Genomic DNA, 229,028 nt, shown 5'->3' on the forward strand with positions numbered 1-229,028 from the left:
GATCCCGCCGGAACTGCGCCCGATGGTCCAGCTGGACGGTGGCCGCTTCGCGACCTCCGACCTCAACGACCTCTACCGCCGCGTGATCAACCGCAACAACCGCCTCAAGCGCCTGCTTGATCTCGGTGCTCCGGAGATCATCGTCAACAACGAGAAGCGCATGCTTCAGGAAGCTGTTGACAGCCTCTTCGACAACGGCCGCCGCGGCCGTCCGGTCACCGGACCGGGCAACCGTCCGCTGAAGTCCCTGAGCGACATGCTCAAGGGCAAGCAGGGTCGTTTCCGCCAGAACCTCCTGGGTAAGCGCGTTGACTACTCCGGCCGTTCCGTGATCGTTGTCGGTCCGCAGCTGAAGCTGCACCAGTGTGGCCTGCCGAAGCAGATGGCGCTGGAGCTCTTCAAGCCGTTCGTGATGAAGCGCCTGGTTGACCTTAACCACGCCCAGAACATCAAGTCGGCCAAGCGGATGGTCGAGCGCTACCGCCCGCAGGTCTGGGATGTTCTCGAAGAGATCATCACCGAGCACCCCGTGCTGCTGAACCGTGCACCTACCCTGCACCGTCTCGGCATCCAGGCGTTCGAACCGCAGCTTGTTGAAGGTAAGGCAATCCAGCTTCACCCGCTGGTTTGTGGCGCCTTCAACGCTGACTTCGACGGCGACCAGATGGCAGTTCACCTGCCGCTGAGCCCCGAAGCCCAGGCTGAGGCCCGCATCCTGATGCTGTCCTCGAACAACATCCTGAAGCCGTCTGACGGCCGCCCGGTGACGCTGCCTTCGCAGGATATGATCATCGGCCTCTACCACCTGACCACCAAGCGTGTCGGTTCAGCTGGCGAGGGCCGGATCTTCTCCTCCGTCGCGGAAGCCATCATGGCGTACGACCTGCACGAGCTGCACCTGAACTCCCAGGTCAAGATCCGTCTCGAGGGCTTTGTCCCTTACGCCGGCTGGGAAGCTCCGGAAGGCTACGAGCCGGGTCAGACCGTGCTCGTCCAGACCTCCCTGGGCCAGGTCCTCTTCAACGAGACGCTTCCCGCGGACTACCCGTGGGTTGAAAACGTTGCGGACAAGGGCGAACTGTCGACCATCGTCAACGACCTCGCCGAGCGCTACCCGAAGGTGGTCACGGCGGCAACGCTGGACAACCTGAAGGACGCCGGGTTCTACTGGGCCACCCGGTCCGGTGTCACCGTCGCCATCTCCGACATCGAGGTGCCCAAGGACAAGCCGCGGATCCTCGCCGGTTACGAGACCATGGCTGCCAAGATCCAGGGCCAGTACGACAAGGGCCTGATCGACGACGACGAGCGTCGCCAGGAACTGATCGAGATCTGGAACAAGGCAACGAACGAAATCGCCCAGGCGATGCGTGACAACCTGTCCCCGATGAACACCATCAACCGCATGGTGTCCTCCGGCGCCCGTGGTAACTGGATGCAGGTCCGCCAGATCGCGGGTATCCGTGGCCTGGTGGCCAACCCTAAGGGCGAGATCATCCCGCGTCCGATCAAGTCCTCCTACCGCGAGGGCCTGTCGGTGCTGGAATACTTCATCGCCACGCACGGTGCCCGTAAGGGTCTGGCTGACACCGCGCTGCGTACCGCCAACTCGGGTTACCTGACCCGTCGTCTGGTGGACGTGTCGCAGGACGTCATCGTCCGCGAAGAGGACTGCGGCACCGAGCGCGGTCTCATGACCGCCATCGCGGTCGCTGACTCCAACGGCGAGCTGGTCCTGGACGAGAACGTCGAGAACAGCGCGTACGCCCGTACCCTGGCCGTGGATGTCGTTGACTCCAAGGGCAAGGTCCTGGCAGCGGGCGGCACTGACTGCGGCGACGTCGTCATTGCCGAACTGTTCGCCGCCGGCATCACCGAGGTCAAGGTCCGCTCCGTACTCACCTGTGAGTCCAGCGTCGGCACCTGCGCCCTGTGCTACGGCCGTTCGCTGGCCACGGGCAAGACCGTCGACATCGGTGAGGCAGTGGGCATCATCGCCGCACAGTCCATCGGTGAGCCGGGTACCCAGCTGACCATGCGTACGTTCCACACCGGTGGTGCTGTTTCCTCCAGCGGTGGCGACGACATCACCCAGGGTCTGCCCCGTATCCAGGAGCTCTTCGAAGCCCGTACTCCGAAGGGTGTCGCACCGATTGCTGAAGCAGCCGGCCGCATCACCATCGAAGAGTCCGAGCGCCAGATGCGCCTGGTCATCACCCCGGATGACGGATCCGAAGAGATCGCTTACCCGGTGCTGCGCCGTTCACGTCTTCTCATCGAAGACGGCGAGCACGTCAGCGTCGGCCAGAAGCTCATCAACGGTCCGGTCGACCCCAAGCAGGTTCTGCGCATCATGGGCCCCCGTGCCGCGCAGAAGTTCCTGGTGGACGAGGTCCAGGGTGTGTACCGCAGCCAGGGCATCGGTATCCACGACAAGCACGTCGAGGTTATCGTCCGCCAGATGCTGCGCCGCGTCACGGTCATCGAGTCCGGCGAATCGGATCTGCTCCCCGGCGAGCTCGCCGAGCGCAGCCGTTTCGAAGATGCCAACCGCCGTGTTGTGTCCGAGGGCAAGACGCCGGCTTCCGGCCGTCCCGAGCTCATGGGCATCACCAAGGCGTCCCTGGCGACCGAGTCCTGGCTGTCCGCAGCTTCCTTCCAGGAGACCACCCGCGTCCTGACGCAGGCGGCCATGGAAGGCAAGAGCGATCCGCTGCTCGGCCTCAAGGAAAACGTCATCATCGGTAAGCTCATCCCGGCCGGCACGGGTCTCCCGCGCTACACCGAGGTCACCGTGGAGCCCACTGAAGAAGCAAAGGCCAACCTGTTCACCGGCCCCAGCGCGTTCAGTGACTTCTCCTACGATTCCCTGGGCGGCGACGGAGCTCCTGAGTTCCACGCCATCCCGCTGGATGACTACGACCTGGGCAGCGACTTCCGCTAACCGCTAAAGCAACGCGGGGTCACCTACGGCCCAATCCGCAGCTCGGATTGGGCTCAAAGTGACCCCGCGTTGCTGTTTAAGGCCGACGCCGGCGGGGCCCGGTTCCGCGCCGATTAAGGGCTGGGACCCGTCCGTGTTAGACTTGAGACTAATTGTTATTGTGGCAGTGGATGAGTGCGCCGGTTGCAGCTGAAAGGCTGAACCAGGACGACGTTTCCGGTTTGCAGGGTTCTTGTGCAACGTATGCCACATTTTCGCATGCCTAGGGGCAATTCAGGATGAAAGTCCGGAGGCCCCGGCGTGCGGTCCGACTATTAAGGCTTCGCCTCAGCTGCTCTGGAGAGAACTTCAAAGCTCGAGCGGCGGGGCGCAGCGACAAGAGAGCGGCTGCCAACGGCCGCTCCGGATAAAACGGAGAACACGAGAGTGCCTACGATTAACCAGCTGGTCCGCAAGGGCCGCACGCCTAAGGTCAAGAAGACCAAGGCTCCCGCGCTTAACGGCAGCCCGATGCGCCGCGGTGTTTGCACCCGCGTGTACACGACGACCCCGAAGAAGCCGAACTCGGCTCTGCGTAAGGTTGCACGTGTGCGCCTCAACGGTGGCGTTGAAGTTACCGCGTACATCCCCGGTGTAGGCCACAACCTGCAGGAGCACTCCATTGTGCTCGTCCGCGGCGGCCGCGTTAAGGACCTTCCGGGTGTCCGTTACAAGATCGTCCGTGGCGCCCTCGATACCCAGGGTGTCAAGAACCGTAAGCAGGCTCGTAGCCGCTACGGCGCAAAGATGGAGAAGAAGTAATATGCCTCGCAAGGGTCCGGCCCCCAAGCGGCCGCTAGTTCTAGATCCCGTTTACGGCTCCCCGCTGGTCACCCAGCTGATCAACAAGGTGCTCGTTGACGGCAAGAAGTCCACCGCAGAGCGCATCGTTTACGGTGCACTCGAAGGTGCTCGCGCCAAGTCCGGCGGCGACCCGGTTGCAGCCCTCAAGAAGGCCATGGAGAACGTCAAGCCTTCCCTCGAGGTCCGCTCCCGCCGCGTCGGTGGCGCCACCTACCAGGTTCCGGTTGAGGTCAAGCCGGGCCGCTCCACCGCGCTTGCCCTGCGCTGGCTGGTTGGCTACTCCAAGGCCCGCCGCGAGAAGACCATGACCGAGCGCCTCCAGAACGAGATTCTGGATGCCTCCAACGGTCTCGGTGCCGCTGTGAAGCGTCGCGAAGACACCCACAAGATGGCCGAGTCCAACAAGGCCTTCGCACACTACCGCTGGTAATACTTCCCGGACGCCGCCGGCTCCACCGAGCCGGCGGCGAACGTGCAGTCCATCCGAAAGGGAGACACCGTGGCACAGGACGTGCTTACCGACCTTAGCAAGGTCCGCAATATCGGCATCATGGCCCACATTGATGCCGGCAAGACCACTACTACCGAGCGCATCCTGTTCTACACAGGTGTGAACCACAAGATCGGCGAGACGCACGACGGCGCCTCGACGACTGACTGGATGGAACAGGAAAAGGAACGCGGCATCACCATCACGTCTGCCGCCGTGACCTGCTTCTGGGAAAACAACCAGATCAACATCATCGACACCCCCGGCCACGTGGACTTCACGGTTGAGGTTGAGCGCTCCCTGCGCGTCCTCGACGGTGCAGTTGCCGTGTTCGACGGCAAGGAAGGCGTGGAGCCGCAGTCTGAGACTGTCTGGCGCCAGGCTGACAAGTACAACGTCCCGCGCATCTGCTTCGTCAACAAGATGGACAAGCTCGGCGCTGACTTCTACTTCACCGTCGACACCATCATCAGCCGCCTCGGTGCCAAGCCGCTCGTTATGCAGCTGCCGATCGGCGCCGAGAACGACTTCGTCGGCGTCGTCGACCTGCTCTACATGCGCGCACTGGTCTGGCCCGGCGACTCCAAGGGTGACGTCACCATGGGTGCCAAGTACGAGATCCAGGAGATCCCGGCTGACCTCAAGGAAAAGGCCGAAGAGTACCGCGCAACGCTCGTTGAGACCGTTGCCGAGTCCTCCGAAGAGCTCATGGAGAAGTACCTCGAAGGTGAAGAAATCACCGAAGACGAGCTCAAGGCCGGCATCCGCAAGATGACGATCAACTCCGAGCTCTACCCGGTCTTCTGTGGCTCCGCGTTCAAGAACCGCGGCGTCCAGCCGATGCTTGACGCCGTCGTGGACTACCTGCCGAACCCGCTCGACGTCCCGCCGATGATCGGTCACGATCCTCGCGACGAAGAGAAGGAACTGACGCGCAAGCCTTCCTCCGAGGAGCCGTTCTCGGCTCTGGCGTTCAAGATTGCGACGCACCCGTTCTTCGGTCAGCTCACCTTCATCCGCGTGTACTCCGGTCACGTGGAAGCAGGCTCCCAGGTGGTCAACTCCACCAAGGGCAAGAAGGAGCGCATCGGCAAGCTGTTCCAGATGCACGCCAACAAGGAAATGCCCGTTGACGGCGCTACCGCTGGCCACATCTACGCAGCGATCGGTCTGAAGGACACCACCACGGGCGACACCCTGTGCGACTCCAACAACCAGATCGTCCTCGAGTCCATGAGCTTCCCGGAGCCCGTGATCTCTGTTGCGATCGAGCCGAACACCAAGGGTGACCAGGAGAAGCTCTCCACGGCCATCCAGAAGCTCTCCGCTGAGGACCCGACCTTCCAGGTCTCCCTCAACGAAGACACCGGTCAGACCATCATCGCCGGCATGGGCGAGCTCCACCTGGACATCCTGGTGGACCGCATGCGCCGCGAATTCAAGGTCGAGGCCAACGTGGGCAAGCCCCAGGTTGCCTACCGCGAAACCATCAAGCGTGCTGTAGAGCGTCACGACTACACGCACAAGAAGCAGACCGGTGGTTCGGGCCAGTTCGCAAAGATCCAGATCGCGATCGAGCCGCTGGACACGTCCGAGGGCGAGATGTACGAGTTCTCGAACAAGGTCACCGGTGGACGTATTCCGCGCGAATACATCCCGTCGGTCGACGCCGGTATCCAGGATGCGCTGAACGACGGCGTCCTCGCCGGATACCCGGTTGTCGGCATCAAGGCCACGCTGATTGACGGCGCGTACCACGATGTTGACTCCTCGGAAATGGCGTTCAAGATCGCCGGCCGTATGGCTTTCAAGGAAGCCGCACGCAAGGCGAACCCCATCCTGCTCGAACCAATGATGGATGTCGAGGTCCGCACCCCTGAGGAATACATGGGTGAAGTTATCGGTGACCTCAACTCCCGCCGTGGCCAGATGCAGTCCATGGAAGATGCCCAGGGCGTCAAGGTAATCCGCGCGCACGTCCCGCTGTCCGGCATGTTCGGCTACATCGGTGACCTGCGCTCGAAGACCCAGGGCCGCGCTGTGTACTCCATGACGTTCCACAGCTACGCCGAGGTCCCGAAGGCATTTGCCGACGAGATCATCCAGAAGAACCGCGGCGAGTAGTCCCAAAGGCTCTCGCAGCAACAAATTCGGGTGCGTTTCCGTCAACGGAGATTCACCCGGTGCAGATGGCCGGCTCCGGTCAGCCGCTTTCCGGTCAAGCCGGAACCGGCCATCTGCACCGACAGACTCGAGGGACTAGTATTAGTTCCTGAATCTGCAATTTCATCAATCCAAAGCCCCCCAAGTAGACTTACTGAAGTTTCGCCGCGACAAGCGCGGTCGAAGGGTAAGTCATTTGAAAACGTTCTAGGAGGAACCTGTGGCAAAGGCAAAGTTCGAGCGGACTAAGCCGCACGTCAACATCGGCACCATTGGTCACGTTGACCACGGTAAGACGACGCTGACGGCCGCGATTTCCAAGGTGCTGTACGACAAGTACCCGACACTCAACGAGCAGCGCGACTTCGCGTCCATTGACTCTGCTCCCGAAGAGCGTCAGCGCGGCATTACCATCAACATCTCCCACGTTGAGTACCAGACCGAGAAGCGCCACTACGCACACGTAGACGCTCCGGGTCACGCTGACTACATCAAGAACATGATCACCGGCGCTGCACAGATGGACGGTGCAATCCTCGTGGTTGCCGCCACTGACGGCCCGATGGCTCAGACCCGCGAGCACGTCCTGCTCGCCCGCCAGGTTGGCGTTCCCTACCTGCTGGTTGCACTGAACAAGTCGGACATGGTCGATGACGAAGAGCTCCTCGACCTCGTCGAAATGGAAGTTCGCGAGCTGCTTTCGGCTCAGGGCTTCGATGGCGATGAGGCTCCGGTCGTTCGCGTTTCCGGTCTGAAGGCCCTCGAAGGCGACCCGGTTTGGGTCAAGTCCGTCGAGGACCTCATGGAAGCTGTCGACAACTCCGTGCCGGACCCGGTACGTGACCGCGACAAGCCGTTCCTGATGCCGATCGAAGATGTCTTCACGATCACCGGCCGTGGCACCGTTGTTACAGGCCGCGCCGAGCGTGGAACCCTCGCCATCAACTCCGAGGTCGAGATCGTCGGCATCCGCCCGGTCCAGAAGACCACGGTTACCGGTATCGAGATGTTCCACAAGCAGCTCGACGAAGCATGGGCCGGCGAGAACTGTGGCCTCCTGCTCCGCGGTCTGAAGCGCGACGATGTCGAGCGTGGCCAGGTTGTCGTCAAGCCGGGTTCCATCACCCCGCACACCGACTTCGAGGCTAACGTCTACATCCTCTCCAAGGACGAAGGCGGGCGTCACAACCCGTTCTACTCCAACTACCGCCCGCAGTTCTACTTCCGCACCACGGACGTAACCGGCGTTATCACCCTGCCGGAAGGCACGGAAATGGTTATGCCCGGCGACAACACTGAGATGACCGTTGCGCTCATCCAGCCCATCGCCATGGAAGAGGGCCTCGGCTTCGCTATCCGCGAAGGCGGCCGCACCGTTGGTTCGGGACGCGTCACCAAGATCCTCAAGTAACACTTGTTGATCTGAGTTAGATTCCTGATCGGTTGGCCGTCTGACGGCCTCCGTGAAGTAAAGAACAGCCCCGCTGCACTCGCAGCGGGGCTGTTCTTTTTTGTGGCGCTCTGGCGGCTGAACGGCAGCAGGCCGGCCGCTGAGGAGCCGGCACCGCGCCGTGAGCCGGCGGACCCATAGTTAGCGGGGGCAGGGCGCTGATATCGTTGCTCCCAACGAAGGGAGCTCACAATGGGCTGGTTGATTTTCCTGTTGGTGGCCGTTGCCGTCGTCACCGCCGTCTTTTGGGCCAAGAAGCATTTCCGCCACGAGATTGAGCGGGCCAAGCGCATTAACCGGGCCAACCGGGAGAAGTAGCGCGCAGGGGCGTACAGGCCCCGTGGGCGGCCGGGCCACGCCGGCCGGTCGCCCACGGGGCCTTTTAGCTCATCCCTTGCGTGCCCTGCTGAGTGCCTGGTACCAGTAGTAGGAATCTTTGGGCGTGCGTTCCTGGGTGTCGAAGTCGACGTGGACCAGCCCGAAGCGCTGCGAGTACCCGGCCGCCCACTCGAAGTTGTCCATGAGCGTCCAGACGTAATATCCCAGCAGTTCAACGTCCTCGGCGATGCCGCCAGCCGCGGTGGCCTCCAGGGCATGCCCCAGATGGGATGCGATGTAGTTGATCCGGTCCGTGTCCGCGATGGGGCCGGACACGTGCTCGGGCTCGGGGAAGCTGGCCCCGCTTTCGGTGATGTACAGCGGAGGCAGCGCCCCGCCATACCTGTCCTTAAGCTCCCGGAGCAGCGGGCCCAGATGGTCCGGCGCCACCGGCCAGCCGAAACCGGTGGTCGCGTATTCCGGGAACGCCGCCATATGGAACGGCATCTTCAGCATCGCGTCGGCGGTGCCCGCTGGGCTCTCGCCCGGGCCGCGTCCGGTCGCGACCTTCACGGGGTAGTAGTAGTTCAGCCCGTAGAAATCGAGGGGCTGGTGGATGGTCCGCAGGTCGGCATCGGAGATCTTCCCCAGCGAACGGAACCACGGCTTGGCGATGAGTGGCACCTTCGGGTAGCTGCCCAGGAGGATCGGATCCGCGTAGACCCGGTTCAGGACCAGGTCGAACATGTCGGCCAGAAACCGGTCCGTCACCGATTTGGACGCAGGACGGACCGGTGAATGCAGGTTGGTGACGCCAACAGCGCCGGTGACCCCTTCCGCGCGCAGCGCCTGTACGGCGAGGCCGTGCCCCAGGAGCTGGTGGTGCACGGCGGGCAGGGCTTCGAAGAGCAGGTCGTGGCCCGGGGCATGGACCCCCAGGGCATAGCCATTGAGCGTGACGGAAACCGGTTCGTTGAGCGTTACCCACTGGGCGACACGGTCGCCGAAGCGGCGGCCGGCCGCCGCGCTGTACTCGGCGAAGCGTTCCGCGGTGGACCGCTGCAGCCAGCCGCCGCGGTGTTCCAGCGGCAGCGGGGTGTCCCAGTGGTACAGGGTGGCCATGGGGGAGATGCCGGCTTCCAGCAGCTGGTCGATGAGCCGGTCGTAGAAGTCGAGCCCTGCGCTGTTGAACGGACCCGTCCCGTCCGGCTGGATCCGCGGCCAGGAGAGGGAGAAGCGGTAGGAGTCGATGCCGAGTGCACGCATCAGCTCGACGTCTTCCGCGGTGCGGTTGTAGTGGTCGCAGGCGACGGCGGGGGAGTGGCCGTCCTGGATGGTGCCGGGTTTCTCGACGAAGGCGTCCCAGCCGGAGGGCCCGCGTCCGCCGGCCGCGAGGGAGCCTTCAATCTGGAAAGCTGCCGAGGCAACTCCCAGCTGGAAATCCGGGCCCAAGCGCGCGGCGAGGGCCTGGACTGCTACGGAGTCCTGCACAGTCATGCCCCCATCATCCCCACGCTGCCCGCTGAAGGCAATGACCGGAAGTCCCAGTCCCGCCGTCGTCCGCCCGACGCCGCGTGACCCGGCGCGTGAACTGTCCGACGCCGGCGCCCCGCCCGCCCCGCCCGGCCGTCGATTCGCTTCTGCCCGGCAATTCCGGCATACTAGATGAGTTGTTCAAGCGCTCTTTCGCGTCCCGATCCGGATAATGCCGGGTGTCAGGGTCCAAGTAGGAGACCAAACATAACCCACGCCCCAAGGAATTGCGGACGAGTACGCGTGAAAAGCGCGACACGCCCGACCGCGGGGGTCGGTTACGTCGGCAGGTTGAGGAACCCGGATTCATCCGGATTCAGCTTGTGCGGCGGGTGGTAGTTACGACTTCAATTGCTTCGGCAGCCACATGCAACACGCAAGTAAACAGAGCAGCCCTCACTGGAGCAGCACTAACGAAAGAGAGTCAGGCGACATGGCGGGACAAAAAATCCGCATCCGGCTGAAGTCATACGACCACGAGGTCATTGACTCTTCAGCACGGAAGATCGTTGAGACGGTCACGCGCGCAGGCGCCACGGTAGTAGGCCCTGTGCCGCTGCCGACGGAGAAGAACATCTACTGCGTCATCCGCTCTCCGCACAAGTACAAGGACAGCCGTGAGCACTTCGAAATGCGTACTCACAAGCGTCTGATCGACATCATCGACCCCACGCCCAAGGCTGTTGATTCGCTCATGCGTCTCGACCTGCCGGCCGACGTGAACATCGAAATCAAGCTGTAGGGAGGTGCTGAGAGACTATGACCGCAACCCGTAACGTAAAGGGCCTGCTGGGCACGAAGCTCGGCATGACCCAGGTCTGGGACGAGAACAACAAGCTCATCCCCGTCACTGTGGTCCAGGCTGACTCGAACGTCATCACGCAGCTGCGCAATGCAGACACTGATGGCTATGTCGCCGTTCAGATCGGCTACGGCCAGATCGATCCCCGCAAGGTCACCAAGCCGCTGGCTGGTCACTTTGAAAAGGCAGGCGTCACGCCTCGCCGCCACGTCGTCGAACTGCGCACTGCAGATGCTGACTCTTACGAGCTGGGCCAGGAGCTCTCTGTAGAGCTCTTCGAAGCCGGCCAGAAGATCGACGTCGTTGGCACCACCAAGGGTAAGGGCTTCGCCGGTGTTATGAAGCGTCACGGCTTCCACGGCGTTGGAGCTTCCCACGGTGCACACAAGAACCACCGTAAGCCCGGTTCAATCGGTGGCGCATCCACCCCGAGCCGCGTCTTCAAGGGCATGAAAATGGCCGGCCGCATGGGCGCCGTTCGTCACACCACGCTGAACCTCACGGTCCACGCGGTTGACGTCGAGAAGTCGCTGCTCCTGATCAAGGGTGCCGTCCCCGGCGCCCGCGGCCAGGTCGTACTCGTACGCACCGCCGTGAAGGGAGCCTAGTTCAATGACTAGCACTGTCAAGGTTGACCTGCCTGCAGAGATCTTCGACGTACAGACCAACGTGCCGCTGTTGCACCAGGTCGTCGTTGCCCAGCTCGCTGCTGCTCGCCAGGGTACCCACAAGACCAAGACCCGCGCCGAGGTTTCCGGTGCAGGTCGCAAGCCGTTCAAGCAGAAGGGCACGGGCCGCGCCCGTCAGGGTTCAATCCGTGCTCCTCACATGACCGGTGGTGGCGTTGTCCACGGCCCCACGCCGCGTGACTACAGCCAGCGCACCCCCAAGAAGATGATTGCTGCTGCACTGCGCGGCGCTCTCTCTGACCGCGCCCGTAACGGCCGCATCCACGTCGTTGCTGAACTGGTTCCCGGCACCAAGCCGTCCTCCAGCGCAGCACTGGCAACTCTGCGGGGTGTCTCCGAGCGCAAGAACCTGCTCGTTGTCATCGAGCGCGCCAACGATGTTGCTGCACTCTCCGTGCGCAACCTCACTGATGTTCACGTTCTGTACTCAGACCAGCTGAACACCTACGACGTTCTCGTCTCCGATGACGTTGTCTTCACCAAGGCTGCCTACGAAGCATTCGTTGCTTCCAAGGCAGTGGCAAAGAACGAGGAGGATGCCAAGTGAGTGCAGCCACCATCAAAGATCCGCGCGACGTCGTGCTTGCACCCGTCGTCTCGGAAAAGAGCTACGGCCTGATCGACGAGGGCAAGTACACCTTCCTGGTGGACCCCCGCTCGAACAAGACCGAGATCAAGCTGGCCGTGGAGAAAATCTTCTCCGTCAAGGTCGACTCGATCAACACCATCAACCGTGCCGGTAAGCGCAAGCGGACCAAATTCGGATGGGGTACCCGCAAGAACACCAAGCGTGCAATTGTGAGCCTCAAAGAAGGCACGATCGACATCTTCGGCGGTCCGCTCTCGTAGCGGAGACCACTTTAACGAGGAAATAAATTATGGGAATCCGTAAATATAAGCCGACTACCCCGGGCCGTCGCGGCTCGAGCGTAGCGGACTTCACTGAAATCACGCGGTCGACGCCGGAAAAGTCGTTGGTACGTCCCCTCCCGAAAAAGGGTGGCCGTAACAACACCGGTAAGATCACGACCCGTCACAAGGGTGGTGGCCACAAGCGCCAGTACCGTCTGATCGACTTCCGTCGCCACGACAAAGACGGCGTCAACGCCCGCGTTGCCGAAATCGAGTACGATCCGAACCGCACGGCTCGCATCGCGCTCCTCCACTACATTGATGGCACCAAGCGTTACATCATTGCCCCGAACAAGCTGTCCCAGGGTGACACCGTAGAGGCAGGTGCCGACGCGGACATCAAGCCCGGCAACAACCTCCCGCTGCGCAACATCCCGGTCGGTACCGTAATCCACGCAGTCGAACTGCGTCCGGGTGGCGGCGCCAAGATGGGCCGCTCCGCCGGCGCATCGATCCAGCTCGTTGCTAAGGAAGGCCGTTTCGCCCAGCTGCGTCTGCCTTCCGGCGAAATCCGCAACGTTGACGTGCGCTGCCGCGCAACCGTCGGCGAGGTCGGCAACGCCGAGCAGTCGAACATCAACTGGGGTAAGGCCGGCCGTATGCGCTGGAAGGGCGTTCGCCCGACCGTCCGTGGTGTCGCCATGAACCCGGTCGATCACCCCCACGGTGGTGGCGAGGGTAAGACGTCCGGTGGACGTCACCCCGTCAACCCGAACGGTAAGCGCGAAGGCCGCACCCGCCGTCCCAACAAAGAGAGCGACAAGCTTATTGTTCGTCGCCGTCGTACTGGCAAGAACAAGCGATAGGAGCCTGGACACATGCCACGCAGCCTGAAAAAAGGTCCTTTCGTTGACCAGCACCTCTTTGTAAAGGTAGCCAGGGAAAACGAAAAGGGCACCAAGAACGTCATCAAGACCTGGTCCCGCCGCTCGATGATCGTCCCCGACATGCTCGGACACACGATCGCCGTACACGACGGACGCAAGCACATCCCCGTGTTTGTCACTGAGTCGATGGTCGGGCACAAGCTCGGCGAATTCGCTCCCACGCGGACATTCCGCGGCCATGTCAAGGACGACCGTAAGGGCAAGCGCCGCTAGGCGCCTGCACTTACGTCAAAGACGAGAGAAGGAAAGCAATGGAAGCCAAGGCAATTGCGCGTCACATCCGCGTAACGCCTATGAAGGCCCGGCGCGTCGTCAACCTTGTTCGTGGTAAGCAAGCGAATGAGGCTCTGGCAATTCTGAAGTTTGCCCCCCAGGCAGCTTCGGAGCCGGTATTCAAGGTAGTTCAGTCGGCAATCTCCAACGCCCGGGTCCTCGCGGACCGCGACGGCGTGGCGTTTGACGAAGGTGACCTCATCATCAGCGAAGCGTTTGTTGATGAAGGCCCGACCATGAAGCGGTTCCAGCCGCGAGCCCAGGGTCGTGCATTTCAGATCAAGAAGCGCACGAGCCACATCACCGTGGTAGTCGCTACCCCGGAGAAAGAGGAGGCTCGCTAAGTGGGACAGAAAGTTAACCCGCACGGGTTCCGACTCGGCATCACCACCGATCACGTATCGCACTGGTTTGCTGACAGCACCAAGGCCGGCCAGCGGTACAAGGACTTCGTTCGCGAAGACATCCGCATCCGCCAGCTCATGTCCACGGGCATGGAGCGCGCCGGTATCGCCAAGGTTGAGATCGAGCGCACCCGCGACCGTGTCCGCGTGGATATCCACACGGCACGTCCGGGCATCGTTATCGGCCGCCGCGGCGCAGAAGCAGACCGCATCCGCGGCGAGCTCGAAAAGCTCACGGGCAAGCAGGTTCAGCTGAACATCCTCGAGGTCAAGAACCCCGAGATGGAAGCTCAGCTTGTTGCCCAGGGCGTTGCTGAGCAACTGACTTCCCGCGTGGCTTTCCGCCGCGCGATGAAGAAGGCCATGCAGTCCGCACAGCGTGCAGGTGCCAAGGGCATCCGTATCGCTTGCTCGGGTCGACTGGGCGGCGCAGAAATGTCCCGCTCGGAGTTCTACCGCGAAGGCCGTGTGCCCCTGCACACCCTCCGCGCGAACATCGACTACGGCTTCTACGAGGCCAAGACCACCTTCGGCCGCATCGGCGTGAAGGTCTGGATCTACAAGGGTGACGTCACCGCCAAGGAACTGGCTCAGCAGGCAGCTGCTGCTCCGTCCCGTGGCCGTGGTGCCAGCGACCGCCCGGGCCGCCCGGGTGGCGCTGACCGTGGTGACCGCCGCCGTCGTACTGACCGTCCGGCCGCCGAAGCAGCTCCTGCTGCAGAGGCTCCGGCCGCTGAAGCTGCTGCTCCCGCAGTAGAAGGAGGACAGGCTTAAATGCTTATCCCACGTCGAGTCAAGCACCGTAAGCAGCACCACCCGGGTCGTTCCGGCGCTGCTACGGGCGGCACCAAGGTCTCCTTCGGTGAATGGGGTATCCAGGCTCTGAGCCCGGCATACGTCACCAACCGTCAGATCGAATCTGCCCGTATCGCGATGACCCGCCACATCAAGCGTGGCGGCAAGGTCTGGATCAACATCTACCCGGACCGTCCGCTGACGAAGAAGCCTGCCGAAACCCGCATGGGTTCCGGTAAGGGTTCTCCGGAATGGTGGGTCTCAAACGTCAAGCCGGGCCGGGTTCTCTTCGAGATCTCCGGCGTCGAGGAATCGGTTGCCCGCGAGGCACTGCGCCTGGCGATCCACAAGCTCCCGTTGAAGGCACGCATTCTGCGTCGCGAAGGTGGTGAATAGAAATGTCAGTAGGATCCAAGGAACTTGCATCCGCACAGCTGGACGGTTTCGACAACGAGCGACTCGTTGAGGAACTCCGTAAGGCCAAGGAAGAGCTGTTCAACCTGCGTTTCCAGTCCGCCACCGGCCAGCTGGAGAACCACGGTCGACTGCGCGCGGTAAAGAAGGACATCGCACGCATCTACACCGTTCTCCGTGAGCGCGAGCTGGGCATTCGTGCCGAGGTTGCCGCACCGGTTGTGGAAGCCAAGGAAGAAAAGAAGTCCAAGAAGGCTGCAACCAAGAAGGCTGACAAGGCTGAAAAGGTTGAGACCGAGGAGGACGCCAAGTGAGTGAAAAGGACGAGAACGTGACGGAAACTGTTTCCGGCGCAGCTACGGCTGACGAGCGCGGTTACCGTAAGACGAAGCGCGGCTATGTGGTCTCGGACAAGATGGAAAAGACCATCGTTGTCCAGGTCGAGGACCGTGTGAAGCACGCCCTCTATGGCAAGGTCCTTCGCCGCAACACGAAGATCAAGGCTCACGACGAAGAGAACAGCGCCGGCATCGGCGACCTCGTTCTCCTCGCCGAGACCCGCCCGCTCTCCGCTACCAAGCGGTGGCGTCTGGTGGAGATCCTCGAGAAGGCCAAGTAACACCTGCAGCCTGGCTGTCGAGAAACCCCCGTTCCCTTTTGGGAGCGGGGGTTTTCCCGTTGCCGGGGGAGTGCACCGGCCGGAGGGCCAAAAGACTGCCGTGCGTGACGCCGTCGTCTGTGGTAAGGGCTGATTCTGACTGGCGCCCGAAACGTGCTAAGATTTTGAGTTTGTATGGCGCCCTCTGTGCGCCGTCATCAACCTCGTAAACAATCGTGCCACGGCATAGTGCCCCCTAGCGCACCGATTCGTCGGAATCCGTTTGGGAAGCAAATGTTTTTGGCACGGGAGTTTAGGCCTGGTCTGGCAAAATCCAGGCAGGTCAAGAGACACCCCGATCAACCGTTCCGCAAGGCTCATTCCGTAGGAAGATTTTCGGTCTGAGAACCAGCGCGACGCAAGGAGTAAATAGTGATTCAGCAGGAGTCGCGACTCAAGGTCGCCGACAACACGGGTGCTAAGGAAATCCTTACCATTCGCGTTCTCGGTGGATCTGGCCGTCGCTACGCAGGCATTGGCGACGTAATCGTCGCTACCGTCAAGGACGCAATTCCGGGCGGCAACGTAAAGAAGGGCGACGTCGTCAAGGCTGTCATCGTCCGTACCAAGAAGGAACGCCGCCGTGCGGATGGTTCCTATATCAAGTTTGACGAGAACGCAGCTGTGATCTTGAAGAATGACGGTGACCCCCGCGGTACCCGTATCTTCGGACCGGTTGGTCGTGAACTTCGCGATAAGAAGTTCATGAAGATCGTTTCTCTGGCTCCGGAGGTGCTTTAGTCCATGGCTAAGATCAAAAAGGGTGACCTCGTTCAGGTCATCACTGGCGCCAAGGCTGAGCGCGGCGGCGACAAGGGCAAGCAGGGCAAGGTTCTGCGCGTATTCCCCGAGACCAACCGCGTGTTGGTCGAAGGCATTAACCGCGTAACCAAGCACACCAAGGTCGGTCAGTCGCAGCGCGGCACCAAGACCGGTGGCATCGAAGTCGTCGAGGCTACGATCCACATCTCCAACGTGGCTCTGGTTGACCCGTCCACCAAGAAGCCCACCCGCGTCGGTTTCCGCACCGAGACCGTTGAGCGCGATGGCGTGAAGCGCGAAGTGCGTGTCCGCGTGGCCAAGAGCTCAGGGAAGGACATCTAATGACTGAGACTCTCGAGACTCCGGCAAGCAAGATCGTTCCTCGTCTGAAGACCAAGTACGCGGATTCCATCAAGAGCTCGCTCGTTGAGGAATTCAAGTACGAGAACGTCAACCAGGTTCCCCGCCTGGTGAAGGTCGTTGTGAACATGGGTGTTGGAGATGCCGCCAAGGACTCCAAGCTGATCGACGGCGCTGTCCGCGATCTGACCCTGATCACCGGCCAGAAGCCGCAGGTAACCAAGGCCCGCAAGTCGATCGCACAGTTCAAGCTGCGCGAAGGCATGCCGATCGGTGCACACGCAACTCTGCGTGGGGACCGCATGTGGGAATTCCTGGACCGTCTGGTCACGCTGGCTCTGCCGCGTATCCGCGACTTCCGGGGCCTCAGCGGCAAGCAGTTCGACGGCAACGGCAACTACACCTTCGGTCTGACCGAGCAGGTTATGTTCCACGAGATCGACCAGGATTCCATCGACCGCGTTCGCGGCATGGACATCACCGTCGTGACCACTGCCAAGACCGACGACGAAGGCCGCGCGCTGCTCAAGGCGCTTGGCTTCCCGTTCAAGACCGAAGATTAATCTAGCTACGTAAAAGGTCCGTTACGTGCTGGTTCCCCCTGGGGATGACTGCACGGCGGAAACCGTTATGAGGAAGGGCAAGAGCCCACCATGACAATGACAGATCCCGTCGCAGACATGCTTACGCGTCTGCGCAACGCAAACTCGGCATACCACGACTCCGTGTCTATGCCGTACAGCAAGCTCAAGGCACGCGTTGCCGACATCCTGAAGGCCGAAGGTTACATCGCCTCCTGGAAAGAAGAAGACGCTGAGGTCGGCAAGAAGCTGACCCTCGAGCTCAAGTTCGGTCCGAACCGCGAGCGTTCAATCGCTGGCGTTCGTCGTATTTCCAAGCCGGGACTGCGCGTTTACGCAAAGTCCACCAACCTGCCGCACGTGCTCGGTGGCCTGGGTGTCGCAATCCTGTCCACCTCTTCCGGCCTCTTGACTGACAAGCAGGCCGGCAAGAAGGGCGTGGGCGGCGAAGTCCTCGCTTACGTCTGGTAACGGGAAAGGAAGAGAATAATGTCACGTATTGGACGTCTCCCCATCACCGTTCCTGCCGGCGTTGAGGTCAAGGTTGACGGCTCTGTCGTCAACGTCAAGGGTTCCAAAGGCGAGCTGAGCCACACTGTGCCCAGCCCGATCGAGGTTTCCCTGGAAGATGGCACCCTGACTGTCGCCCGCCCGAACGACGAGCGCGCCTCACGTTCGCTGCACGGCCTGACCCGCACCCTGATCGCCAACATGATCCAGGGTGTCACCGCAGGCTACGAGAAGAAGCTTGAAATCGTCGGTACCGGTTACCGCGTTCAGGCAAAGGGTTCTGACCTGGAGTTCGCTCTGGGCTACAGCCACCCGGTTAGCGTCTCGGCACCGAACGGCATCACCTTTGCAGTAGAGACCCCGACCAAGCTCTCTGTTTCAGGTATCTCCAAGCAGCAGGTCGGCGAGGTTGCTGCCAACATTCGCAAGCTGCGGAAGCCGGACCCCTACAAGGGCAAGGGCATCCGTTACGCAGGCGAAGTCATCCGCCGCAAGGTCGGAAAGGCTGGTAAGTAACCATGGCGATCGCAATTAACAAGAAGCGTACGAACAAGAGCAAGTCTGCCCAGCGCAGCCGCCGCCAGCTTCGTATCCGCAAGCGCATCTCCGGAACGGCTGTACGTCCTCGTCTGGTCGTCAACCGTTCCGCACGCCACGTATTCGTCCAGGTTGTCGATGACACCAAGGGCCTGACCGTAGCGAGCGCCTCCACTTTGGAAGCCGACCTTCGTGCATTCGACGGTGACAAGACTGCCAAGGCCAAGCGCGTTGGCGAGCTCGTCGCCGAGCGTGCCAAGGCTGCCGGAATCGAAGCTGTTGTCTTCGACCGCGGTGGTAACAAGTACCACGGCCGGATCGCCGCCGTCGCTGACGGCGCACGTGAAGGTGGGCTGTCACTGTGACCGAAAATAACGAAAAGGACATTCAGGTGACTGAAGCTGTAGCTGCTCCGGCAACTGAGACCGCTGCGCCTGCTACCACCGACGGCGCCCGTGGTGGCGCTCGTCGTGGCGAGCGTGGCGACCGCGGCCAGGGCCGTGGCGATCGTGGTGGCCGTGGTGGCCGCGACGGTGGCCGCGAAGCCGAAAAGAGCCAGTTCGTAGAGCGCGTCGTAACCATCAACCGTGTTTCCAAGGTCGTCAAGGGTGGTCGTCGCTTTAGCTTCACCGCCCTCGTCGTCGTCGGTGACGGCAACGGTATGGTCGGCGTTGGCTACGGCAAGGCTAAGGAAGTTCCTGCCGCAATCGCGAAGGGCGTTGAAGAAGCCAAGAAGTCCTTCTTCCGCGTTCCCCGCATCGGCAGCACCATCCCGCACCGCGTTCAGGGTGAAGCCGCCGCAGGCGTCGTAATGCTGCGTCCGGCATCCGCCGGTACCGGTGTTATCGCCGGCGGTCCGGTCCGTGCAGTACTGGAGTGCGTGGGCATCCACGACATCCTCTCCAAGTCGCTCGGTTCCTCCAACGCCATCAACATCGTGCACGCGACCGTTGACGCGCTGAAGCGCCTCGAAGAGCCGGCAGCAGTGGCAGCGCGCCGCGGCCTCCCGCTCGACGAGATCGCTCCGCCGGCAATGGTGAAGGCGCTCCTGAACCAGAAGGCAGGTGTCTGAGTTGGCTAAGAACGTGCTTGTCTCCGGCGCAAAGTTGGAGATCACTCAGATCAAGTCCGCCATTGGCGGCAAGCAGAACCAGCGCGACACGCTGCGGTCCCTCGGCCTGAAGCGGATCGGACACACCGTTGTCCGCACCGCCGACGCCGTGACCGTGGGAATGGTCAACACGGTTCCGCACCTGATAAAGGTAGAGGAGGCGAAGTAAATGGCAGAGAAGAACACCGCCGAAAAGGCACAGAGCGCCGCTGCTGAGAAGCAGAACGCACTGAAGGTTCACCACCTGCGTCCCGCCCCGGGTGCCAAGACCGCCAAGACCCGTGTTGGTCGTGGTGAAGGTTCCAAGGGTAAGACCGCCGGTCGCGGTACCAAGGGTACGAAGGCCCGCTACCAGATCAAGGCTGGCTTTGCCGGCGGCCAGCTGCCGCTGCACATGCGTCTGCCGAAGCTGCGCGGCTTCAAGAACCCGTTCCGGGTTGAGTACCAGGTTGTAAACCTGGACAAGCTCAACGAGCTGTTCCCGGAAGGTGGCGCAGTCACCGTGGAGAACCTGGTCGAAAAGGGTGCCGTTCGCAAGAACCAGCCCGTCAAGGTGCTTGGCACCGGCGACATCACCGTCAAGGTTGACGTCACCGTCCACGCATTCTCGGCCAGCGCCGCAGAAAAGATTGCTGCAGCAGGCGGAAGCACCACCGCCCTCTAACGAGGCGGCGGGGCAGTTGCCCGTTGTGGAAACTCCCGGTACCCGGGGCTCAGGCCCTGAGGTGCCGGGAGTTTTTCTTTTTTCCCGGCCCTGCGATTGTCCGCTGGGCGCGTCCACCCGTTAGACTCGGTTGTTGGGTTTATTTGACCTATCTCACACGACTTTACTTATTACTCAGGAGGACGCTTGCTTAGCGCATTTGGCCGGGCCTTTCGCACGCCTGATCTGCGACGCAAGTTGTTGTTCACGCTGGGAATCATCACAATCTTCCGCTTGGGTGCCTTCATCCCCTCGCCTGGTGTGAACTACCAGAATGTCCAGCAATGCTTGCAGAACGGTCAGACCACGGGCGGCATCTACCAGCTCGTCAACCTGTTCAGCGGTGGTGCATTGCTCCAGGTGTCTGTCTTCGCCCTGGGCATCATGCCGTACATCACGGCCAGCATCATCGTCCAGCTGCTCCGGGTGGTCATTCCCCGCTTCCAGCAGCTGTACGAGGAAGGCGCCGCGGGCCAGTCGAAGCTGACGCAGTACACGCGTTACCTGACGATCGCCCTGGGCCTCCTCAACGCCACGACTTTGGTGTCGCTCGCACGCTCCGGCCAGCTGCTGCCGAACTGCCAGCTGCCGATCATCCCGGACGACAGCGTCATCACCACGATCCTCATCATCATCACCTTGACGGCCGGCACCGGCCTCATCATGTGGATGGGTGAACTCGTGACCGAAAAGGGTGTCGGCAACGGCATGTCGCTGCTGATCTTCACCTCGATCGTTTCCAGCTTCCCCGGCTCGCTCGGTGCCATCTGGACCTCGCAGGGCCCGGGCACCTTCTTCATGGTCCTGGTCATCGGCCTGCTGACCGTGGCCGCCGTCGTCTTCGTGGAGCAGTCCCAGCGCCGCATTCCGGTGCAGTACGCCAAGCGGATGATCGGCCGGCGGACCGTGGGCGGCACCAGCACGTACATCCCGATCAAGGTGAACATGGCCGGCGTCGTGCCCGTCATCTTTGCTTCCTCGATGCTGTACCTGCCGGGCCTGATCTCGCAGTTCAACCAGCCGGCACCCGGAGAGCCGCTTGCACCCTGGGTGGAGTGGATCAACAACAACCTGGTCCGCGGTGACCAGCCGATCTACATGGTGCTCTACTTCGCCATGATTGTGTTCTTCACTTACTTCTATGTTGCGATCACTTTCAACCCTGAAGAAGTATCTGAGAACATGAAGAAGTACGGCGGCTTCATTCCGGGTATCCGTGCCGGCAAGCCGACCGCAGACTACCTGCAGTATGTGCTGGCCAGGATCACCCTCCCCGGTGCTATTTACCTGGCGTTTGTGGCACTTATCCCGCTGGTCGCACTGGTCCTGATCAATGCCAACCAGAACTTCCCGTTCGGTGGCACCTCGATCCTGATCATGGTCGGCGTAGGTTTGGAGACCGTCAAGCAGATTGATGCGCAGCTACAGCAGCGTCACTACGAAGGGCTTTTGCGATGACGAGAATGTTGATTATCGGACCTCCCGGTTCCGGCAAGGGAACGCAGGCGGAACGCATTTCGGAGCGCCTCGGCGTGATTGCGATCTCCACGGGGGACATCTTCCGCGCCAACGTCAAGGGTGAGACGCCGCTGGGCATCGAAGCCAAGAAGTACATGGACGCGGGCGACTTTGTCCCGGACAGCGTGACCAACAAGATGGTCCGGGACCGGCTCGGCGAGGACGACGTGGAGAACGGCTTCCTGCTGGACGGCTACCCGCGCACCACCGCGCAGGTGGACTACCTCGACGGGATCCTGGCCGACGGCGACCAGAAGCTCGACGTCGTCCTGCAGCTCACGGCCGACGACGAGGAACTCGTCACCCGCCTGCTGGGCCGCGCCAAGGAAACCGGACGCACTGACGACAACGAAGCCGTCATCCGGCACCGCCTGGACCTCTACCACGAGCAGACTGAGGCCGTTGTCGCTAAGTATGCCGACCGCGGCATCCTGACCCGCGTCGATGGCATCGGCGGCATCGACGAGGTCACCGACCGCGTGATGCAGGCCATCAAAGAGGCCCAGACGGCCTAAACGGCCATGAACCTCGAGGCCCCTCCCGGATGATCGGGAGGGGCCTCAGCCATTTGGCCGGCGGCCTTCCCGCGCCGGCACAGCCCCATTGAAAGGAAGTTGCGGATGGCATTCGGCCAGCCACGCATCGAATACAAGACCAACGCCCAGATGCGCTCCATGCACGAGGCCGGGCTCGTCCTCAGCCGGGCGCTCGACGCCGCCGTTGCGGCTGCCGTGCCGGGGAAGACCACCAAAGACCTCGACGCCGTGTTCGCTGCGGTGCTCAAGGACGCCGGTGCGACCTCGAACTTCCTGGGCTACCACGGCTTCCCCGCCACAATCTGCACCTCGGTCAATGAAGAGGTCGTACACGGCATCCCCGGCGACCGCGTCCTGCAGGACGGGGACATCCTCTCGATCGACGGCGGCGCGATCCTGGGCGGCTGGCATTCGGACTCCGCCCGCACCGTGATCGTGGGTACCGCGGACCCGGAGGACCAGCGGCTCTCCGATGTCACCGAGGCCGCGATGTGGCACGGGATTGCCGCGCTGGCGACCGGGAAGTTCATCGGCGACATCGGCAACGCCGTGGACGACTACGTCTCCTCGGTCCCCGGAAAGGCCCTGGGCATCCTCGAGGACTATGTGGGCCACGGGATCGGCTCCGAGATGCACATGGCCCCGGACGTACCGAACTACCGCACCAACCACCGCGGGCCGAAAATCCGTCCGGGGTTGTGCCTGGCCATCGAACCGATGCTGGTGCGCGGCGGCATCGAAACCGCCGTGCTGGAGGACGACTGGACCGTGGTGACCACCGACGGCAAGCGCTCCTGCCAGTGGGAGCACTCCGTCGCGGTCCACGAGAAGGGCATCTGGGTGCTCTCCGCACCTGACGGGGGAGCCTCGAAACTGGCACCGCTCGGCGTCGTGCCAGTCCCCATCCCCTAATCTCCGCACTCGGCGACGCGCACGCGACGCACCTCCGACGCGCTTTGGCGCCGGCGACGCAAACAATCCCTGACGACGCCGGAATACGGCAGCGTCAGGGATTTAGCGCGTCGGGGGAGGATTGGAGCAGCGAGAGTGTCCTCTCCGGCGTCGTACGAGTCCAGGGGCGCTAAGTGAGGGCACACAGCGACGCGCATCGTCGCCAGCGAGGCGCTCCATCGCCGGCCAGGCGCGCAACCGCCGTCGCGGCGCTTCACCGCGTCAGCGCCGGCGACGCGCTTTGGCGCCGGCGACGCGGAGGATGGTCTGAGACACGAGAAATCCCTGGCGACGCCGGAATACGGCAGCGCCAGGGATTCGTCGTAGCGGCAGAGACCGTGCGCGTCGTCAGCTCTTGAGCTTGGGCTTCACGTCCTTGGTGTAGATGCCTTCCAGGGTGGCCTTGAGGGCTGTCATGGTGGCTTGGACATCGCCCTGCTGGGTGAGGATCGCCGCGGCGGACTTGGCCATCTCCTGGTCCGCGCCCGGCAGGAACACGCGGGCGTTGTCCTGGACGCGGGTCACGGCGAGCTGGTCCATGGCGGTCTTGATCTGCGGGGTGGCGGCGAGCACCGCGGTCATGTCGGCCGAGGTGCGGGTGGGCATGTAGCCGGTGGCCGCGGAGAACTGCGCCGTGCTCTCCGGTTCCGTCATGAACTTCAGGAAGGTGGCAGCCGCGAGCTGCACCTCCTTGCTGACGCCGCTGGGGATGCCCAGGCCCGCGCCGCCGGTGGGGCACACCGGGCTTTCGCTCTTCGGGCCGCCCGGCAGGTAGCCCACGCCGACGTTGAACTGCGCGGACTTCAGCACACCCAGGAGGGAACCCGTCGAGGAAATCGTTGACGAGGTGATCCCCGCGGCAAAATCGTCGGCCGCTTCCTTGGACGAGACCCCGGCCCACTTGTCCTTGAAAATGGAATCCTGGGCCCACTGCAGGGCGGCGACCGACTCTGCGGAATCACAGTTGAAGGTCCACTCGTTGGACCAGCTGCCGCCCCAGCCCCACAGGTTGTTCTGCAGGGTCCAGCCTGCGTAGCCGGCCAGTGCCGGGTAGATGTACGCGTACTGGGCGCCGGAGCTGGCCTTCAGCTTGGGCGCCCACTCGGCAAATTCCTGCCACGTCTTCGGGGCGCGGTCCGGCAGACCGGCGGCCTTGAAGTGGTCCTTGTTGTAGTAGAACAGCGGGGTGGAACGGCCGTAGGGGAGCGCCCACTGCTTGTCCTCGTACTGGTAATCCGCGATCAGGGACTTCTGGAAGTCGTCCACCTTGACGTCCAGCTGCTTGATCAGGCTGTCGAGAGCGATGATGTTGCCGTTGGAGTAATACCGGAACCACCAGACATCCGAGAGCACCACAAGGCCCGGAAGGCCGGACTTGGCGGCCTGCGAGGTCTGGAACTTCTGGGCGATTTCCTCATAGTTCGCCCCGGCGGTGACCAGGTTGACCTTGATCTCCGGGAACTTGGCGTGGAACTGCTCGATGATGGCCTTCTCCACGTCCTGGGACTTTCCCGGGTGGTTGGACCAGAAATCGATCGAGGCGGCGGGCTTGACCCCGCTGAAATCGATATCGGCGGCCGCGGTCGCAGCCGCGGGCGCTCCGGTGGACGGGCCTCCGCAGGCCGACAGTGCGGCGGCGCCGGCGCCGGCACCTGCCAGTCCCAGGAAGTGCCGGCGGTCAAGATTCAATGCCATGGTGGATCCTCTCGATGATGCTGACTCGTTGAATGACTGAATTAGGTGGAATTACTGCGTTGGAGTCGGATTGGCCGGGTCGGACGGCGGGTTTTCGGAGGCAACGTCAGCCCGTGACGCTGCCCTGGGTGAGGCCGGCCACGATGTACCGCTGCAGGGCCGCGAAAACCAGCAGAATGGGTACGATCACCAGCACGGCACCGGCCATCAGGATGCCCCAGCCCGAGCCGTTGCCCTCGGAGTTCTGCAGCAGCGTCAGGCCAACCGGCAGCGTCATCGTCTCCGGGCGGTCCGTGATGATCAGCGGCCAGATGTAATCGTTCCACTCGCTCACGACGACGACGAGCGCAACGGTCGCGATCGACGGTCCGGAGACCGGCGCCACGATCTGCCAGAGACGGCGCCAGTGGCCGGCGCCGTCGATCTCCGCCGATTCCAGGATGGAGGCGGGCAGCGTCATGAAGTGCTGGCGCAGCAGGAACGTGCCGAACGCCGTGCCAAGGCCCGGGAGGATGATGCCCCACAGGGTGTTCTTGCCGCCCATCCCTGCGATCAGGATGTAGTTGGGCAGGATGGACACCTGCGGGGGGACCATCAGGGCCACCAGGATCAGCACGAAGATGACGTTCTTGTACGGGAACCGGACAAACACCAGCGCGTAGGCGGTCAGGATGGCCAGGAGCACCTTGATGGTGGCGCCCACGCCCGTGACAATCAGGCTGTTGATAAAGAACTGGGAGAACGGCACCGTTGTCATGGCGATGTTGTAGTTCTCGAGGTTCACGCTTTCCGGCAGGATCTTCAGGTCCATGGTGATGATCTCGCCGGGCAGCTTGAAGGAACTCAGCACCATCCACAGCAGCGGCAGGAACACCACCAGGGTGGTGAGGATCAGCGGAACGTAGCCGCCGGCGATGGTCTGGGTGAGATTGGCCCGGGAGAAGGGCCGGTGACGCTGCAGGGGAATCTCGGGATCTGCGCCGGCGGCGGGTCCGGCATTGGCGGCGGGGTCAGGACTGACGGGAGAGAGCAGGCTCACGAGTAGTGCACCTTCCGTTCGACGAACCGCAGCTGCAGCACGGTGATGATGAGCAGGATGGCGAACAGGATCACCGAGATGGCCGCGGAGTAGCCGGCCCGGTTGAACGCCCCGAAGGCCTGAAGGTAGGCCTCGTAGATCAGGGTGCTGGTGCCGTTGCCCAGCGGGGTCATGATCCGGATCAGGTCAAAAGCCTGCAGGGAGCTGAGCATCGTGGTGATGAGCAGGAAAAATGTGGTGGGGGACAGCAGCGGCAAGGCCATGCTCACGAAGCGCTTGAAGCCGTTGGCCCCGTCGAGCGAGGCGGCCTCCATAACGTCCTGCGGGAGCGACTGCAGCCCGGCGAGGTAGACGACGGCGCAGTAGCCCAGGTTTTTCCAGACGTAGACGATGATGACCATCACTAGGGACAACTGGGGATCATTGATCCACTGCGGACTCTGCTGGCCGATGCCGCGCAACAGCCAGGCGAGCACCCCGTAGCCGGGATCGAAAATGAACAGCCAGACGAGGCCGACGCCGACGCCGCTGAGCACGTAGGGGGCGAAGACGGCTGAGCGCGCGAATGTTGTGCCGCGGATCTTAGAGTTCAGTGCCAGGGCCACCAGCAGCCCCAGGATCATGGACCCGCCCACCGTGACGAGGGTGAAAATGGCGGTGGTGCCGAGGACCTTGGTGGCGTCCGAACTCGTGAAGAACGTGACGTAGTTGTCGAAACCCACCACTGTGGCCGAGGCAGAGCCCAGCGTCCAGTCCAGGGTGGAGTAGTAGATGTTGTTGAAGAGCGGCAGGTAGGTGAACACCGCAATCAGGAGCAGGTTGGGAAGAGCCAAGGCCAGGAAGACGAAGAAGTCCCGGCGGGTTCTCGCGGACCAGCGGGCACGCGGCGCCGGAGCAGGTTTTGCCTCGACGGCGGCGCGGGGCCGGTCGGTCAATTGTCGCGTCATTCAGGTCTCTAACGGGTCCGTGCCTGCTGGGGCAGACGGGTGGGCGGGGATACCTTGCTATCACTTCACCACATGGTTGGTGGGCAGAACCCCGCACAAGACACCAGTAGAGCTTTGTTGTCCAAGGCTTCGTTGCCCGTTAACGCTGTGTTGCATGCAGTATTACATAACGCCCGTTTGGACTACAGGCATCCGGGCGCGTTTCTTCAAGACGATGGAAGACCGGGCGGGGCTTTGGCCGTTTAACCAGGGGAGCACAATAGAGCCATGACTGCGATTACTGATGTGCCGGGCCTGAGGGTGGGCCACGCCGGCAGGACGGGTGAGGGCTGGCTGAGCGGGGTGACGGTGGTGCTGCCGCCAGCCGGGACGGTGGGCTCCGTCGATGTCCGGGGCGGCGGCCCCGGGACCCATGAGACCGACGCTCTTGACCCCACGACGCTGACCCGGACCGTCGACGCCGTCGTGCTCACCGGCGGAAGCGCCTTCGGCCTCGCCGCGGCCCACGGCGCGCAGCGCTGGTGCGAGGAGAACGGCCGGGGCTTCGCTGTGACCGGCGGCGTGGTCCCGATCGTCCCGGCCGCCGCCATCTTCGACCTCGGCCGCGGCGGGGACTTCGCCGCCCGCCCGGACGCGGCCATGGGCTACGCGGCCACCGCCGACGCCGCCGCCCGCAAGATCACGCACGACGTCGAACGCGGCAACGTAGGCGCCGGCACCGGCGCCGCAATCGGCCGGGGACAGTTCAAAGGCGGAGTAGGTACAGCCTCCATCGCCCTCGACAACGGCGTAGTCGTCGGAGCACTCGCGGTAGTCAATGCGCTGGGGTTACCGTTTGACACATCGCCGCAACAGCCGGAAACCGGCAGCGTGCGTCTAAGCGAGGAACGAGCGAGCACGCCGAGGGTTGCGGCTGTTGAGGCGAAAGCCGGGAACGGCGGCATTGGCTCGGTAGAGCAACCGCCGCTCAACACCACCCTTGTCGTCGTCGCCACGAACGCGATCCTGGACAAGGCTGAATGCAAACGCACGGCCTCGGCCGCCCACGCCGGGCTGGCCCGTGCGCTGAACCCCAGCCACACCCTCGCGGACGGAGACACTGTCTTTTGCCTCGCCACCGGGGCGCTCCCACTGGACCGCAGCAGCGACGCCGCCAGGCAGGGGAGCCTCATCACCCTGCAAAGCGCGGCAGCCGACGTCGTGCGGCTGGCCATCCTTGACGGGATCGCCAGTGCGGTGGCTGTGAGCACGCCGGCGGGCGAATTTGGTGCATACGGACGCTGAGTACGCTACGATTGCTGGATTTAACATTCGGGCCGTAATGGCGTAGTGTTGTCTGTTGGTTGTCTGCCCTGTTGTGCCCTTTTGGGGCCGGGAGGCATCAGCCAATCAATCAAAAACGTCCGCGGTGATTTCCGGTGCAAGCCGAAGGGCTGCGGCAAACAACAGTTAGCGGAGGGTATGGCCAAGAAGGACGGGGTCATTGAGATCGAGGGCGTTGTGACTGAGGCGCTGCCTAACGCGATGTTTCGCGTTGAGCTCACCAACAAGCACATCGTTCTGGCACACATCTCTGGAAAGATGCGCCAGCACTACATCAGGATTCTCCCTGAGGACCGGGTAGTGGTGGAGCTGAGCCCGTACGACCTGACACGTGGTCGTATCGTCTACCGCTACAAGTAAACACTGGGCGGCCAGAGCAACAGCCGAAGGCCGGTCCAGCTGACCACTGCAACACGCAAAGGAACGCCATGAAGGTCAAGCCGAGCGTCAAGCAGATCTGCGAAAAGTGCAAAGTGATCCGCCGTAATGGCCGGGTCATGGTGATCTGCGAGAACCCGCGCCACAAGCAGCGCCAGGGCTAATTTCCCGCTTCGGGAAATCCTGGGTTGCTAACCCACGCAAGTAAATAAAAGGCAGCACAAGCTGATCTGGGACATATGGGCCCGTACAGCTAACCCCCGGTCGGAGGCTGGGGCCGCACAGAATGTGCGGGTGTACTGCCTACGACCTCCGGTTTATTCAAGGAGCACTGCCTCTATGGCTCGTCTCGCTGGCGTAGACATTCCCCGCGAAAAGCGGTTGGAAATTGCGCTTACTTACATCTACGGCGTGGGCAAGACCCGTGCACACGAAACCCTGGCTGCCACCGGCATCAGCGCGGACGTTCGGGTCAAGGACCTGTCCGACGCCGAGCTCGTCCAGCTGCGTGATTACATTGAAGGCAACTACAAGGTTGAGGGTGACCTTCGCCGCGAAGTAGCAGCAGATATCCGCCGCAAGGTTGAAATCGGCAGCTACGAAGGTATTCGCCACCGCAAGGGCCTGCCAGTGCGCGGACAGCGCACGAAGACGAACGCACGTACCCGCAAGGGTCCGAAGCGCACCGTCGCAGGCAAGAAGAAGACCCGCTAAACCGCTCGTCTTCCCCCCGATAACTTTCTGTAGGAGAAATAATGCCCCCGAAGACTCGTGGCGCGGTTCGCAAGCCGCGTAAGAAGGACAAGAAGAATATCGCGCTGGGCCAGGCGCACATCAAGAGCACCTTTAACAACACCATCGTGTCCATCACGGACCCGAACGGTGCTGTCATCTCCTGGGCTTCGTCCGGTGAGGTGGGCTTCAAGGGCTCACGTAAGTCCACCCCGTTCGCAGCCCAGATGGCCGCCGAAGCCGCCGCAAAGCGTGCACAGGAGCACGGTATGCGCAAGGTTGACGTATTCGTCAAGGGCCCGGGTTCGGGACGCGAAACGGCTATCCGTTCACTGCAGGCCGCTGGCCTCGAGGTTGGATCCATCCAGGATGTAACCCCCAGCGCCCACAACGGCTGCCGTCCGCCGAAGCGCCGCCGCGTCTAAGGCTTTCCACGCACCGGTGCTTGCCCGGACCTTCACAGGTCCGGGCAAGCCCAGCCGCGTTAAGTCTCAGACCGATCTTTCCACCACCTGTGTTGCGTCATATAGCGGATGCTCGCCGAAAGGAAACCTAAGTGCTCATTGCACAGCGCCCCACCCTCTCCGAAGAGGTCGTCTCAGACAACCGCTCCCGTTTCATTATTGAACCGCTGGAGCCCGGTTTCGGTTACACCCTCGGAAACTCCCTCCGCCGTACCCTGCTCTCCTCCATCCCCGGTGCCTCTGTCACGAGCATCCGGATCGATGGCGTGCTGCACGAGTTCACCACGGTTCCGGGTGTCAAGGAAGATGTCACTGAGATCATCCTGAACATCAAGAACCTGTCGGTTTCCTCCGAGCACGACGAGCCGGTTGTTGCTTACCTGCGCAAGCAGGGCCCGGGAGTCGTCACCGCCGCGGACATCGCTCCGCCGGCCGGCGTCGAATTCCACAACCCGGATCTGCACATTGCCACGCTGAACTCGAAGGGCAAGTTCGAGCTCGAACTGACCATCGAGCGCGGCCGCGGCTACGTTTCGGCAGCTCAGAACAAGTCCGGCGACTCCGAGATCGGCCGTATTCCGGTCGACTCGATCTACTCGCCGGTCCTGAAGGTTACTTTCCGCGTGGAAGCTACCCGTGTTGAGCAGCGCACTGACTTCGACAAGCTCATTGTCGACGTCGAGACCAAGCAGGCCATCGCCCCGCGCGATGCGGTTGCTTCGGCAGGTACCACCCTGGTGGAACTGTTCGGTCTGGCCCGCGAGCTGAACACCGCAGCTGAAGGTATCGAGATTGGCCCGTCGCCGACGGATGCTGCCCTGGCAGCAGACATGGCCCTGCCGATCGAGGATCTGGACCTCACCGTCCGTTCCTACAACTGCCTCAAGCGTGAGGGCATCCACACCGTGGGTGAACTCGTGGCGCGCTCCGAGGCCGACCTCATGGACATCCGTAACTTCGGTGCGAAGTCCATCGATGAGGTCAAGGCAAAGCTGGTTGAACTGGGCCTGTCCCTCAAGGACTCGCCTCCCGGTTTTGACCTCGCAGCACGCGCCGCAGCAATTGAAGAGGACGACGCCGCTTTCAGCGACGACGAGCTCTAACAAACAGATCTTGGCCCGCCGGCTGATGCACCACGGTGTGCGCAGCCCAACGGCTTCCATATGAGGAGAAACTATTATGCCTACCCCCGCTAAGGGTCCGCGCCTCGGAGGCGGAGCGGCTCACGAGCGTCTTATGCTCGCGAACCTGTCCGCCGCACTGTTCGAGCACAAGCGGATCACCACCACGGTGACCAAGGCCAAGCGACTGAAGCCGTACGCTGAGCGCCTGGTGACTTTCGCCAAGCGTGGCGACCTGGCTTCCCGCCGTCGTGTACTCGGCTTGATCAGCGACAAGGGCATCGTCCACGAGCTGTTCACCGACATTGCACAGGCAGTGGAGAACCGCAACGGTGGCTACACCCGCATCACCAAGATCGGCAACCGCAAGGGCGACAACGCTCCCATGGCTGTCATCGAACTGGTTCTCGAGCCGGTTTCCGCCAAGCAGGCAGTTGTAGCCGAGGCTACCTCCGCCGCCCAGCGCGATGCTGAGAAGAAGGACGCCGACAAGGCAGAAGCTGCACCGGTTGCTGAGACCGAAGCCGCTGAAACCGAAGAGGCTCCCGCCGCTGAAGCAGCTGAGACTGAAGCAGCAGCAACCGAAGAGGCTCCGGCCGCTGAGGAAGCCCCCGCTAAGTCCGAGAAGGACGCGAAGTAATTCGCTGATTTTTTCGCATAGACTTAAGTCTATGAACGACCAGAAACCCGCTGCCCCCGTTAGAGGGGGCGGCGGGTTTCTGCGTATCCGGCTTGATCTTGCGTACGACGGCGGACCCTTCAGCGGGTGGGCCGTCCAGCCCGGACGCCGTACGGTCCAGGGCACGCTGGAAGAGGCCCTGGCGATGCTCATCCGCCGCCCGGTCCGCGTGACCGTGGCCGGACGCACCGACGCCGGCGTGCACGCCCGCGGGCAGGTGGTCCACGTGGACCTCAGCGAGACGGAATGGATGGGCCTGAACCGCGGCGTGGAGCTGGACCCGGCCGTCGCGCTGCTCCGCCGCCTCCGCGGCGCCCTCAGCCGCGGGCTCGGGGACCTCACCGGCTCCATCGAAGTCCACAAAGTCACCTTGGCCCCCGTGGGATTCGACGCCCGCTTCTCCGCGCTCTGGCGCCGCTACAGCTACCGGATCGCGGATGGCCCTCTCCTCTGGGACCCGCTGGGCCGCACCTCGACGCTGTGGCACCGGGAAGAGCTCGACGTCGGGCTGCTGAACGAAGGCGCCTCCCAACTGCTGGGCCTCCAGGATTTCAGGTCCTACTGCAAACCGAGGGAAGGCGCCACGACCATCCGGGAACTTCAGCGTTTCGAGTTCGCCCGCGGCGCCGACGGCGTCCTGGTGGCCACGGTCCAGGCCGATGCGTTCTGCCACAACATGGTGCGCTCGCTCGTGGGATCCGCGCTGTTTGTGGGGGCCGGCATCGAGGAGCCGGGCTGGCTGCACGAACGGCTGCTTGCCCGGCAGCGGGACGCCAAGTCCATCCTGGCCGCCCCGCATCCGCTGGTGCTGGAAGAGGTGGCCTATCCCTCGGCCAGCGGGCTGCTGGCCCGGGCCGAACTGACCCGCGCTCTGCGCCAGTAACGCCGCCCGCGTCCGCCGCACCCGGTTTGTCCGCTTCCGCCAGGCCTAGAAGGCCGGCGGATCCGCCTGGGTGGGGAGCTCCACCGTGAAGGTGCTCCCACAGCCAGGACGCGTGCTGCACGAAATGGAGCCGCCGTGCCGTTCGATAATAGCCTTGGTGATGGACAGGCCCAGCCCCGCGCCGGGAATCGGGCCCTCGCGGACCGCGGGGCTGCGGAAGAAGCGGGTGAAGACCCGTTCGGCGTCGGCGGCTGTCATGCCCATTCCGTCGTCCTTCACCTGCAGCAGTACCCGGCCTGCCTCGTTCGTGGCGGAGACATGGACAGTGCCGCCGTCGGGGGAATACTTGATGGCGTTGGAGACGAGGTTGTCCAGGGCCTGGCCGATCCGCAGCGGATCCACGTCGGCCCAGAGCGGAGCCGGAAGGTCCATGGAGAGCGAGACCCGGGATGCCTGGGCGTGGGCCTGCGCCGAGCCGAGGCTGGCTTCGACCAGGCTGGCCAGATCGGTCCGGCGCGGGTGGACGTGCACGGCTGAGTCGGCGGACATCATCAGGTCCGAGACCAGTGCCAGCAACCGTTCGGCGTTCCGCTGCGCGATTTCGATCCGGCGCACGGTGGCAGGGGAGAGCTCGGCAGATTCGCCGAGGACCAGGTCGAGGTTGCCGATGATCGAGGTCAACGGGGTGCGGAACTCGTGCGAGACAGTGGAAACAAGGCTGTCCTTGGCCTTCAGGGCCTCGGCCAGCCCAATGATCTCCTCGTTGAGCAGCTTTTCGCGATCGGAAATGCCCGCGAGCAGGGCATGGAACTCCGCTTCCCGGGATCCGGTCAGGCGGAGGAGTGCCAGCTGCGCACGCCGCGGAAGTCCCGCGAAGAATCCGTCCGGGTTACCGGCCAGTTGCTGTTTGCCCAATGAAGCCGCGCCCCTTTCTCGCTGCTTCAATTTAACAGCATTCGTCACGCTAGCTTGACATACGATGAATATTTGTGGCCCGGCTGTGCCTAAACAGTAATAACTGCGATAGCGTGGGTATTCTGACAATACTGGCGCACCACGAGTGCACTGCAGTAACGACGCGGCCTCTATGGGGGGTGGATGCCGCAGGATCAGACATAGAGGGGGACCATGACTGACTTGGGAGTCGCAGTCGTCGTTGAGGACGACGAGGACGTACGTCATCTCGTTGAAGCCGTGCTGAGCCAGGCGGGATTTGACGTCCACGGCGCAGCCAGCGGGCGCGAGGGGGTCGAGGTGGTTCGGAGCCAGAAAGCCAGCGTTGTCACCCTGGACATTGGCCTGAACGATATTGACGGCTTTGAAGTCCTGCGCCGGATCCGACAGTTCAGCGACGCCTATGTGGTGATGCTGACCGCACGGGCGGACGAGCTGGACACGCTGACCGCGCTGCATACCGGCGCCGACGATTTTATGACCAAACCGTTCCGCCCGCGTGAGCTCCGGGCCCGGGTCGCTGCGATGATGCGCCGGCCCCGCCTCGAGTTCGCCGAGGGCACGTCCCCGGCGCCGGGAGCCGCGCCGTCGGCGGGTCTGGTCCTGCCGCAGGATTCCGTGTTTCGGCACAACGGCCTGGTGCTGAACCCGCACACCCGTTCGGTCACCCTCGACGGGACCCCCACCAGCCTGACCCGCAGCGAGTTCGATCTGCTGCACGCCCTGCTGAAAGCGGCCGGTGCCGTCCGGACCAAGATCGATCTGGTCCGGGTGGTGCGGGGCGAGTACTACGGTGCGGATGCGTACATCAGTGAATCCGACGAGCGCGCCGTCGAGGTCCACATCGGCAACCTCCGGCGCAAACTGCGGGAGGATCCGCTGCAGCCCCGCTGGCTACAGACGGTCCGTGGCGTGGGGTACAGGCTCGCGCCGGCCGTGGACTAGCTTTCCTCGAGGTAGCCGACCTGCAGTTCGTCCACTGTCTCGTTGCCGCTTTCGGCAACTTCGTGCAGGAGCAGCCGCGCGAGGCCGGCGTCGCGGACCCGGATGGCGTCCTCAAGCTCCCCGGCGAGCTCGGCCAGGCGGACCCCGCCCACCATCGCCGAGGATGTCTTCAGGCTGAGCACGGCATCCAGCGCCGCGGCGTCGTCCCCGCTGTCGAGGGAGGTCGCGAGGGACTGGTAGCGCCGGTCCCACATCCTGGTATATTCCCGCGCGAATCCCTTGGCCACGGCCGGGCTGTCCAGCTGTGACCCGAGCTCCTGGAGGGCGGTGGGGTCCACAAGCGGGGGCGTCATCTCGGGCGCAGACTCCTTGGCCTCCGCCGGAGCCAGTCCGGCACCGCAGGGGCAGGGGTCGGCGGAAAAGGCATTGTTTACGTCGCCGTCGTCTGGAGCTCCTTGAAAGGACATGTGACCACGCTACTGCCTGCCCCCGCCGCTGCCCTAGACTCCGGGCGATCCTGCGCAAACCCTTGCGCTATCCCGATGGCTTCCTGAGGGTTCGCTCTGCGCGGCCGATCTTCCGGGTATGCAGGGGCGCTACTGGCCGCTGAAAGTCTCGATCGTGTTGATGACGGCGGGACCCAGGATGGCGATGAAGAGCACCGGAAAGATGAAGAAGAGGAGCGGAAACAGGATCATCACCGGAAGCTTCATGGCCTTCTCTTCGGCGCGCTGCCGCCGCTTGACGCGCATCACCTTGGCCTGGACGCGCAGGACCCGGCTGATGGCGATACCGTAGGTGTCCGCCTGCACCACGGCCTGGACGAAGCTCCGGAGTTCGGGGATGTTGGTGCGTTCGGCCAGGGCGAGGTAGGACTCGCGGCGGCTGCGTCCCACCTGCATGTCCTGCAGGGTGCGGACCAGCTCCTCGGCCAGCGGGCCTTTGCCGTTCTCGCCGGCGCGGGCCATGGCCCCTTCAAAGCCGAGCCCGGCCTCGACGGAGATCAGCATCTGGTCCAGGGTGTTGGCGAGCTCCAGCTGCATGGCCTTCTGCCGCTCCTGCCCCTTGCTGTAGAGCATCAGATCGGGGATGAAGTAGCCCAGGACCACGACAAAGATCCCGACCAGCTTAATGATCGGCGTGGATCCGATCGAACTGAGGAAGAGTCCGAGCAATACGCCCATCAAACCCAGCGCAGGTTTGGCAGCAAGCAGCCGGCCCAGCGGCAGGTTGGCCGGGCGGCCGGCGAGGGACAGCAGATGATCGAGTTTGAGCACGTAGGCGGCCGGCGTGAGGCGGTACCCGATCTTCTCGATGAAGCCTGTACCGGTCTTCTTTTCCTCGTCCTCCGCACGGTGGTTTCCCCGGGCCAGGATTTCCCGGGCCGCTGTCTGGCCTTTCGTATCGGCGGACAGCAAGGTCCACGTCAGGTAGCCGAGCGGCAGGCAGATCAGGAGGAGAGCGAGGCCAATCAAGGGATCCATGGCCGGCTCAGAACTTCAGGTCGATGATTTTGCGCATCCAGAGACCGCCGATGGTCATCAGGATGACGGAGGCCACGGACATGATTCCCCCAAGCAACGTGGTGAACATCTTGTCCATGTACCCGGGGCTGACAACCATCAGCATGGCCACGATGCCGATCGGCAGGGCCATCAGGATGTAGGCGGAGAACTTGCCCTCGGCAGCCAGGGACTTGATGTGGCCCTTGATCTCGCTGCGTTCGCGGATGGTTTCGTTGACCTGGTCCATCACCTCGGCCAGGTTGCCGCCGACTTCGCGGTTAATCTGGATGGCCTGGGAGATCCACACGAAGTCCTCGTTCTTCATCCGCTCGGCCGTGTCGTTGAGCGAGGCCAGCAGGTCCCTCCCCAGGCTCGTTTCCGAGATCACCCGGCGCATCTCCTCGGAGGTGGGGGCCTGGGATTCGTTGGCGGCGGCATCGATGGCGCGAAGGATGCTGTGCCCGGCGCGGAGGCTGCCGGAGAGCAGCTGCAGAGTATCGCCCAACTGCTGATCGAACTTGGCACGCCTTTTGCCGGACAGGAACCCCAGGACCAGCTGTCCCACGAACGGGGCCGCCAGCACCAGGAGTATCGCCAACAAGGGACCGGCCACCACAAGACCCACCAGCCCGCCCACGAAGGCGCCGATGAGGACCAGGAACAGGAAGTCGGCCTGGCTCAGGCGCAGGCCGGCGTTCTCGAGGGTTTCCCGGTTGAAGAACCGGACGTTCCGCTTAGCCAGGAAGCCGTCAATCGCGTCGACGGCGGAACCCGCAAAGCGGGTGAGCTGCGAGTCCGATTCGGTCCGGAAGGGCCGACGGCGGTCCAGCGGCACTGTTGGGGTGCGGGGGATGAGCACCGTCGCCCCGGCCAGGGCGGCAGACGCGACCACAAGGGCAACTGCAATGATCAGGATCATGGACGTCAGTGCTTTCCGCTCGGGGCCACCGGCGCCCCAAAGACGCCGGCCGACACGTGGATGCCCAAATCTTCAAAGCGGTCGATGAACCGCGGGCGGATCCCGGTGGGGACCGGGGTTCCCAAGAAACGTCCGTGCTGGTCAACGCCGGCGGAATAGTCGAAGACGAAGGCGTCCTGGAGGGTGACGATGTCCCCCTCCATGCCCTGGACCTCCGTGACATGCGTGATGCGTCGGGTGCCGTCCCGGAGCCGGGAAATCTGGATGATCAGGTTGACGGCGGAGGCGATCTGCTCGCGGATGGCCCGCAGCGGAAGATCCATTCCGGCCATGAGCACCAGTGTTTCCAGGCGGGCGACGGCGTCGCGCGGCGAGTTTGAGTGCACCGTGGAGAGCGAGCCGTCGTGGCCGGTATTCATGGCCTGGAGCATGTCCAGCGATTCGCCGCCGCGGACCTCGCCGACGACGATGCGGTCCGGACGCATACGCAGGGAGTTGCGCAGCAGTTCGCGGATGGTGACCTCGCCCTTGCCCTCCGTGTTCGGCGGCCGGCTTTCCAGCCGCACCACGTGGGCCTGCTGGATCTGCAGCTCGACGGCGTCCTCGATGGTCACGATGCGCTCGTTGGCGGGAAGGAACGAGGACAGCACGTTCAGCAGAGTGGTCTTGCCCGTACCGGTACCGCCGGAGACGATGATGTTCAGCTTGGCCTTCACACAGGCGTTGAGCAGCTCGGCCATCTCCGGGGTAAGCGTGCCGTAGTCGATGAGGTTACGGACCGTCAGCGGGACCTTGCTGAACTTACGGATGGTCAGCGAGGAGCCGCCGACGGCCAGCGGGGGGATCACGGCGTTGACGCGGGAGCCGTCTTCCAGCCGCGCGTCCACCAAGGGCGAGGACTCGTCGATGCGGCGGCCCACCTTGGATACGATGCGCTCAATAACCTTGCGCAGGTGGTCCTCGGAGCTGAACCTGGATTCGGTGAGCGTCAGCTGGCCCTTGCGTTCCACGTAGATCTGGTCCATCCGGTTCACCATGATTTCGGTGACATCCGGATCGTCCAGGAGCCGCTGCAGCGGACCGTACCCCAGCACGTCATCGGCCACGTCACGGACCAGACGGGATCGTTCGTCTGTTGTCAGCGGGACTTGTTCCGCATCGATGATGCGGATGAGTTCCTCCCGGGCAGAGCTGCGCAGCTCACCTTCCGTAATGGCTGAGTCGTTGAAGCGGGCGCCCATCTTTTCGAACAGCGCCGTCGCGGCGCGCTCCTTGATCGCGGCGAACGCGTCCACGGGCTGGTGTGACTTGGGGTTGAAGCTGTCGGGCTGAACGGCAACTCCCTGCGATTGCCCCGGCCTGACGGGTGGCGCCGGCTTTTCGCGGCGTGTCGACGGCGCAGAAGATGGGGCCGACAGGTGCGGAGCCGGGGGAGTCGCGGTGGAGGCAACGGAAGCCGTAGCCATGGTCCGGGTGGGGGCCGCAGCTGGCTGGCTCTTTTCCTGCGCCGCCTGGATGCGTTCTGAAAGTTTCACCTAGACCACAACCCGCCGGTGGATCTTGCGCGGGGTTTTTGCGCGCCCGGCCGGGCTGAAGCGCTCCACGAGCCGGTTGAGGCCCTTGACAGCAGGGTCTTTTCGGGCCTCCTGAAGGACAGGAATGCCGCGGTTGGTGGAGAACGCGACAGCGCGGGAGCGCGGGACGCTGACATCCACAGGGGCGCCAAGGGTGGATTCGACGTCCTGGACGGAGAGTCCGCACTTGGGGTCGGCCATGTTGAGCACCACGTGCCTGCCTTCCGGCATGATGTCCAGCTGGCGGAGGATATCGAGACCGGAGCGGAGGCCGCGGACACTGGGGATGTCCATGGCGCTCACCCAGACCACATCGGTGCAGGCCTCCATGGCGGCCAGTCCGATTTCGGGCAGCCCGGGAGCGGTATCCACCACCACGTACTGGAACTCTTCCGCCAATTGCTCCAGCAGGCGGGTGACCTGCTCGGGGGTGATGAAATCGGCCTCAACCGGGCTGACCGGCGCGCACAGGGCGTAGATGCTGGCCGGGTGGACGGTGAGAAACGCCTTCAGGACCAGGGTGTCCTGGCTGGCTGCCGGGGAGACGGCATCCGTGACGGTGTGCACCGGGTTGAGGTAGAGCCCGGAGGCGACATCGCCGAACTGCAGGTCCAGATCCACAATCACCACGCTCATGGGCGCGATCTTGCCCAGGCCCACGGCCACATTGGTGGCAATGGTGGTCTTGCCGACGCCGCCTTTCGGAGAGAAAACCCCGATCACGGTGCCCTTGCCGCTGTCCGCCTGTTGGGAGGGCTCCGTCCGGTGGCGGTTGGCGAAGGACTGGCATGCCCGCTCCAGAAGGACCCGCATCTGATCCGGATCTGCCGAGGGGCTGAGGATGTCCCGGACGCCGGCCCGCATGGCCTGCAGGATGAACTCCGGATCAGGCTCGCTGACCAGAAGAACCGTGAGGTCCGGGGCCTGGACGTCAAGCACCATGGCGAGGCGCAGCGCCTCATCGACCGGCACGTCGGGACCCAACACAAGAACTTCGGGTCGCTCCTGATTCAGCTGCGCGAACAGGTCGTAGGGGCCGGCGGGCAAAACGTTTGTCAGGAAGGTTTGCACACCGCCCTGCAGCCCGCCCGCAACCGCCTGCCGCAGACGGGTGTCGAAGTCCGCGTTCGGTGTGATCAGAACGAAGCGGCTCACTTGTAGACCTCGCTCCGTTGGATGATCCGCGGGCCGCCGTCGGTGGCGTCGAGGGGTTCCTTACTCAGCCACATCTTGCCGTACTCGGCGGCGAAGATAATCTTGGCGGCGTCCAAGTCACTGACCGCAACGGTGAGCATGAGTGAGCCGACCGGCAGGGTTGTGTCGCGAGGATCTGCGGTGGCACTCGCCGTAGGCGTGGGTTGGGCCGCGGGGGCAGTCTCCGGGGCGCGCTGCACCGCAGTCACCAGCGCCTTGCGAACGGTCAGCTTGGTGGTTTCCTTGTCTGCCTTGTCCGCCAGGCCACCGTTATCCATCGAGACGAAAACGCCCACGTGATCGCCAGGAGCCAAGCGTCCGCCGACGACACGATCCGGCTCCAGCTGGAAGGAGACCTCCTGCAGGCCTGCCGGGATCTCCACTGACCCCAGGCTCTTGAGATTCTCGGGTTCGACCAGGCGTTCTGCCACAAGCTGCTCGCCGGGAATGAGGTCCACGGAGGCAACCTTGCCCTTGGAATCATCGAGCGACTTGAGCGAGGAGGCGGTAACAGCTGCTGCGGGCAGCTGTTCGGTCGCCAGGGAAGCGCTCATGGCTTCCACCGGTGTTCCTGCGGGGATCGCGGTCTTCACAACCAGGACGCTGACCGGCTCAAGGTTCTTGACAGCTCGCTGGTCGGCGCCCTGCGCGTAGGACATCACAAGCATGGCCCCCACGATGGCGAGGACTACTGCCGCCGCCCCTGCCACTAACCGAGACTTCACGAACTGCTCCTGAGGGGTATTGAAACGCTGAATTTCATGGATCTAGCTGGTCAATTCGACGACAGTGGCGCCATAGGGGCTGACCGGGCCGAGCTTGTAGCCGTCGGACAAAGAGACATAGTTGACGAATGTCCCGATGATGCCGCGGCAACTGCTTGTGCAGTCCAAAGCTTTGTCGGACGATTTATTGTTATAGACCAGCGGCAGCTTGTCGGCGCCACTAAAGGCCCAACCCTGGACGCTAAAGGACGCGAATGCCAGCAGGTCGTAGGACGCGCCGGAGCCGGTACCGGTGACGTCCTCATAGACTGGAAGCAGAACTGTGACGGCCCGGCCCGCGGCCAATTCGCCAGCCCACTTGTTCAGGATCGCGTCGCAATTCGAGGGTCCGTCATTTCCTGTGTCGCTGCCACTTTGGTTGACGGCGAGGTTCACGAACCCACCGCACTGCCCGGTGCTCTGGACGATCCAGCCAAAGCCACCCTGCACAGTCTTGCCGGCCGGCCCCAGGGGGCAATCGGTATTGGCGTTCGCGGAGTGGTTCTGGAGTAGCTGTGTTGCGCCGCCCACCATCCCGGACACTTGGCAGATCGAAAACGCCAAGGGGAACGGTGTGGTGCCCTCAGTGGGGCTTCCCCACCGCACTGATGAACTGGCGTTTACTTCGGCGCTGGTTATACCCAGCGCTCGGGCGAAGAAGAGGGAGACTGTATTCGGAGCGCTCCCGGTTTCCTTCGCGCCTGTGGTTACGGTGACGGTGCGGGCGGATTTGTCGAGGGAGATGGACTTGACGCCGCTTTTTCCATCCAGGGCGTTCCCGTTGGCGAGGTCAGCTGCGAGGGGAGCTGCAGTCGAGCAGTTTTCGTCCGCAGCGTTCTTGGCGCACTTCTGTGCCACCATCAGTGCGGCCGAGTCGGAGCCATTCTGCAGTTGCGCCCGCTCGGAGTACAGCATTCCGACATCGACGGCGATGGCCGCGAAGCCGAGCAGGACCACCATGAGCAGGGCAACGATGACCGCGATTCCGCCGCGTTCCCTGTCTGTGGGAGCTGTCATCCGCCGCATTGCATCGTCCCTACGCCCTTCATGGCAAATGGGCCGGCGATTCCCGTCATGGTGGTGAGCGAGTAATCGATTGTCACCGTAACTTGGCGCCCTGCTGCACAAGCAGTGGGTGCCGGGGTGGTTGCAGGCGTCGTTTGATACTTGAAGACTATCTTTTCGTCCTGGAGAGCCGGAGCGAGCGCAGAGGCAGCGCTCTTAGCCGCAGATTTGGCGTCGGGCTGGACATTGCTAATGGCCATGACTCGCACGCCTTCACGTGCCGCGTTGGAGAGAGTGATTTGCGCGTTATAGGCCCGGCCAAATTCCATGATGCCGAGCAACAGCATGATTAGGATAGGGGCCAGAATCGCAAACTCAACGGCAGCCGCACCGCGCTCTGAATTATTCATGGGTTCGCTCTCCGAGAATGCCCTATCCTAGCCAGGCAACTGGGTGGCAGCGGTCTCACGACGGCCACCACCCAGTTGGTTGATGCGAAATGTCCCAGTTCCAGGCGGCTGCGTTACTTAGAGCAGGTGCCTGCGGTCCCTGCAGTAGCGCTGGCGGTGTAGGTGCCGCCCTTGACGTCACAAGCAACCTTGTCGAACGTGGCATACATGCTGTTGCCGAGGAGGGTCACTGCGACGATGATAACGACGGCGATGAGGGCGACCATGATGCCGTATTCGACGGCGGTTGCACCTTTCTCATCGCGGCGGAGACGGACAGACAGGTCGGTGTATAGAGCAAGCATTGTGGACTCCTGAGCGAGCGAAGGGAAGCTGGCCAGATACCAGCTCTGCCAGAAAGCTAGCAACGCGATTCGCCCGAAGTTACGCTGCTTGCCACATCCTGCGCCAAGACTGCCCAAACTGTACGTTTCCTGAGCATTTCTTGCGCGCATCCTGTACCTGGTTCACTAGGCTGCCGGACGGAAGAGCGCACAGAAGGACCCCCTTGGCTCTGGGGTCCAAGGGGGTCCGGTTCTGGGGCGCAGCTTGCAGACTGCGCGCTGCCCGTGAGGGAACTTGTTTCCTTAGGGGATGCCGAGGGCGTTTCTCACTCCGGTGCTGAGTTGCCCGAAATAGAGATTCAGCGCCGTTCCGAAGGCCCCCACTCCCGTCACAATGGCAGTGGCGATGAATCCTGTCAGGATGCCGTATTCGGTGGCGGTGGCGCCCTGCTCATCGGGGCTGAGGCGGCCGAGGCTTCGGAACCGTGCCCGGAGACCGCTTGAAAAGTTTGCCATGATGACTCCTAGGAGAACGCTGCCATGATGCCCAAGACAGACGGCCCCAGAAGGATGATGAACAGCGTTGGAAAGATGCAGAAGAGCAGCGGGAAGAGGATCTTGACGGGGATCTTCATGGCATGTTCCTCAGCAGCCTGGCGACGTTTGGTCCTCAGTTCCTGGGCCTGCGCCCTGAGAACCTTGGCTATGGCGATGCCGTACGTGTCCGCCTGGACGACGGCCCGGATGAAGCTGCGGAGGTCCGGCGAATCGACTCGCCCTGCGAACGCAAGGTAGGCGTCTTTGCGGCTGCGCCCCACTTGCATGTCCTGCAAGGTCCGGGTGAATTCGTAGGCCAGTGGGCCGGTGCCGTTCTGTGCGCTCCGGGACATGGCCGCTTCAAAGCCGAGGCCGGCCTGAACGGAAATCAGCATCTGATCCAGGGCATTGGGTAGCTCAAGGCGGATCGCTTCGCGGCGCTTCTCCGCCTTCGTCCGGATCAGAAGATCGGGGGCGAAATAGAGGAAGACAACGAAGGCAAAGGCGATGAGAATCCGCTGCGGAGAAGGATCAACCAGGAAGCCGGCGAGGCCGAGACCGGCGCCGCCCAGCGCTAACAGCGGCTTGACCATCAGAAGCCGCCCCAACGGCCAGTCCTTGGGTCGTCCCGCCCCGGCCAGTTGCTTGTCCAGCCAAGCAATGTAGCCAACCGGAGCCAGCTTCTTGCTTAGCGCGGCAAGCTGCTCGCCCGTCATGGACCGTCCGACGGCGGCCCCCGCAGATTTTGTGCCAAGGTTGGTGCGGATGTTGCGCAGGCCGGTACGGTCGCCTGTGAAAGCCAGCCAGACCATGCCAGAGAGGGGAACAATGATGGCCAACACTGCGGCCATAGCTATGGGTTGCACGTGTTCCTCCTCAGAACTTTGGCTTGATGAGACGGCTGAGCCAGAAGGCCCCGATGCTGAGCATGATGGCGGCGGCCGCAATCATGATGTAGCCGGGAAGCGTTGACGAGAACGTCCTGGCATAGACCGGATTGATGAACTGCAGGGCGATAAACAACACAATCGGCAGCGAGACCAGAACTATGGCGGACATCCGTCCCTCGGCGCTGAGGGCCCTCACCTGGCGTCTGACCTGGTTCCGGTCGCGGATCGTCTCGCCTACGTGGTCGAGTACCTCTGCCAGATCACCGCCGACTTCACGGTGGATTTCAATTGCTTGAGCGATCCAGCCGAAGTCTTCGTTCTTGGTCCGGTCCGCGACATCGAGGAGGGATTCCCCGAGGTCGCGGCCAATACGGGTCTCGTTGACGATGCGGTTCAATTCATCCGCCATCGGGGCATCGCTCTCCTGACCAGCCGCATCCAGGGAACGCAGCAGGCTATGACCGGCCCGCATACCGCCGGAGAGCATCCGGAGCGTGTCCGGAACCTGATCATCGAACTTCGACTGCCGGCGCGAGATGAGCAACTTCAAAGTCAGCGCAAGCCCAATCGGAGCAGCCAGGACCATAAGGACCGCCGGGAACGGGCCCCCCAGCAGGAATCCGGAAACGCCGGCCAGCAGCGTAATGATGCCGGCCAGGAGCAGGTAATCCGCGGGTTGCTTCTTGAGGCCCGCGCTGTCCAGCCGGCGCCGGGACAGAAGGCCAGACGGCTGAGGCTTGAGCCTGGCATCGATCACCCCCAGCGTCGCGTCCGTCAGCTTCGTCAGGGTGGAAGGGTCTGCTGCGCCGCCAGGTCGGCGACGGTCCGCCGAAATGACGTTCCGCGACTTTAGGAGCACCCATAAGACGATCGCGAGGGCCAAATACACCAGTGCCAGGCCCAACACGAGAACCACAGGGGAGGCGTCGACGGGAATCATCGGACACTCCCAAAATTTGCCCCGAAGACGGCGGGCGAGATCGGAATGCCAAGTTCCACGAACCTGTCGGTGAACCGCGGACGGACTCCGGTGGGCACCGGTTTGCCGAGGAACCTGCCATTGGCATCCACACCGGCGGAGTAGTCGAAGACGAAGGCGTCCTGGAGGGTGACGATATCCCCTTCCATGCCCTGCACTTCGGTGATGTGCGTGACCCGGCGGCTTCCGTCACGGAGCCTCGTGATGTGGACGATGAGGTTCACGGCAGAGGCGACCTGTTCGCGGATGGCCCGCAGGGGAAGGTCCATGCCGGCCATCAGCACCAGCGTCTCCAGCCTGGCCACGGCATCCCTGGGGGAGTTGGCGTGAACGGTGGAGATTGACCCGTCATGGCCGGTGTTCATGGCCTGCAGCATGTCCAGTGATTCGCCGCCGCGGACCTCGCCGACGACGATGCGGTCTGGCCGCATGCGGAGCGAGTTGCGGACAAGCTCGCGAATGGAAACCTCGCCGCGGCCTTCGATGTTTGCAGGGCGGCTTTCCAGCCGGACCACGTGCTCCTGCTGCAACTGGAGCTCCACGGCGTCCTCGATGGTCACGATGCGGTCTGTCTCCGGGATGAATGAGGACAGCACATTGAGCAGGGTGGTCTTGCCGGTACCCGTGCCGCCCGAGACGATGATGTTCATCCGGGCCAGGACGCAGGCCCGCAGGAGCTCAGCCATTTCCGGCGAGAGGCTGCCGAACTCGATGAGCTTGTTCACCGTGAGGGCTTCGCGGGCAAACTTTCGGATGGTCAACGACGGTCCGTTGACGGCCAGGGGCGGGATGATGGCGTTGACACGCGAGCCATCGGCAAGCCGGGCATCAACCAAGGGTGAGGACTCGTCAATCCGTCGGCCCACCCTGGAGACAATCCTTTCAATGACCCGACGGAGCGCTTCATCGGAACTGAACTTGGCATCAGTTTTTTGGAGATGGCCATGTTTCTCCACGTAGATGCTGTCATGGCGGTTGACCATAACTTCCGTGACTTCAGGATCGTCGAGGAACCGCTGGATCGGACCGTGGCCCAGGACGTCGTCGATAATTTCGCGGGTCAGTCGCTGCCTTTCAGCCGAGGTAAGCGGAACCTGCTCCGCGTCCACGACCTCCTTGAGCTCAGCCTTGACGTGCTGGTGCAGCTCCGCTTCGTCCATCGAAGAGTCGGAGATCCTGGAGCCGAGCCGCTCGTAGAGTGCCTGGCTTGCCCGTTCCTTGAGGCCGCGGAGGGCCTCGCTGGCTATGCCCGCGTTGGGGCCGACCTCTTCAACCACGAGTGCCGCGCTCGCAGCATCGGCGGCCTTGGCTTCCTGAATTCGACCCAGGGTCGAGGGGGCGCCAGGGGGAAGCTGGGGCTCCAGCGGAGTGACCGTCTGGCCATCTTGACCACCGTGCCGCAACTGTTCAAATCTGCTGGTTAGGCTCACTGGACTACCGCCCTTCGGTGGAGCTTGCGATGTGTTCGGTCCTGCCAGTTCGGCTGGAAACGGTCCACGAGTTGGCGAAGACCCTTTGCTGCCACGTCCCGGCGGCCGTCCTGAAGGATGGGGACACCCTTGTTGGTCGAAAACGGCAGGGTCCGGGAGCGCGGTATAGCAACGTCAACCGGTACCCCGATCGTTGCCTCCACGTCAGGAACGGTGAGACCGCTCCTGCCGTCGGCCATGTTCAGCACAACATGCCGGCTTTCCGGCATGAGGCCCAGTTCGTTGAGGATGTGGAAACCGGTGCGGAGCCCGCGGATGCTCGGCACATCCATGCCGCAAACCCAGACGGCATCCGTCGCCTGCTCCAAGGCGGCCAGGACGTGCTCGCCGAGTCCCGGCGCGGTGTCGATGACCACGTACTGGAACTCATGCCGCAACTGCTTCAGCAGGTTGGTGACGTGGGCGGAGGTAATGCCCTCCATTTCCACGGGATTCTTAGGTCCACACAGCGCGTAGATGCTTGCCGAGTGCAGCGTGAGATACGTCTTGAGGACCATGGAGTCCTGGCTGGCCGCGCCCGTAACTGCGTCTGTGAGCGTATGTTCCGGGTCCAGCAACAGCCCGCTGGCGACGTCCCCGAACTGAAGGTCCAGGTCGACGATGACGACCCCCATCGGTGCCACTTTTCCCAGTCCGACTGCGATGTTTGTCGCGATAGTGGTCTTGCCGACGCCGCCTTTCGGAGACATGACGGCGATGACCCGACCGCCAGAGCCTCCAGCCGGAGAATCTGGCGTACTGGGGTTGAGGCCCCTCCGACGGCCAGCTGCGGCCAGACTGGAACGTTCAACCATTGCCCGGATTCCGTCGATGTCCGACGCGGGAGAAAGGATGTCCCGCACTCCCGAGCGCATTGCGGCCAGGACGAGTTCCGGGGTCTGTTCCGCGGCCAGCAGGACGCTGATTTCCGGATACTGCAGGTCCAGCACGGCTGCGTGCTTCAAGGTTTCATCCAGATCCAGGCCAGGGCCCAGAATGAGGACTTCCGGTGGCTCTCCCAGCAGTTTGCTCAGGAACTCATCCGGACCTTCTGGGAGGTAATCTGCCTGGAACCACTGCAGGCTGCCGCTCATGCCGGCCGTGGCGGAGCGGACCTTTCGTTCGAACTCGACGCTTGGCGTGATCAGTACGAAGCGGCTCATTGGAAGACCCTGATGCGTTCCATGACGCCGGTGTTGTCCGTCGTCGAGCTTTCGGATTCCTTGCTCAGGTACACCTTGCCGAACTCGATGGCGTGGACGATCTTTTCTACGTCGATTGAAGGCCTGGCCAAGGTGACGAGGTATCCGCCATTTGCCTGCGCCGCGCTGGATTTGGCGTTCAAGGCCCCGTCGGAGGATTCCGTTGTCGTTGTCGCTGACTGCTCCTGCGCTACGGCACCTGTGGAGTTTTGGACCGTTGTGACCAGCACCTTGTGGAACACCAACTGAGACTGATCGGGAACGTTCAGCTTCTCGTTTTCCGCATAGGACAGGATCACGCCGACGGTGTCGCCGGCTTTCAGGCTGCCGCCGACGATCCGGTCGATGCTGAGCTTGACGGTGACTTCCTGCAGTCCGCTGGGGACCGGCGCTCGGCCCGGGCCGAGCAGTTGAGCCGGCTCCACCATCCGTGTGGCCAGGAGCTGTTCGCCGGGGACCAGTCCAACGGCCGAGACCTTCTGGCCTAGTGCAGTCAAGGTGGTGACGCTGTCGTTTGCCACCGCTGACTTAGGTACGGTTTTCTTGACCACTGAATCGCCGAAGTTAGCGGCAGAGGTTCCGGCCGCAATCTCCTTTTGGACCACATAGACCTCAGCGGTCTCGGTGTTTGCCAGGGCGCGCCGATCGGCGCCTTGGACGTAGGACACAAGTAGAACTGTCCCGATTATGGCCACAACGAGTGCGGCAATGCCTCCCAGTAGGCGAGCTTTCAATTCTTCCACCCCTTTAGAAATGAATCAGTTGTTATTTGATGAGACCGAGAATCTTTATATTTCCGGTAGGGGCGGTAGAACCACCCGTGAATAGGCTTGGATCGGCAAAATATCCGACAAACGTCCCGTAGAGGCCTTTTTCGCTCGTACTAAAAACGTTGGTGGGATCATAGGAATTGCCAGGAAACTTCCAACCGAGAACTTCGAAGCCTGCCCACTTCTCGATCAGGTACTGCACATTGCTGCCGGTACAGGGCGAGAACATGTCTTTGCAGGTGTACTTGTAGACCGGAATTGCGACCGTTTGTCCGACGAGGGCTGCGTTGAACATTGCGTCGCAGCCGGTTGGCATTGAGGCGCCGGCGCTCGTCATGCTCCACTCACCAACTTCCGCGGTAACCTGGCACCCAGTAGTGCCGTCCGGATCAAGCCAGGCGAAACCGCCGGGGATGATCTGGTTGGAGGGGTTCAAACCGGTGCAATCCACGGCGCCGGCACCGCCACCCTGAGTCAGGATTTTGTGGGGGAGGCCGTCATCGATGAACTCACACGGTGCAAAAGTCAGCGGAAGGATGCTGCGGCCCCGCGTTGGATACTCCCATTTGGCGGTGGCAGTCGCGCCCACTCCGATATCGGGTGTATCGAGGGCGTTGGCGAACAGCTTGCTCAGGAAGCCTGAGCCATTGGCGCCATTCACTGTGGCGGTGCTGACTGTCACTTCGAAGGGAACGCTGAGGTCCACGAACCGAACCCTGGAGACGCCGTCCTTGGAGTTTTGATTGGCCAGAAGCGCAGCGACGGCGTCGGCGTCGGCCTGTGTGCAGCCGGCGGTTTCCGAGCAGATCTGCGCGCCGGCCAAGGCGCCGGAGTCGGCGGCATTTTGCAGTTCCGCGCGTTCTGCGTAGATCTGGCCGACATCGACGGCGATGGCTCCAACGCCGAGGAGGACGAGCATCATCACGGCGACCAGTACGCCGGCGGCGCCCCTCTCGCTGTCCTTGTCCCGACGGGCTTTGGTTAGGGTAGGCGTTCGCATCGCATGGCTCCTTCTCCGGTTACCGTGACGGTCGGACTGAAAAATCCGGTGAGGGCCGGCCGCGTGAAGGTGACGGTGGCTATGACGGTGTCGCCTGGTGTGCAGGCCCCGGAGAATGCGAAGTTCCCCGGAGCCAAAGCGACCCCCGGAGCCCCGGCTACCCCTTGGGCAGCAGCCAATCCGGTGTCGTTGGTGACCGCCATTTCGCGGGCCGCTTCACGGGCGGCCTGGGTCACTGAGATCTGGAGATTGTAGAAGTTCGAGAACTCCAGGATCGCGACCAAGATCAACAGGAGCACCGGCGCGATAAGGGCGAACTCGACGGCGACCGCGCCGCGCTCCCGCCCCGGCATGACTTTGCTGCGTTTCACAGTTTCCCCCCGAGGAATGTGACGCTGGATCTAATGGAGAGTGCCGCGTCCGCGCTGGGCGGACGCGGCACTCTTGAAGCTGGGACCTAGTGGTGACAAGTGGCTACCAGGTGCCGACCGTTGTGGCGAGACCGTCGAAGAAGGTGTTCAGGGCGCCTCCGAAGGCCGTGACGCCGAAGGTGATAGCCAGGGCGATGAGGCCAACGAGCAGACCATACTCGGTGGCGGTGGCGCCCTTTTCGGATTCCATCTTGTCCTTGACGCCGGCGACGAAAGCCAGCATTGAAACCATGAGACCAGTCATTTTGAAGTTCCTTTTCCAGAGTTTTGAATGAGAAACGAAATTCCAGCAAATCCCCTGTTGCTAAACCCCCCGGAGTTCCGTTGGGACAACAGTGGCATGGCAATTAATGGCAAGGCAATGCACCGGAATACCCGAATTTTTGGGGATGGAAAAGGGGACGCTACTTGCGCCACACGATGGCGTACTCAGTTTTTTGATAACTCTTGGGGCGCACTACTTGTATTGATGCGCTTGCTTACCAATGGGGGCAGAGATGCGGCAGTGGCAGGAGTTACGGAAGAAGCAGGATGATGGCCAGGCCAGCCGCCAGCATCGAGGGGCCGTAGGCAACCTCTTTTGGCTTGTTTCCGCGGTTTTTCAGCACCAGAATCACGGAGGCGAGGCCGCCCGCCACGAAGGCCAGGGCTCCGCCGTAGAAGAGGTGCTGCCAGCCTAGGTAGCCTAAGTACAGTCCAAGTGGTGCTGCGAGCTTCACATCGCCCATTCCGAGGCCGTTACCGCTGGTCAAGGCCAAAAAAAAGTAGAAAACGAACAAGATTACGGACCCGGCGGCTCCGCGATAGAGGTCTCCCGCAGCTCCCTGTACTAGGGAAGCGAACACTAGAAGCCCCAGGCCGGCCCCCAGCAGGGGCCCGACGAGCCGGTTCGGCAGCAAATGATGCACAATATCGATCCGGGCCAGCGGAACGGCGAAAACGCCCAGTAATACGTAGGCGGGAAGTTCGGCTGCGCTTCCGAAGCGCCAGGCCAGCAGGGCCGAGAGGGCAAACGTGACTGCCGCCGTCGTGATCTTCAGCCGAAAGGAGGCGTCGCCGGCCAGCTGGGGGAGGACGCGCCGGATAACGGCGTCGGCCAGGAGCCCCAGGCACATGCCGGCCAGTCCGACCCCGGCAATAAACAGCGGCGAGGCGGAGGCAGCGGCGGCGGTCTCGAACACGGTTCCTCCAGGGATGCGGCGGGCCGGGGGCGGGCAGAATGCATCCGGACACCCCATTTTGACCCAGTGACTGCTCTTCCGCTATTCTTGGTAGTCGTTGTGCGTGTCCTTCTCGATGATGCGTGCCCGCTTGGGAATCCGGTTGCAGGATGACTACCCAACGTGCACATTCGAGACTTCAGGACGACTGGTTACATAGAGCCCTCACCTCTGTTCCGGTAGCGCATAGATAGTAGGTGCACCTTCGCGTGACGCCTAAAACAAGAACGCCAGAACAAGAACGAGGCAAACACCGTGCGTACGTACACCCCGAAGCCCGGCGATATCAACCGCCAGTGGCACGTCATTGACGCCACAGACGTTGTCCTTGGTCGTCTCGCGAGCCAGACCGCAATCCTGCTGCGCGGCAAGCACAAGGCCACCTTTGCGTCCCACATGGACATGGGCGACTTCGTCATCATCATCAACGCTGAAAAGGTTGCCCTCACCGGCGCCAAGCTGGAGCAGAAGCGCGCATACCGCCACTCCGGTTACCCGGGCGGCCTGACCTCCGTCACCTACGCGGAGCTGCTGGAATCCAACCCGGTCCGCGCCGTGGAGAAGGCCATCAAGGGCATGCTCCCGAAGAACTCCCTCGCTGCACAGCAGCTGGGCAAGCTGAAGGTTTACAAGGGTGCCGAGCACCCCCACGCCGCACAGCAGCCCAAGACTTACGAAATCACCCAGGTCGCCCAGTAGTCCTGGCCACCAAACAACTTATCTATACAAGGAGAATCGTGGCTCAGAACGAAGAGACCACCGAAGTCGTTGAGGCTGAGGAAAACCTGACCAGCTACACCTCGGAAAGCGGTGCTGCAGAAGCAGCTGCGCCGAAGAAGGAACGCCCGGCACTGACCGTCGCCGGCGCTGCAGTTGGCCGTCGCAAGGAAGCCGTTGCACGCGTTCGCGTTGTGCCCGGTTCCGGCAAGTGGATCATCAACGGCCGCGAACTGGCCAACTACTTCCCGAACAAGCTGCACCAGCAGGACGTCAACGAACCCTTCAAGATCCTCGATCTTGATGGCGCCTACGACGTTATCGCCCGCATCCACGGTGGTGGCATCTCCGGCCAGGCCGGTGCCCTGCGTCTCGGCATCGCTCGTTCGCTGAACGAGATCGACACCGAGAACAACCGCGCCACCCTGAAGAAGGCCGGTTACCTGCGTCGTGACGCCCGCGTCATCGAGCGCAAGAAGGCCGGCCTCAAGAAGGCCCGTAAGGCTCAGCAGTACTCGAAGCGTTAATCCCGCTTCCAGGCGCCCTTGGCGCTTGCACGAAAGCCCGTTCCGCCCTTTGTGGCGGGGCGGGCTTTCGCCGTTTAACCAGTGCAAACACCGGAATACAGGTCCGCCCAGTGGCTCCGGGACTGGAAGGGCCCACCTCATCGTCTAAACTTGACCCGATGTCTAGATTATTTGGAACAGATGGTGTCCGGGGTTTGGCTAACGGCCTGCTGACGGCCGAACTGGCGTTGCAGCTGGCCCAGGCCGCCGCCGTTGTGCTTGGTCATGACCGCAATACCAGTGGAACCCGGCCGCGCGCCGTGGTGGCCCGGGACCCCCGCGCGAGCGGTGAGTTCATTGCGGCTGCCGTGGAGGCGGGGCTGTCCAGCTCCGGGATCGACGTATATGACGCCGGCGTGCTGCCCACCCCGGCCGCGGCCTACCTGGTCGCGGACCTGGACGCGGACTTCGGCGTGATGATCTCCGCCTCGCACAACCCCGCCCCGGACAACGGCATCAAGTTCTTTGCCCGCGGCGGCCAGAAGCTCCCGGACGACGTGGAAAACGCCATCGAGGCACAGCTTGGCCAAGAGCCGCGCCGCCCGGTCGGCGGCGAGGTGGGCCGGATCCAGCGTTTCTCCGACGCCGAGGACCGCTACATCGTTCATCTGCTCGGCACCCTCCCGCACCGCCTGGACGGACTCAAGGTCGTGCTGGACTGCGCCCACGGTGCCGCGAGCGGTTGTTCCCCCCAGGTCTTCAAGGACGCCGGCGCCGACGTCATTGTCATCGGCGCCGAACCGGACGGCCTCAACATCAACGATGGCGTTGGGTCAACCCACCTGGGGCCGTTGGCGCAGGCAGTCCTGTCACACGGCGCCGACCTGGGCATCGCGCACGACGGCGACGCGGACCGCTGCCTCGCCGTGGACCACGAAGGAAACGTAGTCGACGGCGATGAGATCATGGCCATCCTCGCCGTCGCGCTGAAAGCCTCGGGCAAGCTCAAGGACGACGTCCTCGTGGCGACCGTCATGAGCAACCTCGGACTCAAAATCGCACTGCGCGAGGCCGGCATCAGCCTGCGCGAAACAGGCGTGGGCGACCGTTACGTCCTGGAAGGGATGCGCGAAGGCGGCTTCAACCTCGGCGGCGAACAGTCCGGCCACGTGATCTTCGCCGACCACGCCACCACCGGTGACGGCGTCCTCACCGGCCTGCAGATTGCCGCCCAGGTGGCACTCACCGGCCGTCCCCTGAAGGACCTGGCCAAGGTGATGACCAAACTTCCGCAGGTCCTCATCAACGTCAAGGGCGTGGACCGGACCCGGGTCACCGGTGACGCAACCCTGGCCGCAGCCGTTGCCCTCGCTGAGGCCGAGCTTGGTGACACCGGCCGGGTGCTCCTGCGCCCCTCCGGCACCGAACCCGTGGTACGCGTCATGGTGGAGGCGGCATCGCAGGAGACCGCCCAGGCCGTTGCGGAGCGCCTCGCGCAGGTGGTCCGGACCGAGCTGGCACTGGAGCTTGTCTCGGACTGAGTTCCCCTAAGTGTCACAGCAATGGCGCGTCCCCGCGGGGACGCGCCATTGCTGGTTGTGGTGCTGCTAGAGGGTGCGGTCCGTGCGGAGGGCGTCCCGGATTTCGGTCAGCAGCGCGATCTGCGGATCCTCGGCTGCTTCCTCCGTGACGTCGGCGTTGATGCCGAGGCGGCGGTTGCGCCGTTCGATCATGTGGTTCATGGGAACAACCACTACGAAGTAGATGGCAGCGGCGACCAGCAGGAAGTTGACGATCGCCGTCAGCAGCACGCCGAACTTGATGTCATTGCCGTTCAGGGTGACGACGGCGAAGCTGTCGAAGTTGGGTGAACCCACCAGGCCCGCGATGAACGGCATCAGCACGCTCTGGACCAGTGCCGTTACCACGGCGCCAAACGCGGCGCCGATGACGACCGCGACGGCAAGGTCCACGACGTTGCCCTTGAGAATGAAGTTCTTGAATCCGTTTAACATGACCCCAAGTTAACCCGGCCGCGTGAACGCCCTGTGTCGCGGAGGTAAGTTCTGCGGTCCGTGTCGGTGCGCCGGGCTGCTCGCCCCGCTACTGGTACGCCGGGGCCGCTTCGAGGCCGAAGTATTCCTCCAGGGTCGCGATGCCCCGGGTGTGCATGTCGACGGCGGTCTCGACACCCACGTAGCGCAGGTGCCAGGGCTCGTAGTAATAGCCGGTGATCTCATGGAACATCCACGGGTAACGCACCACGAAGCCGAACAGGTGGGCGTTGGCCTTCACCCAGACCGCGGCCGGCTGATTGGCGAATGCGGGGGTGAAGCTGTCCCTCCCGCTGCCGTCGCCGATGTCGAAGGACCAGCCGGTCTGGTGTTCCGAATAGCCGGGCCGGGCGGAGGCGGTGTCCGCCGCGGCCTGCCCCTCCGCGTTCACCCACCGGTTGTACGTGGTGATCTGGGTATTGAACGAGCGGTAGCCGCTGGCGAGGGTGATGACGACGCCGGCTGCCGCGGCCGCCGCGAACATCTGCTCCGCCGCGCCCGCCGTCGTGCTGTTGAGCAGGGCTGACTCACCGGCGGCGGCCAGGCGCACGCGCGGCTGGACAAGGTCGGCCGGCACATAGCCGGCGGGGGAGAGCGGCCGGTGCTTGTTCACGACCACCCAGGGGCTCGCCGGCTCCGTGAGCGAGTGCCGGGCTGCGGGCACGGCAGCGGAGGGCTCCGGAGCCGGCGGTGTGCTGGGCGGCGCCGCGGCGGCTGGGCTGTCCGGCAGGGGTCCAGCGGAGGGCGTGGCGGTGACGGAGGCCGTCGCGGTGGTGCCCGCCGTCGTCGCCGACAAGGGCGGGGAAGCGGCGGCGGACGCCGTCGGAGGGGCATCGCCAGGGGTGCAGGCGCTCAGGGTCGCGAGGCCCGAACCGGCCAGCAGCAGCAGGCTAAAAGCCCGCCGGCTGGGCGCGCCAGGCACGGCAGCCGGCGCGTCCGGACGCTCCGCGGACCCGTCGTAGCACACCTGTGCTAGACCTTGCGGAGCAGCATACGACGGATGGAGTGGTCGGAGTCCTTGGTGAGGACCAGCTGCGCGCGGCCGCGGGTGGGGAGGACGTTCTCCTCCAGGTTCGGTTCGTTGATGCGCTTCCAGATCTCGCGGGCAGTCTCTTCCGCCTCGGCGTCCGAGAGTGTGGCGTAGCGGTGGAAGTAGGACTCCGGCTGCGCGAACGCGGTGGTCCGGAGTTTGCGGAAGCGGTCCACGTACCACTCCTCAATGTAGGACGTTTTGGCATCAACATAGATGGAAAAATCGAAGAAGTCACTCAGGGCCAGGCCCTGCCGGCCGTCATGCCGCGGCCGGGCCGGCGCCAGGACGTTCAGCCCCTCGACGATCAGCACGTCGGGACGGCGCACCACCACTTCCTTGCCCGGGACGATGTCATAGGTCACGTGCGAGTACCAGGGCGCCCGGACTTCCTCGGCGCCGCCCTTGATCTCGCTCACAAAGCGGAGCAGCGCGCGGCGGTCATAGGACTCGGGGAATCCCTTGCGCTCCAGCAGCTGGCGCCGCTTGAGTTCCGCCAGCGGGTACAGGAAGCCGTCGGTGGTGATGAGCTCAACGTTGGGGGTGCCGGGCCAGCGGCGGAGCATCTCGCGGAGTACACGGGCGATGGTGGACTTGCCCACAGCCACCGACCCGGCGACGCCGATCACGAACGGTGTGCGCTGGGTCTGCTCGCCCAGGAAGGTGGTGGTTGCCGCGTGGAGCTGGCCTGCCGCCTCGACGTAGAGGTGCAGCAGCCGGGACAGCGGGAGGTAGACCTCGCGGACTTCCTTCATGTCCAGCGGATCGCCGAGGCCGCGGAGACGGAGTACGTCCTCCTCGTTGAGGGGCTGCTCCATCTGGGCAGCGAGCCGGGACCAGGTCTGCCGGTCCAGCTCCACGAACGGGGAGACGCCGTCGCCGTTCGCTTCATTGCGTTGCAAAGTCACCCTAGAGATTCTGCCCTCCGCCGGGCCGAGAGCGAAATGGACGGCCCGCGGCCGCCCGCCCGGGCCGCGGAAGGGGTGTGGGCAGCGCTGGTCCTACGTCCGCTGTCCGGGAAACCCGCTAGGCTTGTGTCCATGTGTGGAATCGTTGGATATGTGGGCCACTCCGCTGGCCGGGTAAATACTGGACACAATGCCCTGGACGTTGTCCTTGAGGGACTGCGGCGCCTGGAATACCGGGGCTACGACTCTGCAGGCATCGCCGTGGTAGCTGACGGAGCTATTTCGTCCCGCAAGAAGTCGGGCAAACTGAGCAACCTGATTGCCGAACTCGAGGCCAGCCCGCTGCCGGAATCACTGACCGGCATCGGTCACACGCGCTGGGCGACCCACGGCGGCCCGACCGACCTGAACGCCCACCCGCATCTCGCCGATGAGGGCAAGCTCGCCGTGATCCACAACGGCATCATCGAAAACTTTGCCGAGCTCAAGCTGGAACTCGTGCGCAAGGGCGTCGACTTCAAGTCCGAGACCGACACTGAAGTGGCCGCCGCGCTGCTGGGCGACATCTACCGGAACCAGGTCCACGGCTCGTCCAAGGGCGACCTCACCAAGGCCATGCAGCTGGCCTGCCAGCGCCTTGAAGGCGCCTTCACCCTCCTCGCCATCCACGCGGACCAGCCCGACGTCGTCGTGGCGGCCCGCCGCAATTCCCCGCTCGTCGTGGGCCTCGGCGAGGGCGAGAACTTCCTCGGCTCCGACGTCTCCGGCTTCATCGACTACACGCGCCGCGCCGTCGAACTCGGCCAGGACCAGATCGTCACCATCACCGCCGACACCGTGGAAATCACGGACTTCTACGGCGCCCCGGCCGAAGGCAAGGAATACCACGTCAACTGGGATCCGGCCTCCGCGGAAAAGGGCGGCTTCCCGTCCTTCATGGAAAAGGAAATCCACGACCAGCCGGACGCCGTGCTGCAGACCCTGCTGGGCCGCTCGGACATCAACGGCCGGCTGACCCTGGACGAGCTCCGGGTTGATCCGGAACTGCTCAAGCACGTGGACAAGATCATCGTCCTGGCCTGCGGAACCTCCGCCTACGCCGGACAGGTCGCCAAGTACGCGATCGAGCACTGGTGCCGGATCCCCACCGAGGTGGAGCTCTCGCACGAATTCCGCTACCGCGACCCGATCGTGGACCAGAACACCCTGATCGTCTCAATCTCCCAGTCCGGCGAGACCATGGATACCCTGATGGCCGTCCGCTACGCCAAGGAACAGGGCGCCAAGACGGTCTCGATCTGCAACACCAACGGGTCCACCATCCCGCGTGAATCCGACGCCGTGCTGTACACCCACGCGGGCCCGGAAATCGCCGTCGCCTCCACCAAGGCCTTCCTGGCGCAGATCACCGCCGCCTACCTCCTGGGCCTCTACCTGGCCCAGCTGCGCGGCAACAAGTTCCAGGGCGAGATCAAGGACATCCTCGCGGACCTGAACAAGATCCCGGCCAAGATCCAGCAGATCCTCGACAACGAGGCCCAGATCAAGGAGCTCGGCCAGTCCATGGCCGACGCCAAGTCCGTGCTGTTCCTGGGCCGCCACGTGGGCTTCCCGGTGGCGATGGAGGGCGCGCTGAAGCTCAAGGAGCTCGCCTACATCCACGCCGAGGGCTTCGCCGCCGGTGAACTAAAGCACGGCCCGATCGCGCTGATCGAGGAGGGCCAGCCGGTCTTCGTGGTGGTCCCCTCGCCCCGCGGCCGCGACTCCCTGCACGCCAAGGTCGTCTCCAACATCCAGGAAGTCCGGGCGCGCGGTGCCAAGACGATCGTCATCGCCGAAGAAGGCGACGAGGCGGTCAAGGCCTACGCCGAGCACGTCTTCTACATCCCGGAGACCCCCACGCTGCTCGCGCCGCTGCTCAGCACCGTCCCGCTGCAGATTTTCGCCCTCGCCCTGGCGTCCGCCAAGGGTTACGACGTGGACCAGCCTCGCAACCTGGCCAAGAGCGTCACCGTAGAATAACGCCATGATTGTTGGCATTGGCGTAGACGTCGTAGACATTGAACGGTTCGGCCGGCAGCTGGAGCGCACCCCCGGGCTGCGCGACAGGCTGTTCGTCCCCGCGGAGCGCGAACTGAACACGCGCTCCCTGGCGGCCCGGTTCGCCGCCAAGGAGGCCGTGGCCAAGGTCCTCGGCGCACCGGCCGGCATGAACTGGCAGGACTGCTGGATCGGGCTGGACCAGAACGGTCCCACGGTCCAGGTCAAGGGCACCGTGCTGGCCGTGGCCGAGTCGAAGGGCGTCAAACGCTGGCACCTGTCCATGAGCCACGACGGCGGCATCGCCACTGCCACGGTCATCGCCGAAGGCTGAGCTTCACCAGCCTCACCAACGCCGCATTTCCCACAGCGACTGCACCGCGAATGGACTGAAACCATGATCAGCGCCTACACCGGAACCCAGATTCGAGAGGTTGAGAACGGCTTCATCCAGACAAGTCTGCAGGCCGGTGCGGGCGCTGTTCTTATGCAACGGGCCGCCTACGGGCTGGCCAACGCAGTGGTCCGCGAACTCCGGGACCGCGGGGAGCGCCTCTACGGCGCCAGCGTCACCGTACTCGCCGGCAAGGGCAACAACGGCGGGGACGGGCTGTTCGCCGCCGCCATGCTGGCCGGCCGCGGCATGCGGACGACGGCGGTCCTCACCGCCGGGGAGGCCCACCCGGAGGGACTGGCGGCTTTCGAAAAGTCCGGCGGCCGCGTGATCCGCCTGGCACACGGGAACGTCACCGCCGCGGCGGCAGCGGCCGCGTCGTCCGGCGTCGTTATTGACGCGGTCCTCGGCACGGGCGCGCAGGGCGGGCTCCGGGGCCCGGCCGCGGAGCTGATCGAGGCGCTGGGACGCTCCCGGCCAGGACTCGTGGTGGCCTGCGACATTCCCAGCGGCGTGGACGCTGACACCGGGGAAGCCCATCCGCCCGTACTCCGCGCGGAGCTGACCGTGACGTTCGGGGCGGCCAAAGCCGGGGTGCTGGCCGATCCCGGAGCGGACTTCGCCGGCCGTGTGCAGGTGATCCCGATCGGGATCGAGGCGGCTCTGCCGGACCCGGCGCTGCGGCGGCTGCAGTCCGAGGACCTTGCCGTGCTCCTGCCCCACCCCGAGCGGCGCTCCCACAAATACTCCCGGGGCGTCCTGGGCGTCGTGGCCGGCTCGCAGCAGTACCCCGGCGCCGCCGTGCTGGCCTGCCGCGGCGCGCTGGCAGCCGGCGTGGGCATGGTGCGTTACCTCGGCCCGCCGGAGGTCGCGGACCTGGTCCGCCGGTCCTGCCCGGAAGTTGTGTGCGGATCCGGCAGCGCCGCGGACGCCCACGTCCAGGCCTGGCTGCTGGGACCGGGGATCGACGAACACGCCCACGAGCAGCTCCAACGGGTCCGCGACGCCGCGGCCACCGGGCTTCCCGTCGCGGCCGACGCCGGGGCGCTGCCAGCCCTGCCCCGGACCCTCACCCCCCAGTTCGTGCTGACACCGCACGCCGGCGAACTTGGTACCCTGCTGGCGCGCTATGGCGCCGCCCCCGGCCGCCCCGGAGTGGAGGGCGCCACCCTCGCGGCCGCCCGGCGGGCCAGTGACCTCACCGGGGCCACCGTCCTGCTCAAAGGCGCCACGACGCTCGTGGCCGCTCCCTCGGGGGCCGTTTTCAGCCAGGACGACGCGACCCCCTGGCTGGCAACCGCCGGCAGCGGGGACGTCCTGGCCGGTATTCTGGGAGCCCTGCTCGCGCAACTGGCCGGGGGTCCAGAGACGTTCGCTTCCCGCGGGATCCGTGCCGATGACCGCTGGGCCGGCATCGCGGCGCTGGCCGCCAGCGTCCACGGCCGGGCCGGAAGCCTTGCCTCGGACGGCGGGCCGGTGACGGCGTCGGACGTCGCGCAATCCGTTCGGGAGGTCATCGCGAACCTGTAACAAACGTGCACGTCCAGTGCGCCGGGTCAATTGGTAACCCTACTTACAAGTAGTCTGTCTAGAGAATTTTCGCCACGCACGAGGAGTACACATGGAAGTCTGGCCCGGATCGGCATACCCGCTGGGAGCCACTTTTGACGGCACCGGCACCAACTTTGCCCTGTTCAGCGAACGTGCCGAACGGGTGGAGTTGTGCATCCTTGCTGAGGATCTGACTGAAACCCGCATCGAGCTGACCGAGCTGGACGGCTACGTCTGGCACTGCTACCTGCCGCACATCCAGCCCGGCCAGAAGTACGGCTACCGGGTCCACGGCCCGTACGAGCCCGAGAACGGCTACCGCTTCAACCCGAACAAGCTGCTGATGGACCCGTACGCCAAGGCCATCCAGGGCCAGATCGACTGGGATCCGGCGCTCTTCACCTACGAGTTCGGCGACCCCGATTCCCGCAACGACAGCGACTCGGCGCCGCACACCATGCACGGCGTGGTCATCAACCCGTTCTTCGAGTGGGACGGCGACCGCCAGCCGCGGATCCCCTACCACCAGTCGGTCATCTACGAGGCCCACGTCAAGGGCCTGACCGAGCTGCACCCGGAGGTCCCCGAAGACCAGCGCGGCACCTATGCCGGCGTCGCCCACCCGGCCGTGATTGACCACCTGAAGAAGCTCGGCGTCACCGCGATCGAACTCATGCCCGTGCACCAGTTCGTCAACGACGGCACGCTCGAGGAGAAGGGCCTCAACAACTACTGGGGCTACAACACCATCGGCTTCTTCGCCCCGCAGAACACCTACAGCTCCTCCGGCGACGTCGGGCACCAGGTCCAGGAATTCAAGGCCATGGTCCGCGAGCTGCACAAGGCCGGCATGGAGGTGATCCTGGACGTGGTCTACAACCACACCGCGGAAGGCAACCACCTCGGCCCCACCCTGTCCTTCAAGGGCATCGACAACCAGGCCTACTACCGCCTCGTCGACGACGACATGAAGCACTACATGGACTACACCGGCACCGGAAACTCCCTCAACGTCCGGCACCCGCACTCCCTCCAGCTGCTGATGGACTCCCTGCGCTACTGGGTGACGGAAATGCACGTCGACGGCTTCCGCTTCGACCTCGCCTCCACGCTCGCCCGCGAGTTCTACGACGTCGACAAGCTCTCCACCTTCTTCGAACTCATCCAGCAGGACCCGATCGTCTCCCAGGTCAAGCTGATCGCCGAGCCCTGGGACATCGGCCCGGGCGGCTACCAGGTGGGCAACTTCCCGCCGCAGTGGACCGAATGGAACGGCAAGTACCGCGACACGGTCCGCGACTTCTGGCGCGGCGAACCCTCCACCCTGGGCGAATTCGCGTCCCGCCTGACCGGCTCCGCGGACCTGTACGAAAGCTCGGCGCGGCGCCCGGTGGCCTCGATCAACTTCGTCACCGCCCACGACGGCTTCACCATGCGCGACCTGGTGTCCTACAACGAGAAGCACAACGACGCCAACGGCGAGGGCAACAACGACGGCGAATCCCACAACCGGTCCTGGAACTGCGGCGAAGAGGGAGACACCGACGATGACCGCGTGCTGACCCTCCGGGCCCGCCAGCAGCGCAACTTCATCGCCACCCTCCTGCTCTCGCAGGGCGTGCCGATGCTCCTGCACGGTGACGAACTCGGCCGCACGCAGCAGGGCAACAACAACACCTACTGCCAGGACTCCGAGCTGAGCTGGATCCACTGGGACGCGATGGACCAGCCGCTGGTGGAGTTCACCGCCGTCGTCAACAAGATCCGCCGCGACCACCCGATCTTCCGGCGCAGCCGCTTCTTCGACGGCCGCCCGGTCGTTCGGGGTGAAGGCGAGAAGCTGCCGGACATCGTCTGGCTGAAAACGGACGGCACGGGAATGCTCCCGGAGGACTGGGACAGCGGCTTCGGCCGGACCATCGGCGTGTTCTACAACGGCCACGGCATCCAGGAACAGGACTCCCGCGGCCGCCGGATCACCGACGACAGTTTCCTGCTCGGGTTCAACGCCCACGACGACGACGTGGACTTCACGCTGCCGGCGGAGGAATACTCACCGTTCTGGGACGTCCTGGTGGACACCTCGGACCAGGCCGACACCACGGAACCGCTCAAGGCCGGGGCGGTACTGAAACTCGCCGCCAAGTCCATGGTGGTGCTCCGCGCCCACTCCGGCCCCGAAGTGGAAGTGGACTACTCCGCGGCCGCATCGCTGGCCTCCATGGCCGAGCACGAGGACGCCCACGAGGAGATGGTGGAAGCCCAGGAAGAGGCCGCCGCCACCAGCGCCGCGAAGGCTGCCGCCAAATGAGGACACCCGTCTCCACCTACCGGCTTCAGATCCGGCCCGGCTTCACCCTCCAGGATGCTGCCGAGACCGTGCCCTACCTGAAGTCACTCGGCGTGGACTGGATCTATCTCTCGCCGATCCTGACCGCGGAGAAGGGCTCGGACCACGGCTATGATGTCACCGACCCCTCCGCGATCGACCCGGACCGGGGCGGACCGGAGGGCCTGACCGCAGCGTCAAAGGCAGCACGGGACGCCGGGATGGGGGTGCTCGTCGACATCGTGCCCAACCATGTCGGCGTCGCAACCCCCGTGCAGAACCCGTGGTGGTGGTCCCTGCTCAAGGCGGGGCAGCAGTCCCGCTACGCCCCGGCGTTCGACGTCGACTGGGACTTCGGCGGCGGCCGGATCCGGATCCCCGTGCTGGGAACGGACTCCGACGTGGACGCGCTGGAAATCAAGGATGGGGAACTGCGGTACTACGACCACCGCTTCCCGCTGGCCGAGGGCAGCTACACCGAGGGCGATGACCCCCGCAAGGTCCACGGCCGGCAGCACTATGAGCTGGTCGGCTGGCGCCGGGCCGACAACGAGCTGAACTACCGCAGGTTCTTCGCTGTCAACAGCCTGGCCGGCATCCGGGTCGAGCTCCCGGAGGTCTTCGATGAGGCCCACGCCGAGATTGTCCGCTGGTTCCGCGACGGGCTGGTTGATGGACTCCGGATCGACCACCCGGACGGACTGGCCGATCCGGAGGGGTACCTGCGCCGGCTCCGCGAGGTCACGGGCGGCAGTTACCTGCTGATCGAGAAGATCCTGGAGCCGGGGGAGGTGCTTCCGGCGGGCTTCGACTGCGAGGGAACCACCGGCTACGACGCCCTCGCGGACGTGGACCGGCTCTTCGTCGACCCCGCCGGGCAGGACGCCCTCGATGCGCTCGACACCGAGCTGCGGGGCGGCCAGGCGGCGGACTACGAGGAGATGATCCGGGGCACCAAGCGCCGGATCACTGACGGGATCCTCCATTCCGAAATGCTCCGGCTGGCACGGCTGGTGCCGGCCGGAACCGGTCTGGGCGTCTCAGCGGCCGCCGATGCCCTGTCCGAAATCATCGCCGCCTTCCCGGTCTACCGCAGCTACCTGCCCGAGGGCGCGGACGTCCTGACGGAGGCATGCGAACTTGCCGTCCGCCGTCGTCCGGAACTGGCAGACGCCGTCGGGCAGCTGCTGCCGCTGCTCCTGGACGCCGGCCCGGAGCCCGGCGCGGAACTGGGCCGCCGCTTCCAGCAGACCTCCGGCATGGTCATGGCCAAGGGCGTGGAGGACACCGCGTTCTTCCGCTACACCCGGCTGGGGACCCTGACGGAGGTCGGGGCCGATCCCACCGAGTTCTCCGTCGATCCGGACGAGTTCCACCAGCGGATGGCCCGGCGGCAGGCCGAGCTTCCGCTGTCCATGACCACGCTGAGCACGCATGACACCAAGCGCAGCGAAGACACCCGGGCCCGGATTTCCGTGCTCGCGGAACTGGCGCCGGAATGGCGGGCCGCCTTGGCCCGGCTGCAGGAACTGGCGCCGCTGCCCGACGGGCCGCTGGCCAACCTGTTGTGGCAGGCCATTGCCGGTGCCTGGCCGGCGGACCGTGACCGGCTTCAGTCGTACGCGCAGAAGGCGGCCCGGGAGGCCGGCAACTCGACCGACTGGCTGGACCCGGATGCCAGCTTCGAGGAGAAGCTGGCCGCCGCCGTCGACGCGGCCTTCGACAACGCACGCGTCCGGGCGGAGCTGGACTCCCTCGTGGAACTCCTGGCGCCTTACGGGACGGTCAATTCCCTGGGCGCCAAGCTGGTGCAGCTGACCATGCCGGGAGTCCCGGACGTGTACCAGGGCACCGAGTTCTGGGACCACTCGCTGACGGATCCGGACAACCGGCGGCCGTTCGACTTCGGGGCGCGGCGCGCAGCCCTGGCCGCGCTCGACGCCGGCGACCGCCCGGCGTCGTACACCGACGACGCGGCGAAGCTCCTGGTCACCTCGCGGGCGCTGCGCCTGCGCCGCGACCGCCCGGAGCTGTTCACGGGCTACCGCCCCGTCGCGGCGACCGGCTCCGCCGCCGGGCACCTGGTCGGCTTCGACCGGTGCAGTGCGGCCGGCGCGGGGGCCGTAACGCTCGCGACCCGGCTGCCCCGGGGACTGGAGCAGCAGGGCGGTTGGCGGGACACCACCATCCACCTGGACGGCACCATGACCGACGAACTGACGGGCGCCACCTACGGCCCGGGCACCGTGGAAGTGGCCGCCATCCTGGCTAGCTACCCGGTTGCCCTGCTGGTCCCCGCCAAGCACTGACTGAACCACCGATATACGGAAAGCTGTGATCACTTTGCCTGCTGACGGAAATGACCGCTTCGACCTTTGGGCGCCGGAAGCGGGCACCGTGACGCTGCTGGCCGACGGCCGGCAGTACCCGATGACGCGACGGCCCGGCGGCGGCACCGGCGGTGACGGTGAGGGCTGGTGGACCGCGCCGGACGCCCCGGCCGCCGGGGACGTCGACTATGGCTACCTGCTCGACGGGGACACCACACCGCTGCCGGACCCGCGCTCCCGGCGGCAGCCCGAGGGCGTCCACTCCCTGTCGCGCACCTTCGACGCCGGCAGCCACGAGTGGGCGGACGGGCAGTGGCCGGGCCGCGGGCTGCAGGGGGCCGTGATCTATGAGCTGCACCTGGGGACCTTCACGTCCGAGGGCACGCTCGATGCGGCCATCGGCAAGCTCGGCTACCTGGTGGAGCTCGGCATTGACTTCGTGGAGCTGCTGCCGGTGAACGGCTTTAACGGCACCCACAACTGGGGCTACGACGGCGTCCTCTGGTACGCCGTGCACGAAGGCTACGGCGGACCCGCCGCGTACCAGCGCTTCGTGGACGCCGCCCATGCCGCCGGGCTGGGCGTTATCCAGGACGTCGTCTACAACCACCTCGGCCCCAGCGGAAACTACCTTTCCCGCTTCGGGCCGTACCTGAAGTCGGGGGAGGGCAACACCTGGGGCGATTCGGTGAACCTCGACGGCGCCGGCTCCGACGTCGTGCGCAGTTACATCCTCGAGAATGCCGCGATGTGGCTTCGGGACTACCACGTGGACGGGCTGCGGCTCGATGCCGTACACGCCTTCAAGGACGAGCGGGCGGTCCACCTGCTGGAGGAGTTCGGTGCGCTCGCGGACGACATCTCCGCCGAGACCGGACGCCCCGCCACGATGATCGCCGAGTCGGACCTCAACGATCCGCGGCTGCTTTACCCGCGGGACCTTAACGGCCACGGCCTGGCCGGGCAGTGGAGCGATGACTTCCACCACGCCGTGCACGTCAACGTCAGCGGCGAGACCACAGGCTACTACGAGGACTTCGGTTCCCTTGAGGCCCTGGCCAAGGTCCTGGTGGATGGCTTCTTCCACGACGGCAGCTACTCCAGCTTCCGCGGGCGGCACCACGGGCGGCCGATCAACACCGGCCTGGTCCACCCGGCGGCGCTGGTGGTCTGCAGCCAGAACCACGACCAGATCGGGAACCGGGCCACCGGCGACCGGCTGTCGCAGACCCTGGGCTACGGCCAGCTGGCGCTCGCCGCCGTCGCGACCCTGACCTCGCCGTTCACGCCGATGCTGTTCATGGGTGAGGAATACGGCGCCACCACACCGTGGCAGTTCTTCACCTCGCACCCGGAGCCGGAGCTCGGCAAGGCCACCGCGGAGGGCCGGATCCGGGAGTTCGAGCGGATGGGCTGGGACCCCGCCGTCGTGCCCGACCCGCAGGACCCGCAGACGTTCACCCGCTCCAAGCTCAACTGGGACGAAGCCGCCGAGGGTGACCACGCCCGGCTGCTGGAGCTCTACCGCCGGCTGATCGCGCTGCGGCGCTCGACGCCGGAGCTCGCCGGCCTTGGCTTCGAGGACACCGCGGTGGCCTTCAGCGAGGCCGACGGCTGGCTCCGGCTGCGCCGCGGCAGTGTGGAGGTCGCGATGAACTTCTCCACAGAACCCCGCCGGCTCGCCGTTGCCGGTGCCTCGATCGCGCTGGCCACCGACGCCGGCGCGCACCTCAGGGACGGCCAGCTCGACCTGCCCGGCCACAGTGCCGCCATCATCTCGAAATAGGACAGGACACAGTACGTATGACTTACGTTGCAGCAGATACCCGGTACGACGCCATGCCCTACCGCCGCGTGGGACGCAGCGGGCTGAGACTCCCCGCCATTTCGCTCGGCCTGTGGCACAACTTCGGGGACGACAAGCCGTTCGAGACCCAGCGCGCCATCCTGCGCCGGGCCTTCGACCTTGGCGTCAACCACTTCGACCTGGCCAACAACTACGGACCGCTGGCCGGTTCCGCCGAAACGAACTTCGGCCGTCACCTCAAGGATGACTTCGCCCCCTACCGGGACGAGCTCATCATCTCCACCAAGGCCGGCTACAACATGTGGCCGGGACCGTTCGGCGAATGGGGCTCGCGCAAATACCTGCTCGCCAGCCTGGACCAGTCGCTGAACCGCATGGGCCTGGACTACGTGGACATCTTCTACAGCCACCGCCCCGACCCGGAAACGCCAATGGAAGAGACCATGGGTGCCCTGGACCAGGCCGTCCGCTCCGGGAAGGCCCTGTACGCCGGCATCTCCTCCTACACCCCGGAGCAGACCCTCGAGGCCGCCCGGATCCTGAAGGAGCTCGGCACCCCGCTGCTGATCCACCAGCCGAGCTACTCCATGCTGAACCGCTGGACTGAAAACGGCAGCCCCAACCTGTACGAGGCGCTGGAACAGGTGGGGGCCGGCTCCATCGCGTTCTCCCCGCTGGCACAGGGCATGCTCACCGACCGCTACCTGAACGGGATCCCGGCCGATTCACGCGCCGCCCAGGAGAAGTCGCTGGCCGAAGACAGCATCACCGAGGACAAACTGGACCGGGTCCGGGGACTGCACCGGATCGCCGAGGGCCGCGGGCAGACCCTCGCGCAGATGGCCATCGCCTGGATCCTGCGTGAGCAGGGCAAGGGCTCCTCCGTGACGTCCGCCCTGGTGGGTGCGTCCAGCGTCCGGCAGCTCGAGGACACCCTGTCCGCGATCAACAACCTCGACTTCACTGCCGGGGAGCTGACGGCGATTGACGAGTTCGCCGTCGAGTCCGACATCAACCTGTGGGCCCAGAAGTAACCTCCCTGCCCTGATCGTCATACAGGCGGTGCGGCGGCCGGGAACAACTCAGGTCGCCGCGCCGTTGACTAGAATGCTAAGGGCGCCGTATGGCGCCGTGCCCGCTGCCGCCGTCGTGCATCAGAGTACTTCCGCGCCGGGCACATGAAGTTGTCCCCAAAGGAGTTCCGTGTCTTCACATCCGATTCGTGTTGCAATCGTCGGCGTAGGTAACTGTGCCACCTCGCTGGTCCAGGGCGTCGAGTACTACCGGGAGGCCGACCCCAAGGCCACGATTCCGGGGCTGATGCATGTGGAGTTCGGCAAGTACCACGTCAATGACGTCGAATTCGTTGCCGCCTTCGACGTCGACGGCAAGAAGGTGGGCCTGGATCTCGCCGACGCCATCCTGGCCAGCGAAAACAACACCATCAAGATCGCCGACGTCCCGCCGACCGGTGTGACCGTCCAGCGCGGCCCGACCCTCGACGGGCTCGGCAAGTACTACCTCGAGACCATCGAGCAGTCCTCGGAGGAGCCGGTTGACGTCGTCCAGGCCCTCAAGGACGCCAAGGTCGACGTGATGGTCTGCTACCTGCCGGTCGGGTCGCAGGAAGCCGCGGAGTTCTATGCCCAGTGCGCGATCGACGCCGGTGTTGGCTTCGTCAACGCCCTGCCGGTCTTCATCGCCGGCACCAAGGCCTGGGCGGACAAGTTCACCGCCGCCGGTGTCCCGATCGTTGGCGATGACATCAAGAGCCAGATCGGTGCCACCATCACGCACCGCGTCATGGCCAAGCTGTTCGAGGACCGCGGTGTCACCCTGGACCGCACCTACCAGCTGAACGTCGGCGGCAACATGGACTTCAAGAACATGCTGGAGCGCGACCGCCTCGAGTCCAAGAAGATCTCCAAGACGCAGGCCGTCACGTCCAACGTGGAAGCCGAACTGGCCGCCAAGGACGTGCACATCGGCCCGTCGGACTACGTCCAGTGGCTCGATGACCGCAAATGGGCCTTCGTCCGCCTCGAGGGCCGGAACTTCGGCGACGCCCCGGTGTCGCTCGAATACAAGCTGGAGGTCTGGGACTCGCCCAACTCCGCCGGCGTGATCATCGACGCCATCCGCGCCGCCAAGATCGGCCTGGACCGCGGCATCGGCGGCCCGCTGCTGTCCGCCTCGAGCTACTTCATGAAGTCGCCGCCGGAGCAGTTCAACGACGACCTCGCCCGTGACAAGGTCGAGGCCTTCATCCGCGGGGACCTGGAGCGCTAAACTTCCTCCTCTTCCCCTGGGACGCTCCCGCAGCTTTGGTGCGATCCAACCCGACGCTCCCGCACCTTTGGTGCGGGAGCGTCGTGCGTCCGGGGTGACGCTCCCTCACGTCTGGTCAGTGTGGGCCGGATCCTCCCTCACGTCTGGTCAGTATGGGCCGGATCCTCTCTCACGTCTGGTCAGTATGGGCCGGATCCTCTCTCACTTAGAGCAGGCCTCTCCGAATCGCTCCCTCAGACTTGGCCGGAAAAGCCGGCAACAGCCGACGGGCTGATGTGCGCGGTGCGGAGGATTCGCTTGATCCTGACGGTTGCGCCGGCGAAGCCGTCAGCCAGATCGTCTTTTGTCAGGACGAGTACCGTCCATCCCGCCGACTCGAAAGCCTTGTCCCGTCGGCGGTCGCTGAATATCTGGGCCGGGAGCAGATGGTGGCCGCCGTCGTACTGGAAGGCGAGCCGCCGACGGCGATACCCAAGATCCGCCGTCGGGGAACCCGGGCTCTCTGGGCGGAGCGGGAGCTGCAGCTCCGGCTCCGGGAGACCGGCGTCGCACATTGCCAGCCGGAGCAGTGTTTCCGGGCCTGAGTCGGATCCCACTCGCATCAATTCCAGGGCAGCGCGGGCACGGACGATACCCTGCAGATTCGGATGGCGGCTCACCATCGACCGCAGCCCATCGACGGTCGTGAAGGGCTCGCGCCGTCCCTCCAGACCGAACCGGGGAATCCGAACGAGCTCGTCGCCCATGCAGACCAATTCGGAAAGGCTCAACCGCCGGGCGAGATCGAGCCACGTGCGGGGACGTGCGCTGATCCGGATGCCGTCCATAGTTTCGACCTCGTCATCCAGCGCCAGCACTGTGTGCCCGACGACGCCCTTGCGCCGGACCTCGGGCAGTGCCCGCGGCTTGCTCAGGTGCAGCTCCTCAGAGTCCGAGAGCCACGGAGGCAAGAGCTGACACCGAAGCCTGGCGGCCGTGACGTGCGAGATCCAGGCCCCGGGCGACGCCACGGACAGTAAACGAGCCGCCGCCTCCAACTCGAAGTTCCATTCCATGGGCCGGTAGAGACCTCGGCTGATATGACTGATGTCGGACTGCCGGAGCCTGGTTCTCGGAACTCCCAGGGACCTGGCGTGGGCGATGGTGAAGGGTGCTGCGCCGAGTGGACCAGGAAGCTCCGTTCGCGATCTCATGCTGGCATTGTGAACCTATTCAAGCAGGCTCGCAGAAGTTATCCACAGATGCCCCGGATCGGCCCGTAGCGGCACGCTCGCGTTTCCGGCGCTGCCGGCACGAGCGCGACGCCGGATGTGAGGGAGGGTCCGTTTGGGGGACGCCGGATGTGAGGGAGGGTCGGTTTGGGGGACGCCGGATGTGAGGGAGGGTCCGTTTGGGGGACGCCGGATGTGAGGGAGGATCGGTTGGGGGACGCCGGATGTGAGGGAGGGGTTAGAAGAGGCCGACGGGATTGCCGTCGGCGTCGACGTCCATGCGCATCGCGGCCGGGACCTTGGGGAGCCCCGGCATGGTCATGACGGCGCCGGTGAGGGCCACGATGAAGCCGGCGCCGGTCTTGGGAATGAGGTCGCGGACGTGCACGGTGAAACCCTTCGGGGCGCCAAGCCTGCTCGCGTCGTCACTGAAGGAATACTGGGTTTTCGCCATGCAGACCGGGAAACCGGACCAGCCGTTCTTCTCGATCTCCGCGAGCCGCTTGAGCGCCGGGACGGAGAAATCCACGCCGTCGGCGCCGTAGATCTCCTGGACGATCGTCCGGATCTTGTCCTCCACTGACATCTCCAGCGGGTACAGGTGCCGGAAGATGTGCGGCGCGTCGATGGCCGCGGCGACCTTGGCCGCGAGTTCGTCGCCGCCGTCGCCGCCGCCTCCGCGGCCCCAGACATCGGCCACGGCCGCCTGGACGCCCTCCGCGGCGCACCATTCCAGCAGCCAGTCCAGCTCCTCGCGGGTGTCGGTGGCGAACTTGTTGATCGCCACGACCGGCGTAATGCCGAACTTCTCCACGTTCCGCACATGCCGCTGAAGATTGACGACGCCGGCAGCCAGCGCCTCCACGTTGGGCTCCTTGAGCTGGTCCTTGGGGAGGCCGCCGTGCATCTTCAGGGCCCGGACGGTCGCCACGATCACGACGGCGGACGGGGCCACGTCGGCGACGCGGGCCTTGATGTCCATGTACTTTTCCGCGCCCAGGTCCGCGCCGAAGCCGGCTTCGGTGACGACGATGTCCGCCAGGCTGCGGGCGGTCTGGGTGGCGATCAGGGAATTGCAGCCGTGGGCGATGTTGGCGAACGGTCCGCCGTGGACCAGGGCCGGGGTCCCGGCGATGGTCTGCACCAGGTTCGGCTTGATGGCGTCCTTGAGCAGCATGGTCAGGGCGCCCTGGACCCCGAGCTGGGCGACCGTGACCGGCTGCCGGTCGTAGGTGTAGCCGAAGGTGATCCGGCCCAGGCGTTCCCGGAGGTCGGCGAGGTCCGTGGCGAGGCAGAACACGGCCATGATCTCGGAGGCCACGGTGATGTCGAAGCCGTCCTGCCGCGGGATGCCCTGCGTCGGGCCGCCGAGGCCGATCACGACTTCGCGCAGCGAGCGGTCGTTCATGTCCAGCACCCGTTTGAACGTCATCCGGCGCGGGTCGATGTTCAGCTCGTTGCCCTGGTAGATGTGGTTGTCCACGAGAGCCATGAGGGCGTTGTTCGCCGAGGTGACGGCGTGGAAATCGCCGGTGAAGTGCAGGTTGATCTCGTCCATCGGCAGCACCTGGGAGTAACCGCCGCCCGTGGCGCCGCCCTTCATGCCCAGGATCGGCCCGAGCGAGGGTTCGCGCAGCGCGATCATCACCTTGTGGCCGGCGCGGGCCAGGGAATCCGCCAGACCCACCGTCGTGGTGGACTTGCCTTCACCGGCGGGGGTAGGGGACATCGCGGACACCAGCACCACCTTGCCGGGCGCGCGGGACGCACCGCCGTGCAGTGGGCCGGCGAGCTTGGCAGGATCGATTTTCGCCTTGTAGCGGCCGTGGAAGTCCAGCGCCTCGGCGTTGATCCCGGCCGCCGCGGCAATCTCCTCGATGGGCCGCATTGTGGCCCGCTGCGCGATCTCCAGGTCACTCAACGCGGCGGCCCCGGCAGCGCCCGCGGTCCCCGCGGACGCGGCCGGCTCGCCGCCTGTAGCGCCCGCGGGTGCGGTGGCGGCTGATCCGGGAGTCGTGGTTTCAGACATCGTTGTCCTTTGGCTCGTGGCGTCGGTGGGTGTTCCGGCCAGTGGGTTCAGGCCGCTGTTACCGGCCTATGGTTCCGGGTGAGGGCGTGTGGCCCACCGGAATGGTCAGGTTTCCAAAATACTGGCTCAAAGCGGTGTGGTAGCTCTCCAGCGTGATGGCGGCGGTGCGTTGCCAGCCGAATTCCTGCGCGTGCAGGGAGGCGGCGCGGCCCATGTCCTCGCGGGTCGCGGGGTCGTCGTGCAGGGCTTCCAGGACGTCGGCCCAGTCTGCGGCCTTGTGGCCCTCCACGAGCATCCCGGTCCGGCCGTCGAAGATGGCACGGGACAGTCCGCCGACCTTGGTGGCGACCACCGGCGTCCCGCAGGCCTGGGCCTCCAGCGCCACGAGACCGAACGATTCGCTGTAGGACGGCATCACCACGACGTCGGCTGACCGGTACCAGCCGGCCAGCTTCGGTGCGCTGACCGGCGGATGGTGGGTGACGACGTCGTCCATTCCGGCAGCGGTGATCAGCGACTTCAGGTCGAAGTCCTTGGCCCCGCTGACCGCGCCGACGATGGTCAGCTGAAGGTCGATGTCCGGACGCCGGGCCCGGAGCAGGGCGGCGGCCTTGACCAGGATCTGCGGCCCCTTGAGACGCTGGATCCGGCCGGCGAACAGCAGGTGGAAGCGGCCCGGCGGCACCCCGTGCGCGGCCCGGGCCCGGCTGCGGAACGCCGGCGTGAAGATGTCCAGATCGACGCCCGGCGGGGCCACATCGATGTGGTCGTTGTCTGCGTTGTAGTGCGAGACCAGTTCCGCCGCTTCGGTGCCCGTGTTGGCGATCAGCCGGGTGGCGCCGTCGACAATCCGCTGCTCACCGTCCTCGCGCCGGCGCGGCTCGGGCTGCTCGCCGGAGACCAGCAGCAGGTTCTTCACCTTGGCCATGGTGTGCATGGTGTGCACGAGCGGCAGTCCCCACAGGCTGGCGAGCTCAAGTCCGGCCACCCCGGACACCCAGTAGTGCGAATGGATCACGTCGTAGCGGCCGTGCGGCTGGAGCTGCCGGATGCGGTCGATTTCGGCGACCATGCTGTGCAGCAGTTCGGGAAGTTCTTCCTTGGGCAGCTTCCGGGCCGGGCCAGCCATGACGTTATGCACGCAGACCCCGGGGGAGGGGTGCTCGACGGCGGCCTGGCCCGCGGAAGTGGACCGGGTAAAGATCTCCACCTCGACGCCGGTTTCGGCGAGTGCCGCGGCGAGCGCGCGGATATACACGTTCATACCCCCGGCGTCGCCGGAGCCGGGCTGCTCCATCGGCGAGGTGTGCAGGGAAAGGAAAGCCACACGGCGGATCAGCGACATACTTTTCCCTTCCTCCCTGGAACTATTCCCTCGAACTCTCCCGGCCCGGTGGACATCCCCCTGTGGGCACGCCCTGGTCAACACGCCGGAACTGCATTTCGATAAAACACTACTCCTGAAAATCCCGCGGGTTCATAGGCCGGTGGGCGGCGCCGGTCACAGGGCCGGGCATGCTGCTAACGTGACGGCTGTGAGCACAAGCGAAGAGACCGATTCCACCGCCCCGGGATGGGCTATCCGCCCGGCCACCGGCGCGGACTGGCCGGCGATCTGGGAGATCCTCGAACCCGTGATCAGGGCCGGGGAGACCTTCACCTGGGACCGGGACAGCACCGAGCACCAGGCCCGCGAACGGTGGTTCAAACAGCCCCCGGGCCACACCTTCGTCGCCGCGGGCCGGGGGGAGCTCGACGGCGTTATCCTGGGCACCGGCGAGCTGCACGCGAACCAGGGCGGCGGCGGGAGCCACGTCGCCAATGCCGGGTTCATGGTCCACCCGGCGCACGGGGGCAAGGGGGTGGCGCGCGGGCTGTGCGCCTACTCGCTCGACGCGGCGCGGGCGGCCGGATTCCGTGCCATGCAGTTCAACGCCGTCGTGGAAAGCAATGTCCGGGCCGTGGCCGCCTGGCAGTCCCTGGGCTTCGAGGTGCTGGCCACGATCCCGGACGCATTCCTGCACCCGCGGCTGGGCTACGTGGGCCTGCACCTGATGTACCGCAGGCTGTAGCGCCCGGGGACTCAGGGCTCCCCGCGCCAGAGTCCCTGCAGTTCCGGGAACGCGTCCTCGTACCCGGCCAGCAGTTTGGCCGCGAGGTCCGCGGAGCCGACCAGCGGGTGTCCGGCGAACGCCGCGAGGGCCGCTGCCCGACGGCCGGGCCCGGTCGACCCCGCGTCCCGGCTGGTGGCCGCCACGACCAGCCGTTCGACGTCCTTGACCTGCCGGAGCAGTGCCAGCTGGGCCGGGGCCGGTCGCTCCTGCGCCAGCGGCACCACGCCGTCGGGCGTCACCCGGCAGGGCACCTCGACGACGGCGTCCGCGGGCAGCCCCGGAATCGCCGGCGCCGCGGCGCGCCCGCGGGCGTCGCCGGTGGTGTTCGGGGTGTTCAGGATCAGCTCCGCTGCGCCGCCGCCGGAGAGGGCGCGCATCACCGCGAGGGCGACGCGTTCGTAACCGCCGCCGGCCAGGTCCGTCTCATCCCGGCGCTCGCCGGCGGGACGTGCCTCGGCGAGATAGCCCTCTTCGCGGGAACGGCGCGCGGAGTCCCACAACCCGTAGGCCTCCCGGCCGGCCGCCGCGAGCCGCGGATAGAGCTCGGACTGCTGCCGGTCGATGGACTCGCCGCGGGTGGTGGGGGAGGACCGGATGCCGGCCAGGGCGCGTTCGGTCTCGTAGTAGTAGTACAGGTATTCGTTGGGCAGGCACCCCAGCCCGGCCAGGAACGGCTGCGGAAACAGGCGTCCTTCCTCGAAACCGGCCAGGGCGTCCGCGTTGGCCAGCAGCCCGGGCAGTGCGTCGCGGCCGCCGGACGCCAAGCGGTACAGCCAGCCGAGGTGGTTCAGGCCGTAGTAGCCCACGCCGTCGAGCCTTCCCTCGGGCAGTGCGACGCCGGCGGCCCGCGCCGCCCGGTGCACCAGTCCGCTGGCCGAATCGCAGATGCCCACCACTTTGCCGCCGAGCACCGGAACCAGGGCTTCGGTGACCATGCCGGCCGGGTTCGTGAAGTTCAGCAGCCATGCGTCCGGGCAGTGCTGCCGCATCTGGGCGGCGAGGTCCAGCATGCGGGGGATGGACCGCAACGCATAGGAGATGCCGCCGGCTCCCGTGGTTTCCTGGCCCAGGAGTCCAAGGTCCAGGGCCACCCGCTCGTCGGCGGTGCGGCCGGCTGTCCCGCCGGGGCGGATCGCGGCAAACACCAGGTCCGTGCCGGGCAGCGCCTCGGCCAGGGAAGTGGTGGCGCGGATTGCGGGAAAGTTGGCGGCGGCGCCGGGCGGGTGCTGCCCCGCGAGCGAGGCCAGGACCGCGTTGATGGCGGCGAGCCGGCCGGGATCGACGTCGTACAGCACCAGTTCCCGGACGAGCCCGGCGAAGGGGCCCGCGCAGAGCGCCCGGTAGACCAGCGGTACCCGGAATCCGCCGCCCCCGGCAATCATCAGCCGCATGTCGACAGTCTATGCACAACGGCACGTTCCGGGCCCCCGCGGACGCCTTTCCTGCGGTACCCGGACGGCGTACTGTGCATTACATGGACGCGATACCGACGCGGCGCTTTGACCCTCTTTCCTCCGTCCGGATCCCGGCGGCGGAGGGCTTCGATCTGCTGCTGACCGGGACCGTTTTCCAGGACATCATCTTCACCGGACTGCCGCACGCGCCCGTCGCCGGAACCGAGATCTGGAGCGACGGGATGGGCAGCTGCCCCGGTGGTGTGGCCAACCAGGCCATCGCCGCGGCCCGGCTGGGCCTGCGGACCGGGCTGGCGGCAGCGTTCGGTGATGACGGCTACGGCGACTACAACTGGAAAATCCTGGCCGGACAGGAACACGTGGACCTGTCGCTCTCCCGGAAGATCGCCGGCTGGCACTCCCCGGTCACGGTGTCCCTCAGCGTGGACCACGACCGGTCCATGGTGACGCACGGCCACCCGGCACCGGTGACCTCCAGCGAACTGGTCGGCTGCCCGCCGCCGGCGCTCGCCGCCGTCGCAGAGCTCGGTGAGCAGCTGGAACCGTGGGCGCTCGACGCGCACAAGGCCGGGGTCCGGCTGTTCGGCGACGTCGGCTGGGATCCCACAGGAGCCTGGTCCTCCGCACGGCTGGACAACCTGCAGTACTTCCACGCCTTTATGCCGAACCAGCACGAGGCGATGGCTTTCACCGGCCACGACAACCCGTGGGCGGCGCTCTACGCCCTGGCGGACAAGGTGCCGGTCGCCGTCGTGACGCTCGGGCCCCAGGGGTCCATGGCTGTGGACTCGGAAACGGGCGAGGAGGAGTGGGTGCCGTCGCTGCCGGTGCCCGCCTTCGATCCGACCGGCGCGGGGGACTGCTTCGGCGCAGCCTTTATCGTCGGCTGCCTCGCGGGCTGGCCGCTCGGGGACCGGCTGCGGTTCGCAAATCTCTGCGCCGCCCTGGCCGTCCAGGAGGTCGGCGGCTCGCTGGCCGCACCCGGCTGGGGGGACATCGCCGACTGGTGGCAGCGGGCCAACGCCCGGAAGGAACGCCAGAGCAGCCAGTGGCTCCGGCGCTACCGCTTCCTCGAGGACATCGTCCGGGACGTGCCGCAGGAAGCGCAACGGCGGGCGACGGCGACCATCGCGCACCTTTCGGACGCGTAGACGCGCCTCCTCCCCACTGGACATGCCCTCCGTGCGGGCGCAGGAGTGGACATGATGCCATTGTGCCCAGTGGCGGGCGTGAGGACTGGGCATGTCCCGCGGGAGGGTTCGGGTCCGGGAACGTGTGGCCACTGGACATGCCCTCCGTGGGGGCCCAGGGATGGACATGATGCCATTGTGCCCAGTGGCGGGCGTGAGGACTGGGCATGTCCCGCGGGAGGGGTTGGGCCCGGGAACGTGTGGCCACTGGACATGTCCTCCGTGCGGGCACAGGGACGGACATGATGCCATTGTGCCCAGTGGCGGGCGTGAGGACTGGGCATGTCCCCCGGGGGAGGCTGCCACGGGCCCTGAATTAAGCCGGATGCGCAGCCACCCCTAGAATCGTTAAGTGACTTACCCAGCAGCAACAGGTGACTTCCGGCCCATTCCGGAGGCTCCGCCGGCCTACGCCGAGGAGCGCTCGGCAATAATCGACCTCGAAGCCATCCGGCACAATGTCCGCCGCGTGGCGGCCGTGGCATCACCGGCCCAGGTGATGGCGGTGGTCAAGGCCGACGCCTACGGCCACGGCGCCGTCCCCGTCGCCCGGGCCGCGCTCGGCGCCGGCGCCAACTGGCTGGGAACCGCCCACATTTCCGAGGCCCTGGCCCTGCGGGCCGCCGGCATCGAGGCACCCCTGCTGGCCTGGCTGCACACCCCGGAGAGCAACTTCGCCGCCGCCGTGGCTGCCGGGATCGATATCGGGTGCTCGGGCTGGGAGCTGGAACGCATTGTTGCGGCCGCCCGCGAGCAGGAACGGCCGGCCCGCGTGCACCTCAAGGTCGACACCGGTCTGGGCCGCAACGGCGCGACCCTGGATGCCTGGGACAGCCTCGTGGGCGAAGCCATGGACTACCAGGACCAGGGCCTGCTGCGCGTGGTGGGCATCTTCTCCCACCTGGCCGTCGCCGACGAACCCGAGCGCCCGGAAACCGATGACCAGCTGGCGGCCTTCCGCGAAGCCCTCGCCATCGCCCAGGACGCCGGCGTGGACCCCGAGGTGCGGCACCTCGCCAACACCCCGGCCACCTTGTCCCGGCCTGACACCCACTTTGACCTGGTCCGCGTGGGGCTGGGCCTGTACGGACTCTCGCCGTTCGAGGGGCAGAGCTCGGCAGAGCTGGGCCTGCGCCCCGCCATGACGGTCCGCACCGTCGTCTCGCACTGCAAGGATGTGCCGGCCGGCCAGGGCGTCTCCTACGGGCTGAACTACCGCACCGGCGGCGCCAGCACGCTGGGGCTGATCCCGCTCGGCTACGCCGACGGCGTCCCCCGCATCGCCACCGGAGGACCGGTCCGGGTCGAGGGCGTGAACTACCCGGTAGTGGGGCGCATCGCGATGGACCAGATGGTGATCGACCTGGGCCCGCTCAACGTTTCGGCCGGCGGCCGCAGCGTCCTCGGTGCCGAAGCCGTGCTGTTTGGCAACGGCGACGACGGCGGGCCCACCGCCGAGGACTGGGCCCGGGCGGCGGGCACCAACAACTACGAGATCGTGACGCGGATCAGTCCCCGGGTGCCGCGCCGCTACGTCAATGAAGAGCCTTCCAGCGGCGAGCAGCGGCCGTGAGCGCGGCGGCCTGGGAACGGACCCTGCGCGTCGGGACCGCCGACGAAACGCACGCCCTCGCGGCGGTCCTGGGCCCCCAGCTCCAAGCCGGTGACCTGCTGGTCCTCACCGGCGAGCTGGGGGCGGGCAAGACCACCTTCACCCAGGGCCTCGGCGAGGGCCTGGGGGTCCGGTCCGGCGTCATCTCGCCGACGTTCGTGCTGGTCCGCATCCACCCGAACCTGCCCGATGGTCCGCGCCCGGGCGGCCCGGACCTGGTGCATGTTGACGCCTACCGGCTGGGGTCGGCCTCGGAAATCGACGATATCGACCTGGAAAACACGATGGACAGCGCCGTGACCGTGGTGGAGTGGGGCCGCGGCCGGGTGGAGCACCTGAGCGAGAGCCGCCTCGAAGTGGACCTGGTCCGCAGTCTCGGCGGCGCCCAGGCGCCCGCACCTGCCCACTCCCTTGAACCAACCGGACACGCTGAGGTGCTGGATTTTGACACCGACGACGACGACGAACCCCGCACCATCGTGATCCGTGGGTTCGGTCCGCGCTGGGTGGCCCCTCCCGTCCTCACCGCGCCGGCGGCGCCCGCGTCTACCGCTCCCGCGCCACAGCGCCCGCCCCATACCCCGGAAGGGAACTGATGCTGATCCTTGCCATCGACACCTCGGCGGTGGCCAGCGCCGCGCTCGTCTCCGACGACACCCCGGAATCGCTCGTGGGAAGTTTCGCCACCGAAGACACCCGGAGCCACGCCGAGGTGCTGGCGCCGGGAATCGAGGCGCTCCTGGCCGAAGCCGGCCTGAGCGGCGCCGACATCGACGCGGTTGTCACCGGCGTGGGGCCGGGCCCGTTCACCGGCCTGCGCTCGGGGATCGTCACGGCCCGCACCCTCGCGTTCGTCTGGGGCAAACCGCTCTACGGGCTGATGAGCCTGGACGCCATCGCCCTGGAGGTGGCGGAGTCCACCGATGCGGCGCCGGAGTTCATCGTCGCCACGGATGCCCGGCGCAAAGAGGTCTACTGGGCCCGGTATACCCTCAGCAGCGGCCAGTTGCCGCAGCTGCTGGACGGCCCGCACGTCGGTTTTGCCGCGGACCTTCCCGATCTTCCGGTCTACGGCGCCGGCGCCGGCCTGTATGCCGACGTCGTGAAGGCCGTCCCGGAATTCAGTGACCGCCAGCCGGAGGCCCTCTCGCTGGGCCAGTTCGCGCTCGCGCGGCTCGCCGCGGGGGAGCAGCTGCTGGACTCCACCCCGCTCTACCTGCGCGAATCCGACGCGCAGGTCCCCGGCCCGCGGAAGAGGGCGCTGTGAACGCAGAGTCCCTCGGACAGCACGCAGGACAGCACGCAGGACAGGATTCAGCACAGGGCGCGGGTTCGGCCGCAGGACCGGACGCTGCCCCGGGGCGGCTGCCCGGCGGGGTGACCCTGCGGGACATGACCGCCGCGGACATCCCGGCTGTGCACGAGCTGGAGTGCAGGCTGTTCCCGGTGGACGCCTGGCCGCGGCAGATGTTCGACGCCGAGCTGGCACAGGCCGAAACCCGGCGCTACCTCGTGGCCGAGCGTGCCGGGCAGATCGTGGGCTACGCCGGGCTGATGTGCATCGAGCCGATCGCGGACGTCCAGACCATCGCCGTCGTGCCGGAGCAGGAAGGCCAGGGGATCGGTGCGGCGCTGCTGACCGAGCTCATCCGGGAAAGCCGGCTGCGACGTGCCGAGGACGTGCTCCTGGAGGTCCGGGCCGACAACCCCCGCGCCCAGCAGCTCTACCGCCGCTACGGATTCGAACAGATCCACGTCCGGCCCCGCTACTACCGCGACGGCGTCGACGCGCTGATCATGCGGCTCCGGCTCGGCACCCCCGGCACCCCCGTCACCGACACCACACCCAGGGAAGCAGACCGCCCATGAACAGCACCCAGCCCGGCCGGCCGCTGGTCCTAGGCATCGAATCCTCCTGCGACGAGACCGGCGTCGGGATTGTCCGCGGAACGCAGCTGCTGACCAACACCGTGTCCTCCTCCATGGAGGAACACGTCCGGTTTGGCGGCGTGATCCCCGAGATCGCCTCCCGCGCGCACCTGGACGCCTTCGTCCCCACCCTCCGCGAGGCGCTGACCGAGGCCGGCGTGACCCTGGAGGACATCGACGCGATCGCCGTCACGTCCGGTCCCGGGCTCGCGGGCGCATTGATGGTTGGCGTCTGCGCCGCCAAGGCGCTCGCCGTCGCGACGGGCAAACCGCTCTACGCGATCAACCACCTCGTCGCACACGTCGGCGTCGGGCTGCTGCAGACGGACGACGGCGCGCAGCCGGCGAACGCCCTGCCGGAAAACCTGGGCGCCCTGCTGGTCTCCGGCGGGCACACCGAAATCCTGCGGATCCGGAACATCACCGGGGACGTTGAGCTGCTGGGGTCCACAATCGACGACGCCGCCGGCGAGGCCTACGACAAGGTGGCGCGGCTCCTGGGCCTCGGCTATCCGGGCGGCCCGGCCATCGACAAGCTGGCACGCACGGGCAACGCCAAGGCAATCCGCTTCCCGCGCGGACTCAGCCAGCCCAAATACATGGGGACCGCGGAGGAACCCGGCCCGCACCGCTACGACTGGTCCTTCAGCGGACTCAAGACCGCCGTCGCACGCTGTGTGGAGCAATTCGAGGCCCGCGGCGAGACGGTGCCGGTGGCGGACATCGCCGCCGCCTTCCAGGAGGCTGTCGTGGACATCATTACCTCCAAAGCGGTGCTGGCCTGCCGAGAGAACGGCATCACCGAGCTGCTGCTGGGCGGCGGCGTGGCGGCGAACTCACGGCTGCGCCAGCTCACCGAACAGCGCTGCAGCGCCGCCGGCATCCGGCTGACCGTCCCGCCGCTGGCCCTGTGCACGGACAACGGCGCCATGGTCGCGGCGCTCGGCGCCCAGCTGGTGATGGCGGGGATCGCGCCGAGCGGCATCGGCTTCGCACCGGATTCCTCGCTGCCGGTCACCACCGTCTCGGCCTGAGCCGGTCACCACCGTCTCGGCCTGAGCCGGTCCGGCGACACGACGTGCCGGGCTAGGCTTCGGGGCCCTTGCGCATCTGCTGGACCAGGTCCAGGACGACGGCGCGCAGGTCGCCGCCGTGCTCGGCCGCCACGCGCCGCTGCCGCTGGTATCCGGCGCCGCGCTCGATGATCTTCAGGACGTCGGCCAGCTCCGTGACGCAGCCCAGTTTCACTGCGACGGGTTCGAGCCGGGCGACCGTCTCGCGGATGTGATCCGTGACGAGCTGTTCGTTGCCCGCGGCGTCGAGGATGATGATGGCGTCCAGGCCGTAGCGGGCCGCACGCCATTTGTTTTCCTGCACATGCCAGGGCGGCATAGTGGGGATGGTGCCGCCGTTGTCCAGCGTGGTGGAGAACTCGTCGACGAGGCACTGGGTCAGGGCGGCGATGGCGCCGACCTCTTCCAGCGTGGCCAGGCCGTCGCAAATGCGCATCTCGATGGTGCCGAAATGCGGGACGGGCCTGATGTCCCAGCGGATTTCGGAGAGTGAGTCGATCACACCGGTGGTGAACATGTCCTGGGCGTAGGACTCGAAGTCCTCCCAGCTGGCGAACTGGAAGGGTAAACCGGCGGTGGGCAGCTGCTGGAACATCAGCGCACGCTGCGAGGCGTACCCGGTGTCCTCGCCGCCCCAGAACGGGCTGGAGGCTGAGAGTGCCTGGAACTGCGGGAAATAGTTCACCAGGCCGTCCAAGACCGGGAGCACCTTGTCCCGGCTGTCCAGGCCCACATGCACGTGGACGCCGTAGATCACCATCTGGCGGCCCCACCACTGCGTGCGGTCGATGAGCTTGGCGTAACGCGCCTTGTCGGTCACCGGTTGCAGCTGCGGGGGGCTGAAGGGGTGGCTGCCGGCGCAGAACGTCTCGACGCCCATGGGATCGGTGACATCACGGACGGCGGCAAGGGAACTGCTGAGGTCCGCTTTCGCTTCCGCCACGGTATTGCAGATGCCGGTGACCAGCTCCACCGTGTTCAACAGCAACTCCTGCTTGATGTGCGGGTGCTCGTCGTCCTCGTTCAGCTCGGGGTGCCGCGCGGCAACCCCGCGGAGAACCTCATTGGCCACGGACGCCAGTTCCCCGGTTTCCGCGTCCACAAGGGCAAGTTCCCATTCCACACCAAGAGTTGATTGCCTGGATGAAGCGAAGTCAATCTTCATGTGGTCCCTTCATTGTTGTGCTGTCCGTTTCCCTGCCCCGGCCGGCTTTCGTCTTGGGCGGATTTGCCGGACAGTTGGCGAGGCAACGGTGGCTCAAGTCTAGTGCAGGGGTAGCATCGAGCCGGTGGCCAGACTGCAGCGAACACGTGAAAGTGTTCACAAACGACCCCGGAGTGCGGCACTACTGGCGGCAATTCTGGGGCTGGTCCTCGGAACAGCCTCCTGCTCGGAGCCTCCGACGCCGGGCCCTTCGGCAGGCTCTGCGCCCTCCGCGCCCTCCGCGCCTCCCGCACCCACAGCACCGACCGCGCCGGCACCACCGCCGGCGCCCCCGGCGCCACCCTCCGATCCGTCCGCAACGCTGCCGGACGATCCGGCTACCTTCCCCCGCGCAGGGACCCGGCCGCTCGGTTGGGGGCCACAGCAGCGGGACGCGACGGCCGCGGCCAGGGCCGTTGCCGCGATGACCCTCGAGCAGCAGGCCGGGCAGGTCCTGCTGCCGTTTTACCGCGGACTCGACCATGAGGCCCAGGCCGCGGTCATCGAGCGCCTGCACCTGGCCGGATCCATCATCATGGGTGACAACGTCCCGGGAATGCCCGACGGGCGGGTGGACACCACAGCGATGCACGGCGTCGCCAGCCGGCTCCAGGCCGCGGCGCGGGCCGGCGGCCGCAGCTGGCCCGGCCTGATCGGCGTCGACCAGGAAGGCGGTGTGGTGGCACGGCTGCGGGCGCCGCTCACCGAATGGCCCGCCCCGATGAGCTACGGCGCGGCGGGAAGCGGGCCGCTTGCCGCCGAGGCCGGCCAGGCCATGGCCTCCGAACTCGCGGCGCTGGGGTTCAACACCGATTTCGCCCCCACCTCCGACGTCACCATGGGTCCGGCCGATCCGACCATCGGGGCCCGGTCCATGTCCGGCGACGCCGACGCCGCATCCGGCTTCGGGGTCGCGTTTGCCCAGGGGATGCTGGCCGCGGGGCTGCTGCCGGCCGCGAAGCACTTTCCCGGCCACGGCTCGGTCAGCGTCGATTCCCATGCCCGGCTGCCGGTCCAGGGCGCAAGCCTGGACCAGCTCCGGGCCAAGGACCTCAAGCCCTTCCAGGCCGCCATCGACGCCGGCCTGCCGATGGTCATGACCGGCCACATCGCCGTGCCCGCGCTTGAGCCCGGCGTCCCCGCCTCCGTGTCCAAGGCGGCCTATGCCGAACTGCGGCGGATGGGATTCCAGGGTGTGGCCGTTACGGATGCGCTGAACATGGGCGCGGTCAAGGGACGGTACCCCAACGACTCCGCCGCGCCGCTGGCCCTTGCCGCCGGCGCCGACCTGCTGCTGATGCCCGCCAACGTCGACGCGGCCCATGCCGCGATCACCGCCGCCGTCCGCAGAGGTGCCCTGCCGCCCGAACGGCTGGCCGAGGCGGCGCAGCGCGTCGTCACCATGATGACCTGGCGTGCCCGCACGGGCGCGGGGCCCGGAACGGCGCCCGGCAGTGGTAGCGGCCTGTCGCGGGAAGTCTCCGCGGCGGCCATCACCGTGCTGGCGGGACCCTGCCAGGGGCCGATCGTGCCGGCCAGCGTCCGCGTGACGGGCGGCTCGGCCCAGGACCGGGCGCGGTTCATTGCCTCCGCCCGGGACGCCGGCATCAGCATCGGCGCGGGACCGCTCGTCTCGCTGATCGGCGCCTCGGCATCACCGGGTGCGCCGCACACGCCGGCGGATGTGGCGGTGGCGCTCGACGCGCCCTGGCCGCTGGCAGAGTCCACGGCCCCGGCCAGGATCGCACTCTACGGCAGGAGCCAGGGCGCTTTCGACGCGCTCGCCGCCGTGCTGGCCGGACATGCCAGGGCACCCGGAAAGCTTCCGGTCGCGGTCGGCTCCCAGCACCCGGGAACCGGCTGCGCGTAACATCAGGCCGGCGCGGGCCGGTCTGCGTCCGGGAGCGCGGCGGCCCGGCGGGACTGTCGTTTAATGGAGGGGTGCCCATCCTGAATAAAGACATGACCCTCTGCATCTCGCTCTCGGCCCGGCCGAGCAACAACGGGACGCGCTTCCACAACCACCTGTATGACCAGCTTGGCCTGAACTGGATCTACAAGGCTTTTGCCCCCACGGACCTCGGCCAGGCGATCGCCGGCGTGCGCGGCCTCGGAATCCGCGGCTGCGCCGTGTCGATGCCCTACAAGGAGGACGTCATTGCGCTCGTGGATGTGATGGACCCGTCCGCGAAAGCCATCGACTCGGTCAACACGATCGTCAACGACGGCGGCACCCTCACCGCCTACAACACCGACTACACGGCGATCGAGCAGCTGCTGCAACGCAACGCCGTGCCCTCGGCGTACTCGGTGCTGCTGAGGGGCGCCGGCGGCATGGCGAAGGCCACGGCCGCGGCACTGCGCGACGCCGGGTTCCGGGACGTCACCGTGATAGCCCGCAACGAAGAAGCGGGACGGGCGCTCGCCGGGCTCTACGGCTTCGCCTGGCGCGCTGACGTCGATGCCCTGACGGCCGACATGATCATCAACGTCACGCCTATCGGTATGGCAGGGAGTATGGCAGGCGGCTCCGACGCCGAGGCCCTGTCCTTCCCGCAGGAAGCAGTGGACGCCGCAACGGTGGTGTTCGACGTCGTCGCGCTGCCGGCCGAGACCCCGCTGATCAAGGCCGCCCGGGCGGCCGGGAAGACCGTGATCACCGGAGCGGAAGTGGCGACCATCCAGGCGCTCGAGCAGTTTGTGCTGTACACCGGGATCCGGCCCAGCGACGAGCAGGTCCGGGCCGCCGAGGACTTCATGCGGGCCCAGTAGCCCCCGGGGAAGCCGGGACTGCGGCCACCCGGTCCTAGGCCGGTTCCACCGAAACAGCCACCCTTTCCTCCCCGATCCGGGTGAGGACCAGGGTGGCTGTTTTCATGCCCTTGTTCTTGCCGCCGGCCCTGCCGCCGGCCCTGCCTCCGGTCCTCCCTCCGGTCCTCCCTCCCGGGAGGAGTTGCTTGCGCAGTTCCTCCGGAGTGACCGAGGTGCCGCGCTTCTTGATGTCCAGCACTCCGATGCCCTGGTCCTTGACCCAGGCCTTGAGCGCCTTGACGTTGTAGGGCATCACCTCCAGGACCTTGTAGGCCCGGGCAAAGGGGGTGTCCCGCAGTTCCGGGGCGCAGATGTAGGCGATGTGCTCGTCCACGAGGTGCCCGCCCAGCTGGAGCGCGACGTCGGCCACCAGCCCGGCGCGGATGACGGCGCCGTCGGGTTCATAGAGGTATCCCTCGACCGGTCCCACCGGGGCGACCGGGCCGCCGTCGAAGTCCTCGGCGCTGGTGAACTCCGCCGCGCCCGCGGGGCCCAGCAGCAGGGCAGCCCGCCGGATCCCCGGCCGCCGGACCGCGTTGAACCACAACGCGACTTCGGTGACGTCCCCGCCCACCGACACCCACTGGGCTTCGCAGTCCTTGGGCACCGAATCGTGCGGCATGCCGGGGCCCATCTTCACACCCACGGACAGGCCGGCCGCGGCCAGGGATTCGACGAAGGACAGCGGCGGGGAAAAGTCCTCCGGATCCCAGAGCCGCTTCGTGCCCGAGGTGGACGTGGTCCGGCGGGCCGGATCGAGCCAGACGCCGTCCATCCCGTCGAGGGCGACCGTGGTCGCATCGGAGTGGACCACGGTGGCGTTCCGGAACGGGATGAGGTTCATGGTGGCGCAGGCCGCCGTCGTCTCGTCGCTCTCCACCGCCGTGACCTGGATGTCCAGGGAGGCGAACGCCATGGCATCACCGCCGAGGCCGCAGCCAAGATCCGCCACATGCTGCACGCCGGCTTCCGCGAAGCGCTGCGCGTGCCGGGCCGCCACGGTGAGCCGGGTGGCCTGCTCCAGGCCGGCCTGGGTGAAGATCATCTGCCGGGCGAACTCGCCGAACTTGGCCTCGGCTTTGGTCCGCAGCCGCGACTGGGTGAGGGCGGCCGAGACGAGTTCGGGGGAGTGGCCGGCCTTCCGGAGGGAGGCGTTGAGCCGGAACGCCTCGTCCTCCCGGTAGGGCCCCAGCGACGCCAGCAGCTCCCAGCCCTCGGGGTTCAAAAGCGGGGCGATCTGGTCCTGCGGTGCGTCAGCCATGGGATCAAGCCTAGTTCAGCGCGGGGTGGAGCCGCGCGCCCGATAAGGTTGTCGGCATGGATGACAGCGGCACGGCAAACAGCGGCACGGACAGCGGCACGGACGAGAACTACCCGGAGAACGGCGCCGCCCAGCAGGACGCCGACGGCGGCCGTGGCGCCCGGCAGGGACTCGCCCGCTACGCCCGGCCGGCGCTGATCGCCGGCACCGTCATCGCGATCGTTTGCGTGGCGCTCCTGGTCATCATCTTCTTCCTGGACTCCTTCAACGCCACGGTCTACTCCGTCGGCGGCAAGGACGTCCAGGACACCACCGACGAGGCGAAGGCCATCCGGGAGAGCTACGCCGCGGTCCGCGCCGGCGCCGCCGTGTTCCTGGCCCTGGGTGCTGCCCTGGCCGCGGCGGCCGGCCTGGTGCTGTACCGGCACCGGAACGACGCCGGTGTCAACGACGGGGACAGCGGCGAGGACGTCGACTTCGAGGACCTGGGCGGCGCCTAACGGCAGGCCCCGCTGGCCTACCCCCCTTGCCGCTATACAGCCGCCGGCCCGCCCCCGCCCCCTCTGGACATGCCCAGTGTTCGGCGCCAGGCCTGGACATAGGGCCATTATGTCCAGTGCCCGGGGCCAGGGCTGAGCATGTCCCCGTGCCTGGCCTGGACGTGGTGCGCACGCCCCGCTGGACATGTCCAGTGTTCGGCGCCAGGCCTGGACATAGGGCCATTATGTCCATTGTCAGCGGCCAGGACTGAGCATGTCCCCTAGTGGATCGCGTTCACCGGGAACGAATTTCTGGCACTCACCTTGACCGAGTGCTAACTACTTACATAGAGTCGTCATTAGCACTCTCCCTAGGAGGGTGCTAACACCTGAAGCTTTACAGCCAGGCTGCTGCCGGCACCGCGACGACGGTCTGTACGCCTTGGCACCACAGCTTTGAAGTCCACGAATTTGCTGACGAAAAGGAGAGGTCATTGTCGGTCTCTATTAAGCCTCTTGAGGATCGTATTGTTGTCCGCCCGCTCGAAGCCGAGCAGACCACGGCTTCCGGCCTGGTTATCCCGGACTCCGCGCAGGAAAAGCCGCAGGAAGGCGAAGTTGTTGCAGTAGGCCCCGGCCGCTTTGACGACAACGGCAACCGCGTTCCGATCGACGTCACCATTGGCGACGTTGTGATCTACTCCAAGTACGGCGGAACTGAAGTCAAGACCGGCGGCACCGAGTACCTCGTGCTGTCCGCCCGCGACGTCCTGGCGATCGTCGTAAAGTAACTCTCTTGGACCCCGCGCCGCCGATCCTCCTTTGACGGGTCAGTTGCGCGGGGTTCTGTCTTTGAAAGGACAAAACCATGGCAAAGCAGCTTGCGTTTAACGACGCTGCCCGCCGGTCGCTTGAAGCCGGCATCGATAAGCTCGCCAACACGGTCAAGGTGACGCTTGGCCCGCGCGGCCGCAACGTCGTGCTGGACAAGAAGTGGGGCGCCCCCACGATCACCAACGACGGCGTCACCATCGCCCGTGAAGTCGAACTGGACGACCCGTACGAGAACCTTGGCGCGCAGCTTGCCAAGGAGGTCGCCACCAAGACCAACGATGTTGCCGGTGACGGCACCACCACCGCCACGGTGCTGGCACAGGCCCTCGTCAAGGAAGGCCTCCGCAACGTTGCGGCAGGCGCCGCCCCGGGCCAGATCAAGCGCGGCATCGAGGTCTCGGTTGAGGCCATCGCCGCCCGCCTGCTCGAAAACGCCCGCCCGGTCGAAGGCACCCAGGTCGCCAACGTCGCCTCCATCTCCGCCCAGAGCGACGAGATCGGCGAACTGCTGGCCGAGGCATTCGACAAGGTCGGCAAGGATGGTGTGATCACCATCGAGGAATCCTCCACCACGCAGACCGAACTGGTCCTCACCGAGGGCATGCAGTTCGACAAGGGCTACCTCTCCCCGTACTTCGTCACCGACGCGGAACGCCAGGAAGCTGTCCTCGAAGACGCCCTGATCCTGATCAACCAGGGCAAGATCTCCTCGGTCCAGGACTTCCTGCCGCTGCTGGAAAAGGCGCTGCAGAGCTCCAAGCCGCTCTTCATCATCGCCGAGGACGTCGACGGCGAGGCACTCTCCACGCTGATCGTCAACCGCATCCGCGGCACCCTGAACGTCGTCGCCGTCAAGGCGCCGGGCTTCGGTGACCGCCGCAAGGCCATGCTGCAGGACATCGCTACGCTCACGGGCGCCCAGGTTGTCTCGCCGGAACTGGGCCTCAGCCTGGACACGGTTGGCCTTGAGGTGCTGGGTACCGCCCGGCGCATCACCGTCACCAAGGACAACACCACCATCGTGGACGGCGCCGGTTCGGCAGAGGACGTCGCAGCCCGGGTTTCCCAGCTGCGCGCCGAGCTGACCCGCACGGACTCCGACTGGGACAAGGAAAAGCTGCAGGAACGCCTGGCCAAGCTGGCCGGCGGCATCGGCGTGATCAAGGTCGGCGCTGCCACCGAGGTCGAGCTCAAGGAAAAGAAGCACCGCATCGAGGACGCCGTGTCCTCGACCCGCGCTGCCCTGGAAGAAGGCATCGTCGCCGGCGGCGGCGCCGCCCTCATCCACGCCCTCAAGGCGCTGGACGAGGACCCGGCCGTCCAGGGGCTCGAGGGCGACGCGGCAGCTGCTGTCGGCATCGTCCGCCGGGCACTGACCCAGCCGCTGCGCTGGATCGCCCAGAACGCCGGCTTCGACGGCTACGTCGTCGTCGCCAAGGTCGCCGAATCCGCCAACAACCAGGGCTTCAACGCCAAGACCGGCGAATACGAAGACCTGATCGCTGCCGGCGTCATCGACCCCGTGAAGGTGACGCGTGCGGCCCTCCGCAACGCCGCTTCCATCGCGGCACTGGTGCTCACCACGGAAACCCTCGTGGTCGAGAAGCCTGCCGAGGAAGACCAGCACGCAGGACACCAGCACTAGCATCAAGCCATAGCAGTCAGGGCCGGTCCGGCATCAGCCGGGCCGGCCTTTGCTGTACCCGCCGCAGGTTGGTGTGGACACGTTTCGCCGGGACCGGCAAACTGGCAGGCAAGGACGCACAGGAACGCCGCCACCGGGAAGAGGACTCGATGGAGCACCTCAGCCGATTCGCCCGCGAATTCGTCAAGGCACTGAGGAACCTGCTGCCCATCGTCGTCGTCGTTGTCGTGTTCCAGGCGCTGGTGTTCCGCAGCATGCCGGATGATCCGCTGGTGTTGGTTGCCGGGCTCCTGATTGTGGCGGCCGGCATTGCGTTGTTCCTGCACGGCCTGGATCTGAGCGTCTTCCCCGTGGGCAAAAACCTGGCCAACCAGTTCGTCCGGCGCGGTGCCCTCGGACTCCTGCTGCCGTTCGGATTCGCCATCGGCTTCGCGGCCTCAGTGGCCGAGCCTGCCGTGATCGCGGTGGCCGAGCAGGCACAGATCGTCAGTGACGGCCGGATCAGCGCCCTGGTGCTGCGTTTCGTCATCGCCATCTCCGTGGGCCTGGTCCTGATGGTGGGCATCCTGCGCGTTCTGCGCGGCTGGGCGGTCTACAAACTGCTGATCGGCGGCTACGCCCTGGTGCTGGGACTGACCTATATCGCGCCGGCAGAAGTTATCGGCCTCGCCTACGACTCCGGCGGGGTCACCACCAACATCGTCAGCGTTCCCCTGATCACCGCGATCGGACTCGGGCTGGCGAACTCAATCCGCGGGCGCAGCCTGCTCGCCGACGGCTTCGGCCTCGTGGCGCTGTGCGTGATGGTCCCCATGGCCGGGGTGCAGTTGTACGGAACCTGGGTTTACACCTTCAGTGATGCGAGCGTTGGGACCGCACCGGACACGGGGGAGGACCCAACAGACTGGGTTGTCGGCATGCTGCTGGGCCTGGCCTCAATGGTCCGGGAGGTCCTGCCGCTCGTGGGGGTGGTGCTGTTCTTCCAGTACGTCGCGCTCCGGCGCCAACTGGCCCACCCCATGCGCGTTGTCGTCGGATTCGTCATGGTGCTTTTGGGGCTCTATGCCTTCGTTGTGGGACTGCGGATCGGGCTGTTCCCCATCGGTAGCTTGATGGCCGAGCAGCTGATCGAACAGGGCAACCCGTCGCTCATCCTGCTTTTCGCCCTTCTCATCGGCTTCGCCACCACCATGGCCGAACCGGCGCTGGTGGCGATCGGGGACCAGGCCCAGGACGCGTCCCTGGGAAAGATCAACGGATTCGCCATCCGGACCATCGTCGCTGTCGGCGTCGGGCTCGGAATCACCGTCGGCGTCTACCGGATCCTGGTGGGCGGCCCCTTCCATTACTTCATTATGGCCGCCTACGCCGTCGCGATCGTCCTGGTCTTCCTGACGCCGAGATATGTGGTCGCCCTGGCGTTCGACCTCGGAGGCGTCACGACGTCGGAGGTCACGGTCCCGCTGGTCACCGCCCTGGGCATCGGCCTGGCAGCAGCGGTCGAGGGCCGGGACGTGCTGATCGACGGCTTTGGATTAATCGCCTTCGCCTCCATCTTCCCCGTCGTTGCCGTGATGGTGTATGCCATGGTGATGGAGCGATTCCCCCGGCTTCGAAAGGAACCATCATGAAATTCACTGCCATTGTTGTGATCGCCCCCGAGGACCTCGAAGACCGCGTAATCACCCAGGCGCAGCGCGTCGGGGCCACGGGCGTGACCATCCTGCCCGGCAAAGGCATCGGCGGGGAGGCAAAAAAGACGTTCTTCGGGCTGACTTTTGAGGGCTCCCAGTCGGTGCTGCTGATGGTGGTGGGAAGCCACCTGACCGCGCCGATCCTCAAGGAAATGCATAAGACCCTGGTCCGCGGCACGGAATCCCGGGGCCTGGCGTTCGCCGTCCCGATCGAGCACCTCACAGGAATCGACACCAGGCAGGTCGACCGGTTCGAGGAGCACTTGCGCCGCGAAGAGGCCTGAAACCCCGGGCACAGTCCACGCATCCGTTCAACGAGGAGGAACCACATGCTGACCGTCAAGAATGTCATGGTAGGGAACGTCATCACCATTTCCCCGTACAGCACCCTGCGGGAGGCACTTGCCTCGATGAAGGAAAACCGCGTCAAGAGCCTCGTGGTGGAGCGGCAGCACGTGCACGACTCCTACGGTCTCCTGACCTACAACGAACTGCTGCGGGCTGTCGTCGCGCAGGAAGGCGACGTGGACCTCCTCAACGTCTACGACGCCGCCACCATCCCGGCCATCACTGTCGGCGAGGATCTCTCCGTCCGCCAGGCGGCCGCGCTGATGACCCGTTACCAGCTCAACCGGCTGGTCGTCGTCGAGGGAAACCAGCTCGTGGGCCTGTTGGCGATGAACGACATCCTGGCCCGCCTGATGGAAGAACTGACGTAACCGGCGGACAGCTACGGTGAAAACCTTCGTCCGGGCGGCGGCCGGGAAAGGTTCGGGGACTGCATCGATGTCTCTGGCGGCCCGGACCGCCGCGCCGCCTTGATTGGCCAGAAAAATTAGGACTCGGTACGATTGACGCTTTGGAAACCGGCCTGGAGGGTCCCGAGTGTCGAACGAGCGAACCATAGCCAGCCCGCCGGCAGCGGGCGCGGGTTCGCCGGCGCGCGCCACATCCGGCTACCGCCCCGAGGTCCAGGGCCTCCGCGCCCTCGCGGTCCTCATGGTGGTCACCTACCACGTGTGGCTCGGGCGGGTCTCCGGCGGGGTGGACATCTTCCTGCTGATTTCGGCGTTCCTGCTGACCCTCAGCTTTGCCCGGAAGGTCGAGGGCGGCAAGCCCCTGCGGCTCCTGAGCCACTGGCTCCACCTGCTCAAGCGGCTGCTTCCCGCCGTTGTGGTGGTCGTCCTGGGCGTACTGGCCGGCACCCGGGTGGTCTTGCCCCAGAGCCGCTGGCCGGACGTGCTGGACCAGGCCTGGGCCTCCCTCTTGTACCGGCAGAACTGGCTCCTGGCGGACACCGCCGTCGACTACTACGCGCAGGACCACGCAGGGGCCAGCCCGTTGCAGCACTTCTGGTCGCTGTCCATCCAGGGCCAGGTGTTCCTGCTCTGGCCGGTCATTTTCGCCGGGGCGGCCTTGCTGCTGCGGTTCCTGCGCCGGACCCCCCTCGGCGACCGGGTGAGCTATCCCGCGCTCCTGGCCGGGGCCTTCGGCGCGATCTTTGTTGTGTCGCTGGTGTTTTCCATTGAGCAGACAGCCACCAACCAGTCCTACGCCTACTTCGACACCCGCACCCGGCTCTGGGAATTCGCCCTCGGCTCGCTGCTGGCGCTCGCGCTGCCGCACCTCAAGCCCGGCAAGGCGCTGCGCGTCGTCCTCGGGTGGACCGGCCTGGCCGCGATGCTCTCCTGCGGCCTGCTGCTCACCGTGGACCGCTCTTTCCCCGGCTTCATTGCGCTGTGGCCGACGCTGGCTGCGGCAGCCATCATCGTCGCCGGACAGAGCGGCAGCCGCTTCGGCGTGGACCGCTTCCTGACCTGGAAGCCGCTGGTATCGCTCGGGGACAACTCCTACGCCCTGTACCTCTGGCACTGGCCGCTGCTGGTGCTGGCGCTTGCCGCGACGGGCATCACCGCGCCGAACCTGGTCCAGGGCCTGGCGATCGTTGCCGCCTCGATGGGGCTGGCCGTGCTGACCACCCGGTTCGTGGAGAAGCCGCTGCGCGAGTGGCGCTGGCCGCAGCGCCGCGCCTGGCGCACCGCCGTCGTGATCGCGGCGTGCGGCGCGCTGCTGGCGGGCCCGGTGTCCGTGTGGCAGAGCAAGCTGCTGGCGGATGAGGCCGTGGCCGCCGCACAGCCGAAGGAACTGACCCCCGGTGCGGCCGCCCTGGCGCCCGAGAACGCGGGCAAGCCGACGCCGGAGGCGAAGATCATCCCGGCTCCGGCGGCCATGAAGAACGAGTGGGCGGACATCGACGGTCTGTGCACGGACGGGAACGTCCCGGCGGATCCGCTGCTCGCGGGCTGCTTGCAGAACAGCCGCCCGGACACCGTGACAAAACGCATTGTGGTGCTCGGCGACTCCCACGCCCAGCAATACATGGCCGCGCTCGGCCCGGTTGCCCGAAGCCACGGCTGGGAAGTCGTGGCCCTCCTGAAGGGCAATTGCCGCTTCGGCGGCGAATCCCCGGACCGGGACGCCGAGTGCAACGCCTTCAACAGGGCCAGCGCCCAGTACGTCCTTGACCACCAGCCGGACGCGGTCTTCACCGTCGCGTCGCTGACACACAAGGATGAACCCTTCGAAACCGAGGTGCCGCACTACCTCGAAGGCATCAAACCCTTCACCGATACGGGCATTGAAGTGGTCGGCATCCGCGACAACCCGCGCTTCACCATGAACATGCCCGAATGCATCCAGAGGCACGGGCCCGAGGCCCCGAAATGCCAGGTGCCGCTGGAGGAGTCCCTGGCCGAGTCCTCACCGCTGGACGCGTACCGGGGGAGGGTGCCGGGGCTGCACCTGATGGACCTGAGCGACTTCATCTGCGCCGGCGGGATCTGCCCGGCCGTCGTCGGGAATGTGTACGTCTATAAGGACGACAACCACCTGACCAAGACCTACGTCCAGAGCATGATCCCCATGTTCGAACAGCGCCTGCTCGCGGCCACCGGCTGGACGTGACGCGCCGGCACCGGTCCGGCCGGTGCCGTTGCTCACATTACTGCCGCGGAATATGGGGATCGCCGCCAAGGTTCTAGTATTTATTCAACACTTCTGCACAGGCCATGCCCGTAATGACGGGCTGGTCATCTGTTGCAACCCCTACCCGTGAAACCCGTAACCAAGGTAAGAGGCGCACTCATGACCCAGCCCGAACACAACCCCTTCGGCTTCATCGGACTGACGTACGACGACGTCCTGCTGCTGCCCGGCCACACGAATGTCATCCCCTCCGAGGCCGACACGTCCTCCCGGATCTCCAAGCGGATCTCGGTCCAGACCCCGCTGCTCTCCGCGGCAATGGACACGGTCACGGAATCGCGGATGGCGATCGCCATGGCCCGCCAGGGCGGCCTCGGCGTCGTTCACCGCAACCTCTCCATCGCCGACCAGGCGGACCAGGTGGACCGGGTCAAGCGCAGCGAATCCGGCATGATCACCAACCCGCTGACCATCGGTCCGGAAGCCACCCTGGCCGAGCTGGACGAAATCTGCTCGCACTACCGGGTCTCCGGCCTGCCCGTCGTGGACGAGGGCATGCGGCTACTGGGCATCGTCACCAACCGCGACACCCGCTTCGTGCCGGAAGCGGATTTCCCCATCCGCCTGGTCAGCGACGTGATGACCAAGATGCCCCTCGTCACGGGGCACGTCGGCATCAGCCGCGAGGAAGCCTCGCACAAGCTCGCGACCAACAAGATCGAGAAACTCCCGCTCGTTGACGAGCAGGGCCGGCTCAAGGGCCTGATCACCACCAAGGACTTCACCAAGGCCGAGCAGTACCCGCTGGCCACCAAGGACGACGAAGGCCGGCTGCGCGTCGGCGCCGCCATCGGGTTCTTCGGCGACGGCTGGGAGCGGGCCATGGCGCTGATCGACGCCGGCGTGGACGCCCTCTTCGTCGACACCGCCAACGGGCACTCCCAGGGTGTCCTGGACATGATCCGCCGGCTCAAGTCCGATCCGGTGGCCGCGCACGTCGACATCATCGGCGGCCAGGCCGCCACCCGCGAAGGCGCCCAGGCGCTCATCGACGCCGGTGCCGACGGCATCAAGGTCGGCGTGGGCCCGGGATCCATCTGCACCACCCGGGTGGTCGCCGGCGTCGGCGTTCCGCAGATCACCGCCATCTATGAGTCGGCCAAGGCCGCCATTCCCGCCGGCGTGCCGCTGATCGCCGACGGCGGCCTGCAGTACTCGGGCGACATCGGCAAGGCGCTGGTGGCCGGGGCCGACACCGTGATGCTCGGCTCCCTGCTCGCCGGCTGCGACGAGTCCCCGGGTGACCTGATCTTCGTCAACGGCAAGCAGTTCAAGCTCTACCGCGGCATGGGCTCCCTCGGCGCCATGCAGACCCGCGGCAAGAACACCTCGTACTCCAAGGACCGCTACTTCCAGGCCGACGTCTCCGGCGACGACAAGCTCATCCCGGAAGGCATCGAGGGCCGGGTGGCCTACCGCGGCCCGCTGGCCTCGGTGGCCTACCAGCTGGTCGGCGGCCTCCGCCAGACCATGTTCTACACCGGCGCCCCGACGGTGCCGGAGCTCAAGGCCCGCGGGAAGTTCGTCCGGATCACCGCGGCCGGGCTGAAGGAGTCCCACCCGCACGACATCCAGATGACGGTGGAGGCACCGAACTACGGTTCGCGCTAAACCGCACCGCTCCAGGACACGAAGGCCACGGGGAACTTTCCCCGTGGCCTTCGTGCGTCCGGGAGCCGCGCCTGCGCTGTGAAATCCGGCAACTAGGCTGGAGGCATGTCCGAACTCAGGCCCGCCCGTGAGCCGAAGCGCAAACTGGCGCTGCGGCCCTACGCCCGCGCGGTGGCGCAGGTGCTGCGCGTCAGCTTCCGGGCCTCGCCCGCCGCCGTCGTGATGAAGGTCGTGGGCTCGCTGATCTCCGCGCTGCTGCCGCTCGTCACCACCTACTTCGCCGCCCTGACCACCACGGCCCTCGCGGCCGCCTACGCCGGCGATGCCGCCGCGGGGCAGCAGGCCGTTGTCTACGTCATCATCACCGCCGCGCTGGGACTGTTCTGGGGTGCCTTCAGCAGTGTGGACCGGTACATCCAGCAGCTCATGAGCTTCAAGGTCGGCGCGATCGTGGGCGACCTTATGTACGAGCGGTTCCTGGCCCTGGAATTCTGGCGCTACGACGACAAGGAAACGGTGGACCTGTACGACCGGGCCAAGCGCTTCTCCGACTCCTACGCCCGCGTCCTGGACCGGATCGCCGCCATCTTCACCCAGCTGGTCTCGGTGATCCTGGCGATCGGCGCGCTGCTGCTGGTCAGCTGGTGGATCGCCGTGATCGTGCTCGTGGCGATTGTGCCCAGCGTCTACCTGCAGTTCAAACTCTCCCGCGAGCAGATCGCGCACTGGAACACCCAGATCGACTCCCGCCGGCAGCGGCGGATGATCGAGATTAATCTCCTGCGTCCGCAGCACATTGCCGAGATGCGCCTCTACGGGATCGTCGGGTACCTCATGGGGCTCCGCTCCCGGCTGCGCGACGCGGATGAGCGCCGGCGGCTGGATTTCCAGAAGCGCTACATCCCCAAACAGCTCGCCGCCGACACCCTGCAGTACGGCGCCGAGGTAGTGTCGCTGATCTGGGTGGTCGGGCAGATCATCGCCCGGGCGCAGCCGGTGGGGCAGTTCCTCTATGTGCAGCAGATCGTCAGCCGGGCCCTGTCCACCGCCAACAGCCTCGTCTCCTCGCTCAGCTCCATTGACGAGGACCTCGCGAACCTCAAGGACTACGAGCTGTTCATGGCGCTGCCGGTGCACTCCGACCACGCCCCGCCGCTGCTGCAGGCGCCCGGGACCGTGGAGCTGCGGGACATCCGCTTCACCTACACGGGGAGCGAACTGGAAGTCATCAAGGGCATCTCGCTGACCATCCGCGAGGGCCAGCACATCGCGATCGTGGGGGAGAACGGCGCCGGCAAGTCCACGCTCATCCGGATCCTCGCCGGGCTCTACCGCCCGGATTCCGGGCAGGTGCTGCTCGACGGCGTCGACCTCGCCGCCGTCGACGTCAAGTCCTGGCACCGCCATCTGGCGGTGCTCAGCCAGGAGTTCCTGAAGTACGAGTTCGCGACCGCGGCGGAGAACATCTTTTTCGGCGACGTCGAGTCACCGCGCGACGACGGGCGGATCCGCCGCGCGGCGGCCGACGCCGAAGCCCTGGAGTTCATCAACAAACTGCCCAACGGCCTGGACAACCACGTCAGCAACTGGATGGAGGATCCGCGCGGACGCAAAGGCAGCGGCCTGTCCGGCGGGCAGTGGCAGCGCCTCGCCATGGCCCGGAACTTCTACCGGAATGCCCCGTTCATGGTCATGGACGAGCCGTCCTCGGCCATTGATGCGCTCGCGGAGCACCGCATCTTCACGCGGCTCTTCGCCGACCGCAGCAGCACGATCATCGCCATCAGCCACCGCCTCGCCACCATCGAGAAAGCCGACGTCGTCTACATGCTGGAGGACGGCCGGATCGTGGAGCAGGGCACCCACAAGGAGCTGGTGGCCCTGCGCGGCCGCTACTTCCGGATGTTCGAATCCCAGCTCACCGTGGACGAGGCCGAAGGCGTCTGAGGGGAAGGCCGGGGCCGGGCGCCTGGGCCGGCCTGGCCTGCCGGAGCCGCGATCCGGGGGACATGCCCTCCGCAAGCGGGGACCAGTGGACATAACGGCGCTATGCCCACTCGCGGGCACAAAGAATGGGCATGTCCTCCCGGGAAGGGAGGGCATGCCCATTCGTGCTGCCATTTTTGCTGCCCGGCCCGCTGCTACGAGGTCGTCACCGAGGTGTCGTCCACGAAGAAGTAGGTCTTGAGCGAGGAGTCCTCCACGCCCAGGAAGCGCAGTGTGACGGTCTTGCCCTTGAACGAGGACAGATTCAGTGTTTTCAACACGTAGCCGGTGGACTTGTTGAGGTTGGAGTAGGTGGCCAGCGTGGTCGTGACGCCCCCGCTGATGGCCTGGACCTTCAGGGTGTCGTAGGCGGTACCGGCGGTGGTCTCGTCGGTCAGGGTCTTCAGGTAGAAGGACAGGCTGGAACCGGTCACGGAGGCCGGGATGGAGATCGTCTGGTCGAGCTTGTACGACGTCGCCTGGCCCCAGCCGTTCAGGCCGGCGAAACCGGTGCCCGTGCGGGCGTTGGTCCCTGTCTCAAAGGTGTCCGCGTGGTCGGAGGTCCAGGACGCCGAGCCGCTCTCGAAGCCCGGGTTCAGCAGCAGGTTTCCCGACGGCGGCGGCGGGGTGGTTCCGCCAAGCAGCCCCATGGTGGCGGTGGCATCGGAGAGGCCGGCGCCGCAGCCCTTGGTGCAGCCGCCCGGCATCGCCCGGGTGCCCTGCCGGAGCGTGGACTCCACCTGGGCCGGGGTAAGGGCGGGGGACTTGGACTTCATCAGGGCCACGAGACCGGCGACGTGAGGGGCCGCCATCGAGGTGCCCTGGTAATTGGCGTAGCCGGCCCCACCCGGCGTCGAAGTTCCGGTGTTGATCGTGGAGAGAATGCCGCCGCCGCTGACGCTGGTGTCGCCGCCCGGGGCGGTGAGGTCCACGGTAGCGCCGTAGTTGGAGTAGTAGGACAGGCTGCCGCCCGGGTTGCTGGCGGCAACGGTCACCACGGAGTTGCAGTTGGCCGGGCGGAAGCCGGCGGCGTCCTGGTTGCTATTGCCGGCAGCCACCACCACCGTGGAGCCCCGCGACACCGCGGAGTCGATGGCAGCCTGGTAGGTGGTGCCGCAGGTGCCGGAGCCGCCCAGGCTCATGTTGATGACCTTGGCCGGGTTGGCGTTGGCGGGGATCCCGGAGACGGTGCCGCCGGAGGCCCAGATAATGGCGTCCGCGATGTCGGAGAGGGATCCGCCGCACTTGGCCAGGACGCGGACCGGGACGACCTTCGCATTCGGGGCGACCCCGGCCACACCCGCGGAGTTGCCCGTGACAGCGGCAACGGTGCCGGAGACGTGCGTGCCGTGCCAGGAAGAGTTGGCGGCTGCGGTCTGGCCGCATTCGCCGCCGGCGTACCAGTCGCCCTGGTCCTGGGCGTTGGAGTCCCGGCCGTTGCCGTCGCGCGCCGCAGTGGCATCGGAGACGAAGTCATAGCCCGGCAGCACGTTGGCGTCCAGATCCGGGTGCGCCGTGATGCCGGTGTCAATCACGGCGACAGTGGCCCCTGACCCGGTGGCGACATCCCAGGCGCCGGGGATGCGCATGCCGTTGGCCCCGGTGAAGTCCCACTGCTCCCCGTAACGGGTGTCGTTCGGCGACAGCACGGCCTTCATGCGGGCGTCGGGTTCCACTGCGTCGACCGCTCCGGAAGCGGCAATTGCGTCCATGAAATCCTGGGCGGCCTGGTCGGACAGCGCCTTGTCCGAGGCGATCAGGGTCCCTCCGGTGGCCAGGGCGCGCAGTTCCCGCACACTCACCCCCTGCTGCCTGGCGGCAGCGCCCCACGCGTTCGCACGGCCGTCGGGCGTGGCGTTTCCCGGCGTCTTTTTGAAGCTGACGATGAACTGCGTGTAGGCCTCGCCGGCGTTGACGTCCGGAGCCGGAACATTCTCCGAGGCCACCGGCCCGGTGCCGGGAGTGGCGAGCGCCGGGGTGACGGTGAGGGTCATGGTGCCAACGACGGCGGCCAGCGACAGGGCCAGGACGCGGTACTTCCTGAGTGATGCACTTCCCATGGGTTCTGCTTTCTGTAACCGGGCATTGCGGAATGCCCGGAACTGGGGGTGGAGGCCGCCGGATGAAATCCCCGCCGGGCGAAAGTAAACGTAAAGGCATTTGCACGTTTTGTAAACTCTTGACAAAACATGTCAAGTTAGTGTGGACTATCGATTAATCCGTGCACCGCGGGGTGCTTCCCCGCAGCGCGGGCGGCAGCCGCCGCCGCGCTCCCCGCAGCGCGGGCGGCAGCCGCCGCCGCGCTCCCCGCGGCCCGGTGGCGCGGCCAACGCCGGGTCAAGGTCAGGGTCAAGTAAAGTGGGGACGTGACTTACGAGATTGAGATTGGCCGTGGCAAGCGTGGGCGTCGTGCCTACTCCCTGGATGACATTGCGATCGTCCCCAACCGACGTACGCGTGACCCCAAGGATGTGTCCGTCGGTTGGCAGATCGACGCCTACAAGTTCGATATGCCGGTCATCGCCGCACCGATGGATTCGGCCATGTCCCCGGAAACCGTCATCGCACTGGGCCGGCTTGGCGGACTCGGCGTTCTCGATCTCGAGGGCCTCTGGACCCGGTATGAGGATCCGCAGGCCGTACTGGACCAGATCGGTGCGCTCGAGGACGAGACCAACAGCCCCGCCGTCACCCGGCGCATGCAGGAGCTCTACCAGGCCCCGATCCAGCCTGAGCTGATCACCACCCGGCTCGCGGAGATCCGCGCCGCCGGCGTCACCGTTGCCGGCTCGCTGACCCCGCAACGGACCCAGGAACACTACAAGACAGTGGTGGCCGCCGGCGTCGACATCTTCGTGATCCGCGGCACCACCGTCTCGGCCGAGCACGTTTCGAAGGCCCACGAGCCGCTGAACCTGAAGCAGTTCATCTACGAACTCGACGTCCCGGTCATCGTCGGCGGGGCCGCCGGGTACACCCCGGCCCTGCACCTGATGCGCACCGGTGCCGCCGGCGTGCTGGTCGGGTTCGGCGGCGGCGCCACGAGCACCACCCGCCGCGCCCTCGGCATCCACTCGCCGATGGCCTCCGCCATCTCCGACGTCGCCGCCGCCCGCCGCGACTACATGGATGAGTCCGGCGGCCGCTACGTCCACGTGATCGCCGACGGCGGCATGGGATCCTCTGGCGACATCGTCAAGGCGATCGCGATGGGCGCCGACGCCGTCATGCTCGGCAGTGCCCTCGCCCGCGCCGAGGAAGCCCCGGGCAAGGGCTGGCACTGGGGCCAGGAAGCACACCACCTCGAACTTCCGCGCGGCGACAGGGTCAACGTCGGTACCGTCGGGCCGCTCGAGGAGGTTCTCTTCGGGCCGGGCCACCACACCAGCGGAACGTCGAACCTGATCGGTGCGCTGCGCCGATCGATGGCGACCACCGGCTATTCGGACCTGAAGGAGTTCCAGCGCGTCGACGTCGTCGTTTCGCCGTACGCCGGCAACTGACAGCCCCCTGCCCATCCGGGGAAGTTGGAAGTAGTGTGGTGCACTACGAGCTTTGAGACGGATGGAGGCGTGACATGAACAGTTTTCCCGGCGGTTCTCCCAAGGCCGGCGGTGCCCTTGGGCCTGCGGAACGCGAAGCTTCACTCGCGGTACTCAGGGGCACCACCGAACCGGGGAAGGAACTCGACATCCTCATCGTCGGCGGCGGCATCGTCGGAACCGGCGCGGCCCTGGACGCGATCACACGCGGCCTGAGCGTCGGCATCGTCGAGGCCAACGACTGGGCCGCGGGCACCTCCTCCCGCTCCTCAAAGCTGATCCACGGCGGCCTCCGCTACCTGGAGATGCTCGACTTCGGCCTGGTCAAGGAGGCGCTGCACGAACGCGGGCTGATTCTCTCGGCCCTCGCACCGCACCTCGCCCGGCCCGTTCCCTTCCTGTACCCGCTGACCAAGCCGTTCCTGGAACGGCCCTACGTGGGTGCCGGCATCGCCTTGTACGACGCCATGTCCATCTCCACCGGCCAGCGCCGCGGCGTGCCGTTCCACAAACACCTGAGCCGGCGGGGGACCCTCCGGGCAGCGCCGAGCCTCAAGGACGATGCGTTCGTCGGTTCCATCCGGTACTACGACGGACAGGTCGACGACGCCAAGTATTGCGCCAACCTGGTCCGCACTGCGGCCTACTATGGCGCCCACGCGGTGAACCAGATGTCTGTGGTGTCCTTCCTCCGCGAAGGCGAACGCGTCGTCGGTGCCAAGGTGGTCAACCACGAGGACGGGTCCTCGTTCAACATCAAAGCCAAGCAGGTCATCAATGCCACGGGCGTCTGGACGGACGAGACCCAGGCGATGGTGACCGACCGCGGCCAGCTCAAGGTCCGCGCGTCCAAGGGCATCCACCTGGTCGTGCCACGGGACCGTTTCCAATCGACCGTGGGACTGATCCTGCGGACGGAGAAATCCGTCCTCTTCGTCATCCCCTGGGGCCGGCACTGGATCATCGGCACCACCGACACCGACTGGCATCTCGACAAAGCCCACCCGGCCGCGTCCAGCAAGGACATCGACTACATCCTCGAGCACGTGAACCGGGTCCTGAAACGCCCGCTCACCCGCGAGGACGTCGAAGGGGTCTACGCCGGGCTCCGCCCGCTGCTGGCCGGCGAAAACGACTCCACCGCCAAACTTTCCCGCGAGCACGTCGTGGCCCACCCGGTGCCCGGGCTCGTCGTCGTGGCCGGCGGCAAATGGACCACCTACCGGGTCATGGCCAAGGACGCCGTCGACGAGGCGACCCGCAGCATGGACGAACGTGTCCCGCCCAGCTGCACGGAGTCCATCCCGCTGCTCGGCGCCAGCGGATTCAAGGCCACGTGGAACAAGCGGAACCGGATGGCCGAAGAGACCGGAGTCCACGTCGCGCGGATCGAGCACCTGCTCAACCGCTACGGTTCAATGGCCCCGGAGGTACTGGCGCTCATCACCGGGAACCCGGAACTGGGCGAACCGCTGCCCGGCGCGGACGACTACCTCGCCGCCGAAGCCGTGTACGCCGCCACCCATGAGGGGGCCCGGCATGTGCAGGACGTGCTGACCCGCCGGACCCGGATTTCCATCGAGGCCTGGGACCGCGGTGTGTCCGCCGCACCGGTAGTCGCTAAACTGATGGGAGAAGTCCTCGGCTGGAGCGATGCGCAGGTCGAGGGCGAGATCAAGCACTACCTGGCCAGGGTCGACGCCGAACGGCTCAGCCAGGAGCAGCCGGACGACGAATCCGCTGACGCAGCACGGATGGGCGTCGAGGACATCGTTCCGCTGCGTTGACCGGCAGCGTCCGCCGGCAGTCTCGACCGAGACTGCCGGCGCCCTGACGCCACTTCGAAGGGATACCTCTTGGCGGAACCATTGGACCGGTATGACGCCGAGCTCACCACCCCCGAAATGGTGATCCTCGAGATGGACGCCGCCGACAAACTCGACGCCACGACCCAGCTGGCGGAACGGATGCACGCCGCCGGGCGCATTTCGGATCTTCCGGGCTTCCTCAAGCACGTCAACGCCCGTGAACACCAGCTGGCCACCGGCCTTCCCGGCGGCATCGGCCTGCCCCACGCCCGCAGCGAGTTCGTCTCCCGGACCACCATTGCCGTCGGCATCACGAAATACGGCAAAGCGCTCGACTTCGGCGCCGCCGACGGTCCCGCGACGGTGGTTCTCCTGATCGCGACCCCGGCCAGCTCCTTCTCCGAGCACCTCGAAGTGCTGGCCACGCTGGCCAGGTCATTGTCGAAGGAGTCGTTCCGTGAATCGCTCCGCCGCGCCTACGACCCCGAAGTGATCGCCGAACTCATCAACTCCAGCCTGGTCTTCTTCGACCACTGAGATTGGGGCAGGCCCTTTCGTGTCGACTTCGTCGCCACGTAGGGACCCGGCTGCCCCACTCTAGGGGCAGGCCCTTTCGTGTCGACTTCGTCGCCACGTAGGGACCCGGCTGCCCCACTCTTGCCGTTTCGTTGTTCTACACACGGACGAAGTACGGTTAAGGGGTGCTGAAAACTGCCCTCAAACCCCGCTGGATCGCAGGCCTGGTCTTCGCGATCGTCGTGTCAGGGGTGTTTGTCCTGCTCAGCCAGTGGCAGTTCGGCCGCTCGACGCAGCCCGAGGTGACGGTCGCCACCACGACCGAGGAACCCAAAGCCCTCACCACGGTGCTCCAGCCCGGGTATTTCTTTCCCGGTTCGGTCGCTGACCAGATCGTCACCGCCACCGGAAGCTACGATCCGCAGAAGCAGGTTCTCGTCCCGGGCCGCCTCAACGACGGCGCCACGGGCTACTGGATCGTTTCGGCCCTGGCCGTGAACGACGCCCCTGTCCTGACCGGATCCGGTGCTTCGCCGCAGACCTGGATCCCGGTGGCCCGGGGCTGGGTTGCGGACCCCGAAGACGCGCCCGCGCCGCCGTCGGGCACCATTGAACTGACCGGACGGCTGCTGCCCTCCGAAGCCCCGCTGCCCGAGACCGACGCGGGCCCCGGCCGGGCCAGCGCCGTCTCCGTTGCGGAACTCATCAACATCTGGGAAGTCAGCAGCTACCCCGGCTTCGTCGCTGCGAGCTCCGAAGCCGCCGGCGGCAGCGACGTCGGCGCCGCCGCGTCCGGCGGGGAGGTCAAGCCGCTGAACGTCGGGCCGCAGCCTCCCGCCGAAAAGGTCAACTGGCTGAACCTGTTCTACGCCGCGGAGTGGGTCGTGTTCGCCGGCTTCGCGCTCTTCATCTGGTGGCGCCTCGTGAAGGATGACTACCGACGCGGACTCGAGGACGCCCTCGACGAGGAACATGAAGCCGCGGCGCGGGAGCGCACCGAACCGGACCCCACCGAACCGCACACCACCGAAACGAAAGTGCAATCATGATCGAGCCCCAGCCGGCCGTCCAGCCGCAGCAGTCCAGCGCCCCCGGAAGCGGGCGTGGCAAGAAGCGCCGCTTTGGCGGAACCGAGGCCCAGATCCGCTCGGCGTTGAAGTTCTACAAGGTGCTCGCGTACATGACCGGCGCCATGCTGCTGCTGCTCTGCGCCGAACTGATCGCCCGGTACGCCTTTGGCCAGTACCTCTTCGCGGGCGGAACCAACGCCGTCACCGGTGAGCCGTTCGGCCTCGGCTTCGCCGATGCCGAGCCGCCCGGTGTCATCGGCGGCGTGAATCTCTCCGTCGCGGTCCTGATTGTGCACGGCTGGATGTACGTTGTGTACCTCATGTCCAACTTCCGCCTGTGGTCGCTGATGCGCTGGCCGTTCGCGAAGATGATCATCCTGGCGCTCGGCGGCGTGGTCCCGTTCCTGTCCTTCTTCGTGGAGAAGAAGTTCCACGCCGAGGTGGAGGCCGAACTGGCCGGGAACCCGCAGGCTCCGCAGCGCTACTGAGCACGCCCCGGCCCGGCACCGGGCGCCACCGGACCGGGCGCCCCCGGACCGGGCGTGTGAGTTCGCTTACCCGGTGGCCTTTCCCGGGCCCGGACCGGCTTCTCAATGTGCGGGCGGACGGCGCCGCAAAGTAGGCTGGTACGGTGACTACTCCCACTGCATCCCAGACGTCCCACAAGCCCGTGCTGGTTGTTGATTACGGTGCCCAGTACGCGCAGCTGATCGCCCGCCGCGTCCGGGAAGCGAATGTGTATTCGGAAGTGGTTCCGCATACCTACAGCACCGAGCAGCTCCTGGCCAAGAACCCCGCCGCCATCATCCTCTCGGGCGGTCCCGCGAGCGTCTACGCCGAAGGCGCCCCGAGCGTCGGGGCGGACCTGTTCGAAGCCGGCGTGCCGGTCTTCGGCATCTGCTACGGCTTCCAGGCCATGGCGAACGCCCTCGGCGGTAAGGTCGCCCAGACCGGGCTCCGCGAGTACGGCGCCACCGAAACCACCACCATCGGCGAGGGCCGCTCCATCCTGGCGGGCATGCCCCAGCACCAGAGCACCTGGATGAGCCACGGCGACTCCGTCCACGAGGCTCCCGAAGGCTTCGAGGTCCTGGCGACGACGGCCGGAGCCGACGTCGCCGCCTTCGCCAACGAGGAGAAGAGCCTCTACGGCGTGCAGTGGCACCCCGAGGTGAAGCACTCGGCGTACGGCCAGCAGGTCCTCGAGAACTTCCTGTTCAAGGGCGCGAAGCTGGAACCGAACTGGACCACCGGCAACATCCTTGAGGAGCAGGTCGACCGCATCCGCAAGCAGATCGGGGACGCCCGGGTCATTTGCGGCCTGTCCGGCGGCGTTGACTCCGCCGTCGCCGCCGCCCTGGTCCAGCGAGCGGTTGGCGACCAGCTGACCTGTGTGTTCGTGGACCACGGACTGCTGCGCGAAGGCGAAGCCGAACAGGTCGAACGCGACTTCGTGGCCGCCACCGGCGTCAAGCTCTACGTCGCCAACGAGCAGGATCGCTTCCAGTCGGCCCTGGCCGGGGTCAGCGACCCGGAGACCAAGCGCAAGATCATCGGCCGCGAATTCATCCGCGCCTTCGAGGAAGCCGAGCTGGCGATCATCGCCGAGGCGGCCGCGCACGGCGAGAAGATCAAGTTCCTCGTGCAGGGCACCCTGTACCCCGACGTCGTTGAATCCGGCGGCGGCGAAGGCGCGGCGAACATCAAGAGCCACCACAACGTGGGCGGACTGCCGGAAGACCTGCAGTTCGAACTCGTTGAACCGCTGCGCGCCCTGTTCAAGGACGAGGTCCGCGCCGTCGGTGCCCAGCTGGGCCTGCCGCAGGAAATCGTGGGCCGCCAGCCGTTCCCGGGCCCGGGCCTCGGCATCCGCATCGTCGGTGAAGTCACCAAGGAGCGGCTGGACCTGCTGCGCAAGGCAGACGCGATCGCGCGGGCCGAACTGACCGCTGCCGGACTCGACAACGAAGTCTGGCAGATGCCGGTCGTCCTGCTGGCCGATGTCCGCAGCGTCGGCGTCCAGGGCGACGGCCGCACCTACGGACACCCGATCGTGCTGCGCCCCGTCTCCTCCGAGGACGCCATGACGGCGGACTGGTCGCGGCTGCCCTACGATCTGCTGGCCAGGATCTCCAACCGCATCACCAACGAAGTGGACGGCGTCAACCGCGTCGTACTCGACGTGACCAGCAAGCCGCCGGGAACCATTGAGTGGGAGTAGCCCGGTAACGGGCTGATCGAATGGCCGGTCTCCTGGGGAGACCGGCCATTTCCCGTCTGTCCGGGTCGGCCCGGACGGGAGTCCGCCGGCCGCATTTGGCGGGGACGGGGGATCCGGTGAATTCGGTCGAATTTGTGTTCCGCCAGTGTTGCGGAGCCTCACCGGCGCCGGATTCGGGCTACCCTCGAATGCATGCCGGTATTGTTCAGGACGTCCCGCGCGAGCACGGAAAACGTGAGCACAGTAAACGCGAGCACAGAAAAGAAGGCAGCAGTGTCAGTTGGTCAAGGCCACCCCGAGGGCTCCGAAGAGCTCAGGAAATGGCTGTCTGGGCTCAAACCCGTCACCGGAGCAGACACCATGCTGCGCTTCACCAAGACGCCCGAGGGGTCCATTGACCTGACCCACGCGCACCCGTCCGGACTGGCGCAGCTGATGGCCGGCCGGCGCACCCGGCTCTCCACCCTGATCCGGGACCACCAGCAGTACGTCGTCGCCGCGAGGGCTTCGCGCAATCTGCGGTCCAAGATTTTCGAACTCGCCAATGACCGCGGCATCGACGCGGGCTACTTCTCGGCGGGCACGGTGGTCTGGACGTCCGCCGTTGGTGGAAAACCGCAGCGTGTCTCTGCCCCGGTCATGCTGGCCTCCATCTCCCTCACCGTGCGCCCGGGCGAGGACGACTACGAACTGCAACTGACCGAACAGGCCAAAATCAACCCGGCCCTGATCCGTCACCTGAAGACCATCCACGGGATTGTCTTCGACGTCAACGCCGTCACCCGCATGGCGTACAGCACCGCCCGGTTTGATCCCCAGCCGGTCCTCGACCGCCTGGGCACGCTCATCCAGCCCATCCACGGCGCCGAGGTCGAGCACAACCTCCTGGTCTCCACGTTCGCGGACCTGTCCGGGAGCCTCGCGGATCCCTGGATCAACGAGAACCATCCCCTCGTGGCGGCGCTTGGGCGCGCCGCAGCCGGCGGGGCGGCGGAGGTTCCCGAACTCAAGGCCGGGCGCTTCCCGAGCACCGATGAGCGGGATCCCGCCGAGGAACTGCTGCTGCTCGACGCCGACAACGACCAGCAGTACGTCATCGACGCCGTCCGGGCCGGAGACTCGCTCGTGGTCAGCAGCCCGCCGGGCACCGGCCAGACCCAGACAGCCATCAACACCATCGGCGCCCTCGTCGATCAGGGGAAGACCGTCCTGGTGGTGGGGGACCGGCGCGCCAGCCTGGGCGAGATTTCCGCAGAACTGGACACGCTGGGGCTGGACTCCACCCTGTTCCAGCTCGCCGGCAACACCACCCCGCTGCAGCTCAAGGGTCAGCTGGTCCGGGCCATCATGCGCAACGAAAAATCCCTCGAGCCCCAGCTCAGCAACCTGCACACCACCCTGATCGAGCACCGTCACGCCCTTCGGGACCACGTCGCCTCGCTGCACAACGTCCGCCAACGCTGGGGCTGCTCGCCCTACGAGGCCATGCAGTCGCTGGCCGAACTGACCTCGCTCCAGCCGGCCCCGGCCACCACCGTCCGGCTCAAGCGCAGCGTCCTGGACAACATCCGCGACCGGGAGGAACTCGCCGGGCGGCTCCACCGCGCCGCCGAACTGGGCAGCTTCAGCCGGTCCTCGACGGCAAGCCCCTGGCACGGCGCCCGCCTCCTGACCCGCAAGGAAACCCAGGAAGCCCAGCAGGTGGCCCGCTCGGTGGCCGGCAAGCTGCCGGAACTGCGCGAACTGATGAACGGCGTCGCCGATCATGCCGAGATCCGCCTTGGCCGCACCTTTGCCGAGTGGGGCGACCAGGTTGAGCTTCTCGTCGCGGTCCGCGAGAGCCTCGACAAATTCACCCCGGATATTTTCGACCGTCCGGTCCACGACCTCATCTCCGCCACCGCAGCCTCCTCCTGGCGGCGAGAACGGAACATCGAGATGCCGTCCATGCAGCGTTCCCGCCTGCGCCGGGTGGCGAAGGAATACGTCCGCCCGGGCGTCCACATCGCGGACCTGCACAGCTCGCTGGTCCTCGTCCAGGAGCAGCGGGCCGCGTGGTCCGGCTACGCCACAACGCAGCGCCACCCCGCAGTCCCGTCCGGCCTCGGGGAGATCATCGCCCTGTACCGCGAGCTGGAAACCGAGCTGGCCGAGCTGGGCCAGGCCGTCAGGCACACTGCCGCGGGCGGCGAATTGCACGCCACCCCCTACGAAGAACTCATGGAACGACTGGAACGGTTGGTTGCCGACACCGGGACGCTCGAGACGCTGCCGGAGCGGACGCTCCTGGTCGAGAACATGCGCGAGCACGGTCTCGGCGAACTGCTCGCCGACCTGGCTGACCGTGAGGTGCCGGCCGAATCGGTCGCCACGGAGCTCGAGCTCGCGTGGTGGCAGTCGGCGCTGGAAGCCATGATCAGCGGGGACGACTACCTGGCCATGTCCGACGGCGACGCCCTGCGTCAGCTCGAAGCCGAGTACCGCCTCGCGGACAACGCCCACATCGCCAGCGGTGCGGCCCGGCTGCGCTGGCAGCTGGCCGAACGGTGGCGGGCAGCCATTGCGGAGCAGCCGCGCCAGGCGGAGCTGCTGCGCAGCCTGCTCAAGGACGGCCGCGTCACCCTTCCGGCCCTGACCGGGCAGGCCCCCGAACTCCTGCCCGTGCTGGTGCCGGTATGGTCGGTGAGCCCCTATCTCCTGACGGCGGTCCTGCCCGTGGAGCAGAGGTTCGACGCCGTTGTCATCCTCGACGCCGAGGCGACGTCGCTGCAGGCTGTCCTGCCGGCCATCGCCCGGTCCAAACAGGTCATCGCCTTCGGTGACGACCGGATCGCCAGCCCGCGGACCTTCACCGTCAGCGTTGAGCGGCTTGCCGCCGGCGAGAGCTCCCACCAGGGTGTGGAGAGCGCTTACCAGGCTCTGGCGAACGTGTTGCCCACCTGGAGCCTGCGCACCGTCTACCGGGCCGTTGATGAAGACCTCGTGCGGCAACTCAGCAAGGGCTTCTACGACGGCGGACTGCGCCGGTTGCCGGAAGGCCAGTCCGCCACCGGGCTGGACCGCGCCTTGACGGTGGAATACCTGCCGGACGGCACGGGACTGCCCAGCGCGGACCAGGACGGTGTCGAATCCGTCGTGGCCGAGGTCAACCGTGCGGTGGAGCTCGTCTTCGAACACGCACGGCTGCGGCCGCGGACCTCGCTGGCTGTCGTCACCGGCAGCCTCAGGCACGCCGCCCGGATCGGCGAGTCCATCCGGTTGCAGCTGCCCAATTACCCGCTGCTGGCCAGTTTCTTCACCGCCGGCGACGAATCCTTCCGGGTGGTTGACCTGGAACGCGCCCAGGGCCTGGTCCGCGATCATGTGATCTTCTCGCCGGGGTATGGACGCACCCCGCATGGGCGGGCTCTCCACAGCCTGGGCCCGCTGTCCCTGGACGGCGGACGGGCCAAGTTCGCCCTCGCCATGACAAGGGCGCGACGGTCGCTGCACGTGCTGAGCTGCTTCCGTCCCGAGGATCTCGACGTGACCCGGCTGAGCCACGGCGCGGTCGACTTCTACGAGTTGCTGGACCGTGAAATCGCGGGCAACTCCGATCTGGGCAGCCCGGCATCGCGGGCAGCCGCCAGCGAACAAGCCCTGGGAGCAGACCCCCTCGTGGCCGACCTCGGCGACCGCCTGCGGGCCCGCGGTGCCAGGGTCTGGCACCAGTACGATGGCGCCCTGAACATGGTGGCCGCGGCCGATCCGCTGGACACCCTCGGACAGGACGACGCGGAGATTCCCCGGCCGGTGGCGATTGAGTCCGACGGAACCGAGCAGTACCGCCGGCTGACCGTCCGCGAACGCAGCAGGCTCCGCCCGCAACTCCTGGAGCGGCTCGGCTGGCGTTACATGCCACTATGGACCATAGAGGTGTTCACCGACCCTTCGGCCTGCGCCGACCGCATCGGCGGATACCTGGGCCTGGAAAGGCCGGCCGTGACGCACCGGAAACAGACCTCGCCGGGATTCTTCGACGACGACGTCGAGAATATGGCCGTCAACGAAGCGCAAGCCTCGGAGCGGCGGGCCTCGTCCGGACGGCCGGACAGCGGGCAGGAGTACAGAACAGATCAGGGCAGTAAGGAGGCAGGCGGGATGACTGCGGACGGCGATACCCAGAACCATGGCGATGTCCGGAACGGTGGCGACGTCCAAAACGGCGGCGAAAACCGGGACAGCATCAGGGCCGAGGCGACACAACCCGCGCCGTCGGCGGCGGTCCCCGCTGGTGTGCTGCCGAATAAGGCCGCTGAAGACGATCCCAGGCGCTGGGGCGACGAGCCGGGCGGCTACGACCATGACGCCTGGCTCGAGGAACAGAAGCCTCCGCACTGGGGCTAGGCTCCCCGGCCCGGCCCGGGGGATTGGGCTTGGGCCCGGGGGATTGGGCCCGGCCCAGCCCGGGACCGGGTTTCCGGCCAGGCTCCGGCCGGGAGGACCCGCTAGCCGGGAGCCGCCGCCACGAGGACAAAGAACAGCTTCCCCTGCGTGGATGCACCGGCGAGGCGTCCGGCCTGATCGACATCGACGGCAACGACCAGGAGACCGTCGGTCTCCCCGGTGGCCAGCCATTCGCCGGCTCCGCTGCCGTGTTCCGAGGTCCACAGCACCGGCACTGCGGCGGCCAGCACCTGGGATGCTGCCGGCTGGTCGAAGCTGTTGCCGGTTGTCATCACGACGTTGACGAGTTGCCCGGGGGAGACCAGCTGGATCGACGCGGGGTCCGCCATTCGGAGCGGCACGGCGGCAGATCCCGGCGGGCTTCCCGCCAGCAGGCCGGGACCAAGGAGCTGGGAGTCGGATAGCAATTGGCCCTTGCGGAGAGCCACCGCAAGCTGTTTGCCCTGCAGGGAATCGGCGCTGCCAAAGCTGCCGGCGGGCACCAGCCCGCGCGGGACGCTCAGCGCCGTCAGGTCGTCCGGGCCGAGCGTTTCCCCGGCCGGGAGGTCCCGAGCGGCAGCGAAAGCGGAGACCGTAAAGGCCGGGGCCGGTGTCAACTGTTGGACCGTGAGACCTGCAGCCAAGCACAGCAGCAGCGCAACCCACAGCCGCCGGTTGCGGGCCAGCCACCTGCGGGGAGGCTGTCCACCGGGTCCTGACCGGCGCGGCGGGCTTGCGGAGCCAGGCCGGGCCGGGCGGCGACCGGGGGAACCGCCGTTTCCTAGAACCGATAAAGGTCGCCATGAGCCACGGAAATAGGTGCCAAGGACAACCCTGGGGGAAACGCCTACGGGCGGGAGGGGTCGGGCGGTCGCCATAGCCCGACACTACGCAGGGGCGCGAATGCCGGGCAGCCGGTGCCTGGGCTATGTGGACAAAGCCCGGCAGGCATCGAACCGGAACGGGGCCGCAGCCCGCGGGCAGTTCCTAGCTTGCGGAAGCGGCGGCAGGCGCCGGAGTTGCGGCAGGAGCCGGGGCCGGCGAAACGGTGCTGCCTTTGGCGTCGCGGGAGTCGGTCCGGTAGAAGCCGGAACCCTTGAAGACGACGCCGACGCTGTTGAACTTCTTGCGAAGGGTCCCCTGGCACTCGGGGCAGGACGTGAGGGAACTGTCGGTGAACGACTGCACGATCTCGAAGGCGTGGCTGCAGTCCTTGCAGGCGTATGCATACGTGGGCACTGGAAATCCTCCTCTGGGACAAGCGAGCAGGTCCCGTGCTGTCCGGTGCGGATCGAGGCCGACATGTCCGTCGCTCGAATCCGTCCCTTAGCAGTCGCAGGGCCTGAGTGCTAATTCTATCACCCCGGCCTGGCGTCCATTTGTGAGCTACTGGGGCTGCAGCCGGAGCAGGCCCGCCGGGGTGAGGGCGGCGGCCACCTTCCGGTCGAAAGGCTCAGCCGGGATGCTGCCGGCCGGCAGGACCTCGCCGGCGTACACGACGGCGGCGGTCGGCACTGGCGGCAACATCGCGCCGTCGGATGCCGGGGTTCCCGACGGGAGGACCGCGGTCAGCGCGGCCAGGAACTTGTCGTAGTAGCCGCCGCCCTGGCCGATCCGGTTGCCGGCGAAGTCGACCGCCGTGGCCGGCAGGAAGATGCCGTCGGTGTGCCGCATGACGGTGCTGTCGTGGCGTTCGCCCGCTGGTTCCCGGATCGGCGCGTAGCTGCTCCGGACAAATTTGGATGCCGGTGTCCAGTACACCCAGCTCAGCGCCCGGCCCGGCTCGCAGACCGGAAGCAGCACCTGGTGCCCGGCCCCATGCAGCGCTGCCAGCAGGGGAAGGGTCGGGGGTTCGAAACCCACGCCCAGATAGGCGGCAAAAGTGCCCTGGCCGCCCCCGGTCAGAGCGGTGGCCCAGGCAAGTCCGTGGCGGGCAATGCCCTCCCCGGCGTTTTCCAGTCCGGCCGGTGTCAGCGCGGCACGCGCGGCGCGGTGGCTGGCCCGGATCTCTTCCTTCGACGGCATACCCGTGTTCCCCTCCGCGTGATGCAGCCCGGCAAACAGCGCTTCTCCCGGCGGCCCGAATGATTACCCAATGATTGGTCCCTCCGTTAGATTAGACCAGTGACTACACCCAACGCTCCCGTCCGCAAGGCCGTCATCCCCGCAGCCGGCCTCGGCACCAGGTTCCTTCCGGCCACCAAGGCCATGCCCAAGGAAATGCTGCCCGTCGTTGATAAGCCGGCCATCCAGTACGTCGTCGAGGAAGCTGTCAAAGTCGGCCTGAGCGACATCCTGATGATCACCGGCCGTAACAAGCGCGCGCTTGAGGATCACTTCGACCGCGTCCCCGCGCTGGAAGCCACCCTTGAAGCCAAGGGGGACACCGCCAAGCTCGAGTCCATTCAGGCTGCCAGCAATCTTGGGGACATCCACTACGTCCGGCAGGGCGATCCGATGGGCCTGGGCCACGCCGTACTCCGTGCAAAGCAGCACGTGGGTTACGAGCCGTTCGCGGTCCTGCTGGGCGATGACCTGATTGACGCCCGCGACGAACTTCTCAGCACCATGATCGAGGTCCAGGCGAAGACCGGCGGATCGGTGGTCGCACTGATCGAAGTTGAGCCGTCCGAGATCAGCGCCTACGGCTGCGCCGACGTCCAGCCGATCGGTGGCGAAGAGTACGTCCAGATCAAGCACCTGGTCGAGAAGCCTGACGTCAAGGACGCCCCGTCAAACCTGGCCATTATTGGCCGCTACGTCCTCCACCCGGCAGTCTTCGAGGTGCTGGAACGCACCGCGCCCGGCCGCGGCGGCGAAATCCAGCTCACCGACGCGCTCCAGGAGCTCGCCTCCGGCGACGGCGAAGGCTACGGCGTGTACGGCGTGGTCTTCCGCGGCCGCCGCTACGACACCGGCGATAAACTCAGCTACCTCAAGGCCTGCGTCCAGTTGGCCTGCGACAGTGACGATCTGGGTCCCGGCCTGCGGGAATGGCTGCCGGGCTTCGCCTCGAGCCTGGCCCCCAGCCTGACCAAGTAGCTTCCGTGGGGGGCAGCTTCCACTGGCCGGTGACGCTCGAAACCGGCGACCTCGTGCTGCGCCCGATCCGGTACCGGGACCGCAAGGAATGGTCCGAGGTCCGTTCACGCAACAGCGAGTGGCTGGCCCCCTGGGAAGCGTCCAACCCTGTCCCCGGGGGTGGCCTTCCCGACTACCGCCACATGGTGCGGTCCCTCAAGGCGCAGGCCGGCCAGGCTACGGCCCTGCCGTTTCTGATCACCGAGCGGACCCCGGGTTTCCGGGATCCTGTCATTGTGGGACAGCTGACGGTCTCCTCCATCGTGTGGGGCTCAGCGATGATGGCCACACTCGGCTACTGGGTGGACAAGGACCGGGCCGGGCACGGCTTTGCCCCGACCGCCGTGGCTTTGGTGACGGACTATTGCTTCCAGAACCTGGGGCTGCACCGGATGGAAATCAACATCCGGCCCGAAAACGGGCCCAGCCTCCGGGTGGTCGAGAAGCTCGGCTTCCGTGACGAGGGCTACCGGCCGCGGTTTCTGCACATCAACGGTGGATGGGCTGATCATCGGAGCTTCGCACTGACGTCCGAGGAAGTGCCGGAGGGGCTCCTGTCGCGCTGGCAGCAGAGCCGTCCGGCGTAGCCGGCAGACCCTTTCTGACCAGCGCTTACGTCATCAATCCAGTCATTTGACAGTTCCCCCGCGACACACCGGGGACAATGCGGTCCCGCACCCCGCATTACTCATACGGTTTTGATGTGGACTTCCCTCTTAGCAGCTCTGTGATCCTTGTCATTGCTGTTGCGCTCTGGATTGTGTGGGTTGCCCCCTACATGCTCCGGAACGGACGCCACCAGCTGCAGCCTGCGGGCGAGCTTGCGGCAGACATGATCGATCTTGAAACAGCAGCCCCCCAAGCCGGGAACGTCATGAAGATGACGGCCCAGCAGGAGAAACCCATGACCAGCACCCAGCGCACCGAGTCCGTCCCGGGAACAACCGGGTTCGACGGCGGCCCCAAGACTTCAGCCACCGGCCCGGCGTTCAGAATCCGCTATGGCCGGCTGGCCCTCGCCCTGGGCGGCTTACTCTCGCTGCTCACCGGCGTCGTCTCGGCTGCCCTGCGCCTCTTCGGCCTTGGCTCACCCTGGCTGCCTTTCCTTGGGTTGTTCGGCGCCGTGGCCGCGGTCTTTATGCTCCGGTGGCTCGCGGTCAGGGACCGACGCCGGAAAGTGAATGCCGCGTTTCGCGCGGCCATGAGCGCACCCGCCCACGGGGCCGTACGCGCCCCGGAACGCGCCCCGCTGCGGGAGCCGTCGGGCGAGCCCCGCGAACGGCCGGAGAGCCCGCTCTTTGACGCCCAGGCCGACACCGCAGAACGGAAACCGGCCGCGAAGCCCCTGACCGGCCAGGAACTCCGCCAGGCGGCGCTGGCGGAAGCTCTGGCCTCGGGCGACACCTCCGTCCGTGGCGCCGAGGATGCCCCGACGGCCGAAGGATCCAGCTGGGAGCCGGTGGAGGTCCCCAAGCCCACCTATGTGGAGGCGCCGAAAGCCGAGCGGGCCGCCCCGGAGCCGCTCGACCTGCCGGAAGCCCCGAAGGCAGTCGGAAAACCGTCGCTGAAGCAGGGCCTTCCGCAGACGCCGGCCGGCAGCCTCGATGCTGACGCCGGGCAGAAGCCACTGGGCAAGGCCCAGAGTGCCCTGAGCAACCTGGACGATGTCCTGCAGCGACGCCGGGCCTGAGCCTCTTTCTACCAGCCCCGGGCAGCCAGCAACGGCCACCCGGGGCTGTTTTGTGCCCGGCTGATCACATAACCCGCAGGTCCAAACGGCCGGGAATCAGGCACGGGCCTATAGCCTCAAGGCATGACACGAATTTGCGTTGCCGGGGGAACCGGCCAGGTGGGCCGCGAGGTCGTACGGCAGGCCGTCGCGGCCGGGCACGGGGTTGCCGTCCTCAGCCGGAATCCGCCTCCCCCCGGGGCCCCGCTCCGGACGGACGGGGCGGAGTACTTCGCAGCCGACGTCACCTCCGGCGAGGGGCTGGCAGCGGCGCTGGCCGGGGCCGACGTCGTGATCGACTGCCTGGAGGGGCGCTCCGGGCGGGCCCTGAAAGACTTCGCCGACGGCGGCGCCCGGCTGCTTGCCGCCGCCCAGGATGCCGGCGTAGGAAGGGCCGTGGTTCTCTCCGTCGTCAATTGCGACCGCAGCAGCTTCGGCTACTACGCCTCGAAGGCAGCGAAGGAGCAGATCTACGAGCGGTCCGGACCGGAGACCGTCGCGCTCCGGGCGACGCAGTTCCATTCCCTCCTCGCGGCAGTCTTCGCGGCGGGATCCAAACTGCGGATCATCCCCGTGGTCAAAGGTGCCCGCTTCCAGCCGATTGCGCCCGCCGATGTGGCGGCGGCCCTGCTCGAGGAGGCCCTGAAACCAGCAACGGGCCGACGGCACAGTGTCAGGACCATCGGCGGCCCCGAGATCCAGGGGATGGCGGAGTTCGCCCGGCAATGGAAGGCGTCTACCGGCTCCCGCGGACGATTTGTGCGGTTCCCGCTGCCCGGCGCGATGGGAAAATACCTGCGCGCGGGGATGAATTTGGTGCCGGAGGAACGCCACGCCGGTGAGACTTTCGGCGGCTGGCTGGCAAAGAACGCGGATAGTTTGTAGCCTAGGGACACCGGCAACGCCGTTCCTTCGGGACCGGCGTTGCTTCGGGGCTATAGCTCAGTTGGTAGAGCGCTTCGTTCGCATCGAAGAGGTCAGGAGTTCGAATCTCCTTAGCTCCACAAATTTCAAGGGTTATTGAACCTTTGAGTGCCTGGAGGCACATCAGCAGGCAGGATTGCCTGCCCAGGCTAACCCTGAGGCAAACTCGTGACCAGTCGTCGCGAAGGATCAAGTCCGATCGGTTTCGCGGTCGACGGCGTTGCGGCGATTCCCGTGTTGGCGCCGGTGTTCCACCGTCTTCCCGCACTATTCGTCGTGAGTGTCGGGGATGTATCGTTGACTATCGTTGTATATCGTTCGCGGTTTGACAGAGGAGAACATGATGCGTAGTTCATACCCGGCAGGCGGATTCCGCGGCAGCAACGTCGACGGCATGTGGCAGGCCGTGGAGGAGTTGCGGTCAATGTTTGAGAAGCGCTCGGGCACCCGCGCGGGTCGGGGCGAGGTGCGGTCGGCAGTACTGGCACTGCTCGCGGAGAGGCCGATGCACGGCTACCAGATCATCCGTGAAATCGAGGAGCGCAGCGGCGGCAGCTGGAAGCCCAGCGCCGGCTCTGTCTACCCAACGCTGCAGCTGCTGGCCGATGAGGGATTCATCAGTGCCGAGGAATCCAACGGCCGCAAGATCTACTCGCTCACGGAAGCAGGCCGCGAGGATGTAGCGGGTGCCGATGCGTCTGCGCCATGGGAGCCAATGGGGCCGGCGTCGGGCACCGGGTTCGCGGCGCTCCCCAAGGCGGGCGTCGAGCTCGCGCAGGCCGCGTCCCAGGTGGGCCGCACCGGCTCGCGCGAGCAAGTGCAGGAGGCCGTGGCGGTGCTCGACGACGCACGTCGCCGGCTGTACTCGATCCTCGCCCGGGACTGACGGGGGTGACGTCGGTTCGTCGGGACCGGGCAGATCCGGTACCCGGCGCCGGGGACACCCGTGCCCGTTACCGTCGCATCCTGCGCTTCGCCGCCTGGCATCTCGCGGTGACGTGGTGGTTTGAGCTGTTCCTCCCCCGCATCGGGCTAGCCAGGATTGCCGAGCGCACCAGGACGAAGAGGATGCATCGCTTCGCGCAGCGCTTTCATGTGCTCGCGGTGGACCTTGGCGGTCTCATGATCAAAGTCGGTCAGTTCCTGTCCTCCAGGCTCGACGTGCTTCCGCCCGAAATCACCAAGGAACTCGAGGGACTGCAGGACGAGGTGCCCCCGGTCTCGTTCTCCGCGATCCGCACCCTCGCTGAAGCTGAGCTGGGCGCGCCGCTGGAGCAGTTATTCGCCTCGGTTGAGGAGACGCCGATCGCAGCAGCGTCCCTCGGGCAGGCGCACCGGGCGAGGCTTCTTCCTGGCGATGCCGCCGACACCGGGCTCGACAGTGTGGTGCTGAAGGTACAGCGGCCGGGCATCGACGCCATTGTCGACGTCGACCTGGCGGCACTGCGCAAAGTGGGCGGCTGGCTCAGCCACGTGCGCCTGGTGTCCGACCGCGCCGACATGCCCGCCCTGGTCGAGGAGTTTGCGCAGACCAGTCTTGAGGAGATCGACTACGCGAACGAGGCGGCCAATTCGGTGCGGTTCGCTGTTGATTTCGCCGACGACGACCGGGTGGGTGTGCCCGACGTCGTCTGGGAGCGGAGCACCCGCCGGGTGCTAACCCTCGAAGATGTCACGGCGATCAAAATCACGGACGCGGAGGCACTTCTCGCGGCGGGCATCGATCCGGCCCAGGTTGCGCCGGTTTTCGCATCGGTCATGTTCGACCAGATGTTCACGAACGGCTTTTTCCACGCTGATCCGCACCCGGGCAATATCTTTGTCACTCCGGGTACCGGTTCGTCCACAGATCGTCCCTGGAAGCTGACGTTCATCGACTTCGGCATGATGGGCGAGGTTCCGGCGAGTACGCGCAGCGGCCTGCGGAAGCTGCTCATCGCGGCCGCTTCGCGTGATGGTAAGGGGTTGATGACCGCGATCAGCGACGTGGGTGTGCTGGTGCCCTCGGCCGACACGGTCGAGCTTGAGCGGGCGCTGACGCACGTGTTCGCCCGCTTTGGCGGGATGGGCTTCGCCGAGCTTCGCGAGGTGGACCCGCGGGAGTTCCTGGATTTTGCGGTGGAGTTTGGTGACGTGGTGCGCTCGTTGCCGTTCCAGTTGCCGGAGAACTTTCTGCTCATCATCCGGGCGATGTCACTGACATCGGGTGTGTGCAGCACGCTGGACGCCCGGTTTAACTTATGGGACTCGGTCGAACCCTATGCGGCGCAGCTGCTGCGCGACGAGCGTGGCAACATCGTGCAGGACGTGGCCCAGCAGGCGTTCGATGCCGCCGGGCTGGCGCTGGGTTTGCCGAACCGTCTGGATGGGCTTCTCACCCGACTCGAGGACGGTTCCCTGTCCGTTGCCAATCCGCGTCTCGAGCGGCAGGTGGCGCGGCTTGACCGCACGGCGCAACGATCGGCATCGGCGCTGGTCTTCGGCGCCCTGCTCATCGCAGGTTCTGTGGTCCGGGCGGACGACACGGTGCTCGGCAGTGTGCTGATGATCGTGTCGGTGGTTCCGCTGCTGCATGGGCTGTGGGTTGGGCGCAGCGGCCTCTGATTGGGCTGGTGACTCCGCTCAGCCCGATATCCTGTCCAGTGAGACGAGGAGAATCATGACCACCCTGAAAGAACGCCTGCACGCCGACGTCGTTGGCCACATGAAGGACCGCAACAAGGTCGCGCTCACCACGGTGCGCAACGTCCTGGGCGAAATCGAAACCCGCGAGAAGTCCGGCAAGACCCCGATCGTGCTGGACGACGCCCAGGTGACGTCCCTGCTGCAAAAGGAAGCGGCGAAGCGCCGCGACACCGCCCGCATCTACACCGAGGCGGGGGAGTCCGGGCGGGCGTCGGCGGAAATCGCCGAAGCCGAGATCATCGAGGCCTATCTTCCGAAGGCCCTGACCGCAGCCGAGGTGGAGGCGATCGTCGACGAGGTGATCGGTGGCCTCACCGCCGATGGCACCGAACTGACCATGCGGCAGCTCGGCGCGGTGATGAAGCCTGTGACCGCCAAGGTCGCCGGGCGCTTCGACGGCAAGGCCGTCAGCGAGATCGTGCGCAGCCGCATCGTCCAGTGACAGCAAGCTCGCCTGTATCCTGAGAAAGTGCGTCCCGCCGCAAACGTCAGTCTCCGATCCGCCCCTCGGACGCTGGGATTGGAACTTATATCGCAACCGCCGTACCCGACCGCCCCCTGGCAATCCCGACGACCGCCCGCACGTCCCCGCAGGCAGCCTCGGTGAATGAGCCTGCCGTCGTGACGTGGGAAGAGGGTGGCCACAGCAGGACCGCCCGCTGGCGATCGGCGAACGAACGACCAGCGCCCGCCCGCGTCGAAGTGGTCACCGACTCCCTCACGGCGGACGAGGCGAACAGGATGGCGTCCCAAGGCATCGCGATGCTCTGGCACGGTGACTTCCACAATGCGCGGCAGATCCTCAACGCCCTGGACCGGCGGGTGGGCGCCGGGAAGAAAAAGGCCGCTGACGCCCCGGCCGATGAGTTCTACCGGCACCGACAGTCCCGCTCCCACCGCGCACGCATTCTCGGCCTGCTGCTGATTCCGCTTGATCCGGGACCGGTGGTGCCGCTGCGGCGCGCCCCGGACATCCAGGCCGCCGCCAAGGAGGCGTACGGGGACATCAGCGAGTCCTCGGTGGTGTCGCTCCATGAGCTTGTCGGGGCCATCGGCGCGCACGAGTGGCGCAAAAACGGTGTCTTCGTTGAGGCCCTGCAGGGCCGCATCCATCCGCACTACGGCACATTTTTTCCGACCCGTAGCGAGTACGTTGATCTGGTGTCAGCCGCCCCGCTGCCCTCCGACAGGCTGGCGTTCGACGTCGGGACCGGCACCGGGGTGCTCGCTGCCGTGCTCGCCCGCCGTGGCGTACACCGTGTGGTGGCGACGGACAACGAACCCCGCGCGATTGCCTGCGCCGGCGAAAACTTCCGGAACCTGGGCGTCCAGGACCGTGCGGAGGCTGTCCTGACCGACATGTTCCCGCCCGGCCGGGCGCCGCTCATCGTCTGCAACCCGCCGTGGATTCCGGCCACGCCGCATTCCTCCCTGGACAATGCCGTGTACGATCCCGGCAGCCGTATGCTGTTCCGTTTCCTGAACGAGCTCTCCGACCATCTGGAGCCGGGCGGTGAGGGGTGGCTCGTCCTCTCGGACCTGGCCGAGCACCTCGGTCTGCGGTCCCGTGGCGACCTGCTGGGCGCCATCGAGGCGGCCGGGCTGAAGGTGCTGGAGCGGTCCGACACCAAGCCAACCCACCCCAAGGCATCCGACCGCAACGATCCTCTATTCGAGGCCCGCGCGGCCGAGGTCACCTCGCTCTGGCGGCTCGCAACCCGTTAGTGCCATGCTCCGCCGTGTGCCCTGCCGTTCAGACCCAAACCGAAAGTGAAATACCCATGAGCCTGATCCGGCTGCAAGACGTCAGCGTGCGCTTCGACAACACCCAGATTCTCCGGGAAGCGTTCTTCCGCCTCGAGACCGGCGACCGGGTGGGCCTGATCGGCAAGAACGGCTCCGGCAAGACGACCATCCTCAAACTGGTCCTTGACCAGGTGACACCGGATACCGGCACGGTCACCCTGGAACTGGGCACCAAGGTGGGCTATTTCTCCCAGTTCTCGGAACTTAACGGGGAAGCGACGATCAGTGACGTGCTCGATGCACTGTTTACCGAGATCAAGGCGGTTGAAGCTGAGCTGGCCGCCATCGACGCCACCATCGCAACTGGCCCTGCTGACACCGAACTCGACCGCCTCATCAGCCGCCAGGCCGAGCTGTTCGAGGACATGGAACGCCTCGACGGCTGGGACTACCCGCGGCGCATCGACACTGTCCTCACCACGCTGGGCTTCGACGAGGCCCACCGCAACTGCGCGATCGACGAATTGTCCGGCGGCTGGCGCAACCGTGCGGCCCTGGCCAAGATCCTGCTCGAAGGCCCCGACGTGCTGCTCCTCGACGAGCCCACCAACTTCCTCGACGTGGCCGGCGTCGAATGGCTCGAATGCTGGTTCCGGGACTTCAAGGGTGCCGCGATCATCGTCTCGCACGACCGGAAATTCCTCGACGCCGTCGTCACCCGGATCATCGAGGTGGAAAACTTCCACCTGCACGAATACCCGGGCAACTTCGGCGAGTACGTCGTGCAGAAACAGTTCCGCCTCAAGACCCTGGAGCAGCAGTTCGTGCACGAATCCGAGCTTCTGGCCTTCGAAGCCGAAGGGATCGCCGACCGCCGCGAGGCGGCCAAGGCAGCCAGCAGCGGGCTGGGGAACCAGCTGGCAAAAATCAAGAAGGCCCGCACACCCCGGCCGGTCGACCAGATCGTCACCGAGATCTACGGCGGCCTGCACGTCAAGGACGTGCTCTGCCGGGTGGAGGGACTGGGCAAGTCCTACGGGGAGAAGCTGCTCTTCGACGGCCTGAGCTTCGAAATCCGCCGGGGCAACCGGATCGTGGTCCTCGGCTCCAACGGCAGCGGCAAGTCCACGCTCCTGAAGGTGCTGACCGGCGAGGAGCGCGCCGACTCCGGCGAGGTGGCCTGGGCCAAGGGACCGGGTTTTGTCTCCTACAACCAGATGCTCGAGGACCTCGACGACGCCGACACTGTGTCGCACGCCGTCAACGCGCTGCCCGACAGTCTGGCGTTCAGCGCCACGAAGAAGTCCGTCAACCGGTTCCTGGCGATGTTCCAGTTCTCCGAGGCGGACCTCAAGCAGAAAATCGGGAACCTCTCCGGCGGGCAAAAGGCGCGCGTCGCCATGGCGCAATGCCTCCTGTCCGGCGCCTCGGTCCTGCTGCTGGATGAGCCCACCAACCACCTGGACATGTCCAGCACCCAGGTCATGGAACGCGCGCTGGTGCACTTTCCCGGCGCCGTCGTCGTGGTCAGCCACGACCGCTTCTTCAGCGAAAAAATCGCCAACCGCCACCTGGTGTTCGGCGCTGACGGCGCGGCTCCGGGCGAAATCGACGTCCGCGCCGCCTAGCGCCGCTGACTATCTGACGCGCGGGCCGCGGGGAATGTGACCGCACGCTGTCCGGACCCCTGAACCGCCGTGTCCGCGGGATAATGGAAGCATGACCGAACAGGACCAGGACCGCGACCCGTGGGATGAGTTCGACCGGCTCAAACCGGGGGGACCTGACCGGGTGGCGGGCCACCCCGGGGGCGAACCCGTGGGCTTCGGCTTCCGCACGGGAGTCCGCAGCGCGAAAGTGGCCATCGGCTTCGCCGTCTATGCCCTGACCCTGGGAACCATTCTGGTGGTGATCGGCGCCATCGTCTTCATCGGCGAAAGCCAGTGGCTGCTGCTCGGGCTGATGGTGCTGATCGAGGCGGTGTTTGTCCTGGCGTTCAGCCGGCTGGTCGCGCAGGCGCGGCGGCGCCGCTGACAGTACCCGCCCAGGGTCCCGTCCTGCTTGCAGTGTGCCCTACTTCCGGTGTCTGGAGGTCAGGGCCAGGTAGGCCCCGAGGGCGCCGACGCCGCCGATCCCCGCGGTGAAGAGGGCCTTCGGCCAGTTCCGCCAGCGGTCCGGCTGGGCGGACACCAGCTCTCCGACAGCGTTGATCAGGGCGGCGGTGATCAGTCCGGCGACGATCCGGTTTCCGGTCTTCTCCGCTTTGTCCATCAGCCGGTCCAGCTCCTCGGCCCGGAAGTGAATGTCGATGCCACCGCGCTCCAGGACATCCACCACCCGGCGCATGATCTCCGGCGCATCCGTCCCGAAGCGCAGGGCTTCCCGTCCGAGCTTCTTCAGCCGGTCCGCCAGGGCCTCGGGGGACAGCGAGCCGAGGATCATTTGCTGCGAGAAGGGTCCCAGCTGGGTGGTCAGCTCGAATCCGGGATCCAGCTGTTTGCCAAGACCGTCCGCCATCACCAGCATTTTCAGCAGGAGGGCTGTTTCCCGCGGCAGCCGCAACCGGGACTCGCGCAGCAGGGCCGCCAGTTCCGCCAGCACCGGGACGATCGGAATCTCCGCGAGCGGCCGTCCGGCGTACCGGTCCACGAGCCGCCCCAGGTCCGTCTGCAGTCCGCCGAAGCCGCCGCCCGCCTGAGCCCCGCACATGCGGACCAGGGCCGTGGTCAGCCGGGCGGCGTCCCGGTCCACGATGGCCACCAGCATCCGCACCAGCTGATCGCGCGTGGAGTCGCTGATCTGGCCGACCATACCGAAGTCGATGATGCCCAGGCGCCCGTCAGCCTCCACGAAGAAGTTTCCCGGATGCGGGTCGGCGTGGAAGAAGCCGTCCTCGAACACCATCTTCAACAGGACATTGCACGCCCGCCGGGCCAGCTCCGCGGCGTCGATCCCCGCCTCCCGCAGCGCGGCCGCGTCGTTGACTTTGATGCCCTGGATCCGCTCCAGCGTGAGCACCCGGGACGTGGTGGTGTCCCAGAAGACCCGGGGGATGTGGACGCGGGCGTCGCCGGCGAAGTTCGCGGCGAAGCGCTCCACGTTCCGGGCTTCCTGGAGGTAGTCCAGTTCGGCGCGCAAGGTCTGGGAGAACTCATCCACGAGGGCCGCCAGATGGACGCCGGCGGCCCGTGTGGAGGCCCGCTCCGCGCGTTTGGCCAGCTCGGCCATGATCTCCAGATCCTCATTGATCTGGGCCACGACGCCGGGCCGGCGGACTTTGACCACGACGTCGATGCGCCGGCCGCCGTCGGCTGCCCCGCCGGGGACACCCGATGCCGTGTCCTCCGATGCGGTGTCCTCCGGGTGCGGGGCGATCCGGCTGCAGTGGACCTGCCCGATGGAACCGGTGGCGAGGGGCGTGTCGTCCAGCGAAGCGAGCAGCCCGTCCGCCGCGGTGCCAAGCTCCTCGGCGATAACGGCGCGGACCTCGGCGGCAGTTACGGGCGGGGACGCGTCCTGGAGCTTCGCGAGCTCGGTCGCGTACTCCGGCGGAAGCACATCGGTGCGCGTTGACACGATCTGGCCGAACTTGATGTAGACGGCGCCGAGGTCTTCCAGGGCGAGCCGGACGCGCACCGGCAGGCTCACGCCCCGGGGCGGGCGCCTGCGCTGGGCCGTTGCCCCGTCCGCGGGCCGGAACCTGTCCAGCCCAAGGGTTCCCAGCGCGAACCCCAACCCGTGCCTCGTCAGGGTCTCCACGATGTCCCGCAGCCGGTCCCGCCGTGCGCTCATGACGCCAGACTACACGCGGGTCCGCCGCTGGATCCGCTGGCTAGAGCCAGCCCTTCCGCTTGAAGATGCCGTACATCAGGGCGGCAGTGGCGGCCATCAGCCCGATGGCCATCGGGTAGCCGAAGCTCCATTGCAGTTCGGGCATCCGGTCAAAGTTCATGCCGTAGACGCCCGCGACAAATGACGGGGCGAAGAAGATCGCCGCCCAGGACGAGATTTTCTTGACCTGTTCGTTCTGCTCGGCGCTGGCCTCGTTCTGGCGGTTGGCCGTCAGGGTCCCGTCGAGGGTGAGGGCGTTCTGCAGGAGGTCCCGAAAGGAATCAGCGCGCGAGATCAGCCGCTCCACATGGTCTTCGACGTCGCGGAGGTTGTGCTGGAGCTCGGATTTCACCTCATACTTCTCGAACCCGCGCCGGAGCAGCTGCATCATGGCGGGGAGCGGATGGATGGCGCGCTGGAACTGGATGACTTCGCGGGCCAGTTCGTAGATCCGCCGCGAGACCGTGGAGTCGCCGCTGAACAGCTGGTCCTCGATCTCGTCGATGTCGTTCTCCAGCCCGGACACGACCGGGACGTAGTCGTCCACCACCTGGTCCATCAGGGCGTAGAGCACAGCCTCCGGGCCGTGGCACAGGAGGTCGGGGCGCCGCTCCAGTTTTCGCCGCACCTGCGCCACCCCGCCGGTCTCGGCGTGCCGGACGGTGACAACGAAGTTCTTGCCGGTGAAGACATGGAGCTCACCGAATTCCACGGTTTCCGACTCGTCGAGGTACCGTGCGGGCCGCAACACCGTGAAGAGGATGTCGTCGTAGCGTTCGAGTTTGGGTCGCTGGTGCGCCGAAATCGCGTCTTCCACGGCGAGGCTGTGCAGCCCGAACTCCGCCGCGACTGCGGCCATTTCATCTTCCGTTGGACGGTACAGGCCGATCCATGCCATCCCGCCGTGCCGGCTCAGTGTCGCAAAGGTCTGCTCGAGGTTCTGCGGCTCGGCGCTGCGCACGCCGTCAACGTAAACGGCGTTATCGATGATAGTCACGGGCCTATTATCCCGCCTCCTGCGGGCCCTGGCCGTGCAGGTCCGGCCGCCCCGGCGGAACAGCCGGGCCGACGGATCACTTGGCCCGGGCGGGGGCGAGCGAGCTGCCCTGGGCCAGCCGGCTGATCAGCGGTTCGGTGCGGTACTGGATGTGGGTGTGCAGGGCAAGGACCGTCTCAGTCCGGATGACGCCCTTGATCCGCAGAATGGAGCGCAGGGCGGCCTGCAGGTTGTGCGTGTCCGTGGCCACCACCCGGCACCATACGTCGCCGCGTCCGGAAATCTCGTGGACTTCCAGGACCTGCGCGATCAGGCGCAGGGCTCCCACCACACCATCGAGTTCCCGGTGGTTGACCTCGATCGTGACGAAGGCCACGACGTCGTAGCCCACCGCTTCAAGATCGATCTCCCGGCCGCCGTCGTGCAGCAAACCCGAACGCTGCATGCGCCGGACGCGGGACTGCGCGGTGTTGCGGGCAATGCCCAATTTTTCGCTGAGATCGCCGATCTGGATCCGCGGGTCCCGGATCAGTTCCAGCAGGATTTTCAGGTCGGTGGGGTCCAGGCTGTTCAAATCGTCACTCCGGTTCACTCTGACGGCGGCTGATTGACTGTTTTGATCAATTTTGGCATGGAATTTAGCTGAAGGGAGCAGGAGTGCCTCAGTCTGGAGGTATCGAATCAGTACGGGCTGGCGGTTCCCCCACCACAGGGAACACGCGGCCCGCTTCCACGCAAGGGCACGGTATGACGGTCTTCAGCGAGCTTCGCATGCGCCCGGCCACGGCAGAACGCTGGGGCTGGGACGCTTCCACCACGGCACGGCTGGTGATGGCCGGCGTCGTGATTTTCACGCTGCTGGTCGGCGCGAATCTCGCGACGCCGCTGTATCCGCTGCTGCAGGCCAAACTGGGCATCACCGCGTTCGATGTCACGGTGGCCTTCTCGGCCTACGTCCTGGCACTGGTGGCCACCCTGATCCTGGCGGGCCACTGGTCCGACCACATCGGCCGCCGGGCCGCGCTGGTCCTTGCGGTGCTCGTGGGCCTCGCCGGCGGCTCCCTTTTTGCCGCGGCGGACAGCCTGTTCGCGCTGTGTGCCGGCAGGGCGCTGCAGGGCATTGCGGTCGCGCTCGCCACCGGGGCCAGCTCGGCGGCCCTGCGGGAGCTGCTGCCCAACCGTCCCGAGTGGGCCTCGCGGTTCACCCTGCTGGCTTCCGCCGGCGGTGTCGCGGCCGGCCCGGCCATCGGGGGAGTGCTCTCGCTGCTGCCCGGACCCACGTCCACGCCGTATTATCTGCATTCCCTGGTGCTGGCCGCGCTGCTGGTCCCGCTGTACCTGCTGAAGGCCCGTCCGGCCATCACGTCCGTCGCGGGTCCGCAGCCGTGGCGTGTGCTGGCGCCCCGCCGGCCGTCGGTGTCCAGTGAGGCGCGCGGCGCCTTCTGGCTGGCGTCCTCGGTGGGGTTCCTCAGCTTTACCGTCTTCGGCTTCTGCCTGTCCCTGGCGCCGAGTTATTTCGCCCAGATCGTGCACGCCGATTCCCGGCCGCTGATCGGCCTGCTGGCGGGGCTGACCCTGGGATCCTCCGCGCTCAGCCAGCTCCTCGCGGTGCGGGGGCGTTTCGTGGTGCCGATCGGACTGGGCATGCTGGCCGGGTCGGTACTGATGATCGCCGCGGCGGCCGCCTGGAGCAGTCCCTGGCTGTTGATCATCGCGAGCATCACCGCCGGTCTGGGACAGGGGGTGTCCTTCCGGACCGTCTTCAACGATGTGGCCGGGAAAGTCGAAGCGTCCCGTCACGCCCAGATCATCAGTACGGTCTACGTCATCACCTACCTCGGCAGCGCCTTTCCCGTCATCGGGCTGGGGCTCGCCGCCGGGATCGTCGGCCTGCAGGCGGCGGTCGCCGGCTTTGTGGTGCTCTGCTCGATCGCAGGGGTTACCCTCGCCGCCATCACGCTGCGGGCGGCGCTGCGCCGCGCCTGACGGTCCCGGGGGCTGACACGAACGCCGGCGCCGATCCTAGTCGGGCAGCGGGCCCTGGTTGCCCTGGATGTGGTCGAACACGAGGGTGGTCTCGGTATGGCCCACCACCGGGTCGGTGGCCAGGTTGTCCAGCACCCAGTCGCGGAGGTCCTCGGTGGTGGCGACGGCAATGTGCAGCAGATAGTCCACCGAGCCGGAGGTGTGGAAGGTTGAGAGCACGGCCGGGAGCTTCGGGACCCGGGCCGTAAAACGGTCGATCTGTTCGCGGTCGTGGGCGCGGAGCCGGACGGCGATGAGGGCCTGCACGGAGCGGCCGATCGCGGACAGGCTCAGCTTCGCCTCGAAGCCCTGGATAATCCCGCGCTCGGAGAGCGCCCGCGTGCGCATGAGGGCCGTGGACGGCGCGATGCCTACCAGCTCGGCCAGCTGCTTGTTGGAGATTCGGGCATCGGCGACGAGTGCCGCGAGCAGTCGCTCGTCGATAGCGTCCAGCGGCTCGCCGGCACCCGCTCCCGGCCGAAGATTCTTCGCACTGCTACTCACGGATCCTCCTTGATGGGTTTTCAGTTCATCATAAACGGCGCATTCCGACACTTCCATTCGCGGCCCCTACAAAACTCCGAATTATTGCCAGATACTTGCGGAATTCAACGGTGAATATTCATAAGGAGCAAGGTGCTTTCTCAAGACTCGCTGGCCGTCCATGCCGGCCGCAACGGCCTCACTGAACTGGGCGTGCACGCAGTGCCCATCGATTTGTCCACCACGGCGCCCCTGCCCTCCGTGCACGACGGCGGTCTCGCCTATGAGCACATGGCCACGGGTGGCACCCATGTCGAGGGCCAGAGCACCGTCTACCAGCGGCTCTGGAACCCCACCGTGGCACGGTTCGAGGAGGGTGTCGCCGTCCTCGAAGACACCCCGGAAGCCGTGGCCTTCGCCACCGGCATGGCGGCGCTCAGCGCCGTCCTGCTCGCCGTCGTCGCCTCCGGCAAGAAGCACGTGGTCGCGGTGCGGCCGCTGTACGGCGGCAGCGACCACCTGCTGGCCTCGGGAGTGCTCGGCAACGACGTCACGTTCACGACCCCGGAGGGGGTGCACGCCGCACTCCGGCCCGGGACCGGCCTGGTGATCCTGGAGACGCCCGCCAACCCGAGCCTGGAGCTCGTCGACATCGCCCGCGTGGCCGCGGCGGCGGACGGCGTCCCGCTCCTGGTCGACAACACCTTCGCCAGCCCGGTCCTCCAGCGCCCCTTTCTGCACGGCGCCGCGATGGTCCTGCACAGCGCGACCAAGTTCCTCGGCGGACACGGCGATGCCATGGGCGGCGTGGTGGCCGCAGCCCCCGAGTGGACCACCAGGCTGCGCCAGATACGGGCCGTTACCGGCGGCATCCTCACGCCCTGGCCCGCCTACCTGCTCCACCGTGGCCTGGCCACGCTCCCGGTCCGGGTGCGCGCGCAGCAGGCCAGTGCGCAGAAGGTTGCTGCCGCCCTGGCCGGGCACGGGCTCGTCCGGCGCGTCTTCTACCCGGGGCTGCCCGAGTGCGATCCGCGGGGGCTGATCGGGACGCAAATGTCCGGTCCCGGTTCGCTGCTCGCCTTTGAGGTGGGCACAGCCGAGCACGCTGAACGGATCCCGTCCGCCGTCGGCATGATCACGCACGCGGTGTCGCTCGGCGGCATCGACACCCTGATCCAGCACCCGGCGGGGCTGACCCACCGGCCCGTTGCCGCCGATGCCAAGCCGCATGCCAGCCTGCTGCGTGTGTCCGTGGGCCTGGAGGATCCGTCCGACATCGTGGCCGACCTCGTGCAGGCCATCGAAGCTACCCGCTGACGCCCGGAGCCGGAGCCCCGGGCGCCGGCGCGGGCCGGGCGGGATGCACGACGGCGGTGATCACCGCCGTCGTGCAGGCCAGCCCGATCACGGTCAACGCCAGCGCGGTCCAGCCGAGCGACTGGAAAACCAGCCCGCCGGCCCAGCCGATGACGCTGGATCCGAGGTAATAGGCGAGGTTGTAGAGCGAAGCCGCCTGTGCCCTGCCGGACGTGGCGATCACCCCGGTCCAGCCGGCGCCGATGCTGTGCGCCGCGAAAAAGCCGCCGGTGAACAGCAGCAGGCCCGCCATGATGAGCGGCAGCAGCGCCGTGAGCGTCAGGGCCAGGCCCGCCACCATCAGCACCGTCCCCGCGATCAGCACGGTGCGCCGCCCGAACCGCGCTGCCAGGCCGCCGGCCCAGCGGGACGAGACGGTTCCGGAGAGGTAGGCCAGGAAGATCAGGCTGATGATGGTGGCGGGCAGGCTGAAGGGTTCCCCGGAGAGCCGGAAGCCAAGGTAGTTGTAGACGGCCACGAAGCCGCCCATCAGCAGGAACGCCTGGACGTAGAGGGCCAGCAGCCGCGGATTCCGGCCGTGGCCTGCCAGGGTCCGGAATGCCCCGCGGAAACCGCCCGCCGCCGCGGCCGAGAAGCCCCGGGCCTGCGGCACCAGGACCAGGAAGAGGGCCGCCGCCACCGCGGCCAGGAGCGAAACGGCCAGGGCTGCGGCCCGCCATCCCCAGAGTTCGCCGACAAAGCCGGCCAGCAGCCGGCCGGCGAGCCCGCCGAGGGTCGTGCCGGCGACGTACGTTCCGGCGGCCAGTGCGGCGTGGACCTTGTTGACCTCCTCGTTGAGGTAGGCGATGGCGATGGCGGGGATGCCGCCCAGTGCCATGCCTTCGAGCATCCGCAGGCCCAGCAGCATCGGGAAGCTAGAGGCGAGCGGGACCAGCAGGCCCAGGACGGTGGCGGCCGATATGCCCCACATCATGGCCCGGACCCGGCCGATCCGGTCGGCCAGGAAGGACCACGGAAGCACGGTCACGGCCAGCCCCACGGTCGCCAGGGAGATCGTCAGCGCCGCCTCGGCCGCCGTGACCTGAAGCTCCGCCGCCATCATTGGCAGCACCGCCTGGGTGGAATACAGCTGGGCAAAGGTGGCGACGCCGGCGAACGCCAGCCCCGCGAGAATCTTCCGGTAGGCCGGGGACCCCTTCGCGTGCCCCGGCCAGGCGGCATGGGTGCCGCCGGCACGGTCCAGCCGGGCCGGGCCCGGGGCGGCGGGGCGGCGGAACCGTGGAAATCGGGGCATCTCCCAAGAGTAGGCTTCGGAAAGGCATGCTTCCAATGCATGATTCTCATAGAATCAATAGCAAATACGGAACGATCCGGAGGTTGGGGCATGGACGTGGAGCACAAGCAGCTGGTCCACTTGCTGCCGTTGCTGCCCCTGCTGGCCGAACTCGGGCGCACCCAGCACATCACCGGGACCGCCGAAGTGCTGGGACTGCCCCAGTCGACGGTCAGCCGTGGAATCGCCCGGGCCAGCAGCATCATCGGCACGGAACTGCTGATCCGTGACGGCCGCGGCGTGCGGCTGACCCCCGCCGCCAAGGCGCTCCTGCCGCACATCGAGGCCGCGCTGGGCGAGTTCCAGACCGGGCTGGACCTGGTCCGGCACGAGTCGGAGGTGGTTCGCGGCCGGATCGCGGTGACGTTCCAGCACACCTTCGGCGAGGCGATGCTGCCGCTGCTGATCAGCGCCTTCCGAAGCCGGCATCCCCAGCCGGCCTTCGACCTCAGCCAGGGCGCCCGGGACGGCTGCCTGGCGGAACTGGCCGCAGGCGACGCGGACCTGGCACTGACCGCCCCGGTCGCTGCGCCGAGCCGGCTGATCTCCTCCGCAGCCCTGTACCGGGAACCGCTGCGGCTCGTGGTCCACCACCGGCACCCGCTCGCGAAGCGCCGCAGCGCCGCCCTCGCGGAGATCCGGCAGGACCCGTTCGTGGCGATGGGCGCCGGCTACGGGATGCGCTCGCTGACGGACGCCCTGTTCCGGGAGTCGGGTTTCCGGCCCCGCATCGCCTTCGAGAGCCAGGATTCCCACACTGCCCGGGGACTCGTCTCGGCAGGTCTCGGCGTGAGCATCCTCCCGCCCGGCGGGCTGGCCCCCGGACGCCACACGCCCGGGCAGTCCGGAGACCTCGGCTGGGTGGAGCTCGCGCTGGATTCAGGCCTTGCCTTTCGGGAGATCGGCCTGGCCTGGCGGGAACGCCGGGGCGGAGCGGACACCGAACCGGACCCCGTGCGGCTGTTCCGGGAGCTGGTGCTCAGCGAGGGACCGGCACTGCTCGCCGGCTTCGTCCGCGGACGCTCCGGCAGCTGATCCGTGGCGTGGCGTGCCGTGGCGTGCCGTGCCGTGGCGTGGCGTGGCGTGCCGTGGCGTGCCGTGGCGCCAGTTCGCCGGAAAGCGTCGAGCTCGCAGGGAAACTTCCGGCGATCCCGCACCGTTCCGGCGACGTCGGCGGTGTACGGCGGCGGGGTACGGCGGCGGGGTACGGCGGTGGCAGGCCGTCAGCCCAGCAGCCCCGCCATGATTTCCGCGACGGAACCGGCCCGCGCCCGCTGCCACCCCGTCCCGGCCCAGAGGTTCAGCCGTTCCGCGTCCCCAGCGGCGGCCGCTGCCGCGCGCAGGGGAGCGGTGAGGTGGTGCACGGCGGGATAGGCCTCCGGTGCGTCGGGGTGGTCCCGGACAAACTCGTTGACCAGCGCCCGGGCGGGCCGTCCCGTGAAGGCCCTCGTCAGCCGGGTCTGCGTGAAGTGCGGGCTGGCGAGGGCGTCCTTGTGCAGCTGCCTGGCGCCGCTCTCAGGTGTGCGGAGGAACGCCGTGCCCAGCTGGGCGGCCTGTGCCCCCGCGGCCAGTACCTCCTCCAGACCGGCCCGGTCCATCACACCGCCGGCCGCCAGCAACGGGAGGCCCACGGAGGAACGCACCTGGGCGAGCAGATCCGCCGTCGTGCCCGGCTGGCCCTCGTCCTTGCGCTCCGGGTGGCCCTGGCGCCCCGTGCCGTCCCGGCGCCCCGTGCCGTCCCGGGGCTCCGGGTGGACCGCGGGCCGCGCCTGGAACGCCGCGCTGTGGCCGCCGGCGCTCTCATGCTGCACGACGAGCGCATCCACGCCCTGCCCGGCGGCCTCCAGCGCCTCGGCCACCGACGTGACGGTGGCGAGCACGGCGGAGCCCGACCGCTGCAGCGCCCGGACAACATCGGACCCGGGCAGCCCGAAGGCAAAACTGACCAGTTCCACCGGGTCAGCCAGCAGCGCGTCGATCTTGCCCTGCCAGTGGTCATCGTCGTCGAGCCGCAGCGGCGGGACCTCCACGCCGTACCGCCGGGCATCCGCCTGCAGCCGGCCGCGGTAGTCCTCGAGCCGCGCCAGCACCTCTGCGGAGGGTGGCAGCTGCGCGGGGTCGGGAACGAAGACGTTTATGCCGAACCGTGCCCCGGAGGCACGCGCGCTTCGGATCTCCGCCTGCATGGTGTCCACGCTCTTATAGCCCGCAGCCAGGAAGCCCAGACCGCCGGCGTCATGCACGGCCGTCACGAAGGCCGGAGTGGAGGTCCCGCCAGCCATCGGGGCGGCAATAATGCGGGTACCAAAGATCTCGTGCGGCATTGCTCACTCCTGGAAGGGATTCAGTAGGCTGTTCCGGTGACTCATTCTGACATCCCGCCGGCGGCGGACCCCGTTTCCCCGATCGCCCCCGCCGCCGTGATCGGCCTCGATATTGGCGGGACCAAGACCCGCGGCGTGCGCTTCGAGGACGGCGCCGTCGTGGCCGACGAATCCGTGGGCAGCTCTAACGTCCAGAACGTCAGCCGCGAGGAGGCGGCCCTGCACCTCGCGGAACTTTTCGCCCGGATCGGCGGGGGAACGGTCGCCCAGGTCTACGCGGGAGCCGGCGGGATCGACACCGACGAGGACGCCGCCGCGCTCGCCGCGCTGATCGCGCCGCACGTGCCGGGCGCCCGGATCGCGGTGGTCCACGATTCCAGGCTCCTGCTGGCTGCCGGCGGCGCAAGCACCGGCGTCGCCGTGATCGGCGGAACGGGCTCGGCCGCCTGGGGCCGGAACAGCCGTGGCGAGGAGGCCCGCGCCGGCGGCTGGGGCTATCTGCTCGGCGACGAAGGCAGCGGGTACTGGCTGGGCCGCGAGGCGGTCCGCCACAGCCTGCGTCGGATGAACCAGGGGCTGGAACCTGACGATCTCACCACCGCCCTGCTGGCTTCCTGCGGTGTGGATGACCCCAACAAGCTGATTGCACTCTTCCATTCACCGGACACCGGACGCAGGTACTGGGCCGGGCGGGCCCGGCTCGTGGTCGACGCTGCCGCCGCCGGCCACGCGCCCAGCCAGGAACTTGTGGACCAGGCCGGACGGGACCTGGCAGCCCTGGCGCTGCAGACGGTCCGGAAGCTCGGCATCGACGGCCCGGTGATCCTGGGCAGCGGACTGGGCATGAACGTCCCCCGCCTGCAGGAATCCTTCCGCGCCGCCCTGGCCGCCGAGGGGATCACCGACGTCCGCGTCCTGGAACAGGACCCTGTCTTTGGTGTGCTCCAGCTGGTGGCCGAGCAGGGCTGACGCGGCCGCCGGGCCACTACACTGCCGGGCCATTAGGCTGGAGGAATGAGCCTCAACTTCGACACCCGTCCCGCTGCCTACGCGGTCATCATCCGCGACGGCGCCATCCTCCTGGCGTACTGGAAGCAGGGCGGCAAGGAAGGCTGGACCCTGCCGGGCGGCGGCCTGGACCTGGCCGAGCACCCCGTTGATGGCTGCCGCCGGGAAATTTATGAGGAAACCGGCTACCGCGCCGAGGTCGGCGCCATGCTGGGGATCGACGTCGGGCACTGGCCCGCGGAGATCCGGATCGACGGCGGCGAACGGGACTTCCAGTCCCTCCGGCTCATCTACGAAGCAACGATCACCGGCGGGGAGCTGCGGCACGAGGTGGACGGCAGCACCACACACGCGGGCTGGATACCGCTGGAGGACGTTGCAGGGCTCAACAAGGTCTCGCTCGTCGACGCCGCACTCCGGCTCCACCGTGAGCGGCCGCTGAACGGCCGGCTGAACGGGACACCGTCGTCAACGGCCGGCTGTCCTGAAAGATTTCCCTAGCCAGGCCCGGGGCGCCCGGCTATTCTGAAAACCGGCAGAACAGCCGATGACGATAACGGGGAGGTGGAGACGATGACTGCAACAGTCCGGTGCGCACTGCGCGCCACCATCAGCCAGGCCATCATTCCTGCCCCGGCCGTCAGCACCCACTAGCCGCCACCGCTGCCAGGTTCCACCCGCAGCGCGGCACGTGCACCGGGGCCCATCAAAGGGTTTTCGTTGACTACTTCATTTGCACGTCCAGGCGCGTCCGGCGCCTCCCACCCCATCCCCAACAACTGGCCCACCAACGTCCCCGCGGGTCCGGCAGCGTACGGCTTCACCGCCGCCGTCGCCGAGCGGTTCGCGGCCCATCCCGTGCGGGGCGGCACCGGCGCGGGCCGGGTCATCCGCATGGACCGCAACCTGGTCCTTGTCGCCACGCACGGCACCACCCTCCATCTTCCGTACCCCGGCACCGGGGAACTGCCGGCCACCGGGGACTGGGTCTGGCTGGGATCCAATACCGCGGGGGAGCCCGCCATTGCGGAGATTCTCCCGCGGCACTCGGAACTGAGCCGCAAACGCGCCTTTGACGCCTCCTCGGAGGCGCAGGTCCTCGGCGCCAACATGGACATCGTCGGCGTCGTGGTGCCCGTGGACCGTCCGCTCACGCACAACCGGCTCGAACGCACCCTCGTCGCCGCCTGGGACTCGGGCGCCACCCCGCTCGTCATCATCACCAAGGCAGACCTTGCCGACGTGGCGGACGACGTCGTCGGCAAGGTGATTTTCCAGGCCGCGGGCGTCGCGGTGGTCACCACCTCCGCGGAGCAGGGCGACGGCCTCGACGAGCTGCTGGGCCACCTCCCGGCAGGCGGAACCCTCGTGCTGCTGGGTCCTTCAGGGTCCGGCAAATCCACCCTCATCAATGCCCTCGTCGGCGTCGAAGTCCAGGAAACGGGGGCAGTCCGGGCTGGCGACGGCAAGGGCAGACACACCACCACCTCACGTGAACTCGTGCCCCTGCCGGGAGGCGCCGTCCTGATGGATACCCCCGGGGTGCGCGGCTTCGGGCTGTTCGACGCCGACAGCGGGATGGCGGAGATGTTCGGCGACCTCGAGGAACTCTGCGGGCAGTGCCGGTTTTCCGACTGCGCCCACGGCAGCGAGCCCGGCTGCGCCGTGCAGACCGCACTCGCGGACGGGACCCTCGATGACCGGCGCTGGGCGAGCTACCTGAAACTCCAGCGTGAACTCGCTGCCCTGGCCCGCCGTCACGATGCCGCCGCCCGCCGCGCCTACGCGCGCGAGTGGCACCAGCAGATTTCGGCTGCGGGCAAGAGCCAGCGCTCGGCAGAACGGGACAGCTACGAGGCCGCCGCCAACGAGGGTGCGAAGCGCGGCCGGAAGGGCCGGGGCGGGTCCAAAGGGGGCGGCCGACGGACCCGCTGACCGGGCGGAATACCAACAAGTGACGCGGGGTCACTCCGCGCCCATCCCGGGCCCTGGAATGGGCGCGATGTGACCCCGCGTTGCTTGTTCGGCGGCGGCGCGTGGAGGTGGAAGGGTGCTGCGGCGGAAGTTTTCCGGCGCAGGACCCATCCAAAGCCGCCTGCCCTACGAATTGCTACGTCAGCCACAGCGCCCTCGACGATATCCCTGACATTGTCAGCCGCGCTGGTTAGGCTGAGTCCTAGGTGCTTTACAGTCGAAAATCAGCGTGTTTATGATCAGTTGGCTGGACCGTCCGATGTTGCCGCCAACAGTTAGGTAAGCCCGGAAATGGCTGAAGCCATGATCGAGTTCCAGAACGTCACCAAGCAGTACCAGGGCGGCCAGGCCGCCGTTGATGGCTTGACCATGTCCATCGACAAGGGCGCCATCACGGTCTTCGTCGGACCCTCCGGCTGCGGCAAAACCACCTCGCTGCGGATGATCAACCGCATGGTCGAGCCGACCTCCGGAACCATTACCGTGGACGGCCAGGATGTCACCGCGGTGCCGGCGGCGAAGCTGCGACGGTCCATGGGCTACGTGATGCAATCCTCCGGGCTGATGCCGCACCGTTCCGTGCTGGACAACATCGCCACCGTTCCCCGGCTCAACGGCGTCTCCAAGGCCGAGGCACGGAAGCGTGCGCAGGAACTGCTCGACGTCGTCGGTCTGGCGTCCGCGCTGGGCAAGCGCTACCCCTCACAGCTCTCCGGCGGCCAGCAGCAGCGCGTCGGCGTGGCCCGGGCGCTCGCCGCCGACCCTCCCGTCCTGCTCATGGACGAGCCCTTCAGCGCGGTGGACCCCGTGGTCCGCGATGAACTGCAGCAGGAACTTCTCAGGCTCCAGCGCGATCTGGCCAAGACCATCGTCTTCGTCACCCACGACATTGACGAGGCCACCGTCCTCGGCGACAAGGTGGCAGTCTTCGGCCTCGGCGGCAAACTGGCGCAGTACGCCACCCCGGAGGAAATCCTGCGCGCCCCCGCCAACGACTTCGTGGCGTCCTTCGTGGGCCGGGACCGCGGTTTCCGGCACCTGGCCTTCAGCCCGTCCGACGGCGTCACCGTGCACCCGGCCCCGACGATCACCCCCGATGAACTTGAACGCGCCGGCAACGCCTCCGGCGACTGGCAACTGGTGGTCGACGCAAGCCAGCGTCCGCTCGGCTGGTCGGGGCCGGGCAAGGGCTCCGCGACTGTTCCCGGGGGATCCCTCTTCCGGAAGGGCGACACACTCCGCCGCGCCCTCGATGCGGCCCTGTCGTCGCCCTCAGGTCTCGGCGTCGCCGTGGACGCGGACGGCCGCGTGGCCGGGGTCATCACCGCCGAGGAAGTCCTCGCCGTCATCGCGTCGGACCGCCATGTCCGCCAGGGCGCAATCTGATGGAGTGGTTCCTTGCCAACAGCGCCCAGGTCTACAGCCTTGCCGGCCAGCACCTGGTCCTGGCCATCCTGCCGATGGTGTTCGGGGTGCTTATCGCCGTCCCGTTGGCCCAAGTCGCCCGGCAGAACCGTGGGCTCCGCTCCGTGGTCCTGACGGCGTCCTCCCTGCTCTACACCATCCCGTCCCTGGCGCTGTTCATCATCCTGCCGACCGTCCTTGGAACCCGGATCCTGAACCCCGTCAACGTTGTGGTGGCCCTGACCATCTACGCCGTCGCACTCCTGGTCCGCGCCACCCTGGACGCGTTCGACTCGGTGGACGAGGACCTCCGGCAGGCCGCCGTCGCCATGGGGTTCAAGCCCTTCGCCCGCTTCCTGCAGATCGACCTGCCGCTGTCCCTGCCGGTGCTTTTCGCCGGGCTGCGCGTGGTCTCCGTCAGCAACATCTCGCTGGTCAGCGTCGCGGCGCTGCTCGGCATCGGCAACCTTGGCATGCTGTTCACCTCCGGCCTGCAGCGTGACTTCGTCACCGAAGTGGTGGTGGGCATCATCGCCATCCTCATCCTCGCGCTGCTGATGGACGCCGTCCTCGTCCTGCTCGAGCGGCTGCTGACCCCCTGGACCCGCGCCGCGGCGGGCCCCGGCACCGGCGCGGGCGCCAGCACCGATTCCGGCGGCGGCCAGGACAAGGGCGGCTCCGCTGCCGCGGCGCTGCGGATTTCCGATGCGCAGACCGCAGGCGGTGCCCCATGAGCAACGTCGTCACGGATACGTTCGCCTGGCTCGGCGATCCGGAGCACTGGTCCGGCAGCGCCGGCATCCCGGCTCGGCTGGCCGAGCACCTGCTCTACACCAGCCTGGTCATGGTGATCGCCACCGCCATCGCCGTGCCCATCGGCCTGTACGTGGGGCACACCGGCCGGGGCAGGGTAGCCGCCGTGGCCGTCGCCGGGGCCCTGCGTGCCCTGCCCACCCTCGGCCTGCTCACCCTTTTCGTGCTGCTGGCCGGCATCGGGCTCATGCCGCCCATCTGGGCCCTCGTGATCCTGACGGTCCCGCCACTGCTCGCCGGCACCTATGCCGGCATCGCCAGCGTGGACCGGAACGTCGTCGACGCCGCGCGGGCCATGGGCATGACGGAGCTCCAGGTGCTGTTCCGTGCCGAGTTCCCCAACGCCCTGCCTGTTATGTACGGCGGGTTCCGGACCGGTGTGCTCCAGGCAATCGCCACCGTCTCGGTGGTGGCGTACATCAACCTCGGCGGCCTCGGCCGGTATCTGTTCGACGGGCTCGTGCTCTCCGACTTCCCCCAGATGCTCGGCGGGTCCCTGCTCATCGCCGGACTCGCCATCGCCGTCGACCTTGTCCTTGCCCTCATCCAGAGGCTGTTCCTGTCCCAGGGAGCCTCTTCCCAGCCAAATCGGAGCCAGCAGGCTGCGGTTGATCTCACAGACCCCGTACCCGCGGGGACTGTTGTTCAAGGAGGTACGTCATGAAGGAAACCCGCCAACGAGCACTGGGCAGGCGCACATTCGGCGGCCTGGCCGCCGGCGTAGGCCTGGCCATGGCACTGTCCGCCTGCGCAGGCTCATCCGATCCGCTCTCCACGGCCCCCGCCACCGGCGGAGCCACGTCCGGTGCGGGCTCCGCGCTTGTGATCGGTTCCGCCGACTTCACCGAAAGCCAGATCATCGCCGAGGTCTACGCCGGGGCGCTGAACGGAGCCGGCATCACGGCGAGCACCAAGCCGAACATCGGCTCACGCGAGGTCTACTTCAAGGCTGTCCAGGACGGTTCCGTGGACGTGATCCCCGACTACAGCGGCAACCTGCTGCTGCACGTCAGCAAGGACGCCGCGGAGGTTTCGGCCGAGGACATCTACAAGGCCCTGCCGGGCAAGCTGCCCGAGGGACTGGCCGTACTGGAGGCTTCCAAGGCCGAGGACAAGGATGCGATGGTCGTCACGAAAGCCACCGCGGAGAAGTACCAGTTGAAGTCAATCGAGGACCTCGCCAAGGTCTGCAGCGAGATCGTGGTGGGCGCCCCGGCGACCTTCGCCGAACGCGCCTACGGCCTCCCGGGCCTGGAGAAGAACTACAACTGCGTACCCAAGAAGCTGGAGCCGTTCAGCGACGGTGGCGGAGCCGTCACGCTCAAGGCCCTGCTCTCGGACCAGGTCCAGGTTGCCGACATCTACACCACTACCCCGTCCATCGCGGACAACGACCTGGTGGTGCTGGAGGACCCGAAGAACAACTTCATCGCCCAGCAGGTCCTCCCGCTGTACAACACGGCCAAGATGACGGACAAGGCGAAGGAAACCCTGAACGCCGTGTCCAAGGTCCTCACCACCGAGGACCTGATCAACCTCAACCGCGCGGTCAGCGGCAGCCAGAAGCAGAACCCCAAGGACGCTGCGGCGGCGTGGCTCAAGGACAAGGGACTGGTCAAGTAAGAGGCCCGTCCAGACCGTTCTGAGATACGACGGCGGCTGCCGGACTCCTCGCGTTCACGGGGGAGCGCCGGCAGCCGCCGAGAGACCTCTCTGACAGGGGTGTCCCGCCTGTGACGGCGGGACACCCCTGTGAGACAGATCTCGGCGGAAGTACATCCTTCATATGGCATATTTGATGAATGGCAGAATTCAAGCAGTCCACCAAGCTTCATAATGTCCTTTACGACATCCGTGGACCGATCCTCCTGGCCGCCCAGCAGATGGAGGCAGAGGGTCACCGCATCCTCAAGCTGAACATCGGGAACCCGGCGCCGTTCGGTTTCGAAGCGCCGGACGCAATTCTGGTGGACATGATCCGCCACCTGCCGCATGCCCAGGGCTACAGCGATTCGCGCGGTATATTTTCGGCCCGGACCGCCGTTTCGCAGTACTACCAGACCCGCGGGATCCAGAACATCCATGTGGATGACATCTACCTGGGCAACGGCGTCAGCGAGCTCATCACGATGTCCCTCATGGCACTGCTGGATGACGGCGACGAAGTCCTGATCCCCACCCCCGATTACCCGCTGTGGACCGCCTCCGTTGCCCTGGCCAGCGGCCGGCCCGTGCACTACCTGTGCGACGAGGACTCGGGCTGGCAGCCGGACCTCGAGGACCTCGAAGCGAAGATCACGCCCCGCACCAAGGGCATCGTGGTGATCAACCCGAACAACCCCACCGGCGCCGTCTATCCGGAAGACACCCTCAAGAAGATCGTCGCCCTGGCGGAGAAGCACGGCCTGGTTCTTTTCGCCGACGAGATCTACGAGAAGATCCTCTACGAGGATGCGGTCCACGTGAACATGGCCAGTCTGACCGGCGACGACGTCCTGTGCCTGACGTTCAGCGGCCTGTCCAAGGCGTACCGCGTGTGCGGTTACCGGGCCGGCTGGATGGCCATTTCCGGGCCGAAGAAGGATGCCGCGGACTACCTCGAGGGCATCAATCTGCTGGCGAACATGCGCCTGTGCGCCAATGTTCCCGCCCAGCACGCGATCCAGACGGCGCTCGGCGGGTACCAGAGCATCAATGACCTCATCCTGCCGGGCGGGCGTCTGCTCGAGCAGCGTAACAAGGCCTACGACATGCTTAACGCCATTCCCGGGGTCAGCACGCAGCAGGCCCGGGGCGCCATGTACCTGTTCCCGAAACTCGATCCCGAGGTTTACCGCATCCGCGACGACGAGAAGTTCGTCCTGGACCTGCTGCGCGAGCAGAAGATCCTGGTCTCCCACGGCCGGGCCTTCAACTGGGTCCGGCCGGACCACTTCCGAATGGTCACCCTTCCGCTCGTGAAGGACCTGGAAGAGGCAATCAACCGCATGGCGGACTTCCTGAGCCGGTACAAGGGGAACTAGCCTAAGCTCAGCAGCGCGGCGCGGCCGGTGGTCCGGCGGTCCGCACGGAGGCTGCCCGAACCGGAAAGAGGCAAGGCATGTCAGACGTCGTGGGATTCACGGAGCGCCCCGCTGAGACCTTAAGGGTGGGCAAAGGTTTCAGCCTGAAGGACACGGACCCGGACTCCACCCCGGGCTACCCGGGGGACAAGAACGACGGGGAGGCGCTGCTCGATGACCTCGATGACAACCTCACCCTGCTCCAGGAGCAGCTTTTCGCTGAATCCCGCTTCGGCGGAACCAAGCGGCTCCTGCTGATCCTGCAGGCCATGGATACAGCCGGCAAGGGCGGAATCGTGACCCACGTGATGGGCGCCATGAACCCGCAGGGTGTCCAGATGAGGTCGTTCAAGGCTCCCACTCCGGAAGAGAAGTCCTACGACTTCCTCTGGCGGATAGAGAAGGAAGTGCCCGCTGCCGGCATGGTGGGCGTCTTTGACCGCTCCCACTACGAGGACGTCCTGATCCACCGCGTCCACCGCTGGGCGGATCCGAAGGAACTGGAGCGCCGCTACATCGCTATTAACGAATTCGAAGCGAGGCAGGCGGCTTCCGGCACCAAGATCGTCAAAGTCATGCTCCACATCAGTCGGGACGAACAGAAGGAACGGCTGCTCGCGCGGCTGGACGATCCGGCGAAGCTCTGGAAATACAGCAGCAACGATTTGAAGGAACGCGCGTTCTGGAACGACTACATGGACGCCTACCAGAAGGCCTTCGAAAAGACGGGCACCGACGCCGCCCCGTGGCACGTAGTCCCGGCCAACAAAAAGTGGTACGCCCGGATCGCCGTGCAGCAACTCCTGCTCGACGCGCTGGACGGCCTCAAACTCCAGTGGCCGGTTCCGGACCTGGACGTCGCGATGGAACGGGAACTGGTCGAGCGTTCCTGACCCGCCCGCGCCCGCTAGCCGGCCTGGGTGGGCTGGTCGCGCGCCGCGGCCAGGCGCTTGCGGGCACCCTCGAGCCACTGTTCGCAGCGCTTGGCCAGCGCTTCGCCGCGTTCCCAGAGCGCCAGCGACTCCTCAAGGCTCGCCCCGCCGGCCTCGAGCCTGGTCACGATGCCCACAAGCTGCTCCCGGGCTTCCTCGTAGCTGAGGCCCTCGATGTCGGCGTGGGGCTGTGTTTCTGCTGTCATGGTGTGCTGCTCCTTGTTGTGTCCCGCAGGACGGTCCGTTCGGGTGAATGTCGGGTCAGTCCTCGGCGGCTTCCTGGCCGCCCGTCGACTCCGCAGTGAACCGGCCTCCGGCCACGCGGACGGCCAGCGGGGTGCCCACCGGGGCCTGGTCAGGATGCCGCACAACGTCCCGGCGGGTGCCGGGAGCCGAGCCGCCGTCGGCAAGCTGCACGACGGCGTAGCCCCGGTCCAGGGTCTTCTGCGGCGAGAGAGCCCGGACCTGGGCCTTGAGGTGGACCAGCTGGTCGGCGGCCCGGACGACGGCGGTGGTCACCGCCGACTGCGAGCGGCCCTTGAGCCGTTCGACGTCGTCGTGGCGGATGCTGACCATGACTTCGGGGGAGGCCAGCACGGGTCGGGAGCGCAGTGAGGCAAGCCTGTCCGTCTCACGTTCGACCAAGCGGGTGACACCACGCCGGAGCTGGTCCCGGGCCTGACGCACGCGGGCGAGCTCTTCGACAACGTCCGGGACGATCCGCTTGGCGGCGTCGGTCGGCGTGGAGGCGCGCAAATCCGCGACATCGTCAAGGATCGGCCGGTCCGCTTCGTGGCCGATCGCACTGACCACCGGCGTGGACGCGTCCGACACTGCCCGGATGAGTTCCTCGTTGCTGAAAGGCAGCAGATCCTCCAGGGCGCCGCCGCCGCGGGCGATGACGATCACGTCCACCTCGGGATGCGCATCCAGCTCGCGCAGCGCGGCGATGACCTGCGCGACAGCGGTGTTGCCCTGAACGGCGACTTCGCGGATCTCGAATTCGACGGCGGGCCAGCGCAGCGCCGCGTTGCGCAGCACGTCCTTCTTGGCGTCCGAGTTCCGGCCGGTAATCAGGCCGATCCGGTGGGGGAGCAGGGGCAGGCGCTTCTTGCGGGCGTCGGAGAACAGCCCTTCCGCGGCGAGGGCATGGCGCAGGCGCTCGATCCTGGCGAGCAGATCCCCGAGGCCCACCGGCCGGATGTCCTTCACGGACATGTTCAGCCGCCCCGTCTTGAGCCAGAATTCGGCCTTGAGCAGGGCCACCACGCGGGAGCCGCGCTCCAGCGGCGTTTCCTGGCGGTCAAGCACATTGGTCCAGACGGACGCAGGGAGAGAAATCTCAGCGTCGATGTCCCGCAGCGTCAGGTAGGCGTTGGTGCCGCGCCGGTTCAGTTCGATGACCTGGCCTTCGACCCAGGCGGCCGGGGCCCGGTCGATGTGCATCTTGAGTTTCTGGGACAGCAACTGCAGGGGCCAGGGGTTGTCCGGGCTGGTTTCCGCTGCGGAGGCAGGAACCGTAGTGGCCGCCGCGACGTCCTCAGACATTCCGGTATCCCGGGGCGGAGATGGCCTGATGCATATGCGTGGGTGTCCTTTGCCGGGGCGGGGCCGTCAGCAGGTGCGTCCCCGGCGATTGCGCGTCAGGAAGGGTCACCGGCCGACAACTCGAACTTGTCGGTTTCAACTCTATCCATAGCTCTATCATCGGGGCCTGACTTTTATCGTTCCGCAGGCCGCCCCGTAGGATGGCACTACCCCTCAAGCGACTAGGAATTCTCGTGCGCACTTTTGTCTCGGCCGTAGCGGTACTGATCGGGCTTGTCCTGGCGGCTGCCGCTGTTCCCGCCATGTGGGTGGACCGGAACATCGTCCAGCAGGACGGCTTCGTGGCGTTCACCGCCCCGCTCGGCAAGGACCCTGTATTCCAGGAGCGGCTGGCCGCGGCCGCTGTCGGCAGTCTCAGTGCGGAACAGATCCCGGAAGAGCTCAGCGGACTGGTCACGCCGATCCTGGAGAGCGCGGCCCAGTCGCTGACGGGCGTGCCCGGCTACCCCGAGGCCTGGACCGAAACGCTGCGCAAGAGCCATCAGCTTAATTTCGCCGACCCCAGCGCTCCGCCAGCCGAGGCCGACGGCGGGACGTCCCTGACCCTGGACCTGGCGCCCCTGGTCGGTCTGGTAGCGAAGCAGTTGGCGGACGCCACCACCCTGCCGTTGGAGGCCCCGGAGCAGCTGCTGATCACGATCGGGCAGCCCGAGCACCGGCAGCTCCTCGACCGGGTGTCCGCCTTCGCGCCGATGGGCTACGCCCTGGCCGTCGGCGCCCTCATCGCCTTCGCGCTGGCGTTTGTGGCCGCCCGGCGGCGCGGGACTGTCCTGGCCGGCATTGGCCTCGGAGGCCTTGTGCTGGCCGGTGCCTGGAAGCTGGCCGCCGACGCCGTCGGTGGTTCCGTCACGGCAACGAGCAGCGGCAACGAGGTCGCGGAGATCTTCAAGAGCGAGTTCGTCGCGGCCGCCAGCTCCAGTTTCGGACAGTGGATCCTGGTCACCGCCGTGGTCGGCGGCGTCCTGCTGGCCCTTGGACTCGTGGTGCGCGTCGTCGGCGGGCGCCGCCGCGCCTGAGCGCCGGGCGCCTGCGGCCGCGGCCAGATCGGCGGACCGTCCAACACCGGTAGCATTGGGGCATGACTTCCACTGCTGTTTCCATTCCGATGCCAACCGTTCCGCGCCGGCGGCGTACGCCGGAAGAAGTCCTGGCTGCAGCCCCCGTGGCCGGCCCGAAAAAGGTCCTGCTCGCGGCCCCGCGCGGCTACTGCGCCGGCGTCGACCGTGCGGTCATTGCCGTGGAAAAAGCGCTGGAGCACTACGGCCCGCCGGTCTACGTCCGCAAACAGATCGTCCACAACGTGCACGTCGTCAGCTCCCTGGAGGAAAAGGGCGCCATCTTCGTTGACGAGACCGACGAGGTCCCCGAGGGCGCCCTGGTGATCTTCTCCGCCCACGGCGTCTCACCCGCCGTGGTCCAGTCTGCCGAGGACCGGGGGCTGCGGACCATCGATGCCACCTGCCCCCTCGTGACCAAGGTGCATAAAGAGGCGGTCCGCTTCGCGAAGGACGACTTCGACATCCTGCTGATCGGCCATGACGGCCATGAGGAGGTCGAAGGGACCGCGGGGGAGGCCCCTGAGCACATTCAGATTATTAACGGCCCGCACGAGGTCGACAAGGTCACGGTCCGGGACCCGGAGAAGGTTATCTGGCTCTCACAGACCACCCTCAGCGTGGACGAAACCATGGAAACGGTCCGCCTGCTCAAGGAACGGTTCCCCACCCTGCAGGACCCGCCCAGCGACGACATCTGCTACGCGACCACCAACCGCCAGGTGGCCATCAAGAAGATCTCACCCCAGGCCGAGCTCGTGATTGTCGTCGGATCGGCCAACTCCTCGAACTCGGTCCGGCTCGTGGAAGTGGCGCTGGAATACGGAGCGAAAGCCTCGTACCGCGTGGACTTCGCCAACGAGGTGGACGAGTCCTGGTTCGAGGGTGTGTCCACGGTCGGTGTGACCTCGGGCGCCTCGGTCCCTGAAGTCCTGGTCAAGGATGTCCTGCGCCTGCTCGCCGACTACGGCTACGGCTCGGTCGAGGAAGTCGTCACGGCCGAGGAAGATCTGCTCTTCTCGCTGCCGAAGGAGCTCCGGGCGACCTTGAAGCAGGCCGGCGATGTCACCCGCGCCCTCGGCGGCCGCGGGACTCGCCCGGCCCAGACCTCCTAGGCCCGCTGCGCAACGTTCTTCCTAGGCGGCGGACTCCTGGTCTTCTTCGCGCGCATCGTTAGGGGCTTCGTCCGCTGCCCGCCCCGATCCGGGTTCCGGCCCGTTCCCGGGCTGGAGTTCGGGGGCAGCCACGGACCGCGGCGTCACCTCGACCGCAGCGGGCGTGGCCAGCCCTGCCGCGTCCAAGGCATTGAGCTTCCGGGCGGTCGGCAGCACCCGGGCCTCCAGGGTGCCCACCATGGAGTTGTAGCGGTCCACGGACGTTTTAAGTGAGGCGCCGAGCTTGGTGACGTTCTCGCCGAGCGTTCCCATCCGCTCATAGAGCTGGTGGGCCAGTTCGAAGAGCTCCCGCGCGCTGTCCGTCAGGACGTCTTGGCGCCAGGTGAAGGCAACGGACTTCAGGACCGCCAGCAGGGTTGAGGGCGAGGCCAGCACCACATTTCTGGACAGCGCGTAGTCAAGCAGCGCCGGGTCCGCCGAGAGTGCGGCGGCCAGGATTGATTCGGCCGGCAGGAAGCAGACCACAAGCTCCGGGGAGTTGCCCGGGATGTCCCAGTACTTCTTGTTGCTCAGCGCGTCCACGTGGGCCTTCAGGGCCTTGGCATGGGCCAGCAGATGGGCCTGCTGCCCGCTGAGCGACTGCGAGTGCGGCGGCCCGGGGGCGGACGCTCCAAGTTCCTGCGCGGCAAGGTAGGCAGAGAGCGGCACCTTGGCATCGACCACGAGCTGTTTCTGGCCGGGAAGCTGCACGACGAGGTCAGGCCGGACACTGCTCTCCGCCGCGGCACCGTGCTGCTGTCCGCTGTGAACCTGCTCATGGAAATCGACATGGCGCAGCATCCCTGCGGCCTCGACCACACGGCGCAACTGGACTTCGCCCCACTGGCCGCGGGCGCTGTTGGAGCGCAGCGCGGATTCCAGGGCATGGGTGGAGCGCAGCAGCTGTTCGTCGGACAACCGGGCTTCCTGCAACTGTTGGGCCAGCTGTCCGTACTGTTCCAGGCGGTCGCGCTCCAGCAGCGACACCTGATGCTGCACCGCGGTGAGCTTCTCCGCCACCGGTGCCAGGGCCCGCAGCACGCTGCCGTCCTGGTTCCGGGACTCGCCAAGGTCCCGGTTCTGGGCCGCCAGCAGGCGCCTCTCCGCGTCGGCCGCGGCGAACTGCGCGCTGACCTCGGAGAGCCGGGCCGACACGGCGTCGAAGTCCTGCTCCACTGCGAGGGTGCGGCGCCGGGTCAACAGAAAGACCACGGCGGCGCCGGCGACGGCGCCGACGAGCAGCATGAGCAGGGCAAGAATCAGTGCAAAAGCGTCCATGTCTTCACTTTGGCATGCCCCTGCGACAGTTTCCCGCCGACGCCCTGCCGGCGGCCCCACGTCGCCCGGCCGGCGGCGAATGCGGCGGGCAACCCAACCGGCGAGCCAGCCAGCGAACCAGCCTGTCGCAGGGGACACCGGCCGCAGCAGGTAGAATTAGTCCTCGTGGCTCTTACTATCGGCATCGTCGGACTGCCCAACGTCGGCAAATCAACTCTTTTCAACGCACTGACCCGCAACCAGGTGCTCGCAGCGAACTACCCGTTCGCCACGATCGAGCCAAACGTCGGTGTGGTCAACCTGCCGGACCCGAGGCTTGCCAAGCTGGCCGCCGTCTTCGGATCGCAGCGCCTGCTGCCTGCCCCGGTGTCCTTCGTGGATATCGCCGGGATCGTCAAGGGTGCGTCCGAGGGCGAAGGCCTGGGCAATAAGTTCCTCGCCAACATCCGCGAGGCCGAGGCCATCGCCCAGGTTATCCGCGTGTTCGATGACCCCGACGTCATCCACGTCGACGGCAAGGTTGATCCCCGTTCGGACATGGAGATCATCAACACCGAGCTGATCCTGGCTGACCTTCAGACCATTGAAAACGCCATTCCCCGGATCGAAAAAGAAGTCAAGATCAAGAAGCGGGACGCCGCCGAGCTGGCTGCCATCAAGGCGGCCCAGACGGTGCTCGAGCGTGGCGACACCATTTTCGCCTCGGTCAAGACCGACAAGCTGGAGATGGAGCACCTCAGGGAGCTCAGCCTCCTGACCGCCAAGCCCATCATCTACGTCTTCAACTCGGACGAGGGCATTCTGGGCAGCCCGGAGAAGCAGGAAGAACTGCGCGCCATGGTAGCCCCGGCGGACGCCATCTTCCTCGACGCCAAGCTCGAATCGGACCTCGTGGAACTGGACGAGGAAGAGGCCCGCGAAATGCTGGAGATGAACGGCCAGGACGAATCCGGCCTGGACCAGCTGGCCCGGGTCGGCTTCCACACCCTCGGGCTGCAGACCTACCTGACCGCAGGACCCAAGGAAACCCGGGCGTGGACCATCCACCAGGGTGACACGGCCCCGCAGGCGGCCGGTGTCATCCACTCCGATTTCCAGCGCGGTTTCATCAAGGCCGAGGTTGTCTCCTTCGACGATCTGATCGAAGCCGGGTCCATGGCGGAGGCGAAGTCCCGCGGCAAGGTTCGCATCGAAGGCAAGGAATACGTCATGGTCGACGGCGACGTCGTTGAATTTAGGTTCAACGTGTAGCTCACAGAATTTTGAGACGGCCCCATCTGCTTCGGCATATGGGGCCGTTTCTGTTGGTGCGATTTGAGCATCCGCTCAACAAACCGACTTGCGCTGGGCTACCTGCCGCACGTGATTTAGGATCTACCCATGACGACTCTTCAGGGTGCGGTTGTTCTGGTGGTCGGCGCCACCGGCGGGCTCGGCTCGCGCATCGCCGCTCAGCTGGAGAGTAACGGCGCCATCGTTGTCCGGTCGTCAAAGTCTGCTGGGCACGATCTGCGCGCACCCTCTGTGATCCGGGAGGTGCTGGATGCCACGAATGTGCAGCACGGACGTCTCGACGGGCTAGTGGTTGCGTCCGGGGTCGTCGCCTTCGGCGCTGCATCAGACCTTGAACCCGCCACGGTGGACGAACTATTCGCTGTGAACACCACCAGTGCGATCCATCTCATTACCCAGAGCCAGCCCTACCTCGCGGCCTCGGCACAAGACGGCCGGGAGCCCTTCGTGGTAACACTGAGCGGCGTTGTCGCTGAGACACCCGTCGCCGGTCTGGCAGCATACTCGGCGTCGAAAGCTGGGCTCGCGGCCTTCGTTGTCGCAGCGGCGCGCGAGTATCGTCGCGCGGGCATCCGAATCGTGGACGCCCGCCCAGGCCACACTGGCACCGCGCTGTCCGAGCATCCGATCGCCGGGTCAGCGCCGCGATTCGGAGCGGCGCTGGATCCAGACCTGGTTGCAGCGCGGATCATCACCGCGATCGTCGATGGCGAGAAGGATCTGCCCAGCACCGCCTTCTAGGCTCGGTCGACCGTGGACACCGCCTCGCAGCGCTGGTGCACCGTCCCGGATTTCGACCAGAACACCAGGTTCTAACCCATGGTCGAAACAACGAAGCTAAATGGAGCCCGCGGGCGGCACGCTTATTGGGCCACGGAACGTGGTGGAGTTCCGCTTCAACGTCTGACGGATTGATGAATTCATCAAGTAATTAAGGATTAACTCGAGAAGCCCCGATTTGAGAATCGGGGCTTCTCCTGTGTCCGGGTAGGTTAGCCGGGGTCGTCCGGGACGTCAATAGGCCTCGACGAATTTTTCCAGCGAGAAGGCGTCCAATGTTGCAGCTCTGTAACGAACTTTACAGTGGGTCAACTTTCTTCGCCCGGCGCTGAATTTGGGGTTTACGCTACATCCCATGTGAGACGGACCACACTGCCGCTGGGGGAGTGTGGACGTCTGCCCGGTGCCTACGGCCTCGGTCTCATCCACACCACAGAAACAAGGAGGCGGAATGCGCTTCGGTCGTATTTCCAAAGCAGTGGGCGTGGCAGCAGCAGCTGCCCTGGCCCTCAGCGCCTGCGCAGGCAACAGCGGCGGGACAACCCCGACCACTGCTGCGGCAGCAAGCAAATCAGGGGGATCTGCAACAGTCGTGGAGGTGAACGCCTTCAACACGTTCAATCCCAACACGGCTGATGGCAACACAGACATCAACTCGAAGATCAGCTACGCCACCCACTCGGGCTTCTTCTACATCGACAACAAACTGAACGTTGTCCGCAACGAGAAGTTCGGCAAGATGGAAAAGGTCTCGGACAACCCGTTGACGGTGAAGTACACCATCAACGAAGGCGTGAAGTGGTCGGACGGCACTCCCGTGACCGCAGCCGACCTCGTCCTGCAGTGGGCCGCCTTCTCCGGCTACTACGATGATGCCGACGCAGAGGCAAAGACCGGCACGTCCTACTTCTCCTACGCCGGTGACCCCACAGGCATCGCCCTGACGGATTTCCCGGAACTTGGCGAAGACGGCCGCTCCATGACCCTGACGTACTCCAAGCCGTTTGCTGACTGGGAAATCGCCATTGGCGGCCCCGGCATTGACATCCCGGCCCACGTCCTGGCCAAGAAGGCAGGCCTGGCGGATGCCAAGGCATTCGTTGACCTGGTTAAGGAAATGCCGCGCGGCGACGCCACGGCACCCCAGCCGGCCAACGCCCAGCTCCAGGCCATGGCGGAGATGTGGAACACCGGCTTCGACTCCAAGACCCTGCCGGCTGACCCGGACCTGTACCTCTCCAACGGCCCCTACATTGTCAAGGGTGTCGACCAGGACCAGTCCCTGACCATGGTCAAGAACAAGGACTACAACTGGGGTCCGGAAGCCAAGCTGGACGAAATCACCGTCCGCTACATCGGCTCCGCTCCTGCCCAGGTGCAGGCACTCAAGAACGGCGAAGCCGACATCATTGCACCGCAGGCTTCGGCTGACACGGTGGAACAGCTCACGGCCCTCGAAAGCCAGGGCGTCACGGTCGAGGTCGGAAACCAGCTCTCCTACGACCACATCGACCTCAACTACAGCGGCGTTTTTGCTGAGAAGAGTGTCCGCGAAGCGTTCATGAAGAGCGTTCCGCGCAAGGACATCGTCGACAAGATCGTCAAGAAGCTGGACCCGGAGGCTGCACCGCTCGACTCGCAGCTGTTCGTGCCGGACCAGGCCCTCTACGCCGACTCTGTCAAGGCAAACGGATCCTCCGCCTTCCAGGATGTCGACATCGAAGGTGCAAAGTCGCTCCTCGCCGGTGCCACGCCGGAAGTCCGCATCATGTACAACAAGGACAACCCCAACCGTGCGGACATGTTCGCCCTGATCAGCGAATCGGCCACCAAGGCAGGGTTCAAGATCGTCGACGGCGGCCTCGGCAAGTCGGACTGGGGCAAGGCCCTGGGTGACGGCAGCTACGATGCCACCATCTTCGGCTGGATCAACTCCGGTGTCGGCGTCTCCGGCGTTCCGCAGATCTTCAAGTCGGGCAACGACTCCAACTTCAACCAGTTCAGCGATCCGGAAGCCGACAAGCTCATGGACGAACTCATTGTCACCACCGACAAGGGCAAGCAGGATGAGCTGATCAAGCAGATCGACCAGAAGATCTGGGCTTCTGCCTACGGCCTCCCGCTGTTCCAGGCAGTTGGCGTGGACGCGTACAGCGACCGCATCACCGGCGTGAAGTACATGCCGAACCAGACCGGTGTCTGGTGGAACTTCTGGGAGTGGGCACAGAAGTAGCCGACGACCGCAAGTGACACTTGCTAGCTAAAGGCGTCGGGACCGGGCATTTTGGTCCCGACGCCTTTCTAGCGAAAACCCCTGTAGATGCCGGGTCCTGCCCCAACATCCGCGGGGAAACGGCCAAACTCTGCGACCGGTCCGGGCAACCCCTGGGCCCGAATACCGAGGTTCTATCCCATGGTGACCTACATAGTCCGGCGGCTCATCACTGCCGCCCTCATACTTCTCGGCGCATCCTTCCTGGTGTATCTCCTGACAGCGGCGTCAGGGGATCCCCTGGAGGAATTCCGCGCCAGCAGCGCCCCCAACAAACAGCAGCTCATGGACGCACGCACCGAGCTGCTGCAACTGGACACACCTGCCCCCATCCGGTATTTCCACTGGCTCGGCGGTGCGGCGCAGTGCCTCATCCCGTTCGCTAACTCCTGCGACCTGGGCAAGAACATCGCGGGCCAGCCCATCACCGATGCCCTGGGCCACGCGCTGGTCCAGACCCTGACCCTGGTCACCGGGGCCACTGTGCTGGCGATTCTGATCGGCATCACGCTCGGCATCATCACCGCCCTGCGCCAGTACAGCACACTGGACTACGGTGTGACGTTCATGGCCTTCCTGTTCTTCTCCCTCCCGATCTTCTGGGTCGCGGTGCTCCTGAAGGAGTACGGCGCCATCGGGTTCAACAACTTCCTTCGGAATCCCGAGATACCGATACCGGCAGCGCTCGCCATCGGCGCCGTCCTGGGTGTCCTGACGGCTGTGACCGTCGGCGGCGAGATGAAACGCAGGCTGCTCATCGGCGGCGTCGCCTTCCTGTTCGCGGCGGCCGTGCTGATGTATTTCTCCGCCACCGAGTGGTTCAAAACCCCGGGTCTGGGCCCGGTCGTCATCGCGATTGCCGGCGTCGGCATTGCGTTCGCCGTGACCCTGCTCTCGGCAGGGCTCAAGAACCGCAAGGCGCTGCAGTCAGCCCTGATCGCCGTCGGGGTTGGACTGGTGGTCTACTTCGTCATCCAGCCGCTGCTCAACGAGGCAACCATCCTGATGATCGTGCTCCTCGCGGTCGCAGCGGTCCTTGTCGGGCTGGGCATCGGCTACCTGATGGGCGGCTACGACCGCGGACAGTCCATGCGGGCCGCAGCGCTCACCTCGTTCCTGGTCGGGTTCCTGATCCTGCTGGACCGCTACATGCAGGCGTGGCCCACCTACTTCAACAACAGCCGGGTCCGGGGCCGCCCCATCGCCACCATCGGCGCCAGCACCCCGAACATCGAGGGTGATTTCTGGATCCTGAGCCTGGACTCCTTCACGCACCTGATCCTGCCGACCATGGCACTGATCCTGATTTCACTGGCCGGCTACACGCGCTTCACCCGGGCCTCGATGCTGGAAATCATGAACATGGACTACATCCGGACCGCCCGGGCCAAGGGCCTGTCCGAACGGACCGTCGTCATGCGCCATGCCTTCCGCAACGCGCTGATCCCGATCGCCACCATTGTGGCCTTCGACATCGGCGGGCTGATCGGCGGCGCCGTCATCACCGAAACGGTCTTCTCCGTCCGCGGAATGGGCTTCCTGTTCCTGGACGGCATCTCGCATGTCGATCCCAACCCCGTGATGGGCGTCTTCATCTGTGTCGCCATCACAGCCATGGGTTTCAACCTCATTGCGGACCTTGCGTACTCCGCACTTGATCCGCGCGTAAGGGTAAAAGCATGAGCCAGCCAAGTCAGCAGGACGAAATCATGGCCGAAGAGGCCGGGCTGCCGCCGGTCGGCATCGAGCCGGTCCTGGAGGCCAAGGGCTTGAGCCAGGGTCAGATCGTCCGGAAACGGTTCCTGGGCCACTCCGGGGCCATCGTCGGGCTCGTCGTCTTCGCCATCATCTTTGTCACAGCCTTCACCTCCGTGGGTTACTGGGGCATTCCCGGGTGGTGGAAATACAGCCACGACCAGGTCACCCCCTTGGTCAACGACGGCGTGCCCACCGCCTCGCTCTGGCCGCTGGCCTGGGGCGAACACCCCTTCGGCCAGGACCGGATCGGCCGCGACCTCTTCGCCATGACCATGCGCGGCGCCCAGCAGTCCATCACCGTCATGTTGGTGATCGGGCTCATCGCCGGCCTGGTCGGCGTCGTGGTCGGGGCCCTGTCCGGCTACTTCCGCGGCTGGACGGAAGCGGTGCTGATGCGCCTCACCGACGTCATCATCATCATTCCGGGGCTGCTGCTCGCCGCCGTGATGGCACAGATGGCCGGCCGGCGGGACTCCGGCAGCTGGTTCGCCTCCTTCGCCAGCAGCAACGGCATCCTGGCGCTGGGTATCTTCCTCGGCCTGATCACCTGGGTGGGACTTGCCCGGTTGATGCGCGGGGAATTCCTCTCGCTGCGCGAGCGCGAATTCGTCGACGCGGCCCGGATCTCCGGGGCCAGCAACGCCCGGATCATCTTCAAGCACATCCTGCCGAACGCCGTCGGTGTGCTGATCGTCAACGTCACGCTGACCATGTCCGCCGCGATCCTCACCGAGACCGCCCTGAGCTACCTCGGCGTCGGCGTCAAGGCGCCGGACACGTCGCTCGGGCTGCTCATTTCGCAGAACCAGGAGGCTTTCGCCACCCGGCCGTGGCTGTTCTGGTATCCCGGCCTGTTCATCGTGCTGATCTGCCTGAGCATCAACTTCATCGGCGACGGCCTGCGGGATGCGTTCGATCCGCGCCAGAAGAAGTTCAACGCCAAGAAAGCCAAAGACACCGGCCGGCATCCCCTCGAAGCGGCTCCCGTCACCGCGTTCAAAGAAACCAAGGGTGACTAGATGCCGGCCCCCTGCAGTGACCGCACGGCCGGGCTACCGGGCGGCGATCGACCAGTAGCTGGCCACCAGCAACAGGACGACGACGGCGGCCGGCGCCCAGCGGTAGGTCACTTTCACCGGTGTGGTGGCGGCATCGCCGGCGGCCAGTTCGCCGCTTTCCACCAGCTCATTCCAGCGCGCCCGCACCATCCGGGCAGCCTGGCCGGAGTCCGTGGTCTTCAGGTCCCCGGGCCGCACGGACTGGCCGGGACCGTAGGTTGTTGCCGGCAGGCCGCGGAGGTCCTCCGGGCGGGCATTGCGCCCGCCCCAGATGCCCGGCGCCGGTGCGGCCCAGGCCACGTAGCTTTTGCGGGCTGTGACCAGGGTGAGGGCAAAACGGGTATCGACATGAACCAGGGCCTCCCAGGGCACATGGATCGACCGGAACGGGTTCTCCAGGGTGACGCCGTCGTCGTGCACCACAACGGCGGGCATCCAGAACAGCTGCCAGCCCAGGAACGCGACCAGCAGCAGCGGTGCCGTTCCGGCCAGCGCCGCCGGGCCGGCGGTGATCGCCGTGACGGCGATGCCGAGGGCGGCCACGGTCCAGGACAGCCAGGCGAACCACGCGTTCGTTCGGGCCTTGAAGATTTCAACGGTACCGGCATGCGGCGCAGAGCTCATGCCCCCAATATTTCAGTATTCCGAGCCGCAGCACTAATCCCCGGTGGACCGGCGGCCCGGGTGGAAGGAAAGCCCCATCATGACTGACTTCATCACCCTCGATCCGGCCGTTACCCCGGCGCCGGGCAAGAGCGAACCCGTACTGGAAGTCCGCGGCCTCAGCGTGGACTTCGGTGTGGACAAAAAGTGGGTGCCTGCCGCCATTGGGTTGAACTACGAGGTACGCGCGGGTGAAGTGCTCGCGATCGTGGGGGAGTCCGGCTCGGGCAAGAGTGCCAGTTCGATGGCCCTGCTGGGCCTGCTGCCGTCCAACAGCCGGGTGACCGGAAGTGTGAAGCTCGCCGGGAAGGAGCTGCTGGGGACGGACGAGGCCAACATCCGGGCCGTCCGCGGCAAGGAGGTGGCCGTGATCTTCCAGGAGCCCATGACCGCCCTGAACCCGGTGTACACCGTAGGCGCACAGATTGTGGAGACTGTCCGGCTGCACAGCGAGGTTTCACCCGACGAGGCCCGGCTGCGCGCCCTGCGCATGCTCGAGCTCGTCGAGCTGCCGGACCCGGAGAAGGCGTTCCGGTCCTATCCCCACCAGCTTTCCGGTGGCCAGCGGCAGCGCGCCATGATCGCCCAGTCCCTGTCCTGCGATCCCAAGCTGCTGATCGCCGACGAGCCCACAACGGCGCTCGACGTGACAGTCCAGGCGGAAATCCTGGACCTTATGCGCAACCTGCGGAACAAGCTGGACAGCGCGATCGTCCTGATCACCCACGACATGGGCGTGGTTGCCGACCTGGCGGACCGGATCGCCGTGATGCGCCGCGGCGTGATCGTGGAAACGGGGACGGCCGCCGAGATCTTCCACAATCCCCAGCACGAATACACGAAGGCCCTGCTGGCCGCCGTTCCGCATCTCGGCCAGGGCGGCGCGGATGCGGCCGTGGAAGTGGACGTCACCGCAGCCCTCGCCGCCGCCACGCACGCCGAACTGAGCTCCATCCCGGAAGAGCAGCTGCGCCGCCGCGAGCGGGAAAACGCCGCGGCCCTGGCAGCCGCAGGAGCCGCCACGCCGCAGGGACAGCCGGTGCTGGAGCTGACCGACGTGGCAATCGAATACCCCAAGCAGGGACGCGTGCCCGCGTTCCGCGCCGTGGAAGGCGCCAACCTGGTGATCTATCCGGGGCAGGTTGTCGGGCTGGTGGGGGAGTCCGGTTCCGGCAAGACGACCATCGGCCGCGCCGCCGTCGGGCTGCTGCCGGTTGCGGCCGGCACCATGAAAGTCGTCGGCCAGGACATTTCCGCCGCCAAGCGGAACGGCCGGCAGCTTCACGAGATGCGCCGCCATGTTGGCATGGTGTTCCAGGACCCGTCGTCGTCGCTGAACCCGAGGCTTCCGATTGGCGAGAGCATTGGTGAGCCGATGTTCCTGGCCGGGGTCGCGAAGGGCGCCGAGCTGCAGCAACGGATCGAGGCGCTGCTGGACCAGGTGGAGCTGCCGCGGAATTACCGCAACCGCTACCCGCACGAGCTCTCCGGCGGACAAAAGCAGCGGGTCGGCATTGCCCGGGCGCTTTCGCTCAAGCCGAAACTGATGGTCGCCGATGAGCCCACCTCGGCCCTGGACGTGTCCGTGCAGGCCAAGGTGCTCGACCTGTTCCAGAACCTGCAGAAGGAACTCGGGTTCGCCTGCCTCTTCGTCACCCACGACCTCGCGGTCGTCGACGTGCTGGCGGACCGGATCTGCGTGATGCAGCGCGGCCGCATCGTCGAGCAGGGCTCCCGGGACCAGATCCTGCGCAATCCGCAGGAGCCCTATACCCAGCGGCTCCTGGCGGCGGTGCCCCTGCCGGATCCGGAAAAGCAGCGGGAGCGCCGCGAGTTGCGGGCCCAGTTGCTGGCCGCCGGACCGAGTTAACCCTCCGTAACCGGGATCGCCCGGCAGCGAATACTACCAGCCGGTAGCGTGTGACTTGAAATACATCGCACTTGACGCTAACAGTCACGCTTTTGGTGGGTCACGGTTTGGCAACAGAGTTCCACCATCTGGACACTCTGGGGTTAGGCTACTCGTATATGTAGGCCACGTCACAGGGGATACCCCTGTGCCTGCCTGCGGGGAAGCATAAGTTTTTCCCCTACGAACTCCCACAACTCTTAGGAGGCGGAATGCGTTTTTCGCGCACTTCCAAAGCACTGGGCATGGTGGCCATCGCCGCTCTCGCCCTGACCGGATGCGGCGCCGGAGGCGGTACCTCAAACGGTGCCAGCCAGGCTGCCGGCGACCCCAACAAGGTCATCACCGCGTACAGCAACGAACCGCAGAACCCCCTGATGCCCGCCAACACCGGTGAAGTCTATGGCGGCCGCGTTGTCGAGCTCCTCTTCGAGGGTCTGACCAGCTACGACCCCAGTGGCAAGTCAGTCAACGCCCTGGCCGAGTCCATCGAATCCCCGGACGGCCAGAACTACACGATCAAGGTCAAGAAGGGCACCAAGTTCACCAACGGCGAGGACGTCACCGCCAAGAGCTTCGTTGATGCCTGGAACTTTGCCGCGCTGAGCACCAACGCGCAGGGCAACAGCAGCTTCTTTGAATCGGTCGAAGGCTACGACGCCGTCAGTGCCACGTCGAAGCAGACGGGAGCGGACGGCAAGGAAACCGAGGTTCCCGCCCCCACCGCCGAGACCCTCTCCGGCCTGGTGCTGACGGATGATTCCACGATCACGGTCAAGCTGACGCAGCCGGAAGCCGACTGGCCGCTGCGCCTGGGCTACTCGGCCTTCATGCCGCTGCCCGCCGACGCCATCAAGGACCCGAAGACGTTCGGCGAGAACCCGGTCGGCAACGGCCCGTACAAGATGGAGAAGGAAGGCGCCTGGCAGCACGACAGCCAGATCGCCCTGGTCAAGAACCCTGACTACAAGGGTGCGCGCGAAGCCAGGAACGGCGGCGTGACCTTCAAGTTCTACACCGATCCGGCCCCGGCCTACACGGACATCCAGGCCAACAACCTGGACGTCACGGACGTTCTGCCCACGAACGCCCTGACGACCTACACAATGGACTTCCCGGAGAACAACCTGAACAAGCCGTACGCCGGCAACTCCACCCTGAACATCCCGGGCTACCTGCCCGAGTTCCAGGGCGAAGCGGGCCAGCTGCGCCGCCAGGCGCTCTCCATGGCGATCAACCGCGAGGAGATCACCAAGGTCATCTTCTCCGGCACCCGCATCCCGGCCAAGGACTTCACCTCCCCGGCTGTTGACGGCTACAACGACAACGTGGCCGGCTCCGAGGTCCTGAAGTTCGACGCCGCCAAGGCGAAGGACCTCTGGACCCAGGCTGACGCCATCAGCCCGTGGCCCGCAGACAAGACCCTGCAGCTCGCGTACAACACTGACGGTGGCAACAAGGAATGGATCGACGCCGTTGCCAACAACTTCAAGAACAACCTGGGAATCAAGGCCGAAGGCCAGCCGTTCGCCAAGTTCGCCGAAATCCTGAAGCTGCGTTCCTCCAAAGAGCTGCCTGGCCTGACCCGCGCCGGCTGGCAGGCAGACTACCCGTCGCTGTACAACTTCCTGGGCCCGCTCCTGAAGACCGGTTCCAGCGCCAACTACGAGGGCTACTCGAACCCCGAGTTCGACCAGCTCCTCACCGAAGGCCTGGGCGCCCAGTCCACCGACGACGCCAACAAGAAGTTCACCGCGGCGCAGGAGATCCTGTTCAAGGACCTCCCCAACCTGCCGCTGTGGTACTCCGCACGCCAGGCTGTCTGGAGCCAGAATGTCAGCAACGTTGATTCCGGCTGGAACGGCGTTCTGCAGTACTGGGCCATCACGGCCAAGTAGTTCCTGAGTTCTGCGGAACTCATTTCCACATCACTAAAGCTTGGGGGTCCGGCCTAGCCGGGCCCCCACATGCTTGAAACCGGCAGGAAGCTGTCCCCATGATTCCCCTTCGTTCCACCATCTCACCGGAGGCGCTGCTGTGATCCAGTTCATCCTCCGGCGCCTGCTGCAGGTCATTCCGGTATTCCTCGGAACCACCCTGCTCGTCTACTTCATGGTCTTTGCCCTTCCGGGCGACCCCATCCGCGCGCTCTTCGGCGACCGCCCGCCGAGCGAGGCGGTCATTGCGCAGCTGCGCCAGCAGTACAACCTGGACGAGCCGTTCTGGGTCCAGTACGGTTTGTTCCTGAAAAACCTCTTCACCTTCAACCTCGGCGTCGACTTCACCGGCCAGCCGATTGCCGACACCCTGGCGCGCGTCTTCCCCGTCACGGCGATGCTCGCCATCGAGGCCCTCATCATCCAGGGCGTCTTCGGCATCGCCTTCGGCCTGGTCGCCGGCCTGCGCAAGGGCGGCATCTTCGACAGCACGGTCCTCGTGCTGTCGCTGGTGGTGATCGCCATTCCGACCTTCGTGCTCGGCTTCGCGCTGCAGCTGCTGGTCGGTGTCCAGCTGGGGTGGGCCAAACCCACGGTCGGCTCGAATGTCACGTGGGGAAGCCTGATCCTTCCCGCGGTGGTCCTCGGCATGGTGTCCTTCGCCTACGTCCTGCGCCTGACGCGTGCCTCCGTCATCGAGAACATGAACGCCGACTATGTCCGCACCGCCACCGCCAAGGGACTGGCCCGCCGCCAGGTCGTGACCACCCACGTCCTGCGCAACTCGCTGATCCCCGTCATCACCTACCTCGGCGCGAGCCTGGGCGGCCTGATGGGCGGCGCGATCGTGACGGAAGCCATCTTCAATGTCCCCGGCGTTGGCCAGAAGCTCTACCAGGCCATTCTCCGAAGTGAAGGCCCCACCGTGGTCGCCATTGTGAGCGTCCTGGTGCTGGTCTTCGTTCTCGCCAACCTGTTGGTCGATCTGCTGTACGCCTGGCTTGACCCGAGGATCCGCTATGAAAACTAACCGAAATTATGAGCACTTTGTTGCCCCGGTCGAGGAAACCCCTCTGCTGGCAACGGATGCGGTCAAGGTCGACGACGCCCCGCTGAGCCTGTGGGCAGACGCCTGGCGCAAGCTCCGCCGTCGTCCGCTCTTCATCATTTCCGCGGTCATGATCGCGCTGATCATCGTGGTGGCGCTCTTCCCCGGGCTGTTCACGCAGGTGGCCCCGGATAACGGCTGCGTGCTGTCGAACTCCAACGGCGCGCCCACCGAGGGACACCCGCTGGGCTTCACCTTCCAGGGCTGCGACATCTATTCGCGCATCATCCACGGCACCCAGGCCTCGCTGATGGTCGGTGTGTTCTCGGTGATCTCCGTCCTGATCATCGGCGTCACCCTTGGCGCCCTGGCCGGCTTCTTCGGCGGCTGGGTGGATACCGTGATCGCCCGCCTCGGCGACATCTTCTTCGCCCTGCCGATCGTCCTCGGTGCCCTGGTCCTCACCCAGCTTCCGCTGATGCGTGAAAACCGCGGAGTCGGAACCGTGGTCCTGGTCCTCGTGGTGCTCGGCTGGCCACAGATGGCCCGCATCACCCGCGGCGCCGTCATCGAGGTGCGCAACGCCGACTTCGTGACCGCCGCCCGCTCGCTTGGTGTCTCCCGGCTGGGATCCCTGGTCAGCCATGTGCTCCCGAACGCGCTGGCGCCGATCATTGTGCTCGCGACCATGGAACTCGGCGTCTTCATCGTCGCCGAGGCCACGCTCTCGTTCCTCGGAATCGGCATGCCCGGCTCCGTGATGTCCTGGGGCAACGATATTTCCGCCGCGCAGGCGTCCATCCGCACCAACCCGGCTGTCCTGCTCTACCCGGCGACAGCCCTGTCCATCACCGTGTTGAGCTTCATCATGCTGGGCGACGCCCTCCGTGATGCCCTCGACCCCAAGAGCCGTCAGCGATGAAGGAGGCACACATGACAACTTCCGACGTCACGATTCTCGAGGCCGGAACCCCGGCCGACCGGCCCCTGCTGGAAATCCGCGATCTCGCGATCTCCTTCAAGACCGGCAGCGGCGAGGTCCAGGCCGTGCGCAACGCGCACCTGACCATCATGCCCGGCGAAACCGTCGCCATTGTGGGCGAGTCCGGATCCGGCAAGTCGACGACGGCGCTGGCCGCGATCGGTCTCCTGCCCGGCAACGGCCGTGTTGCCGGCGGGCAGATCCTGCTCGACGGCGAGGACATTTCGCACGCGTCCGAGAAGCGCATGATCGAACTGCGCGGCAACATCATTGGTATGGTCCCGCAGGACCCGATGTCCAACCTGAACCCGGTCTGGAAGATCGGCGACCAGGTCAAGGAGACGCTGAAGGCCAACGGCCGACCCAGCGGCCCGGACGACGTCGCCAAGGTCCTGGCGCAGGCCGGGCTGCCGGACGCCGCCCGGCGGGCCAAGCAGTACCCGCACGAGTTCTCCGGCGGCATGCGCCAGCGCGCGCTGATTGCCATCGGCCTGTCCTGCCAGCCGCGCCTGCTCATCGCCGATGAGCCGACGTCGGCACTGGACGTCACCGTGCAGCGCCAGATCCTGGACCACCTCGAAAAGATGACCTCGGAACTGGGCACCTCCGTACTGCTCATCACCCACGACCTCGGCCTCGCGGCCGAGCGTGCCGACAAGGTCGTGGTCATGTACCGCGGCAACGTCGTCGAGGCCGGTCCGTCCCTGGAGCTGCTGCAGAACCCGCAGCACCCGTACACGCAGCGGCTGGTGGCCTCGGCGCCGTCGCTGGCGTCGCGGCGGATCCAGGTGGCCAAGGAACTTGGCGTCTCGACGAACGAGGTGCTGGTCCCCGCCGGGGCCGCTGCCGTGGAACCGGCTTTGTCGGAAGACGTGCTGCAGATCCAGAACTTGAGCAAGGTCTTCAAGCTGCGCTCCGGGTTCGGCAGATCGACCGACTTCACCGCCGTCGACGACGTCTCCTTCAGCGTCAAGCGCGGAACCACGACGGCGATCGTGGGCGAGTCGGGTTCCGGCAAATCCACCGTGGCGCAGATGGTGCTGAACCTGCTGGAGCCGACCTCCGGAAAGATCATCTTCGACGGCGTGGACACCTCCGCGCTGAACAGCAAGGAGATCTTCGCTTTCCGCCGCCGGGTGCAGCCGATCTTCCAGGACCCGTACGGCTCCCTCGACCCGATGTACAACATCTACCGGACCATCGAGGAACCGCTGCGGGTCCACAAGATCGGGGACAAGGCCAGCCGCGAGAAGAAGGTCCGCGAGCTGCTGGACCAGGTGTCGCTGCCGCAGTCCACCATGCAGCGGTACCCGAACGAGCTCTCGGGCGGCCAGCGCCAGCGCGTCGCGATCGCGCGGGCCCTGGCTCTGGATCCTGAGGTCATCATCTGCGACGAGGCCGTGTCCGCGCTGGACGTCCTGGTGCAGGCGCAGGTGCTGAACCTGCTCGCGGAACTGCAGTCCCGGCTGGGCCTGACCTACCTGTTCATCACCCACGACCTCGCGGTGGTCCGGCAGATTGCCGACCACGTGTGTGTCATGGAGAAGGGCAAACTGGTGGAGACCGGCTCGACCGACGACGTCTTCGACGCGCCGCGGCAGGACTACACCAAGGCGCTGCTGCACGCCATCCCGGGTGCGCGGCTGATGCTGCCGCCGGAAGTGGCCTGAGCTGCCTGAACCTGGCTGAATGAACCCAGCCGACAAGACACCGGAGCCGGTGTCCGCCCCCGGGGTGGACGCCGGCTCCGGTCGTTTAAGGCCGGGACGCTCAGCGGCTTGAGCTGGCCTCCGCTGGCCCGGGTGCCGGGGCCCGGAAGCCGAAATCGCCCAGCCGCCGGGCGAGCAGCTCACCCAGGGCGGCATGCCCTTTGGGGCCCATGTGCACGCCGTCGGCCATCAGTTTGGTGAGGTTATGGCGCGTCAGCCAGTCGCCGACGCCCACAAACGGAATCGAATGCCGGGCTGCGACCGTGCCCAGCAGCGCGTCCACCTCGGTGCGGCGCCCGCCGCCGTGGGCGGCACCGCGGGCGAGGGTCCCGACCATGGCCAGCCGGGCCCCGGGGTAGCGCTGCCGGACGCTGGCGATCAGCCGCTCGGCGTTGGCTGAGATCTGCTGGTCGGTGGCGCCGCGGGAGGCGTCGTTTCCGCCGCCTTCGATGACCACGAGGGGCGGCGAGCCGTAGGGGAGCAGCCAGTCGCCGCGCTGCAAAGCGTCGATGTAGTTGCCGGTCGTGCCGTTGGAGGTAACAAATCCGGTGCCGCCCCGGCCGCAGAAGTGGACTTGATAGCCCAGACTGGCCAGTGCCGTCCGGGGCCACGAAAAAGAGGGTTCCGACTGGGAATCGCCGATCAGCACGGCGGTCCGGGCGATGTCCCGCACTACCACTTCGTTGCGGCCGTTGGCGGGATTCCGGTAAATGCTGCCCGCCGGCATGCTTTCCGGCGTCGCCCGGGTTAGTTGCCGGTTGCCGTTCGCGCCCGCAGTCATCGGCTCACCGGGAACCCCGCCGGGTGCGGGAACGCTCTGGCCGTAGAGACCGCCCCCGTGGGTGGCGCCGTCGTCCGCGGTGCGGGCGGGGGGTGTCTGTCCGCAGCCGGCAACCAGGATGCCTACGGCGATCAGCGGTGCGACCAAGCGGGACAGAGCCGAGGTGCTGCGCATTGATGTCTCCGTGCTGGCTGCTGCTGTCAGAGCAATGATGGGGCATGGGGGCCGGAATATCCAGTGACTTTACTCACATCCGGCGCGCCGATTTCCCGTCCTGACTACTCCTGACCACCCGGCGGGTCCACCGGGAATGAGGGTTTTTAGGCCAATAAATGCCCTAGCGTTTAGAATGGATGAAGGTGCCCTGTGCCAAAGGGGCGCATCCGTCGTGCGTTCCGGTTGGAAATGTCGCGATACAACAGCTGACTTCACCACTGAATCGAGCAATAACGCATGTCTGAAACCACCACCAACACCGCGGTAGCCACTGCATCGCGCAGTGACCTGCGCAACGTCGCGATCGTGGCCCACGTTGACCACGGCAAGACCACCCTGGTCGACGCCATGCTCAAGCAGACCAACTCCTTTGCCGCCCACAACCACCTCGAAGACCGGGTCATGGACTCCGGCGACCTTGAGCGTGAAAAGGGCATCACCATCCTGGCCAAGAACACCACGGTGGCCTACAACGGACCGTCCTCCAAGGGCGAGACCATCACCATCAACGTCATCGACACCCCCGGCCACGCCGACTTCGGTGGCGAGGTCGAGCGCGGCCTGTCCATGGTCGACGGCGTCGTCCTCCTCGTTGACGCCTCTGAGGGCCCGCTGCCCCAGACCCGCTTCGTCCTCCGCAAGGCCCTCGCCGCGCACCTGCCGGTGATCCTCCTGGTCAACAAGACGGACCGTCCTGACGCCCGGATCGAAGAAGTTGTGCACGAGTCCATGGACCTGCTCCTGGGCCTGGCCTCCGACCTCGCCGACGAAGTTCCGGACCTGGACCTGGACAAGATCCTCAACGTCCCGGTCGTCTACGCCGCCGCCAAGGTCGGCCGTGCATCCCTCGAGCAGCCCGCCGACGGCTCCGCTCCCGAGAACGAGGACCTGGAACCGCTGTTCCAGGCCATCATCGAGCACATCCCGGCGCCGACCTACAACCCGAACGGCGTCCTCCAGGCCCACGTCACCAACCTGGACGCCTCCCCGTTCCTCGGCCGCCTGGCGCTGCTGCGCATCTACAACGGCACACTGCGTAAGGGCCAGACCGTTGCCTGGGCGCGTGCCAACGGTGAAATGAAGAACGTCAAGATCACCGAACTGCTGGCCACCAAGGCGCTGGACCGCGTCCCCACCGAGTCCGCCGGCCCCGGCGAGATCGTCGCCGTCGCCGGCATCGAAGAAATCACCATCGGTGAGACCCTGACCGACGTCGACAACCCGCAGCCGCTGCCGCTGATCACCGTTGACGATCCGGCCATCTCCATGACCATCGGTATCAACACCTCGCCGCTGGCCGGCCGGGTCAAGGGTGCCAAGGTCACGGCCCGCCAGGTCAAGGACCGCCTGGACAAGGAACTGATCGGTAACGTCTCCATCAAGGTGCTCCCGACCGAGCGCCCGGATGCCTGGGAAGTCCAGGGACGTGGCGAGCTCGCGCTGGCCATCCTGGTTGAGCAGATGCGCCGCGAAGGCTTCGAGCTGACCGTTGGCAAGCCGCAGGTTGTCACCAAGCTCGTCGACGGCAAGGTCCACGAGCCGATGGAGCACATGACCATCGACGTGCCGGAAGAGTACCTGGGCGCCGTCACGCAGCTCATGGCTGCCCGCAAGGGCCGCATGACCAACATGGCCAACCACGGCACCGGCTGGTGCCGCATGGAGTTCATCGTTCCGGCCCGTGGCCTGATCGGTTTCCGCACCAAGTTCCTCACGGACACCCGCGGCGCTGGCATTGCAGCGTCCATCTCCGAGGGCTACGAGCCGTGGGCCGGCCCGATCGAATACCGCACCAACGGTTCGATGATCGCCGACCGCGCCGGTGTTGTGACGCCGTTCGCCATGATCAACCTGCAGGAACGCGGATCCTTCTTCGTCCGCCCCACCTCCGAGGTCTACGAGGGCCAGATCGTCGGCGAGAACTCCCGCGCCGACGACATGGACGTCAACATCACCAAGGAAAAGAAGCTCACCAACATGCGTGCCGCTTCCTCCGACACCTTCGAGAACCTGACGCCCCCGCGCGACCTGACCCTCGAAGAGTCGCTCGAGTTCGCCCGCGAAGACGAGTGCGTCGAGGTCACCCCGGAATCCATCCGCATCCGGAAGCTCATCCTGGACGTCAACCAGCGCGCCAAGTCCAACCGCGCCCGCGCGAAGGTCTAGTTTTCGCGTTCTCCGCTGAAACAACGGATCGTTTGTGAATAAGAGAGCTGCCGGCATGGCAGGCGGTATTGCCGCCGCCGTGCCGGCAGCTCTTTTTGCTGCCCTCGCAGGCACGATGCTGCACGGGCGGGACGTCCTGGTCGCAGGTGTAGAGGTGCCCTGGGGTGCTGCCGCCGCGCTGGTGCTGCTGGGAGCCATCGAACTGTGGCTCGGTGCCACATTCCGTTCCGCGCTCCCGACGGCGGTCTGCGGCGCGGTCTGCTACGCGCTGGCAGGCTGGTGGTCCACCCTGGAGAACGGAAAGCGCCTGATCATCGGCGACCTGGCCGGGAACCTCTGGATCTACGGCATCGCGGTGGTCACCATCGGCATGCTGGCCTGGTGCCGCCGCTACCGCCCAGCCCAAGCCTAGGCCCACTGCCGCCGCACACCCCCGCCCCGGGGGGACATGCCCATTTTTCGCCCTCCGCCCCGCAGGACATGCCCATTTTTCGCGGCCAAGGGTGAGCATAACGGCACTATGTCCATCCGCTGCACCCGCTGCGGAACATGCCTCTTCCTCGCGCTGCCCGCAGCCGGGGACATGTCCAGTCCTCGCGCGCAGCCCGCGGACATGCCCACCGCAGACCGCGGGCAAGCACCTTCCCGTCCACGGAGCATGTCCCCAAACGGCCCGGTGCGCAGCGCATGTCCTTTTCCACATAGCCGGACGAGGCACTGGTCCAGCGTGAGGCCTCGGCGCCACGCTGTCCGCATGGTCAATGTCACTGAAGTACTTTCAAACTACGACGGCGTCGCCCGCGCCAAACACCTCGCTGCCGCGGGCGTCTCGGACTTCCAGCTCAAGTCCGCCCTGGCCCGGGGCGCCGTGTCCCGGGTGGCCCGCGGCGTGTACGCCGTCCCCGGCGCCGATGCCCAGCTTGTCGCCATCCGCTCGCTTCCGGCCGAGCCCGCATGCGCCACAGCGGCGCAATTCCAGGGCCTCTGGGTGCTCGAACCACCCGGGCAACCCCACATTGCGATCACCCACAGCCGCAGCTATCCCGGCTTCATTTGCCACCGGTCCGCCGCGCCGCCCACGCTGCTGGACACGGTCGTCCAAAGCCTGCGATGCCTGCCCGAACTCGACGGCCTCGTCATTGCTGAATCCGCCGTCGTCGTCAAAGGCCTAAGTCTCTCGGGGTTGCGGCAGCGGCTGGCTGGCCGCAACGACGCGAGGGAGCGCCGGCTGATGGACAGGATCGTCCCGCAGTCCCAGTCCATCATTGAGTGCATGGCCCGGTACTGGCTGCGGAGGGCCGGGTTCCATGTGGAGTCCCAGGTCAACATCCCCGGCATGGGCCACATCGATCTCATGGTCGACGGCAGGCTCGGCATTGAGACCGACGGAGCAGGTTTCCACATGGACCGGCCAAGCTTCGAGGAGGACCGGCGACGGTGGAACGTCACAACCCGCCTTGGCATCCCGACGCTTGTGGTCAGCTACCCGCTACTGCTGAACCGGCCCCACGAGTTCATCGCTATGGTCCGCGACGCGCTTAACACGATCTCCGCTGCGGCCTAGCCCTGGACATGTCCTCCGGGATTGCGGTTCACTCTCTGCCCCGGTCCAGCGTTCACAGTTGCGGCTGGACATGTCCAGCGTCCGCGGACCGGACCACGTGGACATGCCCAACGTGTGCGCCCATGAATGGACATAGTGGCCATATGTCCATTGGCAGAGGCCGGGGGAGGGCATGTCCACCGGGCCGGGGACGGGGTGCCTACTGCTGCTGGCGCGGGGCGCGGCGTGGCGGTGGGGGCGGGACCTGCTTGGCGGCCACCACCAGCGGCAGCGGGATCACGACGTCGGAGTGCCGGGTGCGGATGGTGCAGCCGTCTTCGGTGCGTGCCACCAGTTCGCCCAGGGCGTCCGTTAGCCCGTTCGCAATCCGGTACCTGACCACCACGCGGGTGCCGGGCTCGGCGGCAGCCAGGAACTCTTGGGGCGAAGGTTTTGAGGGACTCACCCGTTCATACTAGGTCCGTTGGATTCCTGAGTGCGGACCCGTGTGACGCCCGGCTAGGTTCGCGGGAACCGGCTGGGAGATAATAGGCTCAGAAGTCAGCAGCCCGGCGCTCAGGCCGGGAGCAGTGATCCGGCACCCGCCGGAACCAACGTGGAGAGGCCAGGGACGTGACGTACGTAATCGCGCAGCCGTGTGTAGATGTCAAGGACAAGGCATGTATTGAAGAGTGCCCCGTCGATTGCATTTACGAGGGTGAGCGTTCCCTGTACATCCACCCCGACGAGTGTGTGGACTGCGGGGCCTGCGAGCCGGTCTGCCCCGTCGAAGCCATCTACTACGAAGATGACACCCCCGAGGAATGGGCCGACTACTACAAGGCCAACGTTGAATTCTTCGATGACCTGGGGTCCCCGGGCGGGGCCGCGAAGGTCGGCAACACCCACACCGACCACCCGATGATCGCCGCCCTGCCGCCGCAGAACCAAGAGAACTGAGGCGGGCGCCGGTGACTTCCGCGCTGCGCAGCTTCGGCCTCAACCTGCCCGACTACCCGTGGGAAGCCCTGGCGCCGTATATCGCCCGGGCTGCCGAACACCCCGGGGGCGTCGCGAACCTGTCCATCGGCACCCCGGTGGACGCCACCCCCGCAATGGTGCAGGATGCCCTGCGCGCAGCGGCGAACGCCCCCGGCTACCCTACGGTTCACGGCACGGCCGGGCTCCGGGAAGCCGTCGCGGCCTGGTTTGAGCGCCGCCGTGGGGTGCCCGGGCTGGATCCGCAGGACATTATGCCCACCGTGGGTTCGAAGGAGCTCGTGGCCTGGCTTCCGTTCCTGCTCGGCCTCAAACCGGACGACGTCGTCGTCCGGCCCACGGTCGCCTACCCCACCTACGACATCGGCGCCACGTTCGCCGGTGCCGAGCACATCGCCGCGGATGACCTGGACGAGCTCGACGCCGCCACCCGCGCCCGGGTGCGCCTGGTCTGGATCAACTCCCCTGCCAACCCCACCGGCAGCGTGCGCGACGCCGAATCGCTGCGCCGGATCGTCCGGCAGGCCCGCGAGCTCGGCGCCGTCGTGGCCTCCGACGAGTGCTATGCCGAACTCGGCTGGGGCGAATGGGACCTCCAGCGCGGCGGCTCCCCGGTGCCCAGCATCCTGGACCCGCAGGTCGCGGAGGGCTCTCATGAGGGCCTTCTGGCCGTGTACTCGCTGAGCAAGCAGTCCAACCTGGCCGGCTACCGCGCCGCCTTCGTCGCCGGGGACCCCGCCATCATGGCGAACCTGGTCAACAGCCGCAAACACGCGGGCATGATCGTTCCGTACCCGGTCCAGGAAGCCATGCGGGTTGCCCTCGGCGACGATGCCCACGTCCAGGCGCAGAAGGACCTGTACCGCGGGCGCCGGGAACGGATCGTGCCGGCGCTGGAGCGCTTCGGTCTGACCATCCACGAATCCCGGGCCGGGCTCTACCTCTGGGCCACCGCTGGTGAAGCCACCTGGGACACAGTCGGCCGTCTCGCGGACCGCGGCATTGTCGTCGGCCCGGGCGTGTTCTACGGCGACGCCGGCAACGGATTCATCCGCGTCGCGCTCACCGCCAGCGATGAGCGGATCGACGCTGCAGCCTCCCGTCTGGCCACAGGGGCGTAACAATGCTGTGACACGTGCCACAACTGGCGCGTTTTGGGCGGTTCCGGATGGCGGCGGATTAGTGCCACCTGGAAACTGGCGGTAGTTTTTAACTGACTATCAATGGTGGCTTTCCACAAGAAGGCAGCGCAGCCGTTGGAATCCGTGGCTAAAACAGGTTCCGTGGGCGGCTTCACCAAAAGTTGGACCAGCTTTCTACAGAGGCCCTTACGCCTCAGAGGAGACTCCATGACTGAGACCACCAGCGCAACCCTGCGCCATGCCGGCGGCGAGCTCGAACTCCCGCGCATCCAGGTTGTAGAAGGAAACGAAGGCTACGACGTTTCCAGGCTGCTCAAGCAGACCGGTGCCGTTGCCTTCGACCCCGGCTTTATGAACACCGCAGCAACCACCTCCGCCATCACCTACATCGACGGCGACGCCGGTGTCCTGCGGTACCGCGGCTACCCGATCGAGCAGCTCGCCCAGCACTCAAGCTTCCTGGAAGTTTCCTACCTGCTGATTTACGGCAACCTGCCGACCGCCACGGAGCTGGAAGCGTTCGACCAGCGGATCCGCCACCACACCCTGCTGCACGAGGAGCTCAAGGGCTTCTTCAGCGGCTTCCCGCGCGACGCCCACCCGATGCCGGTGCTGTCCTCGGCCGTGTCCGCGCTGTCCACGTTCTACCAGGACTCGCTGGATCCGTTCAACGCCGAACAGGTGGAAGTCTCCACCTACCGGCTGCTGGCCAAGATGCCGGTCATCGCGGCGTACGCCCTGAAGAAGAGCATCGGTCAGCCCATGCTCTACCCGGACAACTCCCACAACCTCGTGGAGAACTTCCTGCGCCTGAGCTTCGGCCTCCCGGCCGAGCAGTACGAGGTTGACCCGGTCGTCGCCAAGGCGCTGGACCTGCTCCTCATCCTGCACGCCGACCATGAGCAGAACTGCTCGACCTCCACGGTCCGGCTGGTTGGTTCCTCCAACGCGAACCTCTTCGCCTCCGTGTCCGCCGGCATCAACGCCCTCTTCGGACCCGCCCACGGCGGCGCCAACGAGGCCGTGCTGAAGATGCTGCGCCAGATCCAGGCCGACGGCACCAAGCCCGAGGACTACATGGAGAAGGTCAAGAACAAGGAGGACGGCGTCCGGCTCATGGGCTTCGGACACCGCGTCTACAAGAATTACGACCCGCGCGCCAAGATCGTGAAGGCCACGGCCCACGAGATCCTCACGAAGCTCGGCGGCAACGACGAACTCCTGGAGATCGCACTGCGCCTTGAGGAGAAGGCCCTGAATGATGACTACTTCATCCAGCGCAAGCTCTACCCGAACGTGGACTTCTACACCGGACTGATCTACAAGGCGATGGGCTTCCCGGAGAAGATGTTCACCGTGCTCTTCGCGATCGGCCGCCTTCCGGGCTGGATCGCGCAGTGGCGCGAGATGATCAGCGACCCGAACACCAAAATCGGCCGCCCGCGGCAGCTTTACATCGGCGAGCCGGAGCGCAACTACCCTTCGGTGTAGCTCACCAGGACCACCCGTACGACGTCGGCCGCTCACCCCACAGGGTGCGCGGCCGGCGTCGTTTGCTTGCGGGGACGGTGCCCGAGCGGGCGGATGAACGCGCGGCCGGTCCGTCGCCGTGGCGGGGAGACGGCCCTCCGGTGTGGCCCGCCGCCGTTCGGGCACATCTGTGCTAAAAAAGACGAATGCCCAAATTTGTCGACGCCGCTTTGCGGCGCCAGGAAGTGGTCGAAGCGGTCTTCCGGATCGTCGCAGCAGACGGCCTCGAAAGGGCCTCGCTCCGCGAAGTCGCCGACGAGGCGGAGCTGGCGGTCGGATCGGTCCGGCACTACTTCGCCAGCAGCGACGAGCTTCTGGCCCATTCCTTCGGGGTCGTCGTGGACCGGATCGTCCGCCGGCTGACGGCGGCCGACGAGCGCCTCACGGAGGTCCAGCCGGGGACCCCGGAACACCACCAGGGCGTGTTAACCCTGCTGGGTGAGTTTCTCCCCCTGGATGAGGAGCGCGCCGTCGACGCCTGCGTCTGGATGGCCTTCAAAAGCGCGGCCAGGACCAAGCCGTTCCTCGCCCCGGAAGCGGACCGGAGCCACCGCGCCGTGGCCGCGATCGTCGGGCGGCTCGTGCTGGAACTGTCCTCCGGGGTCGGGCCGGATGCGGCCGCCACCGCCACAGGCGCCGACAACGACGGCGCCGCCACGGGCGCCGACGACGACGGCGCCGCCGACGCGGCCCCGGACCAGCAGCGCCTGGTTACCGAGGCGGAACGGCTGCTGGCCACCCTGGACGGGCTCACCCTGCACGCCCTGCTGCAGCCGGAATGGATGACCGCGCAGATGTGCAGCGACGTGTTGGAGTCCCACCTCAACGGACTGGGCAGCTACGCTGGCAGGCATTAACGTGCGTTAACTTGAGGAATACACTGGAAACGTACGTCTTGCCAAGGAGGCAATTGGATGCACCACACAGGCGGGCCGGGCTGGCGGATCACCATGGACACTTCGGGTCCCATGCTCATTGCACTGTACGTTCGCGACGCCACCGGCCTGGACAGCGCGGGGCATCCGGTCCTATGCCACGCCGCACCCAAGATCCGGCCCGCGGACCACACCCACCTCATTGCGGAAGTGGGTGGACTCAGCGCGCTGAAAACCGAATGGGAAGCCTGGTGGGAGCAGCTCCTCAAGGCGCATCCCGAGATGTCGCCGGAACTGGGTCCGCCCGGATTCCGCGACTTCAGTAATTCACCGGCCCTGCGGCGCGTGCTGCAGGCCCATTTTGGTGCGGCGCTCTCCTGGGCCCGGGAACGCCGTGGCGAGTACCTGGCCCTGGAGGCGGAGCGAGAAGCTGCCGGCGGGGTGCAACTGCTGCAGGACATGGTGGACGACCGGCTGCTGGAGGTGGGCCGCGCCGCCAATGATTTCAGCTTGACCATCATCGAACTGCCGTTGGCTGAGCCGCGGGCCTGGTATCTGGAGCCGGACAAGATCATTATGAGCTCCGATCTGCTGTCCCAGCCGGAATTGTTCCGCAGCTATGTGCAGCCGGTGGTGGACCTACTGGTCTGAATCCGCCCGGAAACGAGCTGGTACACGAGTCGGTAAACGAGCCCGGACACGCACCGGGGCTTTCTACTGCGCCGGGGCCCCGGCGACGGTGACCCTGACCTGTCCCGCCGGCACTTCGGAGGGTTGCCAGCCATTGCGGTCCTGCCGGGTCCAGCTGCGACCCTCCGCCTGGACTTCCGTGATGGAGAGGGCCTTGGCGTTGGCAACCGCCCATTGCGCCACGGCCCACGCCCGGTCGCCCTCGGCTTCCAGCACGAGGGTGCCGCCCTCCGCGGACGCCGTCACGGCGCCGAAGTCCAAGCTGAGGCGCTCCTGCACGGTCGCCGGGTCGCCGGCCGCGTCAGGGTCGCGCAACGTGCAATCGAGTCCCGCGGCCGTCTGGCCGGTCAGCGACGAGGCGAAGGCGCGGCCCATCACCTCGTGCTGGGCATAGGCTTCGGGGTAAGCGGAACGCTGGACCCGCTGCGCGGCGTCAGTGATTTCCAGCGTCTGGTAGCCCGGGACCTTCACGAGGGCATCGTAGAAGGCGTTGCTCGCGTGGTACGGGTCCATCACCTGCTCCGTGGTGCCCCAGCCCTGCGAGGGGCGCTGCTGGAAGAGCCCGCGGGAGTCCGGGCCGGCCTGGTCCCCGTGGCCGATGTTCCGGATCTTGGACTCCTGCATGGCCGTGGCCAGCGCGATGCTGGCGGCCCGGGCCGGTAGTCCGCGGCGGACCGCGACGGCCGTAATGAGGCCGGCATTGGCCGCCTGGTCCGTGGCAAGCTGGGCGCTGCCGCCGCCCACCGCCGTGCAGCGTTCGGTGATGAGGACTTCCGAGCGCTGTACGAACGCCACCGCCGTGTAAATACCGCCCGCCACCATGACCAGGGTCAGCAGCAGCACAATCCAACGGCGTAAGCTGCCTCTGCGTGCCACGAAACTACTCCCTCAGGCCCGTCCGGGGCCGGTACATGCAACTAACGGTTGGCTGTCCGCACCCAACCTTAGTTGGCGTGCAGGGCCTCGTTGAGTTCGACGGTCTGGCCCTTGCGCGGCAGGACTTCAACCTCGCCGGTGGAGGAGTTGCGGCGGAAGAGCAGGTTCGGGACGCCGGAGAGCTCCACGGCCTTGACGATCCGGCTGGTGTCCTCGCCGTCGGCGTCTTTGGCTCCGACCACGCGGACGCGGGTTCCGGCCGTGACGTAGAGGCCGGCCTCGACGACGGAGTCGTCGCCGATGCTGATGCCCACGCCGGAGTTGGCGCCCAGCAGCACACGCTCGCCCAGGGAGATCTTTTCCTTGCCGCCGCCGGACAGGGTCCCCATGATCGAGGCGCCGCCGCCGACGTCGGACCCGTCGCCGGCGACGACACCGGCGGAGATGCGGCCTTCCACCATGGACGTGCCCAGGGTGCCGGCGTTGAAGTTGACGAAGCCCTCGTGCATGACCGTGGTGCCCTCGGCCAGGTGCGCGCCGAGGCGGACCCGGTCGGCGTCGGCGATGCGCACGCCGGAGGGTATGACGTAGTCGACCATGCGGGGGAACTTGTCCACGCCGTAGACGGTGACGGCGCCGCGTTTGCGCAGCCGGGCGCGGGTGAGTTCGAAGCCCTCGACGGCGGCGGGCCCGAAGTTGGTCCACACCACGTTGGGGAGTTTGCCGAAGATGCCGTCCAGGTTGATGCTGTTCGGCTGGACCAGGCGGTGCGAGAGCAGGTGCAGGCGCAGGTAAGCGTCGGCGGTGTCGGCCGGGGCCTCGTCGAGGTGGATCTGGGCGAACACGACCTTCTGCTCGGTACCGCGGTCGGCGTCGGCCCCGGTCGCGGCGATGTCCAGCAGCGACTGGTCCGCGTTCGCCACGTCGCGGAGGCTCTCCGTCGCGGTGCCGAGGGCCGGTGCCGGGAACCAGACGTCCAGCACGGTGGCGCCACCGTTGCCGGTGGCGATAGTGGCGACGCCGTAACCATAGGCGGAGCGGGCGTCTGCGGGCACAGCGGAAGAAGCGGTTTCAGTCATGCCCCCAAGTCTATAGACGGCGCCCGCCCTCCCCGAAACCCACGACAGTCCAGCCGGCGCGCACAGCGGATAAAGTGGGACGGTGACTGCCCCGGACCTGAACTCACGACCGAACACCCGCCCCCACGCCGCTGCCCGCCTGGACCTGCGCCAGGACGTGGCGCTGCTGACCGCCAGGCTCATCGACATCCACAGCGTCTCCGGTGAGGAGAAGGAACTGGCCGACGCCGTGGAGCATGCCCTCCGCTCCATCCCGCAGCTGGAGCTGGTCCGCGACGGCGACTCGATCATTGCCCGCACCAACCTCGGCCGCACCGAACGGGTCATCCTGGCCGGGCACCTGGACACGGTGCCCCTGCCGACCACGGAGGGCTCCCTCGGGACCGTCCCGTCCTACTGGCCCTCCGGCTCGCCCGGCGAGGGCATCCTGTATGGGCGTGGTGCCACCGACATGAAGGGCGGCGTCGCGGTCCAGCTGGCGCTGGCCGCCGGGCTGTTCGACGGCGGCGCGGAGCCGGAGAAGGACGTCACCTTTGTCTTCTACGACCACGAGGAAGTCGAGGCCGTCAAGAGCGGGCTCGGCCGGCTGGTGCGGAACCACGGCCACCTGCTGGGCGGGGACTTCGCGATCCTGCTCGAGCCCACCAATGGGACCGTGGAGGGCGGGTGCAACGGCACGATCCGCTTCGAGGCGACCACGGTCGGCGAAGCCGCGCATTCCGCCCGGGCCTGGATGGGCAGCAACGCGATCCACGCCGCCGCGCCGATCCTGGCCCGGCTCGCGGCCTACGAGCCCCGGACCATCACCGTGGACGGACTGGACTACCGGGAAAGCCTTAACGCCGTAAAGGTCAACGGCGGGACTGCCGGCAACGTCATTCCGGACCGGTGCGTCGTGGAGATCAACTACCGCTTCGCACCGGACAAGACTCCGGATGAGGCGGAGCAGCATGTGCGGGACCTGCTGGCGGGATTCGACGTCGTCCGGACGGATAGCGCCGCCGGTGCCCGGCCGGGCCTTAACCACCCGGCCGCAGCGTCCTTTGTCGCCGCTGTCGGTGCCGCGCCGAAGCCCAAATACGGCTGGACCGACGTCGCGCGTTTCAGCGAACTGGGCATCCCGGCGGTGAACTTCGGGCCCGGCGACGCGCTGCTGGCGCACAAGGACAACGAACATGTCGAGGCCGACGCGATCCGCGAATGCCTGCGGGCGCTGCGGAGCTGGCTCACGGCCTAACGCCGCAGGCGCCACCCCGGTCGGTACCCCCCGGGCGGGACCGCTGCGGAACCGCTGCGGAACCGCGCCAAGATACAGGCAACAGAAAGGGTCCGGAACCCCTCGCGGGATTCCGGACCTTTCTTCGTGCGGGGCGGCCGGGAGCAGGCCGCGGGCCGGGGACCTACTTGGTGGCCGGGATGCCTGCGACCGGTACGTGCACGACGCCGCCGGCGGCCTTCTTGGAACCGCGCTTCTCGATCCAGATCGCGAGCCGGGAAACGGAGAAGTTGATGGCGATGTAGATGGCTGCCGCCACGAAGAACACCGGGAACAGGTAGTCCGGGCCGAGGAAGTCGGCCATGATCTGCACTTTGCGCAGCAGCTCCTCGTAGGACACGATGTAGCCCAGCGAGGTGTCCTTCAGCAGCACCACAAGCTGCGCCACGAGGGACGGCAGCATGCGACGGATCGCCTGGGGCAGTTCGATGCTGCGCCGGGAGGCGAAGCTGGTGAGGCCGATGGCCAGACCGGCTTCGCGCTGGCCCTTCGGCAGGGACTGGATGCCGGCGCGGATGATCTCGGCGAAAATTGCCGCGTTGTAGAGCACCAGGCCGGCGACGACGGCGACGAACGACCCGGTCGCGAACACCAGCAGCACGAAGAACATCATCAGGACCACGGGCATGCCGCGCAGGAATTCCAGCACGATCCGGGTGGGAATGCGGATCCAGGCGACATCGGAGATGCGCATGAGGCACAGCACGAGCCCCAGCGGGAACGCGATCACCGCAGCGACCGCCGCGGCGGTGAGGGTGGCTACGATACCGTTGCCGATCAGCGCCCAGACATCGGGTATCTGGAAGACGGCCCAGCGTTCGGCCTCGAAAATGCCCTGCTGCGCGAGGATGGAGATGGCCCACCAGAGCAGCCCGGCAATCGCCACGGTGCCGATGATGGAACCGATCAGGGAGACGCGGCGGGCCTTGGGGCCGGGGACGTCGTAAAGGACCGAGCTCATCGGGCGATCGCCACCTTTCGTTCAACCAGGTTGGCGAAATAGCCAAGCGGGACGGTTATCAGCAGGTAGAAGAACGCGACGCCGATGAGGACCCACAGCACGGCGTCGCCGTTGGCGTTGGCGAGCTGACGGCCGTAGCCGAAGAGCTCCAGGACGAAGAAGGCGCCGGCCACGGAGGAATTTTTCACCAAGGCGATGAGGATGTTGATCATGGGCGGGATCACCGTGCGCAGGGCCTGCGGCAGGATGATCAGGGTGAGGACCTGGCTGAACTTCATGCCGATGCTGCGGGCGGCCTCGGCCTGGCCGACCGGGACGCTGTTGACACCGGAGCGCACCGCTTCGGCGATGAAGGCCGAGGTGTAGGCGCTCAGGGCGATGATGGCGGCGACCTCGAATTGCTGGAACGTCACCCCGAGCCGGGGCAGGACCACGGCGGCGAAGAAGAACGCGATGGTCAGCGGGGTGTTCCGGACGATCTCCACGTACGTCATGCTGAAGCCGCGCAGGGCGGCGATGGGCGAGACACGGGCCGCTGCAAGCAACGTGCCGAAAATCAGTGCGAAGATCCCCGAGACCACGGACAGGAAGAGGGTTCTGAGAAAACCGTCCACATACGCGGGAAGGTTTTCAATGATGACGTCCATAGGTTCCTTAGGCTGCCTTGAGGGAAGTGGGGCGGGAGACAGGAATGGCGGTTACCGGAGCCGCGTCGGGCGCGCGCCCCGGCAACCGCCACACCGGACTAGTAGCGGTCGATCGTGGGCAGTGCAGGAGCGGTCTTGATGACCGTGCCGGCGGTGTCTTCCCAGGCCTTCTTGTAGGAACCGTCCTTGTCGAAGGCTTCCAGCTGGTCGTTGATCCACGTGCGGAAGGCGGCGTCGTCCTTCTTCAGGCCGATGCCGTAGGGCTCCTTGGTGAAGGTCTCATCCGAGGCCAGCTTGAAGGCGTCCGGCTCCTTGGCCACGAAACCGGCCAGGATGACGTTGTCGGTGGTGATCGCTTCGACCTGTTTGTTGCGCAGCGGCTCGAGGCAGGCGGAGTAGGTGGCTGCCGGGACGAGGACTGCTCCGTACTCCTCGACGATCGTGCCGGCCGGCGTGGAACCGGTCACGGAGCAGACGTTCTTGCCCTTGACGTCTTCGGGCTTGGTGATGGACGTGTTGTCCTTGTTGACCATCAGTGCCTGGCCGGCCTCGTAGTACGGGCCGGCGAAGTCGACTTCGGTCTTGCGCTTGTCGTTGATCGTGTAGGTGGCGACGATGATGTCGACCTTGCCCTGCTTGAGGAACTGCTCGCGGTTGGCGGAGACGGTCTCCACCCACTCAATCTTGTCGGCAGGGATGCCGAGCTTGCCGGCGATCAGCTTGCCCATTTCGACGTCGAACCCGACCGGCTTGCCGTCGAGGCCCTTCTGGCCGAACAGCGGCTGGTCGAACTTGGTGCCGATGACGATCTTGCCGGCGGACGAAAGCTTGGCCATGGTGGTATCGGCAGCGAAGCTCGGCTTCTCGGCAACAGGCGGGTTGGAAGTGGAGGTGCTGCCACCGCAGGCGCTCAGGCTGAGGGCCAGAGCTGCTGATGCGGCAACCAGAAGGGATTTCCTTCGGGTCAAAAATGCCATCATGACATTCCTTTCATTGGACGGCCGCCTCGCGGCGGCCAGGGTGAGAACTCGTCAGGGTTCAGTGGGTGAGCAGCTTGGAGAGGAAGTCCTTGGCCCGGCTGCTCTTGGGGTTGGTGAAGAACTCTTCGGGGGTGGCGTCCTCGACGATCTGTCCGCCGTCCATGAACACCACGCGGTCCGCGGCCTTGCGGGCAAAGCCCATCTCGTGGGTGACCACGATCATGGTCATGCCCTCCTTGGCCAGCTGGATCATGACGTCGAGGACTTCGTTGATCATTTCCGGGTCCAGCGCGGAGGTGGGCTCGTCAAAGAGCATGACCTTCGGCTTCATGGCCAGGGCGCGGGCGATCGCGACGCGCTGCTGCTGGCCACCGGAGAGCTGGGCCGGAAGTTTGGGCGCCTGGTGCCCGACGCCGACGCGCTCCAGCAGGGCCATGGCGTCCTTGTCGGCTTCGGACTTGGAGAGGCCCTTGACCTTGATCGGGCCGAGCGTGACGTTCTCGAGGATCGTCTTGTGGGCGAAGAGGTTGAACGACTGGAAGACCATGCCAACGTCGGCGCGCAGCTTGGCGAGTTCCTTGCCCTCTTCGGGCAGCACCTTGCCATCGATCGTGATGACGCCGTCGTCGATCGTCTCGAGGCGGTTGATGGCACGGCAAAGCGTTGACTTGCCGGAACCCGACGGTCCGATGACGACAACAACCTCGCCCTTGCGAACATTCAGGTTGATGTCCTTCAGGACGTGCAACTGGCCGTAGTGCTTATTGACGGCATTCAGGGAGACGAGGGCATCGCCGGGCACTTGAGTAGTCATAAGAAGAATCTAGCGAACATCGGCGGATTATGACTGCAATCACTCCGACTTCCTACAGATCGTGATTCAAGAGATACCTGCAGGTCAGGCTGCCTGCGGCGTCCTCCGGTATTCTGCGGGGCTGGCCGGGGGCTTTTACGCGGGCGCCATCCGTCCGCGCCGTGCCGGACTGGCGCGGACGGGTATCCGCGCTAACCTGTGGGCATGAGTACCGATCCGCAGCACGTGGAAGACCCGGCCGTGGCCGGACAAACAGCCGGAAAAACAGCCGGAAAAACAGCCGGGAAGGCAGCCGGAAACAGTGCGGCCGAGACCGCCGGCGGAGACCGCGACATTCCGGCCCCGGCCGGGATCCGGCATAAGGGTCCCTTGGAGCTGCGGCGCAAAGCCGCCAGGGTCACGATGTCGGACCGGACCCTGCTGGACACGAAGGGACCCGGACAGTTCGTCCACACCGACCCGTGGCGCGTGCTCAGGATCCAGAGCGAGTTCGTGGAAGGCTTCGGAGCGCTGGCCGACCTGGGCCCGGCGGTCAGCGTCTTCGGCTCGGCGCGGACCGTGCCCGGCAGCCCCAACTATGAACTCGCCGTCGAGGTGGGACGCCAACTGGCCGAAGCCGGGCTGGCAGTGATCACCGGCGGAGGTCCCGGCTCAATGGAGGCAGCCAACAAGGGCGCCGTCCAGGGCAGCGGGGTGTCCGTGGGACTCGGCATCGAACTGCCCTTTGAGCAGGGGATGAACCAGTGGGTGGACCTGGGGATCAACTTCCGCTATTTCTTCGCCCGCAAGACCATGTTCGTGAAGTACGCCCAGGGGTTCATCGTGCTGCCGGGCGGCCTCGGCACGCTGGACGAACTCTTCGAAGCGATGGTCCTGGTCCAGACCCGGAAGGTGACCTCCTTTCCGATTGTCCTGATCGGAACAGCGTTCTGGAGCCCCATGGTGGAGTGGATCCAGACCACGCTGGTGGCCGAGGGAATGATGTCCGAGGAGGATCTGGATCTGCTGCAGGTCGTGGACGATCCGGCGCTCGCCGTGGAGCTCGTGGTGGAAGGTGCCGCCCGGCACCGGAACCCCAACGGCAGCACCACCGGCAACGGTTCCGGTACCGGGGGCGCCGGCGGCACGCGGGGCTGACAGGCCCGCCCGTCGGACCCTCCGCCGTCTGGCACGATGGGGGAGTGAGCTACTTCCTGGTCTTCCTGGCGATTGCGCTCGTCGGCGCCGCGTTCCTCCTCGGCACCGGCCGGGCGTCCAGCATCTTCCGCGGCCGCCGCGGGGAGAACGCGGGCGCACCGCGCGCCCTCGACGACGGGTTCGACCAGCCGGTCGCTAACCTCCCGCCGGTGCTGCTGCCGGCCGAGGCGGAGCCGGCCGACGTCGACCGTCTCCGATTCGCCGTGGGCCTGCGGGGCTACCGGATGGACCAGGTGGACCAGGTGCTGGACGAACTGCGGGACCAGCTCGCCACCAAAGACCGGAAAATCGCGGACCTCGGGGCCCAACTGGGACGCCGCCGGCAGGAACCGGGCCGGACCCCGTGAGCAGCGACCCCCCACAGGCGCAGAGTCCGGCGGCGGAGCAGCGGCGCAGCCGCGGGGATTCCGCGGGCGGAACCGGGAGCCACGGGCCGCGGGACCTGACCGCCGCGGCCTTCAGCGGCGTCGCAGCAGCGGCGGCCAGGGCGGCGCGCTGGCCCTGGTGGGTCCAGGTAGGCGGCCTTTACGTCGCGGCCCGGCTTGTCAGTGCCTGCATTTTCATGGCCGCCGCCCTGCACCAGGGCATCAACCCCTGGTTTCCTGCCAAGCCGGACTATTGGTCCTTCGTCAATATCTGGGATGCCCGCTGGTACGGCGAGATCCTCCGGAACGGCTACCCGGAAGTCCTGCCGACCGATGACGCCGGAAACGTCCAGGAGAACGCCTGGGCGTTCTATGCGCTCTTTCCCGTACTCGGCCGGGTGGTCGCGGGGATAACCGGACTGCCCCCGGCATTCAGCCTGACGCTCATCGCCATGGTCTGCGGGCTGGGCGCGGCACTGGTCATCTACAGGCTGTTCCGGCACAGGGCCTCGCACCGGACTGCGCTCTGGGGAACGGTGTTCGTGTCCACCTTCCCGGTATCCCCGGTGCTCCAGGTGCCCTACGCCGAGTCGCTTAACCTGCTCCTCTTGGCCACGGCCCTGCTGCTGGTGGTATCACGCCGCTACCTGTGGGCCCTGCCCGTCGTCGTGCTGATGTGCCTGTCCCGGCCGACCGGCGTGCCGTTCGCGGCGATGGTGGGGCTGCTGTTCCTCCACCGGGGGTGGCAGCACTACGCGGCGTCCCGCCGCCTGGCACGCGGGGACGACCCCGGTGCGGCGGGCGGCGGGGCGCCCGGCGTCGTGCCGCATACCGGCAGCCAGGTGTGGGCCCTCGCCGGGCTGACGGCGGTAAGCGGCATGGCCGCCCTGATGTGGCCGGGGATCGCCTGGGCTGTCACCGGGGACATCCGCGCCTACACCAAGACCGAAACCGTCTGGCGCGGCCACGACCTGGTGCCGTTCAAACCCTGGTTCGACACGGGCATCCTGCTCTTCGGGCCGGTGCTGGGTGTACTGGCGCCTTTCATTTTCGTGGCGCTGTTCGCCCTGCTCATGATGAGCCGCCCGGTGCGGGCGCTGGGCACGGAACTGCGGTTGTGGTGCGCCTGCTACATGGGCTATCTGCTGCTGTTCCTGCACCCTCAGACGAGCACTTTCCGGATGCTGCTTCCGCTGTTCCCGCTGGCCCTCAGCGCCGCCCTCATCTCCCGGTCCCGCGCCTACCGCGGCACGGTGGTGGTCATGTTCGTGCTGCTGCAGATTGTTTGGATCGTGTGGCTGTGGGCCTGGGCTCCGCTGCCCGGCGGAGGGGACTATCCGCCGTGACGCACAGCACCTTTGGCGGCTGCCGGCCCGGCAGGACGCGGCGCGTCGGAAAGTCCAACGATTAGCTACAGCCGCGTTGTTACGCGATAATAGTTGGTAAGCAAGGACAAGAAGCAAACTGAGTATATGGCCCTGATGTCACCCATCACGGCCTCCGGGCAGCTTGATTGACTAAGCGGACGCAGCCCGGCCGGGCTGGTATGTCACTGGACTAATGGAGGGGATATTCCTTATGGCGGCAATGAAACCACGCACCGGCGACGGCCCGATGGAAGTTACCAAAGAAGGACGAAGCTTGATCATGCGTGTTCCGCTCGAAGGCGGCGGACGGCTCGTGGTCGAACTCAATTCCGCCGAAGCTGCCAACCTGAAGGAATGCCTCGTCGGCGTTACCGAATAGCTTCACAGAACTCTTAGACAGCGGGCGGGGCCCGCAGCCGAACGGCTGCGGACCCCGCCCGCTTCTTGCTGTCCGTTGGCGGAGGTGCCCGCTGCCCTGGACCGGGAGGTCCCGAGGGCTACTTTTGGACGGCTACTTTTGGACGGTTACTTTTTGACAGTTACTTTTTGACGGCGACCAGCAGGCCGTCGCCGGTGGGCAGCATCGCCGACGCGAGGCGGTCGTCGTCGCGGATGGCCCTGCCCACCTGGCGCAGGATCACGGTGGTGGCCTCCCGCGCGGCCGGGTTGGCGACGCGGTCCTTGTCCAGCGCATCGTTGACGATCAGCAGGCCGCCGGATTTGAGCAGGCGGATGGCCTGTTCCACGTAGTCGGGGTAGCTCGGCTTGTCCGCGTCGATGAAGACCAGGTCGTAGGCGGCGTCCGTCAGCCGGGGGAGGACGTCGCGGGCCCGGCCGGAAATGGTCCGTGTGCGGTTGGCAGGGCTGCCGGCTTCCTGGAACGCCTCCCGTGCGGCTTTTAGGTGTTCGACGTCGACGTCGATGGTGGTCAGTACGGCATGCGGACCCAGGCCGCGCAGGATGCAGACACCGGAGACGCCCGCGCCGGTGCCGATTTCGACGGCGGTCTGGGCTTTTGAAGCGGCGGCCAGCACGGTCAGCACCGCTCCGACGCCCGGGCCGACCGGGGTGACGCCCAGCTCGAAGGACCGTTCGCGCGCGTGCAACAGGACCTCATCCTCGGCAGGCAGATCTTCTGCGTAGGACCAGCTCGTGGACTTATCGGCGCTCATGGATTTCGCTTTCTGGGCGGCAGGGGGTTGTTCCCTCCAGCGTACTGTGTCAGGCGGTGACCCGCCGGGAGGCGCCCCTGCTGCGGCGGTCACAGTGCGGCCCGCGCCGGGCCCCGCCCGCGGCGTGATGCCACGGCATCGGCGGCCGGTTCCGCCTTGGGCGGAAGGCCCCCCGGCGTCAGGAAATTCCCAGCTTGTTTTGAAATGATGGATGTCCGCTCATCCGCGAGGTGATCGGCGCCGAATTAAGGATGCAGGAGCTTGCAGCCGCAAGCACCGTCCACGGCGTAAGCACCATCCACGAGGGGAGCGGACAATGTCGGTAGTGGCAGCTGTCCCTGCATCTGAAGAGTCCCAGCCTCCGGCGGAGGCGGAGTGGGTCCGGCCCACCTGGGAGGAAGTGGTGACCAACCACTCCGCGAAGGTGTACCGCCTCGCGTACCGGCTCACCGGCAACAAGTACGACGCCGAGGACCTCACCCAGGAAGTGTTCGTCCGTGTCTTCCGTTCGCTCGAGAACTTCAAGCCGGGAACGCTCGACGGGTGGCTGCACCGGATCACCACCAATCTCTTTTTGGACCAGGCGCGGCGCAAGAGCCGGATCCGCTTCGACGCACTGGCCGACGACGCCGAATCCCGTCTGCCCGGACGCGAACCCGGCCCGGAACAGAGCTTCGAATTCAACAACCTTGACATCGACGTGCAGGCCGCGCTGGAGGAACTTCCCCCGGACTTCCGCGCCGCCGTCGTCCTGTGCGACCTTGAAGGGCTCTCCTACGACGAGGTCGCCGTCGCGCTTGGCATCAAGCTCGGCACCGTCCGCTCGAGGATCCACCGCGGCCGCACCATGCTGCGGGAGAAGCTTGCGCACCGCGACCCGCGGCCGCAGCAACCCGCCAAGGCCTCACTGAAACCGCGGCTGACGATGCCGCGCATCGCCGGTCTCCTCTGAACCAGGCGATGCGTCTGCTGAAACGTCTGCTCGGCGGCCGCCATGAACGGCGGCCCCGGCACCTGGAATCGTGTGCGGAATGCCGGCTGAAGCAGCGCCGGGAACGCCAGTACCTGGAGCGGCTGCGCGGCGCTGAGGTGCCCGTGGCGAGCACTGACTTGACCGCCCGGCTGTTGGCCCGCACCGCGGAACTGGCCCGGAATGAACAGCCGGCACCCCGCCCGGACACGACCCGCGGAGTCCGTCCGGTCTTCCGGGCAGCCGTGCTCGTGGCCGGGACGGCGGCCGCTGCCACCGCGCTGCTCGGCGGATCGGCCTACCTGATGGGTGCAGACCCCGCCCCCACGGCTGGCGGAGCGCCGGCCTCCGTTTTCCTGCAGCGGGACCTCGCTGCCTCTGGGGCTGCTGCCGCCATCGAGGCCGGAGCCGGGACGCCCACCGGTTGGAGCCTCACCGGTGAACCCGATTTCACCCCGGACGGAGCCCTCACGGCAGTCCAGCTCGCCTCCCTGCGCTCCGAAGGCTGGACCTGCCCCGAGCTCCGCGATCTCGGCTACCACCTCGTCTGGGCCAGGGCCGGGGTACTGGCCGGCGGCGACATCCTGGAACTGCGTCTCACCGACGGCCGGCATTTCGCCACCGTCTTCGAACAGCACAATGGCGCACAGGATCGTGGCGCACAGCGCGGTGCTGAGCCCGTGCAATCCGGCATCCCGGACGGCAAGCCGCAACCCGTCCCGCCGGTCCCGGTCAACGTGCTCACCGGCCACCCGGCGACGTCGGACGGCTTCACCTCCGCACCGCTGCCGGCGGGGAGCGCTGCGACGGGCGACGGGTCGGGCCGCGGGACTCTGTGGGTCAACCATGCTGCACCCTTCGCCGCCATCTACCAGGCAGGCGATGTCACTTTCACGTATGTGTCGGACCAGCCGGCGGAGCAGGACGACGACGGCGTGGCCGCCCTGGTGCGGGCCCGCATCGCGGCAGCGGCGACGGCCGGCGACGGGGCCCCCGGGCAGGCCGGAACCGACGGCGCCGGGGCGGCCTCCGGGGCCGGGGCAGGGTCCGGCGCCGGGAACGATGTCACCGCGCGGCTGGAACGCGGCCTGGGCAGGATTCTGGAGCTGCTGGCCCCGTGACGGGCGGATCAGCCGGGGGCCGGGACCTTGTGTCACGGCCGAATCGTCCCAGCTCCGATTGAGAGGGTAATCTTCCTACAGTGCTTGGAATCAATGGACCGGAGTTCTTACTTCTGCTGATCATCGGCCTTCTGGTGATTGGTCCCAGTAGGCTGCCCGAATACACCCAGAAACTTGCCAACATCGTCAAGGAAGTCCGCCGGATGGCGTCGGGCGCGCGGGAACAGATCAAGGAAGAAGTCGGCATCGACATCGATGACGTCGACTGGAAGAAGTACGACCCGCGGCAGTACGATCCGCGCCGGATCATCAAGGAAGCACTGCTGGACGATGAGACCAAACCGGTCAGCGCCGGTGCTCCGGCGGCGGTAGCCACCGTGGCGGCGGCCTCCGCGGCTGCCGCGGGACGCTCGCCGGCCCGCACGGTCGAACGGCTGCCGGACGGCGAGCCGGCGCCCTTCGACTCCGAAGCGACCTAGCTGGGCTGCAGGCCCAGCGGCTTTCCGCTCAGCCCGCGCGGGACCGAGGTGAGCCTCCCGGCAATGTCCAGCAGCGCCACGGCTGCCGGGGTTTCGGGACGGCCCAGTACCAGGGGAACCCCGGAGTCGCCGCCTTCCCGCAGCAGGATATCCAGCGGGATCTGACCCAGCAGCGGAACGTCGGTGCCCACCGTGGCGGACAGCCGCTCGGCGAGCACAGCGCCGCCGCCACTTCCGAACAGCTCCATCCGGCCGCCGTCGGGCATTTCCAGGTACGACATGTTTTCCACGACGCCGGCGACGCTCTGGCCGGTCTGGGTCGCGATGGCACCGGCCCGCTCGGCCACGTCCGCGGCAGCAGCCTGGGGGGTGGTCACGACGAGGATCTGGGCCTTGGGCAGCAGCTGGGCCACGGAGATGGCGATGTCGCCGGTACCGGGCGGAAGGTCCAGGAACAGGGCGTCGAGATCGCCGAAGTAGACGTCGGTGAGGAACTGCTCCAGCGCACGGTGCAGCATGGGCCCGCGCCACGCGACCGGCTGGTTGCCGGTGACGAACATGCCGATCGAGATGACTTTGACCCCGTACGCCACGGGCGGCAGGATCATGTCATCCACCCGGGTGGGGGCCTGGGTGATGCCCATGAGCGCCGGGACGGAGAAGCCGTAAACGTCCGCGTCAACGATCCCCACGCGCAGCCCCTGGGCGGCCAGCGCGCAGGCGAGGTTCACTGTCACGGAGGACTTGCCCACGCCGCCCTTGCCGCTCGCGACGGCGTAGACCCTGGTCAGCGAGCCGGGGTCGTTGAAGGGGATCCCGCGCTGCCCGCCGGGGCCGCGCAGCTGCTCCTTGAGGGCGTCGCGCTGCTCCTGCGTCATGACCTTCAGTTCGACCTCGACGCCGGTGACTCCGGGTACGGCGGACAGCGCCGCCTCGCAGTCGGCGGTGATGGTTCCGCGCAGCGGGCAGCCGGCAATCGTCAGGAGCACCGAGACCCGCACCCGGCCATCGTCGGAAACCGTTACAGCGTCCACCATGCCGAGCTCGGTGATGGGACGGCGGAGTTCGGGATCGATCACGGTGGCGAGGGCGGCGTGCACAGGCCCGTCCAGAGGGGAGGCCGGGGCAAGGCCCTGGGTGGTGCTGTCCTGGCTGGGGAACATGGGATGAAGGCTCAGTTCTCGGGGGTGGCGGGGTGCGCCGGCGCGCCGGCGTTGTCAGGTCCGGCGCCTTGCAGCGTGTCCGGCGCGGTGTCGGGATTCTTGGCGGGTCTGGGCTCGTGCCTGCTGCCGGACTTGACCCGGGGGATCTGCTGGGTCCGGGGGCTGCGCTGCTTGTCGCGGCGTTCCTTCAGCTTTTCCTTGACCTTGTCCCGCGGCGACTCGTGGACCCCGGCGGAAGGATCGTGGGTGCGCAGTTCCTCCTGTGCTTCCAGCATGTCCTCGAGCAGGCTGCGCAGTTCGGCCCGGACGTAGTCGCGGGTGGCGACTTCCCGCAGGGCGATCCGCAGCGAGGCGAGTTCCCGGGTCAGGTATTCGGTGTCGGAGAGGTTGCGTTCCGCGCGCTGGCGGTCCTGCTGGAGGGAGACCCGGTCACGGTCGTCCTGCCGGTTCTGGGCCAGGAGCAGCAGCGGCGCGGCGTAGGAGGCCTGCAGCGAGAGCATCAGGGTCAGCAGGGTGTAGCCGAGCGCCCGGGAATCGAACTGCCACTCCACCGGTGCGAAGGTGTTCCAGGCCAGCCAGACGACGACGAACACCGTCATGTAGACCAGGAACTGCGGCGTGCCCATAAAGCGGGCAAAGCCTTCCGTGGTCTGGCCGAAAGCGTCCGGGTTGGGGGAGAACTTCGGCAGGATCCGCTGGCGGCCGCTCAGGGGTGTATCGAGGCCTCCCTTGGCCGCTTTGCTGCCCGGCCGGACATGGGGGTTCCGTGATGTGCTGTTATCAGCCAATGCGGCCTCCAAGCTTCCTTATCGGGACATCGTCCTCGTGGGCGCGCCAGTCATCGGGCAGCAGATGATCCAGCACATCGTCAACAGTCACCGCCCCCACAAGCCGACCGTCGCTGTTGACGACGGGGAGCGAGTTGAGGTTGTAGGTGGCCAGCGTGCGGGCCACCTCGCTGATGTGGGCCTGGTCAGACACCGGCTCCAGGGTCTTGTCCACCAGGTTGCCCAGCGGCTCGGGCGGCGGGAAGCGCAGCAGCTGCTGGATGTGGACCACGCCGAGGAACCGGCCCGTGGGCGTCTCCAGCGGCGGCCGGGCAATGAAGATCGAGGACGCGAGGGCGGGGGAGAGCTCTTCACGGCGGACATGGGCCAGGGCTTCGGCGACGGTGGCTTCCGGGGGCAGGATGACCGGGACAGGGGTCATCAGGCCGCCGGCGGTGTCCTCGTCATATTCCAGCAGCCGGCGGACGTCGTCGGCGCCTTCTGGTTCCATCAGCTGGAGCAGTTCCTCGGCCTGGGCGCTGGGCAGTTCCGCGAGGAGGTCGGCGGCGTCGTCCGGGTCCATTTCCTCCAGCACGTCCGCGGCGCGGTTCACGTCGAGGGCGGAAAGGATCTCCACCTGGTCGCCTTCGGGCATCTCCTGCAGCACGTCGGCAAGGCGTTCGTCCTGCAGCTCGCTCGCGACCTCGAAGCGGCGCTTGTCGCTCATCTCCTGCAGGGCCTCGGCGAAGTCCGCAGGCTTGAGGTCCTCGTGGGTCGCGACGAACTGGGTGGCGGCCTGGGGCTCGGTGCGCGCGCCCTGCTGCGCGTCCGCCCAGTCAATGATCAGGGTCTCGTTGCGGCGCAGCCTGCTCAGCGGGGAGAGGGAATGGCCGCGGCGGACGAAGAGCTTGCTGACAAACCAGTCGCCGGAGCGGTGCTTGTCCATCGCAATGTCCTCGATCGTGGCGTCCCCGCTGCCGTCGGCGAGCGTGACACGGCGGTCGAACATCTCGGCCACAACGAGGGTTTCCGCGCCGCGCTGTTCGAAGCGCCGCAGGTTCACCAGCCCGGTGCAGATGATCTGGGTCTGGTCGATCGAGGTGATCCGGGTCATCGGCACGAAAACGCGCTTCTTCCCGGGAACCTCGACGACGATGCCCACCACGTGCGGGGCGCCCCGGGTTCCGCGGGAGAGCACGACGACGTCGCGCAGCCGGCCCAGACGGTCGCCCAGTGGGTCAAAGACGTCAAGTCCGAGGAGGCGCGCAACAAACACCCGCGAAAGATTTGTGCTCACGTGTACAGGCTACCGAGTCCGCTCTCTTTTAGCTGAATTTACAGCCGGTGCCCAGCCGGATAGGTAAGAATAGGCGTATGTCAAACATTTTTGGTGCTCCCAGGGCTGGCGCGCCCAACGGCCCGGACGAGGCCCGCACTGTCCCCAAGGGCGACACTGTTGGTTCCTATAACTCCTACCTGGATGCCCAGAAGGCGGTGGACTACCTCGCGGACCAGCAGTTTCCCGTGCAGATGGTCTCGATCGTCGGTAACGAGCTGAAGATGGTGGAGCGGGTTACCGGCCGGTTGACCTACCCAAGGGTTGCCCTGTCGGGTGCGCTGAGCGGCATGTGGTTCGGCCTGTTCGTGGGCATCATGCTCTCCTTCTTCTCCACGACCGACGGTGCCTTCTCGATTGTGACGTCGGTGCTGATGGGCGCGGCCTTCTTTATGCTGTTCGGCATCGTCACTTATGCCATGCAGAAGGGCAAGCGCGACTTCACCTCCACGAGCCAGGTGGTGGCAACCAACTATGACGTTGTGGTGTCCTTTGAGGCGGCGAACGAGGCGCGGCGGCTGCTCCACCAGCTTCCGATGACCCAGCATGACGCTTCGGCGTCCGCCGGATCAGCCGGTTACTCCCAGCGCGACTACCAGCATCAGCCGTATCAGCCGGGTCCCGGGCAGGATGCCCAGCAGCCGGGCCCGCAGGGCCACGCCCCGCAGCGCCCCGCGGCGTGGAACGACCCCTACGGCCAGCGGAGCCCCGACGCCGGCGGACAGCAGCCCGGCGGACAGCCGGGTGCACACCAGCCCGGTGCGCAGCCGGCCGCCGGCCAGCACGCTGAACCGTCCCGGCAGCCGGCAGCCTCTGCTGATGCCGGGCCGGGCCCGGAAGAGGCCCCCAAGTCCGCCGGGTTCGCCTACCCGGACCTGCCGGACGGCCGCCCGCAATACGGGGTCCGCGTCACCGATGAGCCCAAGCAGGGTCCCGACGAGGGCAGTTCGCAGCACTAACCGGCAACGCAGAAGGCCTCCACCCGGAAAGATCCGGGCGGAGGCCTTCTTCGTGTCAGCAGCGCTGCGGGTCAGCGGAAGTGACGGCCAAGGTGAGAACCGTCAGGAACAGGACTACGCCGACGGGCCGTCAACTTCCTGGTAGATCCCCGCCATCCAGGACTCGACGTCGTCGGCCTTGCGGGGCAGGGCCGCGCTGAGGTTGACCGGGCCGTCGGCGGTCATCAGGATGTCGTCCTCGATGCGGACGCCGATTCCGCGGTATTCCGCCGGAATCGCGAGATCCTCGTCCTTGAAGTACAGCCCGGGTTCGATCGTGAAGACCATGCCGGGGGTGAGGACGCCGTCGAGGTACAGTTCGCGCTTGGCCTGGGCGCAGTCGTGCACGTCGAGGCCGAGGTGGTGGCTCGTGCCGTGCGGCATCCAGCGTCGGTGCTGCTGGCCCTCGGCGCTGATGGCTTCCTCCACGGAGACCGGCAGCAGGCCCCAGGCGGCGAGCCGTTCCGCCAGCACAGTCGTAGCAGCGGTGTGGATGTCGCGGAACCGGGTACCGGGCTGGGCGGCGGCAAATCCGGCGTCGGCGGCGTCCAGCACAGCCTCGTAGACCTTGCGCTGGACCTCGGAGAAGGTGCCGTTGGCCGGCAGGGTGCGCGTGATGTCCGCGGTGTAGAGCGAATCCGCCTCCACCCCGGCGTCGAGCAGCAGCAGTTCGCCGGCGTTGACCTTGCCAGTGTTCCGGGTCCAGTGCAGCACCGTGGCGTTGTTGCCGGAGGCCGCGATGGTGTCATAGCCGAGCTCGTTGCCTTCCTCCCGGGCACGCGCGAAGAACGCGCCCTCCACAACCCGCTCGCCGCGCTGGTGGGTGAGTGCCCGCGGCAGGATCTTGACGACCTCGGTGAAGCCCTGCACCGTGGCGGCAACGGCGGTCTTCATCTGTTCGATTTCCCACTCATCCTTGAGCAGGCGCAGTTCGGAGAGGGCCTCGGAGAGCTTCTCGTCCAGGGCGTCCAGGATGCCCAAGTCCAGGTTCTCCGGGTCCTTGGCGGTGTTGTAGCGGGCGGTATCCACCAGGGCGTCGATGTTCTCGTCCACCTTCCGGACCAGCCGGATGGAGATCCCGCCGATTTCGGGGGCGCCCACGTTCTTGGTGATCCCCAGTTCGAGTTCGCTGATGTCCGCGGTGTCCAGGCCCAGGCGGGCTTTGAACTCGGCCAGGCTGGGACGGGCGCCGATCCAGAATTCGCCGGAACGGGAGTCGGCATAGAACTGCTCGGTGTCGCGGCCGGCCAGCGGGCGGAAGTACAGCGTCGCGTGGTGGTGGCCGCCGTCGTCGCCCTTGCCTGCCTCCACGGGTTCCAGGATGAGCACGGCGTCGGGCTCGTGGTCCAGGCCCAGTCCGGTGAGGTGCGCGAAGCCGGAGTGCGGGCGGAAGCGGTAGTCGCAGTCGTTCGAGCGGACCTTCAGCGGACCGGCGGGGATGACCAGGCGTTCGCCTTTGAACTGCTCTGAGATGGCGCGCCGGCGGGTGGCGGCGTGGCCGGCGACGGCGTCGCGTTCCGGGAGCTGCTCGCGGGACGGGGCCCAGTTGCTGGCCATAAACGCCTTGAAAGCGTCGGAGCTGGGCCGCTGCGAGCGGTTGTTGACGCGCTCATCGAGGGGCTGGGAAGCGGAGACTTGGGTGTTATCTGCATCTTTCACCGTCCCATAGTCTCACCAGCGCAGCGGCTTAGGCCAACAGGCCGCGGCGTCCAGCCCGGGGCGCCGCGGCGGCGATCTACTAGGCTGGTGAGGTGAGGATCGACCTGCATACCCACTCGAATGTATCCGACGGCACCCAGGCGCCCGGCGCGGTGATGGCTTCAGCGGCGGAGGCGGGGCTCGACGTCGTCGCCCTGACCGACCATGACTCCACCGACGGCTGGGCCGAGGCCACCCTCGCCGCCCGCGCGCACGGCGTGGCGCTGGTTCCCGGGATGGAGATTTCCTGCCGGACGATGGAGGGGATCAGCGTGCACCTTCTCTGCTACCTGCACGACCCGGCGCACCCCGGGCTGCTGGAGGAGATCACCAAGGCCAAGGATGCCCGCTTCACCCGGGCCGAGCGGATGGTCAGCCTGCTCGCCGAGGATTACCCGCTGAGCTGGGACGACGTCATCCACCATGTGGCTCCCGGCGCGACCCTGGGCCGCCCGCACATCGCCGACGCCCTCGTCGCCGCGGGCGTGGTGGCGGACCGCACCGAGGCGTTCGATTCCATCCTGACCTCACGCTCACGCTACTTCGTGCAGCACTACGCGCCGGACCCGGCGTTCGCCGTCGAACTGGTCCGCGCCGCCGGCGGGGTGCCGGTGTTCGCCCACCCGGTGGCATCCGCCCGCGGGCGGATCGTGGGGGAGAGCATCTACCAGGAAATGATCGACGCCGGCCTGGCCGGGCTGGAAATCAACCACCGCGACAATCCCGAGGAGGGCCGGGCGTTCCTGCGCAAGCTCGCGGACCGGCACGGGCTGCTGGTCACAGGGTCCTCCGACTACCACGGGGCCGGGAAGCCGAACCGGCTGGGCGAGAACCTGACCTCGCCCGAAGTGTTTGCCCGGATCGAGGAACTGGGAACCGGCACCCCGGTGGTGCGCTGACTGACCCGTTGACCTATCAGTCCTGGTCCCCATCAGGCCGGAATGGCCACCAAAAGGGATAGCGCAACGGGCTACCGTGGAAAGACAGTGAAGGCGGCATGCGGGGCGAGCCGCTTGGCCATGACGTCGATGGCCGGCTGGTTCTGGTCCACGCAGACAAACCTGCGGTCGAGCTTCGCGGCGACGGCGCCGAGGGTGCCCGAGCCGGCGAAGAAGTCCAGGCACCAGTCCCCGGGGCGGCTGGAGGCAGCCACCACGCGGCGGATCAGCCCTTCGGGCTTCTGCGTCGGGTAACCGGTCTTTTCCTTGCCGGTGGGGGAGACGATGGTGTGCCACCAGACGTCGGTGGGCAGCTTGCCGAGTTCGCGTTTGGCCGGAGTCACGAGTCCGGGCGCCATGTAGGGCTCCCGGTCCACTTCGGCACTGTCGAAGTGGTATTTCGCCGGGTTCTTGACGTACACGAGGATGTTGTCGTGCTTGGTGGGCCAGCGGTACTTGGCGCGGGCGCCGTAGTCGTAGGCCCAGATGATCTCGTTCAGGAAGCACTCGCGGCCGAAGATGGCGTCGAGCATGACCTTGGCGTAGTGCACCTCACGGTAGTCCAGGTGCAGGTAGAGGGTGCCGTCATCGGCGAGCAGCCGCCAGGCCTCGACGAGGCGCGGTTCCAGGAAGGTCCAGTAGTCGCTGAACGCATCGTCGTACTTGTGCAGCGCGCCCTTGATCGTGTCATAGGAGCGGCCCTTGAACCCCACCCGGTCGCCGTCGCCGCCGGCGTTGAGCACCATCCTGGTTTCCTGGCGCTTCTGGACCCGGCCGGTGTTGAAGGGCGGATCCACGTAAATGAGTGTGAAGGCGCCGTCCGGCAGCGTCGGGAGGTACGCCGCGTTGTCCGCGTGTACCACCAAATTGCTGCCGTCCGGCGCCCAGACGGTGTCAGTCATGAGGGGGTTTAGGCCTCGGTGCTGCCTGCCGGAGCCCCGGCCTGTGCCTCGCCGGCAACCACTTCGCCGTTGTGGCGGCGGGTGCGCGTGCGACGGCGTGCGCGGGTGGCGCGGTCGACCTCGGTCGGCGCAGCCGCGGCGGACCTGGCCGGCGCCTCGGCGGCGGGGCCGGTGCTGGCTTCAGCCTCGGCCGGACGACGACGGCGGTCACCGGAGCGTCCGCTGTCCTTGCCGGCGGTGGCGCCGCCGCTGCGGCGGGTGTCGCGGCTGCCGCCGGCGGTGCGGCCGCCGGCGGTGCGGCCGCCGTCACGACCGCCGGCGGTGGCGCCGGCGTCGCGTCCGCCGGTGCGGGCGCTGTCGCGTCCGCCGGTGCTCTGTCCCGTGCGGGGGGCGTTCTTCTTGCCGGTCTCGCCCAGGTCCTCCAGGACCTCGGCGTCGACGCCGGCCAGCACGCGCTTGTCGCGGGGCAGCCGGCCCTTGGTGCCCTCGGGGATGTCGAGCTCCTCGAAGAGGTGCGGCGAGGAGGAGTAGGTTTCCACGGGCTCCGGAACGCTCAGGCCCAAGGCCTTGTTAATCAGGCCCCAGCGGGGCATGTCGTCCCAGTCAACGAAGGTCACGGCCGTGCCCTTGTTGCCGGCGCGGCCGGTGCGGCCCACGCGGTGCAGGTAGATCTTTTCGTCTTCAACGCACTGGTAGTTGATGACGTGGGTGACGTCGTCGACGTCGATGCCGCGGGCGGCAACGTCGGTGGCAACGAGGACGTCCACCTTGTTGTTGCGGAAGGCGCGCAGGGCCTGCTCGCGGGCGCCCTGGCCGAGGTCGCCGTGGATGGCGGCCGCCGCGAAGCCGCGGTCCACGAGTTCCTCGGCAACCTTGGCGGCGGTGCGCTTGGTTTTGGTGAAGATGATGGTGCGGCCGCGGCCGCGGGCCTGCAGGATGCGGGCGACGACCTCGATCTTGTCCATGCTGTGGGCACGGTAGATCAGCTGGCGGATGTCGCGCTTGGTGAGGCCCTCGTCGTCCGGGTCGGCGGCGCGGATGTGGGTCGGCTTGGTCATGTAGCGGCGCGCCATGGCGACGACCGGGCCGGGCATGGTGGCCGAGAACAGCAGGGTCTGGCGGACCGGCGGGGTGCCGGCGATGAGGGTCTCGACGTCGGGCAGGAAGCCGAGGTCCAGCATTTCGTCGGCCTCGTCAAGGATGACCATCTTGACGTTCTTCAGCACGAGGTGCTTCTGCTTGTACAGGTCGATGAGGCGGCCGGGGGTGCCGACGACGACCTCGACGCCCTTCTGCAGGGCCTCGACCTGCGGCTCGTAGGCACGGCCGCCGTAGATCGTGGTGATGCGGGCGTTGCGCTTGCGGGCGGCGTTCTGCAGGTCATTGGCAACCTGGACGGCGAGTTCGCGGGTCGGCACGATCACGAGGGCCTGCGGGGCGCCGGGTGCGGCCAGCGAGTCATAGCCTGCATCGTCCGGTCCAACGACGCGCTGCAGCGCCGGGATGCCGAAGCCGAGGGTCTTGCCGGTGCCGGTCTTGGCCTGGCCGATGATGTCGTGGCCGCTGAGGGCGACCGGCAGGGTCATGGCCTGGATCGGGAAGGGGTGGGTGATGCCGGCGTCGGCCAGCGACTCCACGATGTCGGCGCGGACGTTGAAGTCAGCGAAGGTTTTCTCGGCGATCTCGTGCGGCTTCTCGTCCGAGATGATGGTCTCTTCCGGCTCGAGCGTTTCCGTTCCGGATTCGTCGGTCAGAAGCTGGTGCGTGTGCAATTCACTCAACTGGGAGTTTCCTTATTCATTTTGGGCTGCGCTGCTTGCTCAACGGGGCCGGCCGGGTGGCCGTTCCGGAGCACGCTCAGGCACGCAAGCAATTCCAGTGGAAGCCGATCGCGGGCTATCTAAATGCTGGCACTGGGGACCAGCGGGTCTATCTCAAGATCGCGTAGGGGCGGGCTTGTTGAGTTCGAAAATCAAGGAAATCAACGACCGGGCATCCATATCTACCCTTCCAGTCTAGCCGCACGCAGCCAGGATCCTCGACTGACACCGCAGGCGGCGCGCGGGAGCGCAACCGATCGCTTAGCCCACCAGCTCCAGCCGGACCTCGCGGGTGGCAATGTCCGAGGACACGATCCGCACCCGGACCTGGGTGCCGGGTTCCAGTTCGCCGGGGCAGCGGGCGGTGACCGCGGGCTCGGCGATCTGCACAATCCCGGAGGGTCCGTTGCCGTTTCCCGGCTTGGTGCCGCCTCCTCCGTTGCCGTTCTTTCCGTTCGCGTTTTTCCCGTTCCTGTTCTTTCCGTTCCCGGCGGGTTTGGAACCGGAAATGACGACGGCGTCGAACTCCTGCCCGACGTGGTTCACCAGGAGCGCCGCCTCGACGGTATCGAGGGAGAGCCGCTCCAGTTTGGCGGCCAGTTGGTCCGAGGTCGCCATGATCGACGGAAGGGAGGGAAGGGCCTCCCGGGCCCAGTCCGGGACAGCCGCGCCGTTGCTCAGCGCCTCGCAGATCACCAGGACGAACCGGTCGATCAGCCGGCGCAGCGGGGCGGTGGAGTGGGCATAGGCAGCGCCGATGGCGGCCTGGGTGGCGGCCTCGGGCACGGTCCCGTCGAAGGGGGTGTAACCGGCGCCGCGGAATAGCATGCCGGCCGAGTGCACGATCGCCAGCTGCCTGGGGTCCGTCGGATCGAGGGTGCGCAGGTACTCGCCGTAGCTGACTTCGCCGTCCCAGGGCTTGCCCAGGGCGCGGGTCTGGCGGTGGAAATGCGCCAGCGAGGCCTCATCCGGGGCCGGCATGGTGCGCAGGATGCCGACCTTGCCCGCCAGCATGATCTCCGCGGCGGCCATCCCCGTCATCAGGGAGATCTGGGCGTTCCAGTCCTCCACGGGCAGCGGCGGCGCGGCGGCGATCCGGTAGCCGCCGTCGGGCAGCTGTTCGATTTCCTGTTCCGGCATGTTCAGGCTGGCGCCGCCGCGGAGCCGTTCCAGCTCAACCCGCTTTATCCCGACTTCCTTGAGCAGCTGCAGCACGGGCGCGGCGGTGCCGGCGTCGAGCTCGGCCTGCACCCCGCGGTAGTTGAGCTTCGCCTGGCTGCGGACGGTTGCACGGCGGACCAGCACCGCGGACACCTCGGCCGCGGCATCCAGCTCGAATTCCCAGACAAACGCAGCGCAGTGCTGGCCGGCCAGCAGGCTGCCGGCTTCTTCGCTGATGATTTCCGGATGCAGTGGAATCCGGCCGTCCGGAGTGTAGAAGGTCTGGCCGCGGCGGCGGGTTTCCGCGTCGAGGGCCCCGCCAGGGGCCACGAAGGAGGGGACGTCGGCGATCGCGTAGAAGACCTTATAGCCCTCACCGGAACGGTCAATGAAGAGGGCCTGGTCCAGGTCGGTGGAGGACGCCGGATCGATGGTCACAAACGCGATGTGCGTGAAGTCCAGCTCCGGCAGCTCATGCCCGGCGACTGCCTCCTTGGCTTCCCGGAGTGCGTCCTCAGGGAAGGGGCCCGGCAGCTCCAGCGTCGTGCGCAGCGCGTTGAGCGCCTCGGCCAGTTGGTTCTTCTGCTGGTGGACACTGGGGGTCAAGCGATGATGGGACACGAAAATCAGATTAGCTTCATTTACGCCATTAGTCTTGGATCATGAGCACATCCCCGGCCGATCCTGCCCGTTACAACAGCTTCCTGATGGATCTGCTCGGCGTGATGGCCTACGGCGAGCTTTCCGCCTTCGAACGACTCTCCTCCGATGCACGGTATTCACCCACCCTGCACGACCGTGCGGTGCTCGGCCGGCTCGCCGTGATCGAGTTCCAGCACTATGAGCTGGTGAGCGCCAAACTCGACGCCATGGGCTTGGACGCGGAGGCCGCCATGCTGCCGTTCCAACCGTCCGTGGACCACTTCCACGAACGCACCCGGCCGGCGGACTGGTACGAATGCCTGATGAAGGCGTACGTCATAGACACCCTCTCCGTCGATTTCTACCGCGCCATTTCCCGCTACGTCGACGCCGGAACCCGGCCCCTGGTGGAGCAGATCCAGTCCGATGGGGGATCGACGGCGGTGCTGCGGGAGCGGATCAAGACAGCCCTTGCCGACGACCCACGGCTCGCCTCGCGGCTGGCGCTGTGGGCGAGGCGGCTGCTCGGGGAAGCACTGACCCAGGCGCAGCGGGTGAGTTTTGAGCACGCCTTCATCGGGGGCCTGATCGGCGCGGACGAGGACCGGTCCAAGGAACTGGTCCGCGAGTTGATGGGGGGACTGGCGGCGAACCACTCACGCCGGATGACCGAGCTCGGCCTGGCCGGCTGAACGGACGGCCCGGACCGGCTTCAGTTTCCCTCGCTCAGTTCTCCGCGGCGTCGAGTGCCGCGAGCAGGGCCCGGGCAGCGTCCGCGGGATTGTCGGCTTCGGTGATGGCGCGGACCACCACGATTCTCCGCGCGCCCGCCTCCACCACCTGCTCCACATTTCCAAGGTCAATGCCGCCGATCGCGAACCACGGCACCTCGCCCGCGACTTCGCGCTCGACTTCGCCATCGACCAGGGCCGATGCCCGGCGGGTCGCGTCGGCCGCGTAGCGCACCAGGTCAAGTCCGACGGCGGCGCGCCCCGGCTTGGTGGGTGTGGCCCACACCGGCCCGGCACAGAAGTAGTCCAGGCCATGGGGGCCGGTGGAGGCGGCAATGGCTGTGTCCACCTGGTCCGGGCTGTGGGTGGAGAGCCCGATCGCGGTGTCCTCGCCCAGGAAGTCCCGGGCAGCCCCGAGGGGGATGTCCTTTTGCCCGATGTGGAACACCGGCGCCCCGGAGAGCGAGGCGAGGTCCGCCCGGTCGTTGACGGCCCAGAGACGGTCGTGTCGGCGGGCCGCCTGGTGCAAAACCTCCAGGAGTTCCAGCTCCTCGGCTGCCTCCAGGGACTTGTCGCGCAGCTGGATGATGTCAACGCCGCCGGCAAAGGCCGCGTCCACGAAGTCCGCAAAGTCGCCCCGGTCCTGGCGGGCCCCGGTGCAGAGGTAAAGGCGGGCAGTGGCGTGGGCGGCATCCTGGCTCATGCTTTCAGCCTAGTTCCTCTAAACTGGGCGAATACCGCGGGAGCCCGCCGCAGCCGATCACGCCACAGGCGTCCGGCGCGGGCGGGCTGAGAGGGCGTCAGAGCCGACCGCTTGACCTGATCCGGTTAGTACCGGCGTAGGGAAGGAATCCTTCATGTGCCCCACATCCGCCCGCGGCACGCCCGCGGGACCTAAAGCAGCGCTGGCCGATGACGCCCAAACCCCGGAATGTTACGACGTTGCCGTGATCGGCGGCGGAGTCGTCGGCCACGGGATCGCCTGGGTAGCGCGACTCTCGGGCCGGTCGGTCGCCCTGATCGACGACGCCCCCGGAAGCGGCGCCAGCTGGGCGGCCGCCGGCATGCTCGCCCCGGTGAGTGAACTGCACTACCAGGAGGAAGCCCTCCTCGAACTCATGCTGGAATCCTCCCGCCTTTGGCCGGCTTTCGCCGCCGGACTGGACGCCGGAGCGGATGGTGGAGCCGGGCGTGCCGGGACGGACACCGGCACGGGTTACCTCACGACGCCGACCCTCGCCGTCGGGGCCGACGCCGCCGACCGCCGGGCGCTCGCGGACCTGCGCGCCGTCCAGCAGGCGTACGGCCTCGCTGTCGAGCCGCTGACCGTCCGCGAGGCGCGACTGCGTGAGCCGCTCCTGAGCCCGGGCATCTCCTGCGCTTTCGACATTCCCGCCGACCACCAGGTGGACCCCCGCCGCCTGCTCGCCCGGATCGGCGGGCTCCTGGCCGCCGACAGCCGCTGCCGGATCATCAGCCGGCGCGCTTCCGGGCTGCTCTGGGCGGACGGACGGGTGGCGGGTGCCAGCTTGGTCGGCGGCGGTACGGTCCGGGCCAAAGAAACCATTGTGGCCAACGGCCTGGGCGCCGCCGCACTCAAGGGCCTGCCCGCCGGACTCCGGTTGCCGCTGCGGCCGGTCCACGGCGACATCCTCCGGCTCCGGGTGCCGGAAAAACTGCGGCCGCTGCTGACCTCAACGGTGCGGGGACTGGTCCGTGGGGTGCCGGTCTACCTCGTTCCCCGGCAGGACGGCACCGTGGTGATCGGAGCCACCCAGCGGGAAGATGACCTCGGATCCGACAGCCAGACGGAAGCCTCGGACCGCGGCAACCCGGCTGGCGGTAACGCTGCTGGCGGCAACCCCTCTGGCGGCAACGCGGCTGGCGGCAACCCCTCCGGCGGCGCCGTGTCCGCGGGCGGCGTCTACCAGCTGCTGCGCGACGCGCAGCAGCTGGTCCCCGCCGTCGCCGAACTGGAACTGCTCGAGGCCACGGCGCGGGCCCGGCCCGGGACCCCGGACAATGCGCCGCTGCTGGGCCGGGTCGCTGATCCGCAGCACGGGGACGTTGCGGGGCTCATCATCGCCACCGGGTTCTTCCGGCACGGCATCCTGCTTACCCCCGCTGCCGCGGAGATCTGCCGGCAACTGCTGGACGGCGTCGCGGACCCCCGCTGGGCGCACTTCCGGCCTGACAGATTCGCCACCGGCACGCCGGTCACCGGACCGCCGGAAACAGCCCACCGGGACACCACCCACCTCGACACCACCCCTGAGCACAGCAAGGAAACGGTATGCGCATCAGACTGAACGGAACAGAGCACTCGCTCGCCGACGGCGCCTCGGTCAGCACCCTCGTCAGCCAGGTCACCGGCCGGTCGCTGGCCCCGAACGGCCAATCTGCGGACGGCGGCAAACTTGGGGTCGCCGTGGCCCGCAACGCGGAGGTGGTTCCCCGCAGCCAATGGCACGGCACCGCGCTCGCCGACGGCGACGACATCGAGCTGGTCACGGCGGTACAGGGAGGATGAGCAACATGGCGGAAACCACACGGGTCACGGTCCAAGCGGTCTCACCGGCGGCGACAGATCCCTTTACGGTCGACGGCGTGCAGCTGGGGTCGCGGCTGATCATGGGCACCGGCGGGGCGCCGAGCCTGGACGGTCTGGGGGCCGCGCTGCTGGCCTCCGGCACCGAGCTGACCACCGTCGCGATGCGGCGCTACTCGCCCGCGGAAGCCGGGTCGCTGTTCCAGCTGCTGCTGGACCACAACATCCGGGTGCTGCCCAATACCGCGGGCTGCTTCACCGCCAAGGACGCCGTGCTGACGGCCGAACTGGCCCGCGAAGCCCTCGAAACGGACTGGGTGAAGCTGGAAGTCATAGCGGACGAGCACACCCTGCTGCCGGATGCCGTGGAACTCGTCGAGGCCACCGAACTGCTCGTGGGCCGCGGGTTCAAGGTCTTTGCCTACACCAATGACGACCCGGTGCTGGCCCTGCGGCTGGAAAACCTTGGCGCCGCCGCGGTGATGCCCCTGGGCGCGCCGATCGGTACCGGCCTGGGCATCCTGAATCCGCACAACATCGAGCTGATCGTTTCGCGGGCCTCCGTGCCCGTGGTCCTGGACGCCGGGATCGGCACCGCCTCCGACGCCGCCCTGGCCATGGAGCTTGGCTGCGACGCCGTGCTGCTGGCCACGGCCGTGACCCGCGCGCAGAATCCGGTGCTGATGGGGGAGGCCTTCAAGCACGCGGTGATCGCCGGTAGGCTGGCCAAAAGGGCCGGCAGGATCCCGCGCCGGGAGCACGCTCTGGCGTCCTCGGCAATGGAGGGCCGGGCCGAATTCCTCTAGGGCCGGACCAGCCCAGCCCGCACACCCTGCGGTCGGGGCCATGCAGCGGAAGGCCCGGCCCGACGCAGCAAAGGAGCCCGCCATGGCAACCCCCGACGACATCCTCAACGAGAGCCAGGTCGACGCCGCCCTGGCAGAGCTGCCGGACTGGAGATACCGGCTCGGTGGTCTCGTCACGGCCTACAAGGCACCGACGGCGGCCGCGGCGCTGGAGCTGATTGCCGCCGTCGGACGCTTGGCCGAGGAGCAGAACCACCACCCGGACCTGGATTGGCGCTACAACCGGGTCTTCCTGCGTTACAGCTCCCACGACGCCGGGGACGAGGTCACACGGCGGGACGTCGCGGCCGCAGCTGCCGCCGGTGCGGCAGCAGCCGGAGTCGGCGCCACCGCGGAACCGGGCCTGTACCGGACTGTGGAGGTGGCCATCGACTCCGAGGATCCGGCCGCCATCGCGGAGGTCTGGCGGGTGGCCCTCGGCTACCGCCGGGGCGGCGCGAATGACCTGGTGGACCCGTTCGGGCGTGGCCCTACGCTCTGGTTCCAGGAGACATCCACTCCCAGCCCCAACCGGGTGCACCTGGATATTCACCGAAGCAGGGCCGAGTCGGGGCCCGTGCTGGCGAAAACTGCGGCCGCCGGGGCGTTAATGAACCGTGACCACGCACCCAACTGGGTGGTGGTCACGGATGCGCAGGGAAACCAGCTGTGCCTGTGCACCGAAGCCGGCCACGGAGCCGGTGTGCCGGAGGCATGAGCTCCGGCAACCGGCCCGCTGCCCGGCGGGCTAGTAGCGCAGGATGGCGGTGAGCCGGGCGGTGTCGCGGCTGGTGCGGGTTTTGCCGAGGTACAGCACGGCCGCCACGGAGGCGGCGGCGCCCAGGACCATGGGCAGCACCCATGGAATCCAGGTCAGCCCCGGCTGGTAGCCGAGCCCGGCGGCCATGAAGGCGATCCAGCTCAGCATCCCGACGGTTAGTGATACCCCGGCCGGCACGGCGATGCCGTACTTGGCGTGGCGCTTGTCGTTGGCCCACACCACAAAGCCCGCGGCCACGGTTACCAGGGCGACCACAATCAGGGAAAGCACGTCGGGACTCCTTGCGGATCGGGGGACCGGCCGGCAGCGGTGCTGCCGGCGCGCAGGTGGGGCTGGTGGTTAGAGCGCGCCGAAACCGACGCGGCGTGTTTCCTCGGCGCCGATTTCAACATAGCCCAGGACGTTCGCGGGAATGATGATCTGGCGGCCCTTTTCGTCGGTCAGGCGCAGCTCCGTGCCCTTCGCGATGGCCTCGCCTACCACTTTGGCAACGGCGTCGGCCTCTTGGGCCGATTCCAGGACAATTTCGCGGCCGATGTTCTGTATGCCGATCTTTACTTCCACAGCAAGGCCTCCCAGCCAATCAAAGTTCGTCTCTTCGGTGTTATCTCTATTTGTAGTCTAGGTTTCCTTGGGGAAGCGGGAGATTCCGCGCCAAGCTAAACGGTAGATGAGATCGCTGGCCACATCGAGGTCAAGATTCCCGTCGGTTTCCAGCCAGTACCGGGCGCTGACCTGAGCCATTCCGGCGAGACCGCGGCCCAGCAGCTGGGATTCCAGTTCGGGCAGCTTGGTGTCCTCGGCGATGACCCGGGCGACGGCGTCGGCGAAGGTTTTGTTGAAGGCTTCCAGCCGTGCACTGACATCGGCGTCATTGACGAGGTCGGATTCGAAAACGAGGCGGTGGGCCTGGTCGTCGCTGGCGATGAAGCGGAAGTAGGCCCGCATGACCGCCTGGACGCGCTCATCGTTGTCCGTAGTGGAATTCAGGGCCCCGAGCAGCAGCCCGATCAGTTTGCTCAGCTGGCTGTCCAGCAGGGCCATATACAGCTCGCGTTTGGACGGGAAGTGCTGGTACAGCACCGGCTTGCTGACGTGGGCGGTCTCGGCTATTTCGTCCATCGCGGCCCCGTGGTAGCCGTTGGCAACGAACACTTCCTGGGCCGCCGCGAGCAGCTGTGCCCGGCGCTCATCGCGGGGTAGCCGCGCCGATCGCTGTCCGCTGCGTGCCGGGACGTCCGGTGACTTTCCGGCATGACCCCGCTCAACCGGTGCCTGATGAACCACTGTGGGCCTTCTTTCCTTGCTGTTACGTCCACTTTACGTGCCGGTAATATGACCTGGCGGCATCTTCGGGCATAGATTGAAGTATGGCCTCCAAGTTCACCCCCAGCCCAGCCTCCGCAGCTCCGGAAACAGTATCCGGGGCGCCCGGACCGCTGGTGGAACCGGCCGACGGCTTGAGCCCGGATGAGGTGGAGCGCTACTCCCGGCACCTGATTATTCCGGAGATCGGGTCGATCGGGCAGCTCCGCCTGAAGAACGCCAAGGTCCTTGTGATCGGCGCCGGCGGCCTGGGCTCTCCCGCGCTGCTGTACCTGGCGGCTGCAGGGGTGGGAACGCTGGGAATCGTCGACGACGACACCGTGGACCTGAGCAACCTCCAGCGCCAGGTGATCCACGGCGTGGCGGACGTGGGCCGGCCCAAGATCGAGTCGGCGCGCGACGCCATTGCGGCCCTGAACCCGCTCGTGGAGGTCCGGCTGCACAATGTCCGGCTGGACGCCTCCAACGCCCTGGAACTGTTTGCCGGCTACGACCTCATCCTTGACGGCGCCGACAACTTCGCCACCCGCTACCTCGTGAACGACGCCGCGGCGATCCTCGGCAAACCCTACGTCTGGGGTTCGATTTTCCGCTTCGACGGGCAGGTCAGCGTCTTCTGGGAACAATTCGGCCCCACTTACCGGGACCTGTACCCGGAGGCGCCGCCCGCGGGCTCGGTGCCGTCCTGCGGGGAAGGCGGTGTGTTCGGGATGCTCTGCGCCGCCGTGGGTTCGCTCATGGTGACGGAGGCCGTCAAACTGATCACCGGGGTCGGGCGTTCCCTGCTGGGCCGCGTGGCGCTTTTCGACGCCCTTGGCGGGACCTGGCGCGAAATCAGGGTCTCCCGGGATCCGGAAGCGGAGCGGATCACGGAACTGACCGACTATGAGGCTTTCTGCGGTATCACCCCGGCCGCGGAGGCGGGCACCGAACACACCGTGACGGCAACGCAACTGGCCACGATGCTGGCCTCCCGCACGGCCGGACTCAAGGACTTCCACCTCGTCGATGTGCGGGAAACGGGGGAGTACGACATCGTCCGGATCGACGGGGCCGTGCTGATCCCGCAGGGCCGGATCCTGGCCGGCGAGGCCTGGCACGAGCTGCCGCAGGACTCGGACATCGTGTTCCACTGCAAGGCCGGGACCCGGTCCGCGGCCGTCCTCGCCGCCGCCCGGGCGGCCGGCTATGAGCGCGTCAGCCACCTCGACGGCGGAATCCTGGCCTGGGTGCGGGACGTGGAACCGGACAAGCCGGTCTACTGACCAGGTCAGCTTGAAGTGAAGCCGATGAGTTGCGGCCAGTGAAATTAGCCATGACCCGGACTCCGCCGTCTGGAGACAAACGCTACGCAGGGGCACTGTCGGTAGCCCTGCGTGGTCGGCCGCCACGGTCCTTTCCGGCTTCGCTGCGGGAATATAGCGATTGGTCGGCATCAATAGGGATGGATTCGTCGAGCCCACCCGATTCCTCGCCCATAAGAGCAAGGCCGCTGACAAGGCGTGAGCGGCTCAGCTCGAGTCGCATGCCCTGCGGTACTGATAGCGGCATTTGGTGCCCAGGAAAGTCGCGCGGCACCGGAGTGAAAGGGATCTCGAAGTCAGTGTCATGAGAGGTCATGACGGTATTCTCGCGGCGTTGACCGCACGGAAGCACCACCAACGCGGACGGGTTTCGCTCAGGGGTCCCCTAACGAACCATGCGGATGGCTTCAGTGCTGGTAAGTCTCTTGGTCGTCGTCTTCGTGTACCCTCGTGGAATCGATAGCCGGGGGGCAGCGACATGACACGTTATCCATTTCCGGTTATTGCCGCCGTGGTCGGCGCAGCACTGCTGCTGGGCGGCTGCTCGGGCCAAGCCGGGCTAAAGGCCTTGGACCGTGCCGCGACGCCGGAAGACAAGCTGCCGCCAGGCGTCACCCTCCAACACAACGTGAGGGCGGACAGCGCCCGCCTGCTCGCCACCCGGGATGGTGTCAGGTACTTTGCCGCTGAAAATGACGATGCCACGGTGGCCTGCGTGGCCGTTGTCCCGCCAGGTGAGGATCCCCGGTGGATTGCCGGCTGCAGCAGATCGAACACCATCGGCCGGATCGTCGAGGTCTCGAGTGGGCAGTGCATCGTCCACCATGCTGATCACGGACGGCTTCGACACCCGCAAACTGGAATCGGAAGGGTGGTCCAAGGTCACCGAGAACATTCTCGTCTCAGGTCGTTAGCGATCAGTGCCCCGGACTCCCGCTTGGGGAACGCTCAGTGCAACAGATTTTCTCGAATCTCTGTGCCGGCATCGCACCGGCGGGCCGCGCCGGTGCAGTAGGGAGCGGCACGTGGTTCCTGGAATCTTTGATGGTTGGAATAGCTTCTCTGCCGGGCTCAGCATTCGCTCGCTCACGCGAGCGGCATCACAACAACCATGTCGGCTACTCTTCCCGCTCCTCCTAATTGCCCAACGCGTAGTCCAGAGAAGGTACCTCACCGACAATCGCGCGGTCATCGCCAGTCCATCAAAACTGTCGTAGCCATCTTCTAGTCTGGATTCATGGAAAGAACGGTTTGGAGTGCGGAGGCCAGGGAGGCGCTGGCGGCTGTCGCGGCGTCCGTTGCTGCGCTGGCTGTTTTCGCTTCGGGCGGGGACGGCGCTGATCGGTCCGGCGCAGATCCGCTTCGGGGTGCCGAGTCTGATCCGTTGTGTGCCGATCCGTTGCGGGCTGATCCGTTGCGGGAGCTGGCGGATGGTTGCCTGGACGGTATGACCGGCGTGGCGCGGGTGGAGGCCGGGATGGCCGCGCTGAAGGTTTGGCTGACCGCGGACTACGCGGAGGCGGCCCGGGCGCTGGCGTCCCCGGCAGCGTCCCTGCGGGACCACACTGTCCAGGAGATGGCTTTGGTGGCCGAGGTCGCGGGTGTCCTGACGGTCGGTGAACACGCCGCCGGTGCCCTGCTGGGTGAGAGCCAGGCTCTGACGACGTCGCTGCCCTTGACCCTGGGAGCTTTGCAGGCCGGGACGATCTCCTGGGCCCACGCACGGATCATGGTGGACGAAGCCAGCAACCTGGATCCGGCCGGCGCGGCCGCATTGGAGGCGCACTTTCTGGACCCCTCCGAGCCCAACCCGGCCCGGGGGTGCCCGGCCGGGGACCTCGTGCCGGGACGGTTCCGCGCCAAGGCCCGCGCCTGGCGGGAACGCCACCACCCGGTCAGTATCGAAAAACGGCACACCAGGTGCGCTGCGGACCGGCGGGTCGAATACTGCCCGGACCGGGACGGGATGGCCTGGCTCTCGGCGTACCTCCCGGCCGACACCGCTGCGGGGATCTGGGAACGGACCACCGCCGCGGCCCGGGCCCTGCAGGGCCCGGAGGAGCCCCGCACTCTGACCCAGCTCCGCGCCGACATCGCCGCCACCTTGCTCCTCACCAGCAACACCACCGGCGCCACCACCGGCACTTCGGGCGGACCGGCAGACAGTGCTATTGCCGGCGGCGGCACCGGGACCGACGGAGGCAACAGCGCCGACGGAGGGGGCTGCGGGGGCGCATGCGGGGGTGTGCCGGTCCCGCGGGCGCAGGTCCTGGTCACCGTCCCGGTCCTGTCCCTCCTCGGTGCCGGGGAGGAACCGGCGACCCTCGACGGGTACGGGCCGATTCCGCCGTCGATGGCCCGCCGCCTGGTCGCCGACGGTGCGGGTTCCTTCTACCGGGTCCTGACGGATCCGCGGGACGGGGCGCCGCTGGAAATCGGCCGGACCAGCTACCGGCTCACCAAAGCTATGCGCCACTGGCTCCGGCTCCGCGACGGCAAATGCCCCTTCCCGGGCTGCAACAACCACTCGTTGGACAACGACGCCGACCACCTTCTGGCCTGGGCCGACGGCGGCACCACCGGAATCTCCAACCTCGGACAGCCCTGCCACAAGCACCACCGGCTGAAACACGGCTCCGGCTGGACACCATCCGGGGCCAGCAATCACAGCCCGCCGGGCTGGACTTCACCCTCAGGCCGGCACTATCCCAGCGAACAGCAGGACTGGGAACCACCCGACTGGCCACCCGGCATCCCGGCCACCGACACACTCCCGGACCCAGGACTGGACGAAAGTCTGCCCGCGGATCCAGGCTGGGATCCCGATCTGGACCTGCCCGCTGAGCCGGGCCGGGATCCAAACCTGGAACTGCCCGCGGAGCCGGGTTGGGATCCCGATTTGGACCTGCCCGCTGAGCCGGGCCGGGATCCAAACCTGGAACTGCCGCCGGATCTCTTCACAGACTGGTACTTATGCACGGCCGGGCACCCGTGGCCGCCGTAGACTCCGGCCGCCAGGGCCTGTCTCTGAATTAACGCGTGCCGGGTTGGCGTGGAGGACCATGTCGCCGACTGTCGTCTGGCCGATGCCCAAGAGCTCGGATCGAATCCTTGATGCCGAGTTTCGACGGGAAGCCGTCGCGGCAGGGTCGTTCTCGGCGTTCGTTTTCCGCGTCAGGCAACAGGCTAGCGCCGTCGGGCGGTTCAGCCTGCGAGAAGCGTCGCTTAGGCGATTTCCCGCACGCCGCCCGGTGCGGGACGGTCCTGGTGTTCAACAGGGCATTCGGCGGCAGCTTTGGCCACGGGCGGTTCAACCGTGATTCCGTACAGCGCCTCAAGGGCGGCCACGTAGTCTTCCTGCTGACCGTTGGCGGCGAGCTCGCGGGCCCGGACCGTGGGGACGTGCAGCAGCTGCTTGACCATCCGGCGGAGCGCGAACTCGACTTCCTCCGCCGCGGCGGTGCAGCCGTGGCGGGCCCGGACCTTTTCCATCTCCGCGTCAAGCACGTTCATGGTGTGCCGGCGCAGGGCGACAATGGCCGAGTCCACCGAGCGGGCCTCGCGTTCCTGTTCGAACGCGCTGGCCGCACCGGCAACAATGCTGCTCGCCTGGGCCAGCGACTCGGCCTGCTCCTGCGGGGCGGCCAGGCGGACCGATTCCAGCGTGAGCAGCTCGACGCCGTCGAGTCCGCCGACGGCGGGATCGAAATCGTGCGTGAGGGCCAGATCGATGGCGATCAGCGGCTGGGGCGAGAACGCCCGGACCCTGGCCAGCTCTGACGCTTCCACGCGGGTGTCCGCCCCGCTGCAGCCGATCATGACGTCGGCGGCGGCGACGGCGGCCGGGAGGCTGTCGCCGTCGAGTGCGGTCCCGCCGCGGGTGGCGACGAAACCGGCGGCACGGCCGGAGGAGGAGTAGACGGAGACATCCGTGCAGCCGCGCTCACGCAGCAGCGACATGGTGGCGCCGGCATAGGCGCCGGTGCCGAACACCACGACCTTTTTCGTGGACCAGTCGGGGACTTCGGACAACTCGGTCGCGAGGTCCAGGGCCACGGAGACCACCGAGAGGCCGCGGGCGCCGAGGGCGGTCTGGGCCCCGACGTCCTTGGCGGTTTTCGACGCCGCCTGGAAGAGCCTGACGAGGCCGGCGCTGGCCGTGCCTTGGTGCTGGGCCGTAATCAGGGCCCGGCGGACCTGGCCGGCGATTTCGCGTTCGCCGACGACGGCGGAGTCCAGCCCGGAGCTGACGGAGAAGAGGTGCCGGGTGACGTCCGAGCCCGTGCGGGTGCTGAAGGAGCGCGCCACGAGCTGTTCGTTGAGTCCGGTGGAGCCGCTGAGCTGGGCGATGAGAGCCAGGCGGGCGTCTTCGACGTCGTCGTGCCGGGGCGCTTCACCGTAGATTTCGAAGCGGTTGCACGTGGCAAGGACAATGGCACCCGCCACGGCCGGCGACCCGGCGAGGGCGGATGTGGCGAGCTCGGAAGCACCGGTGCTCAATTGAGCAACGGTCTCGAGGTCGATGTCGGCGTGGGTCGCCACCAGAGAAAAAAGAACCACAGCATCACAATCATAGCTTTTTCGTTCCGGTGTAGAACAACAGCCCGGCGTGCGACTGCACACGCGGGGCTGTGATTCGCGCCACGGCCGGGGCGCAGCCCGGGTCACTGTCCGTGTCGGTGACAGGCTGTCGTTATCTTTTGGGGCTGATTTTCGGCACAATCGAAGGCATGACTCCTCGCGCTGCGGCAACTCCTGAACTCTCCGGCCTTGACGCCGGGCACCCTCTGATGGACGGCCGCACCGCGGACTCCCCGCTGATCACCGCTTACCGCGGCGGGAAGCCCTCCCGCCGTCCGGTGTGGTTCATGCGGCAGGCCGGCCGCTCGCTGCCCGAATACCTCAAGCTGCGCGAGGGGGTCGCCATGCTGGACTCCTGCCTGCGCCCCGAACTGGCCTCCGAGATCACGCTGCAGCCGGTCCGCCGCCACGACGTCGACGCCGCCATCTTCTTCTCGGACATCGTCATTCCGCTTAAGCTGGCCGGAGTCGGCGTGGATATCGTCCCCGGCGTCGGACCCGTGCTGGAGAAGCCGGTCCGCACCGCGGCCGATGTCGCCGCCCTGCCCCAGCTCACCTGGGAAGCCCTCGAGCCCATCCGCGAGGCCGTCCGCCTCACCGTGGCCCAGCTGGGGAAGACCCCGCTGATCGGATTCGCCGGCGCACCGTTCACGCTCGCGGCGTACATGGTGGAAGGGAAGCCTTCCCGCGACCACCTCGGCCCGCGCACCATGATGCACGCCGACCCGGAGACCTGGACCGCGCTGGCCAACTGGGCCGCGGACGCCTCCGGCATGTTCCTCCGCGCCCAGCTGGAAGCGGGTGCCTCCGCGGGCCAGCTCTTCGACTCCTGGGCAGGCTCCCTCGGCCTGGCCGACTACAAACGCTTCGTCGCCCCGGCCTCCTCCCGCGCCCTGGACCACGTGCGTGACCTCGGCGCCCCGCTGATCCACTTCGGCACCGGCACCTCGGAGCTGCTCGTCGCTATGCGCGACGTCGGCGTCGACGTCGTCGGGGTGGACTACCGGCTGCCGATGGACGAAGCCAACCGCCGGCTGGGCGGCACGGTGCCGCTGCAGGGCAACATCGACCCCGCCCTGCTGTCCGCGCCGTGGGAGGTGCTGGAAGCCCACGTCCGCGAAGTCATCGCCGCCGGCGCCTCAGCCCCCGGCCACGTGCTGAACCTCGGCCACGGCGTGCCGCCGGACACCGATCCCGATGTGTTGACGCGCGTCGTTAAACTCATCCACTCGATCTCCCCGGAGTAAGCGCGTGGAGGCTGCCCGCACCGACCGGGATACCGCAGCGCCCACCGCCGTGGTGGTGGGCGGCGGGATCTCCGGCCTGTTGGCCGCGCGGGAACTGGCCCGCGCCGGCGTCCGCACCACGGTCCTGGAGGCCTCCGGCGCGTGGGGCGGCTGCGTCGGCAGCCATGTGGTGGCCGGCCTGACCCTTGACAGCGGCGCCGAGTCCTTCGCCACACGCTCCTCCGCCGTGGCGGATCTCGCCGCCGAACTGGACCTGGCCGGAATGATCGTCGCCCCGCAGCCGGGCGGGGCGTGGGTCCAGTTGCCGGACGGCCCGCGCGAACTTCCCCGCACCGGCGTCCTGGGCATCCCCGCCAACCCCTGGGACCCTGAAGTCCGCCGCACCCTCGGCCTCCTCGGTTCGCTCCGGGCCTCGCTCGACAAGCTCCTGCCCGCCTCGCTGGGTACCCGGGCCGAGGCCACGAGCGTCTCGGCGCTGGTCCGTGCACGGATGGGGCGGCGCGTGCTCCAACGGCTTGTGGCGCCCGTCGTCGGCGGAGTCCACTCCGCGGACCCGGATGTCCTCGACATCGACATGGTGGCCCCCGGACTGCGCGCCGGGATCCGGGACCACGGCTCCCTCGCCGCCGCCGTTGGGGCGCAACGCCGTGGGACCCCGGCTGGGGGAGCGGCGGTCCCCGGGGCGGCGTCGTCCGGGGTGCAGAAGGCGGGATCAGCCGTCGCAGGGTTGCGTGGCGGGATGCACACTCTGATCCCGGCTCTGCTGTCCGATCTGCGCAGCCTGGGCGTGACGCTGCTTGGTGGCACCCGGGCCGGCGCCGTGGAGCGCACGGCCGACGGCTGGCGGGTTTCCGCGGGTGGCACCGCCTACGACGCCGGGCTCCTGGTCGTCGCCGTGGAGGGCCCTGCCGCCATCGAACTGCTCGCCGGCGCCCTGCCGGAGCTGGCCGGCCGCCGCCCCGAGCCCGGCCCCGACGTCAGCCTGGTCACACTCGTGGTGGACCTGCCCCGGCTCGACGCCCGCCCGCGGGGAACCGGAATCCTGGTCGCGCCGCAGAGCCCCGGAGTCCAGGCCAAGGCACTCACCCACGCCACCGCCAAATGGGAGTGGCTGGCAGCGCAGACCGGCCCCGGTACCCACGTCGTCCGGCTGTCCTACGGGCGCGGTGACACCCGGCACGGGGCCACGGTCCGCCCGGAACCCGGCACCGACAGTGAGCTGTTCGAGGCTGCCCTAAACGACGCCTCCATGCTGCTGTCCGTTCCGGTCACCGCCGGCGACGTGGTCGACTGGGACGTTGTCCGCTGGGGCGGCGCGCTGCCCTTCGCTTCGCTCGGACACAAGCGCCGCGTCGCGGACGTGCGCAGCATCTGCGCGGCGGACGGCACCCTGGCGGTGGTGGGCGGCTGGCTCTCCGGCAACGGCCTGGCGGCGATCGTGGCCGACACACCGAAGCAGGTCCGCCAGCTGCTGTCCTGAGCGGCGCCGGAGCCCGTCATCCGGGCGCCCTGCAGGCGGCCCGGAGACCCACAACCGGGTAGCCACAAACAGGCGGAAACGGCAAATTTTCCCCCGTGTCCGCTGACAGCTAAGGTCGGTGACCATGGTTACTCACAGGTCCAATGTCCAAAAAACGCGGGCCGGTCACCATGGGGGACTTCGGGGCGGCACGGCAGCTGCTGCGCTCGGAGTGGTGCTGGCTCTTTCCGCAGGTGCGCCTGCCGCGCAAGCGGCCACGGGCGTCTCCGCTTCCGCCTCAGTTCCCGCCGCGACGGACCTGCGGTCCCTTGACCTCGCCGGCGTGGTTGACGGCCTGCTGGCGCCGTCGAAGCACCCCACACCCAGCCCCTCGCCCTCGAGTCCCTCGCCGCAGCCGACCTCCTCCGAGGAGCCGGACGAGCCGGAGCCAAGCCGCAGCCCGAGGCCGACGCCCACGCGGACCGTCACTCCGCAGCCCGTGGCACCGGCCGTGCCGGCTGTGCCAGCGTTGCCGGCGGTGCCGCAGCCCGCCACTCCTGCTCCTGCCCCGCCTGCGGTTCCCGTCCCGGGCCGGTCCGTTGCGGAACCGGTACCGGCCGCCGAAGTTCCCGCCGAAACCGAGGCCCCCACCGAAACCCCGGCATCGCCGTCGAACACGGCCGCTGCATCTGCGACAGCCACGGCATCCACCGCGACACCGCCGGCCACGCCCCGCTCCGGGAGCACCTCGATGGAGGCGACATCGACCCGGGAACCTGCCGGACCCTCGCCCCTGCTCGGCCTGGGCATCGGCCTCGTGGCACTGTCCGGGATCGCCGGCGTCGTGGTCCTGCGGTTGCGCCGGGTCTGACGTCCCGAACGCGTCCCCGCACCGGGTGCGGAATCCGGCGCCGGAATCCCCAACGATGTGAAATAAAGCACTTCTACGCACTGTAGAAGTGCTTTATTTCGACTTCATTGGGGGTAGGGGGCAGACTGGTATCCATGAGCCACACTTCTGCCGAAACTGTCACTAAAACTGAATCAGCCAGCGAAGAATCAGCCGAGCAGTTCTTCACCCTCTGGACGGTTTTCAAGCGCTCCGCCGACGTCCTCCGCAGCGGCGATGCTGCCGGGGAATATGACGCCCTCACCGCACGGCTGGCCGGGGCCGGCGTGGTCCACCGCGGCAGCTACGACGTTTCAGCGATGCGCGCAGACGCCGACATCATGGTCTGGCTGCACGGCCCCCAGCCGGAGGCCCTGCAGCGCGCGGTCCGCGACATCCGCCGCAGCGAGCTGTTCCGCGGCACCGAGATCGCCTGGTCCGCGATGGGGGTGCACCGGGAGGCCGAGTTCGCCAAGAACCACACTCCCGCGTTTTCCCGCGGGGTGGAGCCGGCAGAGTGGCTCTGCGTCTACCCCTTCGTCCGCTCCTACGAGTGGTACCTGCTGCCGGACGCCGAACGCGGCGCGATGCTGCGTGACCACGGTCTGCTGGGCCGGGACTTCCCCCAGGTCATCTCCAACACGGTGTCCTCCTTCGCCCTCGGCGACTGGGAATGGATCCTGGGCCTGGAAGCCCCCGAACTGGTGGACCTTGTGGACCTGATGCGCCACCTGCGCGCCACCGAAGCCCGCCACCACGTCCGCGAAGAGATCCCGTTCTACACCGGCCGCCGGGTAAGCGCCGCCGAGATTGCCGAGGTACTTTCATGAGCCCGCTCGATCCCCAGGACGCTGCCGCAGCAGACACCACCATCAACGAGGTGACCGAAGCCGGCAGGATGGCCCCCAAGGACTACGACGCCGTGCTGCTCGCCTCCTTCGGTGGCCCCGAAGGCCAGGATGACGTCCTGCCGTTCCTGCGCAACGTCACCCGCGGCCGCGGCATCCCGGACGAGCGCCTCGAAGAGGTCTCGCACCACTACCGCGCCAACGGCGGCATCAGCCCCATCAACCAACAGAACCGCGAGCTCAAGGCCGGCATCGAGGCCGAACTCGCCACCCGCGGCATCGACCTGCCCGTCTTCTGGGGCAACCGCAACTGGGCCCCCTACATCCCGCAGACCCTCCAGGACATCTACGACGCCGGGCACCGCAAGGTCCTGATGGTGACCACCAGCGCCTACTCCTGCTACTCCAGCTGCCGCCAGTATCGGGAGGACATCGGCATCGCGCTGACCGAAACCGGCCTCGACGGTAAGCTCGCGGTCGACAAGGTCCGCCAGTACTTCGACCACCCCGGTTTCGTCGAGCCGTTCGTTGAAGGCACCGCCGCCGGCCTTGCCGACGTCCGCGCCCAGCTGGCCGCGGCCGGCACCCCGGACGCGCCGGTCCACATCCTGTTCGCCACGCACTCCATCCCCACCCGTGACGCCGAAGCAGCGGGCCGCTCCGACGCCGAACCGCGCCACTTCGAGGAAGACTCCGCCTACGTCGCACAGCATCTTGCCTCCGGCACCGAGGTCATCCGCCGGGTGGAGGCCGCGACCGGCGACACGGCCCCCTGGTCCCTCGTTTACCAGTCCCGCTCCGGGGCCCCGCACGTGCCGTGGCTGGAACCGGACATCAACGACGCCATCGAGGAACTCGCCGGACAGGGCGTCAAGGGCATCGTGATCGTGCCGCTCGGCTTCGTCAGCGACCACATGGAAGTTGTCTGGGACCTCGACACCGAAGCCCTGGAAACCTGCGCCAAGCTGGACCTGGCCGCAACGCGGGTCCCCACGCCCGGGACGCACCGCAAATTCGTTGGCGGGATCGTGGACCTGATCTGCGAGCGGACCGCCGCCAACAACATCGCCGACCGCCCGCACCTGACAAAGCTCGGCCCCTGGTACGACGTCTGCCGTCCGGGCTGCTGCGCCAACTTCCGCGGCGAAAAGCCGACCATCTCGGGCGCCGACACCACCGTCGGCACCGGACACGACCCCTACCCGGCCGCCGCCGGCACACCCGCCCCGGCGGCGGATCAGGTCGCACCGTGACCGTCCGGATCGGAACCCGCGCCAGCAAACTGGCCCTCACCCAGACGCAGCAGACCGCGGACCAGCTGGCCGCCGTGGGCGGCTTCCCGGTCGAGCTGGTCCACATCCGCACCGAGGGAGACGTCCTCACCGGGTCGCTGTCCCAGATGGGCGGCACCGGCGTCTTCGTCGCTGCCCTGCGCGATGCCCTGCTGCAGGACCGCTGCGACGTGGCGGTGCACTCGCTCAAGGACCTTCCCACCGGGGCAGCCCTCGGGCTGACGCTCGCGGCGACGCCGAAACGCGCCGACGTCCGCGATGTGCTCTGCGCCCGCGACGGGCTCAAGCTCGCCGACCTGCCCACCGGCGCCACGGTTGGCACGGGCTCGCCGCGGCGCGCAGCCCAGCTGCGGGCCGCCCGCCCGGACCTGGACATCCGCGACATCCGCGGCAACGTGGACACCCGGCTCGGCCGTGTCCCCGGGCTGCCGGGCAACAGCACCGATGCTGTGGTGGAAGGCAAGAGCTGCGATCTCGACGCCGTCGTGCTCGCCGCCGCCGGACTGCACCGGATCGGCCGGCTCGACGCCGTCAGCGAGTACCTCGAGACCGAGGTGATGCTGCCCGCCGCCGGGCAGGGTTCCCTCGCGATCGAATGCCGCACCGCTGATGCACCCCGCAAGGCGGGATCCACCGAAGGCTCGCAGGGCGTGCTGGCACAGGCCCTCGCCGCCCTCGACGACCCCGACACCCGGCTTGCCGTCACCGCCGAACGGGCGCTCCTGGCCCGCCTCGAAGCCGGCTGCGCCGCGCCGGTGGGCGCCTACGCCTTCCGCAAGGGCAGCCTGCTGCACCTTGAGGCCGTGGTTTGCGCCGTCGACGGAACAGCCACGGTCCGGGACAAAAAAGCCACCGACGGACTGACCGAGGTCGGGGCCACCCTGCTCGGGATCGAGCTCGCCGAAGTCCTGCTGGCCCGCGGCGCCGCTGACATCGCGGACCTGGCCGCATCCTGAACGGCGGATTCCATCAGGTCATGGGACGGCGCGGCGGCCGCAACGACACGGACGGGCAAGTTGGGATGAGGGTGCCCGAGGGCGCCCGGGTTCTCGTCGCGCGCAGCCCGGACCGTGCAGGGGACCTGGTTGCGGCGCTGCGCAAGGTGGGCGCCGATCCGATGCTGCTGCCGCTCATCGACTTTGAGCTCGCCAGTGACCAGCACTCCCTGGATGTTGCCTTCGACGCCCTCGGCGCCGGTGCCTACGCGTGGCTCGTGGTCAGCAGCGTGACCACGGTCCAGGCGCTCGAGGCCAAGGCCACCGAGCGGGGAACCACGCTCAGCAGCTGGCTGCCAGGCAGTCTCCTCGTGGCCACGATCGGGCCCGCGACACGCCGTTCCCTCGAGTCCCGGGGAGTTGCCGTCGATCTGGCGCCCACGGGGCAGCAGTCCGGCGCGGGACTGCTCGATATCTGGCCCGAACACCAGGGCAGCGTCCTGCTGCCGCAGGCCGATATCGCCGACCCCCGGCTCCGCCGCGGGCTGGAAGCCCGGGGTGCCTTCGTGCAGGCCGTGACCGCGTACCGCACCGTGGATTACCCGGCCGACCCGGGCCGGAGCCTCGCCGCGTACCAGCCCGCCATGCCCCACGGGCACAATGCAGCCGCCGGCGCGCACGGGGACCAAGCAGCCGCCGTGCTCACCCCGGACCAGGCGAAAACTGAAATCAGCGCCGGCCGGCTCGACGCCGTCGTCGCCGCTTCCCCGAGCGCGGCCCGGCGCATCCACGAGGACCTCGCCCCGCTGGGTGGCTGCCGCTTCGTCGCAATCGGACGGTCGACCGCCGCCGAGGCGGAACTCCTCGGCCTTACCGTCGCCGCTGTCGCCGAGGAACCCACCGCCTCCGGACTGGTCGCCGCCGTCGTCCGGTCCCTGGCAAGCCAGCCCCAGCCGTCCCCGCCACATCAGCCAGTCGCAGAGCCCACCGCAAAGGACACCGTATGAGCTTCCCGACCCACCGCCCCCGCCGGCTCCGCACCACCCCGGCCATGCGCCGGCTGACCGCCGAACACCGCCTCTCGGCCTCGGAACTCATCCTGCCCGCCTTCATCCGGGAAGGCCTGGCCGAGCCGAACCCCATCGCCTCGATGCCCGGCGTCCAGCAGCACACCACGGACACGCTGAAGCGCGCCGCGGCCGAAGCCGTGCAGCTCGGCGTCGGCGGCATCATGCTCTTCGGGATCCCCGCCGTCCGCGACGCCGCCGGCACCGCCTCCCTGGACCCCGACGGCGTGCTGAACAAGGCCATCCGGGACGTCCGCGCCGAGGTCGGGGACGACCTCGTCATCATGAGCGACGTCTGCCTGGACGAATTCACCGACCACGGGCACTGCGGGGTCCTCGACGCCCACGGCTACGTGGACAACGACGCCACGCTGGAAATTTACGGCCGGATGGCCGTGGCCCAGGCGGACGCCGGCGCCCACGTCCTGGGCCCGTCCGGGATGATGGACGGCCAGGTCGGCGTGATCCGGCAGGCCCTCGAGGATGCCGGCCACGTCAATACCGCGGTCGTCGCTTACGCCGCGAAATACGCGTCGGCGTTCTACGGGCCGTTCCGCGAAGCCGTGGATTCCCAGCTCAAGGGCGACCGCCGCACCTACCAGATGGACGCCGCGAACCGCCGCGAGGCGATCCTCGAAGTCGAACTGGACCTCGCCGAGGGCGCCGACATGGTCATGGTCAAGCCCGCCATGAGCTACCTCGACATCCTCGCCGACGTCGCCGCCATGAGTCCCGTGCCGGTCGCCGCCTACCAGATCTCCGGCGAGTACTCGATGATCGAGGCCGCCGCCGCCAACGGCTGGATCGACCGCCGGGCCGCGATCACCGAATCCGTGCTGGGCATCAAACGCGCCGGGGCCAACATGGTCCTGACGTACTGGGCAAGCGAACTCGCCGGCTGGCTGAAGGAGTCCTGATGAGCGCATCGACCGGCCCGGCCTCCGGGTCCAACCCCACCGCCCCGGTGGGCCCGGGCCGGGTCCTGCTGGGCCTCAACACGTTCGGCGACGTCGGGGTCTTCCCCGACGGCAACCCCGTCCCGCATGCCCAGGTGCTGCGCCAGCTGCTGGAACAGGCCGAACTCGCGGACGAAGTGGGACTCCATGCCTTCGGCGTGGGGGAGCACCACCGCCGCGACTTCGCGGTGTCCGCCCCCGAGGTGTTCCTCGCCGCGGCGGCCGCCCGGACCAAGAGAATCCGGCTCGGCTCCGCCGTCACCGTCCTGAGCTCCGATGACCCCCTCCGCGTGTTCCAGCGTTTCTCCACCGTCGACGCCCTCTCCAACGGCCGGGCCGAGGTCATGCTGGGCCGCGGCTCCTTCATCGAGTCCTTCCCGCTCTTCGGCCTCGACCTGGCCGACTACGAGGTCCTGTTCGAGGAGAAGCTTGAGCTCTTCGACAAGGCCCGCGCCCAGAAGCCCATCCACTGGGAGGGCCGCACCCGTCCGGCCATCAACGGGCTGAGCGCCTACCCGCCGCTTGAACACCACCTGCTGCCCGCCTGGATCGGGGTCGGCGGTACGCCCGAATCGGTGCTCCGCTGCGCCGAGTACGGTTACCCGATCATCTTCGCGATCATCGGCGGACAGCCCCGGTCCTTCGCGCCGCTGGCGAACCTCTACCGTGAGGCGATGGCGAAATACGGCCACCCGATGCAGCAGATGGCCACGCATTCACCCGGCCACGTTGCCGAGACCGACGAGGAGGCGCGGGAGGAGTTCTTCCCGCACTGGCTTAGCCAGCGCAACCTGATCGGCGCCGAGCGCGGCTGGGGCCCGGGCAACCGGGCAGAGTTCGACGCCATGTGCACCCCCGAGGGCGCCCTGTACGTCGGATCCCCGGACACCGTGGCCGCGAAGATCGCGCTGCTCAAGAAGAATCTGGCCGTGGACCGCTTCGACCTCAAATACAGCAACGGCACTCTGCCGCACAAGGCGATGATGCGCTCGATCGAGCTGTTCGGCACCGAGGTGGCCCCCCGGGTGGCCACCCGGCTGGCCGCGGCCTCCCCGCTGAATTGAACTGAAAGAATAGGACTCATGACTTCCAGCCACCCTCGCAACGAGGAACTCTTCAACCGCGCCCGCCAGCTGATGCCCGGCGGCGTGAACTCGCCCGTCCGCGCCTTCGGCTCCGTCGGCGGGACGCCGCGTTTTATGGTCTCCGCCAAGGGCCCCTACTTGACCGATGCCGACGGCGCTGAATACGTCGACCTGGTCTGTTCCTGGGGCCCGGCGCTGCTGGGACATGCCCATCCGGCGGTCCTCGCCGCCGTGCACGCCGCGGTGGACCGCGGACTGTCCTTCGGGGCGTCCACCCCGGACGAGGCGAACCTCGCCGCGATCGTCCAGGAACGCGTCCCCGCCGCCGAGCGCGTCCGGATGGTCTCCACCGGCACCGAGGCGACCATGACCGCCGTCCGGCTGGCCCGCGGCTTCACCGGCCGTGACCTCATCATCAAGTTTGCCGGCTGCTACCACGGCCACCTCGACGGGCTGCTCGCCGCGGCCGGCTCCGGGCTCGCCACCCTGGCGCTGCCGGGCTCCGCCGGCGTCACGGCCGCCACCGCCGCCGAGACCCTCGTGCTGCCCTACAACGACCTCGCCGCCGTCGAGGCCGCGTTCGCCAAGCACGGCGACAACATCGCCGCCGTCATCACCGAAGCGGCCCCTGCCAACATGGGTGTTGTCACCCCGGGTGAGGGCTTCAACGCGGGCCTGGCCCGGATCACGCGCGAACACGGTGCCCTGCTGATCCTCGACGAGGTCCTCACCGGCTTCCGGACCGGATACTCCGGCTACTGGGGACTCACCGGCGGCGCGGCCGACGCTGCCCAGCCGTGGACCCCGGACCTGCTCACTTTCGGCAAGGTCATCGGCGGCGGGATGCCGACGGCGGCCCTCGCCGGCCGCGCCGAGGTCATGGACTACCTCGCGCCGCTGGGCCCGGTGTACCAGGCGGGCACGCTGTCCGGAAACCCGGTGGCGATGGCTGCCGGCGTCGCGACCCTGACGCACGCGACCCCCGAGGTCTACTCCTTTGTGGACGCCCGCTCGCTGGAGCTCTCCGCGGCCCTGTCGGCGGCCCTGGAGACGGCAGGGGTGGACCACTCGATCCAGCGTGCCGGGAACCTGTTCTCGGTGGCCTTCGGCACGTCCGCCCGGGGAGTGCACAACTACGACGACGCCCAGGGCCAGGAAGCGTTCCGCTACGCGCCGTTCTTCCACTCCATGCTGGACTCCGGGGTGTACCTGCCGCCGTCGGTCTTCGAAGCCTGGTTCCTGTCCGCCGCGCACGACGACGCCGCGATGAACCGGATCTTCGACGCCCTGCCGGCCGCAGCCAAGGCCGCGGCCGCCGCGAAGGCCTAGCCCGATAGTTGCCTAGCCCCGAAGGCTGTACAGCAGCGGCCGCCGGTCCCGGGCGTGGTTAAACACTTGAGGCACCCGCCGCGGCGGGTGCCTCAAGTGTTTAAGCTGCAGTTCTGCGGATTACAGGACGTCCGAGAGGAAGCCCTGGAGCCGTTCCGTCTGTGGGTTCGTGAAGAGCTGTTCCGGCGGACCGGATTCCACGACGACACCGGCGTCCATAAAGGTGACGGTGTCCGAGACGTTGCGGGAGAAGCCCATCTCATGCGTCACAACAACCATGGTCATGCCGCCCTTGGCGAGGTCGGCCATCAAAGCCAGCACGCCCTTGACGAGCTCCGGGTCGAGGGCAGAGGTGGCCTCGTCGAAGAACATCACTTCCGGTTTCATGGCCAGCGCCCGCGCGATCGCCACCCGCTGCTGCTGCCCGCCGGACAGGTTGGCCGGACGGGCGTCCGCCTTGTGCTTGAGGCCGACGAGGTCGAGCTGCTCGAGGGCTTCGGCCCGCGCCTGATCGGCCGGGAGTTTGCGCAGCTTGCGCAGCGCGAGGGAGACGTTGTCCACCACGGTCTTGTGCGGGAACAGGTTGAACTGCTGGAACACCATTCCGATGCGCTGGCGCAGTTCATCCGGATTGTCTTTGAGCACTGACCGCCCGTCCAGCAGGATGTCGCCCTGGTCCGGTTCGATCAGGCGGTTCATCACCCGCAGGAGAGTGGACTTGCCGGAACCGGACGGGCCGATCACCGACGCGGTGGTGCCCTTCTCGACGTGCAGGTCAATGCCGCGGAGAACGTGGTTGGAGCCGAAGGACAGGTGCAGGTTCTTGCCGGTCAGCGAGCCGGAGGCGAATTCGCTCATGGCTGTGCTCCCTTCCCGATCAGGGCCGCGGCGTCGTCCGGCTGCTTCTTCTCCGGACGGCCGGTGCGCAGGCGGTTGTCGATGTAATTGACCAAGTGGGTGAGGGGAACGGTCAGCACGAGGTACAACGCAGCTGCAGCGATCAGGGGGGAGAGGTTCCCCGTGTTGGCTGCCGCGTCGTTGCCGATGCGGAAGATCTCCCGCTGGCTCGCGAGAAGACCCAGCAGATAGATCAGGGACGAGTCCTTGATCAGCGAAATGAACTGGTTCACGAGGGCCGGCAGCACGCGGCGGACGCCCTGCGGGATCACGACAAGACTCATCGAGGAGTTGTAGCTGAACCCCAGCGCCCGTGACGCTTCGAGCTGGCCCTTTTCCACGCTCTGGATGCCGGAGCGGAAGATCTCACCGATGTAGGCCGACGCCATGAGGGTCAGGGCCAGGATGCCGAGCGGGAACGGGTTCGTGGATCCGGTCAGCTGCCGGATGATGGGCCCGAGCCCGATTCCGATGAGCAGGATGACCACAATGGCCGGTACGCCGCGGAAGACGTCCGTGTAGATCCTGGACAGCCAGCGCAGCACAGTGTTGCGGGACGTGCCCATGATGGCCAGGATCATGCCCAGGATGCACCCGAGCACGCCCGAGGAAACCGCCAGGATCAGGGTGTTGGGCAGACCGACCGTGAGCATGGACGGTACGACAGCTGCCATCGCCTCCCAGTCAAAGAAGGTCTTTGCGAGTTGATCGAGTGCATCCATGGACTAGGACTTCGGGACGATGACAGCCTTGGAACCCGGGGACCACGTGTCCGGGGTTTCGCGGTCCGGGTACCATTCCTTGGTCAGCTTGGACCAGGTGCCATCGGCAATCACGGCGTCGAGGCCCGAGTTGAGGGCATCAACGAGTGCCTGGTTGTCCGAGTTCACGGCGTAGGCGGTGAAGTTCTGGGTGTTCACCACGGACTCGGCGATGACTGTGCCGTCGCCTTCCTTGACCTGGCCGGTGGCCTGCTGGGACGGAGCGACCCAGGCGTCCACCTGGCCGTTCTTCAGGTTGGCGTAGGCAGTGTTGTAGTCCTCAAAGCGGACCGGCTCGATCTGCAGGGTGTTGGTGACGTAGTCATCCTGCACCGTGCCCTGGACGACCGCGATGCGGGTGTCCTTGGTCAGGTCCTTGAAGCCCTTGACCTTGTCATCCTCCTTGGCGACAACGGCCATGTAGCCGAAGTCGTAGCCGTTGGTGAATCCGACCGTCTTGCGCCGGGCGTCCGTGGTGGAGATCGAGGAGGATCCGAGGTCGAACTGCTTGTTCTGGACCTGGGAGAGCAGCGACGCGAAGCCGGTGGACTTGAACTCAACCTCGAGGTCAAGCTTCGCCGCGATCGCGCGCAGCAGCTCGTTGTCGTAGCCGGTGAACTTGCCGGACTCGTCGATGAAGATATTCGGCGGGGCGTCCGAGAGGGTTCCGACGGTGAGGGTTCCCTCGCTCAGCAGGCCGAGCTGGGACTTGTCGATCTGGTCCAGGGGGGTGACGTCCGCGGTTGTGTACTTGTCCAGGGAAGTCTGGTCGCTGCCGGCGAGGGCATCGGTGGGCGTTCCGCTCGGGGCGGCCGCTCCGCCGCCGCACGCGGCCAGCGAGACGGCAACGGCGATCGCCACAGGAACCGTAGTCAGCCACTTCATGGCTTTGTTTTTCATCACGCAATCACTTTCATCGGACGACAGTGGGAGTCGGGGGTCGCGCAACGCCCCGGGCCTCGGCGCTTCGGCGCAGGCAGGGGCAGGCAAGCCTGCGAAATATAATTGTTTCACTTGGCACCATGGGTGCATGAATCCGAATTAGTGCGCGGTGCGGTCCGTCGCCACCGAATCCGCTTCAAGCGTGCGGTCAATCGTCGGCGATCTGGGCACCGCAGGACGGGCGGGGCGGAATGATTGCCGGAGGTGGCCATGGCCGCCGGCATGACCCGGATATGTGAGTTCCGTCGCAAACGCTGGAAATGCAGGCCGTGGAGGCTTATTCACAGGCCCAAAGTGCCCGAACGTTTCGTTTTAAGAAGCCGGGCCGCCCTAGAAGTCCCCGCGGCTGGCGTCCTCGGGCGGCAGCACCGGCCAGTCGCCTTCGATCACGGCGGCGGGCTTGGTCTTGCGCAGGTAGCTCTGGAAATCGGAGGCCTGGGCGGAGGCCCATTCGATCTGGAGCTGGTGCAGGTGGCTGGCCGGCATCCGGAGCTTGGGGAACTTCCCTGCCATGGCATCGAGCATGCGCAGGGTGGCCAGGGCGTCGGCTGCCGAGGTGTGGGCGTTGTCCAGGTTCACCCCGTACTCCTCGCAGAGGGCGGTCAGGGTCCGCTTGCCCTTGCGGTACCGGTCCACCTGCTTGTTCATGATGTACGGATCCAGTACCGGGAAGCGGGACAGCTGCGGCACACCGTAACGGGCCGACTCGGCGGCGAGCACGGTGAAGTCGTAGCTGGCGTTAAAGGCGATGACCGGCACTCCGGTGTCGAAGAGTTCTTGGAGCGCAGCGGCGACCTCCCGCGTCACGTCCGCGGCAGGACGGCCTTCGCTGCGGGCCCGCTCCGTCGTGACGCCGTGGATGTCGCTGGCCTCGGTCGGAATCTCAACCCCCGGATCCGCCATCCACTCGTGTTCCTTGACGATCCCGCCGTCGGCATCCACCACGGTGATGGACGCCGTGACGATCCGCGCGGAGCGGGAGTTCCGTCCGGTGGTTTCAAGGTCGAAGGCTGCGCGGGGGAGGGTGTTCCAAGTGCTCATGCTTCAACGCTACCTGCTGCCTCCGACAGAAATGCGCCACCACCCCGCGCCCCGGTCCGGTGTCACCGCACCGCGCCAAAGAATGCCCGGAAGGCCGACGGCGGCGCGCGCTCCGGCCGCCCGCTTGGAGCCCCGGCCGCTAGGCTGGTGTCATGCGGATGGAGTATGTGGAGGCGGTGCTGGATGTGGTGGCATTGATCCCCGCCGGCGCCGCGGTGGCGTACGGTGACGTCGCCGAACTCCTCGGCTCCGGCGGCGCCCGGCAGATCGGCTCCGTCATGAGCCACCACGGCAGCTCCGTGCCCTGGTGGCGGGTCCTGAAGGCCAGCGGTGACGCGCCCCCGGGGCACGAACGTGAGGCCCTCACCCTGTACATCCTGGAAGGGACCCCGCTGCTGGGAAATTATGCGGAGTACCTCCGAACCGGAGAGGGACGCTGGCGCGTGGACCTGATGGCGGCCCGCTGGGCACCGAGCGACGGTGATTTCGACCGGGTTGACGCCGTGGCCGAGCGGCTGGAGCGGTCCTTGCGCAAACTGTCGGCCCCGAATGATGAAATGACTGTGTGAGCATCCCGAGCAGCAACCCCGAGTCCCTCCAGCCCACATCGACACAGCCCACATCGACACAGCCAACATCGACACAGCCAACATCGACACAGCCCGCACCACCACAGCCCGCCACGGGGAGGCCCGCCAAGGCCGGGCAGCGCCCCGCCAGGCCGGGGGCCTCCGGATCCGCACTTCGCCTGCTGCCCCCGCGCACGATGCACAACGCGGTGCCTGTGCTGACGGCGGACCAGCTCGCCGCCGTCGACGTACCGCACGGCTCCGGTCCGGTCCTGGTCCCCGGAGCGCCGGGGACCGGCAAATCGACGGTGCTCGTCGAGGCCGCCGTCCGGCGCGCGCAGCGGGACGGCATCGATCCCGAACGGATGCTCATCCTCGCCCCGGGACGCCTCGCCGCCGACTCGCTCCGGGACCGCTTCACCGCCCGGCTGGACCGCAGTCTGAGCACGACGCCGGCCCGCACCTGGGCGTCGTACGCCTTCGACCTGATCCGGCGCGCCAAGGCCGAAGGGATCCTGCCGCTGCCGCGCCCGCCGAAACTCCTCTCCGGCCCGGAACAGGACCTGATCATCAAGGAGCTCCTCGAAGGCCACGCGCAGCCCGGACTCGAACTGCCCTGGCCGGAGGATCTGGGCGCTGCCCTGCAGACCCGCGGGTTCCGGCAGGAAGTCCGCCAGCTCTTTGACCGGATCATCGAATCCGGGCGGACCGCCGAGGACCTTGTGGTCCTCGCCCGGCGCTGCCACCGGCCGGACTGGGTGGCTGCGGCCGCGCTGTATGCGGAGTACCGCGACGTCCTGGACCTGCGTATGCCCGAGTCCTTTGACCCGGCCGGCATCATCACCGCAGCCCGGCAGATCTTCCAGGACGAACCTGACTTCCTCGCCGCCGAACGCGACAGGCTCCAGCTGGTGCTGGTGGACGACATGCAGGAAGCCAACCCTGCCGTGTTCGAACTGCTCGCGGACATCGCCGCGGGCAAGGAAGCCCTCATCACCTCATCGCCGGACACCGTGGTCCAGGGGTTCCGCGGCGCGCGCCCGGACCTGGTGGCCGAGCTTCCCCGGCTGCTCGCCCCGGCCGGCGGCACCGTCCTCGAACGGCCGCTCTGGACCGCCCACCGCCACACCCCGGCGGTGGCGGACGCGTGGCTGTCCGTCGCCGGACGGATCTCCAGCCGCGCCGGCGGGCAGTCCGCGCGCCGGCTCGAACAGCCCCGGAACCCGGGCACCACCGCCGGCACTGTCGAAGCGCACCTGCTGCCCTCGCCGGTGCACGAACTGCGCTACGTGGCGCAACGGATCCTGGAAGCCCAGCTCAACGACGGCCGCGAACTCGGCGACATCGCCGTGATCGTCCGCAACGGCGGCCAGCTCAGCCAAATACAACGCTACCTCGCAGGCCAGGGCATCCCGGTCCGGATCCCGGTGGCCGAATCCGCGGTCCGGGACGAGGTCGCCGTCCGGCCCTTGCTGGATGCCTATGCCGTGGCGCTGGACCCGGCGGTGCTGACCCCCGAGGCGGCCGTGGCGCTGCTGACCTCACGGATCGGCGGATCCACCGCGATCGAGCTGCGGCGCCTGCGCCAGTCCCTGCGCCGTGAGGAAATCCTGGGCGGCGGTGGCCGCACGTCCGACGTACTCCTCGTCGAGGCGCTGCTGGAACGGGGCGCGCTGGGGACCCTTGGCATTGAAGGGCAGTCAGCGCGCCGGATCGCCCGGATGATCCAGGCCGGCCGGGACGCTGCCCAGGCTCCCGGGGGCAACGCCGAAACGGTGTTGTGGGCGCTCTGGAATTCCACCGGCCTCGCCGCGCGCTGGACCGAGGCGGCGCTGGCCGGGGGATCGGCCGGGGCCCGGGCGGACCGGGACCTCGACGCCATGATGGCCCTGTTCCACACCGCCGAGCGTTTTGTGGACCAGCTCCCCGGTTCAGGACCCGAGCAGTTCCTCGAGTACCTGCTCAGCCAGGAACTCCCGATGGACACCCTCGCCGCTCGGGCCCAGCTCGAGGACGCGGTGGAACTGATGACCCCGGCCAGCGCCGCCGGCCGGGAATGGCCCGTGGTCATCGTCCCCGGCCTGCAGGAGGGCGTGTGGCCCAACACCAGGCTCCGCGGCGAACTGCTCGGCAGCACACTGTTCGCGGACGCCGTCGAGCACGGCGTGGAATACGCCCTGCAGCTGGATCCCCTCAGCCGGCTGCGCGAAATCCGCTATGACGAGCTGCGCAGCTTCTCCACCGCGGTGTCGCGGGCACAGCAGGTGCTGATCTGTACCGCTGTGTCCTCGGAGGACGAACAGCCGTCCTCGTTCCTGGACTACGTCGCGCCGCTGGGCCCGGACCAGGACCGGCGCGGCTTCACCCCGGTGGAACGTCCGCTCACCCTGCGCGCCCTGGTCGCCGAGCTGCGCCAGTACGCCCAGCTCGATGCCGGGACTCCTGAAGCCCTGCAGGCCAGCGCCGTCCTCGGCGCCCTGGCCGCGGCCGAGCCGCCCGTGCCCGGAGCGCACCCCGCCAGCTGGTGGGGCCTTGCACCGCTGTCCACCGAGGAGCCTGTCGTTCCGCCCGGCGGCACCGTGTACGTCTCGCCGTCGAAGGTGGAGACCGTGCAGAAATCGCCGCTGGACTGGTTTGTCCAGGCCGCCGGCGGGGAGGCCGCCACCGACTTCGCCCGCAGCCTGGGCACCCTTGTCCACGCCATCGCGCAGGATCTCCCGGATGCCGCCGGCAGCGAATACGTGGCCGAACTCGTCCGACGCTGGCCGGCGCTGGGGATGAAGGACAACTGGGAGGGCAAGCTGGACTTCCAGCGCGCCGAAACCATGGTCCGGAAGCTCGCCCAGTACGTGCTGGTGATGCGCAGCGAAGGCCGGTCCCTGGTCGGCGTCGAGCTGGACTTCGAAGTCAAACTCCCGGACGTCGTGGCCCCGGCCGGAAACCCCGGTACTGACTCCAACCCTGACGCTGGCGCTGACGGCGACTCCTGGCCGGCCCGCCCGGCCGTGTTGCGCGGCCAGGTCGACCGGCTGGAGATCGACGCCGAGGGCCGGCTGGTCGTCGTGGACCTCAAGACCGGCAAGCGGCAGCTGGGCAAGGCCGACCTCGAGCGGCATCCGCAGCTGGGCGCCTATCAGGCCGCAGTGCTGGCCGGAGGCTTCGCCGGTCCCGACGACGGCCCGCCCCCCTTACCCGGCGGGGCCGTCCTGGCCCAGCTCGGCACCACCACCAAAAGCCCGGGCATCCAGGCCCAGGCTCCCCTTGACCCGACGGAGAACTGGGCCCTGGGCATGGTCGGCGATGCCGCCCGGGTGATGTCCGGGAGCACTTTCGAGGCCCGCCACGATCCGTCCAAGGGCGGCCACGGCGGCCACGGCTGCCGTCTTCCCGAAGTCTGCCCGCTGTGCCTGCGGGGAAAGCAGGTTACCGAATGAGCACCAGGACAACTGCCGTCGCCGCGGACGCGGACGCAGCCGTGCCCGCAGCCGTGCCCGCAGCCGTTCCCGCAGCCCTTCCCTCCCCGCGGTTTACCCCCGAGGAGCTCTCTTCCCTGCTGGGCGAGAGGAACAGCCCCAC

Annotated in this window: 219 protein-coding genes, 1 tRNA gene and 1 riboswitch (2 of these 221 only partly in view); of the genes, 148 read left to right on the forward strand and 72 right to left on the reverse strand. The window is 66.8% G+C overall.

Translation table 11 applies throughout. The annotated features are described in order from the left end of the window. The 6 genes from ABIB29_RS01095 to ABIB29_RS01120 all read left to right on the forward strand — a co-directional run. Positions 1-2,944, forward strand: the 3' portion of a protein-coding gene (locus tag ABIB29_RS01095) for a DNA-directed RNA polymerase subunit beta' (protein WP_307465583.1). It extends 956 nt beyond the left edge of the window; the window shows 2,944 of its 3,900 coding nt (coding positions 957-3,900); the start codon falls outside the window, past its left edge; the stop codon is at positions 2,942-2,944. A 426-nt stretch (positions 2,945-3,370) separates the two neighbouring features. Continuing rightward, on the forward strand, positions 3,371-3,745 hold the full coding sequence (gene rpsL / locus ABIB29_RS01100; protein ID WP_011692814.1) for a 30S ribosomal protein S12: 375 nt from the start codon (positions 3,371-3,373) through the stop codon (positions 3,743-3,745). Position 3,746: 1 nt separating this feature from the next. After that, on the forward strand, positions 3,747-4,217 hold the full coding sequence (gene rpsG, locus ABIB29_RS01105) for a 30S ribosomal protein S7 (RefSeq protein ID WP_011692813.1): 471 nt from the start codon (positions 3,747-3,749) through the stop codon (positions 4,215-4,217). Positions 4,218-4,286: 69 nt separating this feature from the next. Next, positions 4,287-6,401: an elongation factor G gene (gene fusA, locus ABIB29_RS01110; protein ID WP_354169329.1), complete on the forward strand. Its 2,115-nt coding sequence runs from the start codon at positions 4,287-4,289 to the stop codon at positions 6,399-6,401. A gap of 259 nt (positions 6,402-6,660) precedes the next feature. Then, positions 6,661-7,851 (forward strand): elongation factor Tu, encoded by a 1,191-nt coding sequence (gene tuf, locus ABIB29_RS01115; RefSeq protein ID WP_069949303.1) that lies wholly within the window; start codon positions 6,661-6,663, stop codon positions 7,849-7,851. Positions 7,852-8,082: 231 nt separating this feature from the next. Beyond that, a complete protein-coding gene (locus tag ABIB29_RS01120) occupies positions 8,083-8,208 on the forward strand; it encodes a hypothetical protein (RefSeq protein ID WP_354169331.1) in 126 nt (41 codons plus the stop codon). A 69-nt stretch (positions 8,209-8,277) separates the two neighbouring features. Here ABIB29_RS01120 and ABIB29_RS01125 read toward each other — a convergent pair whose 3' ends face one another. After that, positions 8,278-9,705, reverse strand: a complete 1,428-nt coding sequence (locus ABIB29_RS01125) for a GH1 family beta-glucosidase (protein WP_354169333.1) — start codon at positions 9,703-9,705, stop codon at positions 8,278-8,280. Between the two features lie 469 nt (positions 9,706-10,174). On the opposite strand from ABIB29_RS01125, the gene rpsJ reads away from it, so the two are divergent. From rpsJ to map, 23 genes are all read left to right on the forward strand, one after another. Further along, positions 10,175-10,483, forward strand: a complete 309-nt coding sequence (gene rpsJ, locus ABIB29_RS01130; RefSeq protein ID WP_024366135.1) for a 30S ribosomal protein S10 — start codon at positions 10,175-10,177, stop codon at positions 10,481-10,483. A 17-nt stretch (positions 10,484-10,500) separates the two neighbouring features. Beyond that, positions 10,501-11,151 (forward strand): 50S ribosomal protein L3, encoded by a 651-nt coding sequence (gene rplC, locus ABIB29_RS01135; RefSeq protein WP_024366134.1) that lies wholly within the window; start codon positions 10,501-10,503, stop codon positions 11,149-11,151. A gap of 4 nt (positions 11,152-11,155) precedes the next feature. After that, positions 11,156-11,779, forward strand: coding sequence for a 50S ribosomal protein L4 (gene rplD, locus ABIB29_RS01140; RefSeq protein ID WP_354169334.1), 624 nt, complete (start codon positions 11,156-11,158; stop codon positions 11,777-11,779). Continuing rightward, positions 11,776-12,081 (forward strand): 50S ribosomal protein L23, encoded by a 306-nt coding sequence (gene rplW, locus ABIB29_RS01145; protein ID WP_024366132.1) that lies wholly within the window; start codon positions 11,776-11,778, stop codon positions 12,079-12,081. The genes rplD and rplW overlap by 4 nt, the downstream gene beginning before the upstream one ends. A 29-nt stretch (positions 12,082-12,110) precedes the next feature. Beyond that, positions 12,111-12,950, forward strand: coding sequence for a 50S ribosomal protein L2 (gene rplB, locus ABIB29_RS01150; RefSeq protein WP_069949299.1), 840 nt, complete (start codon positions 12,111-12,113; stop codon positions 12,948-12,950). A gap of 12 nt (positions 12,951-12,962) precedes the next feature. Further along, the gene (rpsS, locus tag ABIB29_RS01155) at positions 12,963-13,244 is read left to right on the forward strand and encodes a 30S ribosomal protein S19 (protein WP_018773666.1); all 282 of its coding nucleotides are present in this window, start codon (positions 12,963-12,965) and stop codon (positions 13,242-13,244) included. Between the two features lie 38 nt (positions 13,245-13,282). Next, on the forward strand, positions 13,283-13,648 hold the full coding sequence (gene rplV / locus ABIB29_RS01160) for a 50S ribosomal protein L22 (RefSeq protein WP_003803798.1): 366 nt from the start codon (positions 13,283-13,285) through the stop codon (positions 13,646-13,648). Beyond that, a complete protein-coding gene (gene rpsC / locus ABIB29_RS01165; RefSeq protein ID WP_354169337.1) occupies positions 13,649-14,482 on the forward strand; it encodes a 30S ribosomal protein S3 in 834 nt (277 codons plus the stop codon). Further along, entirely contained in the window at positions 14,483-14,899 is a 417-nt protein-coding gene (gene rplP, locus ABIB29_RS01170; RefSeq protein WP_123257072.1) for a 50S ribosomal protein L16, read from the forward strand. 2 nt (positions 14,900-14,901) lie between these two features. Beyond that, the gene (gene rpmC / locus ABIB29_RS01175) at positions 14,902-15,231 is read left to right on the forward strand and encodes a 50S ribosomal protein L29 (protein ID WP_326957500.1); all 330 of its coding nucleotides are present in this window, start codon (positions 14,902-14,904) and stop codon (positions 15,229-15,231) included. Further along, entirely contained in the window at positions 15,228-15,536 is a 309-nt protein-coding gene (gene rpsQ, locus ABIB29_RS01180) for a 30S ribosomal protein S17 (RefSeq protein ID WP_035739337.1), read from the forward strand. Before rpmC ends, rpsQ begins: the two co-directional genes overlap by 4 nt. Before the next feature lie 411 nt (positions 15,537-15,947). Continuing rightward, positions 15,948-16,316 (forward strand): 50S ribosomal protein L14, encoded by a 369-nt coding sequence (gene rplN, locus ABIB29_RS01185; protein ID WP_003803789.1) that lies wholly within the window; start codon positions 15,948-15,950, stop codon positions 16,314-16,316. A gap of 3 nt (positions 16,317-16,319) precedes the next feature. Then, positions 16,320-16,679, forward strand: coding sequence for a 50S ribosomal protein L24 (rplX, locus tag ABIB29_RS01190; protein WP_056425237.1), 360 nt, complete (start codon positions 16,320-16,322; stop codon positions 16,677-16,679). Next, positions 16,679-17,260, forward strand: coding sequence for a 50S ribosomal protein L5 (gene rplE, locus ABIB29_RS01195; protein ID WP_056425240.1), 582 nt, complete (start codon positions 16,679-16,681; stop codon positions 17,258-17,260). The genes rplX and rplE overlap by 1 nt, the downstream gene beginning before the upstream one ends. 90 nt (positions 17,261-17,350) lie before the next feature. Next, positions 17,351-17,749 (forward strand): 30S ribosomal protein S8, encoded by a 399-nt coding sequence (gene rpsH, locus ABIB29_RS01200; protein ID WP_056425243.1) that lies wholly within the window; start codon positions 17,351-17,353, stop codon positions 17,747-17,749. Positions 17,750-17,767: 18 nt separating this feature from the next. Next, positions 17,768-18,304 (forward strand): 50S ribosomal protein L6, encoded by a 537-nt coding sequence (gene rplF, locus ABIB29_RS01205; protein ID WP_301226749.1) that lies wholly within the window; start codon positions 17,768-17,770, stop codon positions 18,302-18,304. A gap of 2 nt (positions 18,305-18,306) precedes the next feature. Then, entirely contained in the window at positions 18,307-18,690 is a 384-nt protein-coding gene (gene rplR, locus ABIB29_RS01210; protein ID WP_091251989.1) for a 50S ribosomal protein L18, read from the forward strand. Between the two features lie 26 nt (positions 18,691-18,716). Beyond that, the gene (gene rpsE / locus ABIB29_RS01215; protein WP_354169341.1) at positions 18,717-19,397 is read left to right on the forward strand and encodes a 30S ribosomal protein S5; all 681 of its coding nucleotides are present in this window, start codon (positions 18,717-18,719) and stop codon (positions 19,395-19,397) included. 1 nt (position 19,398) lies between these two features. Next, entirely contained in the window at positions 19,399-19,605 is a 207-nt protein-coding gene (gene rpmD / locus ABIB29_RS01220; RefSeq protein ID WP_354169343.1) for a 50S ribosomal protein L30, read from the forward strand. After that, the gene (gene rplO, locus ABIB29_RS01225) at positions 19,606-20,100 is read left to right on the forward strand and encodes a 50S ribosomal protein L15 (protein WP_354169345.1); all 495 of its coding nucleotides are present in this window, start codon (positions 19,606-19,608) and stop codon (positions 20,098-20,100) included. 186 nt (positions 20,101-20,286) lie between these two features. Continuing rightward, on the forward strand, positions 20,287-21,597 hold the full coding sequence (gene secY / locus ABIB29_RS01230; protein WP_354169346.1) for a preprotein translocase subunit SecY: 1,311 nt from the start codon (positions 20,287-20,289) through the stop codon (positions 21,595-21,597). A 5-nt stretch (positions 21,598-21,602) separates the two neighbouring features. Further along, entirely contained in the window at positions 21,603-22,172 is a 570-nt protein-coding gene (locus tag ABIB29_RS01235; RefSeq protein WP_354170252.1) for an adenylate kinase, read from the forward strand. A 105-nt stretch (positions 22,173-22,277) separates the two neighbouring features. Further along, positions 22,278-23,105: a type I methionyl aminopeptidase gene (gene map, locus ABIB29_RS01240; protein WP_354169348.1), complete on the forward strand. Its 828-nt coding sequence runs from the start codon at positions 22,278-22,280 to the stop codon at positions 23,103-23,105. Between the two features lie 387 nt (positions 23,106-23,492). On the opposite strand, the gene ABIB29_RS01245 is transcribed toward map, so the two are convergent. From ABIB29_RS01245 to ABIB29_RS01255, 3 genes are all read right to left on the reverse strand, one after another. After that, the gene (locus ABIB29_RS01245; RefSeq protein ID WP_354169349.1) at positions 23,493-24,839 is read right to left on the reverse strand and encodes an ABC transporter substrate-binding protein; all 1,347 of its coding nucleotides are present in this window, start codon (positions 24,837-24,839) and stop codon (positions 23,493-23,495) included. A 106-nt stretch (positions 24,840-24,945) separates the two neighbouring features. After that, positions 24,946-25,878, reverse strand: a complete 933-nt coding sequence (locus ABIB29_RS01250) for a carbohydrate ABC transporter permease (RefSeq protein WP_502915529.1) — start codon at positions 25,876-25,878, stop codon at positions 24,946-24,948. Further along, positions 25,875-26,825, reverse strand: coding sequence for a carbohydrate ABC transporter permease (locus ABIB29_RS01255; protein ID WP_354169351.1), 951 nt, complete (start codon positions 26,823-26,825; stop codon positions 25,875-25,877). The genes ABIB29_RS01250 and ABIB29_RS01255 overlap by 4 nt, the downstream gene beginning before the upstream one ends. Before the next feature lie 267 nt (positions 26,826-27,092). On the opposite strand from ABIB29_RS01255, the gene ABIB29_RS01260 reads away from it, so the two are divergent. The 8 genes from ABIB29_RS01260 (at position 27,093) to ABIB29_RS01295 (ending at position 32,405) form a co-directional block, all read left to right on the forward strand. Beyond that, positions 27,093-28,109, forward strand: coding sequence for a P1 family peptidase (locus tag ABIB29_RS01260; protein ID WP_354169353.1), 1,017 nt, complete (start codon positions 27,093-27,095; stop codon positions 28,107-28,109). Between the two features lie 177 nt (positions 28,110-28,286). Then, entirely contained in the window at positions 28,287-28,508 is a 222-nt protein-coding gene (gene infA / locus ABIB29_RS01265; RefSeq protein ID WP_009358723.1) for a translation initiation factor IF-1, read from the forward strand. Between the two features lie 68 nt (positions 28,509-28,576). Then, a complete protein-coding gene (gene rpmJ, locus ABIB29_RS01270) occupies positions 28,577-28,690 on the forward strand; it encodes a 50S ribosomal protein L36 (protein WP_009358722.1) in 114 nt (37 codons plus the stop codon). 175 nt (positions 28,691-28,865) lie between these two features. Continuing rightward, positions 28,866-29,240, forward strand: coding sequence for a 30S ribosomal protein S13 (gene rpsM, locus ABIB29_RS01275; RefSeq protein WP_024366110.1), 375 nt, complete (start codon positions 28,866-28,868; stop codon positions 29,238-29,240). Between the two features lie 41 nt (positions 29,241-29,281). Next, positions 29,282-29,683: a 30S ribosomal protein S11 gene (gene rpsK / locus ABIB29_RS01280; protein ID WP_018773682.1), complete on the forward strand. Its 402-nt coding sequence runs from the start codon at positions 29,282-29,284 to the stop codon at positions 29,681-29,683. Positions 29,684-29,814: 131 nt separating this feature from the next. Further along, positions 29,815-30,825 carry a DNA-directed RNA polymerase subunit alpha gene (locus tag ABIB29_RS01285; protein WP_024366109.1) on the forward strand — a complete coding sequence of 337 codons (1,011 nt, stop codon included), beginning with the start codon at positions 29,815-29,817 and terminating at the stop codon, positions 30,823-30,825. A 76-nt stretch (positions 30,826-30,901) separates the two neighbouring features. Beyond that, positions 30,902-31,483 (forward strand): 50S ribosomal protein L17, encoded by a 582-nt coding sequence (gene rplQ / locus ABIB29_RS01290; RefSeq protein ID WP_354169354.1) that lies wholly within the window; start codon positions 30,902-30,904, stop codon positions 31,481-31,483. Positions 31,484-31,514: 31 nt separating this feature from the next. Next, positions 31,515-32,405, forward strand: a complete 891-nt coding sequence (locus ABIB29_RS01295; RefSeq protein ID WP_354169356.1) for a tRNA pseudouridine synthase A — start codon at positions 31,515-31,517, stop codon at positions 32,403-32,405. Positions 32,406-32,450: 45 nt separating this feature from the next. On the opposite strand, the gene ABIB29_RS01300 is transcribed toward ABIB29_RS01295, so the two are convergent. Continuing rightward, the gene (locus tag ABIB29_RS01300) at positions 32,451-33,320 is read right to left on the reverse strand and encodes a sensor histidine kinase (protein ID WP_354169358.1); all 870 of its coding nucleotides are present in this window, start codon (positions 33,318-33,320) and stop codon (positions 32,451-32,453) included. A gap of 213 nt (positions 33,321-33,533) precedes the next feature. Between ABIB29_RS01300 and ABIB29_RS01305 the strand changes: the two genes are divergently transcribed. Continuing rightward, positions 33,534-34,304 carry a response regulator transcription factor gene (locus tag ABIB29_RS01305; protein WP_354169359.1) on the forward strand — a complete coding sequence of 257 codons (771 nt, stop codon included), beginning with the start codon at positions 33,534-33,536 and terminating at the stop codon, positions 34,302-34,304. Here the strand turns inward: ABIB29_RS01305 and ABIB29_RS01310 are convergent. From ABIB29_RS01310 to ABIB29_RS01400, 19 genes are all read right to left on the reverse strand, one after another. Then, the gene (locus ABIB29_RS01310; protein WP_354169361.1) at positions 34,301-34,657 is read right to left on the reverse strand and encodes an Hpt domain-containing protein; all 357 of its coding nucleotides are present in this window, start codon (positions 34,655-34,657) and stop codon (positions 34,301-34,303) included. The two genes, ABIB29_RS01305 and ABIB29_RS01310, sit on opposite strands and share 4 nt — an antisense overlap. A gap of 243 nt (positions 34,658-34,900) precedes the next feature. Beyond that, on the reverse strand, positions 34,901-35,788 hold the full coding sequence (locus tag ABIB29_RS01315) for a type II secretion system F family protein (RefSeq protein WP_354169363.1): 888 nt from the start codon (positions 35,786-35,788) through the stop codon (positions 34,901-34,903). Between the two features lie 7 nt (positions 35,789-35,795). Further along, on the reverse strand, positions 35,796-36,728 hold the full coding sequence (locus tag ABIB29_RS01320) for a type II secretion system F family protein (protein ID WP_354169365.1): 933 nt from the start codon (positions 36,726-36,728) through the stop codon (positions 35,796-35,798). 5 nt (positions 36,729-36,733) lie between these two features. After that, a complete protein-coding gene (locus ABIB29_RS01325) occupies positions 36,734-38,263 on the reverse strand; it encodes a TadA family conjugal transfer-associated ATPase (RefSeq protein WP_354169366.1) in 1,530 nt (509 codons plus the stop codon). Further along, positions 38,264-39,457 (reverse strand): CpaE/TadZ family protein, encoded by a 1,194-nt coding sequence (locus ABIB29_RS01330; RefSeq protein WP_354169368.1) that lies wholly within the window; start codon positions 39,455-39,457, stop codon positions 38,264-38,266. It abuts the gene before it with no gap. Further along, a complete protein-coding gene (gene cpaB / locus ABIB29_RS01335; protein ID WP_354169369.1) occupies positions 39,454-40,221 on the reverse strand; it encodes a Flp pilus assembly protein CpaB in 768 nt (255 codons plus the stop codon). Before cpaB (ABIB29_RS01335) ends, ABIB29_RS01330 begins: the two co-directional genes overlap by 4 nt. Before the next feature lie 42 nt (positions 40,222-40,263). Beyond that, positions 40,264-41,277 carry a pilus assembly protein TadG-related protein gene (locus tag ABIB29_RS01340; protein ID WP_354169371.1) on the reverse strand — a complete coding sequence of 338 codons (1,014 nt, stop codon included), beginning with the start codon at positions 41,275-41,277 and terminating at the stop codon, positions 40,264-40,266. Beyond that, complete coding sequence (locus ABIB29_RS01345) at positions 41,274-41,675, reverse strand: TadE family protein (RefSeq protein ID WP_354169373.1); 402 nt, start codon at positions 41,673-41,675, stop codon at positions 41,274-41,276. The genes ABIB29_RS01340 and ABIB29_RS01345 overlap by 4 nt, the downstream gene beginning before the upstream one ends. Positions 41,676-41,788: 113 nt before the next feature. Beyond that, entirely contained in the window at positions 41,789-42,019 is a 231-nt protein-coding gene (locus tag ABIB29_RS01350) for a Flp family type IVb pilin (protein ID WP_354169375.1), read from the reverse strand. Between the two features lie 282 nt (positions 42,020-42,301). Further along, complete coding sequence (locus ABIB29_RS01355; protein ID WP_354169377.1) at positions 42,302-42,514, reverse strand: Flp family type IVb pilin; 213 nt, start codon at positions 42,512-42,514, stop codon at positions 42,302-42,304. 8 nt (positions 42,515-42,522) lie between these two features. Beyond that, complete coding sequence (locus tag ABIB29_RS01360; RefSeq protein ID WP_354169379.1) at positions 42,523-43,401, reverse strand: type II secretion system F family protein; 879 nt, start codon at positions 43,399-43,401, stop codon at positions 42,523-42,525. A 10-nt stretch (positions 43,402-43,411) separates the two neighbouring features. Further along, complete coding sequence (locus ABIB29_RS01365) at positions 43,412-44,365, reverse strand: type II secretion system F family protein (protein WP_354169381.1); 954 nt, start codon at positions 44,363-44,365, stop codon at positions 43,412-43,414. Then, positions 44,362-45,834 carry a TadA family conjugal transfer-associated ATPase gene (locus ABIB29_RS01370; RefSeq protein ID WP_502915530.1) on the reverse strand — a complete coding sequence of 491 codons (1,473 nt, stop codon included), beginning with the start codon at positions 45,832-45,834 and terminating at the stop codon, positions 44,362-44,364. The genes ABIB29_RS01365 and ABIB29_RS01370 overlap by 4 nt, the downstream gene beginning before the upstream one ends. Continuing rightward, a complete protein-coding gene (locus tag ABIB29_RS01375; RefSeq protein WP_354169383.1) occupies positions 45,831-47,036 on the reverse strand; it encodes a CpaE/TadZ family protein in 1,206 nt (401 codons plus the stop codon). The genes ABIB29_RS01370 and ABIB29_RS01375 overlap by 4 nt, the downstream gene beginning before the upstream one ends. Next, on the reverse strand, positions 47,033-47,743 hold the full coding sequence (gene cpaB / locus ABIB29_RS01380) for a Flp pilus assembly protein CpaB (RefSeq protein ID WP_354169385.1): 711 nt from the start codon (positions 47,741-47,743) through the stop codon (positions 47,033-47,035). Before cpaB (ABIB29_RS01380) ends, ABIB29_RS01375 begins: the two co-directional genes overlap by 4 nt. A gap of 97 nt (positions 47,744-47,840) precedes the next feature. Further along, complete coding sequence (locus ABIB29_RS01385) at positions 47,841-48,845, reverse strand: pilus assembly protein TadG-related protein (RefSeq protein ID WP_354169387.1); 1,005 nt, start codon at positions 48,843-48,845, stop codon at positions 47,841-47,843. Then, positions 48,827-49,216, reverse strand: coding sequence for a TadE/TadG family type IV pilus assembly protein (locus ABIB29_RS01390; RefSeq protein WP_354169389.1), 390 nt, complete (start codon positions 49,214-49,216; stop codon positions 48,827-48,829). Before ABIB29_RS01390 ends, ABIB29_RS01385 begins: the two co-directional genes overlap by 19 nt. Before the next feature lie 103 nt (positions 49,217-49,319). Next, on the reverse strand, positions 49,320-49,520 hold the full coding sequence (locus tag ABIB29_RS01395; protein ID WP_354169391.1) for a Flp family type IVb pilin: 201 nt from the start codon (positions 49,518-49,520) through the stop codon (positions 49,320-49,322). A gap of 271 nt (positions 49,521-49,791) precedes the next feature. Further along, positions 49,792-50,457 (reverse strand): prepilin peptidase, encoded by a 666-nt coding sequence (locus tag ABIB29_RS01400; protein WP_354169393.1) that lies wholly within the window; start codon positions 50,455-50,457, stop codon positions 49,792-49,794. A gap of 294 nt (positions 50,458-50,751) precedes the next feature. Here ABIB29_RS01400 and rplM point away from each other — a divergent pair, with 294 nt between their 5' ends. From rplM to glmM, 3 genes are all read left to right on the forward strand, one after another. Then, the gene (gene rplM / locus ABIB29_RS01405; RefSeq protein WP_024367145.1) at positions 50,752-51,195 is read left to right on the forward strand and encodes a 50S ribosomal protein L13; all 444 of its coding nucleotides are present in this window, start codon (positions 50,752-50,754) and stop codon (positions 51,193-51,195) included. 38 nt (positions 51,196-51,233) lie between these two features. Next, positions 51,234-51,740: a 30S ribosomal protein S9 gene (rpsI, locus tag ABIB29_RS01410; RefSeq protein ID WP_354169395.1), complete on the forward strand. Its 507-nt coding sequence runs from the start codon at positions 51,234-51,236 to the stop codon at positions 51,738-51,740. Between the two features lie 158 nt (positions 51,741-51,898). Beyond that, positions 51,899-53,260 (forward strand): phosphoglucosamine mutase, encoded by a 1,362-nt coding sequence (gene glmM / locus ABIB29_RS01415; RefSeq protein WP_354169397.1) that lies wholly within the window; start codon positions 51,899-51,901, stop codon positions 53,258-53,260. A gap of 66 nt (positions 53,261-53,326) precedes the next feature. Here the strand turns inward: glmM and mscL are convergent, their stop codons facing one another. Both mscL and ABIB29_RS01425 read right to left on the reverse strand, forming a co-directional pair. Then, positions 53,327-53,734, reverse strand: a complete 408-nt coding sequence (gene mscL / locus ABIB29_RS01420; RefSeq protein WP_354169399.1) for a large conductance mechanosensitive channel protein MscL — start codon at positions 53,732-53,734, stop codon at positions 53,327-53,329. An 88-nt stretch (positions 53,735-53,822) separates the two neighbouring features. Further along, positions 53,823-54,386, reverse strand: a complete 564-nt coding sequence (locus tag ABIB29_RS01425) for a M15 family metallopeptidase (protein ID WP_354169401.1) — start codon at positions 54,384-54,386, stop codon at positions 53,823-53,825. On the opposite strand from ABIB29_RS01425, the gene ABIB29_RS01430 reads away from it, so the two are divergent. Next, the gene (locus ABIB29_RS01430) at positions 54,379-54,735 is read left to right on the forward strand and encodes a hypothetical protein (RefSeq protein ID WP_354169403.1); all 357 of its coding nucleotides are present in this window, start codon (positions 54,379-54,381) and stop codon (positions 54,733-54,735) included. The two genes, ABIB29_RS01425 and ABIB29_RS01430, sit on opposite strands and share 8 nt — an antisense overlap. Before the next feature lie 10 nt (positions 54,736-54,745). Here the strand turns inward: ABIB29_RS01430 and coaA are convergent, their stop codons facing one another. Next, a complete protein-coding gene (gene coaA / locus ABIB29_RS01435; protein WP_354169404.1) occupies positions 54,746-55,711 on the reverse strand; it encodes a type I pantothenate kinase in 966 nt (321 codons plus the stop codon). Positions 55,712-55,843: 132 nt separating this feature from the next. On the opposite strand from coaA, the gene glmS reads away from it, so the two are divergent. The 8 genes from glmS (at position 55,844) to ABIB29_RS01475 (ending at position 68,451) form a co-directional block, all read left to right on the forward strand. Beyond that, positions 55,844-57,733: a glutamine--fructose-6-phosphate transaminase (isomerizing) gene (gene glmS, locus ABIB29_RS01440; RefSeq protein ID WP_354169406.1), complete on the forward strand. Its 1,890-nt coding sequence runs from the start codon at positions 55,844-55,846 to the stop codon at positions 57,731-57,733. 4 nt (positions 57,734-57,737) lie between these two features. Further along, positions 57,738-58,085 carry a holo-ACP synthase gene (locus ABIB29_RS01445; protein WP_024366340.1) on the forward strand — a complete coding sequence of 116 codons (348 nt, stop codon included), beginning with the start codon at positions 57,738-57,740 and terminating at the stop codon, positions 58,083-58,085. 63 nt (positions 58,086-58,148) lie between these two features. Further along, complete coding sequence (locus ABIB29_RS01450) at positions 58,149-59,675, forward strand: NAD(P)H-hydrate epimerase (protein WP_354169408.1); 1,527 nt, start codon at positions 58,149-58,151, stop codon at positions 59,673-59,675. A 91-nt stretch (positions 59,676-59,766) separates the two neighbouring features. After that, complete coding sequence (glgX, locus tag ABIB29_RS01455; protein ID WP_354169410.1) at positions 59,767-62,007, forward strand: glycogen debranching protein GlgX; 2,241 nt, start codon at positions 59,767-59,769, stop codon at positions 62,005-62,007. Continuing rightward, complete coding sequence (gene treY, locus ABIB29_RS01460) at positions 62,004-64,334, forward strand: malto-oligosyltrehalose synthase (RefSeq protein WP_354169411.1); 2,331 nt, start codon at positions 62,004-62,006, stop codon at positions 64,332-64,334. The genes glgX and treY overlap by 4 nt, the downstream gene beginning before the upstream one ends. Positions 64,335-64,362: 28 nt before the next feature. Beyond that, positions 64,363-66,141: a malto-oligosyltrehalose trehalohydrolase gene (gene treZ, locus ABIB29_RS01465; protein ID WP_354170257.1), complete on the forward strand. Its 1,779-nt coding sequence runs from the start codon at positions 64,363-64,365 to the stop codon at positions 66,139-66,141. 17 nt (positions 66,142-66,158) lie between these two features. Further along, positions 66,159-67,196: an L-glyceraldehyde 3-phosphate reductase gene (gene mgrA, locus ABIB29_RS01470; RefSeq protein WP_354169413.1), complete on the forward strand. Its 1,038-nt coding sequence runs from the start codon at positions 66,159-66,161 to the stop codon at positions 67,194-67,196. A gap of 169 nt (positions 67,197-67,365) precedes the next feature. Continuing rightward, positions 67,366-68,451, forward strand: a complete 1,086-nt coding sequence (locus tag ABIB29_RS01475) for an inositol-3-phosphate synthase (RefSeq protein ID WP_354169415.1) — start codon at positions 67,366-67,368, stop codon at positions 68,449-68,451. A gap of 233 nt (positions 68,452-68,684) precedes the next feature. Here the strand turns inward: ABIB29_RS01475 and ABIB29_RS01480 are convergent, their stop codons facing one another. The 3 genes from ABIB29_RS01480 to mshA all read right to left on the reverse strand — a co-directional run bounded on the left by ABIB29_RS01480 (position 68,685) and on the right by mshA (position 73,036). Then, positions 68,685-69,401, reverse strand: a complete 717-nt coding sequence (locus ABIB29_RS01480) for an endonuclease domain-containing protein (protein WP_354169417.1) — start codon at positions 69,399-69,401, stop codon at positions 68,685-68,687. Between the two features lie 499 nt (positions 69,402-69,900). Continuing rightward, positions 69,901-71,691: a formate--tetrahydrofolate ligase gene (locus tag ABIB29_RS01485; protein WP_354169419.1), complete on the reverse strand. Its 1,791-nt coding sequence runs from the start codon at positions 71,689-71,691 to the stop codon at positions 69,901-69,903. Positions 71,692-71,749: 58 nt separating this feature from the next. Continuing rightward, a complete protein-coding gene (gene mshA, locus ABIB29_RS01490) occupies positions 71,750-73,036 on the reverse strand; it encodes a D-inositol-3-phosphate glycosyltransferase (protein WP_354169420.1) in 1,287 nt (428 codons plus the stop codon). A 181-nt stretch (positions 73,037-73,217) separates the two neighbouring features. On the opposite strand from mshA, the gene ABIB29_RS01495 reads away from it, so the two are divergent. Then, positions 73,218-73,763 (forward strand): GNAT family N-acetyltransferase, encoded by a 546-nt coding sequence (locus ABIB29_RS01495; protein WP_502915531.1) that lies wholly within the window; start codon positions 73,218-73,220, stop codon positions 73,761-73,763. Between the two features lie 11 nt (positions 73,764-73,774). Here the strand turns inward: ABIB29_RS01495 and ABIB29_RS01500 are convergent, their stop codons facing one another. After that, on the reverse strand, positions 73,775-75,196 hold the full coding sequence (locus tag ABIB29_RS01500; RefSeq protein WP_354169423.1) for a family 4 glycosyl hydrolase: 1,422 nt from the start codon (positions 75,194-75,196) through the stop codon (positions 73,775-73,777). 83 nt (positions 75,197-75,279) lie between these two features. Here ABIB29_RS01500 and ABIB29_RS01505 point away from each other — a divergent pair, with 83 nt between their 5' ends. From ABIB29_RS01505 to tsaD, 6 genes are all read left to right on the forward strand, one after another. Next, positions 75,280-76,371 carry a carbohydrate kinase family protein gene (locus ABIB29_RS01505; protein WP_354169424.1) on the forward strand — a complete coding sequence of 364 codons (1,092 nt, stop codon included), beginning with the start codon at positions 75,280-75,282 and terminating at the stop codon, positions 76,369-76,371. A gap of 391 nt (positions 76,372-76,762) precedes the next feature. Beyond that, entirely contained in the window at positions 76,763-77,983 is a 1,221-nt protein-coding gene (gene alr / locus ABIB29_RS01510) for an alanine racemase (protein ID WP_354169426.1), read from the forward strand. Continuing rightward, positions 77,980-78,618 (forward strand): tRNA (adenosine(37)-N6)-threonylcarbamoyltransferase complex ATPase subunit type 1 TsaE, encoded by a 639-nt coding sequence (gene tsaE / locus ABIB29_RS01515; RefSeq protein ID WP_354169428.1) that lies wholly within the window; start codon positions 77,980-77,982, stop codon positions 78,616-78,618. The genes alr and tsaE overlap by 4 nt, the downstream gene beginning before the upstream one ends. Next, positions 78,618-79,289, forward strand: a complete 672-nt coding sequence (gene tsaB, locus ABIB29_RS01520; RefSeq protein WP_354169429.1) for a tRNA (adenosine(37)-N6)-threonylcarbamoyltransferase complex dimerization subunit type 1 TsaB — start codon at positions 78,618-78,620, stop codon at positions 79,287-79,289. The genes tsaE and tsaB overlap by 1 nt, the downstream gene beginning before the upstream one ends. 125 nt (positions 79,290-79,414) lie before the next feature. Continuing rightward, positions 79,415-79,891 carry a ribosomal protein S18-alanine N-acetyltransferase gene (rimI, locus tag ABIB29_RS01525; protein WP_354170259.1) on the forward strand — a complete coding sequence of 159 codons (477 nt, stop codon included), beginning with the start codon at positions 79,415-79,417 and terminating at the stop codon, positions 79,889-79,891. After that, positions 79,888-80,985, forward strand: coding sequence for a tRNA (adenosine(37)-N6)-threonylcarbamoyltransferase complex transferase subunit TsaD (tsaD, locus tag ABIB29_RS01530; RefSeq protein ID WP_354169431.1), 1,098 nt, complete (start codon positions 79,888-79,890; stop codon positions 80,983-80,985). Before rimI ends, tsaD begins: the two co-directional genes overlap by 4 nt. A gap of 52 nt (positions 80,986-81,037) precedes the next feature. Here the strand turns inward: tsaD and ABIB29_RS01535 are convergent, their stop codons facing one another. Then, positions 81,038-82,189 carry a glutamate--cysteine ligase gene (locus ABIB29_RS01535; protein WP_354169433.1) on the reverse strand — a complete coding sequence of 384 codons (1,152 nt, stop codon included), beginning with the start codon at positions 82,187-82,189 and terminating at the stop codon, positions 81,038-81,040. Between the two features lie 463 nt (positions 82,190-82,652). Between ABIB29_RS01535 and ABIB29_RS01540 the strand changes: the two genes are divergently transcribed. Together ABIB29_RS01540 and ABIB29_RS01545 are read left to right on the forward strand one after the other, a co-directional pair. Beyond that, positions 82,653-84,098, forward strand: a complete 1,446-nt coding sequence (locus ABIB29_RS01540) for a glycoside hydrolase family 3 N-terminal domain-containing protein (protein WP_354169435.1) — start codon at positions 82,653-82,655, stop codon at positions 84,096-84,098. A 71-nt stretch (positions 84,099-84,169) separates the two neighbouring features. After that, complete coding sequence (locus tag ABIB29_RS01545; RefSeq protein WP_354169436.1) at positions 84,170-85,000, forward strand: shikimate 5-dehydrogenase; 831 nt, start codon at positions 84,170-84,172, stop codon at positions 84,998-85,000. Between the two features lie 34 nt (positions 85,001-85,034). Here the strand turns inward: ABIB29_RS01545 and ABIB29_RS01550 are convergent, their stop codons facing one another. Beyond that, complete coding sequence (locus ABIB29_RS01550; RefSeq protein ID WP_354169438.1) at positions 85,035-86,300, reverse strand: THUMP-like domain-containing protein; 1,266 nt, start codon at positions 86,298-86,300, stop codon at positions 85,035-85,037. A gap of 56 nt (positions 86,301-86,356) precedes the next feature. On the opposite strand from ABIB29_RS01550, the gene ABIB29_RS01555 reads away from it, so the two are divergent. From ABIB29_RS01555 to ABIB29_RS01595, 9 genes are all read left to right on the forward strand, one after another. Further along, complete coding sequence (locus tag ABIB29_RS01555) at positions 86,357-86,800, forward strand: hypothetical protein (protein ID WP_354169440.1); 444 nt, start codon at positions 86,357-86,359, stop codon at positions 86,798-86,800. A gap of 473 nt (positions 86,801-87,273) precedes the next feature. After that, positions 87,274-87,570 (forward strand): co-chaperone GroES, encoded by a 297-nt coding sequence (gene groES / locus ABIB29_RS01560; protein ID WP_069949240.1) that lies wholly within the window; start codon positions 87,274-87,276, stop codon positions 87,568-87,570. Between the two features lie 77 nt (positions 87,571-87,647). Continuing rightward, entirely contained in the window at positions 87,648-89,258 is a 1,611-nt protein-coding gene (groL, locus tag ABIB29_RS01565) for a chaperonin GroEL (protein WP_354169442.1), read from the forward strand. Positions 89,259-89,329: 71 nt separating this feature from the next. After that, positions 89,330-90,889 (forward strand): DUF1538 domain-containing protein, encoded by a 1,560-nt coding sequence (locus ABIB29_RS01570; RefSeq protein WP_354170261.1) that lies wholly within the window; start codon positions 89,330-89,332, stop codon positions 90,887-90,889. Continuing rightward, complete coding sequence (locus ABIB29_RS01575) at positions 90,886-91,236, forward strand: P-II family nitrogen regulator (protein ID WP_354169444.1); 351 nt, start codon at positions 90,886-90,888, stop codon at positions 91,234-91,236. Before ABIB29_RS01570 ends, ABIB29_RS01575 begins: the two co-directional genes overlap by 4 nt. Before the next feature lie 45 nt (positions 91,237-91,281). After that, positions 91,282-91,671 carry a CBS domain-containing protein gene (locus ABIB29_RS01580; RefSeq protein WP_354169445.1) on the forward strand — a complete coding sequence of 130 codons (390 nt, stop codon included), beginning with the start codon at positions 91,282-91,284 and terminating at the stop codon, positions 91,669-91,671. A 166-nt stretch (positions 91,672-91,837) separates the two neighbouring features. Further along, on the forward strand, positions 91,838-93,916 hold the full coding sequence (locus ABIB29_RS01585; protein ID WP_502915532.1) for an acyltransferase family protein: 2,079 nt from the start codon (positions 91,838-91,840) through the stop codon (positions 93,914-93,916). Between the two features lie 180 nt (positions 93,917-94,096). Next, positions 94,097-95,608, forward strand: a complete 1,512-nt coding sequence (gene guaB / locus ABIB29_RS01590) for an IMP dehydrogenase (protein WP_354169447.1) — start codon at positions 94,097-94,099, stop codon at positions 95,606-95,608. Positions 95,609-95,713: 105 nt separating this feature from the next. Next, positions 95,714-97,555, forward strand: coding sequence for an ABC transporter ATP-binding protein (locus ABIB29_RS01595; protein WP_354169449.1), 1,842 nt, complete (start codon positions 95,714-95,716; stop codon positions 97,553-97,555). A gap of 194 nt (positions 97,556-97,749) precedes the next feature. On the opposite strand, the gene ABIB29_RS01600 is transcribed toward ABIB29_RS01595, so the two are convergent. Further along, positions 97,750-99,654, reverse strand: coding sequence for a S8 family peptidase (locus tag ABIB29_RS01600; RefSeq protein WP_354169451.1), 1,905 nt, complete (start codon positions 99,652-99,654; stop codon positions 97,750-97,752). A 306-nt stretch (positions 99,655-99,960) separates the two neighbouring features. On the opposite strand from ABIB29_RS01600, the gene ABIB29_RS01605 reads away from it, so the two are divergent. The 7 genes from ABIB29_RS01605 to ABIB29_RS01635 all read left to right on the forward strand — a co-directional run bounded on the left by ABIB29_RS01605 (position 99,961) and on the right by ABIB29_RS01635 (position 111,137). Continuing rightward, on the forward strand, positions 99,961-101,097 hold the full coding sequence (locus tag ABIB29_RS01605; RefSeq protein WP_354169452.1) for a GuaB3 family IMP dehydrogenase-related protein: 1,137 nt from the start codon (positions 99,961-99,963) through the stop codon (positions 101,095-101,097). A gap of 74 nt (positions 101,098-101,171) precedes the next feature. Then, the gene (locus tag ABIB29_RS01610; RefSeq protein WP_354169454.1) at positions 101,172-102,923 is read left to right on the forward strand and encodes a glycerol-3-phosphate dehydrogenase/oxidase; all 1,752 of its coding nucleotides are present in this window, start codon (positions 101,172-101,174) and stop codon (positions 102,921-102,923) included. A gap of 69 nt (positions 102,924-102,992) precedes the next feature. Further along, the gene (locus tag ABIB29_RS01615; RefSeq protein ID WP_354169456.1) at positions 102,993-103,481 is read left to right on the forward strand and encodes a PTS sugar transporter subunit IIA; all 489 of its coding nucleotides are present in this window, start codon (positions 102,993-102,995) and stop codon (positions 103,479-103,481) included. Positions 103,482-103,645: 164 nt separating this feature from the next. Next, entirely contained in the window at positions 103,646-104,509 is an 864-nt protein-coding gene (locus ABIB29_RS01620; protein ID WP_354169457.1) for an SURF1 family protein, read from the forward strand. Further along, entirely contained in the window at positions 104,506-105,018 is a 513-nt protein-coding gene (locus tag ABIB29_RS01625; protein ID WP_354169459.1) for a DUF3817 domain-containing protein, read from the forward strand. The genes ABIB29_RS01620 and ABIB29_RS01625 overlap by 4 nt, the downstream gene beginning before the upstream one ends. A 143-nt stretch (positions 105,019-105,161) precedes the next feature. Further along, positions 105,162-106,751, forward strand: coding sequence for a glutamine-hydrolyzing GMP synthase (guaA, locus tag ABIB29_RS01630; protein ID WP_354169461.1), 1,590 nt, complete (start codon positions 105,162-105,164; stop codon positions 106,749-106,751). Positions 106,752-107,024: 273 nt separating this feature from the next. Further along, positions 107,025-111,137: an AAA family ATPase gene (locus tag ABIB29_RS01635; RefSeq protein WP_354169463.1), complete on the forward strand. Its 4,113-nt coding sequence runs from the start codon at positions 107,025-107,027 to the stop codon at positions 111,135-111,137. 101 nt (positions 111,138-111,238) lie between these two features. On the opposite strand, the gene cpaB (ABIB29_RS01640) is transcribed toward ABIB29_RS01635, so the two are convergent. The 3 genes from cpaB (ABIB29_RS01640) to ABIB29_RS01650 form a co-directional block, all read right to left on the reverse strand. Beyond that, a complete protein-coding gene (gene cpaB / locus ABIB29_RS01640; RefSeq protein WP_502915533.1) occupies positions 111,239-111,793 on the reverse strand; it encodes a Flp pilus assembly protein CpaB in 555 nt (184 codons plus the stop codon). A 370-nt stretch (positions 111,794-112,163) separates the two neighbouring features. Beyond that, positions 112,164-112,415, reverse strand: a complete 252-nt coding sequence (locus ABIB29_RS01645; RefSeq protein WP_024367438.1) for an FmdB family zinc ribbon protein — start codon at positions 112,413-112,415, stop codon at positions 112,164-112,166. 147 nt (positions 112,416-112,562) lie between these two features. After that, a complete protein-coding gene (locus tag ABIB29_RS01650) occupies positions 112,563-113,201 on the reverse strand; it encodes a 5-formyltetrahydrofolate cyclo-ligase (RefSeq protein WP_354169465.1) in 639 nt (212 codons plus the stop codon). Positions 113,202-113,300: 99 nt separating this feature from the next. Between ABIB29_RS01650 and galU the strand changes: the two genes are divergently transcribed. The 11 genes from galU (at position 113,301) to ABIB29_RS01705 (ending at position 123,375) form a co-directional block, all read left to right on the forward strand. Beyond that, positions 113,301-114,218: a UTP--glucose-1-phosphate uridylyltransferase GalU gene (galU, locus tag ABIB29_RS01655; protein WP_354169467.1), complete on the forward strand. Its 918-nt coding sequence runs from the start codon at positions 113,301-113,303 to the stop codon at positions 114,216-114,218. A gap of 5 nt (positions 114,219-114,223) precedes the next feature. Continuing rightward, positions 114,224-114,844, forward strand: coding sequence for a GNAT family N-acetyltransferase (locus ABIB29_RS01660; RefSeq protein ID WP_354169469.1), 621 nt, complete (start codon positions 114,224-114,226; stop codon positions 114,842-114,844). Between the two features lie 116 nt (positions 114,845-114,960). Beyond that, on the forward strand, positions 114,961-115,947 hold the full coding sequence (locus tag ABIB29_RS01665) for a hypothetical protein (protein ID WP_354169471.1): 987 nt from the start codon (positions 114,961-114,963) through the stop codon (positions 115,945-115,947). A 123-nt stretch (positions 115,948-116,070) separates the two neighbouring features. After that, positions 116,071-116,871: an SDR family oxidoreductase gene (locus ABIB29_RS01670; RefSeq protein WP_354169473.1), complete on the forward strand. Its 801-nt coding sequence runs from the start codon at positions 116,071-116,073 to the stop codon at positions 116,869-116,871. A 46-nt stretch (positions 116,872-116,917) separates the two neighbouring features. Next, positions 116,918-116,990 (forward strand) — tRNA-Ala (locus ABIB29_RS01675). Between the two features lie 263 nt (positions 116,991-117,253). Continuing rightward, positions 117,254-117,796, forward strand: coding sequence for a PadR family transcriptional regulator (locus ABIB29_RS01680; protein ID WP_354169475.1), 543 nt, complete (start codon positions 117,254-117,256; stop codon positions 117,794-117,796). A 5-nt stretch (positions 117,797-117,801) separates the two neighbouring features. Next, complete coding sequence (locus ABIB29_RS01685) at positions 117,802-119,514, forward strand: ABC1 kinase family protein (RefSeq protein WP_354169477.1); 1,713 nt, start codon at positions 117,802-117,804, stop codon at positions 119,512-119,514. A 55-nt stretch (positions 119,515-119,569) separates the two neighbouring features. Next, entirely contained in the window at positions 119,570-120,037 is a 468-nt protein-coding gene (locus ABIB29_RS01690) for a GatB/YqeY domain-containing protein (protein ID WP_354169479.1), read from the forward strand. Positions 120,038-120,198: 161 nt separating this feature from the next. Next, the gene (locus ABIB29_RS01695) at positions 120,199-121,320 is read left to right on the forward strand and encodes a methyltransferase (RefSeq protein WP_354169481.1); all 1,122 of its coding nucleotides are present in this window, start codon (positions 120,199-120,201) and stop codon (positions 121,318-121,320) included. A 56-nt stretch (positions 121,321-121,376) separates the two neighbouring features. Further along, complete coding sequence (locus tag ABIB29_RS01700) at positions 121,377-122,969, forward strand: ABC-F family ATP-binding cassette domain-containing protein (RefSeq protein WP_354169483.1); 1,593 nt, start codon at positions 121,377-121,379, stop codon at positions 122,967-122,969. A gap of 91 nt (positions 122,970-123,060) precedes the next feature. After that, a complete protein-coding gene (locus tag ABIB29_RS01705) occupies positions 123,061-123,375 on the forward strand; it encodes a hypothetical protein (RefSeq protein ID WP_354169485.1) in 315 nt (104 codons plus the stop codon). 39 nt (positions 123,376-123,414) lie between these two features. Here the strand turns inward: ABIB29_RS01705 and ABIB29_RS01710 are convergent, their stop codons facing one another. From ABIB29_RS01710 to ABIB29_RS01720, 3 genes are all read right to left on the reverse strand, one after another. After that, entirely contained in the window at positions 123,415-125,133 is a 1,719-nt protein-coding gene (locus ABIB29_RS01710) for an ABC1 kinase family protein (protein ID WP_354169487.1), read from the reverse strand. A 40-nt stretch (positions 125,134-125,173) separates the two neighbouring features. Then, complete coding sequence (corA, locus tag ABIB29_RS01715) at positions 125,174-126,169, reverse strand: magnesium/cobalt transporter CorA (protein WP_354169489.1); 996 nt, start codon at positions 126,167-126,169, stop codon at positions 125,174-125,176. A 76-nt stretch (positions 126,170-126,245) separates the two neighbouring features. Further along, positions 126,246-126,743, reverse strand: a complete 498-nt coding sequence (locus ABIB29_RS01720) for an Lrp/AsnC family transcriptional regulator (protein ID WP_354169491.1) — start codon at positions 126,741-126,743, stop codon at positions 126,246-126,248. Between the two features lie 173 nt (positions 126,744-126,916). Here ABIB29_RS01720 and ABIB29_RS01725 point away from each other — a divergent pair, with 173 nt between their 5' ends. Continuing rightward, positions 126,917-128,155 carry an MFS transporter gene (locus ABIB29_RS01725; RefSeq protein ID WP_354169493.1) on the forward strand — a complete coding sequence of 413 codons (1,239 nt, stop codon included), beginning with the start codon at positions 126,917-126,919 and terminating at the stop codon, positions 128,153-128,155. Between the two features lie 36 nt (positions 128,156-128,191). On the opposite strand, the gene ABIB29_RS01730 is transcribed toward ABIB29_RS01725, so the two are convergent. After that, positions 128,192-128,698 carry an Lrp/AsnC family transcriptional regulator gene (locus ABIB29_RS01730; protein WP_307460300.1) on the reverse strand — a complete coding sequence of 169 codons (507 nt, stop codon included), beginning with the start codon at positions 128,696-128,698 and terminating at the stop codon, positions 128,192-128,194. Positions 128,699-128,830: 132 nt separating this feature from the next. Here ABIB29_RS01730 and ABIB29_RS01735 point away from each other — a divergent pair, with 132 nt between their 5' ends. After that, positions 128,831-129,994 (forward strand): trans-sulfuration enzyme family protein, encoded by a 1,164-nt coding sequence (locus ABIB29_RS01735; RefSeq protein WP_354169495.1) that lies wholly within the window; start codon positions 128,831-128,833, stop codon positions 129,992-129,994. Here ABIB29_RS01735 and ABIB29_RS01740 read toward each other — a convergent pair. Continuing rightward, positions 129,984-131,288 (reverse strand): MFS transporter, encoded by a 1,305-nt coding sequence (locus tag ABIB29_RS01740; protein WP_354169497.1) that lies wholly within the window; start codon positions 131,286-131,288, stop codon positions 129,984-129,986. The genes ABIB29_RS01735 and ABIB29_RS01740 overlap by 11 nt on opposite strands. A 90-nt stretch (positions 131,289-131,378) precedes the next feature. Between ABIB29_RS01740 and ABIB29_RS01745 the strand changes: the two genes are divergently transcribed. Then, the gene (locus ABIB29_RS01745) at positions 131,379-132,362 is read left to right on the forward strand and encodes a LysR family transcriptional regulator (protein ID WP_354169499.1); all 984 of its coding nucleotides are present in this window, start codon (positions 131,379-131,381) and stop codon (positions 132,360-132,362) included. A gap of 188 nt (positions 132,363-132,550) precedes the next feature. Here the strand turns inward: ABIB29_RS01745 and ABIB29_RS01750 are convergent, their stop codons facing one another. Further along, entirely contained in the window at positions 132,551-133,651 is a 1,101-nt protein-coding gene (locus tag ABIB29_RS01750) for a nitronate monooxygenase (RefSeq protein ID WP_354169501.1), read from the reverse strand. Between the two features lie 36 nt (positions 133,652-133,687). Between ABIB29_RS01750 and ABIB29_RS01755 the strand changes: the two genes are divergently transcribed. The 9 genes from ABIB29_RS01755 (at position 133,688) to ABIB29_RS01795 (ending at position 142,805) form a co-directional block, all read left to right on the forward strand. Further along, on the forward strand, positions 133,688-134,620 hold the full coding sequence (locus ABIB29_RS01755) for an N-acetylglucosamine kinase (protein WP_354169503.1): 933 nt from the start codon (positions 133,688-133,690) through the stop codon (positions 134,618-134,620). Between the two features lie 45 nt (positions 134,621-134,665). Further along, the gene (locus tag ABIB29_RS01760) at positions 134,666-135,160 is read left to right on the forward strand and encodes an NUDIX hydrolase (RefSeq protein WP_354169505.1); all 495 of its coding nucleotides are present in this window, start codon (positions 134,666-134,668) and stop codon (positions 135,158-135,160) included. 267 nt (positions 135,161-135,427) lie between these two features. Beyond that, positions 135,428-136,594: a ribosome small subunit-dependent GTPase A gene (rsgA, locus tag ABIB29_RS01765; RefSeq protein ID WP_354170267.1), complete on the forward strand. Its 1,167-nt coding sequence runs from the start codon at positions 135,428-135,430 to the stop codon at positions 136,592-136,594. Between the two features lie 330 nt (positions 136,595-136,924). Further along, positions 136,925-138,019, forward strand: a complete 1,095-nt coding sequence (locus ABIB29_RS01770; protein ID WP_354169506.1) for an ABC transporter ATP-binding protein — start codon at positions 136,925-136,927, stop codon at positions 138,017-138,019. After that, positions 138,019-138,771, forward strand: a complete 753-nt coding sequence (locus ABIB29_RS01775; protein ID WP_354169508.1) for an ABC transporter permease — start codon at positions 138,019-138,021, stop codon at positions 138,769-138,771. The genes ABIB29_RS01770 and ABIB29_RS01775 overlap by 1 nt, the downstream gene beginning before the upstream one ends. After that, a complete protein-coding gene (locus ABIB29_RS01780) occupies positions 138,768-139,514 on the forward strand; it encodes an ABC transporter permease (protein WP_354169510.1) in 747 nt (248 codons plus the stop codon). The genes ABIB29_RS01775 and ABIB29_RS01780 overlap by 4 nt, the downstream gene beginning before the upstream one ends. Then, entirely contained in the window at positions 139,511-140,473 is a 963-nt protein-coding gene (locus ABIB29_RS01785) for a glycine betaine ABC transporter substrate-binding protein (protein ID WP_354169512.1), read from the forward strand. Before ABIB29_RS01780 ends, ABIB29_RS01785 begins: the two co-directional genes overlap by 4 nt. Positions 140,474-140,652: 179 nt before the next feature. Then, positions 140,653-141,873: a pyridoxal phosphate-dependent aminotransferase gene (locus ABIB29_RS01790; RefSeq protein ID WP_354169514.1), complete on the forward strand. Its 1,221-nt coding sequence runs from the start codon at positions 140,653-140,655 to the stop codon at positions 141,871-141,873. Positions 141,874-141,950: 77 nt separating this feature from the next. Continuing rightward, the gene (locus ABIB29_RS01795; RefSeq protein ID WP_354169516.1) at positions 141,951-142,805 is read left to right on the forward strand and encodes a PPK2 family polyphosphate kinase; all 855 of its coding nucleotides are present in this window, start codon (positions 141,951-141,953) and stop codon (positions 142,803-142,805) included. 14 nt (positions 142,806-142,819) lie between these two features. Here the strand turns inward: ABIB29_RS01795 and ABIB29_RS01800 are convergent, their stop codons facing one another. Continuing rightward, a complete protein-coding gene (locus ABIB29_RS01800) occupies positions 142,820-143,050 on the reverse strand; it encodes an exodeoxyribonuclease VII small subunit (RefSeq protein ID WP_354169518.1) in 231 nt (76 codons plus the stop codon). A gap of 55 nt (positions 143,051-143,105) precedes the next feature. Further along, entirely contained in the window at positions 143,106-144,392 is a 1,287-nt protein-coding gene (gene xseA, locus ABIB29_RS01805) for an exodeoxyribonuclease VII large subunit (protein WP_354169520.1), read from the reverse strand. Between the two features lie 233 nt (positions 144,393-144,625). Here xseA and ABIB29_RS01810 point away from each other — a divergent pair, with 233 nt between their 5' ends. Both ABIB29_RS01810 and ABIB29_RS01815 read left to right on the forward strand, forming a co-directional pair. Beyond that, positions 144,626-145,468, forward strand: a complete 843-nt coding sequence (locus ABIB29_RS01810; RefSeq protein WP_354169522.1) for a hypothetical protein — start codon at positions 144,626-144,628, stop codon at positions 145,466-145,468. A 62-nt stretch (positions 145,469-145,530) separates the two neighbouring features. Beyond that, positions 145,531-146,622, forward strand: a complete 1,092-nt coding sequence (locus tag ABIB29_RS01815) for a 4-hydroxy-3-methylbut-2-enyl diphosphate reductase (protein ID WP_354169524.1) — start codon at positions 145,531-145,533, stop codon at positions 146,620-146,622. A gap of 21 nt (positions 146,623-146,643) precedes the next feature. Here the strand turns inward: ABIB29_RS01815 and ABIB29_RS01820 are convergent, their stop codons facing one another. After that, positions 146,644-147,939, reverse strand: coding sequence for a DNA recombination protein RmuC (locus tag ABIB29_RS01820; protein WP_354169525.1), 1,296 nt, complete (start codon positions 147,937-147,939; stop codon positions 146,644-146,646). A gap of 165 nt (positions 147,940-148,104) precedes the next feature. Between ABIB29_RS01820 and ychF the strand changes: the two genes are divergently transcribed. The 5 genes from ychF to ABIB29_RS01845 all read left to right on the forward strand — a co-directional run bounded on the left by ychF (position 148,105) and on the right by ABIB29_RS01845 (position 155,061). Then, positions 148,105-149,190 (forward strand): redox-regulated ATPase YchF, encoded by a 1,086-nt coding sequence (gene ychF, locus ABIB29_RS01825; RefSeq protein ID WP_354169527.1) that lies wholly within the window; start codon positions 148,105-148,107, stop codon positions 149,188-149,190. Between the two features lie 129 nt (positions 149,191-149,319). After that, positions 149,320-149,973: an SDR family NAD(P)-dependent oxidoreductase gene (locus tag ABIB29_RS01830; protein ID WP_354169529.1), complete on the forward strand. Its 654-nt coding sequence runs from the start codon at positions 149,320-149,322 to the stop codon at positions 149,971-149,973. Between the two features lie 490 nt (positions 149,974-150,463). Then, positions 150,464-152,245 carry an ABC transporter family substrate-binding protein gene (locus ABIB29_RS01835; RefSeq protein ID WP_354169531.1) on the forward strand — a complete coding sequence of 594 codons (1,782 nt, stop codon included), beginning with the start codon at positions 150,464-150,466 and terminating at the stop codon, positions 152,243-152,245. Between the two features lie 180 nt (positions 152,246-152,425). Then, a complete protein-coding gene (locus ABIB29_RS01840) occupies positions 152,426-153,967 on the forward strand; it encodes an ABC transporter permease (protein ID WP_354169533.1) in 1,542 nt (513 codons plus the stop codon). Beyond that, positions 153,964-155,061, forward strand: coding sequence for an ABC transporter permease (locus ABIB29_RS01845; RefSeq protein WP_502915534.1), 1,098 nt, complete (start codon positions 153,964-153,966; stop codon positions 155,059-155,061). The genes ABIB29_RS01840 and ABIB29_RS01845 overlap by 4 nt, the downstream gene beginning before the upstream one ends. 33 nt (positions 155,062-155,094) lie before the next feature. On the opposite strand, the gene ABIB29_RS01850 is transcribed toward ABIB29_RS01845, so the two are convergent. Further along, positions 155,095-155,724 carry a PH domain-containing protein gene (locus ABIB29_RS01850; protein WP_354169534.1) on the reverse strand — a complete coding sequence of 210 codons (630 nt, stop codon included), beginning with the start codon at positions 155,722-155,724 and terminating at the stop codon, positions 155,095-155,097. A 79-nt stretch (positions 155,725-155,803) separates the two neighbouring features. Between ABIB29_RS01850 and ABIB29_RS01855 the strand changes: the two genes are divergently transcribed. From ABIB29_RS01855 to ABIB29_RS01875, 5 genes are all read left to right on the forward strand, one after another. Then, the gene (locus tag ABIB29_RS01855) at positions 155,804-157,633 is read left to right on the forward strand and encodes an ABC transporter ATP-binding protein (RefSeq protein WP_354169536.1); all 1,830 of its coding nucleotides are present in this window, start codon (positions 155,804-155,806) and stop codon (positions 157,631-157,633) included. Between the two features lie 251 nt (positions 157,634-157,884). Next, on the forward strand, positions 157,885-159,570 hold the full coding sequence (locus ABIB29_RS01860; RefSeq protein ID WP_354169538.1) for a peptide ABC transporter substrate-binding protein: 1,686 nt from the start codon (positions 157,885-157,887) through the stop codon (positions 159,568-159,570). 139 nt (positions 159,571-159,709) lie between these two features. Continuing rightward, positions 159,710-160,639: an ABC transporter permease gene (locus ABIB29_RS01865; protein ID WP_354169540.1), complete on the forward strand. Its 930-nt coding sequence runs from the start codon at positions 159,710-159,712 to the stop codon at positions 160,637-160,639. Further along, positions 160,629-161,579, forward strand: a complete 951-nt coding sequence (locus ABIB29_RS01870) for an ABC transporter permease (protein WP_354169542.1) — start codon at positions 160,629-160,631, stop codon at positions 161,577-161,579. Before ABIB29_RS01865 ends, ABIB29_RS01870 begins: the two co-directional genes overlap by 11 nt. 11 nt (positions 161,580-161,590) lie before the next feature. Then, positions 161,591-163,309: an ABC transporter ATP-binding protein gene (locus ABIB29_RS01875; protein WP_354169543.1), complete on the forward strand. Its 1,719-nt coding sequence runs from the start codon at positions 161,591-161,593 to the stop codon at positions 163,307-163,309. A 100-nt stretch (positions 163,310-163,409) separates the two neighbouring features. Here ABIB29_RS01875 and ABIB29_RS01880 read toward each other — a convergent pair whose 3' ends face one another. Then, positions 163,410-164,303 carry an SGNH/GDSL hydrolase family protein gene (locus ABIB29_RS01880; RefSeq protein ID WP_354169545.1) on the reverse strand — a complete coding sequence of 298 codons (894 nt, stop codon included), beginning with the start codon at positions 164,301-164,303 and terminating at the stop codon, positions 163,410-163,412. Between the two features lie 279 nt (positions 164,304-164,582). On the opposite strand from ABIB29_RS01880, the gene typA reads away from it, so the two are divergent. The 3 genes from typA to ABIB29_RS01895 all read left to right on the forward strand — a co-directional run bounded on the left by typA (position 164,583) and on the right by ABIB29_RS01895 (position 168,075). Further along, positions 164,583-166,511: a translational GTPase TypA gene (gene typA, locus ABIB29_RS01885; RefSeq protein WP_354169547.1), complete on the forward strand. Its 1,929-nt coding sequence runs from the start codon at positions 164,583-164,585 to the stop codon at positions 166,509-166,511. A 34-nt stretch (positions 166,512-166,545) separates the two neighbouring features. Continuing rightward, positions 166,546-166,923 (forward strand): hypothetical protein, encoded by a 378-nt coding sequence (locus tag ABIB29_RS01890; RefSeq protein ID WP_354169548.1) that lies wholly within the window; start codon positions 166,546-166,548, stop codon positions 166,921-166,923. A 342-nt stretch (positions 166,924-167,265) separates the two neighbouring features. Continuing rightward, positions 167,266-168,075, forward strand: coding sequence for a type IV toxin-antitoxin system AbiEi family antitoxin domain-containing protein (locus ABIB29_RS01895; RefSeq protein ID WP_354169550.1), 810 nt, complete (start codon positions 167,266-167,268; stop codon positions 168,073-168,075). Positions 168,076-168,274: 199 nt separating this feature from the next. Here ABIB29_RS01895 and ABIB29_RS01900 read toward each other — a convergent pair whose 3' ends face one another. Continuing rightward, on the reverse strand, positions 168,275-168,520 hold the full coding sequence (locus ABIB29_RS01900; RefSeq protein ID WP_354169552.1) for a putative acetyltransferase: 246 nt from the start codon (positions 168,518-168,520) through the stop codon (positions 168,275-168,277). A 167-nt stretch (positions 168,521-168,687) separates the two neighbouring features. On the opposite strand from ABIB29_RS01900, the gene fdxA reads away from it, so the two are divergent. The 5 genes from fdxA (at position 168,688) to ABIB29_RS01925 (ending at position 173,251) form a co-directional block, all read left to right on the forward strand. After that, the gene (gene fdxA / locus ABIB29_RS01905) at positions 168,688-169,014 is read left to right on the forward strand and encodes a ferredoxin (protein ID WP_282384023.1); all 327 of its coding nucleotides are present in this window, start codon (positions 168,688-168,690) and stop codon (positions 169,012-169,014) included. 11 nt (positions 169,015-169,025) lie between these two features. After that, on the forward strand, positions 169,026-170,174 hold the full coding sequence (dapC, locus tag ABIB29_RS01910) for a succinyldiaminopimelate transaminase (protein WP_354169554.1): 1,149 nt from the start codon (positions 169,026-169,028) through the stop codon (positions 170,172-170,174). Between the two features lie 228 nt (positions 170,175-170,402). Continuing rightward, positions 170,403-171,686 carry a citrate synthase gene (locus ABIB29_RS01915; RefSeq protein ID WP_354169556.1) on the forward strand — a complete coding sequence of 428 codons (1,284 nt, stop codon included), beginning with the start codon at positions 170,403-170,405 and terminating at the stop codon, positions 171,684-171,686. A gap of 185 nt (positions 171,687-171,871) precedes the next feature. Then, complete coding sequence (locus tag ABIB29_RS01920) at positions 171,872-172,582, forward strand: TetR/AcrR family transcriptional regulator (protein ID WP_354169558.1); 711 nt, start codon at positions 171,872-171,874, stop codon at positions 172,580-172,582. Between the two features lie 57 nt (positions 172,583-172,639). Continuing rightward, positions 172,640-173,251: a hypothetical protein gene (locus ABIB29_RS01925; protein WP_354169560.1), complete on the forward strand. Its 612-nt coding sequence runs from the start codon at positions 172,640-172,642 to the stop codon at positions 173,249-173,251. A 63-nt stretch (positions 173,252-173,314) separates the two neighbouring features. Here ABIB29_RS01925 and ABIB29_RS01930 read toward each other — a convergent pair whose 3' ends face one another. After that, positions 173,315-174,166 carry a hypothetical protein gene (locus ABIB29_RS01930; RefSeq protein WP_502915535.1) on the reverse strand — a complete coding sequence of 284 codons (852 nt, stop codon included), beginning with the start codon at positions 174,164-174,166 and terminating at the stop codon, positions 173,315-173,317. A 68-nt stretch (positions 174,167-174,234) separates the two neighbouring features. Beyond that, positions 174,235-175,245 carry a 2,3,4,5-tetrahydropyridine-2,6-dicarboxylate N-succinyltransferase gene (gene dapD / locus ABIB29_RS01935; RefSeq protein WP_354169562.1) on the reverse strand — a complete coding sequence of 337 codons (1,011 nt, stop codon included), beginning with the start codon at positions 175,243-175,245 and terminating at the stop codon, positions 174,235-174,237. A gap of 82 nt (positions 175,246-175,327) precedes the next feature. Here dapD and dapE point away from each other — a divergent pair, with 82 nt between their 5' ends. After that, on the forward strand, positions 175,328-176,482 hold the full coding sequence (gene dapE / locus ABIB29_RS01940; protein WP_354169564.1) for a succinyl-diaminopimelate desuccinylase: 1,155 nt from the start codon (positions 175,328-175,330) through the stop codon (positions 176,480-176,482). A gap of 163 nt (positions 176,483-176,645) precedes the next feature. Here dapE and ABIB29_RS01945 read toward each other — a convergent pair whose 3' ends face one another. The 4 genes from ABIB29_RS01945 to ABIB29_RS01960 form a co-directional block, all read right to left on the reverse strand. Next, positions 176,646-177,482 (reverse strand): amino acid ABC transporter permease, encoded by an 837-nt coding sequence (locus ABIB29_RS01945; protein WP_354169566.1) that lies wholly within the window; start codon positions 177,480-177,482, stop codon positions 176,646-176,648. Continuing rightward, complete coding sequence (locus ABIB29_RS01950; protein ID WP_354169568.1) at positions 177,479-178,129, reverse strand: amino acid ABC transporter permease; 651 nt, start codon at positions 178,127-178,129, stop codon at positions 177,479-177,481. Before ABIB29_RS01950 ends, ABIB29_RS01945 begins: the two co-directional genes overlap by 4 nt. 98 nt (positions 178,130-178,227) lie before the next feature. Beyond that, entirely contained in the window at positions 178,228-179,109 is an 882-nt protein-coding gene (locus ABIB29_RS01955; RefSeq protein WP_354169570.1) for a glutamate ABC transporter substrate-binding protein, read from the reverse strand. A 58-nt stretch (positions 179,110-179,167) separates the two neighbouring features. Then, positions 179,168-179,923 (reverse strand): amino acid ABC transporter ATP-binding protein, encoded by a 756-nt coding sequence (locus tag ABIB29_RS01960; RefSeq protein WP_354169572.1) that lies wholly within the window; start codon positions 179,921-179,923, stop codon positions 179,168-179,170. Between the two features lie 204 nt (positions 179,924-180,127). Between ABIB29_RS01960 and ABIB29_RS01965 the strand changes: the two genes are divergently transcribed. From ABIB29_RS01965 to ABIB29_RS01980, 4 genes are all read left to right on the forward strand, one after another. Then, a complete protein-coding gene (locus ABIB29_RS01965) occupies positions 180,128-181,060 on the forward strand; it encodes an LOG family protein (RefSeq protein WP_354169574.1) in 933 nt (310 codons plus the stop codon). 44 nt (positions 181,061-181,104) lie between these two features. Then, the gene (locus tag ABIB29_RS01970; protein ID WP_354169576.1) at positions 181,105-181,467 is read left to right on the forward strand and encodes a DivIVA domain-containing protein; all 363 of its coding nucleotides are present in this window, start codon (positions 181,105-181,107) and stop codon (positions 181,465-181,467) included. A 95-nt stretch (positions 181,468-181,562) separates the two neighbouring features. Further along, positions 181,563-182,831, forward strand: coding sequence for a putative hexosyltransferase (locus tag ABIB29_RS01975; protein ID WP_354170273.1), 1,269 nt, complete (start codon positions 181,563-181,565; stop codon positions 182,829-182,831). A gap of 232 nt (positions 182,832-183,063) precedes the next feature. Beyond that, the gene (locus ABIB29_RS01980; protein WP_160664543.1) at positions 183,064-183,231 is read left to right on the forward strand and encodes a DUF3117 domain-containing protein; all 168 of its coding nucleotides are present in this window, start codon (positions 183,064-183,066) and stop codon (positions 183,229-183,231) included. A gap of 160 nt (positions 183,232-183,391) precedes the next feature. Here ABIB29_RS01980 and ABIB29_RS01985 read toward each other — a convergent pair whose 3' ends face one another. Further along, entirely contained in the window at positions 183,392-184,024 is a 633-nt protein-coding gene (locus tag ABIB29_RS01985; protein WP_354169578.1) for an O-methyltransferase, read from the reverse strand. A gap of 316 nt (positions 184,025-184,340) precedes the next feature. Between ABIB29_RS01985 and sigE the strand changes: the two genes are divergently transcribed. The 3 genes from sigE (at position 184,341) to ABIB29_RS02000 (ending at position 186,594) form a co-directional block, all read left to right on the forward strand. Then, on the forward strand, positions 184,341-184,976 hold the full coding sequence (gene sigE, locus ABIB29_RS01990; protein ID WP_354169580.1) for an RNA polymerase sigma factor SigE: 636 nt from the start codon (positions 184,341-184,343) through the stop codon (positions 184,974-184,976). An 8-nt stretch (positions 184,977-184,984) separates the two neighbouring features. Further along, positions 184,985-186,115 (forward strand): hypothetical protein, encoded by a 1,131-nt coding sequence (locus ABIB29_RS01995; RefSeq protein ID WP_354169582.1) that lies wholly within the window; start codon positions 184,985-184,987, stop codon positions 186,113-186,115. An 80-nt stretch (positions 186,116-186,195) separates the two neighbouring features. Further along, positions 186,196-186,594 carry a twin-arginine translocase TatA/TatE family subunit gene (locus tag ABIB29_RS02000; protein WP_354169584.1) on the forward strand — a complete coding sequence of 133 codons (399 nt, stop codon included), beginning with the start codon at positions 186,196-186,198 and terminating at the stop codon, positions 186,592-186,594. On the opposite strand, the gene ABIB29_RS02005 is transcribed toward ABIB29_RS02000, so the two are convergent. Genes ABIB29_RS02005 through ABIB29_RS02015 form a run of 3 tightly spaced genes read right to left on the reverse strand, consistent with a single transcriptional unit; the run spans position 186,591 to position 189,821 of the window. Then, positions 186,591-187,757: an Mrp/NBP35 family ATP-binding protein gene (locus tag ABIB29_RS02005; RefSeq protein WP_354169586.1), complete on the reverse strand. Its 1,167-nt coding sequence runs from the start codon at positions 187,755-187,757 to the stop codon at positions 186,591-186,593. The genes ABIB29_RS02000 and ABIB29_RS02005 overlap by 4 nt on opposite strands. An 11-nt stretch (positions 187,758-187,768) precedes the next feature. Next, complete coding sequence (locus ABIB29_RS02010; protein WP_354169587.1) at positions 187,769-188,557, reverse strand: DUF1003 domain-containing protein; 789 nt, start codon at positions 188,555-188,557, stop codon at positions 187,769-187,771. Beyond that, the gene (locus tag ABIB29_RS02015; RefSeq protein WP_354169589.1) at positions 188,538-189,821 is read right to left on the reverse strand and encodes a magnesium transporter MgtE N-terminal domain-containing protein; all 1,284 of its coding nucleotides are present in this window, start codon (positions 189,819-189,821) and stop codon (positions 188,538-188,540) included. The genes ABIB29_RS02010 and ABIB29_RS02015 overlap by 20 nt, the downstream gene beginning before the upstream one ends. Positions 189,822-189,898: 77 nt before the next feature. Between ABIB29_RS02015 and ABIB29_RS02020 the strand changes: the two genes are divergently transcribed. Further along, positions 189,899-190,819 (forward strand): YflT domain-containing protein, encoded by a 921-nt coding sequence (locus tag ABIB29_RS02020; protein WP_354169590.1) that lies wholly within the window; start codon positions 189,899-189,901, stop codon positions 190,817-190,819. Between the two features lie 114 nt (positions 190,820-190,933). On the opposite strand, the gene ABIB29_RS02025 is transcribed toward ABIB29_RS02020, so the two are convergent. Beyond that, positions 190,934-192,517 (reverse strand): aminopeptidase P family protein, encoded by a 1,584-nt coding sequence (locus ABIB29_RS02025; protein WP_354169592.1) that lies wholly within the window; start codon positions 192,515-192,517, stop codon positions 190,934-190,936. A 92-nt stretch (positions 192,518-192,609) separates the two neighbouring features. Here ABIB29_RS02025 and ABIB29_RS02030 point away from each other — a divergent pair, with 92 nt between their 5' ends. Next, the gene (locus ABIB29_RS02030) at positions 192,610-193,455 is read left to right on the forward strand and encodes a PHP domain-containing protein (RefSeq protein WP_354169593.1); all 846 of its coding nucleotides are present in this window, start codon (positions 192,610-192,612) and stop codon (positions 193,453-193,455) included. Positions 193,456-193,526: 71 nt separating this feature from the next. Here ABIB29_RS02030 and ABIB29_RS02035 read toward each other — a convergent pair whose 3' ends face one another. The 3 genes from ABIB29_RS02035 to ABIB29_RS02045 form a co-directional block, all read right to left on the reverse strand. Beyond that, complete coding sequence (locus ABIB29_RS02035; protein WP_354169595.1) at positions 193,527-194,396, reverse strand: DNA-methyltransferase; 870 nt, start codon at positions 194,394-194,396, stop codon at positions 193,527-193,529. A gap of 8 nt (positions 194,397-194,404) precedes the next feature. Further along, on the reverse strand, positions 194,405-196,177 hold the full coding sequence (locus ABIB29_RS02040; RefSeq protein WP_354169597.1) for a DEAD/DEAH box helicase: 1,773 nt from the start codon (positions 196,175-196,177) through the stop codon (positions 194,405-194,407). 300 nt (positions 196,178-196,477) lie between these two features. Then, positions 196,478-197,998 (reverse strand): RNB domain-containing ribonuclease, encoded by a 1,521-nt coding sequence (locus ABIB29_RS02045; RefSeq protein WP_354169599.1) that lies wholly within the window; start codon positions 197,996-197,998, stop codon positions 196,478-196,480. Between the two features lie 41 nt (positions 197,999-198,039). Here ABIB29_RS02045 and ABIB29_RS02050 point away from each other — a divergent pair, with 41 nt between their 5' ends. Continuing rightward, a complete protein-coding gene (locus ABIB29_RS02050) occupies positions 198,040-198,711 on the forward strand; it encodes a ferritin-like fold-containing protein (RefSeq protein ID WP_354169600.1) in 672 nt (223 codons plus the stop codon). Positions 198,712-198,745: 34 nt separating this feature from the next. On the opposite strand, the gene thiE is transcribed toward ABIB29_RS02050, so the two are convergent. Then, positions 198,746-199,453, reverse strand: coding sequence for a thiamine phosphate synthase (gene thiE / locus ABIB29_RS02055; RefSeq protein ID WP_354169602.1), 708 nt, complete (start codon positions 199,451-199,453; stop codon positions 198,746-198,748). Positions 199,454-199,479: 26 nt separating this feature from the next. Next, a riboswitch (TPP riboswitch) is annotated at positions 199,480-199,614 on the forward strand. Between thiE and ABIB29_RS02060 the strand changes: the two genes are divergently transcribed. The 4 genes from ABIB29_RS02060 (at position 199,608) to ABIB29_RS02075 (ending at position 202,861) form a co-directional block, all read left to right on the forward strand. Beyond that, the gene (locus tag ABIB29_RS02060) at positions 199,608-201,059 is read left to right on the forward strand and encodes an FAD-dependent oxidoreductase (RefSeq protein ID WP_354169604.1); all 1,452 of its coding nucleotides are present in this window, start codon (positions 199,608-199,610) and stop codon (positions 201,057-201,059) included. (Overlaps the previous riboswitch by 7 nt.) Further along, positions 201,044-201,280 carry a sulfur carrier protein ThiS gene (gene thiS, locus ABIB29_RS02065; RefSeq protein ID WP_354169606.1) on the forward strand — a complete coding sequence of 79 codons (237 nt, stop codon included), beginning with the start codon at positions 201,044-201,046 and terminating at the stop codon, positions 201,278-201,280. The genes ABIB29_RS02060 and thiS overlap by 16 nt, the downstream gene beginning before the upstream one ends. 5 nt (positions 201,281-201,285) lie before the next feature. Further along, complete coding sequence (locus tag ABIB29_RS02070) at positions 201,286-202,104, forward strand: thiazole synthase (protein WP_354169608.1); 819 nt, start codon at positions 201,286-201,288, stop codon at positions 202,102-202,104. Positions 202,105-202,186: 82 nt separating this feature from the next. Next, complete coding sequence (locus ABIB29_RS02075) at positions 202,187-202,861, forward strand: 4a-hydroxytetrahydrobiopterin dehydratase (protein WP_354169610.1); 675 nt, start codon at positions 202,187-202,189, stop codon at positions 202,859-202,861. 30 nt (positions 202,862-202,891) lie between these two features. Here ABIB29_RS02075 and ABIB29_RS02080 read toward each other — a convergent pair whose 3' ends face one another. The 3 genes from ABIB29_RS02080 to ABIB29_RS02090 form a co-directional block, all read right to left on the reverse strand. Next, on the reverse strand, positions 202,892-203,194 hold the full coding sequence (locus ABIB29_RS02080) for a hypothetical protein (RefSeq protein WP_354169612.1): 303 nt from the start codon (positions 203,192-203,194) through the stop codon (positions 202,892-202,894). A 69-nt stretch (positions 203,195-203,263) separates the two neighbouring features. Then, entirely contained in the window at positions 203,264-203,488 is a 225-nt protein-coding gene (locus tag ABIB29_RS02085) for a DUF3107 domain-containing protein (RefSeq protein ID WP_354169613.1), read from the reverse strand. Between the two features lie 57 nt (positions 203,489-203,545). Next, positions 203,546-204,211 carry a TetR/AcrR family transcriptional regulator gene (locus ABIB29_RS02090; RefSeq protein ID WP_354169615.1) on the reverse strand — a complete coding sequence of 222 codons (666 nt, stop codon included), beginning with the start codon at positions 204,209-204,211 and terminating at the stop codon, positions 203,546-203,548. A gap of 83 nt (positions 204,212-204,294) precedes the next feature. On the opposite strand from ABIB29_RS02090, the gene moeB reads away from it, so the two are divergent. Then, entirely contained in the window at positions 204,295-205,515 is a 1,221-nt protein-coding gene (moeB, locus tag ABIB29_RS02095) for a molybdopterin-synthase adenylyltransferase MoeB (protein WP_354169616.1), read from the forward strand. A gap of 1,276 nt (positions 205,516-206,791) precedes the next feature. Continuing rightward, positions 206,792-208,558 (forward strand): HNH endonuclease signature motif containing protein, encoded by a 1,767-nt coding sequence (locus tag ABIB29_RS02100; protein ID WP_354169618.1) that lies wholly within the window; start codon positions 206,792-206,794, stop codon positions 208,556-208,558. A gap of 221 nt (positions 208,559-208,779) precedes the next feature. Here ABIB29_RS02100 and ABIB29_RS02105 read toward each other — a convergent pair whose 3' ends face one another. After that, positions 208,780-210,114, reverse strand: a complete 1,335-nt coding sequence (locus ABIB29_RS02105) for a glutamyl-tRNA reductase (RefSeq protein WP_354169620.1) — start codon at positions 210,112-210,114, stop codon at positions 208,780-208,782. Positions 210,115-210,284: 170 nt separating this feature from the next. On the opposite strand from ABIB29_RS02105, the gene hemE reads away from it, so the two are divergent. From hemE to hemL, 10 genes are all read left to right on the forward strand, one after another. Further along, positions 210,285-211,382 carry a uroporphyrinogen decarboxylase gene (gene hemE / locus ABIB29_RS02110; protein WP_354169622.1) on the forward strand — a complete coding sequence of 366 codons (1,098 nt, stop codon included), beginning with the start codon at positions 210,285-210,287 and terminating at the stop codon, positions 211,380-211,382. Between the two features lie 4 nt (positions 211,383-211,386). Next, positions 211,387-212,862, forward strand: a complete 1,476-nt coding sequence (hemG, locus tag ABIB29_RS02115) for a protoporphyrinogen oxidase (RefSeq protein ID WP_354169623.1) — start codon at positions 211,387-211,389, stop codon at positions 212,860-212,862. A gap of 124 nt (positions 212,863-212,986) precedes the next feature. After that, the gene (locus ABIB29_RS02120; protein ID WP_354169625.1) at positions 212,987-213,712 is read left to right on the forward strand and encodes a hypothetical protein; all 726 of its coding nucleotides are present in this window, start codon (positions 212,987-212,989) and stop codon (positions 213,710-213,712) included. A 134-nt stretch (positions 213,713-213,846) separates the two neighbouring features. After that, entirely contained in the window at positions 213,847-214,560 is a 714-nt protein-coding gene (hemQ, locus tag ABIB29_RS02125) for a hydrogen peroxide-dependent heme synthase (RefSeq protein WP_354169627.1), read from the forward strand. Continuing rightward, a complete protein-coding gene (locus ABIB29_RS02130) occupies positions 214,557-215,831 on the forward strand; it encodes a ferrochelatase (RefSeq protein ID WP_354169629.1) in 1,275 nt (424 codons plus the stop codon). The genes hemQ and ABIB29_RS02130 overlap by 4 nt, the downstream gene beginning before the upstream one ends. Beyond that, positions 215,828-216,826: a hydroxymethylbilane synthase gene (gene hemC / locus ABIB29_RS02135; RefSeq protein WP_354169631.1), complete on the forward strand. Its 999-nt coding sequence runs from the start codon at positions 215,828-215,830 to the stop codon at positions 216,824-216,826. The genes ABIB29_RS02130 and hemC overlap by 4 nt, the downstream gene beginning before the upstream one ends. A 65-nt stretch (positions 216,827-216,891) precedes the next feature. After that, positions 216,892-217,812 (forward strand): uroporphyrinogen-III synthase, encoded by a 921-nt coding sequence (locus ABIB29_RS02140; RefSeq protein ID WP_354169633.1) that lies wholly within the window; start codon positions 216,892-216,894, stop codon positions 217,810-217,812. After that, entirely contained in the window at positions 217,809-218,789 is a 981-nt protein-coding gene (hemB, locus tag ABIB29_RS02145) for a porphobilinogen synthase (RefSeq protein WP_354169635.1), read from the forward strand. Before ABIB29_RS02140 ends, hemB begins: the two co-directional genes overlap by 4 nt. Then, positions 218,789-219,892 (forward strand): LLM class flavin-dependent oxidoreductase, encoded by a 1,104-nt coding sequence (locus tag ABIB29_RS02150; RefSeq protein WP_354169637.1) that lies wholly within the window; start codon positions 218,789-218,791, stop codon positions 219,890-219,892. The genes hemB and ABIB29_RS02150 overlap by 1 nt, the downstream gene beginning before the upstream one ends. A gap of 18 nt (positions 219,893-219,910) precedes the next feature. Beyond that, positions 219,911-221,242 (forward strand): glutamate-1-semialdehyde 2,1-aminomutase, encoded by a 1,332-nt coding sequence (hemL, locus tag ABIB29_RS02155; RefSeq protein ID WP_354169639.1) that lies wholly within the window; start codon positions 219,911-219,913, stop codon positions 221,240-221,242. Positions 221,243-221,362: 120 nt separating this feature from the next. On the opposite strand, the gene ABIB29_RS02160 is transcribed toward hemL, so the two are convergent. The 4 genes from ABIB29_RS02160 to ABIB29_RS02175 all read right to left on the reverse strand — a co-directional run bounded on the left by ABIB29_RS02160 (position 221,363) and on the right by ABIB29_RS02175 (position 224,883). Then, a complete protein-coding gene (locus ABIB29_RS02160; protein WP_354169641.1) occupies positions 221,363-222,100 on the reverse strand; it encodes an amino acid ABC transporter ATP-binding protein in 738 nt (245 codons plus the stop codon). Further along, complete coding sequence (locus tag ABIB29_RS02165) at positions 222,097-222,861, reverse strand: amino acid ABC transporter permease (RefSeq protein WP_354169643.1); 765 nt, start codon at positions 222,859-222,861, stop codon at positions 222,097-222,099. Before ABIB29_RS02165 ends, ABIB29_RS02160 begins: the two co-directional genes overlap by 4 nt. A gap of 3 nt (positions 222,862-222,864) precedes the next feature. Next, a complete protein-coding gene (locus ABIB29_RS02170) occupies positions 222,865-223,800 on the reverse strand; it encodes a substrate-binding periplasmic protein (protein WP_354170275.1) in 936 nt (311 codons plus the stop codon). 372 nt (positions 223,801-224,172) lie between these two features. Beyond that, a complete protein-coding gene (locus ABIB29_RS02175; protein WP_354169644.1) occupies positions 224,173-224,883 on the reverse strand; it encodes a 3'-5' exonuclease in 711 nt (236 codons plus the stop codon). Positions 224,884-225,035: 152 nt separating this feature from the next. Here ABIB29_RS02175 and ABIB29_RS02180 point away from each other — a divergent pair, with 152 nt between their 5' ends. The 3 genes from ABIB29_RS02180 to ABIB29_RS02190 form a co-directional block, all read left to right on the forward strand. Then, entirely contained in the window at positions 225,036-225,452 is a 417-nt protein-coding gene (locus ABIB29_RS02180; protein ID WP_354169646.1) for an MGMT family protein, read from the forward strand. Positions 225,453-225,649: 197 nt separating this feature from the next. After that, a complete protein-coding gene (locus ABIB29_RS02185; RefSeq protein ID WP_354169648.1) occupies positions 225,650-228,886 on the forward strand; it encodes an ATP-dependent helicase in 3,237 nt (1,078 codons plus the stop codon). After that, a protein-coding gene (locus tag ABIB29_RS02190) for an ATP-dependent helicase (protein ID WP_354169650.1) crosses the window boundary here: on the forward strand, positions 228,883-229,028 show its 5' end (the start). The gene runs 3,430 nt beyond the window's last position; only the first 146 of its 3,576 coding nucleotides appear in the window; the start codon lies at positions 228,883-228,885; its stop codon lies off the right edge, out of view. Before ABIB29_RS02185 ends, ABIB29_RS02190 begins: the two co-directional genes overlap by 4 nt.

This window comes from Arthrobacter sp. UYEF36 (genome assembly GCF_040547025.1).
GTDB lineage: Bacteria > Actinomycetota > Actinomycetes > Actinomycetales > Micrococcaceae > Arthrobacter.

Excerpts from the sequence above, each read along its gene's own strand:
- rpsG (WP_011692813.1), top strand. The coding sequence starts at position 3,747 with ATGCCTCGCAAGGGTCCGGCCCCCAAGCGGCCGCTAGTTCTAGATCCC.
- ABIB29_RS01120 (WP_354169331.1), top strand. The coding sequence starts at position 8,083 with ATGGGCTGGTTGATTTTCCTGTTGGTGGCCGTTGCCGTCGTCACCGCC.
- ABIB29_RS01125 (WP_354169333.1), bottom strand. The coding sequence starts at position 9,705 with ATGACTGTGCAGGACTCCGTAGCAGTCCAGGCCCTCGCCGCGCGCTTG.
- rpsJ (WP_024366135.1), top strand. The coding sequence starts at position 10,175 with ATGGCGGGACAAAAAATCCGCATCCGGCTGAAGTCATACGACCACGAG.
- rplC (WP_024366134.1), top strand. The coding sequence starts at position 10,501 with ATGACCGCAACCCGTAACGTAAAGGGCCTGCTGGGCACGAAGCTCGGC.
- rplD (WP_354169334.1), top strand. The coding sequence starts at position 11,156 with ATGACTAGCACTGTCAAGGTTGACCTGCCTGCAGAGATCTTCGACGTA.
- rplB (WP_069949299.1), top strand. The coding sequence starts at position 12,111 with ATGGGAATCCGTAAATATAAGCCGACTACCCCGGGCCGTCGCGGCTCG.
- rpsS (WP_018773666.1), top strand. The coding sequence starts at position 12,963 with ATGCCACGCAGCCTGAAAAAAGGTCCTTTCGTTGACCAGCACCTCTTT.
- rplV (WP_003803798.1), top strand. The coding sequence starts at position 13,283 with ATGGAAGCCAAGGCAATTGCGCGTCACATCCGCGTAACGCCTATGAAG.
- rplP (WP_123257072.1), top strand. The coding sequence starts at position 14,483 with ATGCTTATCCCACGTCGAGTCAAGCACCGTAAGCAGCACCACCCGGGT.
- rpmC (WP_326957500.1), top strand. The coding sequence starts at position 14,902 with ATGTCAGTAGGATCCAAGGAACTTGCATCCGCACAGCTGGACGGTTTC.
- rplX (WP_056425237.1), top strand. The coding sequence starts at position 16,320 with ATGGCTAAGATCAAAAAGGGTGACCTCGTTCAGGTCATCACTGGCGCC.
- rplE (WP_056425240.1), top strand. The coding sequence starts at position 16,679 with ATGACTGAGACTCTCGAGACTCCGGCAAGCAAGATCGTTCCTCGTCTG.
- rpsH (WP_056425243.1), top strand. The coding sequence starts at position 17,351 with ATGACAATGACAGATCCCGTCGCAGACATGCTTACGCGTCTGCGCAAC.
- rplF (WP_301226749.1), top strand. The coding sequence starts at position 17,768 with ATGTCACGTATTGGACGTCTCCCCATCACCGTTCCTGCCGGCGTTGAG.
- rplR (WP_091251989.1), top strand. The coding sequence starts at position 18,307 with ATGGCGATCGCAATTAACAAGAAGCGTACGAACAAGAGCAAGTCTGCC.
- rplO (WP_354169345.1), top strand. The coding sequence starts at position 19,606 with ATGGCAGAGAAGAACACCGCCGAAAAGGCACAGAGCGCCGCTGCTGAG.
- ABIB29_RS01235 (WP_354170252.1), top strand. The coding sequence starts at position 21,603 with ATGTTGATTATCGGACCTCCCGGTTCCGGCAAGGGAACGCAGGCGGAA.
- map (WP_354169348.1), top strand. The coding sequence starts at position 22,278 with ATGGCATTCGGCCAGCCACGCATCGAATACAAGACCAACGCCCAGATG.
- ABIB29_RS01245 (WP_354169349.1), bottom strand. The coding sequence starts at position 24,839 with ATGGCATTGAATCTTGACCGCCGGCACTTCCTGGGACTGGCAGGTGCC.
- ABIB29_RS01255 (WP_354169351.1), bottom strand. The coding sequence starts at position 26,825 with ATGACGCGACAATTGACCGACCGGCCCCGCGCCGCCGTCGAGGCAAAA.
- ABIB29_RS01260 (WP_354169353.1), top strand. The coding sequence starts at position 27,093 with ATGACTGCGATTACTGATGTGCCGGGCCTGAGGGTGGGCCACGCCGGC.
- infA (WP_009358723.1), top strand. The coding sequence starts at position 28,287 with ATGGCCAAGAAGGACGGGGTCATTGAGATCGAGGGCGTTGTGACTGAG.
- rpmJ (WP_009358722.1), top strand. The coding sequence starts at position 28,577 with ATGAAGGTCAAGCCGAGCGTCAAGCAGATCTGCGAAAAGTGCAAAGTG.
- rpsM (WP_024366110.1), top strand. The coding sequence starts at position 28,866 with ATGGCTCGTCTCGCTGGCGTAGACATTCCCCGCGAAAAGCGGTTGGAA.
- rpsK (WP_018773682.1), top strand. The coding sequence starts at position 29,282 with ATGCCCCCGAAGACTCGTGGCGCGGTTCGCAAGCCGCGTAAGAAGGAC.
- rplQ (WP_354169354.1), top strand. The coding sequence starts at position 30,902 with ATGCCTACCCCCGCTAAGGGTCCGCGCCTCGGAGGCGGAGCGGCTCAC.
- ABIB29_RS01295 (WP_354169356.1), top strand. The coding sequence starts at position 31,515 with ATGAACGACCAGAAACCCGCTGCCCCCGTTAGAGGGGGCGGCGGGTTT.
- ABIB29_RS01305 (WP_354169359.1), top strand. The coding sequence starts at position 33,534 with ATGACTGACTTGGGAGTCGCAGTCGTCGTTGAGGACGACGAGGACGTA.
- ABIB29_RS01310 (WP_354169361.1), bottom strand. The coding sequence starts at position 34,657 with ATGACGCCCCCGCTTGTGGACCCCACCGCCCTCCAGGAGCTCGGGTCA.
- ABIB29_RS01315 (WP_354169363.1), bottom strand. The coding sequence starts at position 35,788 with ATGGATCCCTTGATTGGCCTCGCTCTCCTCCTGATCTGCCTGCCGCTC.
- ABIB29_RS01320 (WP_354169365.1), bottom strand. The coding sequence starts at position 36,728 with ATGATCCTGATCATTGCAGTTGCCCTTGTGGTCGCGTCTGCCGCCCTG.
- ABIB29_RS01340 (WP_354169371.1), bottom strand. The coding sequence starts at position 41,277 with ATGACAGCTCCCACAGACAGGGAACGCGGCGGAATCGCGGTCATCGTT.
- ABIB29_RS01345 (WP_354169373.1), bottom strand. The coding sequence starts at position 41,675 with ATGAATAATTCAGAGCGCGGTGCGGCTGCCGTTGAGTTTGCGATTCTG.
- ABIB29_RS01350 (WP_354169375.1), bottom strand. The coding sequence starts at position 42,019 with ATGCTTGCTCTATACACCGACCTGTCTGTCCGTCTCCGCCGCGATGAG.
- ABIB29_RS01355 (WP_354169377.1), bottom strand. The coding sequence starts at position 42,514 with ATGGCAAACTTTTCAAGCGGTCTCCGGGCACGGTTCCGAAGCCTCGGC.
- ABIB29_RS01365 (WP_354169381.1), bottom strand. The coding sequence starts at position 44,365 with ATGATTCCCGTCGACGCCTCCCCTGTGGTTCTCGTGTTGGGCCTGGCA.
- ABIB29_RS01375 (WP_354169383.1), bottom strand. The coding sequence starts at position 47,036 with ATGAGCCGCTTCGTACTGATCACGCCAAGCGTCGAGTTCGAACGAAAG.
- ABIB29_RS01385 (WP_354169387.1), bottom strand. The coding sequence starts at position 48,845 with ATGCGAACGCCTACCCTAACCAAAGCCCGTCGGGACAAGGACAGCGAG.
- ABIB29_RS01395 (WP_354169391.1), bottom strand. The coding sequence starts at position 49,520 with ATGACTGGTCTCATGGTTTCAATGCTGGCTTTCGTCGCCGGCGTCAAG.
- glmM (WP_354169397.1), top strand. The coding sequence starts at position 51,899 with ATGTCTAGATTATTTGGAACAGATGGTGTCCGGGGTTTGGCTAACGGC.
- mscL (WP_354169399.1), bottom strand. The coding sequence starts at position 53,734 with ATGTTAAACGGATTCAAGAACTTCATTCTCAAGGGCAACGTCGTGGAC.
- glmS (WP_354169406.1), top strand. The coding sequence starts at position 55,844 with ATGTGTGGAATCGTTGGATATGTGGGCCACTCCGCTGGCCGGGTAAAT.
- ABIB29_RS01445 (WP_024366340.1), top strand. The coding sequence starts at position 57,738 with ATGATTGTTGGCATTGGCGTAGACGTCGTAGACATTGAACGGTTCGGC.
- ABIB29_RS01450 (WP_354169408.1), top strand. The coding sequence starts at position 58,149 with ATGATCAGCGCCTACACCGGAACCCAGATTCGAGAGGTTGAGAACGGC.
- glgX (WP_354169410.1), top strand. The coding sequence starts at position 59,767 with ATGGAAGTCTGGCCCGGATCGGCATACCCGCTGGGAGCCACTTTTGAC.
- treY (WP_354169411.1), top strand. The coding sequence starts at position 62,004 with ATGAGGACACCCGTCTCCACCTACCGGCTTCAGATCCGGCCCGGCTTC.
- mgrA (WP_354169413.1), top strand. The coding sequence starts at position 66,159 with ATGACTTACGTTGCAGCAGATACCCGGTACGACGCCATGCCCTACCGC.
- ABIB29_RS01485 (WP_354169419.1), bottom strand. The coding sequence starts at position 71,691 with ATGTCTGAAACCACGACTCCCGGATCAGCCGCCACCGCACCCGCGGGC.
- mshA (WP_354169420.1), bottom strand. The coding sequence starts at position 73,036 with ATGTCGCTGATCCGCCGTGTGGCTTTCCTTTCCCTGCACACCTCGCCG.
- ABIB29_RS01500 (WP_354169423.1), bottom strand. The coding sequence starts at position 75,196 with ATGCGGCTGATGATTGCCGGGGGCGGCGGATTCCGGGTACCGCTGGTC.
- ABIB29_RS01505 (WP_354169424.1), top strand. The coding sequence starts at position 75,280 with ATGGACGCGATACCGACGCGGCGCTTTGACCCTCTTTCCTCCGTCCGG.
- tsaB (WP_354169429.1), top strand. The coding sequence starts at position 78,618 with ATGCTGATCCTTGCCATCGACACCTCGGCGGTGGCCAGCGCCGCGCTC.
- rimI (WP_354170259.1), top strand. The coding sequence starts at position 79,415 with ATGACCGCCGCGGACATCCCGGCTGTGCACGAGCTGGAGTGCAGGCTG.
- tsaD (WP_354169431.1), top strand. The coding sequence starts at position 79,888 with ATGAACAGCACCCAGCCCGGCCGGCCGCTGGTCCTAGGCATCGAATCC.
- ABIB29_RS01535 (WP_354169433.1), bottom strand. The coding sequence starts at position 82,189 with ATGAAGATTGACTTCGCTTCATCCAGGCAATCAACTCTTGGTGTGGAA.
- ABIB29_RS01540 (WP_354169435.1), top strand. The coding sequence starts at position 82,653 with ATGACCCTCGAGCAGCAGGCCGGGCAGGTCCTGCTGCCGTTTTACCGC.
- ABIB29_RS01550 (WP_354169438.1), bottom strand. The coding sequence starts at position 86,300 with ATGGCTGACGCACCGCAGGACCAGATCGCCCCGCTTTTGAACCCCGAG.
- ABIB29_RS01555 (WP_354169440.1), top strand. The coding sequence starts at position 86,357 with ATGGATGACAGCGGCACGGCAAACAGCGGCACGGACAGCGGCACGGAC.
- groL (WP_354169442.1), top strand. The coding sequence starts at position 87,648 with ATGGCAAAGCAGCTTGCGTTTAACGACGCTGCCCGCCGGTCGCTTGAA.
- ABIB29_RS01575 (WP_354169444.1), top strand. The coding sequence starts at position 90,886 with ATGAAATTCACTGCCATTGTTGTGATCGCCCCCGAGGACCTCGAAGAC.
- ABIB29_RS01580 (WP_354169445.1), top strand. The coding sequence starts at position 91,282 with ATGCTGACCGTCAAGAATGTCATGGTAGGGAACGTCATCACCATTTCC.
- guaB (WP_354169447.1), top strand. The coding sequence starts at position 94,097 with ATGACCCAGCCCGAACACAACCCCTTCGGCTTCATCGGACTGACGTAC.
- ABIB29_RS01595 (WP_354169449.1), top strand. The coding sequence starts at position 95,714 with ATGTCCGAACTCAGGCCCGCCCGTGAGCCGAAGCGCAAACTGGCGCTG.
- ABIB29_RS01600 (WP_354169451.1), bottom strand. The coding sequence starts at position 99,654 with ATGGGAAGTGCATCACTCAGGAAGTACCGCGTCCTGGCCCTGTCGCTG.
- ABIB29_RS01610 (WP_354169454.1), top strand. The coding sequence starts at position 101,172 with ATGAACAGTTTTCCCGGCGGTTCTCCCAAGGCCGGCGGTGCCCTTGGG.
- ABIB29_RS01625 (WP_354169459.1), top strand. The coding sequence starts at position 104,506 with ATGATCGAGCCCCAGCCGGCCGTCCAGCCGCAGCAGTCCAGCGCCCCC.
- ABIB29_RS01650 (WP_354169465.1), bottom strand. The coding sequence starts at position 113,201 with ATGCCGTCGAAGGAAGAGATCCGGGCCAGCCACCGCGCCGCGCGTGCC.
- ABIB29_RS01670 (WP_354169473.1), top strand. The coding sequence starts at position 116,071 with ATGACACGAATTTGCGTTGCCGGGGGAACCGGCCAGGTGGGCCGCGAG.
- ABIB29_RS01680 (WP_354169475.1), top strand. The coding sequence starts at position 117,254 with ATGCGTAGTTCATACCCGGCAGGCGGATTCCGCGGCAGCAACGTCGAC.
- ABIB29_RS01690 (WP_354169479.1), top strand. The coding sequence starts at position 119,570 with ATGACCACCCTGAAAGAACGCCTGCACGCCGACGTCGTTGGCCACATG.
- ABIB29_RS01700 (WP_354169483.1), top strand. The coding sequence starts at position 121,377 with ATGAGCCTGATCCGGCTGCAAGACGTCAGCGTGCGCTTCGACAACACC.
- ABIB29_RS01705 (WP_354169485.1), top strand. The coding sequence starts at position 123,061 with ATGACCGAACAGGACCAGGACCGCGACCCGTGGGATGAGTTCGACCGG.
- ABIB29_RS01710 (WP_354169487.1), bottom strand. The coding sequence starts at position 125,133 with ATGAGCGCACGGCGGGACCGGCTGCGGGACATCGTGGAGACCCTGACG.
- ABIB29_RS01725 (WP_354169493.1), top strand. The coding sequence starts at position 126,917 with ATGACGGTCTTCAGCGAGCTTCGCATGCGCCCGGCCACGGCAGAACGC.
- ABIB29_RS01740 (WP_354169497.1), bottom strand. The coding sequence starts at position 131,288 with ATGCCCCGATTTCCACGGTTCCGCCGCCCCGCCGCCCCGGGCCCGGCC.
- ABIB29_RS01745 (WP_354169499.1), top strand. The coding sequence starts at position 131,379 with ATGGACGTGGAGCACAAGCAGCTGGTCCACTTGCTGCCGTTGCTGCCC.
- ABIB29_RS01750 (WP_354169501.1), bottom strand. The coding sequence starts at position 133,651 with ATGCCGCACGAGATCTTTGGTACCCGCATTATTGCCGCCCCGATGGCT.
- ABIB29_RS01760 (WP_354169505.1), top strand. The coding sequence starts at position 134,666 with ATGAGCCTCAACTTCGACACCCGTCCCGCTGCCTACGCGGTCATCATC.
- ABIB29_RS01770 (WP_354169506.1), top strand. The coding sequence starts at position 136,925 with ATGGCTGAAGCCATGATCGAGTTCCAGAACGTCACCAAGCAGTACCAG.
- ABIB29_RS01775 (WP_354169508.1), top strand. The coding sequence starts at position 138,019 with ATGGAGTGGTTCCTTGCCAACAGCGCCCAGGTCTACAGCCTTGCCGGC.
- ABIB29_RS01780 (WP_354169510.1), top strand. The coding sequence starts at position 138,768 with ATGAGCAACGTCGTCACGGATACGTTCGCCTGGCTCGGCGATCCGGAG.
- ABIB29_RS01785 (WP_354169512.1), top strand. The coding sequence starts at position 139,511 with ATGAAGGAAACCCGCCAACGAGCACTGGGCAGGCGCACATTCGGCGGC.
- ABIB29_RS01790 (WP_354169514.1), top strand. The coding sequence starts at position 140,653 with ATGGCAGAATTCAAGCAGTCCACCAAGCTTCATAATGTCCTTTACGAC.
- ABIB29_RS01795 (WP_354169516.1), top strand. The coding sequence starts at position 141,951 with ATGTCAGACGTCGTGGGATTCACGGAGCGCCCCGCTGAGACCTTAAGG.
- ABIB29_RS01800 (WP_354169518.1), bottom strand. The coding sequence starts at position 143,050 with ATGACAGCAGAAACACAGCCCCACGCCGACATCGAGGGCCTCAGCTAC.
- xseA (WP_354169520.1), bottom strand. The coding sequence starts at position 144,392 with ATGTCTGAGGACGTCGCGGCGGCCACTACGGTTCCTGCCTCCGCAGCG.
- ABIB29_RS01815 (WP_354169524.1), top strand. The coding sequence starts at position 145,531 with ATGACTTCCACTGCTGTTTCCATTCCGATGCCAACCGTTCCGCGCCGG.
- ABIB29_RS01820 (WP_354169525.1), bottom strand. The coding sequence starts at position 147,939 with ATGGACGCTTTTGCACTGATTCTTGCCCTGCTCATGCTGCTCGTCGGC.
- ABIB29_RS01830 (WP_354169529.1), top strand. The coding sequence starts at position 149,320 with ATGACGACTCTTCAGGGTGCGGTTGTTCTGGTGGTCGGCGCCACCGGC.
- ABIB29_RS01835 (WP_354169531.1), top strand. The coding sequence starts at position 150,464 with ATGCGCTTCGGTCGTATTTCCAAAGCAGTGGGCGTGGCAGCAGCAGCT.
- ABIB29_RS01840 (WP_354169533.1), top strand. The coding sequence starts at position 152,426 with ATGGTGACCTACATAGTCCGGCGGCTCATCACTGCCGCCCTCATACTT.
- ABIB29_RS01845 (WP_502915534.1), top strand. The coding sequence starts at position 153,964 with ATGAGCCAGCCAAGTCAGCAGGACGAAATCATGGCCGAAGAGGCCGGG.
- ABIB29_RS01850 (WP_354169534.1), bottom strand. The coding sequence starts at position 155,724 with ATGAGCTCTGCGCCGCATGCCGGTACCGTTGAAATCTTCAAGGCCCGA.
- ABIB29_RS01855 (WP_354169536.1), top strand. The coding sequence starts at position 155,804 with ATGACTGACTTCATCACCCTCGATCCGGCCGTTACCCCGGCGCCGGGC.
- ABIB29_RS01860 (WP_354169538.1), top strand. The coding sequence starts at position 157,885 with ATGCGTTTTTCGCGCACTTCCAAAGCACTGGGCATGGTGGCCATCGCC.
- ABIB29_RS01870 (WP_354169542.1), top strand. The coding sequence starts at position 160,629 with ATGAAAACTAACCGAAATTATGAGCACTTTGTTGCCCCGGTCGAGGAA.
- ABIB29_RS01875 (WP_354169543.1), top strand. The coding sequence starts at position 161,591 with ATGACAACTTCCGACGTCACGATTCTCGAGGCCGGAACCCCGGCCGAC.
- ABIB29_RS01880 (WP_354169545.1), bottom strand. The coding sequence starts at position 164,303 with ATGCGCAGCACCTCGGCTCTGTCCCGCTTGGTCGCACCGCTGATCGCC.
- typA (WP_354169547.1), top strand. The coding sequence starts at position 164,583 with ATGTCTGAAACCACCACCAACACCGCGGTAGCCACTGCATCGCGCAGT.
- ABIB29_RS01895 (WP_354169550.1), top strand. The coding sequence starts at position 167,266 with ATGGTCAATGTCACTGAAGTACTTTCAAACTACGACGGCGTCGCCCGC.
- ABIB29_RS01915 (WP_354169556.1), top strand. The coding sequence starts at position 170,403 with ATGACTGAGACCACCAGCGCAACCCTGCGCCATGCCGGCGGCGAGCTC.
- ABIB29_RS01920 (WP_354169558.1), top strand. The coding sequence starts at position 171,872 with ATGCCCAAATTTGTCGACGCCGCTTTGCGGCGCCAGGAAGTGGTCGAA.
- ABIB29_RS01925 (WP_354169560.1), top strand. The coding sequence starts at position 172,640 with ATGCACCACACAGGCGGGCCGGGCTGGCGGATCACCATGGACACTTCG.
- dapD (WP_354169562.1), bottom strand. The coding sequence starts at position 175,245 with ATGACTGAAACCGCTTCTTCCGCTGTGCCCGCAGACGCCCGCTCCGCC.
- ABIB29_RS01945 (WP_354169566.1), bottom strand. The coding sequence starts at position 177,482 with ATGAGCTCGGTCCTTTACGACGTCCCCGGCCCCAAGGCCCGCCGCGTC.
- ABIB29_RS01950 (WP_354169568.1), bottom strand. The coding sequence starts at position 178,129 with ATGGACGTCATCATTGAAAACCTTCCCGCGTATGTGGACGGTTTTCTC.
- ABIB29_RS01955 (WP_354169570.1), bottom strand. The coding sequence starts at position 179,109 with ATGATGGCATTTTTGACCCGAAGGAAATCCCTTCTGGTTGCCGCATCA.
- ABIB29_RS01960 (WP_354169572.1), bottom strand. The coding sequence starts at position 179,923 with ATGACTACTCAAGTGCCCGGCGATGCCCTCGTCTCCCTGAATGCCGTC.
- ABIB29_RS01965 (WP_354169574.1), top strand. The coding sequence starts at position 180,128 with ATGAGTACCGATCCGCAGCACGTGGAAGACCCGGCCGTGGCCGGACAA.
- ABIB29_RS01980 (WP_160664543.1), top strand. The coding sequence starts at position 183,064 with ATGGCGGCAATGAAACCACGCACCGGCGACGGCCCGATGGAAGTTACC.
- ABIB29_RS01985 (WP_354169578.1), bottom strand. The coding sequence starts at position 184,024 with ATGAGCGCCGATAAGTCCACGAGCTGGTCCTACGCAGAAGATCTGCCT.
- sigE (WP_354169580.1), top strand. The coding sequence starts at position 184,341 with ATGTCGGTAGTGGCAGCTGTCCCTGCATCTGAAGAGTCCCAGCCTCCG.
- ABIB29_RS01995 (WP_354169582.1), top strand. The coding sequence starts at position 184,985 with ATGCGTCTGCTGAAACGTCTGCTCGGCGGCCGCCATGAACGGCGGCCC.
- ABIB29_RS02005 (WP_354169586.1), bottom strand. The coding sequence starts at position 187,757 with ATGTTCCCCAGCCAGGACAGCACCACCCAGGGCCTTGCCCCGGCCTCC.
- ABIB29_RS02020 (WP_354169590.1), top strand. The coding sequence starts at position 189,899 with ATGTCAAACATTTTTGGTGCTCCCAGGGCTGGCGCGCCCAACGGCCCG.
- ABIB29_RS02035 (WP_354169595.1), bottom strand. The coding sequence starts at position 194,396 with ATGACTGACACCGTCTGGGCGCCGGACGGCAGCAATTTGGTGGTACAC.
- ABIB29_RS02050 (WP_354169600.1), top strand. The coding sequence starts at position 198,040 with ATGAGCACATCCCCGGCCGATCCTGCCCGTTACAACAGCTTCCTGATG.
- thiE (WP_354169602.1), bottom strand. The coding sequence starts at position 199,453 with ATGAGCCAGGATGCCGCCCACGCCACTGCCCGCCTTTACCTCTGCACC.
- ABIB29_RS02060 (WP_354169604.1), top strand. The coding sequence starts at position 199,608 with ATGTGCCCCACATCCGCCCGCGGCACGCCCGCGGGACCTAAAGCAGCG.
- thiS (WP_354169606.1), top strand. The coding sequence starts at position 201,044 with ATGCGCATCAGACTGAACGGAACAGAGCACTCGCTCGCCGACGGCGCC.
- ABIB29_RS02070 (WP_354169608.1), top strand. The coding sequence starts at position 201,286 with ATGGCGGAAACCACACGGGTCACGGTCCAAGCGGTCTCACCGGCGGCG.
- ABIB29_RS02075 (WP_354169610.1), top strand. The coding sequence starts at position 202,187 with ATGGCAACCCCCGACGACATCCTCAACGAGAGCCAGGTCGACGCCGCC.
- moeB (WP_354169616.1), top strand. The coding sequence starts at position 204,295 with ATGGCCTCCAAGTTCACCCCCAGCCCAGCCTCCGCAGCTCCGGAAACA.
- ABIB29_RS02100 (WP_354169618.1), top strand. The coding sequence starts at position 206,792 with ATGGAAAGAACGGTTTGGAGTGCGGAGGCCAGGGAGGCGCTGGCGGCT.
- hemE (WP_354169622.1), top strand. The coding sequence starts at position 210,285 with ATGACTCCTCGCGCTGCGGCAACTCCTGAACTCTCCGGCCTTGACGCC.
- ABIB29_RS02120 (WP_354169625.1), top strand. The coding sequence starts at position 212,987 with ATGGTTACTCACAGGTCCAATGTCCAAAAAACGCGGGCCGGTCACCAT.
- hemQ (WP_354169627.1), top strand. The coding sequence starts at position 213,847 with ATGAGCCACACTTCTGCCGAAACTGTCACTAAAACTGAATCAGCCAGC.
- ABIB29_RS02130 (WP_354169629.1), top strand. The coding sequence starts at position 214,557 with ATGAGCCCGCTCGATCCCCAGGACGCTGCCGCAGCAGACACCACCATC.
- ABIB29_RS02140 (WP_354169633.1), top strand. The coding sequence starts at position 216,892 with ATGAGGGTGCCCGAGGGCGCCCGGGTTCTCGTCGCGCGCAGCCCGGAC.
- hemB (WP_354169635.1), top strand. The coding sequence starts at position 217,809 with ATGAGCTTCCCGACCCACCGCCCCCGCCGGCTCCGCACCACCCCGGCC.
- ABIB29_RS02150 (WP_354169637.1), top strand. The coding sequence starts at position 218,789 with ATGAGCGCATCGACCGGCCCGGCCTCCGGGTCCAACCCCACCGCCCCG.
- hemL (WP_354169639.1), top strand. The coding sequence starts at position 219,911 with ATGACTTCCAGCCACCCTCGCAACGAGGAACTCTTCAACCGCGCCCGC.
- ABIB29_RS02160 (WP_354169641.1), bottom strand. The coding sequence starts at position 222,100 with ATGAGCGAATTCGCCTCCGGCTCGCTGACCGGCAAGAACCTGCACCTG.
- ABIB29_RS02165 (WP_354169643.1), bottom strand. The coding sequence starts at position 222,861 with ATGGATGCACTCGATCAACTCGCAAAGACCTTCTTTGACTGGGAGGCG.
- ABIB29_RS02170 (WP_354170275.1), bottom strand. The coding sequence starts at position 223,800 with ATGAAAAACAAAGCCATGAAGTGGCTGACTACGGTTCCTGTGGCGATC.
- ABIB29_RS02175 (WP_354169644.1), bottom strand. The coding sequence starts at position 224,883 with ATGAGCACTTGGAACACCCTCCCCCGCGCAGCCTTCGACCTTGAAACC.
- ABIB29_RS02180 (WP_354169646.1), top strand. The coding sequence starts at position 225,036 with ATGCGGATGGAGTATGTGGAGGCGGTGCTGGATGTGGTGGCATTGATC.
- ABIB29_RS02185 (WP_354169648.1), top strand. The coding sequence starts at position 225,650 with ATGCACAACGCGGTGCCTGTGCTGACGGCGGACCAGCTCGCCGCCGTC.